At 62.2% G+C, this 230686-nt stretch carries 199 protein-coding genes and 5 pseudogenes; 124 read left to right on the forward strand and 80 right to left on the reverse strand.

All coding sequences use genetic code 11. The features are described from left to right. Positions 1–75: 75 nt before the first annotated feature. Complete coding sequence (locus tag B0G73_RS00005; protein ID WP_106276768.1) at positions 76–906, reverse strand: DNA-binding protein; 831 nt, start codon at positions 904–906, stop codon at positions 76–78. 178 nt (positions 907–1084) lie between these two features. Here B0G73_RS00005 and B0G73_RS00010 point away from each other — a divergent pair, with 178 nt between their 5' ends. The 7 genes from B0G73_RS00010 to B0G73_RS00035 all read left to right on the forward strand — a co-directional run bounded on the left by B0G73_RS00010 (position 1085) and on the right by B0G73_RS00035 (position 7704). After that, positions 1085–2275 (forward strand): tyrosine-type recombinase/integrase, encoded by a 1191-nt coding sequence (locus B0G73_RS00010; protein ID WP_106276769.1) that lies wholly within the window; start codon positions 1085–1087, stop codon positions 2273–2275. A 322-nt stretch (positions 2276–2597) separates the two neighbouring features. Beyond that, positions 2598–2774 (forward strand): hypothetical protein, encoded by a 177-nt coding sequence (locus B0G73_RS40325; RefSeq protein WP_181196462.1) that lies wholly within the window; start codon positions 2598–2600, stop codon positions 2772–2774. A gap of 3 nt (positions 2775–2777) precedes the next feature. Continuing rightward, positions 2778–3212: a hypothetical protein gene (locus tag B0G73_RS00015; protein WP_106276771.1), complete on the forward strand. Its 435-nt coding sequence runs from the start codon at positions 2778–2780 to the stop codon at positions 3210–3212. 496 nt (positions 3213–3708) lie between these two features. Next, on the forward strand, positions 3709–4233 hold the full coding sequence (locus tag B0G73_RS00020; RefSeq protein WP_146144138.1) for a hypothetical protein: 525 nt from the start codon (positions 3709–3711) through the stop codon (positions 4231–4233). Positions 4234–4586: 353 nt separating this feature from the next. Next, positions 4587–5801, forward strand: a complete 1215-nt coding sequence (locus tag B0G73_RS00025) for a PIN domain-containing protein (protein WP_106276774.1) — start codon at positions 4587–4589, stop codon at positions 5799–5801. 17 nt (positions 5802–5818) lie between these two features. Then, the gene (locus B0G73_RS00030) at positions 5819–6625 is read left to right on the forward strand and encodes a ThiF family adenylyltransferase (RefSeq protein WP_374956994.1); all 807 of its coding nucleotides are present in this window, start codon (positions 5819–5821) and stop codon (positions 6623–6625) included. 53 nt (positions 6626–6678) lie between these two features. Next, positions 6679–7704, forward strand: coding sequence for a TRAFs-binding domain-containing protein (locus tag B0G73_RS00035; RefSeq protein WP_106276778.1), 1026 nt, complete (start codon positions 6679–6681; stop codon positions 7702–7704). Positions 7705–7788: 84 nt separating this feature from the next. On the opposite strand, the gene B0G73_RS00040 is transcribed toward B0G73_RS00035, so the two are convergent. From B0G73_RS00040 to B0G73_RS39950, 4 genes are all read right to left on the reverse strand, one after another. Next, complete coding sequence (locus B0G73_RS00040) at positions 7789–8997, reverse strand: MFS transporter (protein WP_106276780.1); 1209 nt, start codon at positions 8995–8997, stop codon at positions 7789–7791. Between the two features lie 829 nt (positions 8998–9826). Continuing rightward, the gene (locus B0G73_RS00050) at positions 9827–10414 is read right to left on the reverse strand and encodes a VOC family protein (protein WP_106276782.1); all 588 of its coding nucleotides are present in this window, start codon (positions 10412–10414) and stop codon (positions 9827–9829) included. 36 nt (positions 10415–10450) lie between these two features. Further along, the gene (locus B0G73_RS00055; protein WP_106276784.1) at positions 10451–10855 is read right to left on the reverse strand and encodes a cupin-like domain-containing protein; all 405 of its coding nucleotides are present in this window, start codon (positions 10853–10855) and stop codon (positions 10451–10453) included. 1954 nt (positions 10856–12809) lie between these two features. After that, positions 12810–13157: a hypothetical protein gene (locus B0G73_RS39950; protein ID WP_146144140.1), complete on the reverse strand. Its 348-nt coding sequence runs from the start codon at positions 13155–13157 to the stop codon at positions 12810–12812. Between the two features lie 29 nt (positions 13158–13186). On the opposite strand from B0G73_RS39950, the gene B0G73_RS00070 reads away from it, so the two are divergent. From B0G73_RS00070 to B0G73_RS41020, 5 genes and pseudogenes are all read left to right on the forward strand, one after another. After that, a complete protein-coding gene (locus tag B0G73_RS00070; protein ID WP_146144141.1) occupies positions 13187–15949 on the forward strand; it encodes a transposase family protein in 2763 nt (920 codons plus the stop codon). A gap of 170 nt (positions 15950–16119) precedes the next feature. Then, positions 16120–17292: an ATP-binding protein gene (locus B0G73_RS00075; protein ID WP_106276790.1), complete on the forward strand. Its 1173-nt coding sequence runs from the start codon at positions 16120–16122 to the stop codon at positions 17290–17292. Then, on the forward strand, positions 17279–18616 hold the full coding sequence (locus tag B0G73_RS00080; protein WP_106276791.1) for a TniQ family protein: 1338 nt from the start codon (positions 17279–17281) through the stop codon (positions 18614–18616). The genes B0G73_RS00075 and B0G73_RS00080 overlap by 14 nt, the downstream gene beginning before the upstream one ends. Positions 18617–18654: 38 nt before the next feature. After that, a pseudogene (locus tag B0G73_RS41825) lies at positions 18655–19086 on the forward strand (TniQ family protein); the annotation flags it as partial. Positions 19087–19203: 117 nt separating this feature from the next. Beyond that, complete coding sequence (locus tag B0G73_RS41020) at positions 19204–19893, forward strand: hypothetical protein (RefSeq protein WP_258193137.1); 690 nt, start codon at positions 19204–19206, stop codon at positions 19891–19893. Between the two features lie 156 nt (positions 19894–20049). On the opposite strand, the gene B0G73_RS00090 is transcribed toward B0G73_RS41020, so the two are convergent. From B0G73_RS00090 to B0G73_RS00100, 3 genes are all read right to left on the reverse strand, one after another. Further along, positions 20050–21360 carry an SUMF1/EgtB/PvdO family nonheme iron enzyme gene (locus B0G73_RS00090; RefSeq protein WP_106276795.1) on the reverse strand — a complete coding sequence of 437 codons (1311 nt, stop codon included), beginning with the start codon at positions 21358–21360 and terminating at the stop codon, positions 20050–20052. 130 nt (positions 21361–21490) lie between these two features. Next, positions 21491–22294 (reverse strand): helix-turn-helix domain-containing protein, encoded by an 804-nt coding sequence (locus tag B0G73_RS00095; RefSeq protein ID WP_374956989.1) that lies wholly within the window; start codon positions 22292–22294, stop codon positions 21491–21493. 255 nt (positions 22295–22549) lie between these two features. Further along, a complete protein-coding gene (locus B0G73_RS00100; RefSeq protein WP_106276798.1) occupies positions 22550–23017 on the reverse strand; it encodes a universal stress protein in 468 nt (155 codons plus the stop codon). Between the two features lie 289 nt (positions 23018–23306). On the opposite strand from B0G73_RS00100, the gene B0G73_RS00105 reads away from it, so the two are divergent. Beyond that, entirely contained in the window at positions 23307–23996 is a 690-nt protein-coding gene (locus B0G73_RS00105; protein WP_106276800.1) for a FadR/GntR family transcriptional regulator, read from the forward strand. A 177-nt stretch (positions 23997–24173) separates the two neighbouring features. Here B0G73_RS00105 and B0G73_RS00110 read toward each other — a convergent pair whose 3' ends face one another. Beyond that, entirely contained in the window at positions 24174–24767 is a 594-nt protein-coding gene (locus B0G73_RS00110; protein ID WP_106276802.1) for an acyl-homoserine-lactone synthase, read from the reverse strand. 152 nt (positions 24768–24919) lie between these two features. Between B0G73_RS00110 and B0G73_RS00115 the strand changes: the two genes are divergently transcribed. Continuing rightward, positions 24920–25237 carry a hypothetical protein gene (locus B0G73_RS00115; protein WP_106276804.1) on the forward strand — a complete coding sequence of 106 codons (318 nt, stop codon included), beginning with the start codon at positions 24920–24922 and terminating at the stop codon, positions 25235–25237. Here the strand turns inward: B0G73_RS00115 and B0G73_RS00120 are convergent. Continuing rightward, complete coding sequence (locus tag B0G73_RS00120; RefSeq protein ID WP_106276805.1) at positions 25221–25925, reverse strand: LuxR family transcriptional regulator; 705 nt, start codon at positions 25923–25925, stop codon at positions 25221–25223. The two genes, B0G73_RS00115 and B0G73_RS00120, sit on opposite strands and share 17 nt — an antisense overlap. An 885-nt stretch (positions 25926–26810) precedes the next feature. On the opposite strand from B0G73_RS00120, the gene B0G73_RS00130 reads away from it, so the two are divergent. From B0G73_RS00130 to araD, 6 genes are all read left to right on the forward strand, one after another. Beyond that, positions 26811–27752 (forward strand): SMP-30/gluconolactonase/LRE family protein, encoded by a 942-nt coding sequence (locus B0G73_RS00130; RefSeq protein ID WP_106276807.1) that lies wholly within the window; start codon positions 26811–26813, stop codon positions 27750–27752. A gap of 239 nt (positions 27753–27991) precedes the next feature. After that, the gene (locus tag B0G73_RS00135) at positions 27992–29161 is read left to right on the forward strand and encodes an extracellular solute-binding protein (RefSeq protein ID WP_106276808.1); all 1170 of its coding nucleotides are present in this window, start codon (positions 27992–27994) and stop codon (positions 29159–29161) included. 89 nt (positions 29162–29250) lie between these two features. Continuing rightward, positions 29251–30330: an ABC transporter ATP-binding protein gene (locus B0G73_RS00140; RefSeq protein WP_106276810.1), complete on the forward strand. Its 1080-nt coding sequence runs from the start codon at positions 29251–29253 to the stop codon at positions 30328–30330. Then, entirely contained in the window at positions 30327–31205 is an 879-nt protein-coding gene (locus tag B0G73_RS00145) for an ABC transporter permease (protein WP_106276812.1), read from the forward strand. The genes B0G73_RS00140 and B0G73_RS00145 overlap by 4 nt, the downstream gene beginning before the upstream one ends. Beyond that, on the forward strand, positions 31205–32143 hold the full coding sequence (locus B0G73_RS00150) for an ABC transporter permease (RefSeq protein ID WP_106276814.1): 939 nt from the start codon (positions 31205–31207) through the stop codon (positions 32141–32143). Before B0G73_RS00145 ends, B0G73_RS00150 begins: the two co-directional genes overlap by 1 nt. A gap of 46 nt (positions 32144–32189) precedes the next feature. Next, positions 32190–33950: an L-arabinonate dehydratase gene (araD, locus tag B0G73_RS00155; protein ID WP_106277644.1), complete on the forward strand. Its 1761-nt coding sequence runs from the start codon at positions 32190–32192 to the stop codon at positions 33948–33950. A 102-nt stretch (positions 33951–34052) separates the two neighbouring features. Here araD and B0G73_RS00160 read toward each other — a convergent pair whose 3' ends face one another. Further along, entirely contained in the window at positions 34053–34658 is a 606-nt protein-coding gene (locus tag B0G73_RS00160; RefSeq protein WP_106276816.1) for a short chain dehydrogenase, read from the reverse strand. 216 nt (positions 34659–34874) lie between these two features. After that, positions 34875–35327 carry a DUF3005 domain-containing protein gene (locus B0G73_RS00165; protein ID WP_106277646.1) on the reverse strand — a complete coding sequence of 151 codons (453 nt, stop codon included), beginning with the start codon at positions 35325–35327 and terminating at the stop codon, positions 34875–34877. 323 nt (positions 35328–35650) lie between these two features. Between B0G73_RS00165 and B0G73_RS00170 the strand changes: the two genes are divergently transcribed. The 3 genes from B0G73_RS00170 to B0G73_RS00180 all read left to right on the forward strand — a co-directional run bounded on the left by B0G73_RS00170 (position 35651) and on the right by B0G73_RS00180 (position 37903). Next, positions 35651–35884, forward strand: a complete 234-nt coding sequence (locus B0G73_RS00170) for a hypothetical protein (protein ID WP_106276818.1) — start codon at positions 35651–35653, stop codon at positions 35882–35884. Between the two features lie 127 nt (positions 35885–36011). Beyond that, positions 36012–36938 (forward strand): serine O-acetyltransferase EpsC, encoded by a 927-nt coding sequence (epsC, locus tag B0G73_RS00175; RefSeq protein ID WP_106276820.1) that lies wholly within the window; start codon positions 36012–36014, stop codon positions 36936–36938. A gap of 143 nt (positions 36939–37081) precedes the next feature. Then, positions 37082–37903 (forward strand): AraC family transcriptional regulator, encoded by an 822-nt coding sequence (locus B0G73_RS00180; protein WP_106277648.1) that lies wholly within the window; start codon positions 37082–37084, stop codon positions 37901–37903. Positions 37904–37906: 3 nt separating this feature from the next. Here the strand turns inward: B0G73_RS00180 and B0G73_RS00185 are convergent, their stop codons facing one another. The 3 genes from B0G73_RS00185 to B0G73_RS00195 form a co-directional block, all read right to left on the reverse strand. Further along, the gene (locus B0G73_RS00185; protein WP_106276822.1) at positions 37907–38422 is read right to left on the reverse strand and encodes a metal-dependent hydrolase; all 516 of its coding nucleotides are present in this window, start codon (positions 38420–38422) and stop codon (positions 37907–37909) included. A 137-nt stretch (positions 38423–38559) separates the two neighbouring features. Next, entirely contained in the window at positions 38560–39030 is a 471-nt protein-coding gene (locus B0G73_RS00190; protein ID WP_116123156.1) for a hypothetical protein, read from the reverse strand. 196 nt (positions 39031–39226) lie between these two features. Further along, a complete protein-coding gene (locus B0G73_RS00195; protein WP_106276824.1) occupies positions 39227–40375 on the reverse strand; it encodes a porin in 1149 nt (382 codons plus the stop codon). A 626-nt stretch (positions 40376–41001) separates the two neighbouring features. On the opposite strand from B0G73_RS00195, the gene B0G73_RS00200 reads away from it, so the two are divergent. The 3 genes from B0G73_RS00200 (at position 41002) to B0G73_RS00210 (ending at position 44397) form a co-directional block, all read left to right on the forward strand. After that, on the forward strand, positions 41002–41538 hold the full coding sequence (locus B0G73_RS00200) for a hypothetical protein (protein WP_106276826.1): 537 nt from the start codon (positions 41002–41004) through the stop codon (positions 41536–41538). A gap of 218 nt (positions 41539–41756) precedes the next feature. Beyond that, entirely contained in the window at positions 41757–43709 is a 1953-nt protein-coding gene (locus B0G73_RS00205) for a PhoX family phosphatase (protein WP_106276828.1), read from the forward strand. Between the two features lie 97 nt (positions 43710–43806). Next, positions 43807–44397, forward strand: coding sequence for a hypothetical protein (locus tag B0G73_RS00210; RefSeq protein ID WP_106276830.1), 591 nt, complete (start codon positions 43807–43809; stop codon positions 44395–44397). Between the two features lie 263 nt (positions 44398–44660). On the opposite strand, the gene B0G73_RS00215 is transcribed toward B0G73_RS00210, so the two are convergent. Further along, positions 44661–45095: a hypothetical protein gene (locus B0G73_RS00215; RefSeq protein WP_106276833.1), complete on the reverse strand. Its 435-nt coding sequence runs from the start codon at positions 45093–45095 to the stop codon at positions 44661–44663. Between the two features lie 237 nt (positions 45096–45332). Between B0G73_RS00215 and B0G73_RS00220 the strand changes: the two genes are divergently transcribed. The 6 genes from B0G73_RS00220 to ggt all read left to right on the forward strand — a co-directional run bounded on the left by B0G73_RS00220 (position 45333) and on the right by ggt (position 52235). Beyond that, positions 45333–46034, forward strand: a complete 702-nt coding sequence (locus B0G73_RS00220) for a CDP-alcohol phosphatidyltransferase family protein (protein ID WP_106276835.1) — start codon at positions 45333–45335, stop codon at positions 46032–46034. Next, a complete protein-coding gene (locus tag B0G73_RS00225; protein WP_106276837.1) occupies positions 46031–46843 on the forward strand; it encodes a 2OG-Fe(II) oxygenase in 813 nt (270 codons plus the stop codon). The genes B0G73_RS00220 and B0G73_RS00225 overlap by 4 nt, the downstream gene beginning before the upstream one ends. Continuing rightward, positions 46840–47859, forward strand: a complete 1020-nt coding sequence (locus B0G73_RS00230) for a lysylphosphatidylglycerol synthase domain-containing protein (protein ID WP_106276839.1) — start codon at positions 46840–46842, stop codon at positions 47857–47859. Before B0G73_RS00225 ends, B0G73_RS00230 begins: the two co-directional genes overlap by 4 nt. A 27-nt stretch (positions 47860–47886) precedes the next feature. Next, positions 47887–48651, forward strand: coding sequence for an NTP transferase domain-containing protein (locus B0G73_RS00235; protein ID WP_106276841.1), 765 nt, complete (start codon positions 47887–47889; stop codon positions 48649–48651). Positions 48652–48889: 238 nt separating this feature from the next. After that, positions 48890–50293, forward strand: a complete 1404-nt coding sequence (locus tag B0G73_RS00240) for an MFS transporter (RefSeq protein ID WP_106276843.1) — start codon at positions 48890–48892, stop codon at positions 50291–50293. A gap of 208 nt (positions 50294–50501) precedes the next feature. After that, positions 50502–52235: a gamma-glutamyltransferase gene (ggt, locus tag B0G73_RS00245; RefSeq protein ID WP_106276845.1), complete on the forward strand. Its 1734-nt coding sequence runs from the start codon at positions 50502–50504 to the stop codon at positions 52233–52235. Between the two features lie 133 nt (positions 52236–52368). Here the strand turns inward: ggt and B0G73_RS00250 are convergent, their stop codons facing one another. Continuing rightward, complete coding sequence (locus tag B0G73_RS00250; RefSeq protein ID WP_106276847.1) at positions 52369–53406, reverse strand: S1C family serine protease; 1038 nt, start codon at positions 53404–53406, stop codon at positions 52369–52371. A gap of 247 nt (positions 53407–53653) precedes the next feature. Between B0G73_RS00250 and B0G73_RS00260 the strand changes: the two genes are divergently transcribed. Both B0G73_RS00260 and ppk2 read left to right on the forward strand, forming a co-directional pair. Then, positions 53654–54052, forward strand: coding sequence for a VOC family protein (locus B0G73_RS00260; RefSeq protein ID WP_106276851.1), 399 nt, complete (start codon positions 53654–53656; stop codon positions 54050–54052). A gap of 156 nt (positions 54053–54208) precedes the next feature. Beyond that, entirely contained in the window at positions 54209–55135 is a 927-nt protein-coding gene (gene ppk2, locus B0G73_RS00265) for a polyphosphate kinase 2 (RefSeq protein WP_106276853.1), read from the forward strand. A gap of 110 nt (positions 55136–55245) precedes the next feature. Here ppk2 and B0G73_RS00270 read toward each other — a convergent pair whose 3' ends face one another. Continuing rightward, positions 55246–56832 carry an inorganic phosphate transporter gene (locus B0G73_RS00270; RefSeq protein WP_106276854.1) on the reverse strand — a complete coding sequence of 529 codons (1587 nt, stop codon included), beginning with the start codon at positions 56830–56832 and terminating at the stop codon, positions 55246–55248. Between the two features lie 207 nt (positions 56833–57039). Next, positions 57040–57642 (reverse strand): annotated as a pseudogene (locus tag B0G73_RS00275) (short chain dehydrogenase); the annotation flags it as partial. 257 nt (positions 57643–57899) lie between these two features. Here B0G73_RS00275 and B0G73_RS00280 point away from each other — a divergent pair. Next, positions 57900–58781 (forward strand): CHAD domain-containing protein, encoded by an 882-nt coding sequence (locus B0G73_RS00280; RefSeq protein ID WP_106276858.1) that lies wholly within the window; start codon positions 57900–57902, stop codon positions 58779–58781. A gap of 41 nt (positions 58782–58822) precedes the next feature. Here the strand turns inward: B0G73_RS00280 and B0G73_RS00285 are convergent, their stop codons facing one another. After that, complete coding sequence (locus B0G73_RS00285) at positions 58823–59863, reverse strand: VTT domain-containing protein (protein ID WP_106276860.1); 1041 nt, start codon at positions 59861–59863, stop codon at positions 58823–58825. Positions 59864–60155: 292 nt separating this feature from the next. Between B0G73_RS00285 and B0G73_RS00290 the strand changes: the two genes are divergently transcribed. Next, positions 60156–61070 carry a DMT family transporter gene (locus B0G73_RS00290; RefSeq protein ID WP_106276862.1) on the forward strand — a complete coding sequence of 305 codons (915 nt, stop codon included), beginning with the start codon at positions 60156–60158 and terminating at the stop codon, positions 61068–61070. A gap of 33 nt (positions 61071–61103) precedes the next feature. On the opposite strand, the gene folE is transcribed toward B0G73_RS00290, so the two are convergent. Further along, positions 61104–61742 carry a GTP cyclohydrolase I FolE gene (folE, locus tag B0G73_RS00295; RefSeq protein ID WP_106276864.1) on the reverse strand — a complete coding sequence of 213 codons (639 nt, stop codon included), beginning with the start codon at positions 61740–61742 and terminating at the stop codon, positions 61104–61106. A 121-nt stretch (positions 61743–61863) separates the two neighbouring features. Continuing rightward, positions 61864–62793 carry a LysR family transcriptional regulator gene (locus B0G73_RS00300; protein ID WP_106276866.1) on the reverse strand — a complete coding sequence of 310 codons (930 nt, stop codon included), beginning with the start codon at positions 62791–62793 and terminating at the stop codon, positions 61864–61866. 382 nt (positions 62794–63175) lie between these two features. Here B0G73_RS00300 and B0G73_RS00305 point away from each other — a divergent pair, with 382 nt between their 5' ends. The 9 genes from B0G73_RS00305 (at position 63176) to B0G73_RS00345 (ending at position 74512) form a co-directional block, all read left to right on the forward strand. Next, positions 63176–63883, forward strand: coding sequence for a 3-oxoacid CoA-transferase subunit A (locus B0G73_RS00305; protein ID WP_106276868.1), 708 nt, complete (start codon positions 63176–63178; stop codon positions 63881–63883). Between the two features lie 13 nt (positions 63884–63896). Next, on the forward strand, positions 63897–64547 hold the full coding sequence (locus B0G73_RS00310; protein WP_106276869.1) for a 3-oxoacid CoA-transferase subunit B: 651 nt from the start codon (positions 63897–63899) through the stop codon (positions 64545–64547). A gap of 102 nt (positions 64548–64649) precedes the next feature. Continuing rightward, a complete protein-coding gene (locus B0G73_RS00315; protein WP_106276871.1) occupies positions 64650–66029 on the forward strand; it encodes a 3-carboxy-cis,cis-muconate cycloisomerase in 1380 nt (459 codons plus the stop codon). A 5-nt stretch (positions 66030–66034) separates the two neighbouring features. Next, positions 66035–66826, forward strand: coding sequence for a 3-oxoadipate enol-lactonase (pcaD, locus tag B0G73_RS00320; protein WP_106276873.1), 792 nt, complete (start codon positions 66035–66037; stop codon positions 66824–66826). After that, a complete protein-coding gene (gene pcaC / locus B0G73_RS00325; protein ID WP_091806734.1) occupies positions 66823–67218 on the forward strand; it encodes a 4-carboxymuconolactone decarboxylase in 396 nt (131 codons plus the stop codon). The genes pcaD and pcaC overlap by 4 nt, the downstream gene beginning before the upstream one ends. Before the next feature lie 453 nt (positions 67219–67671). Continuing rightward, positions 67672–68922, forward strand: a complete 1251-nt coding sequence (locus tag B0G73_RS00330; protein WP_106276875.1) for a glycosyltransferase — start codon at positions 67672–67674, stop codon at positions 68920–68922. Then, complete coding sequence (locus B0G73_RS00335; RefSeq protein ID WP_181196465.1) at positions 68909–69757, forward strand: ABC transporter permease; 849 nt, start codon at positions 68909–68911, stop codon at positions 69755–69757. Before B0G73_RS00330 ends, B0G73_RS00335 begins: the two co-directional genes overlap by 14 nt. Next, positions 69747–71165, forward strand: coding sequence for an ABC transporter ATP-binding protein (locus tag B0G73_RS00340; RefSeq protein ID WP_106276877.1), 1419 nt, complete (start codon positions 69747–69749; stop codon positions 71163–71165). Before B0G73_RS00335 ends, B0G73_RS00340 begins: the two co-directional genes overlap by 11 nt. Further along, positions 71162–74512: a glycosyltransferase gene (locus B0G73_RS00345; RefSeq protein ID WP_106276879.1), complete on the forward strand. Its 3351-nt coding sequence runs from the start codon at positions 71162–71164 to the stop codon at positions 74510–74512. The genes B0G73_RS00340 and B0G73_RS00345 overlap by 4 nt, the downstream gene beginning before the upstream one ends. 83 nt (positions 74513–74595) lie before the next feature. Here the strand turns inward: B0G73_RS00345 and B0G73_RS00350 are convergent, their stop codons facing one another. Continuing rightward, on the reverse strand, positions 74596–75312 hold the full coding sequence (locus tag B0G73_RS00350) for a TetR family transcriptional regulator (protein ID WP_106276881.1): 717 nt from the start codon (positions 75310–75312) through the stop codon (positions 74596–74598). Between the two features lie 385 nt (positions 75313–75697). Between B0G73_RS00350 and B0G73_RS00355 the strand changes: the two genes are divergently transcribed. From B0G73_RS00355 to B0G73_RS00405, 11 genes are all read left to right on the forward strand, one after another. Next, the gene (locus tag B0G73_RS00355; protein ID WP_106276883.1) at positions 75698–77299 is read left to right on the forward strand and encodes a 6-hydroxynicotinate reductase; all 1602 of its coding nucleotides are present in this window, start codon (positions 75698–75700) and stop codon (positions 77297–77299) included. A 64-nt stretch (positions 77300–77363) separates the two neighbouring features. After that, positions 77364–78302, forward strand: a complete 939-nt coding sequence (locus B0G73_RS00360; RefSeq protein WP_106276885.1) for a UPF0280 family protein — start codon at positions 77364–77366, stop codon at positions 78300–78302. Continuing rightward, positions 78278–78868, forward strand: coding sequence for an amino acid synthesis family protein (locus B0G73_RS00365; RefSeq protein ID WP_106276887.1), 591 nt, complete (start codon positions 78278–78280; stop codon positions 78866–78868). The genes B0G73_RS00360 and B0G73_RS00365 overlap by 25 nt, the downstream gene beginning before the upstream one ends. 45 nt (positions 78869–78913) lie before the next feature. Further along, entirely contained in the window at positions 78914–79498 is a 585-nt protein-coding gene (locus B0G73_RS00370) for an amino acid synthesis family protein (RefSeq protein ID WP_106276889.1), read from the forward strand. A 174-nt stretch (positions 79499–79672) separates the two neighbouring features. Beyond that, positions 79673–81613 (forward strand): ABC transporter permease, encoded by a 1941-nt coding sequence (locus tag B0G73_RS00375; protein WP_106276891.1) that lies wholly within the window; start codon positions 79673–79675, stop codon positions 81611–81613. After that, positions 81610–82419 carry an ABC transporter ATP-binding protein gene (locus B0G73_RS00380; protein ID WP_106276893.1) on the forward strand — a complete coding sequence of 270 codons (810 nt, stop codon included), beginning with the start codon at positions 81610–81612 and terminating at the stop codon, positions 82417–82419. The genes B0G73_RS00375 and B0G73_RS00380 overlap by 4 nt, the downstream gene beginning before the upstream one ends. Next, positions 82416–83129, forward strand: coding sequence for an ABC transporter ATP-binding protein (locus tag B0G73_RS00385; protein WP_106276894.1), 714 nt, complete (start codon positions 82416–82418; stop codon positions 83127–83129). Before B0G73_RS00380 ends, B0G73_RS00385 begins: the two co-directional genes overlap by 4 nt. Before the next feature lie 78 nt (positions 83130–83207). Continuing rightward, complete coding sequence (locus B0G73_RS00390) at positions 83208–84407, forward strand: amidohydrolase family protein (RefSeq protein ID WP_106276896.1); 1200 nt, start codon at positions 83208–83210, stop codon at positions 84405–84407. A 31-nt stretch (positions 84408–84438) separates the two neighbouring features. Then, complete coding sequence (locus B0G73_RS00395) at positions 84439–84957, forward strand: (2Fe-2S)-binding protein (protein WP_106276897.1); 519 nt, start codon at positions 84439–84441, stop codon at positions 84955–84957. Beyond that, positions 84954–88562, forward strand: a complete 3609-nt coding sequence (locus B0G73_RS00400) for a molybdopterin cofactor-binding domain-containing protein (RefSeq protein WP_106276898.1) — start codon at positions 84954–84956, stop codon at positions 88560–88562. The genes B0G73_RS00395 and B0G73_RS00400 overlap by 4 nt, the downstream gene beginning before the upstream one ends. 73 nt (positions 88563–88635) lie before the next feature. Next, positions 88636–89844, forward strand: coding sequence for an ABC transporter substrate-binding protein (locus B0G73_RS00405; protein ID WP_106276899.1), 1209 nt, complete (start codon positions 88636–88638; stop codon positions 89842–89844). Positions 89845–89955: 111 nt separating this feature from the next. Here B0G73_RS00405 and B0G73_RS00410 read toward each other — a convergent pair whose 3' ends face one another. Further along, positions 89956–90207, reverse strand: coding sequence for a hypothetical protein (locus tag B0G73_RS00410; RefSeq protein ID WP_007178046.1), 252 nt, complete (start codon positions 90205–90207; stop codon positions 89956–89958). A 151-nt stretch (positions 90208–90358) separates the two neighbouring features. Here B0G73_RS00410 and B0G73_RS00415 point away from each other — a divergent pair, with 151 nt between their 5' ends. The 5 genes from B0G73_RS00415 to B0G73_RS00435 all read left to right on the forward strand — a co-directional run bounded on the left by B0G73_RS00415 (position 90359) and on the right by B0G73_RS00435 (position 93123). After that, positions 90359–90940 carry an RNA polymerase sigma factor gene (locus tag B0G73_RS00415; RefSeq protein WP_181196466.1) on the forward strand — a complete coding sequence of 194 codons (582 nt, stop codon included), beginning with the start codon at positions 90359–90361 and terminating at the stop codon, positions 90938–90940. A gap of 12 nt (positions 90941–90952) precedes the next feature. Next, entirely contained in the window at positions 90953–91261 is a 309-nt protein-coding gene (locus tag B0G73_RS00420) for a hypothetical protein (protein ID WP_106276900.1), read from the forward strand. 2 nt (positions 91262–91263) lie between these two features. Next, complete coding sequence (locus tag B0G73_RS00425) at positions 91264–91560, forward strand: 4Fe-4S dicluster domain-containing protein (RefSeq protein ID WP_106276901.1); 297 nt, start codon at positions 91264–91266, stop codon at positions 91558–91560. Between the two features lie 102 nt (positions 91561–91662). Then, positions 91663–92379 (forward strand): O-methyltransferase, encoded by a 717-nt coding sequence (locus B0G73_RS00430; RefSeq protein ID WP_106276902.1) that lies wholly within the window; start codon positions 91663–91665, stop codon positions 92377–92379. Positions 92380–92604: 225 nt separating this feature from the next. Beyond that, positions 92605–93123 (forward strand): DUF6496 domain-containing protein, encoded by a 519-nt coding sequence (locus B0G73_RS00435; RefSeq protein ID WP_106276903.1) that lies wholly within the window; start codon positions 92605–92607, stop codon positions 93121–93123. A 320-nt stretch (positions 93124–93443) separates the two neighbouring features. Here B0G73_RS00435 and B0G73_RS00440 read toward each other — a convergent pair whose 3' ends face one another. Continuing rightward, a complete protein-coding gene (locus B0G73_RS00440) occupies positions 93444–94772 on the reverse strand; it encodes an aspartate aminotransferase family protein (RefSeq protein ID WP_106276905.1) in 1329 nt (442 codons plus the stop codon). A gap of 241 nt (positions 94773–95013) precedes the next feature. Here B0G73_RS00440 and B0G73_RS00445 point away from each other — a divergent pair, with 241 nt between their 5' ends. Continuing rightward, on the forward strand, positions 95014–96429 hold the full coding sequence (locus B0G73_RS00445; protein WP_106277657.1) for a PLP-dependent aminotransferase family protein: 1416 nt from the start codon (positions 95014–95016) through the stop codon (positions 96427–96429). 9 nt (positions 96430–96438) lie between these two features. Here B0G73_RS00445 and B0G73_RS00450 read toward each other — a convergent pair whose 3' ends face one another. From B0G73_RS00450 to B0G73_RS00485, 8 genes are all read right to left on the reverse strand, one after another. Beyond that, positions 96439–97062 (reverse strand): LysE family translocator, encoded by a 624-nt coding sequence (locus B0G73_RS00450; protein WP_106276906.1) that lies wholly within the window; start codon positions 97060–97062, stop codon positions 96439–96441. Between the two features lie 181 nt (positions 97063–97243). Then, positions 97244–97975: an ABC transporter substrate-binding protein gene (locus tag B0G73_RS00455; RefSeq protein WP_106276908.1), complete on the reverse strand. Its 732-nt coding sequence runs from the start codon at positions 97973–97975 to the stop codon at positions 97244–97246. Between the two features lie 49 nt (positions 97976–98024). Beyond that, entirely contained in the window at positions 98025–99305 is a 1281-nt protein-coding gene (locus tag B0G73_RS00460; protein ID WP_106276910.1) for an MFS transporter, read from the reverse strand. Positions 99306–99440: 135 nt separating this feature from the next. Then, entirely contained in the window at positions 99441–100490 is a 1050-nt protein-coding gene (locus B0G73_RS00465; RefSeq protein WP_106276912.1) for an Ldh family oxidoreductase, read from the reverse strand. A 216-nt stretch (positions 100491–100706) separates the two neighbouring features. Beyond that, positions 100707–101624 carry a LysR family transcriptional regulator gene (locus B0G73_RS00470; protein ID WP_106276914.1) on the reverse strand — a complete coding sequence of 306 codons (918 nt, stop codon included), beginning with the start codon at positions 101622–101624 and terminating at the stop codon, positions 100707–100709. A gap of 245 nt (positions 101625–101869) precedes the next feature. After that, positions 101870–102661, reverse strand: coding sequence for a MipA/OmpV family protein (locus B0G73_RS00475; protein ID WP_106276916.1), 792 nt, complete (start codon positions 102659–102661; stop codon positions 101870–101872). After that, complete coding sequence (locus B0G73_RS00480) at positions 102658–103539, reverse strand: carboxylesterase (RefSeq protein WP_106276918.1); 882 nt, start codon at positions 103537–103539, stop codon at positions 102658–102660. Before B0G73_RS00480 ends, B0G73_RS00475 begins: the two co-directional genes overlap by 4 nt. A gap of 2 nt (positions 103540–103541) precedes the next feature. Further along, positions 103542–104339: a DUF4118 domain-containing protein gene (locus B0G73_RS00485; RefSeq protein WP_106276920.1), complete on the reverse strand. Its 798-nt coding sequence runs from the start codon at positions 104337–104339 to the stop codon at positions 103542–103544. Between the two features lie 214 nt (positions 104340–104553). Here B0G73_RS00485 and B0G73_RS00490 point away from each other — a divergent pair, with 214 nt between their 5' ends. Continuing rightward, positions 104554–105360 carry an alpha/beta hydrolase gene (locus tag B0G73_RS00490; RefSeq protein ID WP_106276922.1) on the forward strand — a complete coding sequence of 269 codons (807 nt, stop codon included), beginning with the start codon at positions 104554–104556 and terminating at the stop codon, positions 105358–105360. A gap of 32 nt (positions 105361–105392) precedes the next feature. Here B0G73_RS00490 and B0G73_RS00495 read toward each other — a convergent pair whose 3' ends face one another. After that, entirely contained in the window at positions 105393–106514 is a 1122-nt protein-coding gene (locus tag B0G73_RS00495; protein WP_106276924.1) for a YncE family protein, read from the reverse strand. Between the two features lie 724 nt (positions 106515–107238). Here B0G73_RS00495 and B0G73_RS00500 point away from each other — a divergent pair. From B0G73_RS00500 to B0G73_RS00515, 4 genes and pseudogenes are all read left to right on the forward strand, one after another. Further along, on the forward strand, positions 107239–108252 hold the full coding sequence (locus tag B0G73_RS00500; RefSeq protein ID WP_106276926.1) for an ABC transporter substrate-binding protein: 1014 nt from the start codon (positions 107239–107241) through the stop codon (positions 108250–108252). A gap of 303 nt (positions 108253–108555) precedes the next feature. Then, positions 108556–109707, forward strand: a complete 1152-nt coding sequence (locus B0G73_RS00505; RefSeq protein WP_181196467.1) for a porin — start codon at positions 108556–108558, stop codon at positions 109705–109707. A 171-nt stretch (positions 109708–109878) separates the two neighbouring features. Continuing rightward, entirely contained in the window at positions 109879–110277 is a 399-nt protein-coding gene (locus B0G73_RS00510; RefSeq protein WP_374956990.1) for a hypothetical protein, read from the forward strand. A 544-nt stretch (positions 110278–110821) separates the two neighbouring features. Then, positions 110822–111096, forward strand: a pseudogene (locus tag B0G73_RS00515) (integrase); the annotation flags it as partial. Between the two features lie 252 nt (positions 111097–111348). On the opposite strand, the gene B0G73_RS00520 reads toward B0G73_RS00515, so the two are convergent. The 5 genes from B0G73_RS00520 to B0G73_RS00540 form a co-directional block, all read right to left on the reverse strand. After that, the gene (locus B0G73_RS00520) at positions 111349–112395 is read right to left on the reverse strand and encodes a zinc-dependent alcohol dehydrogenase family protein (protein WP_106276927.1); all 1047 of its coding nucleotides are present in this window, start codon (positions 112393–112395) and stop codon (positions 111349–111351) included. A gap of 202 nt (positions 112396–112597) precedes the next feature. Further along, entirely contained in the window at positions 112598–114334 is a 1737-nt protein-coding gene (locus B0G73_RS00525; protein ID WP_106276929.1) for an FAD-dependent oxidoreductase, read from the reverse strand. A 122-nt stretch (positions 114335–114456) separates the two neighbouring features. Beyond that, on the reverse strand, positions 114457–115290 hold the full coding sequence (locus B0G73_RS00530; protein ID WP_106276931.1) for an enoyl-CoA hydratase/isomerase family protein: 834 nt from the start codon (positions 115288–115290) through the stop codon (positions 114457–114459). Between the two features lie 124 nt (positions 115291–115414). Continuing rightward, positions 115415–115834 (reverse strand): heme-binding protein, encoded by a 420-nt coding sequence (locus tag B0G73_RS00535; RefSeq protein WP_106276933.1) that lies wholly within the window; start codon positions 115832–115834, stop codon positions 115415–115417. 94 nt (positions 115835–115928) lie between these two features. Next, the gene (locus B0G73_RS00540) at positions 115929–116606 is read right to left on the reverse strand and encodes a type 1 glutamine amidotransferase domain-containing protein (RefSeq protein ID WP_106276935.1); all 678 of its coding nucleotides are present in this window, start codon (positions 116604–116606) and stop codon (positions 115929–115931) included. 575 nt (positions 116607–117181) lie between these two features. Here B0G73_RS00540 and B0G73_RS00545 point away from each other — a divergent pair. The 3 genes from B0G73_RS00545 to B0G73_RS00555 all read left to right on the forward strand — a co-directional run bounded on the left by B0G73_RS00545 (position 117182) and on the right by B0G73_RS00555 (position 119323). Continuing rightward, positions 117182–117745: a VOC family protein gene (locus B0G73_RS00545; RefSeq protein ID WP_258193138.1), complete on the forward strand. Its 564-nt coding sequence runs from the start codon at positions 117182–117184 to the stop codon at positions 117743–117745. A 348-nt stretch (positions 117746–118093) separates the two neighbouring features. After that, positions 118094–118783, forward strand: a complete 690-nt coding sequence (locus B0G73_RS00550) for an oxidoreductase (protein ID WP_106276937.1) — start codon at positions 118094–118096, stop codon at positions 118781–118783. Positions 118784–119122: 339 nt separating this feature from the next. Then, the gene (locus B0G73_RS00555; RefSeq protein ID WP_106276939.1) at positions 119123–119323 is read left to right on the forward strand and encodes a hypothetical protein; all 201 of its coding nucleotides are present in this window, start codon (positions 119123–119125) and stop codon (positions 119321–119323) included. 4 nt (positions 119324–119327) lie between these two features. On the opposite strand, the pseudogene B0G73_RS00560 reads toward B0G73_RS00555, so the two are convergent. Both B0G73_RS00560 and B0G73_RS00565 read right to left on the reverse strand, forming a co-directional pair. Continuing rightward, positions 119328–119642, reverse strand: a pseudogene (locus tag B0G73_RS00560) (SDR family NAD(P)-dependent oxidoreductase); the annotation flags it as partial. 131 nt (positions 119643–119773) lie between these two features. Further along, positions 119774–120526: an SDR family oxidoreductase gene (locus B0G73_RS00565; protein ID WP_106276941.1), complete on the reverse strand. Its 753-nt coding sequence runs from the start codon at positions 120524–120526 to the stop codon at positions 119774–119776. Positions 120527–121255: 729 nt separating this feature from the next. On the opposite strand from B0G73_RS00565, the gene B0G73_RS00570 reads away from it, so the two are divergent. Genes B0G73_RS00570 through B0G73_RS00580 form a run of 3 tightly spaced genes read left to right on the forward strand, consistent with a single transcriptional unit; the run spans position 121256 to position 122733 of the window. Then, on the forward strand, positions 121256–121690 hold the full coding sequence (locus B0G73_RS00570) for a DUF3592 domain-containing protein (protein ID WP_106276943.1): 435 nt from the start codon (positions 121256–121258) through the stop codon (positions 121688–121690). Beyond that, positions 121687–122232: a hypothetical protein gene (locus B0G73_RS39955; protein ID WP_146144142.1), complete on the forward strand. Its 546-nt coding sequence runs from the start codon at positions 121687–121689 to the stop codon at positions 122230–122232. The genes B0G73_RS00570 and B0G73_RS39955 overlap by 4 nt, the downstream gene beginning before the upstream one ends. 21 nt (positions 122233–122253) lie before the next feature. Continuing rightward, positions 122254–122733 (forward strand): type VI secretion system tube protein Hcp, encoded by a 480-nt coding sequence (locus B0G73_RS00580; RefSeq protein ID WP_106276947.1) that lies wholly within the window; start codon positions 122254–122256, stop codon positions 122731–122733. Positions 122734–123105: 372 nt separating this feature from the next. Here B0G73_RS00580 and B0G73_RS41830 read toward each other — a convergent pair whose 3' ends face one another. Further along, entirely contained in the window at positions 123106–123192 is an 87-nt protein-coding gene (locus tag B0G73_RS41830) for a phage tail assembly chaperone (RefSeq protein ID WP_106276950.1), read from the reverse strand. A gap of 329 nt (positions 123193–123521) precedes the next feature. Between B0G73_RS41830 and B0G73_RS00590 the strand changes: the two are divergent. After that, positions 123522–123904 (forward strand): annotated as a pseudogene (locus B0G73_RS00590) (VOC family protein). Positions 123905–123963: 59 nt separating this feature from the next. On the opposite strand, the gene B0G73_RS00595 reads toward B0G73_RS00590, so the two are convergent. Continuing rightward, the gene (locus B0G73_RS00595) at positions 123964–124815 is read right to left on the reverse strand and encodes an alpha/beta fold hydrolase (RefSeq protein ID WP_106276952.1); all 852 of its coding nucleotides are present in this window, start codon (positions 124813–124815) and stop codon (positions 123964–123966) included. Positions 124816–124941: 126 nt separating this feature from the next. Here B0G73_RS00595 and B0G73_RS00600 point away from each other — a divergent pair, with 126 nt between their 5' ends. From B0G73_RS00600 to B0G73_RS00625, 6 genes are all read left to right on the forward strand, one after another. Then, the gene (locus B0G73_RS00600) at positions 124942–125763 is read left to right on the forward strand and encodes a LysR substrate-binding domain-containing protein (protein WP_181196480.1); all 822 of its coding nucleotides are present in this window, start codon (positions 124942–124944) and stop codon (positions 125761–125763) included. A 489-nt stretch (positions 125764–126252) separates the two neighbouring features. Beyond that, the gene (locus tag B0G73_RS00605; RefSeq protein WP_106276954.1) at positions 126253–126663 is read left to right on the forward strand and encodes a nuclear transport factor 2 family protein; all 411 of its coding nucleotides are present in this window, start codon (positions 126253–126255) and stop codon (positions 126661–126663) included. Between the two features lie 13 nt (positions 126664–126676). After that, complete coding sequence (locus B0G73_RS00610) at positions 126677–128092, forward strand: FAD-binding oxidoreductase (RefSeq protein ID WP_181196468.1); 1416 nt, start codon at positions 126677–126679, stop codon at positions 128090–128092. A gap of 257 nt (positions 128093–128349) precedes the next feature. Next, entirely contained in the window at positions 128350–129780 is a 1431-nt protein-coding gene (locus B0G73_RS00615; protein WP_106276956.1) for an amino acid permease, read from the forward strand. Positions 129781–129917: 137 nt separating this feature from the next. After that, the gene (locus tag B0G73_RS00620) at positions 129918–130907 is read left to right on the forward strand and encodes an AAA family ATPase (RefSeq protein ID WP_106276958.1); all 990 of its coding nucleotides are present in this window, start codon (positions 129918–129920) and stop codon (positions 130905–130907) included. After that, on the forward strand, positions 130904–132640 hold the full coding sequence (locus tag B0G73_RS00625; protein WP_106276960.1) for a cobalt chelatase: 1737 nt from the start codon (positions 130904–130906) through the stop codon (positions 132638–132640). The genes B0G73_RS00620 and B0G73_RS00625 overlap by 4 nt, the downstream gene beginning before the upstream one ends. Positions 132641–132661: 21 nt before the next feature. Here the strand turns inward: B0G73_RS00625 and B0G73_RS00630 are convergent, their stop codons facing one another. The 7 genes from B0G73_RS00630 to tauA all read right to left on the reverse strand — a co-directional run bounded on the left by B0G73_RS00630 (position 132662) and on the right by tauA (position 141101). Continuing rightward, positions 132662–133423, reverse strand: coding sequence for a sulfite exporter TauE/SafE family protein (locus B0G73_RS00630; RefSeq protein ID WP_106276962.1), 762 nt, complete (start codon positions 133421–133423; stop codon positions 132662–132664). Next, complete coding sequence (gene pta, locus B0G73_RS00635; RefSeq protein ID WP_106277667.1) at positions 133420–134457, reverse strand: phosphate acetyltransferase; 1038 nt, start codon at positions 134455–134457, stop codon at positions 133420–133422. Before pta ends, B0G73_RS00630 begins: the two co-directional genes overlap by 4 nt. A gap of 147 nt (positions 134458–134604) precedes the next feature. Beyond that, the gene (gene xsc / locus B0G73_RS00640; RefSeq protein ID WP_181196469.1) at positions 134605–136437 is read right to left on the reverse strand and encodes a sulfoacetaldehyde acetyltransferase; all 1833 of its coding nucleotides are present in this window, start codon (positions 136435–136437) and stop codon (positions 134605–134607) included. 186 nt (positions 136438–136623) lie between these two features. Further along, complete coding sequence (gene phnY / locus B0G73_RS00645; protein ID WP_106276964.1) at positions 136624–138057, reverse strand: phosphonoacetaldehyde dehydrogenase; 1434 nt, start codon at positions 138055–138057, stop codon at positions 136624–136626. A gap of 224 nt (positions 138058–138281) precedes the next feature. Then, positions 138282–139097 (reverse strand): ABC transporter permease subunit, encoded by an 816-nt coding sequence (locus B0G73_RS00650; RefSeq protein WP_241974999.1) that lies wholly within the window; start codon positions 139095–139097, stop codon positions 138282–138284. Between the two features lie 97 nt (positions 139098–139194). After that, positions 139195–140010, reverse strand: a complete 816-nt coding sequence (locus B0G73_RS00655; protein WP_106276968.1) for a taurine ABC transporter ATP-binding protein — start codon at positions 140008–140010, stop codon at positions 139195–139197. A 32-nt stretch (positions 140011–140042) separates the two neighbouring features. After that, entirely contained in the window at positions 140043–141101 is a 1059-nt protein-coding gene (gene tauA, locus B0G73_RS00660) for a taurine ABC transporter substrate-binding protein (protein WP_106276969.1), read from the reverse strand. Between the two features lie 301 nt (positions 141102–141402). Between tauA and B0G73_RS00665 the strand changes: the two genes are divergently transcribed. Then, positions 141403–142929: a PLP-dependent aminotransferase family protein gene (locus tag B0G73_RS00665; protein WP_106276971.1), complete on the forward strand. Its 1527-nt coding sequence runs from the start codon at positions 141403–141405 to the stop codon at positions 142927–142929. 42 nt (positions 142930–142971) lie between these two features. On the opposite strand, the gene B0G73_RS00670 is transcribed toward B0G73_RS00665, so the two are convergent. Then, positions 142972–143724 carry an IclR family transcriptional regulator gene (locus tag B0G73_RS00670; RefSeq protein WP_106277671.1) on the reverse strand — a complete coding sequence of 251 codons (753 nt, stop codon included), beginning with the start codon at positions 143722–143724 and terminating at the stop codon, positions 142972–142974. A 118-nt stretch (positions 143725–143842) separates the two neighbouring features. Then, positions 143843–144679 carry an IclR family transcriptional regulator gene (locus B0G73_RS00675; RefSeq protein WP_106276973.1) on the reverse strand — a complete coding sequence of 279 codons (837 nt, stop codon included), beginning with the start codon at positions 144677–144679 and terminating at the stop codon, positions 143843–143845. 205 nt (positions 144680–144884) lie between these two features. Here B0G73_RS00675 and B0G73_RS00680 point away from each other — a divergent pair, with 205 nt between their 5' ends. Both B0G73_RS00680 and B0G73_RS00685 read left to right on the forward strand, forming a co-directional pair. Further along, positions 144885–146540 carry a GMC family oxidoreductase gene (locus B0G73_RS00680; protein WP_106276975.1) on the forward strand — a complete coding sequence of 552 codons (1656 nt, stop codon included), beginning with the start codon at positions 144885–144887 and terminating at the stop codon, positions 146538–146540. Between the two features lie 190 nt (positions 146541–146730). Beyond that, positions 146731–148041, forward strand: a complete 1311-nt coding sequence (locus B0G73_RS00685) for an MFS transporter (protein ID WP_106276977.1) — start codon at positions 146731–146733, stop codon at positions 148039–148041. A 119-nt stretch (positions 148042–148160) separates the two neighbouring features. Here the strand turns inward: B0G73_RS00685 and B0G73_RS00690 are convergent, their stop codons facing one another. The 3 genes from B0G73_RS00690 to B0G73_RS00700 all read right to left on the reverse strand — a co-directional run bounded on the left by B0G73_RS00690 (position 148161) and on the right by B0G73_RS00700 (position 149666). Beyond that, positions 148161–148538 (reverse strand): type II toxin-antitoxin system VapC family toxin, encoded by a 378-nt coding sequence (locus B0G73_RS00690; RefSeq protein ID WP_106276979.1) that lies wholly within the window; start codon positions 148536–148538, stop codon positions 148161–148163. Beyond that, positions 148538–148768 carry a type II toxin-antitoxin system Phd/YefM family antitoxin gene (locus B0G73_RS00695; RefSeq protein ID WP_106276981.1) on the reverse strand — a complete coding sequence of 77 codons (231 nt, stop codon included), beginning with the start codon at positions 148766–148768 and terminating at the stop codon, positions 148538–148540. The genes B0G73_RS00690 and B0G73_RS00695 overlap by 1 nt, the downstream gene beginning before the upstream one ends. Before the next feature lie 133 nt (positions 148769–148901). Then, positions 148902–149666, reverse strand: coding sequence for an IclR family transcriptional regulator (locus B0G73_RS00700; RefSeq protein WP_106276982.1), 765 nt, complete (start codon positions 149664–149666; stop codon positions 148902–148904). A gap of 204 nt (positions 149667–149870) precedes the next feature. Here B0G73_RS00700 and B0G73_RS00705 point away from each other — a divergent pair, with 204 nt between their 5' ends. From B0G73_RS00705 to B0G73_RS00755, 11 genes are all read left to right on the forward strand, one after another. Beyond that, positions 149871–151316: an aldehyde dehydrogenase family protein gene (locus B0G73_RS00705; protein ID WP_106276984.1), complete on the forward strand. Its 1446-nt coding sequence runs from the start codon at positions 149871–149873 to the stop codon at positions 151314–151316. Further along, on the forward strand, positions 151313–152974 hold the full coding sequence (locus B0G73_RS00710) for an AMP-binding protein (RefSeq protein WP_106276986.1): 1662 nt from the start codon (positions 151313–151315) through the stop codon (positions 152972–152974). The genes B0G73_RS00705 and B0G73_RS00710 overlap by 4 nt, the downstream gene beginning before the upstream one ends. A 68-nt stretch (positions 152975–153042) precedes the next feature. Next, positions 153043–154425 (forward strand): MFS transporter, encoded by a 1383-nt coding sequence (locus B0G73_RS00715; RefSeq protein ID WP_106276987.1) that lies wholly within the window; start codon positions 153043–153045, stop codon positions 154423–154425. A 267-nt stretch (positions 154426–154692) separates the two neighbouring features. Next, positions 154693–154995, forward strand: a complete 303-nt coding sequence (locus B0G73_RS00720) for a DUF4148 domain-containing protein (protein WP_106276989.1) — start codon at positions 154693–154695, stop codon at positions 154993–154995. A gap of 89 nt (positions 154996–155084) precedes the next feature. After that, positions 155085–155441, forward strand: coding sequence for a DUF4148 domain-containing protein (locus tag B0G73_RS00725; protein ID WP_106276991.1), 357 nt, complete (start codon positions 155085–155087; stop codon positions 155439–155441). Positions 155442–155907: 466 nt separating this feature from the next. Further along, positions 155908–157461, forward strand: coding sequence for a SulP family inorganic anion transporter (locus tag B0G73_RS00730; RefSeq protein WP_258193155.1), 1554 nt, complete (start codon positions 155908–155910; stop codon positions 157459–157461). Between the two features lie 242 nt (positions 157462–157703). After that, positions 157704–159011 (forward strand): TolC family protein, encoded by a 1308-nt coding sequence (locus B0G73_RS00735; protein WP_106276995.1) that lies wholly within the window; start codon positions 157704–157706, stop codon positions 159009–159011. Between the two features lie 13 nt (positions 159012–159024). After that, entirely contained in the window at positions 159025–160500 is a 1476-nt protein-coding gene (locus B0G73_RS00740) for an efflux RND transporter periplasmic adaptor subunit (RefSeq protein ID WP_106277673.1), read from the forward strand. 80 nt (positions 160501–160580) lie between these two features. Then, positions 160581–163802 (forward strand): efflux RND transporter permease subunit, encoded by a 3222-nt coding sequence (locus B0G73_RS00745; protein ID WP_106276996.1) that lies wholly within the window; start codon positions 160581–160583, stop codon positions 163800–163802. 6 nt (positions 163803–163808) lie between these two features. Next, positions 163809–164489, forward strand: a complete 681-nt coding sequence (irlR, locus tag B0G73_RS00750) for a heavy metal response regulator transcription factor IrlR (RefSeq protein ID WP_106276998.1) — start codon at positions 163809–163811, stop codon at positions 164487–164489. Beyond that, on the forward strand, positions 164486–165877 hold the full coding sequence (locus B0G73_RS00755) for a heavy metal sensor histidine kinase (RefSeq protein WP_106277000.1): 1392 nt from the start codon (positions 164486–164488) through the stop codon (positions 165875–165877). The genes irlR and B0G73_RS00755 overlap by 4 nt, the downstream gene beginning before the upstream one ends. A 122-nt stretch (positions 165878–165999) precedes the next feature. Here B0G73_RS00755 and B0G73_RS00760 read toward each other — a convergent pair whose 3' ends face one another. After that, entirely contained in the window at positions 166000–166272 is a 273-nt protein-coding gene (locus B0G73_RS00760) for a DUF4148 domain-containing protein (protein ID WP_106277002.1), read from the reverse strand. A 242-nt stretch (positions 166273–166514) separates the two neighbouring features. Beyond that, positions 166515–166778, reverse strand: a complete 264-nt coding sequence (locus B0G73_RS40330; RefSeq protein ID WP_181196470.1) for a hypothetical protein — start codon at positions 166776–166778, stop codon at positions 166515–166517. A gap of 136 nt (positions 166779–166914) precedes the next feature. On the opposite strand from B0G73_RS40330, the gene B0G73_RS00770 reads away from it, so the two are divergent. After that, a complete protein-coding gene (locus B0G73_RS00770) occupies positions 166915–167223 on the forward strand; it encodes a DUF4148 domain-containing protein (protein WP_106277004.1) in 309 nt (102 codons plus the stop codon). Between the two features lie 60 nt (positions 167224–167283). On the opposite strand, the gene B0G73_RS40335 is transcribed toward B0G73_RS00770, so the two are convergent. From B0G73_RS40335 to B0G73_RS00790, 4 genes are all read right to left on the reverse strand, one after another. Further along, positions 167284–167865, reverse strand: coding sequence for a hypothetical protein (locus B0G73_RS40335; RefSeq protein ID WP_106277006.1), 582 nt, complete (start codon positions 167863–167865; stop codon positions 167284–167286). Between the two features lie 34 nt (positions 167866–167899). Next, on the reverse strand, positions 167900–168631 hold the full coding sequence (locus B0G73_RS00780) for a hypothetical protein (protein ID WP_106277007.1): 732 nt from the start codon (positions 168629–168631) through the stop codon (positions 167900–167902). A 158-nt stretch (positions 168632–168789) separates the two neighbouring features. Then, the gene (locus B0G73_RS00785) at positions 168790–170154 is read right to left on the reverse strand and encodes a sigma-54 dependent transcriptional regulator (RefSeq protein WP_106277009.1); all 1365 of its coding nucleotides are present in this window, start codon (positions 170152–170154) and stop codon (positions 168790–168792) included. Beyond that, positions 170139–171647, reverse strand: coding sequence for a HAMP domain-containing sensor histidine kinase (locus B0G73_RS00790; protein WP_106277010.1), 1509 nt, complete (start codon positions 171645–171647; stop codon positions 170139–170141). The genes B0G73_RS00785 and B0G73_RS00790 overlap by 16 nt, the downstream gene beginning before the upstream one ends. Before the next feature lie 338 nt (positions 171648–171985). On the opposite strand from B0G73_RS00790, the gene B0G73_RS00800 reads away from it, so the two are divergent. Then, entirely contained in the window at positions 171986–173248 is a 1263-nt protein-coding gene (locus tag B0G73_RS00800) for an MFS transporter (RefSeq protein WP_106277014.1), read from the forward strand. A 69-nt stretch (positions 173249–173317) separates the two neighbouring features. After that, positions 173318–173749, forward strand: coding sequence for a response regulator (locus B0G73_RS00805; RefSeq protein WP_181196471.1), 432 nt, complete (start codon positions 173318–173320; stop codon positions 173747–173749). Positions 173750–173789: 40 nt separating this feature from the next. Here the strand turns inward: B0G73_RS00805 and B0G73_RS00810 are convergent, their stop codons facing one another. Then, positions 173790–174119 carry a helix-turn-helix transcriptional regulator gene (locus tag B0G73_RS00810; protein ID WP_106277015.1) on the reverse strand — a complete coding sequence of 110 codons (330 nt, stop codon included), beginning with the start codon at positions 174117–174119 and terminating at the stop codon, positions 173790–173792. Between the two features lie 87 nt (positions 174120–174206). Here B0G73_RS00810 and B0G73_RS00815 point away from each other — a divergent pair, with 87 nt between their 5' ends. From B0G73_RS00815 to B0G73_RS00830, 4 genes are all read left to right on the forward strand, one after another. Continuing rightward, positions 174207–175304 carry an NADH:flavin oxidoreductase/NADH oxidase gene (locus B0G73_RS00815; RefSeq protein ID WP_106277017.1) on the forward strand — a complete coding sequence of 366 codons (1098 nt, stop codon included), beginning with the start codon at positions 174207–174209 and terminating at the stop codon, positions 175302–175304. Between the two features lie 236 nt (positions 175305–175540). Beyond that, entirely contained in the window at positions 175541–176572 is a 1032-nt protein-coding gene (locus B0G73_RS00820; RefSeq protein WP_106277019.1) for a MerR family transcriptional regulator, read from the forward strand. Positions 176573–176601: 29 nt separating this feature from the next. After that, complete coding sequence (locus B0G73_RS00825) at positions 176602–177225, forward strand: RNA polymerase sigma factor (RefSeq protein WP_106277020.1); 624 nt, start codon at positions 176602–176604, stop codon at positions 177223–177225. A gap of 227 nt (positions 177226–177452) precedes the next feature. Beyond that, positions 177453–178130: a dihydrofolate reductase family protein gene (locus B0G73_RS00830; RefSeq protein WP_106277022.1), complete on the forward strand. Its 678-nt coding sequence runs from the start codon at positions 177453–177455 to the stop codon at positions 178128–178130. Between the two features lie 94 nt (positions 178131–178224). On the opposite strand, the gene B0G73_RS00835 is transcribed toward B0G73_RS00830, so the two are convergent. Together B0G73_RS00835 and B0G73_RS00840 are read right to left on the reverse strand one after the other, a co-directional pair. Further along, on the reverse strand, positions 178225–178995 hold the full coding sequence (locus B0G73_RS00835; RefSeq protein ID WP_374956991.1) for a DUF4410 domain-containing protein: 771 nt from the start codon (positions 178993–178995) through the stop codon (positions 178225–178227). 755 nt (positions 178996–179750) lie between these two features. Further along, a complete protein-coding gene (locus tag B0G73_RS00840; protein ID WP_106277023.1) occupies positions 179751–180200 on the reverse strand; it encodes a hypothetical protein in 450 nt (149 codons plus the stop codon). Between the two features lie 351 nt (positions 180201–180551). On the opposite strand from B0G73_RS00840, the gene B0G73_RS00845 reads away from it, so the two are divergent. The 3 genes from B0G73_RS00845 to B0G73_RS00855 all read left to right on the forward strand — a co-directional run bounded on the left by B0G73_RS00845 (position 180552) and on the right by B0G73_RS00855 (position 183297). Then, positions 180552–180977, forward strand: a complete 426-nt coding sequence (locus B0G73_RS00845) for a phasin family protein (RefSeq protein WP_106277025.1) — start codon at positions 180552–180554, stop codon at positions 180975–180977. 581 nt (positions 180978–181558) lie between these two features. Further along, positions 181559–182008 carry a DUF2844 domain-containing protein gene (locus tag B0G73_RS00850; protein ID WP_106277027.1) on the forward strand — a complete coding sequence of 150 codons (450 nt, stop codon included), beginning with the start codon at positions 181559–181561 and terminating at the stop codon, positions 182006–182008. An 11-nt stretch (positions 182009–182019) separates the two neighbouring features. Further along, the gene (locus B0G73_RS00855) at positions 182020–183297 is read left to right on the forward strand and encodes a DUF3443 domain-containing protein (RefSeq protein ID WP_106277029.1); all 1278 of its coding nucleotides are present in this window, start codon (positions 182020–182022) and stop codon (positions 183295–183297) included. An 84-nt stretch (positions 183298–183381) separates the two neighbouring features. Here the strand turns inward: B0G73_RS00855 and B0G73_RS00860 are convergent, their stop codons facing one another. Together B0G73_RS00860 and B0G73_RS00865 are read right to left on the reverse strand one after the other, a co-directional pair. Next, complete coding sequence (locus B0G73_RS00860) at positions 183382–185223, reverse strand: adhesin (protein WP_106277030.1); 1842 nt, start codon at positions 185221–185223, stop codon at positions 183382–183384. Positions 185224–185563: 340 nt separating this feature from the next. Next, on the reverse strand, positions 185564–186847 hold the full coding sequence (locus tag B0G73_RS00865) for a putative zinc-binding metallopeptidase (RefSeq protein WP_106277032.1): 1284 nt from the start codon (positions 186845–186847) through the stop codon (positions 185564–185566). Positions 186848–187179: 332 nt separating this feature from the next. On the opposite strand from B0G73_RS00865, the gene B0G73_RS00870 reads away from it, so the two are divergent. The 19 genes from B0G73_RS00870 (at position 187180) to B0G73_RS00960 (ending at position 213696) form a co-directional block, all read left to right on the forward strand. After that, complete coding sequence (locus B0G73_RS00870) at positions 187180–190653, forward strand: DUF2126 domain-containing protein (RefSeq protein ID WP_106277678.1); 3474 nt, start codon at positions 187180–187182, stop codon at positions 190651–190653. Positions 190654–190682: 29 nt separating this feature from the next. Further along, positions 190683–193319: a circularly permuted type 2 ATP-grasp protein gene (locus B0G73_RS00875; protein WP_106277033.1), complete on the forward strand. Its 2637-nt coding sequence runs from the start codon at positions 190683–190685 to the stop codon at positions 193317–193319. Beyond that, on the forward strand, positions 193316–194206 hold the full coding sequence (locus tag B0G73_RS00880; RefSeq protein ID WP_106277035.1) for a transglutaminase family protein: 891 nt from the start codon (positions 193316–193318) through the stop codon (positions 194204–194206). The genes B0G73_RS00875 and B0G73_RS00880 overlap by 4 nt, the downstream gene beginning before the upstream one ends. Positions 194207–194534: 328 nt before the next feature. Continuing rightward, positions 194535–196673, forward strand: a complete 2139-nt coding sequence (locus B0G73_RS00885; protein WP_106277037.1) for a fimbria/pilus outer membrane usher protein — start codon at positions 194535–194537, stop codon at positions 196671–196673. A gap of 454 nt (positions 196674–197127) precedes the next feature. Then, on the forward strand, positions 197128–198081 hold the full coding sequence (locus B0G73_RS00890) for a hypothetical protein (protein ID WP_106277039.1): 954 nt from the start codon (positions 197128–197130) through the stop codon (positions 198079–198081). A gap of 61 nt (positions 198082–198142) precedes the next feature. Next, positions 198143–199348: an HlyD family efflux transporter periplasmic adaptor subunit gene (locus tag B0G73_RS00895; RefSeq protein WP_106277040.1), complete on the forward strand. Its 1206-nt coding sequence runs from the start codon at positions 198143–198145 to the stop codon at positions 199346–199348. A gap of 11 nt (positions 199349–199359) precedes the next feature. Then, positions 199360–201468: a peptidase domain-containing ABC transporter gene (locus B0G73_RS00900; RefSeq protein ID WP_106277042.1), complete on the forward strand. Its 2109-nt coding sequence runs from the start codon at positions 199360–199362 to the stop codon at positions 201466–201468. Then, positions 201461–202765 carry a TolC family outer membrane protein gene (locus B0G73_RS00905; RefSeq protein WP_106277043.1) on the forward strand — a complete coding sequence of 435 codons (1305 nt, stop codon included), beginning with the start codon at positions 201461–201463 and terminating at the stop codon, positions 202763–202765. The genes B0G73_RS00900 and B0G73_RS00905 overlap by 8 nt, the downstream gene beginning before the upstream one ends. A 176-nt stretch (positions 202766–202941) precedes the next feature. Beyond that, positions 202942–203364, forward strand: a complete 423-nt coding sequence (locus tag B0G73_RS00910) for a MarR family winged helix-turn-helix transcriptional regulator (protein WP_106277045.1) — start codon at positions 202942–202944, stop codon at positions 203362–203364. A gap of 81 nt (positions 203365–203445) precedes the next feature. Further along, entirely contained in the window at positions 203446–203868 is a 423-nt protein-coding gene (locus tag B0G73_RS00915) for a MarR family winged helix-turn-helix transcriptional regulator (RefSeq protein WP_106277047.1), read from the forward strand. A 91-nt stretch (positions 203869–203959) separates the two neighbouring features. Next, positions 203960–205060, forward strand: a complete 1101-nt coding sequence (locus B0G73_RS00920; protein ID WP_181196472.1) for an HlyD family secretion protein — start codon at positions 203960–203962, stop codon at positions 205058–205060. A gap of 7 nt (positions 205061–205067) precedes the next feature. Beyond that, entirely contained in the window at positions 205068–206639 is a 1572-nt protein-coding gene (locus B0G73_RS00925; RefSeq protein ID WP_106277049.1) for a DHA2 family efflux MFS transporter permease subunit, read from the forward strand. Between the two features lie 10 nt (positions 206640–206649). Beyond that, positions 206650–208083, forward strand: coding sequence for an efflux transporter outer membrane subunit (locus tag B0G73_RS00930; protein WP_106277681.1), 1434 nt, complete (start codon positions 206650–206652; stop codon positions 208081–208083). A 70-nt stretch (positions 208084–208153) separates the two neighbouring features. Beyond that, entirely contained in the window at positions 208154–209341 is a 1188-nt protein-coding gene (locus tag B0G73_RS00935; protein ID WP_106277050.1) for a thiolase family protein, read from the forward strand. A 195-nt stretch (positions 209342–209536) separates the two neighbouring features. Next, a complete protein-coding gene (locus B0G73_RS00940; protein WP_106277052.1) occupies positions 209537–210814 on the forward strand; it encodes a NupC/NupG family nucleoside CNT transporter in 1278 nt (425 codons plus the stop codon). A 15-nt stretch (positions 210815–210829) separates the two neighbouring features. Next, a complete protein-coding gene (locus B0G73_RS00945; protein ID WP_106277053.1) occupies positions 210830–211219 on the forward strand; it encodes a cytidine deaminase in 390 nt (129 codons plus the stop codon). Next, positions 211216–212187 carry a nucleoside hydrolase gene (locus B0G73_RS00950; protein ID WP_106277055.1) on the forward strand — a complete coding sequence of 324 codons (972 nt, stop codon included), beginning with the start codon at positions 211216–211218 and terminating at the stop codon, positions 212185–212187. The genes B0G73_RS00945 and B0G73_RS00950 overlap by 4 nt, the downstream gene beginning before the upstream one ends. A 206-nt stretch (positions 212188–212393) precedes the next feature. Then, positions 212394–213329 (forward strand): 2-dehydropantoate 2-reductase, encoded by a 936-nt coding sequence (panE, locus tag B0G73_RS00955; RefSeq protein WP_106277056.1) that lies wholly within the window; start codon positions 212394–212396, stop codon positions 213327–213329. 67 nt (positions 213330–213396) lie between these two features. Further along, positions 213397–213696: a hypothetical protein gene (locus B0G73_RS00960; protein ID WP_106277058.1), complete on the forward strand. Its 300-nt coding sequence runs from the start codon at positions 213397–213399 to the stop codon at positions 213694–213696. Positions 213697–213783: 87 nt separating this feature from the next. Here the strand turns inward: B0G73_RS00960 and B0G73_RS00965 are convergent, their stop codons facing one another. From B0G73_RS00965 to B0G73_RS00995, 7 genes are read right to left on the reverse strand one after another with little or no spacing between them, the layout of a single operon-like run. After that, a complete protein-coding gene (locus B0G73_RS00965; protein ID WP_106277060.1) occupies positions 213784–214830 on the reverse strand; it encodes an ABC transporter substrate-binding protein in 1047 nt (348 codons plus the stop codon). A gap of 32 nt (positions 214831–214862) precedes the next feature. After that, on the reverse strand, positions 214863–215990 hold the full coding sequence (locus B0G73_RS00970) for an FAD-binding oxidoreductase (RefSeq protein WP_106277062.1): 1128 nt from the start codon (positions 215988–215990) through the stop codon (positions 214863–214865). Beyond that, complete coding sequence (locus B0G73_RS00975) at positions 215983–217416, reverse strand: NAD(P)/FAD-dependent oxidoreductase (protein WP_106277064.1); 1434 nt, start codon at positions 217414–217416, stop codon at positions 215983–215985. The genes B0G73_RS00970 and B0G73_RS00975 overlap by 8 nt, the downstream gene beginning before the upstream one ends. After that, entirely contained in the window at positions 217413–217835 is a 423-nt protein-coding gene (locus B0G73_RS00980) for a (2Fe-2S)-binding protein (protein ID WP_106277065.1), read from the reverse strand. Before B0G73_RS00980 ends, B0G73_RS00975 begins: the two co-directional genes overlap by 4 nt. After that, positions 217835–218629: an ABC transporter permease gene (locus tag B0G73_RS00985; protein ID WP_106277067.1), complete on the reverse strand. Its 795-nt coding sequence runs from the start codon at positions 218627–218629 to the stop codon at positions 217835–217837. Before B0G73_RS00985 ends, B0G73_RS00980 begins: the two co-directional genes overlap by 1 nt. A 39-nt stretch (positions 218630–218668) precedes the next feature. Then, positions 218669–219583, reverse strand: a complete 915-nt coding sequence (locus B0G73_RS00990; RefSeq protein WP_106277068.1) for an ABC transporter permease — start codon at positions 219581–219583, stop codon at positions 218669–218671. Next, a complete protein-coding gene (locus B0G73_RS00995) occupies positions 219576–220667 on the reverse strand; it encodes an ABC transporter ATP-binding protein (protein ID WP_106277070.1) in 1092 nt (363 codons plus the stop codon). Before B0G73_RS00995 ends, B0G73_RS00990 begins: the two co-directional genes overlap by 8 nt. A 302-nt stretch (positions 220668–220969) precedes the next feature. Here B0G73_RS00995 and B0G73_RS01000 point away from each other — a divergent pair, with 302 nt between their 5' ends. Further along, a complete protein-coding gene (locus B0G73_RS01000) occupies positions 220970–221848 on the forward strand; it encodes an IclR family transcriptional regulator (protein ID WP_106277071.1) in 879 nt (292 codons plus the stop codon). 63 nt (positions 221849–221911) lie between these two features. Here the strand turns inward: B0G73_RS01000 and B0G73_RS01005 are convergent, their stop codons facing one another. From B0G73_RS01005 to B0G73_RS01035, 7 genes are all read right to left on the reverse strand, one after another. After that, a complete protein-coding gene (locus B0G73_RS01005) occupies positions 221912–223492 on the reverse strand; it encodes an OprD family outer membrane porin (RefSeq protein ID WP_106277073.1) in 1581 nt (526 codons plus the stop codon). Between the two features lie 177 nt (positions 223493–223669). Beyond that, positions 223670–224695: an ABC transporter ATP-binding protein gene (locus B0G73_RS01010; protein ID WP_106277075.1), complete on the reverse strand. Its 1026-nt coding sequence runs from the start codon at positions 224693–224695 to the stop codon at positions 223670–223672. Beyond that, complete coding sequence (locus tag B0G73_RS01015) at positions 224692–225690, reverse strand: ABC transporter ATP-binding protein (RefSeq protein WP_106277077.1); 999 nt, start codon at positions 225688–225690, stop codon at positions 224692–224694. The genes B0G73_RS01010 and B0G73_RS01015 overlap by 4 nt, the downstream gene beginning before the upstream one ends. 1 nt (position 225691) lies before the next feature. After that, on the reverse strand, positions 225692–226606 hold the full coding sequence (locus B0G73_RS01020; RefSeq protein WP_241974794.1) for an ABC transporter permease: 915 nt from the start codon (positions 226604–226606) through the stop codon (positions 225692–225694). A gap of 3 nt (positions 226607–226609) precedes the next feature. Then, positions 226610–227548 (reverse strand): ABC transporter permease subunit, encoded by a 939-nt coding sequence (locus B0G73_RS01025; protein ID WP_012426329.1) that lies wholly within the window; start codon positions 227546–227548, stop codon positions 226610–226612. A 16-nt stretch (positions 227549–227564) separates the two neighbouring features. Beyond that, positions 227565–229181, reverse strand: a complete 1617-nt coding sequence (locus B0G73_RS01030; protein WP_106277079.1) for a peptide ABC transporter substrate-binding protein — start codon at positions 229179–229181, stop codon at positions 227565–227567. Between the two features lie 181 nt (positions 229182–229362). Then, positions 229363–229935 (reverse strand): cupin domain-containing protein, encoded by a 573-nt coding sequence (locus tag B0G73_RS01035; RefSeq protein ID WP_012426331.1) that lies wholly within the window; start codon positions 229933–229935, stop codon positions 229363–229365. Positions 229936–230686: the final 751 nt, after the last annotated feature.

A 230686-nucleotide genomic window follows, 5' to 3' on the forward strand; every position in this document is an offset into this window, starting at 1 on the left:
GAAGGCTGACGCTGCTACGCAGCGCCAGCCTTCACCAACAAACGATTCGTCGATGACAATTAGCCGGGAGTAACATTATCCCGTGAGGCAACACGCGAGCTGCTTCTCGTGTCGTTCTGCGAGCCGCCGGTGTTCGGCGGCGTCGGCCGAGATCCGCTGGACATCGGCGATGAACTGCTCGTTGCGCTGGCGGGTTTTCGCAAGCGCGGCCTCGGCGCGCCGTTGTGCATCACGTGCCTCCTCGGTCTGCAACATGACGCGCTTCTGGACACCCTCGAGCCGGGCCGTCGCCTGGTCGACCTCCACCCGCAAGGCCGCTTCATGCCCGGCGTGGGTGGTCCGCAAAGCTTCGAGTTCGAGGGCATACGCCGATTGCAGGTCCCGCAGCGCCTGCTCCGATCGCGCGCGGATGGCGTCCCGTTCGGCCACGGCAGCTTCGGCCTGCAGGAGGGCAGCATCACGCCCGGCATGGGCCTGCGCCTGCTCTGTCAGCGCCGTAGCAAGTCGTGCCTGCTGGTCGTCAAGCTGGCCGCGAACGGTGCGAACTTCGGCCCGAAGTTCCGCATGGGCGGTCTCGAGTGCCCCGGCGCGTGTGATGGCGGCCGCCGCTTCCGCTTCAAGTTCGTCGCCACGTTGCGCAAAGACCTGTTCGCCTTGCCCGACCGCAAGCGCCCACACCGACAGCATCGCACTGGCGACCGCCGGCGGCAGCGCCGCCGCGAGCGCGTCGTTGCGCGCCTGCTCGTCCTTCCACAGCTTCAGTTCGTCATTGATGGTGGTGCGGCTGCCCTGGCGGATTTCCGCGTAGATCAGGTCGACGGTGAGCTCATGCGCGAGCCGGCCTGAGGTGACGAGTCGCGCGGCGGCTTCGCGGGTACGGATGCGGGTATCGCTGATTCGGCTCATGGCGGAGTTTCACCGTGAAAAGCGGTTGAGGAGGGTGTGTCACCAGAAAATCATAATCGTATATCGCCGTATAACATTATAGCTATAACGATAACGTGTGAAAATTTGTGATAACGCCCATAATCACAAGTTCTGATCGTGTACGCTGCGCAAAGTCCATCCGAAAACGCGTCACACCATGAACCTGCCCGCTACCGCGCCCGCATCGCCCGAACTGGAACTGTCGCTCGGCCTGCCTGCGGCGCTCGACGGACGCGACGGTACCAACCGCGCACGGGGCGGTCACCTGCAGATCGCGGCCGACCGTGACGTCGACGCCGTGCGCCTGTGGCTCGCCGAATATGCGGGTTCGCCGCACACGTTGCGCAGCTATCGCAAGGAGGCGGTGCGGCTGCTGCTGTGGGCCTCGCAGGCGCTGGGCAAGCCGCTATCGAGCCTGACGCGCGAGGACTTCCTGCTATACGAGCGGTTTCTCGCGGCACCTACCGGCGACTGGGCTGATCCGGTACGACCGCGGCGGGGCGGTACACGACGACTGTTCGACGGGCCGCTGTCCGAGCGCAGCCGGCATCAGGCGCTGGGCATCATGTCAGGCCTGCTGTCGTATCTGGTCAGTGCCGGCTATCTGGCCGGCAATCCGCTGGCCCTGCGCCGCCGGACCGGTGCGGCGGCGAGGCGCACGCCGCGGGTTGAGCGGTATCTGGATCACGCGCTATGGGACCACGTGCTCGCCAGCGTCGAGCAGTGGCCGCGGCTTACCAAGCGCGACCATGAGCACTACGAGCGCAGCCGGTGGCTGATCCGCCTGCTGTACCACACGGGCCTGCGGGTCTCGGAGGCAGCGAATGCGAAAGCCGCAGACTTCCATCAGCGGCGGGGCAAATGGTGGCTGCACGTGGTCGGGAAGGGCGGCACCGAAGGGGAGGTGCCGGTGAGCGCGGCCCTGATGGCGGACCTCGCGCGGTACCGGGTTTTTCATGGGCTCGCACCGACGCCGTTGGGGAATGAGACGGCGGCTGCCGTCATGAGCGTCGCGGGTGATCCGCACCGACACCTGACGCCGGCCGCGGTCTATCTGATCGTCAAGGAAGTTTTCCGGCGGGCCGCCGACACGCTTGCGATGAGCGATCCCGCAGGTGCCGCGACGCTCCGACGCGCATCCACGCACTGGCTACGGCATACCGCGGCGACACATCAGGCCGATGCCGGCACCGACCTGCGATTCATCCAGAAAAACATGCGCCATGCGTCGATCCAGACGACCGGCATCTATCTTCATGCTGAAGATGATCGGCGGCATTCCGAGACCGTACAGGAGAGTGACGACAACATTGCACCGGAGGCACACCCCAGCACTACGGGCATCTGAAGCGATGTGAAACCGATCGCGCGAACGTGTTCGAGCTGAGTCGGCGGGAAGGTGCTGGAGTTCGAATCGCTTCACCCAGACTATTGAACCGGTTGTGCACAAGCCGCTTCCGAAGTGGACGGACGAACACCAATATAGCGTCATGGGGCGGCTGAACAAAGACCACGTCTATGCCCAGTTGCGCCGTTGCTTCACCAGTCAAGCGGCGAAACACCAGGTCGGGCATATTCGTGTGCGCGGTTGCGCACCGTTTCGGATTGCGCTTCCGAGTGCAAGTGAAGCCACTTCCGGTGGCTCTCCTACGCATCGCGTGTAGACTTCGATGTTTCTTTTTCTTGATCGAGAACAGGGACGGCTTGCCAAGCCTCTTTCTGCGCATCACGCTACAACCTTTCTCCGTGACAGGTATATCGCCGCCCGCGTTGCCGTTGCCGTTATTGTCATTGTTATCGGTCTGAGACCGAACCGCAAAAAGCCTGATGACGAATGGAAAAACTGACTTATGAACTCAAGCGAAATCGAAATCGTCCATCACGAGCCGCAATTTGTAACCCGGGTCGCATATCCGCTAGCAGTCCGGAATCGCGGCGAACCCGCGGGACGCCTTCAGCGCATGTCGGTGCATTCGTTGTCCACGACGATGCTGGACCTCGCTACCGCCCGTATCCTCAGCATGATGGAGGTTTTCGCTTTTATGGGCGTGAGGCTTGATTTGGGCCTGAGGATCACGTCAGTGAACGTCTGCGAAACCCGTGAGCCTGATGGTGCGCGCTCCTGGTCCCCGAGTACCAACGACGCCGACTGGAGATACCTGAGCGGCCGGCTCGGCGTCGCGGCCGAACATAGCGGGCTTCCTCGAGATGTGAGTCTGCGCGCCATCGTCGCAGTTCACCTCAGTGATCCGGTCGATATCCCCGTCTGGTTCTTGCCCGACTGAACCAGGCCGGACACGTGTGCCCGAGATGCGGATGTTGGAAGACGACCGAAAAGATCACGCCGGTGCGTCCTCAGCAAGACTAGCTAACGACGCCGCATGGAGTGCATTTCCCGATACCTGTCGAGCGTAAAAAATGAACGTCTTCAAATTGCGGCAAGGTGAGCAAGACTCTCGTGCCTAGTCTGTCGTCGGTTTCCACCTTGCAACGAGCAAAAAATATCCGTGGTATCAGACACGAAACGGGAAGACATTCCACTACGCCGTTTGTCCCGAGTGCGATAACCCTGTTCACATCGTGAACTTGGACGTTGATAGGAAGGTCGACACTGACGGACGGAGCTTGCCGCTTTACGCGAAGCACGCAGCCGCCGATATCGCGGAAATTGGCACGTTTGACAGGGACGCCTATGAAGACTGCTCGCTCGCGAATCCTGCGTCGCTAAACGGCGGAAACAAGACGCGTCGACCCGGCACGGTCACCGCAGGGATATGCGAGATGTTGATAGATCATGCCGACGCAATCCACTACATGATCGAACGATTTCTGGGAGCGTCGGTGTCCGATCAGCTCTTCGCATCGATTCTTGAAAAATTTCACAAGCAGGAAGGGTATCTGTACCGGGGAGTCAGCACATCGAACCTGCCTTATGCGTTGCTCTACATGGCTGGCAATCAGCTCGCCACCGGTTGCTCACCGAAAGCGGGTTCGCCATTCGCCAGGGCGCTCACAGCGAGCACCCATTTCGAACTGACCGCAAAGGGATGGATCAGGCGAAAAGCCGGTTCAAATGCGCAGTTGCGCTTTTTCGTCACCGACCACGTCGTCAGAAAGTCGGCTTCGACCAACGAGCAGACGATGATGCTCGTCGTCGATGAAGAGAATTCCGGCCAATCGCATCGGTTGTTGCGTGAAGGGGTAAAACTCGAAATCGACTTCTTCCGCAATCTGCTCGGCAAGCGAATGCGCCTCCGCGAGATGGCGCGCAAGGAATTCGCAGGAGTTAGTAACGGTGCCGATTGATGGCGCGAGCCGATCTGCATGAGGTGTACGATCGTCCCCGGCGCTCGCTGCAGGATCATCAGATCGCATCTGTCGTGGGCGTTGGCACGGGCGTCACCCTTCGCTTTACGTTGCTGAGGGGATGTTCCTGCCTGGATACGCTTAAGGCCGTTCCCTGTCGATGAGCGAACGTGAAGGTTATGAATGGGCGGACCGGTTGACGGCTTAGCAGGTCTTCTGCGGAATTTGCAGGCCCTGGTGGCGAAACGCAATAGCCGAAAAAGACAAAACCGCTTGCTAGCAGAGTATTTCGCGCCAGCCGGGCAAGCGATCAATTTAACCATGGTGTAATGTATCTTCGAGTCTGCCTCTTGATGCTTCAAAGTCGCAGGCAGGTTGCGCAATTCGTCGCCAAACAACATAAGTTAAAGATGCCAAAAGGACTACCGAGTGCTGCCCAACTCTGGAATGGCGAAGTTTCGTTCTTCTCGATCGACACGAACCTGATTCAACAAGCTGGCTACAACTTTGAGCAGGGGATTCTTAATCAGATTCCGAAGGTCTCCCCTGAGACGATGGGACTGTTGATGCCGGACATCGTCATGCGGGAGATTGTCAAGCATTTGATGAAGTCGGTGTATTCGGCGGCTCAATCCTTTGAGAGTGCATCGAGCGCGCTCAAGCGGTCTGCTGGCGTCGACATGACGGCCATTGACAGCCTATTCAAAGGTCTTTCAGTGGAGGAGTTCGCGGCCTCCAATTTCCGCATGCGTGTGGAGAACTACGTCAAGCGCACGAGGGGCAGTATCCTGGCAATTCAGGGCGAAGATCTCGCGGAGCGAATCTTTCAACTGTACTTTTCAGAATCGCCACCATTCGCGGAACGTAAGGAAAAGAAGGCCGAGTTTCCAGACGCGGTCTGTCTGATGTTGCTGGAGGACCATGCACGTGAATGCGGGGCGATGGGCATACTCGCTTCGGACGACGGGGGGTGGAGCGACTTCGCTGAGAATTCGGATCATCTGTATTGCGTAAAGACACTCGATGATCTTATCGCGCTATTCCGGGCAAGCGGGGAACTCGCCGCGGCGGTAACCGCCCGCGTGACTGCCGCCATTGCGGACGTTCAATCAGCCGTTCGAGAGGCTCTGCGTGATGGTCTGGAGCAGCATGTGAGAGCTTCAGAGTGGAGCGTTGAGGACATTTCTAGTGGGTACTCGGGCGTACGCGTTGAAGCCACTTTCCATGAAGCGACGATGGAGTCCTACGATCTGCGACCGGAGGCGACGAAGGTCTGGAACGTGCCGACCGACCGCGCAGCGTGGGTAATTGAAGTGGCCGCCTTGTTGAAGGTCGACATAACCATTGACGCCACTTTCTATCAATGGGATTCATTCGACAGGGACGAGTTTGAATTGACCTCGCAGTTGGTTGAGAGAGCGCAGGAAGTGGAAGTCAAGGCGTTCCTGACGTGCACTGGACCCCTCGAGCACGAAGATCCGACAAACTGGGAAATAGATGTCGAGATTGCTGACGAGGAATACGACGTTGACGTTGGCGAAGTGGACCCGGACATGGGTGGTCACTGAGGCTGAAGACCGTTGCCATCGTAGGGTGCGGTTCACTTGGGAGCAAGGTCGCGGTCAGTCTGGCGAGGTCAGGCGTCTCCAATTTCGTACTGGTCGATGACGATGTCATGCTGCCGGAGAATATCGTCAGAAATGAACTGGACTGGTCTGCGATCGGCGACCAGAAAGTTGATGCACTCGCGCGCCGCATCGCGCTCGTGTCGCCCACTGCGCAGTGCGCCAGTCTCCGGCATCAACTAGGCGGGCAGGAAAGCAGTCAGGGCCTTGCGATCGTGCTTTCACGCCTTGGCAAATGCGATCTGGTTGTGGATGCAACTGCAAGTGCACGCGTGTTCAATCTGCTCGGCGCAGTCGTCGATCGCACGGAGAAACCGCTGGTGTGGGCCGAAGTGTTTCCGGGCGGGATCGGCGGCCTTGTCGCGCGCTCGCGCCCAGGGCTGGACCCGTCGCCGCAGACTGCACGCGCACGCGTGGCTGCATGGTGTGAAGACAAGGGAATTCCTGCTCCGCAAGCAGTCGCGCCCTATGAGTCTGTCTCCGGCGACGTTATCCATGTGGCCGACGATGCGGATGTGACCGTCATTGCTGCACATACGGCCCGGCTCGTGATTGACCTCCTCGTCGAACCTACGGAATCAGTGTTCCCGCACTCAGCATATTTCATTGGCCTTGAAGCGGGCTGGATCTTTGCGGAGCCCTTCCATACGTTCCCGGTCGATTTGGGATCAGCGGAAATTCGCGAAGCGGAACCCCCCGATCCGGGTGCGCTCGGTACGCTTCAACGCCTCATAAAGGATTTCTGTGATCGTCCACGTCCCGCCTGACCTCGTGGCCCGGCTGAGAGAAGAGCTGGAGCGCGCCGGGAGCAGGGAGATCGGTGGCGTTCATCGCCGATATCTCAACTGGCAATGTCAATGCAATATACGAGCTTGGCGTGCGTCATGCCCTTTGCCCCAATACGACGATCATCATGAGTGAGTCGGGTGGACGGTTGCATTTCGACCTAAACCACATCAGCACGTTTCAGTACGCCCATCTCGGTGACGACATTGGCAGTCGCGAGAGTGTGCGGGCGCGACGCGCGCTCGAAGAATTGATCAAGGCTGCGCTTGAGTCTGGAGAGACAGATAGTCCGGTCTACACCTATCTGCCCGGCTTGCAGAGACCTTTGATGAATGGTGAGCGATATCAACAGATGCTTGAAGAGACCGAATTCGCACAGGAAAAGCTGTCCGAGTTTCTTCATAAGGGCGAAGAGGCGCATCGAAATGGACAGCACGCCGACGCCGTGAAAGCATATGAAAGTGCCGCCGGGATGAAGGTCAACGATAGCTTCATCATCCAACGCCTTGCAATCGCCACATACAAGGCGCAAAGCCCCTCCGCGCTCGATGCACTGATTCGCGCAAGGGTGATTATCGATGCGTTAGACCCGGAAGCTTCGAACGATCCGGAGACGCTGGGAATTGCCGGTGCTATCAGGAAGCGACTGTGGATCGAGACGGAAGACCGGGCGCAGCTCGATGCCGCGATCCGCTATTACCAGCGGGGTTTTGAGATAAGGCGGGACTATTACAACGGCGAAAATCTCGCGACGTGCCTTGATTTGCGTGCACGGATTCAGTCGGACCCCGCCGAGGAACAGTTTGATCAAATGAGCGCGAAAAAGGTCCGTCAATCCCTCGTTGAACTGTTGACAGGGCTGATCGACGATCCGTCTTTTGGTGACCGCTCAGATCAGAAATGGATTTATGCGACGCTCTCCCAGTGTTCGTTCGCGCTTGGCGAAAATGAAAACGGCGAACGGTATGCGCAACTTTTCCGTGCCGAGAATCCGGCTGACTGGGAAGTCAGGACGTTCGCGCAAACAAAGGCGCTGCTGGAACGTACCCCGACGTCATAAGACTCCAATGCCGCCCGAATACGGGGGTCAGGATTCCATGCAAACCCCAACACCACACATCCCCTTCACCTCCATGCATCTCGGCTACCGTCCAGCCGGTATTAATCTCACAAGAATCGCGGCAAAAGCGGAAGCCATGGCAGCGAAAAGCAATGCCGCGTTTGTGGAAATGCCTAAAAGGAGGCCAGCAACCGCTGACCCGATTGGTAATCCGGACAAGTTCAAACTCATTGAGACTGACAGGACACGGCCAAATTTCGACGGGTCGGTCCTCCGTTGCCGCAATGTCAGAAGTCCAACATCGACCGGACCGACCGCTACGCCTGCCATAATCAGGCAGACCACCACGCCCGCCCACCCGTTTCCGGCAGCGATAGGCCAACAGGCGACGGCAGTGACTGCCATACCGATTGCCATCACCGCACGTTCCCTCCCTGCGGTTCGGAGATATCCAGTTACCAACGCGCCAATAGCGCCGGAGAAGCCAACGATGGCCCAAAGGGCACCTGTAATCCGGTCATTTTCCGGAGCATGAAAATTCGCACCGACTATGACAGGGATCACAATAAGTAGCGCTCCCCATGTCATCTGGTACAGCGAATAAGAGCTCGCCAGTCCACGCAGCGTCGGCTCTTTCAGGACCAGTACCAACCCCTCCCAAGTTTGATGCAGGATCGAGCCAGAATGGGGACGATGAGGTTCGGCGAGATGGACAGCAAGCAGGCAGCAGGCGGCAAGAGCAAAAGCGACTGCAATCGCAAGAAATGTCGCGGCGCCCCCGCTGTAAGAGAACACCGCACCGGCAAGGGCGGGACCCAACACGTCGGCAGCTGCGTATATGGCAGTATCAACTGCGTTTACCCGGTCGAGCTCGGCCGACGAAACGAGCCTAGGCAACAAGGTCCTGATTCCGGCAGCACTAAGAGGGCTCGTCAGCGAATAGGCGGCAACAATCAGGAGAACAACTACTTCATTGGCCGAGGCAAGCAGGTCCGTCCCTGTCAGGGTAGCCAACAGCACGCTGCTTGCCGCCATGTCTAATATGATCGCACGCTGGGCACCGATGCGATCAAGGAAGGCCCCGGAAACGGGGCTGATGAGCAGACCTGGCACCATTGCTGCAAACGATAGCCATCCTGCGAAGGACGGGGATCCAAAACGGGATAGCGCATAAAGAACGATCAAAAGTGCGAACATGCGACTAGCCAGACGTGACAGGGCAGCTGCGGCAAGTACGAGCGGCACATTTGCAATGCCCAGTAGATTGCGGTACGAATTGCTATCAGATGTCATGAGCCTTATCGCTGAAATGGGTCTTGTTCGCTGCTTGCCTGAACCGGGCCTCGAGCACTGCGAATTCCGTCAAGAAACGCCGTTACTGCATTTTGTGCCCTCTCGTCCCTGCAAACGTAGTGATCGTCACTATCCACGATAATCTCTCGCACCCAAGGAGGCTTGGCTGTTTCCCGTCGCCGCCAACCAGGCCGTGTAAACCACGGATCGCGATCCGCTTGGATGTGTAGTACAGCCTTATGGTCCGGGGTCCGCAGTCCGTCCGCCCACCCCCAGTTCTTTGGTGCACTGCATGACCAACCAGCAATGATGTAGGCATCCGCCTGGACGGCGCCGCCCCAGATGGACACAGCGGCCCCGCCTTCGCTGAAACCCGATACGACAAGCGGTCCCGGTTCTATGAATGGACTCGCTTCGACGCGCCTGACTGCGTCTAAGAGCTCGGCACGGCGATAGAGGTCAGCCAGAGGAAATGTTCCGATTTCACAATTCTCGATCTGACAGTTGCTGAAACGCATCTTACGCGCGAAGCTGTCCGGGGCGAAGAATACAAACCCGGTACGACGAGCTAGAGCCGCCAGAATAACCTCTGTTTCGGAAAGCCCAAAGGCGCCGTGCAGGTGCAGGAGAACGGGCACCCTCACACGGCCGATCTCTCCGCGGGAGCGGAGTTCGTACAGCTCGCTGATTGAGCAGGAAAGAGCAGGCATCCCCAAGTTCGGAGCTGGCCCGCATGAAAACCGCCCGTGCAACCATGCTTGCTCCAGGTCTTCGGGATCGGCTAAGCGGCACAGCGAGTCATGGAGATCCCATTGGGCAGGGCTTTCGCTCACGTTACTATCGGACTGAAGCCGGTTGCGCGGTCGATGGGGATCCGCCACGGATTATTGTCCGAACGGTCTCCGCCCAGCCATGCCTCCAGATCGCGATGAGCCGACTCGCGTCGCTGCGCAAAGGCAATCTGGGCAACGGGGGTGTCGGCGGTGAGTTCGATGCACAGTCCATTGGGATCGCGAAGATACAGCGAGTGACAGTATCCGTGCTCGATGTAATCGAATTCGCGCCGCTCTTCGGCCAGCCGACGGCGTATGTTCACCTGTGACTCCATGTCGGTTTTCAACGCGATGTGAACAAACGGCGAGATAGAGGGTGCGACGCAGTAGCGCTCAGCCACAGCTTCGTCCGCAAAGCCGGTGAAGCCAAGTATGCTCGAATCCCGCAGGCCGAAAAAGACATGGACAGCTGGAAAAATCTCGCCGTCTTCCTTTATCGCCTCTCGCCAACACGCTACGAGCGGCATCCCAAGAAAGTCTTCGTAGAACTCGCGAGTCGCGCGAATATCGCGGACCGGAAAACCATAGTGATGCATGCGTTCCGGAATCGAAGCGCCATTGAATATCGGTGTTGATGGCTTCATGATGACAAATAGTCCCAAATTAATCGCGAAGCAGCGTTAGCGCATCCTTCGCGGGTGGAAAGCGACAGTCAACGACAGGGAGTAGCCGGCGGACGATCCGACGTGCCACCATCCTTCTGGCCAGTAGAACAGATCGCCCGGCATGCCTACCAAGTCGATAGCATGGGCGTCGCGGTCTCCAATTTTTGCGTCGAGGAGGTAGTGTTCCTCTTCTCCCGTTCGCTCGTCGACGCTGTGTCGTACGCGCTCGCTCTCCATGGACCAGGTGCTTTCCGGCCACAAGCGAATCCGCTTCCTGCCGCGAAGAACGAAATGGAGAGTGGAGCAACGTTCCTTGTGTATTCCCCCGACTGTTTCCTCGTACCGTCCCATGAAGATTTCAGCGACGGCGCGATCGTATGACTGCTCTCGATCCAGAATACCGAGCACCGTCTCGCGCAACGAATCGATCGTCCGGTCGAACTCCTGACTGTACGGTCGAATGTCAAACGCATGCAGCAGGTACGTTTCTGCGGCGTATTCGCGCGTTAAGCGCTGATCGTAGTCCAGGTCTGTCAGGTCTTCATTGAGAGGTACCTATACGCGTATTTCGCCTGCTTCGACGCAATCGCCATCGGCTGCTATACGGCGCAGCTCACGAGGCGAGTCGTGTGGCGTGGTCGTGCGCAGACCATGTTGACGTGGCTGGCGGCGGCGGGCATGACGTTCGTTTACCTATCCTGGCCGATCGGGGCGAGCAACGTGTTCGGCGTTACTGCAATTGCCTTCGGCACTGCGGCTTTCATGCTGGCCGCACATCGCACGGACGGAACAGCGAACCCACGCACGCATGGGTCCGCGGTTCTTGAGGCATTCGCACGCCTATCTTCCGAAGGTCACATGGTTTCCGTCAACCACATCCTCCGGGGGGGCTAGCAAATTACACGATGGAGTAAACAGGTCGAGCTCGGGCAGGCAGGTCGATCGGCTTGGCGCGACGGTTCATCGCACAGACCGAATCACGATCGTAGCGCTGGGCAGGAACTCGCATCCCGTTGGAAGCATGGCGGGAAATGCGCTACCCGGTGGGCGTCAATTCGTGTACGGCAGCGTTTCCGAGGGCGCTACGCATTCGACATCTGGTCCATTGCGACACCCGGATTCACGGTTAAGCTTGGAAGCACTACGGGCCCGGCATCCCCATACGGGCGTAGCTCCGGAGACAAAGTGCGTGCTGGGCGTGTGCGAAATTCAAGCCTACGTAAAAGTGTGTGCTCAGCGTGCAACCGCATTCAAAGTGTGTGGTTGGTGTGGAAACTCATCGAGAGCACATATATTGTCTCCGCCGCACTGTCGCCACCACCGCCCATCCGCTCGCGCAATCTGCGGGCGGACAGCACACGCCTGAACAGCGCGGGCGAGACGGGCGCCCCATGACTGTTCTCGGCCAGCATCTCGAGTGCGGCCGCACGAATAGATTCCTGCGAGTGAAGTGGCTGGCGTCCCATGAATCGATTATGCAGGCAAATCGGGCCTGATGGCGAATTGCCGCATTTCAATACGGACTGCCCGTAATGAAAGGGTTGGTTGTCGGCTAATTAAATCCATACAGCGCGATAACTCCCATTATCGTGCGAAAACAACAGTCCAATCACGTCTCGCTCAGCCGAATACCTCGCACGGTGCCGCAAAGCGTCTTTAATGAATTCAATTATTAATTACCGACTCTCCGCGGGGCACCCAAGCCAAATTTTTATTGTTGTCCAGAATGCAATATTCTCCTTGGTGATCTGTGTGCGTATGAGAGCCGAAAATACTACCGGTCTGAGAATCCACATCGCCGGTATCGCTGCCATCGACGTTGGATCTTTTTTGCGAGGACCGTTATGCAATGATAAGGATAGCCAAGTAATAAATTTGGAAAAGTTTGATCTTATGCATACGTGTTCGGCCGCGCCAGATTGGGTGTCCTCATCCTGACAATCGCCACGTCAGGCGTTGGCTTCTGTGACTGCGTCAACTAACTGTTGCTTCCCACGATGCGCGGTTGAACTATTCTGAATCCGGGAGTAGGTGCTCCGGATCTATCCATGCAAGATGGAGGGCGCTCATGGACCAAACCTGGAATCAAGCTCACGGCGCATTGCCCCAAAGCGTCGAGTCGGCCGCGAAAGCGAACTTTTCGAGTCGCAGGCCAAGGCAGCGACACAACGGTGCAGTAGCAAACAATACCAAGCCACCCGGGAGTTTTCGGCCCGATGACGACCGCCAGCCGGACGACCCATTTTTGCTCGGGCGTAAGTCCAGTTCTGATGCCAGGAAAGCGCGACGTGGCGATCATGCACACACGTATCACTGCAGCGCCTGGATTCTGATGGTGGCGAGGTATGAAATGATCGGGGCAGTGCTCGGCGGACTAAGGCATGGCAGCTTGAAGTTCGCTGAGCTCCTCGGGCCGCACATCGTCGTAGCAGACGAACAGCTGGAAGCGATCCTTGACGTCGCGGCTACGCAGTATGCGTTGCCGGACGCCATCGTGCTCGATGTTCCCAATGCCGAGCCAGCCCGGATGCGAGTGGTGACGCGGTGGGCTTCTGATCGCCAGGTGGAAGTTGTCTTTAATGCGAGGCAGCGCCCCTGCTAGGCCATTCTCGACCGGAAGTCCGCCGCAACCGGGCGATTCTCGGCTGAATTTATCCGGCCCTGATCGTGCTTCATATATTTCGCTATGCGAATAAATGCGCTGGCTGCGGTACGGGTTCATGAACCGTCTTTTCTCAGATATGAACCACCGTGTTAGGTCCCCTTGAGCTGGCGCGATACTTCGATACGCTGCGAATTCCTGATCCCGCGCGCGAGTTGATCGATTCGGTTCGGGCGGGCAAGCCCTGCGCACAGGCACTTGTTCATCCGGGCATTCGCTCAATCGTGTCATTGAACTCGGCAAAAATGCACCGCGACGTCTGGGTTGCGTCCCGTACGCTACGCGGCAGCGCAGCAATGTGGTACGAGTTTGATAGAACTGTCCTCGAGTACTACGCGTATCCGCATGTCTTCGACCTGGAAGCGAAAAGGGAGGACGGGCGAATCATCGGCAGGACACAGCAATGGATGGACTTTCTGGTGCTTTGGGAGGACCGCGTTGCTTTCAATGACTGGCGCGAGGAGTCATCGTTGCTGCGTGCTGAAGAGAAAGATGCCGGGCGCTGGGAGAAGATTGGACGTGTCGTGCGCGATGAGGCAGACCGGTGGCATGACCGTGAGTGTGAAGCCTACTGCTCGCAGTTCGGTATCGAACATCAGGTGCGAACGAGCCGTGAGCTCCCGCGCATCTTCCTCGAAAACAGCCGATACCTGCGCGATTATTTTGACGCGAAAACACCGATACTCGCGTCTGACACTGTTGAACGGCTCAAGCGCTGCGTGCACGATGGGCCGGCCAGTCTTGATGAAATGATGAAGCGGCATGGATTCGAGGCAGACGTGCTCCTGATTGCAATCGCGCAGGGCCAGTTGCACGCGGATCTGTTCCGTGACCGTATTGGCGATCCGGCGTCATTCATGATCTATCGAGACGCGACGTCTTTCGAGCTTTTTCGAGCTTTGCAGCGCGCCCCATGGATGCACGAGCCGCTGCCGCTTCCCGGGCTTGCTGACTGCTCGCCGGGCACAACGCTGCAATACGGCGGCAAGGAGTGGGCAGTGGTGCTCGCTACCGCGGGTCCGAAAGCTGAGGCGCTCCTCACAACGGAGGACGGCTGTACCCTCAGTCTGCCGGTAGAAAAGGTGAAAGAGCTGAGGGCGCAGCGCGCGGACCCTGAAACCTTGGCCGCGTTGCTGAACGTGGCAGCCCGGCGCAACGTTGCCAACCTGACGCCTAAAGCACTTGCCGATGGCGTGACGAAGTATCTGGCCCTGCATGGAGAGGGGGCCGAAGCCTTCGGCCGATCCTCACTGGCGCGCTGGCGTGGGAAGGTCCGTCATGCATCGTCGGGGATGGCGGCGATTCTGACCCTTGCGCGACAGGACGCGAGCAAGGGAAATCGCCAGGGCCGACTGGCGTCTGCGGTCGAGTGCCTCGCCGAGACCATCATCAAGACAAAATACAACACGCCTGAGGCGCCTAACAAGGCGAGGGCGTACGAGTTATATAAAACCGCGTGTGAAGACTCGCAACTGAAGCCGATGTCGTATGTAACCTTCTGCAAACGGGTCGATCTTTTCGTTAATGTACCTGACCGACACGGCGTGCGCATCGCCTACCGTGACGGCGAAATACCGCTGGTTCTGGATGCCCGTGAGTCTGTCTCCGGAGTGCTGCCTCACGAGGTCTGCTACATCGACCATACGCTTTTCATGCTGTTCACTTCCGGACCAAACGGTCAGCCGTGGGGAAAGGTATGGCTGTCCGTCGGGGTGGACGGGAATGTGACCAATGCGCGGGCGCTTTACATGAGCTACCGAGCCCCTTCGGCCGCATCCGTACTCATGGTGCTACGCGACTATGTGCGTCGCTGGCGTCGCCTGCCCCGAGTTCTGGTCATTGATGGAGGAAGCGACCTCCGGTCGGAATCGGTTAAGGCCTTCTGCAAAATGTTTAACATCGATTTCAGGTGGCGCTCGGGTCCACGCCCACGGGGTGGCGCGACCGTCGAGACGGTCTTCGCGCTGACGGAGGAAGAAATGTTGTCCGGCCTTGAGGGCAACTCGATGCAGCTGAAGGAGGCCCGCATGATCACTGCGGCAGTTGATCCGCAGCGACGTCACAAGTGGACCTTTGCTGAGTTATATCAAAAACTGGACCAGTTTCTTTTTGATGTTCGCTATCGGCATCATGTCCATCCGGCGTTTGGTATGACACAGGCGGAATTTGAGGCCCAAAGGATTGAGCAGACCGGGCGCCGTGATCATATTTATGTCGATTTTGACGAGAATCTGCTCCTGCTGACAGCGCCTCCGCCTCCGCACGCTGCTCACACGATTCACTCGCAGCGGGGAGTATGGGAATCCGGAATGTGGTACTGGCATGCTGATTTTGCAAAATTCTCGGGTCAAAAGTGTCCTGTCCGCTGCGAGTTGTGGTGTGCGAACGTAATTTATGTCTACGTGGACGGGCAATGGAAGACCGCAATCGCGAGGGATACTGCGCCATTCTGGGGCCGGACGCGATACGAAGTCGAGCAGCAGAAGCGTCATGCCAGGAACTTCAACCGGCTTGCCGCGCAGCAGGGTCTTCACAGTATGGAGCGCGCACGATACATGACACAGGTGAGGACGCCGATCCAGTTCGACCCGGTCACCGCAGAAAAGCAGAACGTCGAGTTTAACGTCTATAACGAACTTGGGATGACGTATTGCCGGCCATTTGATCTCGGGAATCTGCTGCCAATGCCGTCTGGGCCTGAAAGTGACGACGACCACACTGCCGTCGCCACTGAAGCGGTCCCGGATGCTGCTGTAGCGGTTGGGTCGGACACCGGCACCGTGAATGTGGACGGTCCATCCAGGGACCAGCGGCTCTCGTGGGGATCTGCCGATGACAGCGGAATGCTTTGAGATGTCCTCTGCGTCTGCCGCGGGTTAGATCGTACGTAGAAGAGTGTGGTACGTCGATTCAGTCCGACAGTACCCTTTCCCCCAGGATCGTTGGGCGAGTGCCGTTGATTACCAGTCTAGCCGTACGGAAAATCAACCGCAAAATTTGACATCTAGATGGAGTACGTAACATGTCGAAAGTTGAATTTTCAGAACTGATCCGCACTCCATTGAAATATTCGGAGATTCTGAAATACAGCAAGATGACGCAGACAGAGGCTTATGCGTTGCCTGACCGGTTGAAAGTCCGTTTCTTCTATTCATTGCGGGTCAAACACCGCCTGCGTGACGAAGCGGAGGAGAAGCTGCTGTCGATGTTGTACACCGATTCCGACGTTGGAGTTATAACTTTGTTCGGGCCGACGGGAGCAGGGAAAACCGCATTGGCGGAGACATTGGGCTACCGGCTGCAGTCAATTTCTGATAGTGAGCACCCATTCATCTATGTGAAAGTACCCGCGCATGGAAATGCAAAGGTTTCATGGAAAGCTTTCTATCAATCGATCCTAATCGCCGGAGATGAGCCAATGATAGAGGTAAAACGCGCATGGGCGGTGAAGGATGGCTATCTACTTGGGTCGGGCCGCAAGGGTGACCTGGATGGATATTGCATGGCAGTAAAAAACATGCTTAAGAACCGCAACACAATAATGCTCGCGATAGACGAGATTCTTCACATTCTGCGGTATGGCGACAACGACACGGCAATGGATACGATCAAGTCGCTTTCCGACGCAGTGACATGCAAGATATTGCTCCTTGGACCTTACGACCTGTTCGATAAAGTTTTCGGCTATGGACAACTTGTAAGGCGGGGAAAGCCTATTTACCTGGGGCGTTATGGTTCGGAATTCAGGACGGACAATGTTGCTGGGCGGGTGCGGTCTGAGAGGAAGGGGGGAGTTAACTCTGCAATGGAGAAGAAGATCAAAGAAAAAAATCTCCTCGATATTAAGGAGTATAAATTAATTGTGACAAAACTGATGGCACGTTGGCCGTTGGCTAGCGTGCCTGCTTTTGATCTGATAGTTGAGACATTGCTCGAAGTGACCCTCGGTCTGGTTGGATTGCTGAAAGATCTGATGACCGAATGTCTCGTTCTTCAGTTAAACAACAAAGGAGCGTGGCAGGCTTCCTTCTTCAGGCAGGCGATGAAAACCAGAGAGGCGATCGACAAGATTCGATTAGAGATCGAGAAAGGTGAAATTGCGCTTAAGAATGCGCACTTCGACGAATGCATCCTTACCGAAGAGAGCATGGATGAGGTCGAAAGGCTGCTTGAGGTGAAAAGTGCCGAACATTAGCAGAGACGCGTGTCTCTTTGAGGGATTAGATAGTCCGGAACGGGAAGATGCACGACGGGTGGGAGCGCTATACGACCTCATTCCACAAGGGCTTGGAGAGGGGCATTGCGAGAGCCTTGTCAGCTATCTGCGCCGGCTCGCATTTGCACATGGGGTGTCTGTCGACGACCTGGTTATCAAGGTTCTGTCATCCTATTCCTCCGTTGATTTTGCAATCTGGCGTCACTTCTCCACCTGGTCGAGGCGGAGTTCTATAAACATCTACACACCGCAACGAACTGTTCCGCTGCGTGACGCACTGCTGCAGGCAACGGGTGTCCAGTCGCTTGGCTTGCTGTCCTTCGCCACCCTTGAGGGGGTGATTGACCTCTCAAGAATGTCGTCCGCCATTGAGCGCTACTGTCCGATGTGCGACGACTCGGTTCCATTCGATCAAGTATCCCATCCGATGCTTTGGGACCTGAAGATGGTGAGCTGTTGCCCTGTTCATGCTGTGCGGTTGGTGCCTAATACGTGTGGAAAGGACATCTCGGAACACCGCTCCCGTTGGTGCCGCATTCATCTCCCCGGTGTCTGTGTCAAATGTGGAGCGCTCGCGTACCGGTGCAACCGGCAGCCACAGTTGCCTGCCACTTCCACCGAGATGTGGATTGCGCGTCAGTCAGCAGCGCTCATTGCTGCGATTTCCGGTGGTGAGCGTTTCTCTGCCAATAGCCTTCGGGAAGGCATCGTTTCAATGGCTAGTGTCGTGGGCGGTGGCTATCCTTTCCGTGCTGCTTCGCAGTGCGGGATCAACAAAGCCCGGCTGCATGACTGGATTCACGGTGTTCGCCCAATCGGATATTCACCTTTACTGGCACTCGTTGCCGCAGCTGGTGTTGATCTCCTCGATGTCATGAGGGGCGCGTTCGAACCGAAAGAGGTCATCGGATTTCGGTATTCTTCGTGTCCCCGGCGTAAGCAGACGCAAGCCTCGGATGAACTGCGTCAGAAAATACAGACAGCCCTTGATGACCCTGACTGTCCGTCGGTAACGGCCGTTTCTGCACTCCTTGGATGCGATCGGTCGACTCTAAAGAAATTGTATCCGCTTGAGTGTTCCCAACTGGTAGTGAAATGGCAATCAAAGCGAAGCAGCGATACACGAAAGCGGCGTGCTGAAGCGTTTTCCGAGATGTCGGCCATAGCGGAGACCCTACGGAGTGCAGGAAAGGAAATCACTGTGAGGAATGTCTGGATTCAATCCGGAGTTCTAGCCGGAAAGGGCTCTCGTTATGAAGCAGCCTTACGAGTCGAGCGGGACAAGGGTAGAGAGGATCTGTGACTGTGAGCAAAAGCCAATCCCTTGTCATTGAACAACCAGTGCCTGAATTGGGCCGGTCGCGACCTACGCAGACAAAGCTGTATGGCCTCGCACCAATTGGTGTAGGAACCGGGCAGTGCGAAAGCGTTTATAGCTATATCCGACGCCTGGCATTCGCCCACGGAGTGCCGCTTAGCGATCTTCGCCGATACCTTTTTGAACTCGCAGGCGCAAACCTCCCAAGGTATCCATCGACGATCCCATTTCGCGGGAGCTGCCCGTGGTTTCTTCCCACGCTTGCCATGGCGACAGGCAGGCAAGAGCTGGTGGGTTGTTCCCTTTACTCACTGCTCGACGACTTCCGTATGCGCTATGAAAGCCAAAATACCTGGGTACGTGTATGTCCGGCGTGTGTTGTTGATAGCCCGTTTCCGAACGCCTGGGGTAGAGCGATTTGGAGAATTCCTTTAGTACACGCATGCCCGACACATCGCATAAGACTAGTTGAAACAAAATGCTTTGAACGCAGGAAGGTGGATAAATTTGCTAACCGTCGCCCTTCTGTCCCTGGAGTTTGTCCGAGGTGTGGGTCAATCTCATACCGTTGCATGTCGCTGCAAACGCCCGCGGCGTCGCGGCACGAAATGTGGGTTGCAACACAAATGGCGAACCTTGTTGCGGCTGTGTCCGGGGGCCACGTATTCGACACCAATAGCGTCCGTGATACCGTTCGTGAACTACTGGCTGACCGCTATGGCTCGGTAGAGCAAGCAAGTATCCAATTGGAATGCAATCAGAAAACGTTTACGGCTCAGGGCCTTCCGGGTCGACTGTCGATTGATCTGTTGGCGTATATCTGTATGTCCACAGGCTCGGATTTAGTCGCGCTGCTAGAGGGCCGGATTGAGTCGGCGGAGCGGTTAGAAAACGCGGATTTCCTTGGTACCAAAGAGGTGCACGCGGACCCACCTCTAGATGTAGAACGGGCGCTTCGTGCTGCTGTTCGCTCCAAAAAGCCATCTAGTCTGAGCGGATTTGCACGTTCCGTTGGCCTGAGCTCTGCCCAACTTCGCAGGTTTTACCCTCAGTTGGCCGAGAGTCTTGTTCAAGCTCGCGAGAAAGCAAAACTGGAAGCGTTTGACTCGCTTGTTGAGACGCTCAAGGCGCTGAGAGCCGATCTTGAGAAGGATGGCCGCGAACTGACTGTGAGGACCGCGACCAAGCAAACCGGCAAATTTTTTTTCCCTACGAGCGAAAATGCGAAACTCCTCAAGTTAGTGCTTGACGAGGATATCTGAATCGCTAGTCTTGTAGGAAGCCCGCTGCGACTGCCGTTCGAGCGGGGCACCCGCTTGAAGAGTTCGCTCGTCGATTTGGCTAAAGCAAAAAGGCGCACATTTTTGCAATAAACCATAAGAGCGTCAAAGCGACCCGATTTATGCTTTATTTGTCAATCACCTCACACACCGAAATCCCGCATACACATACTGATAGTGCGGCTGGAACCAATTCCGGAAAGCCGGCCGTAGCATGCACTGCGCGGTGCGTGCCGAACCGCCTTTGATCACGTAGTGCTGGCCGTCGAAAAAGTTGGCCGAATAGCCCAGATAAAACGGAAAAGCTTCGAAGCCAGGCAGCGCGTCGAACACCGTCGAGGTCCACTCCCAGCCGTTGCCGAATTGTCCTTCCACGCCGAACGCGCTGACGTTGTCCGGATACTCGTCTACCGGTCGCGGATCCCAACTGCGAAAATCGAAATTTCCCGACGCGGCGTGCGGCGCGCCTTGTGCCGCACGTTGCCATTGCGCCTCGGTCGGCAATGCTTTGCCTGCCCAGCGTGCGTACGCATTGGCTTCGGCGTGGCTCACATACGCGGGCCAGTCGAGCGGCAGCGGCACCTCGTCGAACATGGTGCGAAATGTCCAACCGCTAGCCTGGCCGTCTGCATCGTGCCGAGACCAGCACGCGGGATGCTCGATGTGCTCGGCTTCTTTCCACGCCCAATCCTTCTCCGACCACCACTTTGGTTCGCGATAGCCGCCTGCCTCGATGAACTCGCGGAATGCGCCGTTCGTAACCATATGGCGGTCGATTTCAAAGGCGGGCACCTCGACCTGCATTTCGCCGAACTCGTTGTCCCAACCGAAACGTCCACCGTCGCGCGGCATGCCGAGTACGGTTATGCCGGCCGGTACGCTGACCATCGACGACAATGCGTCCCGTGGTTCCCCACGCGTCACGACGGGCTCGCGCAATTCCGTGACCTTCTGCGCAAGCGGCAACTGATGGAGCATGTACGCCAGCGTTTCAGCATGCATCAACCGATGCTCGATCGCCACGTTCAACAATTGCTCCGAAGCGTCGGCCTGGGCACCGTTACGGTCGAGTTGCGCGGCGTGTGTCAGTGCGTCGAGCTCACGGTCAATCTGCTCGCGCGCACGCGAGCCGTAGCCGCGAACGACGTCGAGCGACGGCCAGTCACTCGGTTGATCGGTCGGAAAACCGCCGTCGACGGGATCGATGCCGAAGGCAAAAAGCTGGTCGAGATGTGGATCGAACGCCGGCAGATCGCACAGGCGCTGATCGAACAGATTACGATCGAAAGCTTCCAGATGGCCGATGTAAAACACGATCCGGTGACGCTCGCGGATCGGCCGTTCATACAGAAACTCAGGTTTGACGATGGAAAACAGTGCGTCAGTCACTTGACGCGCTTCGATCAGCCGCTGCACGAGCGGGTGATGCGGGGCGGGGTCGCGATTCATTTCGCCGGGTCTCCTTGCGGGGGAGGGACTAAAGACTGTACCCGCTCGCAGGAGCCATGCCAAGACGAAAGCGCGTGAAAAAGGAGTGCACGAGGGACGGCGGCGGCGCGGGCCGTCTCCCGCCGCAAGCCTAGACTTGCTGCAGACCGTCCAGATCGACGATCCGGATGTGCTTGCCCTGTGTGTCGATCAGGCCGCGCTTTTGAAATCTTGACAGGGTGCGGCTCACGGTTTCGAGCGTCATGCCTAGGTAGCTGCCCATGTCCTCGCGTGTCATGCGCAGATTGAATTCCGCCGACGAATAACCTCGCCGCGCGTTCCGTTCGGAGATGTCGAGCAGGAATGCCGCGACCCGTTCGTCCGCGGAGAGCGAGCCGAGCACCATCATCTGCGCGGCTTCGCGGACGATCTGCTCGCCCAGCAGCTTGTGCATGCGTTCCTGCATCGAACTGATTTCGCGGCACAGCGACTTGAGCGCGGTGTACGGGACGATGCAGACCGTGCTGTCTTCGAGGGCGAGCGCGCTGCAGGCGTGCACGTCGTCGCTGATGCCGTCGAGGCCGAGCGCTTCGCCCGCGAGCCGCAAACCGGTGACCTGTTCGCGGCCGTCGCGGTGCGCCATGACGGTTTTCATCGAACCGGAGCGCACGGCGTAGATATTGTCGAAGCGGTCGCCGCTGCGATACAGCGCTTCGCCGCGATGAACGGAGCGCGCGGAACAGATGAGCGTTTCGAGTTTCATCAGTTCGTCGGGCGACAAACCTTGGGGCATGCAGAGCTGCCGCATGGCGCAACTCGAACAGCGAGCGGCGGAACGCGCGCTTGCCCTTGACGGCGCCGCGCGACGGCTGCCGCGCACCGGCAACGAACTTGCCGCGGAGGCTGCGGGTTCGGCAGTGCCGGCGAAGTGCGTAACAGCGATAGGAGTGAGCATGTTCTGCAGCCAGTGGTGGGGTACCGACAGATTGTCCCATCTGCCGCGTTGCCCGCTTCGCGTCAAAATGACACGTTCGGGCAGTCAGGCGTGTTGAGCAATGTCACACCGGCGTTCGTGAATTTGTTGATGGACTGCGATGAAGGGTGAGCGGGCAAGCCCGGCTCATACCCTGGCAGAAGGAGATTGTTTTGCTGATTGAGCGCGCGCGGTCGATACGACAGGCAGTCGCATTGCGCACCAGCGCGGCGCTCATCAATCCGTGGCGCCGGACTTGCCCGCTGCGGACGGAATGAGCAGCACGGGCAGGCTCGCCTGCCGCACGCAGCGCTCGGCGACGCTGCCGAGAATCAGGCGCTGAAAGCCGCGTCGCCCGTGCGTGCCCATGACCAGCAAGTCGGCGTTGAAGTCGGCGGCAGCTTTGAGCACGACCACGGAAACGTCGTCGATCGTGGATGCCTCGCTTACCACCAGGTCGCCTTTTACCCCTTGCTCGGTCATGGCCTTGGCGAACTCGGCGCCGAGTTCCTTGCCCTCCTCGACGAGGCGATTGCGCAAGACGGACGGGTCGTAACCGGGCGCTTCGAAATACATGGGTGTGTTCTCGACCACATAGAACGGCTGTAGGACCGCGCCGCTGGATTTGGCGAGCGCGAGCGCTGCTTCGAATGCACGGCGGGAGGTGTTGCTGCCGTCGACCGCTACAAGAATGCGTGTGTACATTTCGACTCCGCGTCTGAAGGATCCGGATGCCGCAGCTGTTTTCAAACGCTGGGCGCAATGACGATCATTGCTGATGCAAGCCTTCATGATCGCCGAAAAACATGCGCTCCACCTGGATGTAAATCAAACTCTTATCAAATTTTTCGATTGCGCCGGCTGGTTCAGCAAGCGCCGGAGGGCAAGCGTCGACGGGACTTTGGTCCCATTCGCAGCGCATATCCGCGTCCAAGGCAGAGCGAGGTTTGCCTTACAATTACAGTCTATTCAGACAAGTTGCTTCGATCCGCTGATGAACGAGCGCAAAACGACGGGCTTGCCCGACAAGATCTACGGCGACATTCTTAATCGCATTGTCGAAGGCGAGTACAGGGAAGGTGACCGCTTGCCGACCGAGCATGCGCTGGCCGAGCGTTTTGTGACGTCCAGGCCGACGGTGCGCGAAGCTCTGGCGCGCTTGCGGGCCGACGGCATCATCATGACCCGGCACGGTTCGGGCACGACGGTGGCGCGCCGGCCGGACCCGGACGTGCGCCGCTTCGCCCCGCTCGAAACGCTGTCCGATATCCGTCGCTGCTATGAGTTTCGCATCGTGACAGAAGCGGGCGCCGCGGAGCATGCGGCGCTCAAAGCGGATGCCGACGACATTGCCGCCATCCAGCACGCTTGGGACCAATTGGAACGGATCGTCGAGACGCAAGGGATCGGCGCGAAAGACGACTTTATGTTCCACCTGGCGGTGGCACGTGCGTCGAAGAACCCGTTTTTCATCACGGTCATGTCGTTCATCGAGGAGCAGATCCTGTTCAGCATGAACCTGTCGCGCAATCTTTCGCTGGTGAAGACGGTGGCGCGGCAGCGGCTCGTGCAGGACGAGCATAGGGCTGTGCTCGACGCGATCCGCCGCAAAGATGCGCGAGGCGCTGCGAACGCCATGCGGGCGCATCTCGAGAACGCGCTCGAGCGCATGTTCGGCTCCTGATCCGCCGCCCGCTCTCGCCGCGCGCCAGGGCTGCGGCGAGTTGTCGAGCCACTCGGCCAATGCGATCCCAAGGCGCTTTCGCGCGGCGTTTAACCGCCACTTACACGGCAGCGAACCGGCCGCGCGATAACAGCCGGGCAGCAGTCAGGCTGCAACTAAAGGGCAACCAGGCGAGCGCTACGCAGCAACGGCCATCGGTCCGAACAGCGCGGTACGAGTCTTCGGACTCACGGCGATATCGAGTGCCACCGCTCGTTCCACGCCGATCTGCAATGGCGACCCGAGCCGGCTGACGTCGATGCCGGTCTTGCGCAGCAGCCGCTCGATCGGCGTCGTGGTCACGGTGACATACCGCGTGATGCCCATATGGTCGGCGAACGTCACCAGTTCGTGGATGGCCTGCATGGTCAAGTCCGCAAAGCCGAACGATTGCTCCTCGCCGATGGTTTCGATAGCGAACCGGCTCAATTCCCAGATGTGCCGCCCCACCGGCGCCGCGGCGCCATGCAGCAACTGCGGGAAGGTGTCTTTCAGCATATTCGGGCCCTCGGTCGGCATCAGGCGCCAACAGCCGCGCACTTGTCCGTCGTCGGCCTGGATCAGCATGTAGTGCGGCCCGAGCGCGTCATAACCGTCGATCTCCATGCCCGCGATGGTCGGAATTTCCCATCCGAGCCGCCCATGAAACACCCGCGCCCGCAGGCGGTACATCTCGTTGATATCCGCGTTGTCGAATTCCTGACGCATTCCAATCCGGATTGCTGTTTGCATGACGTTCTCCTGAACGTGTTGGGGTACCCAATACGCAAGAAAACTTATGCATTTTGAATGTTTCTGCCACCTACCTACCTGGATAGGTGTGCATGCTTATCGGGTAACGCAAAATTCGAGACAAGCACTGCACTTAACCGACAGGACCGAAAATGGAACTCCTCGAAAATCATTGGCAACCGCAAACCGGCCTTCAAACCCGCCCGGCGGAGCCTTCCACGGCAGTGGACCGCGTTCTGATCATTGCGTACCGCAAAAAGAAAAAAGAAAGCCAACGCCGCTTCTGGGCCCGCTTCGGCGTAACGCAGTCGCGCGGCAGCCGGTTCGAATCGGGCGCTGAAATCCCGGCGCCGGTCTCAATCCTGCTGGGTCTGTATTTCACCAAAACCGTTTCCGACGCCGATCTGGGCCGCGCCGAGCGTGTGCTGTACAGCCGCGACGCCGCCGCCTTGCTCAACCCGGGTCAATAAGCCCGAGTTGCGCTGCGATCACGGCCGCCGCACGCCGCGAATTCACACCGAATTTCGTTCTGATGTTCTTCATGTGGAAGTTCACCACGGCTTCCGAACAGTTCAGGATGTGGGAGATTTCCCAGGTGGATTTGCCGCGTGCGGTCCATTTCAGGCATTCGCGTTCGCGCGGCGTCAGTTTGGGCATTAAAGACTGAGCGTGCGTATTCAAATGCCGCTGGCTCGTGTCGATTACCAGGTCGCGCAATAACACCAGATTCGGCAATGCCACGTTGATATGGCGCCAGAATTCATCGTTGGGATTGTTGTCGTTAACGAAGCACATCATGCCGGCTTCCTGGTTCGGCCCGTGAATCGGCAATGTCACGCCGGAGCGCAATCCGTGCGAACGGGCTTCCTCGTACATGGAAAGCTGCGCCGCGGTCGTGAAAATGTCGGGCGACCAGATCAGCGGCGTGGCGCGTGTCGCGCAATGCGCGACGGTCGGGTCGATGTGAACCAGTCCCTGCTCGTCATAAGTACGGCGCCACGTGGGCGCGTACGTGCTGCGCACATAGGCGTCTTCCAGGCGAATGGTCGGACGCGGCAGCATGGCGATCAAAAGCCTATCGAAGCCCCACGTCTCGGCGAGGCCCGCGATTGCACCGAACCATTCCGTTTCGTCGGCGGCGTTCAGTAGCGGTGCCATCTGCTCGATAAAATGTAGCGACAATTTTCACTCTCTCAGGCTCGCAAACATCCCGTTGCGGTTAATTGCGGTACGGCATTCCGTCCGGTGGTTTTTATCTGCACAATCTATCACCAAAATTTATTTCGCAAAGCGAGAAGTGAATTCTAAACAATGCCAGGCACGGCGCTTTGGTGAGAATGCGAATGAACCGCTCTTTGTAACTGATTTCTTTGATCGAATTAACATTCACCGATCGTTTATGTGGGTAATTTTCTCGTAGTAGCTGTTTTGATGCCATTCATTGGCAGCATTATTGGAGGCATTCCAATTAGCGGCGGCTGCCAAAATTCCGGTCAAAATCGCACTGATTGCCTATCTTGTATGTCCGCAGGTAGGACGGCTGCCGCGAGATAAACGCCACTGCGATGAGCTGTATTGTCATACAAAAGCGGCACGACGTAGTTTGCAACGTCCGCACCTCGCGCGAAGATTCGCCAGACTGTGCTCGTCGCCAGGTTGTTTGACAACATTCTCAGCCCAGCGCTACCGCTCGTGCATCTGCGCGAGTTCGGTCACGCCGCATGAACCGCCGACGCGGAAGCATTGTGCGGCGCACGGTCCACGCGTTGCTGCGAGCGGTCAAAACCGGCGATCGCGAGACGGCGCAACGTCTTTACGACACATTCTTGCCGCTCGAAACTTGTGCGACGACATCTCACTGATCCCCGTGCTCCACAACGCCGTGACGTTTCCAGGATCGCCGACGTCGGGCCGATTTTGCCGTTGCTCAGTTCGACGCCACCCGAGCATCGTGCGAAGATCGAACACGCCGCGCGGGTGCTGCTCGCGTTGGAGCATGAATTCGCGCAAGCCGACCCCTACCTTGAGCCTTGAACCGCCAGCATGACCGACAACACCCGACGCTATCCCGATCCCTCCATCCGCGTGCTCGATCCGCGCTTCAAACCGTTGATCCTGGCCTCCGCGTCCGTCGAGTGCCTGTATCAGGGCGCGCGCTGGTCCGAGGGCCCGGTCTGGTTCGGCGACGGCCGCTATCTGCTGTGGAGCGACATTCCGAACGACCGCATCCTGCGCTGGGATGAACCAAGTGGCACGGTGTCGACCTTTCGCCAGTCGTCGAACAATGCCAACGGCCACACGCGCGACCGTCAGGGCCGCCTCGTCAGCTGCGAGCATCTGACGCGCCGTGTCACGCGCACCGAATACGACGGCTCGATCACCGTGCTCGCCGACCGCTATCGCGGCAAGCGCTTCAATTCGCCGAACGACGTCGTCGTGAAATCGGACGGTTCGATCTGGTTCAGCGATCCGACCTTCGGCATCGAGAGCTTCTATGAGGGCGAGCAGCAGGAGTCGGAATTGCCGGCGTGCGTGTACCGCATCGACGGCCAATCTGGTGAAGTCACCGTCGTCGCCGATGACGTGCTCGGCCCCAACGGCCTGGCGTTCTCGCCGGACGAGTCGGTGTTGTATATCGTCGAATCGCGCGGCGAGCCACGCCGCAAAATCCGCGCGTTCGACGTCGACAACAACGGCGGCGCATTGTCGAACAACCGCGTGCTGATCGACGCTGGTCCGGGCACGCCGGACGGCTTTCGCGTCGATGTCCACGGCAATCTGTGGTGCGGCTGGGGCATGGGCACCGACGAGCTCGACGGCGTGCGAGTCTTCACGTCGCAAGGCGAGCCGCTCGGCCACATTGCGCTGCCGGAGCGCTGCGCGAATGTATGTTTCGGCGGGCGGCATCGCAACCGGCTGTTCATGGCGGCAAGCCACGGACTCTATTCGCTCTACGTGAACACGCAAGGCGTGCAAGGCGGCTAGTTGCCTGACAAGTCGTCGTCAGAGCTCGTGTTCGGCTTCGGGTTTGCCCTCGGATGCAGCGCGCAAGCCATTGAGCGGCAAGGATTCATCAGGAAAACCGCGGTTTTCGGGGGCCGGTTGCCGCCACGAGTATTGGCTTGACATCAGCTGTCCCGCTTCGCTATGTTCCATTGGTAGAAAGACACCGCCAGCAGCGCATTCGACCGGCGGATTTCCATACCAAGAAGCGAGGAGACGCAATGACTGTTTCAGACAGGTTGGCGCTCAGGCTGGTGTCCGTATGTCTCGCGGCGAGCGCCGTTTTCGCATCCGCCGCGCACGCGGCCGACCCGGTCACGCTCAATATCGTCGACGTGGCCGGCGACCTTCAACTCACGCAAAAGGGCTTCGAGGCCTTCAAGGCGAAGTATCCGAACCTCGTCGCCAATCTCACCTTCACCAATGCGCCTGCGCCGCAGTTGCCCGGCAAGATCAAGGCGATGCAGGCCGCCGGCCGCTCCGATATCGATCTAGTGCTGACCGGCACCGACGCGCTCGCCGCGGGCATCGAACAGGGTCTATGGATGAAGCTGATGCCCGAGAACGCGGCGGCGTTCCCCGGCGTGCTCGACAAATACGCGCCGGGTCCGCGCAAGATGCAGGATCTCGCGCAAGGCTACGGGCTCGAAGTGGCGTATATGCCTGCCGGCCCGCTGCTCGAATACAACCCCGCCAAGGTCAGCGACCCGCCGAAGACACCCGAACAATTGCTGCAATGGTGCAAGGCGCACCCGGACAAACTGATCTACGCACGGCCGGCGAATTCCGGTCCGGGCCGCACGTTCCTGATGGGCCTGCCGTACGTGCTCAGCGACAAGGATCCGCAGGATCCGATTCACGGCTGGGACAAGACGTGGGCCTTTCTGAAGCAACTGAACGATTGCATTCCTTACTATCCGGGCGGCACGTCGGCGGTGATGAAGGAGCTTGGCGAAGGCACGCGCGACATGACCGTGACCGTGACGGGCTGGGACATCAATCCGCGCGCGCTCGGTATTGTGCCGGCCGAATTCCGCGTGCAGGCGTTCGACAACATGACGTGGGTGAACGACGCGCACTACATGGTGATTCCGAAAGGCGTGCCGAAGGAAAAGCTCGACGTGCTCTACAAGCTGATGAACTTCATGCTCGAGCCGGCGCAGCAGGCCATGACCTATGACGACGGTTATTTCTATCCCGGTCCGGCGATCAAGGGCGTGAGCGTCGAGCAGGCGCCGGCGCACAGCCAGGACGTGCTGAAGAAATACGGCCGGCCGGAGTACGCGAAGCTGCTGGCCGAGCGCCCGCACGTATTGCCGCTGAATGCCGCGGCGATGGTTGCGGCTTTCAAGAAATGGGACACCGAGGTCGGCGCGCAGAAGACCAAGTAGCTTCCGCTCCCGCAGTGCACGCACGCATGCCGTCTCGATCCCCACGTGATCTATGACGGCGTGCGCCTCGCGCGTATCAGGAAACCGCCATGAAGCATCACTTTGAACAGTTGCGGCTCGACTCCGTGAGCCGCAGTTTCACGAATGCGGAAGGCCAGGCGATCGCGGCACTGCGGGGACTCGATCTGACCATCCAGCGTGGCGAGTTCATCGCGTTGCTGGGGCCGTCCGGTTGCGGCAAATCGACGGCGCTCAATTGCATCGCCGGATTGCAGCCGTTGAGCAGCGGCGGCATCTGGCTCGACGACAAACGCATCGACGTGTTGCCGCCGGAGAAGCGCGGTTTCGGCATGGTGTTTCAGAACTACGCGCTGTTTCCGCATATGAGCGTGCTCGACAACGTCGGCTTTGGTTTGAAGATGCGCGGCATCGGCAGGAGCGAAGCCGTGCGCCGGGTGCGTGAAGCGTTGCAACTCGTGCAACTCGTCGGGCACGAGCGCAAGCTGCCTGGACAACTGTCCGGTGGCCAGCAGCAACGCGTCGCGATTGCGCGCGCGATCGTGATCGAGCCGCCGCTGATCCTGATGGACGAACCGCTGTCGAATCTCGACACCAAGCTGCGCATCGAAATGCGCGCGGAGATTCGCCGCATCCATAGCCAGCTCGAGCGCGCGACGCTTTACGTGACGCACGATCAGGACGAGGCGCTGTCCATGGCCGATCGCATCGTCGTGATGAGGGAGGGCGTGGTGCAGCAGGTCGCCACGCCGAAAGAGGTCTATACGCGGCCGCAGAATCTGCACGTCGCGCGCTTCATGGGCTATCGCAACGTGGCCGAGTTCGAACTCGAAGGCACGCAAGGCGAAGGCGTGCTGGTGAGCGCGAACGGTGTGCGTCTGCTTGGCACGCCAATGGCCGGCTTCAACAGCAAACGCGTGAGCGTCGCGCTGCGTCCCGAGGATATGGAGCGCGCCGCGCCCGGCGCGGAGAATGCCTTCCATGCGTTGGTGACGACCGTCGAATACGGCGGCCGCGATTCGCTGCTGCACGTGAAGACGGCGTTCGGCGATATCTGGGCGCGCGTCGGCGGAGAATTCGAAGAGGGCGAGCGAATCAGCTTGCGGGTGCCGCCGTCGCGCACGCTCGTCTACGACGCGGAGACGGCATGAACACGCCCACGCTGTCGCCGCCGCTCGCGCCGCGCGACGCCAAGGCGTGGCTCGTCGCGCCGGCGTTGCTGTTCATCGTCGCGTTGTTCATCTATCCGTTCGCGTACGGTCTGGTGCTGTCGTTCCGGCCGATGAACGGCGGTGGCCTCTGGGCCAACTATCTGGCCTTTTTCACCGACACGTCGATGTGGCCGACGATTTTCGTCACGCTCAAGCTCTCGGTGCCGGCCACGCTGATCAACGTGGGCGTCTCGGTGCCGGTGGCATTCGCGTTGCGCCGCTACTCGCGCTATCAGAAGTTCGTCACGACGCTGCTGGTAATTCCCGTAACCCTCGGCACCGTGTTGATCGCGGACGGCATGCTCACGTACTTCGGCCCGAACGGATGGTTTCCGCAAGCGCTCCACGGCCTGCATCTCTATGCGCGCGAAGTGCGCCTCACGCATAACTTCTGGGGCGTGCTGATTTCACTGATCGTGTCGGGCTTTCCGTTTGCGTTTCTCTTGACGCTGTCGTACGTGACCGGCATCGACCCGACGCTCGCGGCCGCGGCCGCGACGCTCGGCGCGAGTCCGTGGCAGCAGTTTCGCCGCATCTATCTGCCGCTGCTGGTTCCGGGGTTGACGATGGCGGCGTGTCTGTCGTTTGTGCAGGCGTTTTCGGTATTTCCGTCGGCGGTGCTGCTCGGCGCGCCAGCCGGGCCGACGCGCGTAATGTCGATCGCCGCCGCCGAAGCCGCGTTCGAAAGTTACGACTATTCGCTGGCGTCCGCGATCGCGATGGTGATGGGCTTCGTGCAGTTGCTGGTGGTTGCCGCGCTGCTCGGCGCGCGCCGCTTCTTCTACAGCGGTCCGGCCACCGGAGGCAAAGGCTGATGACGACCGATCATCGCGCGGCGCAGCCTTCGTGGTCCGCGTCGGCATCAAAGGATCACGACGACGGTGCGCGCGAGCCGGATAAGCGCACCGGTCACACCCGCCAGCGCACCAGCGTGCCAGGCCGCGTCTGGCGCGTGCTGGTGTGGGGCGCGATGGTGTTCTTCCTCGTCAACGTGGTGCTGCTGATCGCGACCGTGGCGGTCAATTCGGTGGCGACGCGCTGGTTCGGCACCTTGTTGCCGCAAGGCTTCACGCTGCATTGGTATGCGCAGGCGTGGAGCGACTTCCAGTTGGCGAGCGTATTGTGGGTGACCGTCGAGGTAGTCGGCGCAGTTGTGCTGCTGTCGGTCCTGCTCGGCGTACCGGCGGCGTATGCGCTCGCGCGTGTGCAATTTCCGGGCAAGCGCATCGCGACGCTGATCTTTTTGTTGCCGCTGATGGTGCCGCCCGTCACGTACGGCATTCCCATGGCGACGGTGATGTACAAGGTCGGTCTGGCCGGCACGCTGAGCGGCGTGATTCTGGCCAACCTGGTGCCGGCGTTGCCGTTCGTGATTCTCGTGATGACGCCCTTCATCGAACAGATCGATCCGAATCTCGAATCGGCGGCACGCATTTTCGGCGCCAACACGTTCCGCTATTTCCGCTATGTGCTGCTGCCGCTGCTCGTGCCCGGCATGCTGGCGGCGGGCTTGCTGGTGCTGGTGCGCACCATCGGCATGTTCGAGCTGACTTTTTTCACCGCGGGTCCCGCGACGCAAACGCTCGTGGTCGCGCTGTACTACGCTGTATTTTCAACCGGCGTGCGCGCGCCGCAATCGATCGATGCGATGGCGATGATCTACATGGCGATCACGCTGATCTGGGTGCTGATCGCACTGCAATTCGTGAGCCCGACGCAGATCGTGTCGCGCGTGAAGGAACAGAAGCGCTGAAGGAAGTCCCCTTCGGGGTACGGCGAAAGACATCGTGGAGCTGACGTTGACGAAGAGAAAGAAACCCGAAGAACTGCGCAGCCATCGCTGGTACGGCGTGAACGATCTGCGCTCGTTCGGCCACCGTTCGCGCACCGCGCAAATGGGCTACGACCGCGAGGAATACGCCGGCAAACCGGTCATTGCGATTCTCAACACGTGGAGCGAGATCAACGCGTGCCACACGCACTTCAAGCAGCGCGTGGAGGAAGTGAAGCGCGGCATCTGGCAGGCCGGTGGCTTTCCGGTCGAACTGCCGGTGCAGACGCTTTCCGAGCCGTTCCAGAAGCCCACCACGATGCTGTATCGCAACTTCCTCGCCATGGAAGCCGAGGAAACGCTGCGCTCCTATCCCGCCGACGGCGTGGTGCTGATGGGCGGCTGCGACAAGACCACGCCCGCTTTGCTGATGGGCGCGATCTCGATGGACCTGCCGGCGATTTTTCTGCCCGCCGGCCCGATGCTGCGCGGGAACTGGAACGGCACGACGCTCGGCTCCGGTTCCGACGTCTGGAAATACTGGGCCGAATTGCGCGCGGGCACGATCACGCAAGACGACTGGCAAGGCCTGGAAGGCGGCATTGCGCGCTCGCCTGGGCACTGCATGACCATGGGCACCGCGTCGACCATGACGAGCGCGGCTGAAGCGCTCGGCTTCACGCTGCCCGGTTTCGCGTCGATTCCCGCCGCGGATTCCCGTCATGCGCAGATGGCGGCGAAAACCGGCATGCGCATCGTCGAGATGGTGTGGGAGGACCTCAAGCCCTCGGATCTGCTCACCGCGGGTTCTGTCGACAACGCCGTGACCACGTGCCTCGCGCTGTCCGGTTCGACCAACGCGATCGTGCACATGATCGCGCTCGCGCGCCGCGCCGGCATCGAGTTGACGCTCGATCGCTACGACGACATCTCGCGCCACACGCCGGTGTTGGCCAACGTTCGTCCGACCGGTGCGTATCTGATGGAGGACTTTTTCTATGCGGGTGGTTTGCGGGCCTTGCTCGCCGAATTAGGCGAGCTGATCGACCGTTCGCAGAAAACCGTCAACGGCCGCACGCTCGGAGAGAACCTGGAAGGCGCGGAAATTTTCAACGACGATGTGATCCGCCGGCGTGACAAGCCGCTGCTGCCCAATAGCGGGCTCGCGGTGCTACGCGGCAATATCGCGCCCGACGGCGCTGTGATCAAACCCGGCGCCGCCGAACCGCTTCTGCTCGTGCACACCGGCCGCGCGGTAGTGTTCAAGGACTATCACGACATGGCCGCGCGCATCGACGACGAGGCGCTCGATATCGACGAGAACTGCGTGATCGTGCTTCAGCATGCCGGACCGGTCGGCGCTCCGGGGATGCCTGAATGGGGGCAATTACCCATCCCGCGGAAATTGCTGCAGAAAGGCGTGCGCGACATGGTGCGCATATCCGATGCGCGGATGAGCGGGACGAGTTACGGCGCGTGCGTGCTGCATGTCGCGCCGGAGTCGTTCATCGGCGGGCCGTTCGCGTTGGTGGAGAGCGGCGACATGATCGAGCTTGACGTGCCGCAACGCAAACTCAACCTGCTGGTGACGGATGATGAACTCGCGCGGCGCAAGGCCGCGTGGGTCAAGCCGGCGCCGCGTTTCACGCGCGGCTACGGCGCGATGCATCAGGTGCATGTGATGCAGGCCAATCAAGGCTGCGATTTCGATTTTCTGCAACGCCGCGGCGCGCAAGCGGCCCCGGATGCGGACGCCGCGAACAACACGGGCGAGCCGGAGATTCACTGAGTCGGCGAGGGCCGCCTGGAGCGTGAAACGGCCGCTGCGGAGCGGTGCCAACACGCAGAGAAGGCGCGATGCGGCTCAAGCGCATCGCGTGAATCCTTCACTTCAATAGCCGACGCGATACACGCGACCAGTCTGCGCGCTTTCCACGCTGCGCAGATAGGCCATCGCCGCGCGCTGCGCCGTCACCGGCTCGAAGCCGCGGAAGTAGGGCGCATAAGCGTCCATCGCTTCGGTGAGCACGGTTGGGCTCACCAGGTTGATGCGAATGCCGCGCGGCAATTCGATCGCCGCGCCGCGCACGAAACCTTCGAGTGCCAGATTGACGGTGGTCGCGCTCGCGCCTTGCAGAATCGGTTCGTCAGCGAGGATGCCGCTTGTCAGCGTAAACGAGCCGCCGTCGTTCACATATTGCTGACCCGCGAGCACCACGTTGATCTGGCCCATCAGCTTGTCGCGCAGGCCGACCCAGAACTGCTCGATGCTCATCTCGGGGAGCGGGCCGAAATGCACTTTGCCGGTCGCGGTGACAACGCCGTCCACTTTGCCGATCTCGCGAAAGAGCCGCTCGACACTCGCCGGGTCGGTGCTGTCGACGTGGTATTGCCCGCGCGTCGCGCCTACTTCGATCACTTCATGGCGCGCCTTCAGTTCCGCGCTCACCGCCTGGCCCAGCGTGCCGGTGGCGCCGATCACGACGATCTTTTTCATCTGCTGCTCCGTTGAAGGTTGACGTGCCGTTGATTCTGCCGATGTTTGGCAGACGGAAACAGCCTCGTCCACGCGCAGGTCCTGCAACCCTGAGTTTCTAATCGAAGTAAAAGCGCGCACCGTGAATCAAACGGTGCGCGCTTCGCAATACACGGATTAATTAGGGTCCGCGCGAGACTTCAAACGTGCAGGCAAATGTGAAGACTGCGCGAATGTTTATTTCACCCGATGTAATTCGATCAGCCTGGTAGGGCGCAAATGATTAAGGGCGTAATGAATGCGGCCGCGGTCCTGCCGGCTGCCGACAGGCCGCGGATCGTCGTATAGATGATCCGCCGAATACGCGCCCTGCGGCGCGACCATGCCTTTGTCGATCACCGTGTAGCCCGGTTCGAGCGCGAGCAGCAGATGATTGCCGCCAACCCGGCTGTCGAAGCCGGCCATGCCGTCGAGCGACTCGGGCACGCTGTTCGTGAGGGTCGCATTGCTGGTGGTTATTTCGTCGGGCGAGATGGGGCTGTGTCCCGCTATGCGTGCGGCTTCGAGGTTTTTGCCGTCGGTGTCCACGGTGCTGTCGTGGGTGCGGTCGTTGTGCAATTCCGCGGTGTTCTTGCGGCTCGTGGCCGCCGGTTGTGTCGCGTTTGCTGGCTTGTTGATATCGCTGTTCATCATGCATTCTCCTTTGAAGAGGACATGGTGTGACATGCAGCAAAACCCGTTCCGCCTCGCACAAACCCTGATTCACCTGCCTTCATTGCGCTTTGTCCGCGGTGGCATGCGCGGGTGGCGAGTGAGGTATTCGGCTGGCGATTGCGTCCGCGATTCTTTTCGATTTTTTTAATGGACGCGTATTTTCTACAGAGTATGATCTTACTCCGACGAGCGAAGCGCGGTTAAATTGGAAGACATTCGGTCCGGCTATATCTTGATGGCCGGCAGCACCGTCTGCGCGCCACTCAAAACATTTTACGGGGCCGTCAGGGCGGTGACACATGCACTTCGATGCTGCATTCACACATCGCGGCTATTTGTTAAATTGCGCACCCGCGCGCGCGAGCGATGGCACTTGGCAACCTTACGTAGTCATCTCCCGCTCGAGCGACGGCGAACTGGTCGCCAATCGTTTTTTTCCCACCGAATTGCGCTTTTGCGAGGAAGCGGCCGCCATCGCCCATGCGCGCGATTGGGCGGTGCGCTGGATCGACGCGAGCAGCGTGACCATCTGAGCACGCCTCCGGCGGGTCATGGCGCGTAGGCTCCGCCGTCGAGCAGGGCTGCGCGAGCCGCGGCAAAACGCGGTAATCTCTCGGCATAATCACTTCGAACCGTGCTCCCGCGCGGCGCTGTCCTTTTATGCCTAACGTGCCTACCCAGAACTGGGGCCTCGAACAGATCGTCGCCGACTTGCGTGCGTCGCGTGAACAACTCCATCGCACGCGGCATCCGCTCGGCATTCGCGAGTTGCCGTCGCGCGAAGCGGTGATCAACATCGTTGCCGGCCTGCGCGCGGCGCTGTTTCCCACGCATTACGGCGCGCCCGATCTGACCGACGAGACCGTCGACTATTACGTCGGCCATACGCTTGAAAGCACGCTGCGGCTGCTCGCGGAACAGATTCGCCGCGCCTTGCGTTTTTTGCCGGAGTTCGGCGAAACGCCGGACGCCGATTTGCAGGCGCGCGCGTTCGGCATCGCGCGTGAATTCGGCACGCAATTGCCGGGCATCCGCGCATTGCTGGTCAGCGACATTCAGGCGGCGTTCACCGGCGATCCGGCCGCACAGCACATCACCGAAATTCTGCTTTGCTATCCGGGCGTGTGGGCGATGACGCATCATCGCCTCGCACATGCGCTGCATCGCCTGGGTGTGCCGTTGCTGGCGCGTTTCATCAACGAGATCGCGCACTCGGCAACCGGCATCGACATTCACCCGGGCGCGACGATCGGGCCGAGCTTCTTTATCGACCATGGCACGGGTGTCGTGATCGGCGAGACGGCGATCATCGGCGAACGCGTGCGCGTGTATCAGGCCGTGACGCTCGGCGCGAAGAGTTTCGCCGCGGACCTCGACGGCACGCTCGTCAAGGGCAACGCGCGCCATCCGATCGTCGAGGACGACGTCGTGATCTATGCCGGTGCGACGATTCTCGGGCGCGTGACGATCGGGCGCGGCTCGGTGATCGGCGGCAACGTGTGGCTCACGCACAGCGTGCCGCCGGGCAGCAGTGTGTCGCAAGGCAAGATCCGCGAGGGCGAGCGGTCCGACGAGGGGCGGCAGTGATACGCGGCCGGGTTCCCGCGTGGCCGCGTGTCCTCATGCAAAGGCGAGCGTGCCGACAACTCGCGGCGGCGATGCACGGCCCGGCTTGCGAATCGTCGCGTGTGCCGATGCGTGAACGTCTCTTTAGCTGCTAAGCGATGACCATGCCGCGTGGCCGCGTCCATATGCCTCGCTGCGCGATTGGCGGCGTCGAAGCCACGGTGGCCGAGACCGCGCATACGTTTCCGCGTCACTCGCACGACCGCTTCGGTGTCGGCGTGATCGTCAGCGGCGGGCATCGGTCGGCGAGCGGACGTGGGCTCGTTGAAGCGCGCGCCAACGACGCGATCATGGTCAATCCCGGAGAAGTGCACGACGGCAGTCCGCTCGACGAACGCGGGCGCGCGTGGCGCATGTTGTATTTCGAACCGTCGATGCTCGTCACGGCCGCGAGCGAGCTGACCGGCGCCGCGGCGCGCGAGCTCGAACTCACGCAGCCGGTCGCGCACGATCCTTTGCTGAAGCGTCTGTTCGAGCGGCTGTTCGTTGTCGCGGTGGAAGCGCCTATCGTGCCGGATGATCTGGCGCGCGAGGAGGCGTTGCTCGAACTGCTTGGGCACGTCGTGCGCATTCATGCCACGCGGCCATCACGCTCCCGGTCGACGGATGCGTCGGGTCCGATTGCGCGAGCAAAGGCACGCATCGACGACGACCCTTCTTCACCTCTCACGCTGGCCGATCTCGCCGCCGACACCGGCATGAGCCGTTTCCAGTTGTTGCGCGGTTTCGCGCATGAGATGGGTCTGCCGCCGCACGCGTACCGAATGCAGCGTCGCGTGGTGCTCGCCAGACAATGGATCGCGCGGGGCGCGACGCTTGCCGATGCGGCTGCCGCAGCGGGCTTTGCCGATCAGAGTCATATGACGCGCGCGTTCGTGCGCCTGCTCGGCGTAACGCCCGCCAACTACGCGGCTGCGCTGCGCTGAGGTTCAGCCGATCCGAAAATGCTGGAGCAAGGCCGTGCCGTGCACGCCATGCAACCAGACGTGCTGCCCGATAAACCACGCCGCCGCCCACGAAGCCGCCACCACGATCAGATCGCAGTGGCCGCTATTCCAGAGATTCAACGAGTGCCGCCCGGCAATCCATGGCACGCCTAATGGATTCGGCCAATCGGCGAACAGGTGCATCAGGCCTCCGCAGGCGAATCCGAACGCCGGCGCGGCATAGAGCGAATGCCCAAGCCAGTGATACGACACCGCGAGCAACGCGAGCCATCCCACGCCCCAATGCGTCAGCGTGCGATGCGTGATCCACAGACGCCGCGCGCGCGACCACCACGCGACTTCCAGCCAGTCCGGCGCCGTACTGCCGATCACGCCGGTGACGAAGCTCAACAACACGCCGACATGAAATGAACCGCCGCCGCCGATGCGCGCGACGATCGCCGCCGCGATGACGCCGGCCGCAAAACCGGTGGCGTGATGTGCTTTGCTGGATGCCATCGAAACTTACGGCGGAGCGCCGCTTCAGGAACAGAGGGCGGCTATGTTCGCAGATGCGCGGATAAAAAAATAGCCGGCACGCGAGGTAAAAAATCGCGCGTCGGCCTACCTTCAGATCGCAAGCGTGTGGCCGAAGCTCACGTCGAGCAACGTGCAATATCGAAGCGCATTTCCGGTTCCGGCGGATCGTCCGGCGCGTTGGCAGGATGCATCACCTTGATGACTGAGCCGGCATTCGACGGCGTCAGCGTCACGAAATACGAGTTGTTCGAATCGGAGCCGACGGCGATCTCCGTCGTGCCGCCGACGTGCGACGTGCGCACGCGTGACAAACGGCTTTCGAGGCAATCGGCGACATAAGCGGGGGCGCGTTGCGAAGACACGTAAATCATCGGCAGGGATGCGTCGCGGGCTGGGCCGCTGGAAGAGCCGCAGCCGGCGAGGGCGGCGAGCGCGGCGGCAGCGGGGGCAAGCAGGAGAAGTCTTTTCATGGTCCGATCGTCGGCGTCCCCGGTCGTACGCGGGAACTTGGGGCGCGGGCGAAGCGCAACGCGATAGAGCGCAACGTCATGCTTCGCGACGAAGCCGCCGTTCAACCGCAACGGCATCGCAACATTGCGACGTTGCGGCAAGGAAGGCAGCCGGGCTCAGTATACCCATCGGGTGCGCGCGTCGTCACCATCCGTGGCGGTCGGCATTGTGTCCAAACGTAAAGTCATAAAACCCGCGACGTGAGCGTGTCACGCGCGGGTTGTGTGCGCCGCGAATCGAATCATTCGCTCCGCAGGCATCAACTGAAAATACTTAGAAGCGGTGACGCAAGCCGACTGCTGCCGCCACCTGATTGCCGTTCGACGACGGCGCGAGCGTATTGATCGCCGCGACGTTCGAACCGAAGTTGCCGAGTTCGCCCGAGGCATGCTGATACACGCCTTCCACGTACACGTCGGTGCGCTTGCTCAGCGAGTAGTCGCCTTGCAGAGACACCGTGTGCCACTTCGGATCGCCCGAGCCATTCGAGCCGGACATCTTGCCGTCGGTGAACGTATACGAGGCCGCGAGGCTCAGTGCCGGCGTGAGCGCATAGCGGCCGTTCACTTCGTAGTTGTCCAGGTGCAGGTTGGTGCCGGCGACGCCAGGCAGCGTCGTGCCGCCGACGTCCACGCCGGTGATGCCGTCGAGCTGCGTATGCGTATAGACGAAACCGACCGTTGCCGGACCGTACGTGTAGTTGATGCCCGCGCCGTACGTGCGCTGCAGATTGGCCGCGACCGCCGCGGTGCCGTCGCCTTGCGACACTGCGCCGCTCAGGTTCGAACTGCCGGATTGGTTCAGTTGCAGGTAAGCGGCGGCAACGCTCAACGGACCGTTGTCATACGAAGCGCCGACGCTCCATGCGCGGTTGTTGGAGAAATCACCGGCCGAGTTGCTGAAACCGTACAGACCGCCGAACTTCAGACCCGCGTAGTTCGCGCTCGTGTACTTGACGGCGTTCTTGATCGAGAACGAGTTGTCGAGGTTGTCGTTATCGAGCGGGTGCGCCGCGAGATTATTGCCGTAGCCCGCGCCTGCTTCGGACAGCGGCGCCAGGTAGTCGACCACGGAATCGTATTGGCGGCCGAGCGTCAGCGCACCGTACTGATCGCTCTTCAGACCGACGAAAGCCTGACGGTTGAACATCGTGTTGCTTTCGGTGTCCTGGCCGTTATTCAGGTTGAAGCCGCTCTCCAACGTAAATATCGCATGCAGGCCGCCGCCGAGGTCTTCGCTGCCGCGCAGGCCGAAGTAGGTGTCCGACGCCGAGCCGCTGCCTTGTTGCCAGTTGCTATGGCCGCCCTGGTTATTCGAGTAGACGAGGCCGGCGTCCAGCGTGCCGTACAAGGTGACGCTGCTCTGGGCATGAGCGCTAATGGCAACCGCGCTGAGGACGCCTGCGATGAGGGTTTTTTTCATGGTTAGATAGCTCCGAAACAGTGCATAGGGAATCGCATTCGAGTGCTCACCGCCAATTACGCCGGCGGCCTGACGATCCGCTGCGAAGTGTATTCCTGCTATTCGTATCTTTAATTGCGGATGGCGCAACAATGATTTTTCTAATTCGTAATGGCGAATGGGTAATTGTTTAAGTGCGGGTAAATAAAGGAAAAATCCATTTGACGATGAATTCATGGAGGCCGTGTCAACATCGTATTGTTGCCTGATCGCGACGACTTGCCACAAGCCATTGGCAGTATGGGTTGGTGTCTATTTTGAGATATTTAGTCGATCTATTCTGTTTCCCGCAATGCACTCTTTCAATTTCCCGGATCTATCTCATTGAATTACGGTTTTACAATTCGTCTCGCCCCTTGACCAAGGGTGTCTTTTTCATCTTTATGCGCGGCCTTCGGGCCGCGTTTTTTTGTATTTTTATAGTCGGTTTATAAGTTATCGCAAATGCGGAAATAGATTATTTCGTTTGCCGTTGCGATTGCCGCGGCTTGTCCGTTCGTCAGAGGGCCGCATCCGCCGTGAGCGGGGCGGGTAGAATTGCGCGCTTGAGATGTGTTTCCGCCCCCGCGAACGTGAGTGAACCTGCAATGACCGATCTACCCCTTCCATCGTCCGACACCGCTGAAGATCTCACGACGGAAGGCGCGTCCGAATTGGGCGAAACCGTGCATGAAGCACGTCTGTGGCGCGACGACGGCTGGACCGCGCGCGTCATCAAGAATGAGGACGACGAAGGCTGGGCCGTCGCGATGATCAAGGACGGCGAAGCGGAACCCGCGCTCGTCGGTCCGTGGACGATGGGCCGCAACAAGAAGGATCCGAAACCGCTGGACACGTCGGCATTCAACACGCTGGTGAAGACGGCGTCTGAAGTGCTGCGGCGTCATGAGCAGCAACTGCGCGCGCAACTGCATAAGGAAGTGCGCGTGGCGAGCGTGGACGGCAACGACGAACTCGACATCACGCTCGACATCGTGCCCGACGAAGACGAGCCATATGCATTGCTGACCGCGCTCGACACATTCGGCGAGCAGCTCGCGCAAGTGCAGGTCGCGGCTAACTTCAAGCTCAGCAAGGCAAGCGCGGCGGCGTGGGTCGAGAACGAGTTTCGCCGTCCGGGTTAGAAGCCGCGCCGCTGCGGCCCGCGGCAGGCTCCGGGGGCTCGCCGGAGTCGTCTCTCGACGGCTTGGGTTTAAATTACTAAAGCCTGTCAATATACTTTCATATTCGCTTCATAGAATCCTCGCGTCATAGCGGCGCGAGCGTGAACCATGTGGTTTGGGTCTGAGTGCGTGCCGGCTGTGCATTCACTCACGCTACCCAAACACTGGATCACGACAACATGGCAGAGCCGCTCGACCTTTCCCGCCGCAAGGCCCTGAAACTTCTCGTGGGCGCGCCGATGCTGCCGCTCGGCGGACTCGCCACGGCCTCGATGCTGACCGGTTGCGGAGGCAGCGACGAGCTTGCGACGCCGGTCAAGCCGGTCGCCAACTTCGTCTCCGCGGCGTTCGCCAGCATGGCGACGCCGACGCTGGCCGACCCCGCCGCCATGGCGAAGACCACGGTGGGCTCGACCTTGACGGTACAACTGAGCGACGGCAGCAGCCGCGCGTTCAAGCTGGCGTATCAGCCGTTCTTCGTCACCGGCGACAGCGTGCCGAACGTGAAGGGCGGGACGATTCTTGCCGGCGGCTATTTCGACATCAACAATCAGCCGATCGTCGATAAATCGGTGGCGGGCAAGGAGCGCCAGTTCTACTCGGACTGCCCGGACGGCAGTTCGCTGATCCGCCTCGACAATCCCACGGTGAAGGGCCTCAAGGGCAACGCGGTATTCGCCGTCGTGCAGTTCGAATACACCACGCGCGATCAGAGTCTGGTCTCGATGTACGGCCAGTTGCCGTCGCCGATCGCCGTGCTCACGCTCGATCAGGACCCGGCCACCGGCAAGCTCACGCTGGCGGGTTACTCAAACGTCGATACATCGCAGGCCCATGGCTTGTGGATCACCTGCGGTGCGAGCCTGTCGCCGTGGAATACGCATCTGTCGAGTGAAGAGTACGAGCCGGACGCCACCACGATCGCCAGCAACAGCCAGTTCAAGGGCTTCAGCCGCAGTTTGTATGGCGATGAAACCACCGCGAACCCGTATCACTACGGGCATCTGCCGGAAGTCACCGTGAATCCGGACGGCACCGGCACGATCAAAAAGCACTACTGCCTTGGCCGAATCTCGCACGAACTGATTCAGGTGATGCCGGACAAGCGCACCGTCCTGATGGGCGACGATGCGACCAACGGCGGCCTGTTCATGTTCATCGCGGATCGCGAAGCCGATCTGTCGGCCGGCACGCTGTACGTCGCGAAGTGGACGCAGGTGTCGGCGAGCGGCGCGGGCGCGGCCACGCTGTCGTGGATCAACCTAGGCCACGCGACCAGCGACGAAATCGAGGCGCTCGCCAATCAGCTGCGCGCCAGCGACATCATGGACGTCGCGACCAAAGATCCGCTCGATCCGGCCTACACGAAGATCAACTACAACGGCACGTTCAACTGGGTGCGCATCAAGCCCGGCATGACGCAGGCGGCAACGTTCCTCGAGACGCATCGCTATGCGGCGCTGGCCGGCGGCAGCATGGGCTTCACGAAGCTCGAAGGCACGACGGTCAATATCAAGGACAAGGTGCTGTATTCGGCGATGTCGCGTATCGAGAAGTCGATGGTGCGCGGCAATGCCGCATCCACCGACGTGGCCGTCGATAAGACAATCAGCGCCGGCGCGGTCTACGCGCTGAACATGAAGGGCGGCCAGCGCGACCGCAGCGGCGCCGCGATCAACGGCGAATGGGTGCCGGTGGACATGGCCGCGCCCGCAGCGCTGGTCGGCGAGGATCTGTCGACGGCCGACGCGCTCGGCAACACCGCGAATCCCGAGCGCATTGCCAACCCGGACAACCTCAAGTTCTCGGAGAAGCTGCGCACGCTCTTTATCGGCGAGGACAGCGGCATGCACGTGAACAACTTTCTGTGGGCGTACAACGTCGACACGAAGACGCTCGCGCGCGTGCTTTCGTGTCCGGCGGGCGCCGAATCGACGGGCCTGCACGCGGTCGATGAAATCAACGGCTGGACCTACGTGATGAGCAACTTTCAGCACGTCGGAGACTGGGAAAGTCCGCTGCACGACAAGATCAAATCGACGCTCGATCCGCTCGTGCGGGCGAACTATAAGGACCGCTTCGGGGCGACGGTGGGGTATCTGACGGCGGAGCCGGCGGGGATCAGGTTGTAGGCCGAACGCGTCGAAGTCGCCTGTCTTAGGCCTTCTGGCTGAGGAGTCAGCGAGGGGGAATCTCGCGATAATTCGCGGTTTCCCCTTTGGCTGGCGTATGCAGTGGATTTCGATTTTGCGACGAGGCTATATCGACGTGGCAAGCGTGCGATATGGCCTTTCGCATCTCGTCGCCAGCTTCTTTACCCTCGCCATTCCCGCTTCGGGGAAGTTTGCTGCGACAACCGCAACCGTCCACGTCGAATACACGTCGCATTGCGTGTCGGTCGGACCGGGCGCGCAAAGCCCGTTGGATTTCGAGGCGCCTGGTAGTGGTCGCAGAATTTTTGACCACCGGCAGGTCGCTCGCGCATTCTGCACCGACCGGCACCGCTGGTCCCTTCGACTGCCAACGATCGTTGCCGAGCTCGGTGAACGGCGTTGCTATTTCACGGGCCATTCGAACTGGCTCGTGATTGAGGACATCACGGATCGTGGCGAGCCAGTTGAGTACGAGGTGTTTTTTCGTCTTCGCCGCATGGGGGCAAGCGCGTTGCGGCTGGTGATCGAAAGTGCGTATGTCCGCGACGTGACTAGGGGAAAGACGGGGACGCCGCGCAACCGGCGGAGCATTGTGCGGTTTCGTGTGATGGCGGCAAAGATATTGAGGGGCGAGTCGATTCGCGATCCGAGTCTCAACCGCCGCTAGCCGATGTGGCATCCGCGCATAACTGGCTGATTCCGGCCTCAAAAACAGGTGAGGCCCCACAAGGGGGCCTCATAACTTCGCGGGTGCGCTTGATCGGCGTGAGCCGACGTAACCAGCACGGCTGGATCCTGTTTCACCAGGAGGCAGATAGACGCCTTTGCAGGCCCCGGAAAATCCATCTGCAGCAATTATAACATGTAAAACGTCGTCTTCCTATCTGCCCATCGGCCATTCCAGCAAGCAGAGCGGCCGGTCGTGCCGCCTCAACTCCGCTTGCAAAAAATCGCCGTAATCAGCGGCGCTACGCGGTGCACGATCGCCGTGCTGCCGGTGCCGGCAATCGCGTTCCGCACTTTGGCCTCGCTGCCGAACACCACGACGCCGTAGGCCGAACGCGCGACCGGCTCGCCGTCGCCGACACGGAACATGGGATCGTCTTTTTCGTAGCCGACCACCGCGAACACCCGAAAGCCATATGCCGTCAAATCCGCACCGGACGTCGGCGAAAAGGCGTTGATCGAGTTGCTCTCCACACGCGTGGGCTTCGGGTCGATCAGCTGCTGGTCTGCGAGGTCGGCAATGAACTGATGGCCGCTTTCATTGCAGGCGAGCGGCGCATCGAGCGCGGTGGCGTAACTGGTGAGCGGCAGCGCGGCGGCTGCCAGAGCAAGGAGTACAGACGAAAGAAAGCGTTTCATAAGCGTGGACGGCCACCTGAATCGATGTAGTGTGTTCGCAACGGGCGGTGGCGTGAACTCGAGACCCGAAAAGACGTTGCGCATCGAAGTCATACCTTGACAGGCGCAACTGCTTTGTACTTTATCGCGATTCGGCAAATCTTGCTTCGCAGGCAGCACGGATCGGGAACCAACGGCGCCTTATGAAACGTACGGGAAGAAAGCAATCTTTTGCGATCCCGTATATATTTCCGGGTTATGAATTCGCGACCCGAAACTCCAATTAACGTTCCGCCGCCCAGAACATGGGACGCGCGGCTCGCCCGCCGGCTCGTGACTCCGCTTGTGAACACGTGGGTCACCCCGAACCATCTGACGACGCTGCGCCTCCTGATCGGGCTGGCAGGCGCGCCGTGCCTCGCTCACGGCGGGTTCGCGTGGGCCAACGCCGGCGCCTTGCTGATCGTGCTGTCGAACTTCGTCGACCACACGGACGGCGAGCTCGCGCGAATCAGTGGCAAGTCGAGCCGGATCGGTCATTTTTACGACCTCGCTTGCGACGCGCTCGTGACCGTCATGTTGTTCGTCGGCATGGGTGTCGGAGCGGGCGCCTCGCATATCGCGGGCTTGAAAATCGCGCCGGGTGTGCTCGGCGCCGTGGCCGGCGTAGCGATCGCGCTGATTTTCTTCCTGCGCATGCGCATCGAGGAAATGGCGGGCAAGGCGGGCACGAAGCAGGCCTCCGTCGGCGGCTTCGAAACTGAAGACGTCCTGTATCTGCTGCCGATCGTCACGTTCACCAGCGTCGTTCTGCCCTTCGTCGTGGTTGCGTCGATCGGCGCGCCGCTTTTCGCTGTCTGGGTGGTGGTCGACTACTGGCGCGTGGCGCGCCGTGCCGCCAGCCCGGCGCCGGCTGCCGCCGGTACGTCCGAAACCCGTCAAATGTGGGCCAGCGAATGAGTACGCAGGCCGAAAACGACGTGATCGCATCAGTTCCGTTAGAACGTTCGCCGGCTGCATCGCCCGCACCGAATGCCGACCGCGCGGTCGCGAGCCGCACGCACGGGTTCGACAACCCGCGTCTGCGCAAGGATTTCGCGGAGCAGGGCGCGTTTCTTTATCTGGAAGACTTTCTCGCGCCCGAAGTCACGGCGCAGCTCGTGCATAGCGCGCGTTCGCTGCTCGACGAGGTGAACCGCAACTATCTGCCGGGTCACAAGCAGGGCGGCAGTGTCAGCCGTCATACGATCGACCGCCTCGCGCCGTTCATCGCCGAGCTGTACCGCTCGAAGGAATTGACCGGCTGGCTGGAGCAACTGAGCGGCGACAAACTCCAGCTTTCGCCCGCCGACGATCCGCATGCGTACGCGCTTTACTACTACACGCGGCAAGGCGACCACATCGGCTGGCACTACGATACTTCGTACTATGACGGCCGCCGCTATACGTTGCTGCTCGGCGTGATCGACGAATCGTCTTGCCGGCTCGACTACGAACTCCACACGCGCAATCCGGATGTCCCGGATCAGCCGGGGTCGGTGCAGATTCCGCCGGGCGGCCTCGTGTTCTTCGACGGCGACAAGCTGCGGCATCGCATCACACCCGCCGGCGCGAACGAAATGCGCGTGTCGCTCACTTTCGAATACGTCACCGATCCGAACATGCGGCCGTGGCGCCGCTTCATCTCGAACATGAAGGATGCGATTGCGTACTTCGGCTTCCGCCAGGTTTTTCGCCAGATGACCCAACGCGGGAAGGACCGCGCATGAGCCGCGCGGCCCTGATCCTGCTGTCGATCGGGACAGCGCTGTTTGTCGGCCTGCTCGCGTGGCAGGGTTTCGGCTCGGTTGCTTCGACACTGCTTACCGCTGGCTGGGGACTCGCGCTCGTCGCGGCGTTCCACCTCGTGCCGGTGCTTCTCGATGCCGGCGCGATCTCGGTGTTGTTCCATCCTCGTCGCGACGGCATTCATCACGATCTGACATGGCGCGACGCGCTGTTCGCGCGCTGGATCGGCGAGTCGGTGAATAGCCTGCTGCCGGCCGGCCAGATCGGCGGACCCGTGGTCATGGTGCGGCAACTGTCCCAGCGTGGCATGCGCATGCGCGATGCCGCCGCGGCGATCACGGTGAGCACGACCGCGCAGGCGCTCGCGCAAATCATCTTCGCGCTGGGCGGACTTTTGCTGTTCGGCGCTTACGCAGCGCACGGCGCGCTGCACGATCTGCGGACTGCCACGCTGATTGCGACCGGCGTGCTGGGCGCGATGATCGTCGGGTTTTACTATGCGCAGCGGCGCGGTTTGTTCGGGCGCTTGCTCGGCGTGATCTCCAAGGTTTTCGGCAAGCGCGACTGGTCTTCGCTGATGACGCGCGCCGAAGCCGTCGACGCCGCCGTGCAGGCCATGTATCGCGAACGCGGCCGCGTGGCGGCAAGCTTCGCCATGAGTCTTGTGGGCTGGATCGTCGGCACGGTGGAAGTGTGGCTCGCGCTGCGCTTTCTCGGACATCCGGTCGACTGGGTCGACGCGTTGTTGCTCGAAAGCCTGGGCCAGGCCATTCGCGGCGCGGCGTTCATGATTCCCGGCTCGCTCGGCGTGCAGGAAGGCGGCTATCTGCTGCTCGCGCCGCTGGTTGGTTTGCCGCCGGACGCGGCCTTGGCGTTGTCGCTCGCCAAGCGCGCCCGCGAAATCCTGCTAGGCTTGCCGGGTCTGCTGGTTCTGCACTTCAGCGAACGAAGCTGGCAACGGCGCCGCGCGACAGGGCGCGTGCCGGTTGTCGATTAAACTCCGTATTTTTTCAAAGGACCGCGCATGCGTGCCATCATCCTCGCTGCGGGCCTCGGCCTGCGTCTCCAGCAACCGCCGGAAGCTCAGTTCCCGAAGTGTCTGTTGCAATTCGACGGCATGAGCCTGCTCGAACGGCATCTGCAAATGCTCGAAACCGCCGGCGTGACTGAAGTCGTGCTGGCGCTCGGCTTTCAGCCGGAATCGGTGCAGGCGGAACTGGAGCGCATCAACTGGCCGCACAAAGTGGAAACCGTGCTGAACACGCGTTACGACCTGGGCAGCGTGCTGACGGTGCACACGGTGGCCGAGGCGCTGACGCGCGGCGGCGACGTGCTGTTGATGGACGCCGACGTGCTTTACGACGAGCGCATTCTGGCTGCTCTGGTGGCGGGCGAGACGGTCAACCGCCTGTTGATCGACCGTGATTTCGAAGCCGGCGACGAACCCGTCAAGCTGTGCCTGAAAGACGGCGTGCCGGTCGAGTTGCGCAAGCAGCTCGCGGTCAATCTCGAGTACGACACGATCGGCGAATCGGTCGGGTTCTTCCGCTTCCGGCAGGAAACCGCGCAACGCTTCGCGCAGATCGTGGCTGGTTATGTGGACAGCGGCCGGGCCAATCTGCCGCACGAAGAAGCGGTACGCGATCTGCTGCTGGAGCGCAGCCAGGTGTTCGATACCGCGGACGTGACCGGCGCGCCCTGGATCGAAATCGACTTCCCGAACGACGTGGCTCGCGCAAGCGCCGAGATCCTGCCGCAATTGCAGCCGTTGGTCAGCGCATCGCGCTAAGTCATCCGTCTGCCTGTTCGCTGACGTATCGAAGGTTGAGCGGGCTGAATGCCGGCTCAACCTTTTTGCGTTTACGTAAGTTGACGGCTCGCGCACTCGCGTTGCGACGCTGCGTGGTTGCGCGTTCAACCATACGTGTCTATCCGAGTGAAAAGACCTCGCGCAACAACATCTGTTGCCGATGCGATGCCATAATCGACGCTTTACACCGGCGGCCTTGCAACCCGTCGCCATGCCAATGCCTCTCGCTTTAGGCACTTTCATTGTTCCGCTGATCGTCGCGTGTGCGATGTTCATGGAAAACGTGGACGGCACGGTCATCGTGACGTCGCTGCCGGTTCTGGCGCGCGATCTCGGCCAGGATCCCATCACCCTCAAGCTCGCCGTGACAGCTTATGTCATCGGCCTCGGTGTCTTCATTCCAATCTGCGGCTGGGTTGCTGACCGCTTCGGTTCGCGCACGGTGTTTCGCGCGGCGATCGGCGTTTTCATGGCCGGCTCGCTGATGTGCGCGGCTTCCACATCGCTCGGCACGTTTGTGGTCGCGCGATTCGTGCAAGGCCTCGGCGGCGCGATGATGGTGCCGGTGGGCCGCATCATCATTTTCCGTTCTGTGCCGAAGTCCGACTTTATCCGTGCAGTCAACTATCTGACGGTGCCGGCTTTGCTCGGACCGGTGGTCGGGCCGCCGCTGGGTGGTTTCATCACCACTTATCTGCACTGGCGTCTGATTTTTTTCATCAACATTCCAATTGGCCTGCTGGGCATCTGGCTCGCGAATAAACACATCGCCAACGTCCGTGAAGCGCATCCGGGCCGGCTCGACTGGACCGGTTTCTTTTTGTCCGCGAGCGGAGCGTCGCTGTTCATGCTGGGGCTCTCGCTAGTGGGCGGCGAGTTGGTGTCGAACCCGGTGTCGGTGGGCATGTGCGTGATCGGCGTGGTGTTGCTGACGCTGTATGTGCTGTACGCGAGCCGCGTCGAATTGCCTGTGCTCGATCTTCGGCTGCTGCGCATTCCGAGTTTTCACGCGAGCGTGGTGGGCGGCTCGCTGTTTCGCATCGGCCTCGGGGCGGTGCCGTTTCTGTTGCCACTTGCATTGCAGGAAGGCCTCGGCATGACGGCGTTCAAGTCGGGGTCGATTACCTGTGCGTCCGCATTCGGCTCGATCTTCATGAAGGCGGCCGCGTCGCGCATTCTCGAGCGTTTCGGTTTCCGTACGGTGCTGATGTTCAACGCGTGCTGCGCGGGCCTCGCCATCGCGGTCTACGGTCTGTTCTTTCCTGGCACGCCGCATTGGCTGATCTGGTGTGTCGTGCTGTTCGGCGGTTTCTTTCCGTCACTGCAGTTCACGTCGTTGAACACGCTGGCATATGCCGATATCCCGAGCCGTGACGTGGGTCGCGCGACGAGTGTCGCAAGCGTGATCCAGCAGATTTCGTTGGGCCTCGGCGTGACGATCGCGGGTATCGTGCTGCAGATTTCGCATAACGTGCAGGGTCATTCGACTATTGTTTTCTCCGATTTCTGGCCGGCTTTTCTGGTGGTCGGGCTGTTCTCGTTCATGTCGATTCCGATTACCGCTCGACTGCCACATAACGCCGGCGATGAGATTGCGCGCGGCAGTCGCGGACGCGCGTAAAGCGCTGTACCGCGCGGCATGCCGCATGCCGAAGACGCCTGTCCCGGCTGTTTTGACGAGCGCTTCCCGGCGCGGTCCAACCGGTTTTTTTGTGTGCCGCAGCATAAACCCTACGACATCTAGCGGCTTCGCAAGCGAGTAGTTCACATGTTATAAACCCTCGAGATATCTGTATTCATCGGATAAAAGTCGTCTTGGGGGATATGCAATGAAGTTGTTCCGCAACGTTAAATCGTCGGCCAGCGGATTCGCGCTGGTCGCACTCGTCTCTGTTTCCACCGGCTTTCTCGAAGCCACGCCGGCAATCGCCAAGCCGCCCGCGAAAGCCCAACCGGCTGTCCTCACTGCCTCCGCCATCGCGGTCGCGGACAAGTTCAGCGCCGACGCCGCCGAGCAGATATTCAAGGAAGGCGGCAACGCCGTCGACGCAGCCGTAGCAATCGCCTTCACGCTTGCCGTGACGTATCCGGAAGCGGGCAACATCGGCGGCGGCGGTTTCATGACGCTCTATGTCGACGGCAAGCCCTACTTCCTCGACTATCGCGAGCGTGCACCGCTGGCCGCAACCAGAAACATGTATCTCGACGACAAGGGCGAAGTCATCAAAGGCATGAGCCTGTACGGCTACCGCGCGGCCGGCGTGCCGGGCACCGTGGACGGCATGTGGCAGGCGCAGCGCCGCTTCGGCAAGCTCAAGTGGAAGCAGGTGCTCGCGCCGGCCATCCACTACGCGCGCGACGGTTTCGAGGTCAGCCAGCAATTACAGGAACGCCGCGACGATGCCGCGAAAGAGTTCGCCGGCAAGACCAACTTCGACACCTACTTCGGCAATCTGAAGCAGGGCGTCAACTTCAAGCAGCCGGATCTGGCCGCTGTATTGCAGCGCATTTCGGATCAGGGCGCCAAAGACTTCTATCTGGGCAAGACGGCCGATCTGATCGCGGCGTCCATGCGCGGTCACGGTCTGATCACCAAGGCCGATCTGCAGCAATACAAGGCAGTGTGGCGTGAGCCGATCCAGGCCGACTGGAACGGCTATCGCGTCTACACGGCGCCGCCTCCGAGCTCGGGCGGTATCGGTCTCGTGCAGCTGCTGAAAATGAAGGCCGACCTTGCGCCCGACTTCAAGGACGTCACGCCCAATTCCGCTCAATACGTGCACCTGATCGCGGAAATCGAAAAGCGCGTGTTCGCCGACCGCGCGCAATACCTCGGCGATCCTGACTTCTACAAGGTGCCGGTCGCGCAATTGACCGACGACGCGTATATCGCCAGGCGCGCCGGCGAAGTGAATCCGAACGCGCCTTCGGACACGAAGAGCATTCAGGCCGGCCTCGGCACGTCGATGCCGGAGAAAGCGGAAACCACGCACTTCTCGGTGATCGACAAGTGGGGTAACGCCGTGTCGAACACGTACACCATCAACGGCTATTTCGGTTCGGGTGTGGTGGCGGACCGCACGGGCATCGTGCTGAACGACGAGATGGACGACTTCTCCGCGAAGCCGGGCGTCGCGAATATGTTCGGCGTGGTGGGCAGCGACGCGAACGCGATCGAACCGAAGAAGCGGCCGCTCTCCTCGATGAGCCCGACGATCCTGACGAAGGACGGCAAAGTATCGCTCGTGATCGGCACGCCGGGTGGCTCGCGCATCTTCACGTCGATCTTCCAGGTGATCAATAACGTCTACGACTACAACATGCCGCTGCAGCAGGCTGTCGCCGCGATGCGTTTCCATCATCAGTTGTTGCCGCCGAACACGATCTTCTGGGAGCCGTATAAGCCGATCGACGGTGAGCTCGCCAAGCAGATCGAAGCCAAGGGTTACACGCTGAAGGGGCAGGATTTCAGCGGCGATATCCAGGCGATCAAGATCAACGGCGATACGCCGGAAGCCGCGGCCGATCCGCGCGGCCGGGGCGTGACGCGCGTGATCCAGTAAGCGTTTTTATTGCGGGGCATGGGCAGTGCATCTTGAGTTGAGATGCGCGGCTTTTTAGCAGAAAGAGAAAGCCTCGCGTTCGTTCGAACGCGAGGCTTTTTTGTGCTCGCAGAACATGCACGCCGCTGTTGCCTCAGCTAACCTGCTCGACCGGCGTCAACGTCAATTCGAGCCGCTGCGCGCCGCGCAACACCGTCACATTGACCGGTCTGTCAATGCGCGATGCGTCGAGCGTGCGCTGCAAACTGTCCACATCCTGCACGGCCTGCGTATCGATCGCGATGATCGTATCGTCGGTGCGCAGGCCGCCGAGCGCGGCTGGGCTGCCTTTGACGATCTCCATGACATGTACGCCGCTTTCCGAGCTCAAGCCGAAATAGCGCTGCACGCGGCGCGACAGTGGCCTGGTGGTGCCCGCCACGCCGATATACGCGCGCCGCACGCGGCCATGCGCGAAGATCTGCATGATGACCCACTTGGCGGTGTCGATCGCGGTGGCAAAGCAGATGGCTTGCGCGCCGGGAATGATCGCGGTATTCACGCCAATCACCTGGCCCGCCGAATTGATCAGCGGACCGCCCGAATTGCCGGGATTAAGCGCGGCGTCGGTCTGGATCACGTCGTAGATCATGCGCCCCGAATTCGAGCGTAGCGAGCGGCCGAGCGCCGACACCACACCGGTCGTGACCGTTTGCGCGAGGCCGAGCGGATTGCCGACCGCAATCGCAATCTGCCCGACGCGCAGCTTCGACGACTCGCCGAGTTCGACATGCGGCAGCGGCTCCGGCGAGCCGATCCGCAAGACGGCCAGATCGCTGCCGGGATCGTCGCCGACCAGATCGGCGTCGAATTTCGCGCCGTCGGCGAGCGTCACGGTAATGTGGGTGGCGCCGTGCACGACGTGACTATTGGTGAGCAGGTAACCATCGGGCGTGAACAGAAAACCCGAGCCGGTGCCGCCGCGCGAACCGCGGCCGGACGGCTCGCCGGGCAGGCGCCGTTCGACGGCAATGAAGGCGACGGCTTGCTGGACGCGTTCCAGCGCGCCGATCACGGTGCGGGAATAGGCGTCGAGCAGGGCGTCGTCGGAAAAAGGATTGAGTGTCTCGGGCCCGGGGGCGTCGGATGCGGCGCGCGACAGGTCATCGACGAAGCGTGGGCGGCTTCCCATAGCGATGCTCCGGATAAACGGAATGGGAGATGCGGGGCGCCGCGAAGGTTTTCAAGTGGCCGTGAGGCGCGCCGTGGCGGCGCGCCCTGTGAGACACTTTGCGAAGCCAGCGAGCGCCACAGCCACAGCCACAGCCACAGCCACAGCCACAGCCACAGCCACAGCCACGGCCACAGCCACAGCCACAGCCACGGCATGCACCGTGCTGGGCAGATGACACGTCTGGCATGCCAAGGAGAGAGCCGCCATGAACTCAGCCGCCACATCAGCCTCGTCGAGCCGGCCCACGGAACCGCAAATTGAGTCGATCAGCGCCATCACGCTCGCCACCCGCGATATGCCGCGCGCCGTGCTGTTTTATGAAGCACTCGGATTTCCGATGAAATTCGGCGGTCCGCAGGAGGCTTTTACATCGTTTGCGTTCGGCGGTTCGTATCTGAACCTGATCGTCGATACGCGCGCGCCTGTCGCCTGGTGGGGCCGCGTGATCATCTATGTCTCCGACGTCGACGCGCTCTATCGCAAAGCGCTGGCGGCGGGGCTGAAGCCGTCGCTCGAACCGTCCGACGCGCCTTGGGGTGAGCGCTATTTCCACATCACCGATCCGGACGGCCACGAACTCAGCTTCGCGAAACCGTTGCGCTAGCGCCGGGCGGCCGGGCGAAACTCGCTATCATGGGCGTTGACAAGGCACGCAGCCGCTGTGGTAACACGGTTGACACCTGACGCTTCGATAATCGAGCGCGTCCGCGTCGCGTTTGCCGCCGCGCGCCTAACCATTTCCGTTGCCAGGAGAGCCGCAATGAAAGAGCAGGATCCGAGACCTGAAGCCGAATTGATGGCCGAGCGGCAGCGCCGTTTCGAAGAAGACCTGATCGACGCCTACGACGAAGAACTCGAGATGGAGGTCGACGACCGCATCATCGACGGCGCGGAGGGCTTCACGGCCGAGCATCGCGAGGCGCGCAAGATGTACTTCCGCGAGCTGTTCCGCTTGCAGGGCGAACTCGTCAAACTTCAGGACTGGATCGTGCAGACCGGCCACCGCCTCGTGGTGATTTTCGAGGGGCGCGATGCCGCCGGCAAGGGTGGCGCGATCAAACGCATCACGCAACGGCTCAATCCGCGGGTGTGCCGCGTGGCGGCGCTGCCGGCGCCGAACAACCGCGAACGCACGCAATGGTATTTTCAGCGCTACGTCTCGCATCTGCCGGCCGGCGGTGAAATGGTGCTGTTCGATCGCAGCTGGTACAACCGCGCGGGCGTCGAACGCGTGATGAATTTTTGCACCGACGAAGAATACGAAGAGTTTTTCCGTTCGGTGCCCGAATTCGAAAAGATGCTGGCGCGCAGCGGCGTGCAGATTCTCAAATACTGGTTTTCGATTACCGACGAAGAGCAGGAAATCCGCTTCCAGAACCGCATTCACGACCCGCTGAAGCAGTGGAAACTGAGTCCCATGGACCTCGAAAGCCGTCGCCGCTGGGAAGCCTACACGCAGGCCAAGGAAGTGATGCTGCAGCGTTCGCACATTCCCGAAGCGCCGTGGTGGGTCGTGCAGGCGGTCGACAAGAAGCGCGCGCGCCTGAACTGCATTAATCACTTGCTGAGCCAGGTGCCGTATCACGAGATCGAGCATTCGCAGATCGAATTGCCCGCTCGCGTCTATCACGACGAGTACAGCCGTCAGCCGGTGCCGGCTTCGATGATTGTGCCCGAGGTGTACTGATCGGCGAGAAAGTACGGTGCGGTGAAATGAAAAAGCGCGGAACGAACCGCGCTTTTTTCATGCCTTTTTCAGAAGCGGCGGCCGGTTGATGAACCGGCCGCCGCGTGAACTCAAAACACCGCCCGGAACACCCAGTACAAGCCGGCTGCCAGCGCGATCGAAACCGGCAATGTCAGCACCCAGGCCAGGACCAGGCTGCGCACCGTGCCCCATTGCAGGCCGGAACCATTGGCCGCCATCGTGCCCGCCACGCCCGAGGACAGCACGTGCGTCGTCGAGACCGGCAGGCCGTACATGTCGGCCGCGCCGATCGTGAGCATCGCCACCAGTTCAGCCGATGCACCCTGTCCGTATGTCAGATGCTGCTTGCCGATCTTTTCGCCGACCGTCACGACGATGCGCTTCCATCCCACCATCGTGCCGAGACCCAGCGCGATCGCCACCGCGACCTTCACCCACGTGGGAATGAATTTGGTGGCGTGATCGGTTTGCGTCTTGAAGTTGCCGATCGTTTTGGCGTCCTCCGGCGAGAATGCCGGCTGCTTGTTTTTGGCCATCAGGCGAATCGCTTCAGAGGCCACGTACATGTTGTTGCGCACGTTATCGACGATGCCTTGCGGCACCGCCGCCATCGAGCCCGACTTGCCGACCTGGCCGGCAATGAGGTCGGTCAGCTGCTGCAAGGCCGGCAGGGTGGCGGGCGTCAACTGGTGCGTGCGCACGTACGCTTCGACATCGGCGCGCGGATTGGCCGAGGGCGTGGCGCCCTGGGTGTACTTGGCGAGCGTCGCCGAGGTTTCGTGCGCGACGGCGAGGAAGGTCTGCGTTTCCGCGGGCGTCACCGCCTTGTTCAGCGCATAGGCCGTCGGCACCGTGCCGATCAGGATCAGCATGATGAGGCCCATGCCTTTCTGGCCGTCGTTCGAGCCGTGCGCGAACGACACGCCCGTGCAGGTCAGGATCAGCAGGCAGCGGATCCAGAACGGCGGCGGCTCCTTGCCCTTGGGTTCGGCATACAGCGCGGGAACGCGCACCACCGCTTTCAGGATCAGCAGCAACAAACCCGCTGCGAGAAAACCGACCAGCGGCGAGAGCAGCAACGATTTGCCGACGCCCAGTGCCTGATTCCAGTCCACGCCGCTCGTGCCGTCGGTGCCGTGCATCAGCTGGTTCATCAGGCCGACGCCGATGATCGAGCCGATCAGCGTGTGCGAGCTCGACGACGGCAGTCCGAACCACCACGTGCCGAGATTCCAGATGATCGCGGCGATCAGCAAGGCGAACACCATCGCGAAACCGGCGCTGCTGCCGACCTGCAGGATCAGTTCGACGGGCAGCAGTTGCAGCACGCCGAAAGCCACCGCGCCGCTCGACGTCAACACGCCGAGAAAATTCCAGCTGCCGGACCACACCACGGCGAAGTTCGGCGCAAGCGAATGCGTGTAGATCACGGTCGCGACCGCATTGGCCGTGTCGTGAAAGCCGTTGACGAACTCAAAACCCAGCGCGATCAACAGTGCAATGCCGAGTAGCACGTAAGGCAGAACCGAGCTTTCGCGAACGGGTTGCAGATCGTCCAGTAAGTGCACAGCGCAATACACCGCGCCCACCAGAATCACTGCGAGGAAAATGACGAGGCTGATGTTGCGCCCCTTTCCGGCAGCAGTGCCTGGCTGTGGATACGAAAGTTCCGGCATGACGTGAGCCCCAGGGAGTTTGTCGGGAGTTTCCGATCCTGCGGGGCGTGTGTGTCGTAATGATGACAGTGGCGTGACGCGGCGGTGCGCCGTCGTGGCGCGCGAGCAGGGCGCGGCCACTGGCGGTGCGTCGCCTTCGGAGTACGGGTTACAGGTTGTCGGATGCGGATGCTCAGATGTCCGAAAAGGCCTGGCCCGCACGACCCGTCATGAGGCGGAGATCACTTCGCCGCTCGCGCCGCCACCGAGGCTGCGTTTGTAGGCCTGCGCGACCAAGGCAACAGGCACACCTTGCGACGGATCGCGGCCCATCGACTCGAGTGTCTCGGCGACCCAACCCGGGCTGACCACGTTCACGCGGGCTTTGCCGCGCAGTTCGAGCGCCGCCGAACGTGCGAACGCTTCCACGCCGGCATTCACGACGCTGACGGCCGCGCTGCCTTCCATCGGCTGCTGCGCGAGCGTACCGCTCGTCAGCGTGAAGCACGCGCCTTGCGACACGTGTGCCGCGCCGCAGCGCACCAGATTGACCTGGCCCATCAACTTGTTGGCAAGACTGAACGAGAAATCGTCGTCGGAGAGCGAGGCGAGCGGGGCGAACTTCGCTGCGCCCGCCGTGCAGACAACCGCGTCGAGTTTGCCGGCTTGCTGGTACATCGATTCAATGCTGGCTTTGTTCGACAGGTCCACGTGAAGATCGGAACCCTTGCGGCTCGCGGTGACGATGTCGTGTTCGGCGGCGAGCAGCTTGACCACCTCGCCGCCGATCAGACCTGTTGCACCGACAATCAGTATTCGCATACCAAGCTCCTGAAAGCTGTTCGTGTTTGCGCCGGTCTGGGTTGCGGCGCCAGTGCGCGGCCGAACGGCCTCGCGTCAGTTAAAGATAGTCGCTTCGTGGTCGCGATGTCGACGAACACAGAAAAAAGACCATGCTCGCTGCGAGGCGAGCGAGGCTTGCGTTGGATCATGCGTGCGGCCCGTCGAAGCGACACAGTCGTCACGTCAATTTTAGTTGGGCGCTTTTTTTGCTACTGTGTTGATAGGGTGTTCTCAAAGGGGCTTTGATGAAGCGCGAAAATCCGAAAGGCGAGAAACAACCCGTCGACAGCGACCCCGCGGTTAAAGCGCGCTCCGCGCAAGAGGCCTTCGCGTCGTATGCGGCGCCTCTTGTCGATCACGCGATCGAATACGCCAACGCGGTGCACGAAGACCCGTCGCCGGAAGCGCTGCACAAATTGCGTGTCTCGCTGCGGCGTTTGCGCTCTTTGTGGTGGGCCTTCGAGCCCTTGCTGGAGAAAGGCGAAAACACCCGGCAACGTGCGCTCTATAAGTACTTGGCCACGGCCGCCGGCAAAACGCGCGACTGGGACATTCTGATCGAATTGCTGACGCGCGAAGATAACGGCGCACGCAGCGGCGCGAGCGAGATAGCGCCCAAACTCAAGGACGCTCGCGGCGCCGCGTTGACGACGAGCCGCGAGACGCTCTCGAACGCCGACGTCAAGCATCTGCTGCGTGAAGCCTTGTCCAGTGCGTCCAAAGAACTGAATACCGCACATGAACGCATGCCGCTGCAAAAATTCGCGAACCAACGCGTGGCCGCTTCAGAGCGCTCGTTGAAGAAGCGGTTAAAACGAGCGCGGCGTGCGAAGCGCTCCAACTACATTGCCTTCCACAATGTGAGGAAGGCGGGCAAGAAACTGCGCTATCTGCTCGAGTTTTTCGAACCCGTCCTGAGCGGCGGCCGCAAACGCACCCTCAAACGTTTGAAGCAGATCCAGAAACGTTTCGGTACGCTGAACGATGTGGTCGCAAGTGAGATGTTGCTGCGCGACAATACGACCTTGCTCGCCGGCGTCGGCGATCCTGAAGCGGCGCTTCACTGGCTCGGCAAGGAGCGCAAGCGCCGGATGCGTTCGGCGGCCGGACTGCTGCGCAAGCTTTAATCCTGCTACGGCGGCGAGGAGCTCGTCGCGACCGGCGCGGCTCAGGCGCCTTGCGTGCTGCGCGGCGCGAAACCGCGCAACGTGATCGCCCCGAGCGCTTCGCCGCGCGATGCCGGCGGGCGGCCGGCGGTGCCCGACTCGTCGATCAAGGCAAGCGGTTCGACCGGAAAGCCGCGCCGCTGCCAGGCATCGAGGCCGCCCCGTAGCGCGCGAATCCGCGTGTAGCCGTTATCGCGCATGCGTTGCGTGATTTCGAACGCGGTGGCGCTGTCCGGGCAAATGCAGTAGATCACCATGTCGTGCGCCCGCAGCGCCCCGTCGATCTGCTCCCGCGAATGCGGATCGAGCGCGAGCGCGCCGGGAATGCGGCACGGCGCTTCGAGCGAGGGCGCCTGCGGACGGGCATCGAGCACCTTGGGCGGTGGCGCGAGCCGGCGCCAGCCGTCGGCGGCCGCTTGTGCCGCCGCGGCGTCCCTGAAGCGGCGGCGTTCGCGTCGTCGTTGCTCCAGACGGAAGGCCAGATAGAGCAGTGCGGTGGCCAGCAAAATGTCGATGACTGTGCCGCCACGCGCTTTGACGAATTCGAGCAGCATATGCAGCTGCCGTTCCGCCGCGGCGCCGCCTAGCAGCCAGAAGGCAGCCCACGCGAGGGCGCCGGCGAAATCCCAGACCGCATAGATGCGGACGTCGACGGCGGTCGTACCCATCAGCGGCGGCGTGACGAGCGCGAGTCCGGGGACGAACTTCGAGATCGACACGAGCGGCACACCGAAGCGCTCGAACAGCGCGCGCGCCTTGTCCACTCTTGAATCGACGGCGGGCGAGAGCCGGCCTAGCGCCGCGATCAGCTTGCGGCCATACAGGCGGCCGGCCGTGAACCATGCGCCGTCGCCGATCAGCGCGCCGAGCACGGCGGCGCCGAGGACCGGCCAGAACGACAGCGTGCCGGCGGCAATCGCGGATCCCGCGAAGAGCAGCATGGGCACCGCGGGGATCGGTACGCCGAGGCGCGTCAACAGAACGTTGAGGAACACGACCGCGCCGCCCCAGGTCGACACCGCCGAAGACGGAAATGCTACCAATTGAGGAGCTCCTGTTTTTTGCGGTTGAGCCGGCGTGCTTCCGGGGTTTCTACAGACGGTTGCAAAGCGTGTACCCGAACGGCCTGCCGGCGGCTGCCACGTGAGCGGCGCTCCGTTCGTTCAGGATACTCGATGGATTTGCCACCGGGCCAGCATTGACGGCGTCATCGTGAGCGGGCTGACCTGGTTCATTGACTCGCTTATTGCGTTGCCTTGTTTTGCAATTTCGTTCAAGACCGCCGCTTGTCGTGCCTTTACTCTGCGTGCTCGATCCAACCAACAGGACAGCACCATGAACTCGCGGTATGCCGGATATCTGTTTTGCGCGCTGGCGATGGTCGGCGTCGGCAGCACGGTGGTGGTCAGCAAATCCATCGCGGCCGGACTGCCGCCATTCAGCGCGACCGCGTTGCGCTTCGCGATTGCCTTTCCGCTGTTCGTGCTGGCGATGCGCTGGCGAGGCGTGCGCTGGCCGCGTCTGGACCGGCGCGATACGCTGCTCGTGATCGCCCAGGCGGGCGCGGGGAGCGTCGGCTATACGGTATTGCTGATCAGCGGGATGAAACTCGCCTCGGCTGCCGACGCCGGGGTGATTGCCGGCACCTTGCCCGCCGTGTCGGCCGGCGTCGCCATGCTCGCGCTCGGTGAGCGCCCCGCGCCCGCGTTGATCGGCGCGATCCTGCTGGCGACGGCGGGCGTGCTCGCGTGCACCATGCACACCGTGCATCCCGGCGAATTCGCCGCGCCGCATATGGCCAGTTCGCTGGCGGGCAACGCGCTCGTGTTTCTCGCGATCGTCTGCGAGGCGTTGTTCATTCTGCTCAATCGCAAGCTGCGCACGGCGGTGGCGCCGTTGCCTCTGTCGGCGCTGATGTGCGGCATCGGTTTCGCGGTGGCGATCGTGCCGGCCTGCTTCGAAAAGCCGTGGGCCTTGCCGGTCGATGCGAGCGCACTCGGCGGCGTGCTGTATTACGCGCTGGTGCCGACCGTGCTGGGCTTCGTGCTCTGGTATGCGGGCGCCGCTCGGTTGAGCGGCGCCGAAGCGGGCTTGATGACCGCGCTCGTGCCGGTGAGCGCGGTGGCATTAGCTGCGATGGTGTCGGGCGAGTCCGTCAGCGCGGCGCAACTGGCCGGTGTCGCGTGCGTGCTGGGCGCGGTGTTGCTGGCCACTTTCGGCCAGCTGCGCGTGAGGCGGAGCGTGGCATGAGGCAGGCATGCCACGCTTGCGCGCAACCTGGGTCTACGTATTGGCGACCGCCATCACGCCCGGATTGCCGACGATCGACAGAAACTCGCGACGTGTCGACGGATCCGTGCGGAACGTGCCGAGCATGCGTGAGGTGACCATTGTCACGCCGGCCTTGTGCACGCCGCGCGTCGACATGCATTGATGCGCGGCTTCGAGAATCACGCCGACGCCTGCCGGTTGCAGCACTTCGTTCAAGGTGTCGGCGATCTGCACCGTCATCTTTTCCTGGATCTGCAAGCGTTTGGCGAACGCATCGACCAGTCGCGCCAGCTTGGAAATGCCGACCACGCGATGCCCCGGCAGATACGCCACGTGCGCGCGTCCGATGATCGGCACCATGTGATGTTCGCAGTAGCTTTCGAAGCGGATGTCTTTCAGCACGATCATTTCGTCGTAGCCGTCCACTTCGGAGAAGGTGCGGGCGAGGATTTCGCGCGGGTCGACCTGATAGCCCGCGTAAAACTCCTCATAGGACCGCACCACGCGCGCCGGCGTGTCGATCAGGCCTTCACGCGCCGGGTCGTCGCCGGCCCAACGCAACAGCACGCGAACCGCTGCTTCAGCTTCCTCGCGGCTCGGGCGCTCGGTTGTGGTTATCGGTTTGGTTTTCTTCGCCTTGCTACTGGTCATCCGTCGCTCCTACGGGATCGCGCGTCGACTCTGTACGGAGCGCGCGGGTTCAATGAGTGCGGCCATTGTTCCATGTTTTGCAGCGTGTCGTGCCGATGTCCCTGTGTGCCGTCAGGGCAGCTCATTTGGGCCATTCGTCCAGCGCGTCGTTAAACAGTTCGGCCACCACGCTGCGCAGCCAGCTTCCACGCGGATCGTTATGAAACTTGCGATGCCAATGCTGGCGCAGATCGAAATGCGGCAACGGCAACGGCGGCTCCACCAGCGTGATCGACGCATGCTCCGACACGTACGCGAAGCCGATCGCATGCGGCACGGTGGCGAGCAGATCGGTGCGCGCGAGGATGAACGGCAGGCTCATGAAGTGAGGCGTTTCGAGCACGGCGCGGCGCTTGATGCGCTTCTTCTCCAGGTACTGCTCGAGCACTTCCTGGCTGCGTCCTTCCGCGCGCACCACGGCATGACCCGACGCCACGTACTGCGCCAGCGTGAGCGGCGCCTTCGCCAGTGGATGTTGCGCGCGCATCAGGCAGATGAAGCGATGCGTGAAAAGACGCTGCTGGAAGAAGTTATTGCCCGCCAGGTCGGGGAAATAGCCGATCGCCAGATCCACGTCGCCCGATTCGAGCCCGCGTTCCACCTGCGACGGCGAGACCGTCACCGAGCGCAGATTCGCAAACGGCGCGCGCTCAGCGAACAGTTGCAGGAGCCGCGGCAGAAACACGATCTCGCCGACGTCGGAGAGCGCGATGGAGAACGTATGGGTGCTGGTGGCCGGGTCGAATTCCTGCACGTCGAGCATGCCTTTCTCGATGCGCGAAAGCGCGTCGCGCGCGGCGGGCAGGATGGCGAGCGCGCGCGGCGTCGGCTCCATGCCTTTGGACGTGCGCACGAACAGCGGATCGTCAAAGTACTCCCGCAACTTGCCAAGCGCGGTGCTCACGCGCGGCTGGCTGACGCCGAGCTGCTCGGCCGCGCGGCTGACATTGCGCGTGTCTTCCATCGCGACGAGGTAGGGGATCAGGTTCAGATCCAGGTTTGTTTCAGACATGCTCGATGTCCTGCAGCGCGGAAAACGTATTTGATAAGTGGATAGAGGTTAGCCCAATAATCTCGTGTTTGGATAGTGCGGCTCTTCGCCCCGACCGGCCGACGCCAACAACAAACCGCCATGTCACGCAGCGAGAACCTATGATTAAGGGGAATTCCCTGCCTTGACAACCTGCACGATGGACTACCATAATCGCCTCAGCGTTCGCTAAACGAATCCATGTTCATACAACGAACAAATTTGAAGCGAGCAAACCAACGGCGCCAGCTTCGCATCGCACTTGGCGAGCCGCCGCCAGCATTGGCCGGAGACCGTCCCGCTCAAGCCCTGCCCGCATGGCAGCAAGTCTGACGGCACGCAGCGCCTTCAAAGGAAATTCGACATGATCAACAAGATTTTCGAGTCACTTCAATCGGCGGTCGCCGATGTCAACGACGGCGCAACCGTCATGATCGGCGGCTTCGGCACGGCCGGCATGCCGTCGGAGTTGATCGACGCGCTGATCGAACAGGGCGCGCGCGAACTCACCATCGTCAACAACAATGCCGGTAACGGCGATATCGGCCTCGCCGCGCTGCTCAAAGCCAAACGCGTGCGCAAGATCATCTGCTCGTTTCCGCGCCAAAGCGATTCGTACGTGTTCGACGCGTTGTATCGCGCTGGCGAACTCGAACTCGAACTGGTGCCGCAGGGCAATCTGGCGGAGCGCATTCGCGCGGCGGGTGCGGGCATTGGCGGCTTTTTCACGCCGACCGGCTATGGCACCAAGCTCGCCGAAGGCAAGGAAACCCGTCTGATCGACGGCCGGCATTACGTGCTGGAGGCGCCGCTGCATGCGGACTTCGCGCTGATCAAGGCGTATAAGGCCGATCGCTGGGGCAATCTCACGTATCGCAAGACGGCTCGGAATTTTGGACCGATCATGGCCAGTGCGGCGAAAACCGCGATCGTGCAGGTGTCGCAAGTCGTGCCGCTCGGTGAACTCGATCCGGAAAACATCGTGACGCCCGGCATTTTCGTGCAGCGCGTGATCGAAGTGCCGCAAGCGGCCCACGCCCCGATGCCTAATCCTCACGACGCTGCCGCCTGATTCGGAGACCGACATGAAAAAACTGACCCGCGATGAAATGGCCAAGCGCGTTGCGCTGGATATCCCCGAAGGCGCGTACGTGAACCTCGGCATCGGCGTGCCGACGCTGGTGGCCAACCACCTTGCGGCCGACAAGGAAATCTTTCTGCACAGCGAAAACGGCCTGCTCGGCATGGGCCCGGCGCCCGCCAAAGGCGAGGAAGACGACGAACTGATCAACGCCGGCAAGCAGCACGTCACGCTGCTCAAGGGCGGCGCATACTTCCACCACGCGGATTCGTTCGCGATGATGCGCGGCGGCCATCTGGATTTCTGCGTGCTCGGCGCCTTCCAGGTGTCGGCGAGGGGCGATCTGGCAAACTGGCACACTGGTGCGCCCGACGCGATTCCGGCAGTCGGCGGCGCGATGGATCTGGCGATCGGCGCGAAGCAGGTGTATGTGATGATGGAGCACCTGACCAAGCAGGGCGAGAGCAAGATCGCCGCTGAATGCTCATACCCGGTGACGGGCGTGGGTTGCGTCAACCGCATCTATACGGATCTGGCAATGATCGATGTGACCGACAAGGGCCTCGTGGTGCGCGAGATTTTCTCGGACATCGATTTCGACGCATTGCACAAGCTGACCGGTGTGCCGCTGATCGACGGCACGCAAGCGGCTTAACGCGGCTTAACGCGCCCGTAACGCACCACGCGACGCCGGCCCGCATGCCGGCGTCGCGTGGCGTAAACTCAATCACCGACACCCTCGATCATCGACGTCATCATGCTCGACTCCAGCGCCCGTCTCACCGGACTTCTTTGCGGCACGCAGCCGATGAACGACATCTGGGCGCCGCGCGCCACGCTGCAACGGATGCTCGACGTGGAAGCGGCGCTCGCGCGCGCTTCGGCCGCGCATCGAGTGATTCCTCAAACGGCGGTGGCCGCGATCGAAGCCGCTTGCCAGGCCGACCAACTCGACGCCGACGCACTCGCACGCGACGCCGCCCTCGGTGGCAATCTCGCGATTCCGCTCGTCAAGCAACTCACCGCGTGCGTCAAGGCAGCGGACGCGGAAGCATCGAAATACGTGCATTGGGGCGCCACGAGTCAGGACATCATCGACACGGCGACGGTGCTGCAACTGCGCGACACCTTCGATCTGCTCGACCACAGCCTGCAAGCCACTTGCGACGCCGTGGCGGAACTTGCGGCCACGCATCGCGCCACGCCGATGATCGGCCGCACCTGGTTGCAGCAGGCGCTGCCCATCACGCTCGGCCTGAAATTCGCGCAATGGCTCGACGCGCTGCTGCGTCATCGCGAGCGGCTCGATGCGTTGCGCGCGCGCGTGCTGGTGCTGCAATTCGGCGGCGCGGCGGGCACGCTGGCGAGCCTGCGCGATGCCGCGCCGCAAGTCACGCAATCGCTCGCTGAAGAACTCGGCCTTGCCGTGCCGACGCTGCCGTGGCATACGCAGCGCGATCGGATTGCCGAAACGGCGTCGATGTTCGGCATGCTGATCGGCACACTCGGCAAGATCGCGCGCGACATCTCGCTGCAGATGCAAACCGAAATCGACGAACTCGCCGAACCGGCCGCGGCCGGCAAGGGCGGTTCGTCGACCATGCCGCACAAGCGCAATCCGGTCGGTTGCGCCGCCGTGCTGACGGCCGCCACGCGAGCGCCGGGGCTGGTCGCCACGGTATTCGCCGGCATGGTGCAGGAGCACGAACGCGCGCTCGGCGGCTGGCAAGCCGAGTGGGACGCGCTGCCGGATCTCGCGCGTCTCGCGGGCGGCGCGCTCGCCAACATCGAACAGATCGCAACGGGGCTGAACGTCAACGTGCCGCGCCTTGCCGCCAATCTCGACGTCACGCATGGCCTGATTCTCGGCGAAGCGGTGATGCTCGCGCTCGGCGACAGCATCGGCCGGCTCGACGCGCATCATCTGGTGGAGCGCGCGTCGAAAGCCGCGATCCGCGACGGCCAGACGCTGTTCGACGTGCTCGCCGCGGACCCGGCCGTCACCACGCATCTTCCGCTCGAGCGCCTGAAGCAACTGCTCGATCCGGCTCAATACGTCGGCCAGGCGCACGCTTATGTGGACGCCGCGCTGGCACTTCACACCACGCGCTCGCAGCGCGACCATTCCAGGGAGTAACCGGCATGCCTTACGCCGCAGTCAATGGCACCGAGCTTCACTACCGAATCGACGGCGACCGTCACGGCAACGCGCCGTGGATCGTGTTGTCGAATTCGCTCGGCACGGATCTGTCCATGTGGGCGCCGCAAGTCGCGGCGCTGTCGAAACATTTTCGCGTGCTGCGCTACGACACGCGTGGTCATGGCCATTCGGAAGCGCCGAAGGGCCCGTACACGATCGAACAACTGACCGGCGACGTGCTCGGCCTGATGGATACGCTGAAGATCGCCCGCGCGCATTTCTGCGGAATTTCCATGGGCGGCCTGACCGGCGTTGCGTTGGCGGCGCGTCACGGCAACCGGCTCGAACGCGTCGTGCTGTGCAATACGGCGGCGCGCATCGGTTCACCCGAAGTGTGGATCCCGCGCGCCGCGAGAGCGCGCACCGAAGGCATGCGCGCGCTCGCCGATGCCGTGCTGCCGCGCTGGTTCACGGCTGACTACGTCGATCGCGAGCCGGTGGTGCTCGCCCTGATTCGCGACGTGTTCGTGCATACCGACAAGGAAGGCTACGCGTCGAATTGCGACGCCATCGACGCGGCCGACCTGCGCCCTGAAGCGCCGGGCATCAAGGTGCCGGCGCTGGTGATCAGCGGCACGCACGATCTGGCCGCGACACCGGCGCAAGGGCGCGAACTGGCACAGTCGATTTCCGGCGCGCGCTACGTGGAGCTCGACGCCTCGCACATTTCCAACATCGAGAAAGCCGACGCTTTCACGAAGACTGTGATCGACTTCCTGACGGAGCAGAAATGAACGACGAAGATCGCTATGAAGCCGGCCTCGGTGTGCGCCGCGCGGTGCTGGGCAGTGCGCACGTCGACCGGTCGCTTGCGAACCGCACTGAGTTGACGGAAGAGTTTCAGAATTTCATCACCCGCTACGCGTGGGGCGAAATCTGGACGCGTGACGGCTTGCCGCGCCACACGCGCAGCCTGCTGACCATCGCGATGATGGTCGCGCTCAATCGCAGCGAGGAACTCGCACTGCATCTGCGCGCCGCGAAGAACAACGGCGTGACGCGCGAGCAGATCAAGGAAGTGCTATTGCAAACCGCGATCTATTGCGGCGTGCCGGCGGCGAATTCGGCGTTTCACCTGGCCGACAAATTGTTCCGCGAAGACGACGCAGCGGCAGCTCAGCCGTAGGCATGCAATCGCGATGGCGCGTCAGGCAGCGTGCAAATGCACGCTGCTTCTGAACATCGACGATGTCTGATTTCATCCAGCCTGCAATGGGCTGTGATAAGAATGCCAGGTATTCCATGGCGTTCGACCTGCGCGCCGCGCAGCGTGGGATCTGACCGTAGATCTCACAAGTCTTTATCTCTTGTCGAATTCCCTGACGTTTTAGTACGTGCGTTCCTACAAGAGTTCCGCATATTCCTACCTGAATGCCATCCCTTTCGTAGAGTTTTTCCGCTGCGTTGGCTTTAACATGAACGGCAATTCGCGTCGGATAAAATATTCCAAATACATTTCGGATTCCTATAGGTGAGGACCATTTTATAAAGACGCTTCCATAATCTTGTCGGGCCATCAAATGAAGAAGGTTGCGGTAATTTGCGGAGCGCTGGCGTTCAGTCCGACTAGGGTGCGGCCATGAACTCGCGTGCGCCAATCGGCGCACAGGGCAGCGGCTTGATCTATTTCTCTTCGGTCCCGTTCGACAGCTACGCCCAGCGTCCACATTTCATGGCGTCGGCGTTCGCCGACCACGGTTTCGACAAAGTAATGTGGATCGACCCGTACCCAACCCGTTTGCCAACTTTCGCCGACTTCAGCCGGCTAGGCACACGTCCACCGGCGCCGTCGCATGCCAACGACTCGCGCATTCTGGTACTACGTCCATCCGCGCTTCCGATCGAACCGCTTCCCATGGCCGGCCTTATCAATCGCATCGTTGCGTGGAGGCCAGTGCTTGTGCAAGTGATCGAGTTCGCACGCGGGACGGAGCATTGCGTGCTCGCGATCGGGCGTCCTAGCAAACTCGCGGAATGGGCGCTGACTCACGTTCCGCACCAACGATCGTTCGCCGACATTCTGGACAATTTTCCAGCGTTTTATCGGGGAATTTCCCGCTGCGCGATGCGCATTCGGATGCGGGCGATCTGCCGGAAAGTCACCGATGTGTATTGCTCCTCGTCACAACTAGCGCTCGAGTTGAGCCCGATAAGACGAGACGCCGTGGTGGTTTTGAACGGCTATCGTACGGACAACCTGCCTCTGCCGTCCCCATCAGGAAAACGGAAATACATCGGCTACGTCGGCACGATCGGCGAGTGGTTCGATTGGCCGCTTGTGCGCTCGCTGGCAGCAGCCTTGCCGGATGTGCCAATACGGCTAATTGGCCCGGAATTTGTCGCTCGCCCGGCCGATTTGCCAGCAAATATCGAATGCCTGGGCGAACGGCCACAAGATGAGATCGCCGCGCTCGTAGGCGAATTCGCAGTGGGATTGATTCCTTTTCGGATCAACGATCTGACTGCGGGCGTAGATCCCATCAAGTTCTACGAATATCGTTGCATGGGAGTCCCTGTCTGGTCGACTCGGTTCGGCGAAATGCGCACGAGAACCGCTGCGGACGGCGTCCATCACATTGCCCACGATTCGATCTGGCAGCATCTCTGGGACGCCGCGAATCGGAGCGATCACGGTTTTCCGGGGCTTGCGGAATTTCGCGCCAATGTATCCTGGAGCAAACGGTTCGAGCCAATTCTTGCGCGCGCCCGCATGGCTTCGGCAGAGCGCGACGCCGCGCAACCTTTTGTACACGGCGGGTTTCCGGTCACGCGTGACAGCCACTCGACCCAGACCTCTCATCTAACTCGACAACACAATGGCAGAGAGTAGTTTTATAAAAAACGGGGTGGAGTTCACTCATCAGACGGCTCCGCGTGCGGTTGTCGCCGATCTGTTCGCGCACCGCCATTTACTGTTTCAACTTGTGCGCCGTGACATAGAAGGTCGTTATCGAGGTTCGCTATTCGGCATCTTTTGGGCGTTTCTCAATCCGTTGCTGATGTTGTCGGTCTATACGATCGTGTTCGGCGTGTTCCTTCACACACGCTGGGCCGGTACGTCCAGCAGCCTACAGTTTTCGGTCGTCCTGTTCGCTGGCCTGGTCGTGTTTAACTTCTTTTCCGAATGTGTGAATCGCGCGCCCGCATTGATTCCCAGTAACGTCAACTTCGTGAAGAAAGTGGTATTTCCGCTCGAGCTTCTGCCATGGGTGATCGTTGGTACGGCACTCTTCCACGCCTGTATCAGTCTGGCAGTGTGGACGGTGTTTTCGGCTTTCGTGTATGGCACGATCCATTGGACACTGGTGTTATTGCCGCTGATTTTCGTACCGCTTATTTTTTTGGTGCTGGGATTCAGTTGGATCATTAGTTCGCTTAGCGTCTACTTGCGCGACATCGGCCAGGTGATAGGCGTGTTAACGTCGGTCGTCATGTTTTTATCACCGATCTTCTATGCAATCGAGTCGTTGCCCAAAGCATTTCAGACGTTGTTGCACGCTAATCCGCTGACCTTCATCGTCGAGCAGGCGCGTCAGGTCATGATTCAAGGCGGCCTGCCAGATTTCGCTTCTCTAGCAATGTTTACCGCCGTCAGCGCCGTATTCGCGTGGCTGTCACTGCGTTGGTTCCAGAAAGCAAGGGACGGATTCGCGGATGTACTCTGAACCCACCATCACAGCTATGCAGAGGCCGGATGGCGAGGTTGCTATCCACATCGAAGACTTGTCGAAGCGCTTCGGCGTCTACCATTCGCCGCTGGAACGCCTGAAACACATCGTTTCGCCACGCAGGACAAAAGGCTTCAGCGAATTCTGGGCACTGAGCCATGTCGACCTGACTATCGCCCGCGGCGAAACGTGCGCGATCATCGGCCGCAATGGTTCAGGGAAGTCCACGCTGCTGCAGATTCTCTGCGGCACGTCACGCGGCACCTCCGGACGTGTCGCTGTAAACGGCCGGGTGGCCGCCCTTCTGGAGCTAGGCGCCGGCTTCAACACCGATTTCACAGGGCGTGAGAATGTCTATGTCAACGGCGCCGTACTCGGACTCTCGCATGCTGAGATCGATGAGCGCTTCGCTGACATCGAAGCTTTCGCAGAAATCGGCGATTTCATCGATCAGCCCGTCAAGACCTATTCGAGTGGCATGTACGTGCGTCTGGCGTTTGCCATTGCGATTCACGTCGATCCGCAGATTCTGATCGTCGACGAAGCACTCGCTGTCGGCGACGCGCGTTTTCAGGCGAAGTGTCTGAACCGAATCAAGAAAATGCAAGCCGATGGCGTCACGCTCCTGTTCGTGTCCCATGACATTGGCGCCGTTCGCACGCTATGCGAACGGGCGCTGTGGCTCGATCAAGGCAAGGTGCGGATGCTTGCCGACGCGTTTTCGGTGACGGCGCAATATAGCCAGTTTCTTTTCGAGGGCGCGGATGGTGCCGCCGACTTGACGGGCATTGAAAGCAGGCAGGAACCCTCTGTGGAGGGCAAAAGCGAGGCCTCGCAGCATGTGCTCGAACCAACCTCATTTCGCGAACCGGTACAGCCACATACCAACGTCAGCAGCGACGAACTGATGTTAGCGAAGCGGCCAATCAATCACTGGGGCAGCCACATTGGCTCGATTATCGAGGCGGGCATTTACAACTGCCGGGGCGAGCGGGCATCTGTTTTTCTTGATCGCGAGTTGATCGAAGTGAGGGTGAAATTCTGTCCGCCTTTGAACGCCGATTTGAGCACCATGAGCGTTGCTTTCTCGCTGAAGGATTTGCGCGGCACGGATCTGATCGTGTCGACGACGTGGGATCAGCGGCGGTTGAACTTCGACCAGGCAGGCGGCGCGGCGTGCGTAACATTCCGATTTCAGAATCGGTTGAACAAGGGCAGCTATTTACTGGCGGTTGCGCTGGAGGACCGGGCTGGCGTCACACCTCAATATTACGAGTACATCGAAGGCGCGCAATATTTTGCGTCTTTTGTCGAGGAGAACGTCTTCGGATCGTTCCTTGTCGACGTTGAGCAGACGCTTAAGCCGTCACGTAACGCCCATTCAGAAAAACGAGCATTTGTATGAGACAGGACACGATCAATAGCAATGCATACTGGGATCAACGTTTTAGCCACGATTGGGAAAGTAACGGTGGCCAGGAGCAAAGCCGTTTCTTCGCCGAAGTCGCGATCGAGGCGATGCCTCAGTGGCTTTCAAACGAGATCAAATGGAACAAGCTAACCGTTTGCGACTGGGGATGCGCGCAGGGTGATGGCACGGAAGCCTTGGCACAATCCTTATGTTGGGACGTGACCGGCATCGATTTCTCCGGGCCGGCAATCGAGACGGCGCAACAACGCTATAGCCGCGCCAGGTTCTTGCAGGAGAACTTGCTAGACAACCCCACGCGGCCACGATTCGACGTGGTCTTCTCTTCGAACACGCTTGAACACTTCGCCAATCCTTGGAGGGTGTTCGATCAGATAGCGGAGTACGCGTCGCGGTTCGTCGTTTTGCTGCTGCCCTATCGGGAGTTCAACCGGCATGCCGAGCATGAGGTCACTTTCGACGGGCGCAATATTCCGGTCGCCCCCAATCCTGCATGGTCTTTGGTGTATCACTCAGTAGTCGATACGCGGCTTCGCGAACCGAGCTATTGGCTCGGCGAACAAATACTGCTGGTCTTCGCCCGCACCGAATGGCTCGCGGCACGCCACTTCTCGCTGGCGGACCTGACGTTATACGAGACGCGCGAGGCGGCCCGCGCATGGGCCCTCGATTCGCGAAGAAGCCTCGAACATCCGTTTGCAATGGCCGAAGTGCATGCCGCGCGTGTCGGCGAGCAACTGCGCACCGTGCTTGCGGTCAAGGAGGCGCGGCATGCCAGAGAACTCGAAATTGCCTGTGAGGAATTGAGACGAGAACAGGCGCGCGCCGGCGACCTGGACGTTCAACTCATTGGTGAGCGAAGCCGTGCTGCGGTCGCGGAACAACGCATTGTGGTGGAGGAAGAGCGTGCGGCGCAGTTACACCTTGAGATAAACATGCTGCGGGCGCAACTGGAAACGACGCGCGCGCAGGCCGAAAAAGCGAAGTCGGCGGCTTCCCTGCAAGACTCGCTTGACGACGAGCGCGACAAGACGCGTCAGTTGTCGGAGGAAAACGCGACACTTCTCGCGAAGGCGCATCAACTGGAAGAGCGCTTACATTTTCTTCAGTATCGCGAGCGAGCGTTAGCGACCGAAATCAGCACTTTGCTCGCAACAAAAAGCTGGCGAATGACGGCGCCACTGCGCGCACTTCGCGGTTCCCCGGACTGGATGAAGCGGCGTTTACGCGATGTGAATTACGCCTATGTCCACGGCGGTGCGCGCAACGTGCTTTACCGGTCTGCCGGCTGTTTCGCCAAGCATCTTAAGCGATCGCGACAACAGCCCGCTGTCGTTTTGCCAGCCGCCTCATCCGCTGTCACGATGGCGACGCCCGTTACCACTGCCTCCGGCCCTGCGTCGGTAGTGGCGAGATCCTCCCCGCGCGCGCTGGCGGATGTCTTTGTATTCAGTATTATCGACTGGCACTTCCGGATTCAACGCCCTCAGCATCTTGCCCGGGAATTTGCGCGGGCCGGGCACCGCGTGTACTTCTTCTCGAATCATTTCGAGGATGCGAAGGAACCCGGTTTCTCGGTTGAGCAACTCGACGAGACGCTACCGCTCTATCAGATCAAACTCAAGGTCGACCAAGCCCCGGCTATCTATTTTTCCGTGCCCGCGCCAAAGGTTATCGAACAAATTCTGGAAGGGCTTCGGTTGTTTCGGCAATGGAGCGGCACCACGCGGTCGTATGCCCTGGTCCAACACGGATACTGGGCGCCGGTCGCCACACGCCTGCAGGCCGAATGTGTGGCCTATGACTGCATGGATCATCATGAGGGCTTCGGCAATGTGCCGCGTGAGCTGCTCGATCTGGAAGAAACGATGATGAGACGCGCCGACTTACTCGTGGCCACGTCTTCGTGGCTTGAAGACCACGCTCGTCAATACAATCCTCATGTCGAGGTGATCCGCAACGCCGGGCAGTATCAGGATTTCTGTCATCCACCGGTTGATCGCTTTGTGGACCGGCGCGGTCGCCGCGTGATCGGCTATTACGGCGCGATTGCCGAATGGTTTGATGCAGAGCTCGTGGCACGCGTCGCCGAGGAGTTTCCTGATGCGCTGATTCTGCTGGTCGGGGCCGATACAGCCGGCGTCGCGGCCCGGCTTAGCGTATTCACCAATGTGGAAATGGTCGGCGAAGTGCCCTATGCACGGCTTCCGTACTACCTGTACGCCTTTGACGTCTGCATGCTGCCGTTCAAGGTGATGCCGCTCACACTCGCGACCAACCCGGTCAAGATTTATGAGTATCTCGGTGCGGGCAGTTCGGTTGTTTCGATCGATCTGCCGGAGATGAAGCAGTTCGGCGACCTGGTGAGAATCGCAGCGACGCATGACGAGTTTCTGGAGCAAATCAGGCGCGCCGTCACCGCGTTGCCCGATGCGAAACGGATTGTGGACCAGCGCAAGGCATTTGCGGCCGGTCAGACGTGGGCCCACCGGGTCGAAAGCTTCCGCCGTGCTATCGACGCATTGCCGCGAGCCAAGGTCAGCGCGATCGTCCTGACCTATAACAATCTGCCACTAACAAAAGATTGTCTGGAAAGCCTTGAACAGCAGGACAGCGGCGTCGATCTGGAAATTGTTGTCGTCGACAACGCGTCAACCGACGGATCGGCCGACTACCTCGTGTCGTGGGCGGCATCGCGACCGAACGCAAAGCTCATCCTGAATGCGGAGAATCGTGGTTTTGCGGGCGGTAACAACGTGGGTCTTGCCGCGGCCACCGGCGATTATCTGGTGATTCTGAACAACGACACCGTCGTCACTCGCGGCTGGGCACGGCGCATGGTCAATCATTTTAGAAATCATCCGCGGCTCGGGATCCTTGGTCCGCTGACGAACAATATCGGCAACGAGGCCCGAGTCGAGACGAACTACGTTGATCTGCCGTCGATGCATCCCGAGGCCGCCGTGCTCACCGAGCCTAATCTCGGTATGTTGTTCGAACTCGACACGGTCGCATTTTTCTGTGCAATGCTGCCGCGCTCGACCTTTGAGCTGTGCGGTCCGCTATGTGAGGACTACGGCCTCGGTTTCTTCGAAGACGACGACTACTGCCGGCGCGTGCAGGCGGCAGGGCTGGTTGTCGGTTGCGCGGAGGACGTCTTCATCCACCATCATCTGTCGGCGTCGTTCAATCAGTTGGGGGCGGAGCGGAAGCGGCAACTGCTGGAAGCCAATCGCGCAATCTATGAATCGAAATGGGGCCCTTGGACGCCGCACCAGTATCGGCATCACGGTGCTAAACGTGCATGGCGTACATTCGCATAACAGCACCAATTGAATTTGCTCAATGGCTGAAGGGTATCGGCAGATACCCTGAACTCAAAATCGGAGCGTCAGCATCACTCGCACTAAACCTCGCTCCTCTGGCCAGGCACGTCCACCGCGCCGGCCGCGGCCTCCACCGGCAGTCCCGACCGCACGGCGCGCAACACCGTGTCCTTGATAACCTCGCGCCAATGGTCGAGCGACGCCTTGTCCATCAAAGGCTCGCCGAGAAACGCGCCCAGCGTGTATTGATTGGCGTTATAAAAATAGCCGAGCGACGCGATCATCAGATAGACGTCGCGCGCTTTGACGTCGGCACGAAACACCTGTTGCGCCTGGCCTGCATCCAGTAACTTCTGCACCACCGAAATCGCGTAGCCGGAAATCTCCTTCAGCTTCAGCGATTTCTTAGCGTGCTTGCCCTGGTGCAGATTCTCGCTGGAGAGCAGCGTGACGAACTCGGGATGATCGAGGTAATACTGCCAGACGAATTCGACCATCTGTTCGAGTCCGTGCACGGGATCGTCCAGATCGAGATCGAGCTTGCTTTCCGCCTCGTTGAATTGCGTATAGATCGTTTCGAGCACTTCGACGAACAACTGTTCCTTGCTGCCGAAGTAGTAATAGATCATGCGGTCGTGAGAGCGCGCGGCCTTCGAAATACTTTCCACGCGTCCGCTCGCATAGCCCTGCTTGGCGAAGACCTTGATGGCCGCTTTCAGAATCTTGGCGCGCGTGTCTTGCGCCTGTTTCGCACGGATGCCGGTAGCGCCCGGTTTGCGGGCGGCGGTGGGACTCATGGCGGTCTCGGATCTCTTGTTAGCGTCAGGTTGAACGGCATGCGCCGCGGCCGGCCAGGCGGGAGCACGCCTTCATCATACAGCCCGCACGGACTGCTGCGGCCTGCGCTGCGCGATCATTCACTACAGCGTAGATTGAAGCGTGACCGAGCTATCAACAAAGCGGCTATGTCGCATTGCACCAATCACGCGCAAGCCTGTAAACACGTTGCGCAGACTAAATTGATCGAGTAGATTTCTAACGAGTTTGGTGTAGCGGATACTACACGAACGGTGAGTGACCGCAACATGGAAATCGGCGGATCACGCGAAAGTACCTGCAAACAGGCACTATTCGTCAGCCGGAGCGGGACCGATTGTAATGTCGTCGTATGGGAACCCCACCATGACAGAACATACGAAGGTCGATTTCGGTGCGGACAGCGTCGACGGCGAAACCGCCTCGACGCCGGGTCCGACCGTGCTCGAGAAGGCCGCGCCGCGCAGCGAGCGGATGGCGTCGAACAAGATCGAATGCAATGCCTGCCCGGTGCTGTGTCAGATTTCCGAAGGACGCACCGGCGCGTGCGATCGTTATGCGAATGCGGACGGGCGGCTGATTCGCGTCGATCCGGTGGTGTTTTTATCGCGCGCGTCTTCATCTTCAACGTCAGAAGCGAATGCCGCGATCGAATTTGGTGCGTCTTCTGAAGTGCGCGATCCCGCCGCTGCGGAACAGGCGTTGTTCGTGACCGGCGTCGGCGCATCGTCCACTTATCCCGACTACAAGCCCGCGCCCTTTATCGTCGCCTCGAAGCTCGACGACGTCGACATGATCACGGTCGTCACCGAAGGCATTTTCAGCTATTGCAGTTTCAAGGTGAAGATCGACACCGACCGCTTCCTCGGGCCGGAGCAATCCAACGTGCGATGCCACGGCGAGATTGTCGGCCATGTGACGACGGCGGAATACGGCTCGCAGATGCTGAGCCTCGGCGGCGTGCATCATTTGACCGGCGGCAGCAAGAAGGAAGGCCGCGTGACGTGCGACATGATGCTCGCGCTCGGCAATAAGGAAGCAGTGGAGTTGAGCATCGACGGCGGCGCGAGTCTCGTCATTCGCGCGGGCGCGGCGCCGATCGTCGACGGCGTCGAGGAACAGCGCATGCGCGTGGGCTGCGGCTCGGCCACCATCGGCATCTTCGCGAAACAATGGTTCGGTCACGCCGACGAAGTGGTGGTCGTCGACGACCACATCACCGGCGTGCTCACCGAACATCAGGCCGGGCGTTGTCTCGGCATGACGCGCTCAGGTGTGAAGATTCGCGGACGCAAGTCGACGCCGGGCCGCTATTTTCAGGTGGCGAATCCGGGCAACGGCTGGGGTGGCACGGACATTCAGGACCCGCTCGCGATTGTCGAGGGCTTCGACCCCGCCGTCGCCAAACCCGGCATGCGCTTATTGATGGTGTCGACCACTGGCGAACATGCGCAGTGGTACGAACTGGATCAGAATCTCGTGCCGCGCATCACGGCGATGCCGGATACGGTGCGCCGCACGGTGCAGCGGATCGGCGAGAACTGCGAGCCGTCGCTTGCCACCGTGCTGTTTCTCGGCGGCGCGGGCGGCAGTCTGCGAGCGGGCGCCACGGAGAATCCCGTGCTGCTTACGCGTGCGATCAAACAGAAGCTGGTCAACGTGACCTGCGGCGGCGCGCCGGCTTATGTGTGGCCGGGCGGCGGGATCACCGTGATGGTCGATGTCGCGCGCATGCCGGACCGTTCGTTCGGCACGGTGCCGACGCCCGCGATCGTCGCGCCGATCGAATTCACCATGACGTACGACGCGTATCGCGATCTCGGCGGCCATCTCGATGCGGTGCGTTCGTTGGAGAGCGTGCTCGCCAACGGGCCGGAACATACGGAAGGCGCGCCGCTCGCGCGCCGCACGCTGGCGCGCAATCCCGACAACCCGTGGCCGCCCGCCATGCCGCCGATGCTCGGCTGACCACGCGGACAGCGCTAACGCAGCCAACGCAAAAACCAATGCAAAAACCAACGCAACGGACACGATGAACCCCACCCGCACCCGACTCGATGCGACCCGCTGGCACTGGCAGCATGGGCCGATCGATCTGATCCTCAGCGCGGACGGCACGCCCCAGGCGGTGCAGGCCGCGTATGAGGCGTGCTGGGCGCGCTTTGTCTATGTGCTGCCGGAACTGGTGGGTGAACTGAAGCGTCTCAAGCAGCCTGTTCCCCCGCCGGCCGCGCTGCACGATACGGCATTGCAAGGCCCGGTTGCCCGTCGTATGTGGTCGGCCTGCCATCCTCACCGCGCGCGCTACATCACGCCGATGGCGGCCGTCGCGGGCAGTGTTGCCGATGAGCTGATCACCGCATTCGCACGCGAAGGCATCTCGCGCGCCTTCATCAACAATGGCGGCGACATCGCGCTGTATCTGACCGAAGGGCAGCAATACCGCGTCGGCGTGTTCGCGGACCTGGCGTCGTTTTCAGCCGCGCGGCTGTCGCGCGATCACGCGCTCGACGCCAATCTGACGCTCGCCGCCGGCATGGCCGTTCGCGGCATCGCGACGAGCGGCTGGCGTGGCCGCAGCTTCAGCCTCGGTATCGCCGACAGCGTCACGGTGCTGGCGCGCAACGCCGCCGCCGCCGACGCCGCCGCAACCGTCATCGCCAACGCGGTCAATCTGGAACATGAGGGTATTCTGCGGCGTCCGGCTTCGTCGTTGAAAGACGACAGCGACCTGGGCGATATGCTCGTCACTGTCGACGTGCCGTCCTTGCCGCAGCCGCTGATCGATCTCGCGCTGGCGCGTGGTGTCGAAGCTGCGCGGCGTCTGCTCGACCAAAGCTTGATCGAAGGCGCCGCGCTTTTCCTGCAAGGGCGGGTGCGCGTCGCCGGCATTCATGACGCAAGCGGTCTGCTCTCGCAGAGCGCGCAAACTAAAACGGAGGCTCCGTGTTCGAAATACGTCGCGTGCTGACGCACGTCGAAGATATCTTCCACGAGTTCGGCCCCGCGCCCGCGCAGCCGCTCAGGCGCGGCGCGATTGCCGCGGTGATGACGAACCCGTTCGCCGGCCGTTACGAAGCGAAAATCGAGCACGCGATGGAAGCGCTCAAGCCGATCGGCTTCGATATGGCGCAACGGCTGCTGGCGGCGATGGCGGTGCCGCATGCGTCGATCGAGAGTTACGGCAAGGGCGCGATTGTCGGCGCACACGGCGAACTCGAGCATGGCGCGTTGTGGCATGTTCCCGGGGGCTATGCGATGCGTGAGTTGCTGGAGAAAAACGGCGTGCCCACCAACGCCATCGTGCCGTCGACGAAGAAAGTCGGCGCGCCGTCCACCGCGCTCGACGTGCCGCTCACGCATGTCAACGCGAGCTACGTGCGCAGCCATTTCGATGCGATCGAAGTGCGCGTGCCCGGCGCGCCCGCCGCGGACGAGCTGGTGTATATCCTCGTGATGAGCACCGGGCAGCGCGTGCATGCGCGCGTCGGCGGGCTCGCGAAAGAGGCGATCGTGGGCAAGGACGGTTTGCGCTGAAGCATTGAAACGAAGCAGAGCAGGCATCGAAACTCGGAGAGCGAAATGGCAATCAAGCTTCGCAAGCTGGTCGTGCAAGTGGATGAAACGCGCATTGAAATGGGCCAGGCGGTCGAGCCGCCGGCACGCCGGGCGGTTGCGATTGCGGTGATCGATAATCCCTACGCCGGCCGTTATGAAGCCAAACTCGACGCGCTGATCGAAGCCGGCGAAGAGTTGGGCGCGTTGCTCGGCAACAAGTGCGTTCAAGCGCTGGGCATCGCGCCGGGCGAGGCGCAAAGCTATGGCAAGGCCGCCATAGTCGGCGAGGCGGGCGAACTGGAACACGCGGCGGCGATTCTGCATCCCAAGCTCGGCGCGCCGCTGCGGGTCGCGGTCGAAAAGGGCGCGGCGCTTGTGCCGTCGGCGAAAAAGATGGGTACGCTCGGCACCGCAATCGACGTGCCGCTCGGCCATAAAGACGCCGCCTTCGTGCGCAGCCATTTCGATGCGATCGAAGCGCGCGTATCGGACGCTCCTCGCGCGAACGAAATCGTCGTGGCCGTCGCGGTGACGGCGTCGGGGCGGCCGCTGCCGCGCATCGGCGGCTTGCAGGTGAGCGAGATCAAAGGCGAAGACGGTTTGCGCTGAGGCGTTTGCATTCGGCGTTTTCGCCGGCGCCCGAGGGGATTTTCTTCGGGCGTATTGTATTGTCCTGCCGTTGACGCGTGCGCGCATGGTGCCGCACGCGCTGCAATGTCTGCCGATCCTGTCGAATGCGCCTAAGCCGCGCGTTCGCTGTTCGGCAAGCTGCCAAGGGTCGCGATGCTTTCGAATTTGCTGGTACAGCTGGTCAACGGACTCGCCGACGCGTCGACGCTGTTTCTCGTCGCCGCCGGTTTGTCGCTGATCTTCGGTGTGACGCGCATTGTCAACTTTGCGCACGGCTCGTTCTATATGTTCGGCATCTATGTCGCGTACAGCATCGCGAGCCGCTTCGGACATACGGCGGGCGGCTTCTGGTTGTCGGTGCTGGCGGCGGCGCTGGTAGTCGCGGTGCTGGGCGCGCTGGTCGAGATGGTGGTTCTGCGGCGCATCTATCAGGCGCCCGAGCTGTTTCATCTGCTCGCCACCTTCGCGCTGGTGCTGATCTTTCGCGATGCCGCGTTGTGGCTGTGGGGTCCGGAAGACCTGTTCGGACCGCATGCGCCGCATCTGGCGGGCGCGGTCGATTTCCTCGGCCATCCGTTGCCGACCTACGATATCGCGCTGATCGTGATCGGGCCGGTGGTATTGCTGCTGCTCTGGTATGCGCTGACGCGCACGCGCTGGGGCACGCTGGTGCGCGCCGCGACGCAGGATCGCGAGATGCTCGGCGCGCTCGGGATCAATCAGGCGTGGCTGTTTACCGGCGTGTTTTTTGTCGGTGCGTTTCTCGCCGGCCTTGGCGGCGCGTTGCAAGGGCCGCGCATGTCGGCGAATCTGTCGCTGGATCTGGAGACGATCGGCAACGCGTTTGTCGTGGTGGTGGTCGGCGGCATGGGATCGATTCCGGGGGCGTTCATCGCCGCGCTGATCATCGCGGAGATCAAGGCGCTGTGCATCGGCATGGGTCACGTGACGATCTTCGGTGTGGGGTTGTCGTTGAGCCGCTTTACCCTGGTGGCGGAGTTCGTCGTGATGGCCGTCGTACTGGTGGTGCGTCCGTGGGGTTTGCTCGGTCGCGCGAGCGCCGCGGTACGTGGCATGGCGGCGCCGGAAACCCCTTTGCGTCCGGCGGGCAAGCGCCTCAAGTGGCTGGCCGCGATGGCGTTGCTGGTGCTCGTGCTTGCGCCGTTGGCGGCCAACTCGTTTCCGTATATGCCAGTGCTGCTGGTCGAGATCCTGATCGCCGTGCTGTTCGCGACGAGCCTGCACTTCATCATGGGACCGGGCGGCATGCACTCGTTCGGCCATGCGGCGTACTTCGGCCTGGGCGCATACGGCGCCGCGCTGTTCCTCAAGGTACTGAATCTGCCGATGGAAGCCGCCTTGCTGCTCGGCCCGCTTTTGGCGGTGGCCGGCGCGCTGGTGTTCGGCTGGTTCTGCGTGCGCCTGTCCGGCGTGTATCTCGCGATGCTGACGTTGGCGTTCGCGCAGATCGTCTGGTCGGTCGTGTTCCAGTGGGACGACGTGACGGGCGGCAGCAACGGCATTCTCGGCTTGTGGCCGTCGAACTGGTTGTCCTCGCCAGTGGCCTTTTACTACGTGACGCTCGTCTGCGCCGTGGTCGGCGTATGGCTGTTGCGCAAGATGCTGTTCTCGCCGTTGGGTTACGCGATGCGCGCATCACGTGATTCGGTGCTGCGCGCCGAAGCGATCGGCATCGACGCGAAGCGCGTGCAGTGGGCCGCGTTTGTGATCGCCTCGCTGTTCTGCGGGCTTGCCGGATCGTTGTATGCCTTCTCCAAGGGCACGATTTCGCCGGAAGTGATCAGCGTGAGCCGGTCCGTGGACGGCCTCGTGATGGTGCTGCTCGGCGGCTTGCAGACGCTCACCGGGCCGATCGTGGGCGCGGCCGTGTTCACGTGGCTGCAAGACACGGTCGCGCGCCAGACCGATTATTGGCAGGCATTGCTCGGCTTCGCGATCCTGCTGCTGGTGATCGCGTTTCCGCAGGGGATCGTCGGCTTCATTCGCGAGCGCTTCGGCGACGACAGCGCCGATCAGGCGGAAAAGAGCGCTCTCTCGCCTTCCCAACGCGCCGCGATCAAGGAGGGGCTATGAGCTTGCTGCGTGTCGCCGGTCTCTCCAAATCGTTCGGTGGCCTCAAGGCGGTCGACGATGTCTCGTTCGATCTCGAAGCCGGCCAGTTGCTCGCCTTGCTCGGTCCGAACGGCGCGGGCAAGTCGACCTGTTTCAACATGGTCAATGGACAGTTGCCGCCTTCATCGGGATCGATCCGTCTCGACGGTCAGGAACTGGTCGGCATGCGTCCACGCGACATCTGGCGTCTGGGCGTGGGCCGTACCTTTCAGATCGCCGCGACCTTCAATTCCATGACCGTGATCGAGAACGTGCAGATGGCGCTGGTCTCGCGCGAACGCAAAACCTTCGGGTTATGGAAGCCCGCCGGCTCGCGCTACGCCGATGAAGCCCTCGCGCTGCTCGACCAGGTGGGCATGGCCGCCGACGCGAATCGCGCTTGCGGCGTGCTCGCTTATGGCGATGTGAAGCGCGTCGAACTCGCGATCGCGCTGGCCAATCGTCCGAGGCTGCTGCTGATGGACGAACCGACCGCGGGCATGGCGCCGAAGGAGCGCAACGAACTAATGGCGCTGACCAAACGCCTCGTCACCGAACACAAGATCGGCGTGCTGTTTACCGAGCACAGCATGGACGTCGTATTCGCGTACGCCGACCGCCTGATCGTGCTCGCGCGCGGCAAGCTGATCGCCGAGGGTGACGCCGACACGATCCGCAACGACCCGCGCGTGCAGGAAGTCTATTTCGGCACCGGTAAGACCTTCCAACCGCACGCGCCGCTGCATGAAGCGGCGGGTGGCCATCAGGGACAAGGGGCGCTGCAATGAGCGAGCCGATGCTGAAAGTCTCCGGCCTCAACGCGTTTTATGGCCGCGCGCATATTCTGTTCGACGTGGGTCTTGAAGTCGGGCGCGGCGAAGTCGTCGCGCTGATGGGCCGCAACGGCGCCGGCAAATCCACCACGATGAAAGCGGTGATGGGATTGCTGCCACGCCGTCAGGGCGAAGTGAGTTTTCGTGGGCAGAACATCACGGCGCTGCCGCCGTACAAGATCGCTCGCATGGGCATGGGCTTCGTGCCCGAGGACCGGCGCGTGTTCGCGGATCTGACCGTGATGGAAAACCTCGCCACCGGCCGCCAGCCGCCGCGCGACGGCGCACCGCAATGGACGCCGGAAAAGCTGTTCCGCCTCTTTCCCAACCTCGGCGAAATGCCGCAGCGTCCGGGCGGGCAGATGAGCGGCGGCGAACAGCAGATGCTCACCGTGTCGCGCACGCTGATGGGCAATCCGTATCTGGTGCTGCTCGACGAACCGTCCGAAGGCGTGGCGCCCGTGATCGTCGAACAGATAGCCAACATGATTCTCGAACTCAAGCGCGAAGGGCTGTCGATTCTGTTGTCCGAACAGAACCTGCACTTCGCCGAGCTGGTCAGCGACCGCGCCTATGTGCTCGAAAAAGGGCAGATCCGTTTCACCGGCACGATCGGCGAACTCGCACAAAACGAAACAGTGAGGCGCGCTTATCTGAGCGTGTGATTCCTTCAATCGGCGCGCGCGAGGTGCACGCTGTGGCACTCCGTGGGCGCCGGGCAGTCGTTGCGAAAGGAGAGGCAGATGGCAGCAGAAACGTTGACAGGCTTGTCGGGCAAGGTCGCGGTAACGAACATCGGGCTGCTGTTATCCGGCGACATCGATCAGCCGATTCTCGACGCCGATACGCTCGTGATCGACGACGGCGTGATCGTCGAAGTCGGCCGGGAAAAGGACTGCAATCTCGAAGGCGCGCGCACGACGGTCGATTGCAAAGGCACGACGGTCGCGCCCGGACTGATCGACTCGCATGTGCATCCCGTGTTCGGCGACTGGACGCCGCGCCAGAATCAGATGGGCTGGATCGAATCGAATCTGAACGGCGGCGTCACCACGATGATTTCCGCCGGCGAAGTGCATTTGCCCGGCCGCCCGAAAGACGTGCTCGGTGTGAAAGCGCTCGCGATTACCGCGCAACGTTCGTTCGAAGGCATGCGCGGCGCGGGCGTCGGCGGCGGCGTGAAGGTCATGGCGGGCGCGCCGGTGATCGAGAAGGGCATGGTCGAAGAGGACTTCAAGGAGCTTTCGGAAGCGGGCGTGAAACTGCTCGGCGAAGTCGGCCTCGGCAGCGTGAAAGGCGGCGAGGAAGCCGCGCAGATGGTCGCGTGGGCGCGCAAGTACGGCATTCAGAGCACGATTCACACGGGCGGTCCGTCGATTCCCGGCTCGGGTCTGATCGATCGCGATGTAGTGCTCGCCGCCGATGCGGACGTGATCGGCCACATCAACGGCGGGCATACCTCGCTCTCGTACCGGCATGTTTGCGATCTGTGCGAGCAGTCGAGCCGCGCGCTGGAGATCGTCCACAACGGCAACGAACGGATCGCCTTGCTGACCGCGCGTCATGCGATCGAATTGAAGTGCCCGCACCGGATCATTCTCGGCACCGATAGTCCCGCGGGTTCCGGCGTGCAGCCGCTCGGCATCTTGCGCATGATCGCGCTGATTTCCAGTCTTGCCGATGTGCCCGCCGAAATCGCCTTCTGCTTCGCGACGGGCAACACCGCGCGTCAACGTAACCTGCGTCAAGGCTTGATCGAAGTGGGCCGCCCCGCCGACCTCGTGTTCATGGACCGCGCGCAACACACGGCGGCCGACACGTTGCTCGAAAGCGTGCAGCTCGGCGATATTCCCGGCGTGGGCATGGTGATGATCGACGGACTGATCCGCTGCCGGCGCAGCCGCAATACGCCACCGGCTACCGAAGTGCCGGTGGTGCTGTGAGTACGTATCGCATACCCACTCCGGCACAATCGTGAACCGTCCCGCGCCTCTTCTGCTGCATGTGAACGGCGCGACGCATCTCGTCAGCGCCGACGCCGCCACGCCGCTGCTCTATCTGCTGCGTAACGACCTCGCGCTGAATGGTCCGAAGTTCGGCTGCGGACTCGGCGAATGCGGCGCGTGCACGGTGTTGCTCGACGGCATGCCGACGCGCGCGTGCGTCACGACCGCGAAGGTCGCCTTGGGCCGCGAAATCACCACACTCGAAGGACTGGGCACGCGCGCCGCGCTGCATCCGGTGCAGCAGGCGTTTATCGAAGAACAGGCCGCGCAATGCGGCTACTGCCTGAACGGCATGATCATGACGGCCAAGGCGCTGCTCGATCGCGATCCGCACCCGAGCGTCGAGACGATCCGGCGTGAGTTGTCGCGCAATCTGTGCCGCTGCGGCACGCATGTCGAGATCGTGCGCGCGGTGCAGCGCGCCGCTGAATTGCTTGCCGCGCAAGCGGCTGCGCAATCCGCGGTGCACGCAGGAGAGCGCGCATGACCGGGCCGGATTTCAGCGTGGATCGACGCGCCGCGCCACCGTCCCGGCAACAGCTCTACGATGCGCAGAGCGTGCTGATCGTCGCGCGTGCGGCGCAAGCGCCGGTCAAGCCGGCGATCGGTCAGCCGGGCTCGCGTTCGTCGTTCGTGCCGACTGAGGCGGATATGTTCCTCGTGGTGCGTGACGACGGCAGCGTGGTCGCGTTCAACGGTCACGTCGATTTGGGCACGGGCATCGGCACGGCGCTCGCGCAGATCGTCGCGGAAGAGCTGGATGTGCCGTTGACGCGCGTGTCGATCGTGCTCGGCCATACGCGCGAAGCGCCGAATCAAGGGCCGACGATTGCCAGCGCGACGATTCAGATATCGGCGGTGCCCTTGCGGCACGCCGCGGCGCAGGCGCGGCAATATCTGCTGGCGGAAGCGGCGGCGCGCTTCAAGGTGGGCATCGAGCAACTCGATGTGCGTGATGGTGTCGTTTATCGACGTGACGGCAGCGCGTCTGCGAAGGGCATGGGCTACGGCGAGCTGATCAGCGGAAAACGCGTCGAATTGCAGCTCGCCACCGATGCGCCGTTGAAGTCGCCGGACACATACAAGATCGTCGGCAAGAGCGCGCCGCGCGTCGATATTCCGGCGAAGGCCACCGGCGAGTTGAGTTTCGTGCATGACGTGCGCGTGCCCGGCATGTTGCATGGACGCGTGGTGCGGCCGCCGTATGCCGGAGTCGCGCAAGGCGACTTCATGGGCAATAGTCTGCTGCGGGTGGATGAAGACTCCATTAGCGAATTGCCCGGCATCGTCAAGGTGGTGGTGATTCGCGATTTCGTCGGCATCGTGGCTGAGCGTGAGGAAGTCGCGCAGCAGGCCGTGAAGCGGCTTCGCGTGCAATGCAAAGCGGTCGCAGGGTTGCCTTCGCTCGAAACCAGCGAGGAAGTGGAAGCCGCTTTGCGCGCGAATCCCGCCACAAGGCGCGATCTGGTGATCGAAGGCGATGTGGATGCGGCGCTCGCGCAAGAGTCCGCTCGCACGCTGGAACGCACTTACGTATGGCCGTTTCAGATGCATGCATCGATTGGGCCTTCTTGCGCGGTGGCCGACTATCGCGAGGGCGCGCTGAAGGTCTGGTCGGGTACGCAGAACCCGCATTCGCTGCGCGCCGATCTCGCTTTGCTGATGGGTATGGACGAAGCGCACATCGAAATCGTGCGAATGGAGGCTGCCGGCTGCTACGGCCGCAACTGCGCGGACGATGTCGCCGCCGACGCCGCATTGCTTTCGCGTGCCACCGGCAGTCCGGTGCGCGTGCAACTCTCGCGTGAAGACGAGCACGCGTGGGAGCCGAAAGGCGCCGCGCAATTGATGGACGTGCGCGGCGCGCTGAATGCCGAGGGCGAACTGGCGGCGTACGACTTTGCGACGCGCTATCCGTCCAACGACGCGCCGACGTTGGCGCTGCTGCTGACCGGCACGATCTCCGCGCAGCCGCAGGTGTTCGAAATGGGCGACCGCACGGCGGTGCCGCCGTACGACTACCGCACCATGCGCATTGTTTGCGACGACACGCCGCCGATCGTGCGGGCGTCGTGGTTGCGCGGCGTATCCGCGTTGCCGAACACGTTCGCGCACGAGTCCTTCATCGACGAACTCGCGGCGGAAGCGGGTGTCGATCCGGTTGAGTTTCGTCTGAAGCATCTGACCGATCCGCGCGCGATTGACCTGGTCAAAGCCGTGGCGGAAAAGGCCGGCTGGGAGCCGCGTAATACGGAGCGCAAAGAAGAAGGCGACATCGCACGCGGACGCGGGATCGCTTATGCCCGCTACGTGCACAGCAAATTTCCCGGATTCGGCGCGGCGTGGTCCGCCTGGGTAGCCGACGTCGAAGTCAATCGCAAGAGCGGCGAACTCGCGGTGACGCGCGTGGTGGTCGGCCAGGATACCGGCACGATGGTGAATCCCGACGGCGTGCGCCATCAGATACATGGCAACGTGATCCAGGCAACCAGCCGTGCGCTGAAAGAGCGCGTGACGTTCGGCGAGAACGCGGTAACGAGCCAGGAGTGGGGCGCATATCCGATCCTGACTTTCCGCGAAGTACCCGTGATCGATGTGGTGATGATGCCGCGCCACGGCGAGCCGCCAATGGGCGCCGGCGAATCCGCGTCGCTGCCCGGTGCGGCCGCGATTGCCAATGCGCTTTTCGATGCCACAGGCGTGCGTTTTCGACGTCCGCCGTTTACACCGGAGACGATTCGCGCCGCGCTCGCCGATGCGCAAGCCGAGGACAAGGCGGCGCGTAAAAGGAAGCGCTGGCGGCTGGGTTTTCTAGGCACGTTCGCAGCAGGCGCGGTGGGTTGGCTCGGCGCGTTGTCGTTCGCGCCGCACGCTATCGCACCGATCACGCCGCCGCTCGCGAGCACGTTCGCGCCGGATCTCGTGGCGCGCGGCAAGCTGCTCGCGTCGCTCGGCAATTGCGCGGTTTGCCATACCGCGCATAACGGCGTGCCGAACGCCGGCGGCAAACCGCTCGACACGCCGTTCGGCACCGTCTACAGCACCAACATCACGCCGGACGGTCAGACCGGCATCGGCAACTGGTCGCTCGAAGCCTTCGTGCGGGCGATGCGCCAAGGCATGAGCCGCGATGGCCATCGCTTCTATCCGGCCTTTCCGTACACATCGTTTCAGAACACCTCCGACGACGATCTGAAAGCGCTCTACGCGTACCTGATGGCGCAAACGCCGGTGCGCTCGCGTCCGCCGGAAACGAAGCTGGCGTATCCGTTCAACGTGCGTCCGCTGATGGCCGCCTGGAACGCTTTGTTTCTCGGACGCACGACGTTCACCGCCAGCGCGACGCAAAGCGCGCAATGGAATCGCGGCGCGTATCTGGTGAACGGGCTCGGCCATTGCAGCGCATGCCACACGCCGCGCAATGCGTTCGGCGCCGAAAAAACCGGCGCGGCATTCATGGGCGGCGGCATGGCGGACGGCTGGGAAGCACCGGCGTTGTCCGCGCTTTCCAATGCGCCCGTGCCATGGAGCGAAGACGAACTCTTCCGCTACTTGCGCAACGGCCACGCGCCGCTGCATGGCGTCGCGGCCGGGCCGATGGCGCCGGTCGTCGGCGATCTGGCGGCGCTGCCCGACAGCGATATTCGCGCGATGGCCACGTATCTCGCGTCGCTCAATCCGTTGGAACCCAATGCCGATCCGGCCGCAGTGGCGCGTCAGTACGAACAGGCCAGCGCGATTTCCGGTGCGCCGGCTGGCGTCGGCGCGCGACTCTTTGACGGCGCGTGCGCCGCCTGTCATCACACGGGCAGCGGGCCGCAATTGTTCGGCGCGCACCCTTCGCTGGCGCTTAACACGAATCTGCACAGCGCGACGCCCGATAATCTGATTCGCGTGATTCTCGACGGCATCGGCTCGCCTGCACGGCCCGAACTCGGTACGATGCCGGCTTACCGTGACAGTTTCAACGACGCCCAGGTCGCCGAACTCGTGTCTTACCTGCGTCAGCAATTCGCCGGTGGCAAGCCGGCATGGCAGGACGTCACGGCGAGCGTCGCCCGGATTCGCGCGACGCCGCCGAGAGCCGACTGAAGCGCGAACTGCTTTCGAAACACCCGATAACAACGACCGCATTCCCGCAATCCTTTTGATAACGGAGAAACGCATGACCACGCGCGCAGGATGGATCTCTCGCCTCATGGTGCCCACGGTGCTGTCGCTCGCCGCGTTGAGCGCGAGCGCACAGCAGACTATCAAGATCGGCGAGATCAACAGCTACAAGGCGCAGCCCGCCTTTCTCGGGCCTTACAAGAACGGCTGGAATCTCGCGCTCGACCAGGTGAACGCCGCGGGCGGCGTGCTCGGCAAACAGCTCGAAGTGGTGTCGCGCGACGACAACGCGAATCCGGGTGACTCGATTCGCGTCGCGCAGGAGTTGATTGCGCGTGAGCAGGTGCAGTTGTTGTTCGGCGGCTTTCTGTCTAACACCGGCCTCGCGCTGACCGACTTCGCGAAGCAGAAGAAGATTTTCTTCCTCGCCGCTGAACCGTTGACCGACAAGATCGTCTGGGCCGACGGCAACAAATATACATACCGTCTGCGGCCGTCCACGTATATGCAGGTGGCAATGCTGGTGCCCGAAGCGGCCAAGCTGAAGAAGAAACGTTGGGCGCTCGTGTATCCGAACTACGAGTACGGGCAATCGGCGGTGGCGACCTTCAAGAAGCTGCTGACGGCGGCGCAGCCCGACGTGCAGTTCGTCGCCGAGCAGGCCACGCCGCTTGGCAACGTCGATGCGGGCGCGGTGACGCAGGCAATCGCCGACGCCAAACCGGACGCAATCTTCAACGTGCTGTTCGGCGCCGACCTCGGCAAGTTCGTGCGTGAGGGCAATACGCGCGGGCTCTTCAAGGATCGCAGCGTGGTCTCGCTGCTGACTGGCGAGCCGGACTATCTCGACCCGCTAGGCGCTGAAGCGCCGACCGGCTGGATCGTCACGGGTTACCCGTGGTATTCGATCGATACGGCAGCCAACAAGAAGTTCGTCGATGCGTACCAGGCCAAGTATCACGACTATCCGCGCCTTGGCTCGGTAGTCGGTTATTCGGCGCTGATGTCGATTGCCGCGGGCATCAAGAAGGCGGGGTCGGTCGATCCGGACAAGCTGGCTGCCGCATTCAAGGGCTTAGGCGTGGAGACGCCGTTCGGGCCGATCACCTATCGCGCTCAGGACAATCAGTCGACCATGGGCGCATATGTGGGCGTGACGGGTTTGAAGGACGGCAAGGGCGTGATGACTTCGTACCGGTATATCGATGGCGCGAGCGTTCAGCCGTCGGATGCCGAAGTCAAAAAGCTGCGGCCTGCCGAGTAAGGTGTCGATGCCTGCGGCGCGCGGCGTCGCAGGCATGTAGCGCAATGAATACCGTGGCGCCGCGCGGCGATCCACGGTGACCCGCCGCAGCGCACGGCGGTGAGCGGAAAACTACTCCTCCGCGTCGTGCTCGATCACGAATCGTTTTAGATAAGCCAGCACGGCGGCTTCCACCGCGCGATGATCCGCGGTGCTTTTGGAGCCCGCATTTTCCTCGTCGCCGAACAGGGTGGACGGCGCGTTGTGCACATCCACTTCCTGGCCTTCGCGAAAGACGCGAATCTCATGAACGTCTTCGGCGTACTCGGCGATCCAGTGCACGCCCTCGATATGCGCGCCGGCGCGTACGGTAGGTATCTTCATGGACGTCTCCCGTCGGGCCGGACCACACGCCGACCCTTACCAGCACCATACGCCGTCCGGATGAACGGCGCGAGTCCTGTTGCACGGTTGTCCGAGGAAAGATTTTTCGCGCCCGCCACAATATTCGCGCGCCTGAAACGTCTTCAGGCTCATGGAACCGCCACTCACTTCGCAGACGATGACCGAACGAGACACCGACATCACCGCGACCGTGGTGCGTGAGCGCACGAGGCTCGTCAATTTTATCCGGCGTCGAATACGCGACCCGGACGATGCCGAGGACATCCTTCAGGATGTGTTCCACGAATTCGTGCAGGCGTACCGGCTTCCCGCTCCGATCGAACAGGCGAGCGCGTGGCTGTTCCGGGCGGCGCGCAATCGCATTGTCGATCGTTTTCGCAAGAAGAAAGAGCAGCCGCTGGCAGATCTGTCCGCGGCTGGGGACGACCCCGACGGTGAGTATCGCCTCGACCTCGACCTGCCGGCGCACGACGCGGGCCCCGAAGCCCTCTACGCGCGCGCTCTCTTGCTCAAGGCCCTGCAGGATGCACTCGACGAGTTGCCGGCGAATCAACGTGAGGTATTTGTCGCGCACGAACTGGAGGGCCGGTCCTTCAAGGACATGGTGGCGGAAAGCGGCGTCACGCTGAATACGTTGCTCGCGCGCAAACGTTACGCGGTCTTGCATCTGCGCGCCCGGCTGCAGGCCATTTACGACGAACTGGGTATCTAAAGGAGTTGACGGATGAATTTTCGAATCAGATGTGCGGGTAAGGCACTGCTCGTGGTGGTCGCTATCGGCGTGCTTGGCTGGGTGGTCATGACGCTATGGAATTGGGTGATTCCGGCGCTATTCGTCGGCGCTCGTGCTATCGACTTCGCCCATGCGTTGGGCTTGCTGGTGTTGAGCCGCATCCTCTTCGGCGGATTCCGCGGACACGGCGGCTGGCGCGAACGGCGTCGCTGGCGCAAATGGGAAGCGATGACGCCCGAAGAGCGCGAGCATTTCCGGACGGCATGGCGATCGGGTCGCGCCGGGCGCACGGGAGATTGAACATGCGCGAGAAATCACCGGACGAGTGCAAACAGCAGCCGGGCGTGATTGCGCCTGTTGTCGACCTGACACGTTGCGAGGGAAAGGGCGATTGCATGGAGGTCTGCCCCGAGAATGTGTTTGAGATCCGGCGCATCGACGAGGCCGACTATCGCAGCCTCGATTTGATGCATCGGCTCAAGCTGCGCGTGCATGGAATGAAAGTCGCCTACACGCCCAACGCGCTCGCCTGCCGGTCATGCGGTCTTTGCGTGACGGCGTGCCCCGAACGCGCGATCAAGCTGGCCAGAACGGCGTAGCGCCACACGTTTTAGCTGATGGCGGAAAGACGGTGTCTGCCTAAGGCAGCGGTCTGTCGTTTGTTGCGTCGTCAGCGTTTTCGGTCTCGTCAAGGAGCGCACATGCCTTCATCAACCACAGGTCTTTTGCAACGGCTTCATGAACAGAGCCAGACAGAAGTCATAGCCCGCGCACGGGCGCAGTTCCAGGGATCGAGTCAGGAGTTTCAGGACCTTGCGGAAGAATACGACATGCTCGCGCCGCGGCTGCGTGGACGGTTTCTCGAAACGCTCGGGCTATCCAGCGAAGACTTCGAATCTTCGCAAGGCACGCCGCTATCTCTCGCGGTGTCGGCGGAAACGGGAAGGTTTTTGCGCAATATGGTGCTTTCGCACAAACCGGCCCGAATCCTCGAACTCGGCAGCTCCTGCGGTGTGTCCACGCTGTATTTCGCCGAGGCGCTTCGCACGCTAGGCAGTGGCATGGTCGTGGCGACCGAACTCGACGCTGTTAAATGCGCATATCTTCGGGATCACGTCAGAACAGCGGGCGTGGATGCGTATGTCGAACTGCGGGAGGGTGATGTATTCCAGACCATTTCCGAACTGGACGGCGCGTTCGACATGGTGTTTATCGACGTATGGGCGAGCACCTACCTCAAACTGTTCAAGCAGATCGAACGGCTGCTGCGTCCCGGATCTATCGTTTTGGCCGACAACATGTACACAGCCGAAGACGCCGTTCGGCCATACAAGCACTACCTTGACAGCAATCCGCGCTTCTCGACCACGACGCTGGATTTTGAATCAGGGGTCGAGTTTACGGTTGTTGTCTCTTAGGTTCGCGAAGAGCCGGGGCACCGTACTAACGAAAAGCGGCTAGGACAGGCGCTTCCGTCACATGAGCCGCCGGGATTGCAGGCGGAAAACTTGATGAAATGTTGCGGGCCTTTGTCGAAGTCGGCCGGTTCCAAAAGGCATTTTTTCAGCACGATTCTCCTGCCAGACGCCACGCGGCACACGTGTTGCTGCATGACACAGGCCATAGCCAACTGGAGAACCGTCATGCCTGAAAAGAAAACGATCGAGCGTGCTAAGTCCGACAAACGCGCCGGCAAAGCATCGAGCACTCAAGCAGGTGAATTCGTCAAGGAACAGGTCGACAAGGTGCGGGCCGGCAAGCACGGCGTCAGGTCCGCCAAGCAGGCCATTGCGATTGGCCTCTCGGAAGCACGCCGCGCCGGCGTCGCCGTGAAATCGCCGAAGAAGGGCACGGCTAGCGAGGCCACGCGGAAGAAAGCCGCGACCGATAACGCCGCAGGCCAGCACAAGAGCACGACGAAGAAGAGCACGGAGTCGACTGCGAAGCGCTCGCGCGCCGCTACCGATGCATTGAAGCGGGAAGGTACGGCCGGCGCATCTCGCACAGCGCTGTCGAAGCAGACCAAGACCGCGGCAGCCAAACGCCCGGCGGCCAGCCGTTCGGCCGCGGCAAAGAAGGCCGCCGCGACGAAGGGGGCTGCAGGACGGTCGGCGGCTGCGAAGAAGGCGGCTCAAACGCGGGCTTCGCGTACGCATCATTGAGTTGTGCCGCAGTCGCGCACCGCGCGGCGGTGGTCAGCCGGGTTGGGCTACGGCGGCGGGTTGCCGCTTGCCAGCCGCCTCTCGCCGTGCCCGGCGGCGGCCGCTTTGCGTTCGCGCTGCAGTGGCGCGCGGCGGCGGTCAGTCTGGCTGAGCTAAGCTGCGGGCCGTCGTTCGCGCGCCGCGTCCGGTGGTGCCGCGCTGCCGCGCGATGTTGTGACCGCCGGCATGCTTTGTTCGAGCGCGTCCTAAGACATATGCCGCGCTCAAAAAAAGCGGCGAATTAACGCGCCGCCTTCTTCCTGCTGCCTATCGCGAACCGGTTACTGCACCGTGGGCAGCACGTCGCCCACAGTCTTGAAGATGTGCGCGATCTGCTCCTCGTTGATGATCAGCGGCGGCGAGAACGCAAGAATATCGCCCGTGAAACGCACCAGCACGCCCGCTTCAAAGCATTTGACGAACGCCTCGTAAGCGCGCGCACCCGGTGCGCCGTCGCGCGATTCGAGTTCCACGCCGGCGATCATGCCGAGGTTGCGCACGTCCTTCACGTGTTTTGCGCCGCGCAGCGAATGGGCGGCGGCTTCGAACGTCGGGGCGAGCGTCGCGGCGCGTTCGAACAGACCTTCGCGCTTATACAGGTCCAGCGTGGCGACCGCGGCAGCCGTCGCGGCCGGATGGGCCGAATACGTGTAGCCGTGGAACAGCTCGATCGCGCCTTGCGCGCCACTGTTCACGATGCTGTCGTGCACCGTGCGGCTCGCGGCCACCGCGCCCATCGGGATCGCGGCATTGTTGATAGCCTTCGCCATCGTGATCAGGTCCGGCGTCACGCCGAAGTATTCGCTCGCCGTGGCCTTGCCGACGCGGCCGAACGCGGTAATCACTTCGTCGAAAATCAGCAGGATGCCGTGCTTCGTGCAAATCTCGCGCAGCTTTTGCAGATAACCCTGCGGCGGAATCAGCACGCCCGTCGAGCCGGCCACCGGTTCGACGATCACAGCGGCAATGGTCGACGCGTCGTGCAGCGTGACGATGCGCTCGAGTTCTTCGGCGAGATGCGCGCCCCAGGCCGGCTGACCCTTCGTGAACGCATTGTGTTCGAGGTTATGCGTGTGCGGCAGATGATCGACCGCGGGCAGCAGCGCGCCCGAGAAGGTCTTGCGGTTCGGTGCGATGCCGCCGACCGAAATGCCGCCGAAGCCCACGCCGTGATACCCGCGCTCCCGGCCGATCAGGCGCGTACGCTGCCCTTCGCCGCGCGAACGGTGATACGCGAGCGCGATTTTCAACGCGGTATCGACCGATTCCGAACCCGAGTTCGTGAAGAAGATGCGGTCGAGGCCTTCCGGCATCAGTTCCGCGACTTTCGTGGCCGCTTCGAAGGCGAGCGGGTGGCCCATCTGGAAAGTCGGCGCGAAGTCGAGCGTGGAGAGTTGCTGGGTGATCGCCGCGACAATTTCCTCGCGGCCGTGGCCGGCGTTCACGCACCACAGACCCGCGCAACCGTCGAGCACTTCGCGCCCGTCCGTGCTGCGGTAGTACATGCCCTTGGCCGATTCCAGCAGGCGCGGCGCGGCCTTGAACTGGCGGTTGGCGGTGAACGGCATCCAGAAAGACGACAGATCGTCGATGACAGGGCGCGAAGTCATGGTATCTCCTCGAATCGAAGTAGTCCCCCAAAAGGACTTCCTTCGGGGCATGGCGAAACTGTAGCGTTCGCGGTTTAATGGCGGCATAAACAGTTGACGCGGTGTGGCGCTAACTGTGTTGGTGGATCTGCGTCAACTGTGTCGATGCGTGCCATGGCGGGGCGGCACGCTCGCCGGTGCCGCGTTTCGGACATATTCATACGTTCAGCCGCCCCGCGCGGCCCGCTTTTTCGTCCAGACCATGATCGAACTACAACTCGAGCGCGACCGGCGCGCCGCTCCCACGCTCGTCGAGCAGGTGGTGCAAGGCTTCGCGCGCGCCATCGAGGGGCAATCGCTGCGCGCGGGCGCGCTCCTGCCGTCGGTGCGGCAACTGGCGCAGAGCCACGACCTGAGCACCTTCACCGTCACGGAGGCCTACAACCGGCTGGTGTCGATGGGACTCGTGGTCGCGCGGCGCGGCTCCGGCTATCGCGTGGCGGCGCGCTCGCAGTCCGCGCGAGTCGCCGCCACCGACTGGCAGCCGCCGAGCCTCACGGCTACCTGGCTTCTGTCCGACGTGTTCGCCGACCATTCGGTGCCGATCAAGGCGGGCGGCGGCTGGCTGCCGAACGAGTGGATCAACGAAACCGGTTTGCAGCACGCGCTGCGCGCCATGAGCCGCGTGCCGGCGGCGCGCCTGGGCGATTACGGGCATCCGTACGGATTCGCGCCGTTGCGCGAGCGGATCGCCGAGCAGCTCGACCGGCGCGGCCTGCCGGTGGAAGTGTCCAACATCCTGCTCACGCAAGGCGCGACGCAAGGGCTGGATCTGATCGTGCGCACCTTGCTGCGAGCGGGCGACGCCGTGATCGTCGAAGATCCCGGCTATTGCAATCTGCTGCAGATCCTCAAGCTGGCCGGCCTCGTGGTGCATGGCGTGCCGCGCACGCCGGCGGGCGTCGATACGGACGCGCTCGAAGCGCTGGTCGCCGAGCACAAGCCGAAGGCGATCTTCGTCAACACGACGCTGCAGAATCCGACCGGCGCGACCTTCGGCATGTCGGCGGCGTTCCGCCTGCTGCAGATCGCCGAGCGTCAGCGCATGTGGGTGATCGAGGACGACGTGAGCCGCGAACTCGCGCCGTCCGGCGCACCCTTGTTCGCGGCGATGGAAGGCTTGCAGCGCGTGCTGTATGTCGGTGGCTTTTCGAAGACGGTGACGCCGGGGCTGCGCTGCGGCTACGTGGTCGCCGAGCGCGCGGTGCTGCGCGAACTGGCGCGCACGAAGATGGCGGTGGGATTGACGTCGTCGGAGGCGATCGAGCGGATTGTCGACAAGGTGCTGCTGGAAGGGCGCTACGCGCGTCACGTGGAAGCCGTCAACGAGCGCCTCAAGCTCGCGCATGCGACCGTTGAAGATCGGCTCGATTCGCTGGGTCTGGAACTGTTTCACCGGCCGCGCGCCGGGCTGTTTTTGTGGGCCCGCTTGCCAATCGAAGCGGAGCAGGCCGCCGAAGTGGCGACGGCCGCGCTCACCCACGGTATCTGGCTCGCGCCGGGCTCCTACTTCCGTCCCGACGATGCCCCGAGCGCCTGGTTCCGCTTCAACGCACCGTATTCGACGGATGATGCGTTGTGGCGGTTCATCGAGCGAGTGGGACAGGGAACGTTATAGCGACCGCATTCAGGCCGCCTGGGCGATCAGCTTCAGCGCGATCGGATACAACGACAGCACCAGCAGCAGCGCCATCGCCACATTGAAGATGCGCAGCCGCTTCGGGTCCGACAGCACCTGCCGCATGGCCGTGCCGAAACCCGCCCATAAGCAGATACACGGAAAGCCGATCACGTAGAAGATCACCGCCATCGCGATAGCGTTCACGCTGTAGCTCTCGCTGAGGTGGATCGTCGTGGCGGCGGTCAGCACCATCATCCATGCCTTTGGATTCACCCATTGGAAGGCAATCGCTTCGTAGAACTTCATGGGCCGGCGTTCGCCTTTCTTCACCTTCAACTCGCCCGAGGTGCCGATTTTCCACGCAAGGTACAGCAGATAAGCGACGCTCGCGACCTCGAGCACTGTGTACAGCACCGGGAAATGCACGAAGGCTTCGCCCAGACCGATTCCGACCGACAGCATCAACAGCACGACGCCGGCGCTGATGCCGGACAGATGCGGCAACGTGCGACGGAACCCGAAATTGACCCCGGAGGCCAGCAGCATTGTGTTGTTCGGACCGGGCGTGATGGTGGTGACGAGCGCGAACAGGATGCCGGCAGGCAGCGCGCTGAGACTGAGATAAGACATGGCAAGCTCCGGTGTCGGTCGAAAGGACGTTGGAGCATTCTAGCGAGAGTTGCCGGTACAGTACCGGTACGCTTTGTGGGATGGTGTCCGGTACGGGCGGGAGCGTGAAAAGCTGGGACGCGGTGTCATTTCCCATATCACGACAGCCGCCTTCCCGCATGCGCCGCGCGCCTGATCCCGCTTACGCCGCCGGCGCAACCGACGCGCCGGCAATCTTGTGCCGCGCGAGAGATTGGGCGACGAGTCCGGATGCTTTCGCTTCCTCGACAAATGCATGCAATGCGTGCGCTGCCGCGGCGCCACGGCTTTTCGGCACGCCCATCGCCTGGCGGATCACCATGAAGCGCCCGTCGAGCAGACGCAGGCCGGGCGCTTGACGTGCGTCGGCTTCGAGCTGCTGCCTCACGCCTGCCGCGACTTCGAGGTTCTGTTCGAGGAATGTTCGGACAACCGTCGGCGACGTGGGCGCGCGCACGATCTGCGCGTGTTTCAGCTCGCGAGTCAGGAACAGGTCGTAAGCGCTGCCCTCTCCAACGGCCACACGCACCGACTGCTGATCGACATCCTCGTTACGGCGAATCGGCGATGCATCGCGCACGAGGTAACAGCCTTCGATCAACACGTACGGCTCGGTGAACGCGATGGTTTCTCCTCGTCGCGGATCTACGGCGAAGAAGCCGAAATCCGCTCGTTCCTCGCTGACCGCCTGCACGGACTTGCCCGCTGCATCGAATACCACGAGTTCCAGTTCCACACCGAGCGAGGCCGCGAACGCGCGCGCCAGATCCACCGAAACACCGGTCGGCTCGCCTGCTGCGTCCTTGCCCGCGAGAATCGGATTGCCGAGATTGATCGAGGCCCGCAGCTTGCCGGTAGGTGTGAATGCACGAATGATGGACGGGTCGGTTTTCATGGAGACGAGTGGAGTCAGAAATTGAGGTTTTGTATATCGACACAGACGTTCAGCCGCAGACACGCGCACTGCTCGCTTCGACGCGAGTCGATGATCGCGGCCGCAGCAGTATCGTCACGGCGAGCACGCTGGCGAGCGCTATGCCGCCAGCCAGGACGAAAGCGCTAAAGAACGTATGACTCTGCTGGACCAGAAATCCGGTTGCAGTCGGACCGACGATGCCGGCACAGTTCGCGATAGCGTGCACGCACCCGCCCACTCTGCCGAGTTTCGGACCGGGAATCGTGTCCTGAATCAGCGCCCAGTAGGTACTGCCGCTCAAATATAAAGCAAACACGGCAATGGCCATTAGCACCAGCGCGCTGACGGTTGTGGTCACGGCGCCGGCAAGCGCGACGCAGACACCCGCGGTGCCGAGGCATACGATCAGCACCCACTTGCGGGCACGCAGCGCATTGCCTGTGCGGCGAAAGATCAGATCGGACAGCACACCGCTCAATCCGTACCCGACGAATCCCAACACCCACGGCAACACCGTCGCCAGACTCATGCTTTTCAGGCTCAAATGACGATCCATAGTTAGAAAGCTTGGGAACCAGGTCAGGAAGAAAAACAGAATGTAGCTGTAACCGAAGTACGAAATCATCGCCGCGAGAATGGCGGGCTGCTTGAGGTAGAAGCCAAGGCTCCGGACTTCCGAAGGATCTTCCGGGACGCTGCGATCTGATTCGATCAGTTGTCGTTCTTCATCGGATATGCGCGGATGCTGGTGCGGCTTGTCGGTCGCCATGAACTGCCAGAAAACCAGCCAAAGCAATCCGAAACAGGCGATTCCCGCGAACGCGACGCGCCAGCCATAGGCCGCTGTCAGCAGGCCGACCACCGGCCCCGCAACCGCGCCACCCAGCGGTAGACCACAATTTGCGAAGCCGAATGCCGTTGCCGATTCTTTATGCGGGAACCAGTTGTTCACGATTTTGTTGATCGTCGTCGCAAGCGGGCCTTCGGCCATGCCGAAAAGAGTGCGGATCGCGAGCAGCGACCCGAAGCCGGTCGCGAGGCCGGTCGCGCCGCAAAACAGCGACCACGTCAAAATTGCCCCTGAAAACACGCGCTTGCCGCCCCAGCGATCCGCCGCCCAGCCGCCGATGAAATTGAAGGCCGCGTAGCCGATGAAAAACGTCGAGAACAATAGTCCGAGGCTGCCCGGCGACATGTGCAATTCCTGCATTACGGCGGGCGCCGCGACGGATAAAGCCGACCGGTCGAGATAGTTGATGAAGCCTGCGATGAACAGCAGCAAGACGATACGCCAACGAATGTTTGTCACCTGTCCCTCCTTGAGTCTTTTATGTTTTAGACGGCCCGCGCGCTCGATGGCGCTGCCCGGTCCGTTGAGTCTCCTTGCTCGCCGCAACCCGCGTTGGAAGCTCGCAGGGCGCGGCGTAGCGGACGACTCGCCGCTTCAGTCGTGTGGCCGCGCGGCGGCTTGCAGCATGGCGAGTTGCGCCGCGCCGATGTCGATGCCTTCCGCCATCTGACGTTCCAGAAGACCGAGTTCGATCTGGCCGGGCACGATCACAGGCGCATTCGGATCGGCAGGCCTGGAGCCGTGCAGAATTGCCGCGTAGTCGGCCATACGCGCGGCGAGGCACGCACTGCTGCCAAGCCTGGTCGTATCGATCAGGATAAAGAAGTGGCCGAGATTTTGCGGCTGTTCGGGTTCGTCCTCCCACGACTTCACATGCGTCAGATAGGCCGCTCCGGAAAGCATTCCTGCGAACAGATCGACGACCAGTGCGAGGCCATAACCCTTGTGGCCGCCGATCGGGAGCAGGAAGCCATCGAGCGCGGCCTTCGGGTCGGTGGTCGGCTTACCTTGGGCGTCGGTCGCCCAGTCGCCGGGAATCGGTTCACCGCGCTTGAGCGCGTTGCGAATCTTTGCGCGCGCTGCGACGCTGATCGCCATATCCAGAATAAACGGATGACCTTCCGGGTTCGGGACGCCGAAGCCGACAGGACTGTTGCCCAGGCGCGCGTCGGTGCCGCCCCACGGTGCGATCGTCGTCGTTGCGTTGCTGCCGATGATGCTGGCGAATCCGTTCATGGCGGCGAGGTACGAATACGGCGACACCGGGCCGAAGTGATTGCTGCCTCGCACGAACACGCACGCGATGCCGTGCTCGCGCGCGGCCGTCATCGCCAGATCGAGTGCGCGAAAGCCGACGAGCGGTCCGATACCGTTGTCGCCGTCGAGACGATGAAGCGCCGGGCCGACCTGTTCGGAGCTGATCGACGGCTTGGGATTGATTCCGCCGATGCGCAGGCGAGAGCCGTACGATTCGATTCGGCTGGTGCCGTGCGTGCGCAAACCGAACAGGTCGGCGAGTACGAGGATGGTGGCGGTGTCGGTAGCGTCGGCGCGATCGAGGCCGAGCGCGCAGAGTGCTTCGATTGTCAGCTCGGTCAATTGCGCCTTGCTGACCATGCCCGGAGCGGTGGTGGATTGAGTCATGGAACGGGTCGTCTCCTTCGATCTAAAAACTGTGCGGATCAAGCGACTGCGACTGCACAGCGCTTGCGTTTCACACATGATCGGTCAGGCGTCACCCGCGTGACAAACGCATATTTTCGTTCGATTGGTGCGTCGAATGCACGAATCGGGCTGCAACCGGCGCGACGGCAACGTGGCCGCCCGAAGCGATTGCAGCGCTTCAACGCATTGCATTGCTTAAGCGCCGGCGTCTGCGGGCAGCGCGTCTGATGCGCGAAGCTCCGTCAACAGCTGAAGGAAGAAGCGTCCGGCAGAAGACAGGCCGCGCCCGCGACGCTGGAGTACGCCCAGCGTGCGCCGGATAGGCGGATCGACGAGCGCGACGCTCGTGAGTGCTTTGTGAGGGCCGCGAGGCATGGCGAGGCGAGGCACGACGCCCACGCCGAGTCCGGCTTCCACCAGGCTCACGAGAGCCGGCACATGGCGCACTTCACAGAACCATTTCGGCCTGTCGACGACGCCGGCCAGCGCCTCGTCAATGACCGCGCGATTGCCGCTGCCCTGTGCCACCGCCAGATAGTCGAGGTTGGCGAGTTCCGCCCAGGCGACCGATTTGCGCCTGGCGAGCGGATGGGCGCGCGGACAGGCGAGGACGAAAGGGTCGTCGAGGAGCGGCGTGAACTCGATGTCCGGCTCCTGTGTGCCGACATAAGTAAGACCGAAATCCGCTTCGCCGCGCGCCACAGCTAGAAAAACCATCGACGACGGCTCGTCGATCAAGCGCAGACGGATGCCGGGATAACGCTCGTGATAGAGAGCAATGGCTTCCGGAAGGAAATAGCGCACGGCCGAGGGCACACACGCAATGGTGAGCTCGCCGGTCATCTTGCGCGCGAAATCGTCGAACTCGAGCATCGAGTTGTCGATCTCGTTGAGGATTCGATATGCCCGATCCAGAAACCCGCGACCCACGATCGTCAGATCCATCTTGCGCGTGGTTCGCTCGAAAAGCCTGACGCCGAGTGCGTCCTCCAGTTTCTCGATGCGACGCGAGAGCGCCGACGCTGAAAGGTGCAACGAGTCGGCAGCAGCGCGAAAACTGCCGAGATCGGCTGTGGCGACAAAGGCGCGCAAGTCGGATATCTCGAAGTTCATTCCAGAGGTCGCAAGGATGAAGAGAGTCGCTTAGTGTCGATGTACCGCTGCGCGTTGTCAATTCGTGCGCGCGACACAATAATCGACCGACTTTGCGCTTAATCCGCCGTGGGAGAATCAAGCACCTGCAGAAAGCGGAGATGATTACCTGGCGATGTTGCCAACGGCTGGAAGTTTGTCGGCATAGCAGCCGATGCCGTTTCCGACGCCGACGGTCCATTCCCGCGTGCGAAAGACTTTCGTAGCTAGAAGCGGTAAAGGACCGACGCCATCCCGTTGAGGTCGAGCCGGCGCTCGGTGATCGGACTGCCTGCGGCGTAACGCTCAAGCCGTCCCGCGACTACTGCAACGTTCGCCGACCAGTGCGGACTGATTTTGTAAGTCGCATTCACGTTGAAGTGAATATCGCGCAAGCCGGAAGCGGTATCGTAGTGTGGCAATCCCGATGCCGCACTTTCCTGCGGCGTGATGCCGAACAAGGTCTGCGTATAGGTCGCGTTGGCCCAGGTGAGGCCCGGACCCATCGAAAAGAGCCAGTTGCCGATCGGCGCCGATACGAACAGATCGGCCATCGCCGTCAGACCCTGTCCGGTGCCGGCGATGTCCTGATAGGCCGCCAGCGCGCCGGTGAACGCCCACCACGTGTAATCGCCAAAGAGCCGCAGCTTCGGTCCATAGTGCACATCGGGCAGGCCTTTGAGCCGCGCATCGTCGGACGACGATCTCGACTGGAAGTCGAAACTCACCGACATACCGAGGTGATAGTTCTCTCCATGCAGTACGTTGACGCCGAGCACATCGGGACCCTGCGAGAAAAACCGCTCCTTCCATGAAATGTCCTGCACGGGGAAGGGAAGCACTTGAAGCTTTGAGGAGCCAGGGAACTTCGGGAACACGTACATGCCGGGCCCGACCGAAATTTTCCAATCGCTGTCCGCCTGCGGTTCATCGGCGTGCGCGACGCCCATCGTGCAGCATGCTGTGACCGCTGCGAGCGCCAGATAACGGCGTGCAAAAGTTGTAATGTCCTGTCTCATGCTTTCCTCGCCACGGCGGCCAACTGTCTCAGGCGCCGCGCGAGCGCCCGTGATACGACAGGCGTCGGATTGTCGCAACTCGCCGACGCCGCAGCGCTTTCGCGCATGAAGAGCGCGCATTCTCGCGCGACGACCTCACGCTCGTTGTCCGATGTGATCATGTGGTACGAGTCGTCGAGCCAGATGGTGCGAAGAAACGACGCTCCCACGTTCGCCATGACGTAGCGGGCGTTGTGCGGGCTAGACGTTTCGTCGTCGATCGCATGAATGATGAGGCAGTCGGTGCTGATGCTCTTTAGCTTTTTGCGCACTGAACTCGTCAGCCGGCCCGCTTCATGAAGCGCGGGCACCCCAATGGATGCGGGTCCCACTTCGCTGATTTCGCCCCTTTGCATCACGCGTGCAATTTTCGAGCGCAGCGCTTCGTTGCGCAGCCCATAGGGTTCGTGCTCGCGATAACGGTAGCGCGAGCGCAGTGGCGTGTAATAGACGTAATCGAGCAAAAATCGATACCAGGGAATCGCCCAGCCGTCGTAACTGAGTGTGATCGACAACAACAGCAACGCGCGCGCGGTCGGGCGCTGCTGAGCGACGGCGGCGGCCAGCGTCGCGCCCATGGAGAGGCCGCATACCGAAACATGTCGGTGCCGCGATGCAAGCGCGTCAAATTCCGCGACGGCTGCGCTGACCCACTCTTCCATGGGGACATGCCCCGTGCCGGCGCTGTAGCCACGAATTTCTGGCGTGTGAGTCACGAACCCTTCTTCGACTAGCGCGCGCGCGAGGAACCGCAATTCCGCCGGAGAACTCGACAGGCCGTGCAAGAGCAGGACAGCGTGATCGTTGCCCGGAGCAGTGGGAAATGGAGATGTGTTCATGGTCAGTCTTCCGCCCGGAGGATCAGAAAGTCGCCTGACGGCGTAGTGAAGCGTTCGCACACACATTCGACTGCGCGCCAACCGTGTCCAGTTGATAGGAAACGCATGCGGTGATGGCCCGGCACCAGCCGGTCGTTCACGCGCGCGAGATCGTCCTGATGTACTTGCGAATGCCTGGCGCCGTAAGCGATGCCCGTAAGAAGCGTTTCGTCGTCGATGATGCCGGTGGCCGAGGAGGTTGCCGCTGCCGCGACGAAACTGCCAGGCGGCGCGCTCGTTGCCGGATCGAGCGCCTTGATGAGAATGAGCGACCGGTTGTGCTGCGCGATGTGATGCAGCATGCGATGCATTTCATCGGTGGCACGACGCGCGATCAGGCGTTCGTTATCGCCGCGCAGCAGCATTTCATAGCGCGAGAGCGCGACAGACGCCAGCAGTTCGGCGCGATACTGCGCGCGTTTCAGACGCTCGACCAGCGTGATGACTAATACCGTGATGAGCGAATACGAGACAAGCAGACGGATGTCCGATTCATCGATGATATCGATGCGTCCGTACGGCGGGACGAACAGATAATCCGCGAGGCAGAGTCCCGCGAGCATTACGCTCACTGCGGGCGCGAGGCCACAATAATATTCCACGAGCACGGCGGCGATAAGAAAGGCGGTGCCCGGCATGATCGGGCCGAGCAGCGGGTGAAGTATCGTGCGAATGGCAGCGGCGGTAAAAAGTGCCGCCGCCGCGATGATCCACCGTTTGCGGCCTCGCGAAGCCCACCGCCGGGAGTTTTTTACTTTCATTTGTTTTATACAACGAGATGACGTTTACGCAAAAACCGGTGATTGTGCCAGACACTTTTGTGGCCTCAGCCGCTATATCGGTCAAAATTTTTTGACTGGACGGTATTTCCGTCAGTGCAATGGCGGCAAACCAAACGTGGCGAATGGCGCATCGAAGCGCTGATAGTCTTTATACTGGCGCCGAAACTAATAAGCTTACCGTGCGAGCCAAAGCATGCGCCTGCTCACCTATGCCCTATGCTTCGTTATGGCCGCCTACCTGGCGGCGGCACTGGCGCTGTATCTGATGCAGGACCGCCTGCTGCTTCCCTCCACGTCCGACACAGCCGATCTGCGCACGGTCGTGAACAAGCTTAGCCATATTGAAGCGTGGAACGCGCAAGGCTCGTTCGCGGGTTATGTCGTCACACCGACCGATCACGAACCCCGCGGCACATTCATCCTTTTTCACGGCAACGAAGAGTCGGCGGAGACCAAGCTGCCGCTCGCCGAAGTATTCGTGCGCGCCGGATATCGGGTCGTGATTGTCGAGTATCCGGGGCACGGCAGGCGGGGAGGTGAGCGCACCATGAAAGCGGCGACCGTTGCTTCGCGCGAGGCCTTGTCGGCCGTACTCTCACAATGGCGCGGGCCGGTCTATCTGGTGGGCGAATCTCTGGGCGCGGGCATGGCATCGCAAGTGGTCAAGGGCAACGAATCGGCGATTGCGGGCGTCCTGCTCATTACGCCGTGGGATTCGCTGGCCGATGTGGCCGCCGAGAAGTATCCGATCTTCCCGGTGCGGTGGCTGCTGCACGATGGTTTTGATTCGATCGCCGCCGTATCGCGCTACGACGGTCCACTTGTCATTATCGGCGCGCAGCGGGACGACTTGATTCCTGTCGCACATGCACGGCGTTTCGCGAGCGAACACGATCACGCGCGGCTCATGCTGCTGCCGAGCGCCGATCACGACAGCTGGTTCGGCGCCATGACGCCGCAGGACTGGCGACGCGTTCTGCAATGGCTGAATGCCGTATGACGCGTCGCCTGATTTGAAGCGCATCCGAAAGTTTAGCGGGTCGAGAACACTGAGATGCCCCCGTTGGGAAATCCTGCCGCGCCAGGCTGGAACGGCACGTACACTTGCTCAAGCGCGCTGTCGATGGCGACAGAATGCGCCCCGGTGCCTACCGGAACCTTAAAGAGCAATTGCCGTGAAGCGCCATCGATTACGCCCATCTGCGGGCTAAATCCGGAAGCCGCAGCGATACCGCTCGTGACGTAGTGCCGGGCCGGCAGGAAATAGCGGTTGGAAGTCGGATCGTAATTGACCTGATCCACGCCGCCAAACGGCAGGCTGGCCTGGATTGCGCCACTCGCACGATCGAGGATCAGCGTGATGAGCGGGTCGCCGGCCGGCGGATCGCATCCAACGAGCACGTCGTTATTCGGGCCAAGCACGATCCCCGCCGGGCCGCATTTCCCTAGTGGAAACGATTTGCTGACAGAAGGACTGCCCGCCGCTGCGGAACTGGCGGTGATGACATCGAGTTGACCTTCGGGATTGGCAGCGGTCCCGTCGTTGTTGATCAAAAAGCTCTTCGAGACAGGGTCGTATGTGCACGCTTCGAGCCCCGACGAACCGTTGAAAGGCAGCTTTACCACCGCCTTTTGTGTCAGCGTGGAAAGGAACGTGACGAACGGGGGTGAGTCCCCAGGGCTCGCATACATCACGAGATGATCGTCGGGATCGTAGCAGCCCTCATCGACGCGCGATCCGGAATTACTGATGGCGATCGTGTTGACCGTCTTTTGCGCCGCCGTATCGATCACCTTAACCGAGTCGACGTCGCCGACGTAGATCGTGTTCGTGCCGGTGATCCCTACGATTCCATCGGGACCGGACTCATTTGTTGTGGCGCCGGCACCGATGAACGGCCCCGGAATCTGTGCGATCAGCGTGTTCGATTTAGTGTCCACGACGTCGACCGCCTTGTTATTGCGGTCGGCAAGAAAGTACTTGCCGGCCTCCACGTAGCCAATATCGAAACTGAATGGTGGGCTCGAAGCGTTGGGCACGGCGATGTTCGTCAATAGCTTTGGCGGTGTCGGGGCGCTGACGTTATCGCCACCTCCGCAGCCGGCCAGTGCGGCCACAGCTAGCAAAACCAAAGTCGTTATGCGCGTTCCCATCGATTTGTCTCCTTTCCGTTTATTGGCTCGAGCGCCGGTCCGGAGATCGGCTAGAGCACTGAACTTATATCCACTTCTGAACAAGTACGATCATTAAACAATTCTTAAGGAAAGCTTAAGAAGATGATCGTTTGAAGAGACCGCCACGTCTCCCACAGATGCCGCCTCGCAGCGCAAGGATTGTGGCCATAGACTCGGCGTCTGGCTCACACAATGGCGGCGCGACGAAGAATCGGAAAGTAAAACTTATTTATGGTCTGCATTACGTGGACGCTATACCCGTAATGAAACTGAAGCTTCCATAGCGGTGATGGTGACATGCCGGCCGCAATTTTTGCGCTGCAGATTTTGACGGTCCTGCGCGACATCGCCGGAGTTCAGTGAGCCACGCATGTTGGGCCGCACGGGCGCTTGGACCAGCAGAGACCCGTTGTCTGTTTCCCAGCACTTTTTAATCACCTGTTATGTAACCGCCGGGCCGCACCAGTGTGCATTTTCGGTCGGTTTTTTTCACGACGACAACAGGCACTCCAGGATGAGGTAAGAGGCAATCGACGCAGAGCGGAACTGCGCCGGGCGTTCGCATCCGGTGACGGCCATCTCATGGAAATCCCCGAGTCGACAGGCTGTGCCGTGAAAGCGGAGAGAAGGATTCGTGCTTCCATACTTGCGCCATCGATGCAGACAGGCAGCACTTCGCGGCCGACAATAACGGAGACTATCGATGCAACCGAAAACTACGGCGTTTCGCCACATTGCTGGCGCCTGCTGCCTGCTGTTTGGTCTTGCCTCACAACCAGCGACGGCCGCCGATAGCGGGAAGATCACAATCATGGTCGGCGGCATTACCAAGCTGATCTATCTGCCGGCGCGACTGACCGAGCAGCTCGGCTACTTCAGGGACGAGGGCCTCGACGTTGAACTGCTGTCGCAGCCTGCCGGTGTCGACGCAGAGAACGAACTGCTGGCCGGTGCCGTCCAGGCTGTCGTGGGGTTCTACGATCACACGATCGATCTGCAGACCAAGGGCAAGGACGTCAAGGCGATTGTCGTGTTCGGCCAGGTGCCGGGCGAGGTCGAAATGGTATCGGCCAAGGCGGCCGACACGATCAAGTCCATGGCCGACGTCAAGGGCAAGACGCTGGGCGTGACGGGCCTCGGTTCGTCGACTAGTTTCCTGACGCAATACCTCGCCGGACAGCACGGGATCCAGTCGACCGAATACACGATGCTGCCGGTAGGCGCCGACGCCAGTTTCATCGCGGCAATCAAACAGAACCGTATCGACGCTGGCATGACGACGGAGCCCACGATATCCGCATTGCTCAAATCGGGCGAGGCAAAGGTGCTCGTCGATATGCGCTCGGTCGAGGGCACGAAGGCGGCGCTGGGCGGCACGTATCCCGCGTCGAGTCTCTACGTGCAGGCAGCATGGGCTGATTCGCACAAGACGGAGGCCACGAAGCTCGCTCATGCATTTGTTCGCACGATGCAGTTCATTCACACGCACAGCGCCGAGGAAATCGCGGCGAAGATGCCCAGCGACTATCAGAAAGACAAGCCGCTGTACGTGAGCGCCCTGAAGGCGTCCCTGCCAATGTATACCGCCGACGGCAAGATGCCGGCTGATGGCCCGGCGACCGTGCTCAAGGTGCTCTCGGCGTTCAATCCGTCGGTCAAAGGCAAGCATGTTGAACTGGACAAAACCTACACCAACGAGTTTGTCAGTGCGAAATAGGTCATGTTGCGACGGGCAAGGCGATCCCGGAAACGATGTGATGGAAAGAGTGTTCAGTCTGGATGTCGAGCCGGATGCGGATGCCATCGGCATCTAGATGCGCCGCTTGCGCGCTCCTGCGGCGGGTTTCCGATTAATGGACCGGAGCGCTGCCCGTATATCAGTGAATGCACTGAGTTGTTCGAGCGATACGGGAAAGGAGCGTGAAGGATTGAGGTAACTAGGATTGCGTTCACTCGCATGCCGGATGGGACATCCGACAGACGGACCGCAGCAGTCGAGAGCAGAACAATCAGATTTTCAATGCAGCAGTCGGAGGAGACGATCTTGAAGAAAAAGTATCTTACGCTGGCTATCGCGGCCAGCGCACTTGGAGCGACAACCGCGCACGCGCAGTCGAGTGTCCAGCTTTATGGACTGATGGACCTGAGCTTTCCGACCTACAGAACGCACGCGGACGCCAACGGCAATCACGTTATCGGCATGGGCAACGACGGCGAACCGTGGTTCAGTGGGAGTCGCTGGGGCCTGAAGGGCGCCGAGGACATCGGTGGCGGCTCGAAGATCATTTTCCGGCTCGAGAGCGAATTCGTCGTCGCCAACGGCCAGATGGAAGATCCGGGCCAGATATTCGACCGCGATGCATGGGTCGGTATCGAGAACGACACGTTCGGCAAGATCACGGCGGGCTTCCAGAACACCATCGCGCGCGATGCGTCGACGATCTATGGCGACCCCTACGGCAGCGCGCGGCTGACCACGGAAGAGGGCGGCTGGACGAACTCGAATAATTTCAAGCAGATGATTTTCTATGCGGCCAGCGCGACGGGCACGCGTTACAGCAACGGTGTCGCCTGGAAGAAGCTCTTCAGCAATGGGATCTTCGCGAGCGCCGGTTACGCGTTTGGCAACTCGACGAGTTTCGGTTCCAACGCCAACTACCAGGCAGCACTCGGGTATAACGGCAGCGTGTTTGACGTATCGGGCTTCTATAGTCACGTTAACCGCGTTGGCTTTACAAACCAGACATGGTCGGTGGGTGGCAACTATAACTTCGGCATTCTGCGCGCCAATGCGGGCTATTTCCGGTACCTCGGCAATCAGGGCGCGCTCGGTCAGCGTCAGGACAACGCGTGGACCGTGTCGCTCAAGCTGTCGCCGAAGGGTCCGCTCGACTACCAGCTCGGCTATCAGCAGATGCGCGTGAAGAACGCTGCGTACAACGGCGATGGCGACATCCCGAACGCGAACATTGGCGCTTTCGATCCGGCATCGGGCCTTCACAACGGCTTCAAGGAAACGCTGTACGGTTCGGTCTTCTATCACCTGTCCAAGCGTACCGAGCTGTATCTGGCCGGCGACTACATGAGGCTTCATGGCGGCTATACGGTCGGCAGCACGTTTGGCGCGACCAACCAGCTTGAACTGACGACAGGCGTGCGCACCCGCTTCTGATCCTCGAAGCCGTGCCTCTCGGCTGATTCATCGACCAAATGTGCTCCTGTTTGCGGCGACGGAAATCCGTTCGCCGCTTTTTTCTGTTCCGCGTGTGAGGACGACTACCACGTTCAGAAATACCACGATCCGCGCGGCGCTGACTATGACGATCGTCGGCAATACAGCCGCATGGTGGTCGTAATCGCCGCGTCGGTCGCTGGCATTAAGACGGCCAACGCGGCGCTGGAAGGGATGTACAGCGAGGATGCGTTCGCCTTGCGCCACCATGTCGGAAATTGTGAGCGCTGCGCGCACCGGAACCCGTATCGTGAGCGAAATCAGCGTGGCTTCTCAGGAACAGTCGAGGGCATCGAGCAGATCGACCGCGCGGTCACGCAGATGGATAACGTGACCCAGCAGAATGCCGCGCTGGTCGAGCAGGCTGCGGCAGCGGCCGCGTCGCTTCAAGACCAGACGGGTGCCCTCGATAATGCGGTGGCCGTGTTCCGATTGCGAGGACCTCGCCAGCCGCAGCCCGAGGAACCCTGTGGACCGGACTGGGTGGCGTCAGCACTGTCGATCGCCTGAACAGGGCGCGATTGAACGCCTCGAGACTATTGGCCGTCAAGGCTATCGCAGCGCAACCTTTGGCTCAGTGGCCGGTCTCAACAGTCTGGGGAGGTGCAAGATGGCTGCTCGAACAATTGTATGGCGGCTCCAGGCCGGTTTGCTCACGTGCATGCTCCTGGCCGGCCTAGCAGGGTGCGACGCGTTCACCGGACCGCCTGCACCGGAATGGCCGGGCCCGCACGCTCCCTATCCTTTTCCCGCCGACGTACCGCATCGAACTGAGTGATGCGTCATGGGCACATCCCGTATGAAGCGAGCGCTATTCTCCCCGATTCTGTTCCTGTTGACTTCGGCGGCACACGCTGGACTCGATGTCACCGCGTACAGTGGGTTGACTGTGGTTGATTCGCCGGTCCTGTCATCCGACGGGTGGCCGCAAGTAAAAAATCAGGTCATTGACGCGGAAGACCGCTCAGGATCGGGCAGCGCCCGATGTCGGCCCGCGCAAGCTAGCACTCCGTTCACTTGAAAGGAGAAAGTCATGAAAGCCACTGACGAGGGCAGCGTCGAGGCGTGGATCAAGTCGGCAGCGCGGGGGCGACTGACTTCCTGTTCCCGAGCCGGCTCCGCGAATCACCGCACATCTCGGCGCGCCAGTATTCGCGCGTGGTGCATCGGTGGATCGCATCGATCGGGCTGGATGACATCGCGTACGGCACCCACACGATGCGCCGGACGAAAGCGTCACTGATTTATCGCCGCACGACGAACCTCCGCGTATGCGGTGAGCAACTGACCGTGCCGGGGGCGGAGCTTGAGCCAGCCCCGTTTCCATGAGAGTAAGGCGGCTGCAATTGCAAAATTCGGGCACGACACGAGCCCGGCGTGAGCAAGTTTTGGCCATCTACTGACTCTGACTCTGTGCGCCGAGGTGCGCACGGCTTTGAAGCAGCTTCCAGGATCCCTATTCGCGCACCCTTCAACCAGCAGAAGCGGTGATACGGTCTGATTTGATGGCAGGAGTCAAGGTGCTCCAGTTCCGCCGGCCGGCCGCGTCGCCGGAGCGCTTGGTCCGGGCAGGTTTTTCATCTACCGGGCCTCGTTCGAGATGACAACTTTCAAGGCCCGTGAATTCCTTGCATCGGAGAATGTGGCGTAGGCATCCATGATCCGGTCGAGCGTGAAGCGGTGCGTGACCAGCTTCTTCGGTTCAAGACGTTTCGACTCCACAGTTGAAAGCAGCATAGAGGTGGTGTACGTATCCACAAGGCCGGTTGTCAATGTGATGTTGTGTGACCAGAGCCGCTCCAGATGCAGGTCCACCTTTGTGCCATGAACGCCTATGTTCGCGATCGTCCCGCCTGCGCCGATGATGGACTCGCAGATGGCAAATGTCGCCGGAAGACCGACTGCCTCTATCGACACATCCACACCGCGGTTGACGGTCAGCGCCATCACCTGTTCGACGGCATTGCCTGCGCCGCTGTTGACGAGGTGTGTCGCACCGAACTGCTTCGCGACCTCCAGCCGGTTGTCGTCGACATCGACGACGATAATCTGCGCCGGCGCGAAGAACTGCGCCGTCATCAGTGCGGCGAGACCGACCGGCCCCGCGCCCACGATGGCAACGCTCTGACCCGGTTTGAGCTTGCCATTGAGTATCCCGCATTCGAAGCCCGTCGGCAGGATATCGCTGAGCATCACGAGAGCCTCCTCGTCGGCGCCGGCGGGCGTGTGATAAAGGCTTGAGTCGGCGTGCGGGATGAGGACCTTTTCGGCCTGCGTACCGTCAATGAGATGTCCAAGAAGCCACCCACCTGTGGTGCAATGGGAATACATCTGCCGCCGGCAGAATTCACATTTTCCGCAAGAACTGATACATGAGATCAGTACAAGGTCGCCGATCATGAAGTTGGACACGGCGTTGCCGACCGCTTCGACGACACCGACGCCCTCATGACCCAGCGTCGTGCCGGGCCGCACCTTCGGGACATCTCCTTTCAGAATGTGCAGGTCCGTGCCACAGATCGTCGTCTTCGTGATACGCACAATCGCATCCGTGGGCTTCGCGATTGTCGGTTCCGGCTTGTCTTCGAGGGCCTTCTGGCCCGGACCATGAAACACCAATGCTTTCATCTCCACCTCCCGACGGCATTGCACTGCCAGTACCCGGTCAACCGGACGCGATATTCCCCGGTCGCGGTCATCATGATGTCCCTGACTACGCCTCGTTTGAACCCGATATGCTGCGCTGCGACCGAGAAGCACAGACCGACATTGCGGACGTCAACTGGAGGCTTGTCTTGTGGCGCTGTCCGAGCAAGTGAATTCGCGTGCCTCAGCTGCCCGACGCGGCAAGGTAACTATGAATCTGATGTACCACAGCCGCACCTTCACCTACTGCGGCCGCAACACGCTTGATGGAGCCGGAGCGAACGTCGCCGATCGCGAACACGCCTTCGATGCTTGTCCGCAAAGGTGACGCTGCAAGGCCCGCTTCGGGAAGGTCGGTGCCCGTCAAGACGAATCCTTTGCTGTCCAACGACACGCCACATGTCTTCAACCAGGTTGAATTCGGTTCGGCGCCCACGAACACGAACAGATGGTGCGCCGTCATCGTCCCCTCGATACCGCCGGCGCCACGGAAATGCACGCGCTCGAGACGTGCGTCACCTTCGAGTGCGGTTAGTTCGGTACGCGTATGAACCGTCACGTTCTCCAGCCCGGTAACACGCTCGATCAGATAGTGCGACATGCTCTTTTCGAGGCTCGAGCCGCGGATAAACAGGTGGACGTGTTCCGCGTGCGACGCCAGAAACACCACAGCCTGTCCCGCGGAGTTGCCACCGCCCACGAGCAGCACCGATTCTTTGCGGCAAAGCCTCGCCTCGATCGGCGAGGCCCAGGAATAGACGCCATGGGATTCGAGACGCGCCAGTCCTTCGACACCGAGGCGCCGGTACTCCGCGCCGCTCGCGATCACGACGGTACGCGCGGAGATGCGCCGCGCGTCGGCAAGCTCCACGATGAACGGGTGCCGATCGCAGTACAGCATTTTGACTTCACAGGGAATACCGAGATGCGCGCCGAACTTTTGCGCCTGAGCGAACGCGCGGCTCGCCAGCGCATGTCCGGTGATCCCGGTGGGAAACCCCAGGTAATTTTCGATGCGCGAACTCGTACCGGCCTGGCCGCCTGGCGCCCGGCCGTCGAATGCGGCCACCGACAGCCCTTCGGATGCGGCATAAACCGCCGTCGCGAGCCCCGCCGGTCCGGCGCCGATGATCGCCACATCGTAGACGTGAGTTGAATCGAACTCGGGAACGAGTCCTAGACATGAAGCCAGTTGACCCTCGTCGGGGTTTCTCAGCATCGTGCCGTTGGGGCACAGGACCAGCGGGAAATCGTCGGGCTGCGTCGTCAGCCGGTCAAGCAGCGCAACAGCTTCCGCGTCGCTCTTCGCATCGATCGTCGTTTGCGGACAGCCATTGCGGTGAAGAAAATCCTGCAAGGCGACGAGCCGCGCGTTGCCGGGCGGTCCGACGAGGACGACGCCCTGTCCGCGCTCGATGATCAAGGCGCGCCTCAGGATCAACGCACGCATGATTTTTTCGCCGAGGTCGGCTTCGCTCATCATCATCGCGGTGAGTCCGTCGGGCCGCAGCAACAGCGCTTCGACATCCTCTACGACGTGCGCGTCGAGCAGGGCCGGCTTGCGCGAGAGCTGCGCGACATCGGAGGTGAACTCGCCGTACCCTGTCTGAGTCCGAACGACGCGTTCGCGGCCCAAGCCGTCGCGTCCGACGATGCGAACCTTGCCTGAAAGCAGGACGAACACACCCGGGCTGATGGTTCCGGCGCGATAAAGCAGTTCGCCCGCAGCGTAGCGGCAACGGCTGGCAAAGCGCCGCAGCCTGTCGACCTCGGCTTGAGTCAGGACTGGAAACATCTGCTGGAAACGCGGATGGTCGCGCACAGTCGGATCTTCGGCCAGTTCTCCCTCCCGCGCGCGCTGCGCCTCGTCCACTGCTTCGCGGACTAACGCGCTGCCCGATGTTACTGACTCGTTGTCCATCTGAAATTTCCCTCGCGACAATCCTCAACGAGCGGTGTGGCCTCGATTGGCTTCGACACATGGGTGAGTTGTCGATGAAGCCGGTTTTTACCCTGTCGCTCCGTGCCAGGCGACGGACAGCTTCATGCGAGTTGGCCAAGATAGTATCCGAGCCGATCTTCAACATCGCCAGGCTTGTGGAAACCGCGTGCGAGCAGCGCTTTGATGCTTTCCTGCGCGGCGGGTCGCCCTAGCGACGCCATGCACGCGTCCCACCCGGCGGCGATTTCGACATCCGGTGGCAGGCTGGTGTTGACGAGGCGCTTGGTGTTGGCGATTGCCAACTTGTCGAAGCCTGCGATCCGGGTCGCGAGCGCGTCCACGAAGGCGTCGAGGTCGGTATCGGGGAGCGCCCGGTTGACGTAGCCATAGGCTTCGGCCTGGTCGCCACTGATGTCTTCCGAGCTCAACAGCACCTCCATCGCGCGATTGCGGCCAATGAGCCGCGGCAGCCGGGCCATCGGACCGCCTCCAGCGACCAGCCCCGCGCCCACCTCCCATTGCGAGAGGATCGTCCTTTCTCGGCTGGCGAAACTCATATCGCAGGCGAGCGTCAGTTCACTGCCGTTGCCCGTCGCGCGCCCGCGAATGAGGGCGATGGAGACAACGGGGACGCGTGTCAGGCGAACGAGGCAGTCCGGCCATTGCGGCAAGCCTGTGGGGCCCGGCGGCATGGCGGCGAGGTCCTCGAACCTGGCCAGAAAATCTGAGTGATTCAAAAAGTAGCCGTCCACCGCGCTGTCGAAGACCACGACCCTGACCTGCTCGTCGGCTTCGAGGGCACCGATGAGCTCGTGGAACTCGGCGATCATGGGAGGGCCCATGACGTTGATCGGTGGGTTATCGATCGTCACACGCCAATACGCTGGGGATTGCCGGGCAACTTTGATTGCAACAGGGTTCGTCGCCGCTGTCATTTTGGGGCTCCTATCACCGATAGTAAGGATGCTTTGGGCGACGTCCGCGCGAGGATTTCTTCGCGCTTTCCGCTCCTGATTCAGGACATTCGCTACCCGGCAGCATTGCGTTGGACGATCTCGTTCAAGCATCGAGCGCAGCTAGCGCGGCCTGCGCGACTGCAATGTCCTGCTCGATGGTTCCTGCGCTGGTTCCCACGGCGCCGATAACGTGTCCGTCGAAGACGACGGGAATGCCGCCGCCAAAAATGACAACTTCACCCGCGATGCTTTCCTGGATCCCGAACAGCGGCATCCCTGATTGCGCAAACCTGGCCAGATCAGCGGTGGTTTTCTCCAAGATTCTCGCTGTCACTGCCTTGTTGATGGCAAGGTCGATGCTGCCGATAATCGCGCCATCTTGACGCAAGAAAGCAACCAGGTGGGCGCCGGCGTCAACCACAGCGATGCTGTACGCGACCCTGAGACTCGCGGCCTTTGCCTCTGCGGCGGACACCATCCGCTTTGCGTCCTCGAGCGAAATGCTGTCGTATGTTCTCGGCATCTCATCCTCCGCGTGATCGAAGCGTTCCGCCCCTGTCCCTCGAGAAAGCGGTCCCGCGAGCTCGCCGACTTCAGGGGCCCCCGCCGGATTGAAATTAGGCCTGCAGAACCTTGAGCAGCTCCACGGCAGTCGGGCCGGACGAGGCTGGGTTCTGGCCGGTAATCAGGCGTCCATCGACAATGGTCAGTACGCCCCAATTCGCCACCTTTTCAAAATGGCCGCCCAGGCGTTTGAGTTCATCCTCGACGAGGAAGGGCATGACTTTGGTCAGTCCTACGGCTTCTTCCTCGTCGTTGGTAAAGCAGGTGACGCGCTTGCCCTTGACGATAGGTTGTCCCTCGTAAGTGGCTTTCAGCAGAACACAAGGGCCATGACAGACGGCGGCGACCGGCTTGCCCGCGTTGTAGAAATCCTCGATCAAGGCGATCGAGTGTTTGTCATTGGTCAGGTCCCACATCGGGCCATGACCGCCGGCATAGAAGATCGTGTCGTAGTCGGCCGCCTTGACGTCAGCGAGCTTGACGCTGTTGGCCAACACTTTCTGCGTCGCCGGGTCTTTCTTGAACCGCAGCATCGAGTCGGTCTGATTGTCCGGATCGTCACTTCTGGGATCGATCGGTGGATGGCCCCCCTTGGGCGAAGTCACGGTGACTTCCGCACCGGCGTCTGTGAACGCATAGTAGGGAGCTGTGAACTCTTCCAGCCAGAAGCCGGTCGGCTTGCCGGTGTCTCCAAGCACATTGTGCGAAGTCAAAACCAACAGGATTTTCATTGCCAATCTCCGTTCATTGAGGTAAGTGCCTAAACGCGGCATTGCCGGGGCAAACTCTCGAAGTCTTTGTTCAGGTCGGTTGTCCGGAGTCCCCTCGTGCCGCGAAAATGGCTTGATCAGTTCTCGAGACGGAGGCTGCCACCACGTCAAGCGGACACTGTCGTAGGGCATCGTGTTGGAGACGCGTTCAACGAACACCTCTATTCAAGACCGGCTTCCTGGTGCGCGCCATCCAGCGAAGGTATTGCTGGAGCATCCGATGGTATGAGGGACTTCGCCGTCCGCCACAGCAGGCTGAGACGAGTGCGTTCCGGGCGCGGATCTCGCTTTCGAAGAGGTTGCGGCGCGTCGCCTCGGCGTAAGGATGATCTATAGCGGAACGCTACTTCGAACACCGAAACGTGCCAGGCACTTTGGCGCAATGACGGCTAAGTCGTCGTGTTCCTGCTGGAATCAATACAGGAAACTGTGTCGCCACTTGCCATGTTTTTGCGTTTCGTTTTCACCTATCGTGTGTTCACCTACCCGAAGCGGTAGAAGGGGAACCCGTAGTCAACGCCTCCAAGGAGCCAGACATGAGCAACAATCCAATGCAAAGCGGGCACGCGGTTGAGACCTCGCGCGCCGGCATGTACGACGCGAAGCTCGAGATCGTCGTCATCCCCGTCTCGGACGTCGATCGCGCCAAGCGCTTTTACGGCGATCTAGGTTGGCGACTTGATATCGACTTCAAGGGCGACGACTACCGCGTGATCCAGTACACACCACCCGGCTCCGGATGTTCGGTGATGTTCGGCAAGAACATCACCAGGGCCGCGCCCGGCTCGGTCCAGGGGCTGCACCTCATCGTGTCCGACATTGTCGCCGTCCGTAACGACCTGCTTCGTCGTGGCATCGAGATCAGCGAGCCATTCCACGATACGGGCGGCGTGTTCCATCATGCTGACGGGAATAGCGTGGTTAGCGGCTTGAATCCCACACGACAAAGTTACGCCTCTTACGCTTCGTTCACTGACCCTGACGGCAACGGTTGGCTGTTGCAGGAAATCACCGTGCGATTGTCCGCGGACGTCGAAGTGGGAGACCCACGGTTCACGAGCGAGGTTCTGAAGGCGATTCATTCGACGACACCTGATTGATCGTCGCGGCGCATCCGTCCATAACGGCGAAATCGGGCACCTGCCGCTGATGACGGTAGCACTGGAGGACGTCAGCGCGTTGGAAGACGCTGAGACACCATGCCAACTACGAATTTTGCGAGCTCGGCCAGCAAGACCATCTCCTGCACCGGGCCGGCAAACTACCCTTTATCAGCGCGGTTATATAGGTGGTATTCGCGTTGAACGACTTGCTGGTGGATCTCTTCCGCCCTAACCTGAATCCCGCATTCAACCACCCTCCAGCAGTTTGCTGGACCGGCCATCTCATGCAATCCATACACCGGCGAACTTCCGATTAAGGAAGGCGGAGGTCATATTGGAGAAGACATGCACGACAAACTCCTCTCAGTCGTCGTTACCCGGAAATGGCAACTTGCCGAGAGTTACCATGCTGTCGAGCTTCAAACCAGATGCAGATCCGAGCTTCCGCCGTTTGACGATGGATCTTGCGTCACGCTCGTTCGCGACGACGTCATCTGCAAAGAGAAAATATATCCGCTGTGCCGTTCTACGTCCCGGCCGCGTGCCTATGTCATCGCTGTGAGACAGGATGATGGCAACGCAGATTCAAAAACAGCAGACATTACGTTGAGCCAAGGCGACGAGGCGTTTATCGTAACGACACGGAGTCCTTCAGTTATTTTGGACGGTCGTACACAATCGATACTTTTTTCCGGCGGCGTTGGCGCTGCATCGATTGCGGGAATCGCAAAGCGGCTGGCGTTGGCAGGGCAAAAATTCGAGCTGCACAACTTCGCTCGATCGCCCGAACGTGCAGTCTTTCGGGAAGAACTCGATGCGCTCAAAAGCGAAAGCAGGGTTTATCACCATTTCGGTTTGGACGCGGACCGACTGAAACAGGCAACTTCTCACGCGATGAGTCCAGCGCATGCGAACACTCAGATCTACTGCAGTGGTCCGCCGGCATTTATGGATCTCATCGAGCGCCAGGCGCGCGACTGGGTGTATCCGGCCAATATCCACAGAATTTTTCTGGGCGACAGAGGCAATGCATAGTCGACGGACATTCGTGAATGTCCGCTTCGAAAAACGTCGGCAAAGCCGGGGTGCCGGCAAATCTCCAGAACAAGTCTCCTCAACGTAGCTTCAGCGCGTCAAGACTCGGCCCGATTTTCGATTTGTTCCCGCTGCGCAAGACTGTTTGTACGGTGCGGGTATTCGAAACTCGAGTCAATGCGCCTACATTCGGCTCCATCGGACCATGAAGCGGATAAAGACGAATGGTGCGGATACCAAAGTGATGTAGCAAGGCGCCCGCGAGCCACGAAGTTCGTCGAGCGCGAAGCAGGTCGTGGCGGCGGTCTGTATGAACGTTATCTAGTGGAGAAATGAAAAGTGAAATTCTCGGTTAAAGATGAAATTCGCTCCGACGATATTCCGGCTCTCGAACATGCGATGAGGACTGTCGACGCCGACGCGAAGGTCAACGTGGACATTGATACGAAGACGGTCAGCGTTGATTCGTGGCTGATGCCTGAAGAGTTTCTCGTCGCGTTCGTCGATGAAGACTATGACGCGACGATTGTTGAAGCGTAGACAGGAGCTGTGTGATGTGAAAAAAGCCCGTCATATTCACGTTCACCACTGCGGCGTAGTCTTCCGTGGTGTGTTCGGTGAAAGGCTTGCCGATGTAGATGCCGGCGTTGTTCACCAGCGTGTCGATGCGGCCAAATCGTGCGACGCCTTCGGTAACGACACGGTGAGCGGTTGCCCGGTCACCGATATCGCCGGCGACGGTGGGGGTGTTCGCGTCGTCCGACGGCTTTATCGAGCGTGAGTTCGCGACAATGCGGTAGCCGAGCTTGCGAAACGCCCTAACGACTTCGGCACCGATTCCTTGCGACGCGCCGGTCACGACGACAACCTTCTATGACATGCTCATCTTTCCCTAGAAAAATTCTTATTCCGTTTCGACGCCGATCGGGCCGACGGCGCCTATCAGGACACGTGCGGACACGTTGATTCAGGTTTCGCTTAAACCTGCAATCAAGCCTTCCTGGAGCGCGCGAGCCACTGGTCGAGACTAATGCGGCCGATCCGCGCGTCGCCGAGCGGCACGAGCGATTGTTCCTCGACGCGGCCGCCGTAATACAGCGCATCGCGGTCCGTTACCACTGGGCGCGCGTCGCCTACCGATTTTAGATAACGCGAGACGATCTCCGCAAAAGGCGCGCGGTCCGGGCCGGCAATCTCGACCGTGCCGTTTTGCGGCGCAGCAGGCGCGATCTGCGCGAGGTTTGCTACGACATCGTCCACGGCGATCGGCTGAAACAGTCCTTCGCCGACACGTACCGTGCCGTCGACCGTGCTGAAATCCGCGATACCGCCGATGAACTCCATGAACTGCGTCGCGCGCACGATCGTATACGGCACGCCGGCCGCTTTGATCAGTTCCTCCTGCGCGACCTTGGCGGCGAAGTACGCGTTCTCCGGCGAGCGGTCGCAGCCGACGATGGATAGCGCTACGTGATGCCGCACTCCCGCAGCCGCTTCGGCCTTGCCAAGATTGCGCGCCGAAGTACGGAAGAAATCGAGTACCGCATGCGACTCCCATGACGGCGCGTTTGTCACATCCACCACGACGTCCGCGCCTGCGAGCGCGTTGTCCAATCCCTCGCCCGTCACAGCGTTGACACCGGTACGCGGCGACGCAGCGAGCGCTTCATGGCCCGCTTCGCGAAGCAACGTGACAAGACGCGATCCGATCAGGCCGGACCCACCGATTACGACGATTTTCATGGCACATTCTCCAGATGAGAGTCAATGAACGCGCGGGAGCCGGGCGAGGGTCGTATCGCGCGAAAGTGTTCGCCGCCGTCTCATCGCGTGAGGCCATTGTGGAAGAATCATGGCCGGTCGGAAAGTGCCAAGAATCGACGATCCGACTAGTACAAATCGTCTGCCGCTTTCCTTGTCCGCGAGACCGTCACGACCGTTCCGACTTCCGCTTTGACCATTGAAATCGACCGGCAGCAGCAGTTGCCGATCTATCTGCAGATCTGCGCAGGTGCGACGGCTTCAATGTCGCTGCATAGCCTGTGCTCATACGGGCTCGTAAGCGATGAGCCATCGTTGTCGCTTTCGACCTCGACGAGGAGAGGCATGTATGAGTGATACCCGCGAAGAGGATCGCGTGATCGCTTGTGACGCGTAGATGAGCCGCACGCTACGGCCCGCTGATCGTCGCCGCGCAGTCGTCAAACGAATCAAAATGCATAATTTTCGAAGATTTACCGATTTTTCACCTTTTGGCTCATCCGCGCGATGGAATAGCGCTGATCTCCCACCCAAAAAGCGATAGCGCGGCATCAACGTGAACCACTTCTGGCAGATTGGCAGGGGGAAAAGTCGCCGCCATTTAAACCGCCGTGCATAGAACCACCAAATCTCAAAAACACATTCTCCGGCTGATCTGTTATTTTGCATGCTCGCACGCCATCACCTAAATGCTACAGGCTCTTCGTCACTATGCCGATTAAAGAAGAAAAGCTAAATCGAATTTCAAAAAACGCTATATTTTTCGCTGGCGGTGTATTTTTATTGGTTGCAGCGGATTTTTTATACTCACAGACTACGGATTTTATAAACAACTCCGTAGTTGTGAGTGGCAAAGTTACCCGCCTTAATCACGGCGGCCACCATGTTCAGGTGGAATTTGACACGCAAACAGGCGAGCATATTTCCTCTTCGCAATCGGCATTTATATCCGCAAATGTCGGTGACACACTACCCATCCGCTACAGGCCAGATGACCCCACTCATACTTCAGAGATTGATCGTTTTATGGATATCTGGGATTTACCGTTTGTGTGTTTTGCACTTGGAATGGTCTTCTTGTGCTCTATCTTGGTTGATTGTTTGTTCTGGAAACGCAATCTGTTCGACAGGAGAGGTGGCAAATGATATCGTTGCGTAAAAGCGGATGGTCGTTCAATACGAGTGCAACGGGCGGGCTTGGCATTGAGTTATTATCCATCTCGGGCGGAAAAATTATTCTCGATGATCCGCAGAAACAATCTCACGATTTTTCTTATTTCGGATTTGGAATTGGCTACTCACGAGGACTACCGAAAATCAAACTTCCGCCTATTCCAATATTGAACAGGGAAATGTCTGGCACGGGCTCTACGAAAGATTTTGCGAGCGACGGCGTACTCTATATGACCAGTTATTTTCACAGTCAAGAACTATCGACATCCGATATTAAGGGTGCGACAATATATTTCGACGGTGGCGCGGGATTGCTAGCGGGATACGGTGGATCAATTATGTTGCTCGGCATTAATACGGAATTAATCGCTCCCTGGCTGGTAAATCCCGGCATTTTCGCCAGTATGGCAAAGAAGGCCCTAGATTGCGCACCTGCCGTTCTTCTATTGGCGGGTGAGGCAGAGGGATTAATCGCCGGTGGCGGACTCAGCGCAATGATCGGTCATCTCCAGTAAACAATATCCAAACTTTTAATTATGGCGCAAGATATTTTTATTGATATCAACGGCATTTCGGGAGAATCTCAAGACTTCGAACATCTCGACGAAATTGATGTCCAGTCGTGGAGTTGGCAAGTCGCACAAAATTCCTCCATGCTTTCGGGATCAGGCGGCGGCGCGGGCAAGGCTTCAGTGTCAGACCTTGGATTTTTCCACGCATATGATCGAGCTAGTCCGAACCTGGCTAAATACTGCTTTACTGGAAAGCACATTGAAAAAGCTGTATTAACCATGCGTAAGGCAGGCACCGTACCTCATGAGTTCGCTCGCATCACCATCTATGACGTGGTAATTACCAACGTCTCGCCGGTTGCTAATGGTTCGATATGTCATGAGCATGTGACGCTTTCTTTTGCAACCATGAAGCATGAATACATACTTCAAAATCCGCTTGGCGGTAGCGGTGGAGCGGTAACAGCTATGATGTATATCAAGGAAAACAGTACTGTCAAATAGTGCGGTGGCCGATGCTGCGTGCCGTTATCTAGGAAGATGCGTTGGGGAAAACGCCACACAGCACGTACACCCGCCAACAATCGCGATGAGAGTGAATATTGCGAATTTCGGCGCGAACGGCGGGCACCGGATACGAATCGAAGAATGTCATGATGCCCCGTTCACCGCGGGTTGGGACGCTGAAAAAAGCGCTGCAGTGGGCCGCTGTTGCTCGCGGCGTGCGGGCGGTAGCGCCCCGCCGTGCCCCCTGTGCCTTCTATGTGGTCGGAGTTGCCCCTGATGTGCACGAAGGTGCAAGCACCCGGCGCAAGCGCCGCAAGCACCGTCAACACCAGGCACATGAGCCGAACCACATGCCCGCGAATAGCGGCTTCATGCCGGTAGCTCAGGCCACTCGATAGCGAGCGGAAAGCCTGCCTGCTGCGGCACGTCGCGAAGCGCCGCCGGTACGTTTCCCACACGTCCGCGCCGGTCTGCGTGACGGGCGCATCAGGTGGCACCATCACCTTGCTATCGCGCCACGCGTGGCATTGGTTACGGTAGGCGCGCACGAACATCGCACGGTGACGTTTCTCGTCGGCCCAGAAGCGCGCGAGAAAACGTGAGCAAGCCGCGCGCAAGTTGGCATCGCATGTCCGGAAACGCCCGTAGCAGGGGCCTGAGCGGGTGATAGCCCGAGCCGGGCGATGCGAGTATGGAATGTGAGCTTTTATTCCGACATCTTCCGTACGGAACGCAGCCAGCGAGCCGATTCAACGGAGATCGAGACGACCGATATCACCACTGCCATGAAGTTCAATCACGTCGGCTTCCCTTCATCCGATGTGAACGCCACCGCCGCCTTCTTCGAGCGCCATCTGGGCTGTACGGTTGCCGCGCGAGGGACGAGCTGGTTTTTGAAACGCCCCGGTTTCGACATCGTGATCGATGACGCCGCCGACCATCCGGTCGAGTGGCCGCACAACTTTCACATCGGTTTCGAGCTGGCGTCCGTAGAGGAGGTTCGCGCGCTATACGAACAGATGGCTGGCGCCGGCGTCGTGATGAAAAGCGGCGTGTTCAAGCATGAACGCGGCTCGCGGTTTTTCTGCGAGGTGCCGGGTGGCGTCTCGTCGAAATCAATACACGTTCGGATGCCGACGAGAAATATCGCGGCACCTTCGACCTCTGATGTTTCGACTGCCACACCGCCGAGCCAAACCACGCGACCCACGCCGACCCACGCCGGAATCAGAAGCTGACGAACGCCTGCACGAGCCTGTTAAAAGCACCGGCGTTCGACACATTCATGCCGTGCGACGCACCGGCGATGGTTTGCCGCTCCGCATAATCGATCCACTCCGCGAGCTTTTCGACGTTGTTGCGGAACATGCGCGGACTGCGCTGGCCGTCGATCAGCAGCGTTCTGCATTTCACGTCACGCGCGGTTTCACGGGAATAGGCGGGCAACGGATCGCGGAGTTGCTTGGGCAGCGTGCCCGCGTTGTCGATCGCCATGGTGCGGAACGCGACCGGGCTCTTGCGCCACGCTCCCGGCATGCTCACCGAATCGACGAACAGCTCCAGGCCCGCGTCGATCTGCTCGCTCTCGATGAGTTCCGCGACGCGCGCGCGTAACACATTCGTCGTAGCCGGCAGCGCCGCCTCCAGCATGCCGTCGGTCTGCAGCGGACCGCCCGGGTCCGCGAGCGTGAGCGTCTTCACGAGCCGCGGATAGTCGCGCGCAACATGGAACGCCACGCAGCCGCCGCGCGAATGGCCGACCAGATGTACGGGCCCAAGATTGATCGCCTCGATGAACTCGGCCAGTTCGCCGACGTGCGTCTGCCAGCCGAACTCGCCCTGAATGCACGCCTCGCTCGCCGGCCAGTAGTGGCTCAGGCTCACCGAGATGCAGCGGAAATGTTGCGAGAGCGCCGCCGTCTGTGCATTCCAGTAGCGATAGTCGCACAGCGAGCCGTGCACGAACACGAGCGGCTCGCCTTCTCCGCACTCGACGTACGGCACGCAGATGCCCGATGCGATGGTCGCAAACGACAGTTCTGGTACGGCAAGCACTGAGAGGTCGGTACGGGCGTTCATGGACTAGCTCCTTTGCAGCCACTATGCCCCATGTCACAACTTTAGAAAATCGCGTAATATTGATCGAATCTATCTACTTTTCTGATACCAGACTCCTTGAAAGCCCTCGACCTGGACGTGATGACCATGATCGTCGCCGTCGCTGACACCGGCAACATCAGCCGGGCGGCGGAGGTCGTGCATCGGTCGCAATCGGCGGTGAGCATGCAGATCAAGACGCTCGAAACCGCGCTGGGCAAGCCGCTGTTCGTGCGCAAGCCGAGAAATGTGGTGCCGACGCAGGACGGCGAAGTCCTGCTGACCTACGCTCGCCGCATGCTGGCCTTACGCGACGAAGCGTGGGCGGCGGTGGTTCGGCCGGACGTGACGGGGCGCGTGAGCATCGGCGTGCCGGACGATTACGCATCGTCGCTGCTGCCGCCGATCCTCAAGAAGTTTTCCGCGACCTATCCGAAGGTGGAGATTCAGGTCGTCGGTTTGCCGAGCGTCGCACTCGCGCCGATGGTGAAAGACGGTTCGGTCGATCTGGTGTGCGCGACGCGAGTCAAGGGTTTATCGGGCGAATTCATTCGCCATGAACCCATGGAATGGGCGGCCGCGCCGAGCGCCGATGAGATATGGCGCGAACGGCCGTTGCCGATTGCCGTGTTCCTGCCGGGCAGCGTCGCGCGCGAGAACGCGATTCGCAGCTTGGAGCGCGCGAAGATTCCGTACCGCACCTCATATGAAAGTCCGAGTCTGCTGGGCCTGCTGTCGATGGCCGAAGCAGGTCTCGCGATCGTGCCGCTCGCGCGCTGCGCGGTGCCGGCACACTTCACGCTGCTTGGGCGCGCGCACGGCTTGCCGGAAATCACCGCGTTGGAAATGGTGCTGGCGCGCAGCACGGCTTCGAATCGTCCGCCGTGCGATTTTCTGGCGGAGAAGATTGTCTCCGAGTTGAGGCGCTAGCTTGCCCGGCGTGCGTCCGGTTGGCCGGGATCATGCCCCTCGAAGATCAAACCGAGCGGCACGGCTGCGTGTGTAGCTTGAACGATGACACGGCTATTCGCAAGCGAACGGCACGCCCAATACGAAGCGATCGACGGACGCCACCCAGGGCAGCAGGCCGATCACGCCAAGATAGGGAATGCCGAGTCCGATAAACAGTTTGAGCACGTCAACTCCTCGTAGCATGTGGCCGATACCCTCAGTGTTGCCGAACAAAAAAATAGAACCATAGAGCCAGTTGACGGGAGTCGATGAGTCCAATTCAGCACTTGCCGCAAACGTCGCGAAACCCGCGTCACAAGGCGCTGCACCAGGCGAAAGCACCGCACTGGACCTACCGGCTAAAAAACCCCCTGCCTACAATTTCCTCACGGATCGCCAGCCACCGGCGGCGTCTCATGCCTTACCGAAACGAACGCGAAAGCGAAAGTCATCCAGGAGGAGAAAGCAATGGCTCAAACACAGACCCCGCTGCAGCACGTCACGGCCGAGACACTGGCCGCGTTTTCCGATGCGTTCAATCGTCATGACGCAAACGCGCTGATGACCTTCATGACAGAAGATTGCGTGTTCGATGCGGCAGGCGGTCCGGAAGTCTTCGGCGCACGCTTCGTGGGCCGGGACGCGACGCGCGCGGCCTTCGAAGCCGTCTTCAAGACCTTTCCCGACGCGCATTGGGGCAAGGGCCGCCATTATGTGATCGGTGAACGCGGCGTGTCCGAGTGGGTGTTCACGGGAACGCACGCGGAAGGCTGGCGCATCGAGGCGGAAGGTTGCGACCTGTTCGAGTTCCGCGATGGCCTCATCGCGGTCAAGCGGGCCTTCCGCAAGGAACGTCCGAAGCAGAACCTCGCACGCTGATCGGGAGCTTCACATGGAGCACAGTGAAATCGAACGCGTCGCGCAAGGCATGCCGTCCGGCCGCGAAGGCGACACGCGCTACGATCCGGCGTACGACCCGCTGGTGTCGCCGGGACCGGGCTGGGGCAAGCAATATGCGCCGACCTACTGGGTCGCGACCGCGGGCACGCCGCCCGAAGACGACGGCCCGATCACGGCGGACGTCGACGTGGATGTGGCGATCATCGGCGGCGGCTATACCGGGCTCGCCACGGCGCTCTGTCTCGCGCGGGAGCACGGCATCAAGGCGGTCGTGCTGGAAGCCAACAAGACGAGCTGGGGCTGCAGCAGCCGCAACGGCGGACAAGGTCAGAACGCCTCGGGCCGCCTGTCGCGTTCGCAATGGATCGAGCGTTGGGGCAAAGACGTCGCGTTGAAAATGCACGATGAGATTCAGGAAGGCTTCGATAATTTCAAATCGCTGGTGGCGGAGATCGATTGCGATCCGCAACCCGGTGGCCACTTTCTCATCGCGCACCGTCCGCGCATCATGCAGAAGCTCGCCGCCGAGGCCAAGGTCTGGAAGGACGTGTTCGGCTATCCGTCCGAGTTGATCGACAAGCAGACCTTCCAGCGTGAATACGTCAACGATCACGAAGCGGCCGGTGCGCTGCACGAGCCCGAAGGCATCGGCATTCATGCGTTGAAGCTCGCCTTCGGTTATCTGCGGCTGGCCCGCGAGGCGGGCGCCAAGGTGCATCCGGCGAGCCCTGTGCTCGGTTGGGAAACGATCAACGGTGTGCATCATTTGCGCACGCCTGGCGGCATCGTGCGTGCGCGCGCGGTCGGCATTGCAACTGGCGCGTATACGTCGCAAACGCTGCACAATTCGCTGCGCAGCCGCGTCATGCCGATCCTGTCGAATTCGATGGTCACGCGCCCGCTCACGAAGCAGGAAATCGACGCGTGCAACTTTCGCACGACCCAGGTGCTGACCGATACGCGCACGCTGCGTTTCTACTACCGCTTTCTGCCGGACAATCGCTTGCAGATCGGCAGCCGCTCCGCCATCACAGGCGCCGACGCACCGAATACGCGGCACTACGATCTGCTGGTCAACGGCATGCTGCGCAAATTTCCGGCCTTGCGCGGCGTTCCGATCGATTACTCGTGGTGGGGCTGGGTGGACGTCAGCCATGACATGATGCCGCGCGTGTATCAGCCCGATCCGATGCAGACGGTGTATTACGCGCTCGGCTACGGCGGCAACGGCGTGTCGTATTCGCAGCAGGCCGGGCGGCGGCTCGCTGAACGCATCGCGGGAAAGGGTGCGAAGCAGACGTTGCCGATCTTCACGTCGCCTTTGCCGGGACACCCGTTTGCGCCATTCCGGCGCATTGGCCAGCGGATGCTGTATCAACTGTATTTCCGGCGCGACGAAAAACCCTGATGCAGCGGGCGGAGCATCGCCCGCGCGCCGGGTGGCGCTGAACCTGCAACTCGCAACTCGCCACGCGCGCTGTGCAACGGCGCACCCAACGGCGCACACTTGCGCCATGCGCGCGAGTCGCGCGGTGCTTCACAAAAAATCATACGGCGAGACGCATGGGCGTCCTCGCCCCATCCAGTATTGACGACGATAGGACCGGGGCGGCTGCGAAAGCAGGCCGGCCCGGTCCGCGATCGGATAACGGAATTGGAGGTGACATGCAGCGATCTACAGACACAACGGAATTGAAGGCGGGCCTCAAACAGCGCCACATGACGATGATCGCGCTCGGCGGCGTGATCGGCGCGGGGCTCTTCGTCGGCAGCGGTGTGGTCGTGCAACAGGCCGGCCCCGCGGCCGTGCTGTCGTTTTTGATCACCGGCGCCCTGGTCGTGCTGGTCATGCGGATGCTCGGCGAAATGGCCTGCGCGATGCCGGCCGTCGGTTCGTTCTATGAATACGCGCGGCTCGCGTTCGGCGGCAAGCGCGCGTCCGGCAACCTTGCCGGCTTTCTGACCGGCTGGATGTACTGGTATTTCTGGGTCATCGTCGTCGCGGTGGAAGCCGTGGCAGGGGCGAAACTCGTGCAGTTCTGGCTACCCGACGTTCCCGCGTGGGCGATCAGTCTCGCGTTGCTGGTCACGCTCACGGCGACCAACCTGGTCTCCGTCGGCAGCTACGGCGAATTCGAGTTCTGGTTCGCGTCGATCAAGGTCGCGGCGATCATGGTGTTCCTGTTTCTCGGCGGCATGTATGTGCTGGGTCTGTGGCCCGCCGCGAAGCATGTCACCGCCGTGCTGCCGACGCTGCTCTCGCACGGCGGCTTGATGCCGAAGGGAATCGGACCCGTACTGAGCGGCGCGGTCGCCGCCACCGGCTTTTACTTCGGCGCGGAGATCGTCACGATCGCGGCGGCCGAAGCGCAGGAACCCGCCAAGGCCGTCGCCAAAGCAACCAACTCGGTGATTACGCGCGTGCTGGTTTTTTATGTCGGCTCGATTCTGCTCGTCGTCGCGCTGGTGCCCTGGAACTCTCCGAAGATGGCGACACCGTATGTGAGCGCACTCGATGCCATGGGTATTCCGGCGGCCGCCAGCGTCATGAATGCCATCGTGCTGACCGCGGTGCTGTCTGCGCTCAATTCAGGCCTCTATGCCGCGTCGCGGATGATCTTCGCGCTGACACGCCACGGCGACGCGCCCGCCGCGCTCGCCAGGGTCAACCGTCGCGGCGTGCCGGTTCGCGCGATTCTGATCGGCACCGTGTTCGGCTATGCGTCGGTAGTAATGTCGTATGTGTCGCCGGATACCGTGTTCGCTTTCCTCGTGAATTCGTACGGCACGGTGGCGATTTTCGTGTACGTGCTGATCGCCATTTCGCAACTGAAACTGCGTGCTCGCATCGAGCGCGATGCGCCTGAGAAACTGCGCGTCAGGATGTGGTGCTACCCATACCTCACGTGGGTCGCGACCGTCGGCATGGTCGGCATTCTGGTGGCGATGGCGTTCATTCCCGAGCAACGTCAACCGTTGTGGTTTGGCGTAGCGAGCCTCGGCGTGTTGCTTCTTGCTTATCTGCTGCGCGTCCGCAAGACAGGCTCCGGCTTTAGCGAACCGGACACACTGGAATATCGGCATCACCATCGCTGATATCAGAGTGCATTGCGGTTGTAAAAAACGAGATGATTTGTATCGAAAAAAGAAAGTGCGTATGATGGACCGGCGAGGCCGCGCTGCCAACCTGTTGGCCGCCGGCCTTCGTCGTGACGAAGCATGAGGAGACCGTAGTGACCGATATCGTGACAGGCAAGCCGGACCGGATGGTCTCGGTTCGCACGTTGTTTGGCATCGACTCAGACTTGATGGTGCCAGCCTTCAGCGAACGCGACGACCACGTTCCGGAAATCGACGAGGTGTACCGCTTCAATCCGGAAGTGACGCTGGCGATTCTCGCTGGCTTCATGCGCGAGCGCCGCGTGATGGTGCAGGGCCTGCACGGCACGGGCAAATCCACGCATATCGAACAGGTCGCGGCGCGCCTGAACTGGCCCTGCGTGCGGGTGAATCTCGACGGCCATATCAGCCGTCTCGATCTGGTGGGCAAAGACGCCATCATCGTGCGCGACGATGTGCAGGTCACCGAGTTTCAGGAAGGCATCGTGCCGTGGGCGCTGCAAAGGCCCATGGCGTTGATCTTCGACGAATACGACGCCGGCCGTCCCGACGTGATGTTCGTGATCCAGCGCATTCTCGAGCGCGACGGCAAATTCACGCTGCTCGATCAGAACCGCGTGATTCATCCGCATCCGTATTTCCGCTTGTTCGCTACGACCAACACGGTCGGCCTCGGCAATCTGAACGGGTTGTACCACGGCACGCAGTTGTTGAATCACGCGCAGCTGGACCGTTGGAACGTGGTCGCCACGCTCAACTATCTGCCGCGTGCCGAGGAAGCCGCCATCGTGCTGGCGCGTGTGCCCGAACTCGCCGACGACACCGGCCGCGCGCTGATCGAGTCGATGATCAGCGTCGCGGAACTGACGCGCAAAGGCTTCGCTACCGGCGATCTCTCCACGCTGATGTCGCCGCGCACCGTGATCGACTGGGCGGAAAACTGCCAGATCTTCCGCGATCCGGCCATGGCGTTTCGCCTGACCTTCGTCAACAAGTGCGACGAGGCCGAACGGTCTGTCGTGGCCGAGTATTTTCAGCGCTGCTTCGATAGGGAACTGGAAAGCACGGCGGAGCGCGAGATGCGCTCGACGGTGCCGCAATGACGCCTGCCGAGCGGCAAGCCACACGCCGCGCTGAACAGCGTCAGAATCTGTGCGCGGCGGCGGTGCGCGCATTGACCGGCGACGCCGAGCTGCATTACCGAGCCGGCCGTTTGTACCGTGGCCTGCGTCCGGTGCATCTGCATGCGCCGCATCTGCGCACGGACCCGCAACTGGATGATTTGCGTTCCTTGCGCGGTGCCGCGGACGGCGCAGCATTACGCCTCACGCATTCCGACGCGAATCTCCACGCGAGTCTATGTCCCACTGAGCAGGCCGAGCCGGTCGAGCGACTCCTGTTCGAACTGTTCGAGCAGCTACGTTGCGAAGCGCTTGCGCCGACCGGCATGCCGGGACTCGCACAGAATCTGCGTCATCGTTTCGAAACATGGTCGCGTGCTTTCTATCGCACGGGATTGACCGATGGCCACCTCGGCATTCTGCTTTACACGGTGGCCCAGATCGTCTGGTCGCGTCTGTCGGGCTGGCCGGTGCTGGAAGAAACAGAAGGTCTGATTGAGGCCACCCGCGCCGCGATCACACCGACGTTGGGCGTGCCGCTCGCGGCGCTGCGGCGGCATAGAACGGAGCAGGGCGTGTTTGCAATTCATGCGCTCGAATTGGCCCGTCTCGTTAGCCAGATGATGCGTGACGCGCGTGCGCAGTCCGTCGAAGATGCAGAAGCCCAGACGCCGGAAGACGACGAAGCCGTGCGCGCCATGTTCGCACTCTGGTTCGATACCGACGAAGGCGAGCAGGTCGACATGGGTCTCGCCGCCACCGGCGAAAGCCGCGTGCTCAGAGACGCCGAGCATCGCTACCTGGCGTACACCACGCGCTACGACCGTGAGTTCGTGCCGGGCTCGCGCATACGCGGCGAATTGCTGGCGCAATACCGCGACCAGCTCGACAAGCGTATTGCCGCGCAGCGCATCAACGTGCCGCGCCTCGCGTATGCGCTCAAGGCGGCGCTCGCCGTGCCGCAACGCGACGGCTGGTCGTTCGGCGAAGAGCACGGCCGTATCGACGGCCGGCGTCTGTCCCAGCTGGTCAGCTCGCCGGCCGAGCGGCGCCTGTTTTTACTCGAACGGCACAAGCCGATTGCTGATTGCGCGGTGAGTTTTCTTATCGATTGTTCGGGGTCCATGCGAACCTATATCGAGCCTGTGGCGATGCTGGTCGACGTGCTCACGCGCGCGCTCGATCAGGCGGGGGTCGCGAGCGAGGTGCTGGGTTTCTCGACCGGTGCCTGGAACGGCGGCCGTGCGCGGCAAGACTGGCTGGCCGGCGGCAGGCCGCCGCATCCGGGGCGGCTCAACGAGGTGGCCCATCTCGTCTTCAAGGACGCGACGACTAGCTGGCGGCGCGCTCGCGCCGACATCGCGGCATTATTCAAGGCCGATCTGTTCCGCGAAGGCGTGGACGGCGAAGCGGTCGACTGGGCCTGCACGCGGCTGCGCGCGCGTGCCGAGGCGCGGCAGATTCTCGTCGTGATTTCAGACGGCAGCCCGATGGACAGTGCGACCGCTCAGGTCAACGACGCCTACTACCTCGGCAATCACCTGAAGCAAGTAGTCGAACGCAACGAAGCCGCGCGCGATGTCGAGTTGTTGGGCCTTGGCGTCGGACTCGATCTCAGTCCGTATTACCGCCGTTGCCTAGCGGTCGATCTGTCCACGCCGCCTGACATGTCGCTGTTTGCCGAACTCGTCGGCTGGATCGGCGCGCGGCGCTAGGGCGCGTGTGTCCGCGGCGTCTCAACGGAGCAACTGCTGCAACGCATGCAGAATCAGCGAGGCGCCGATCACCACCAGAATCCCGTACGCGATGCGACGTGTCATCACACCCGACAGCGGCGGCGGATACTGCCGCGCGACGAGCGTCATTAGCGCGACGACCGGGACCGCGAATGCGGCCTGCATCCAGATATCGGCGTCGAGTTGGCCCTCATACGCACTGAACAGCGTACGAGTGATCGAAGTCACCGTGAAGATCAGAATCAACGCGTAGCGGATCTGCATGAGTGAGAGCGGCTGGCGATAGAACTGAAAAATCAACGGCGGCCCGGATACGCCGAACATCCCGCTCAGCAGACCGCCGAACAGGCCGCTCACGAAGAAACTCCGGTCGCCCGAGCGGCAAGCGAGCGGCGCCGGCCGCAGCGCCGCGCTTAAGCCGCCATACAGCACCACGGCGCCCAGCAGCAGTTGCAATACGCTGGAAGCCGAATTGCTCAACAGATCCAGCACCAGCACGCCCGCCACCACCGACGGCAGAATGCCCAATGTGGCGGCGCCCACCGCGCGCCAGTCGATGTGATGCAGTTTGCCGGGCAAGGCGGCTGCGCTGTTGGCGAGCGTCACGAGGCTGAGCAAAGCGGCGAGACTCGTGACCGGCGCCAGGTCCAGGCCGCTCGCGGCGCCGATCACGATCATGCTCAGACCGAAGCCGGTGATGGTTTGGAAATAGCTCGCGACGCCCATCAGCGCGAGCAGAGGCAGCAACTTCTGAACGATCATGAACGAGACGGCGTAAGGAGGGCGTCGGGATGCGTGTGCGCGGCTTGCGCCTGCACCGCGGTGACGGCGGTGACGTAGTAGATGTCGTCCGCGCTGCAACCGCGCGAGAGGTCGTTGGCGGGCTTGCGCAGACCTTGTAGCAGGGGGCCGATCGCCTTCGCGCCGCCGATCCGCTCGGCCAGCTTGTAGCCGATATTGCCCGCCTCGAGACTCGGAAACACCAGCACGTTGGCGTGGCCTTCAACTTGCGAATGCTTGACCTTGCGCAGCGCGATTTCGGAGACGATGGCCGCGTCGAGTTGAACGTCGCCGTCAATTGCAAGATGCGGGCGGCGTTCCTGCACGATGTGAGTTGCGTTGACCACCTTGTCGACTGCCGCATGATGCGCACTGCCGCTCGTCGAAAACGACAGCATGGCTACGCGCGGTTCGTCCATCAGCAGGCTTTTTGCGCTGTCCGCCGCGGCCATCGCGATCTCGGCGAGTTGGGCGGCATCGGGCTCCACCACGAGTGCGCAATCGGAAAAGATCAGGCCGCCTTTGAGCGTGTGGAACGGCTCGCACAACATCATCAGAAAGAAGCTCGATACGAGTTTGAACGAAGGCGCAATGCCGATGATCTGGATCGCGGTGCGCACCACGTCGGCGGTGGTGTTGACCGCGCCGGACACGGACCCGTCGGCGTGGCCGAGGCGCACCATCAGGTTCGCGAAGCACAAAGGGTTGAGGATTTCCTTCTGCGCCTGTTCGAGCGTCATGCCCTTCTTGCTGCGCAATGCGAACAATTCGTCGGCATATAACGGTGCGAGCGCCGAAGCGGCGGGGTCCACCAATTCCATACCGTTTAGATCGATGTCGAAGCGGACGGCGGCCTCGCGGATGCGCGCGGCGTCGCCCACCAGCAGAATGCGCGCAATGCCTTCGCGGCTTGCGCGCTGCGCTGCCTGCAACACGCGCTGGTCCTCGGCCTCGCTTAGCACGATACGCATCGGCGAACGGCGCGCGTGTTCAATGATGCGGTTGATGGCTTTCATAAGCGTGGCCGATTGCAGAGGTAGTGAGATCTGGAACGAAGAAGCCGGAGACAGCGCGCGTGAAAAGAATGCGCGCTGTTTCCGGCCGGTGAGCGCGGCGGCCTCGGTCCGCTTGAACACGGGGGCCGCCCGCGCCGCATGACACGCTCAGACGTAATCCTTGTACTTGTCGAGCATGCGCACCGGCTTGGAGAGCGCGTCGCGGCGGAACGGGTCGCCCAGTTCACGCGTACACATGATCTCGATGATGGTGGTCTTGCCGTGGTTCATCTGCGCGTCGATCGCGCGCTTGAGCGCCGGGCCCACATCTTCGAGACGATCCACCACGATGCCTTCGGCGCCCATCGCGCGGGCAATCGCCGCGAAGCTCTGGTTGTCGAGTTCGCCCGCCACGAAGCGGCGATTGTAGAAGTCCACCTGGTTCTTCTTCTCCGCGCCCCACTGACGGTTGTGGAACACCACTGCCGTCACCGGAATGTTGTGGCGCACGCAGGTCATGGTTTCCATCAGGCTCATGCCCCATGCACCATCGCCTGCATACGACACAGCCGGACGGTGCGGCGCGGCAACCTTGGCGCCGATGATGGTCGGAAACGCGTAGCCGCAGTTGCCCCAGCTCATCGCCGCGAAGAAACTGCGCGGCTTGTTGAAGCGCAGATAGCTGTTGGCCACCGAGTTGATGTTGCCGATATCGGTCGAGACCATCACGTCTTCAGGCATGGCCTTTTCCAGTTCGCGCAGCACCTGGCGCGGATGCAGATAAGCGCCGCCGCCGGGCGTGCGTTCGTGCTTCTGCTCCTCGATCATGTCGAGGCTGTAGGCGTCGCGTTCGTGCGTCCAGTCGTCGAGTTCTTTTTCCCAGGCGGCTTTCTCGGATGCGATCTGAGCGCCGCGTTCCTCGCGCGTGGCGTCGCTTGCGAGCTTGCGTCCCGCAAGGCGTTCGGTCAGCGCGACGGCGGCGGCCTTCGCGTCGCCGCAGATGCCCACCGAAATTTTCTTCACCAGGCCGAGCATCTTGTGGTCCGCATCGATCTGGATGATCTTTGCGTTGGTCGGCCAGTAGTCCATGCCGTGCTGCGGCAACGTGCCGAACGGTCCGAGGCGCGAGCCGAGCGCGATCACGACGTCGGCGCGCGACAGCAGCTTCATCGCCGCCTTCGAGCCCTGATAGCCGAGCGGACCGCACCAAAGCGGATGGTTGGCGGGGAACGAATCGTTGTGCAGATAGCTGTTGACGACCGGCGCGTTCAGGCGTTCGGCGAGCGCCTTGCATTCTTCGATCGCATCGGCCATCACCACGCCGCCGCCGGAAATGATCACCGGGAACTTGGCTTGCGCGAGCAGTTCAGCCGCTTCGTTCAGGCTTTGCTCGCCGCCCGCGCCGCGATCGAGACGCTGCGGCTGCGGAATCTCCACCTTGACCTGGCCGTAGAAGTAATCGCGCGGAATGTTGAGCTGGGTCGGTCCCATTTCCGCCATCGCGCGGTCGAAGCAGCGGCCCGTGAATTCGGCCATACGCGCCGGATGGGTGACGTGGCCTTGATACTTGGTGAACTCCTGAAACATAGGCAGTTGTTTGGCTTCCTGGAAGCCACCCAGACCGATGCCCATAGTGCCGGCCTCCGGCGTGACGATCACGACCGGGCTGTGCGCCCAATAGGCCGCCGCAATGGCGGTGACGCAGTTGCTGATGCCGGGGCCGTTCTGGCCGATCACCACGCCGTGACGTCCCGAGACGCGCGAATAACCGTCGGCCATGTGACCGGCGCCCTGCTCGTGCACCACCGGAATCAGGCGAATGCCGGCGGGCGCGAAGATGTCCATGGCATCCATGAAGGCGGAGCCCATGATGCCGAACATATCGGTCACGCCGTTGGCCGCCAGGGTTTCGACAAACGCTTCCGACGGCGTCATGGCCTGCGGGCCGCTGGCACGGTTGTCGGCGGTAGCGTCACGCGGGGAAGGATTCTGCTCGCTCATGGGGTGTCTCCAGCTCTTTGAGATAAATGGAACAAAAAATACCGAAAAATGCTTGGCGTCTGAAATGTAGGCCAGTGGTTTCTGGCAGTCAACCAAAATTCAAATAAATGGAACGTTTTGTATCAAAAAAATGTGCTGTTTTGTGGGTTGCGGCTTGCGCCGTGGCAGCGGCGGCCGCTCACGGCCTTACTGCCACGGCAATGAGTACGTTTTGACGTTGGTGAAGCTCTTGATCGCTTCCTGGACACCTTCCTTGTAGCCGAGCCCCGAATCCTTGATGCCGCCGAACGGCGTCAGTTCGAGCCGGTAGCCCGGCACTTCGCGCACGTTCACGCTGCCCACCTCCAGCTCCGCGATAAACCGCGTGATGTAGTCGAGCCGGTTCGTGCAGACGGAAGAGGACAGGCCGTAATCGGTGGAGTTGGAGAGTCGGATCGCTTCGTCGATATCGCGGAAGCGGATGACCGGCGAAATCGGCCCGAAGGTTTCATAACGAACGAGTGGCATATCCGGCGTGACGTGATCGACCACGGTCGGCGAATAGAGCGCGCCGCGGCGCACGTTGCCGAGCAGCAGCTTCGCGCCGCGGCTCACGGCGTCGTTGACTTGCGCTTCGAAGAATTTCGCGGCGTCTTCGTCGATCACGGTGCCCATGTCGGTGGCGGGATCAGCCGGGTCGCCGTAGCGTATCGCGCGGGTCTTCTCCACCAGCATTTCGACGAAGCGGTCCGCCACCGCTTCATGCACGAGCATCCGCTTGATCGCGGTGCAGCGCTGTCCCGAGTTCTTGTACGAGCCGGAAACGGCCAGCGTGCTCGCTTCGTCGAGATCCGCGTCTTCCATCACGATGATCGGATCGTTGCCGCCCAGTTCTAAAACCGCGCGCCGATACCCCATCTTGTTCGCGATGTATTTGCCGATGGCGACGCCGCCCGTGAACGTGATCAGGTCCACGTGCCGGTTCGTGATGAGTTCGTCGGCGATGTCTTTGGGGTCGCCCGTCACCACCTGGAGCATTTGTTGCGGCAGGCCGGCGCTGTAGAGAATATCGGCGAGCAGGCAGGTGGACAGCGGCACCTTTTCCGACGGCTTGACGACGATCCGATTATTGGTCGCGATGGACGGCACGATCTTGTGCGCCACCTGGTTCATCGGATGATTGAACGGCGTGATCGCGCAGATCACGCCGAGCAGCGGTTCGCGCTGCGTGTAGACGCGGCGCTGTTTCCCGTGCGGTGTCAGATCGCAGGAGAAAATCTGGCCGTCGTCTTTCAGCGCTTCGTTGGCGCCGAAGACCAATACGTCGCTGACGCGGCCGGCTTCGTAGAGCGAATCTTTTTTGCAGAGCCCCGATTCCGCGGTAATCAGGTCGGCGATTTCGCCGGTCCGCTCGCGCACGATATCCGCCGCGCGGCGCAGGATCTGTGCACGCTCATAGCGTGTGAGCCGGGCGCGATACGCGTGCGCGTACTCGAAAGCGAGGCGCACGTCGTCCACGGTGGCTTTCGGAACGGTGCCGACCAGTTCGCGCGTAAAAGGGTTGAATACTTCGATGACCTCGGCGCGCGTGACCCTTTCACCGCCGATGCGCATGGCTTCGTGCCGAATTGCAGCAGGCATCCGTGGTTTGAAGATGGCGTTCACGCGGCCCCCTGACTGGATTGACGATCGTGGAAGGTAAATGTCGTACCGTTGAGATCGATAGTGCCGTTGGGCACGCCGGCGGGGTAGAGCCAGCGTGGGGGAGTCGCTGAGTCCAGCGCCGTGTCACCACGTGACGCAAAAAAAGAGAAAGGGCCCGAAGAAGGGCCCTTGTCAACGAACTGAACTGCGGTGAAGCCTCGTCAAACCTTCCCTTTCCAAGGCACCAGCACGCGCTCGATATAACGCATCAGCAAATCGAAGCACAGCGCAAAGAACCCGATCACGATGATCCCCATGATCACCACATCGCTCGCGAGAAATTCCGCGGCGTTGAGCACCATGAAGCCGAGCCCGCTGGTCGACGCGACCATTTCAGCAGCCACCAGCGTAGTCCAGCCCACGCCGATGCCGATCCGCATGCCGGTAAAGATCTCCGGCATCGCCGACTTGAGGATCACGTACAGCACCACTTGCGTGCGCGAGGCGCCCATCGAATACGCGGCGTGAATCTGCTCGATCGACACCGACCGCACGCCCGCGCGGGCCGCAATCGCGAGCGGCGCGAAGATCGCCAGGTAGATCAGCAGCACCTTCGAAAATTCGCCGATGCCGAACCAGATGATGATGAGCGGCAAGTACGCGAGCGGCGGCAACGGCCGGTAGAACTCGATCGGCGGATCGAACGCACCGCGCGCAAAGCGCGACACGCCCATCATCACGCCGACGGGTATCGCCGTGAGACAGGCGAGCGCGAACGCGCCGAACACCCGCAGCAAGCTGATGCCGGTATGCTGGGCGAGCGTCGAATTGGCGAAGCCTTCCGTCGCGACGTAGATGAACTTCGCGTAGACGGCCTGTGGCGATGGCAGGAACAGCGGCTTGATCCAGTGCAGATTGGTCGCCGCGAACCAGAGCGCTAGGAACGCGGCCACGGTGATCAGGCTCGTGGCGACGCTGCTGCCTTGTCCCGGCACGCCGAACGTGTCGCCGGGCCGGGCGGGCTTCTTCGCGAGCATACGAGGTCCACGGCCCGGTCTGCGGGGCGGTCGGACCGGCGTGTTCGTTTCCATGGGCGCGGCCTCGCCGTGCAACACGGCATGAGCGGATTTAGAACTAAGCATGAGCGACTCCGGCCTCGGCGCCGTGCATCTTCTCGTCGCCGTAAATGATGTTGAGAACCTGCTCGCGCATCGCGATGAAATCGGGACTCGATTTGATCGCCCGTGCGTCGCGCGTTTGGAGAAAACGGCGATTGAAGTCCAGTTCGTAGGTATGCGTGATGCGCCCGGGACGCGGCGACATCACGATCAGCCGGCTCGCGAGGAACAGCGCCTCCTCCACGCTGTGCGTGATGAAGAAAAACATCTTGTTGGTCTTCTTCCAGACGTCGAGCAGAAGCTCCTGAATGGTTTCGCGAGTGAGCGCGTCGAGCGCGGCCATTGGCTCGTCCATCAGCAGCATCGCCGGATCGCAGGTGAGCGCGCGGGCAATGCCGACGCGCTGCTGCATGCCGCCGGAGAGCTGATAGATCATGTGCTTGTGGAAGTCCTGCAAGCCGACCAGCGCGAGATTGCGCACGGCGATTTCGCGCCGCTGCGCGCGCGGCACGCCTTGCAGCTTGAGGCCGAATTCCGCGTTGTCGATCACGTTGAGCCACGGCAATAGCGCATGCTTCTGGAACACCACGCCGCGGTCCGCCCCCGGCCCCGCGATGGGTTCGCCGCCGAGCAGCAACTCGCCGCGGCTCGGCGCGATGAAGCCGGCCATCAGTGATAACAACGTGGTCTTGCCGCAGCCGGATGCGCCCAGCGCGACCACGAAGTCACCCGAGCGGATCGTCAGGTTGATATCGTCGAGCGCCTGCACGGTCTGGCCGGGGCGCCGCCCCGGAAACACCACGCTCACGTTTCTGACTGTCATGTTTTCCATGTTGCCTCCTGATCTCGCGGATCACGGTTACGTCATTTGAGTTGCGCGGCGGCTTCGGCATAAGCCGGTGTCACGAATTTCGAGTAGTCCGGCAACACGGTGCCGATCTGTTTCTGGCTCTTCAGGAACTCCGACGTGTCCTTCAGCGCGAGCGCGGCGCGGCTCGTCGTACCGCCGCCCAGCCATTGCGCGGATGCCTGTTCGCTGACCGTGGGGAACGCGTACAGCGACAGCGACGCCGGCACTTCCGCCGGCGAGCCGCCGATCATCTTCGCGATGGCGGCCGCTTGCGGCGAGCTGGCATTCCATTGCGACGGATCGTTGCGGTACTGCTGATCGGCGTCGGCGATCGCCTTGACGAGTTTCACCATGAAGTCCTTATGTTCCTCGCCCCATTTGCGATCGACCGCAATGCCGTCGAAGGTCGGCTTGCCGAGCTTCGAGAGGTCGCCGGAGGTGATCAGCACCTTGCCGCTTTTCTTCAGTTCAGCGAGCGCGGGGTCCCACACATAGGCGGCGTCGATGTCGCCGCGCGACCAGGCCGCGACGATCTGATTGGGCTGCATGTTGAGAATCTTCAGGTCAGACGGATTGATGCCCCAGTGCTGCAGCGCGAACATGGTGTGATAGTGGGTCGTCGACACGAACGGCACGCCGATGGTCTTGCCCTTCAGGTCCGCCGGCTTCGTGATGCCGGAGCCGTTGCGCACTACCATCGCTTCGGCCTGGTTGATGTTGTCGAGAATCCAGAAGAGCTGCAGATCGAGGCCCTGGCTCACGGCGGCGGCGAGCGGGCTGGAACCGATCACGCCGACCTTGACGTCGCCGGACGCCAGCGCGGTCGCCACTTTTGCGCCGGACTCGAACTGCCGCCAGTTGATCTTGTAGCCGGTGGCCTTTGCGATCGACCCGTTCGCGATGCCGACCACCCACGGGTCGACGATCTGCTGATAGGCAATCGTGATTTCCTTGTCCTCGGCGTGGGCGGGCGTCGCCGCGAAACACGCCGTGGCGGCGCAAACCAGCGACAGGATGCAACGTGCCGTCCGATGGAACCACGGCCGTAATGTCGAGTTTTTATGGCGTTTCATAATAGGTCTCACAATAGGTTTGATCAGCGGTTTGATCAGCGGGTTTCAACAGCGGCTGTCGGTGGAGCATGGAACTCGTATGACCACGACGGGTGCTTGTCCCAATCGCGTTGGACGGGGTGAGTCGAGTATCGTCAGTAAAAAATAGAGCAAGTTAGTGCCAGACGGCGCCGATCGTTGAGTCCACATCGGCGCGTCAAGCCGTTCTGGCCGGCCCGCGCCGTCGCCGCTCACGCGGCAGAAGGCTCTCACGTGCAGCGTTGGCGTGACTGGCGCGGCTCGTTCACTTTTGGGAGGAAGCATGTCTAGCCGTACAGCGACGGCCCTTTGGACGCAGCGTTTCCAGCGTCCGAGCGACTCGAACATGAGCCTGCAAGGGCAGATTCGCCAGATGCTGGTGGCTGCGATTCTGGACGGCCAACTGCCGCCGAAGACCGCGTTGCCGTCCAGCCGGGAACTGGCCGATCAACTGAGCGTCGCGAGAAATACGGTCGTGCTGGCGTACCAGCAACTCGTGGAGGAGGGCTATCTGATTTCCCGCGAGCGCAGCGGGCACTTCGTCAATCCGGCGATGCTGGAGGGGCGGCACGGCTTCAAGGCGGCGCAGACGCTGCCCGGCAGCGAGCAGGAGCACGCGCCCGCGCGCCCCGATTGGGGCCAGCGCGTGCAACGTCGGCCGTCCGCGCAGCGCAATATCGTCAAGCCGGGCAACTGGCAGGATTACGAATATCCCTTTATCTATGGGCAATTCGACCAGTCGCTCTTTCCGACCAACGACTGGCGGGAATGCTGCATGAGGGCGCTGTCGGTGATGGAGATCCGCAACTGGGCGCCTGACCTGATCGGCCGCGACGACGACACGCTGATCCAGCAGATCCGCACGCGCGTGCTGCCACGGCGCGGCGTGTTTGCGATGCCGGACGAGATCGTCATCACAATCGGCTGTCAGCAGGCGTTATATCTGATCGCCGATCTGCTCGCGCGTGAGCGCACCACGGTGGGATTCGAAAACCCGGGTTATCCGGACGCGCGCAATATCTTCGAGAACCGCAACGCGCAACTGATACCGCTGCCGGTCGATGAGCGTGGCGTGCGCCCCGTTGAAGACGCGCACCTGTTCGCCCAATGCGACTATGTCTACGTGACGCCGAGCCACCAATGCCCGACCACGGCCACCATGCCGATCGAACGCCGGCATGCGTTGCTGGAACTGGCGCAGAAGCACGACTTCGTGCTGATCGAAGACGACTACGAGAGCGAGAACAACTTCTCGGGTTTGCCGCATCCGGCGCTCAAGAGTCTGGATAAGGCTGACCGCGTGATCTACATCGGCAGTCTGTCGAAGACGTTCGCGCCCGGCTTGCGGCTCGGCTATATCGTCGGTCCGCGCGAACTGGTGCAGGAATTGCGCGCGTTGCGCCGGCTCATGGTGCGGCATCCGGCGGCGTACATTCAGCGTGCGTTCGCGACGTTTCTCTCGCTCGGCCATCACGACGCGCTGCTGCGCCGATTGGCCCACGCTTATCGCGAGCGCGCGCTGGCGCTGATGGCGGCGCTCGATACGTACCTGCCCGAAGCGCGCCACATCCCGATCACGGGCGGGGCGTCGTGCTGGGTGGAAGGTCCGCCCTGGCTCGACGCCGTGCGTCTTGCCGACGACGCCGAACAGCACGGCATCCTGATCGAACTGGGCGGCGTGTTCTTCATGGACGGCCTGGAGCAGAAGAACTGCTTCCGGATGGGCTTCTCGGCGATCAAGCTCGACAAGATCGACGTCGGCGTGCGCCTGCTGGCCGAACTCGTGCGCAAGCAGAAGCCGGCGCTTTAACCGCGTCCGAAGTCAAAGATGCGCGTTAAGAGCGCCAACGCATCAGAAGGTTGCGGCGAGTTCCCTGGCGGCCTCCTGAAGGCGCGGCACGAATTCGAGCGCGCGTGAGAGCGGCGCGCGCGAAACCGGCGCATGCACGGCGATCGCCGCGATACAGGTGCCGTTCGCATCGACCACGGGCGCCGCCACGCACACGATGCCGGCCAGAAACTCTTCGTTATCGATCGCGATGCGCTTGTGCGCGGTGCGGTCGAGTTCCGCTTCCAGTAATTCCGGATCGGTGATGGTGTTTTGCGTGAAGCGTTCGAGCTTCAGCGCGCGCACGAGCGCCGAGCGCTGTTCACGCGGCAGCATGGAGAGCAGCAGCTTGCCGCTCGCGCTGCAATACGCGGGGACGTGCGAACCGGGTTTGAGATCGAGGCGCAGCGGCCACGGCGCTTCCATGCGGTCGAGGTACAGCACCTCGGTTTCATGCAGCATGGTGAGATTGCAGGTCTCGCCGAGATCGGCCACCAGACGCGCGAGGATCGCATGACGCAGGCGCCGCGCGCCGGAATGCATCACGACGCCCAACGCGAGCTGCGCGAGCCGAGGCCCGATCACGTACGCGTTCTTCTGGCCAGGCTCGCGGATCACCAGACCGCCCGCCTCCAGCGAAGCCAGCATGCGATGCAGCGACGCCTTGGGCAGCGCGACATCTTGCGCGATGTCGGCAAGCGAAACCGGGCCGTCCGTGTTGACGAGGTGTTCGAGCAACGCAAACGCGCGCAGCGTCGGAGTGTCCGCTTTGGTCATGCCTGCCGTTCCGGAAAATGGATCGGCGTCATTGTACAACTCGGCTTCGGGTCGTCCGGCCTTGGCGCCGCAGGCCGGGGACTCTGCCGTGTCTAACGGATCGCTCATGGGAAAGGCCTCAGCGCTCATGGTACGGATGCTCCGTGGAAGGGCCGGCGGATAACAGCGGTGCGAGCTTCAGCGCCGCGTCCTTGAGTCTCGGCACGGCCTTCAGCAGGTCGTTCAGACTCGCGCGCGCGGTCGGCGCGTGAATCGCCAGCGCGGCGAGCACGTGCCCATTGCCGGCATCGCGCACCGGCACCGCGACCGCCACCATGCCGCGCACCAGTTCCTCGTTGTCGATGCCGATCCCGCGCACCGCGAGCCGGTCGAGTTCCGCTTCAAGCAGATTCAGTTCCGTCAGCGTGCCTTGCGTTTTGCGCTCCAGCGTCAGCCGCGCGAGCACGGGACGGCGTTCAGCCGGCGGCATCTGCGAGAGGAACAGCTTGCCGCTTGCGGTGCAATGCAGCGGCACGCGCGTGCCGGGCTGCAGATGCAGGCGCAATGGCTCGGCGGTCTCCACGCGCTCCAGATAGAGGACAGTGTCGCGGTCGAGCGCGGTGAGGTTGCAAGTCTCGCCGAGCGTATCCACCAGTGAGCGCAGCACCGAACGGCAGGCTCGCCCGAACGTGTTATTCGACAGCGTGGTGAGCGCGAGCTGCGCCGCCTTCGGGCCCAGCGTGATGCCGCGATCCGTGCCGCGCGAATCGGGCAGATGCGTTACGTAGCCCTGCACTTCGAGCGATTCGATCAGCCGCATCAGCGTGGCCTTGGGAATGTGCAGGCGCAGCGAGAGTTGCGAAAGCGAAGACGGCTGTCCCGCGGCCGCGAGCTGCTCGAGCACCGCCAATGCGCGCAGCGCCCGTGAATCCTCGGCGAGAGGTTCACCGCGTGGGGACGAGCAGGGTGCTTGCATACGCTTCCTTGCGGTCGATCAGTGGCTGTCCAGCGTCCGCGTACGTTGCGCGGGTCGGCCGGTCATTTCCGAAAGTGAAACAAAAAGCGCTGTTTCTGTTTCAGATGAGCCGATACTAGCGGGAATTTCTTGATCAGGAAACGGGCTGAACATAAATTTCAACGAAACATACCGTTTTTTATAAAACATGCAGGAGACAGGTCACATGGCAGACCGATTCGACTTCGTCGTCGTCGGCGCGGGATCCGCGGGTTGCGTGCTGGCGAACCGGCTTTCCGAAGGCGGCCGCTACTCGGTGTGTCTACTCGAAGCCGGTCCCGCCGACCGCTTCATGTGGATTCATATCCCCATCGGCTATGGCAAGACGATGTTTCACCCGGTCTACAACTGGGGCTTCTATACCGATCCTGATCCGAACATGCACAATCGCCGGCTCTATTGGCCGCGTGGCCGCACGCTGGGCGGCAGCAGTTCGATCAACGGTCTGATCTATGTGCGTGGACAGCGGGACGATTACGACAACTGGGCACGGCTCGGCAATCGCGGCTGGAGCTGGCAAGATTGCCTGCCGTATTTCAAGCGATTGGAACATAACGAACTGGGCGAAGGTCCGACGCGCGGTGTCGACGGACCGTTGTGGGCTTCGACGATCAAGCAGCGCCACGAACTGGTCGACGCGTTTGTCGCGGCCTCGAATTCGTTAGGCGTGGCAAGCATCGACGACTTCAATACGGGCGATCAGGAAGGCGTCGGCTACTATCAGCTCACCACCCGCCGCGGGTTTCGCTGCTCGACGGCCGTGGCTTATCTCAAACCCGCGCGGCAGCGGCAGAACCTGCACGTGGAAACCGATGCGATGGCTTCGAAGATTCTCTTCGAAGGCACCCGCGCCTGTGGCGTGCAGTATCGGCAACACGGCGAGTTGCGCGAAGTGCGCGCCAATCGCGAAGTGATCCTGACGGCCGGCGCATTGCAGTCGCCGCAATTGCTGCAACTGTCCGGCGTGGGGGCGGCCGCGCTGCTGCGCGAGTTCGGCATTCCCGTGGTGGCCAATCGCGCGGGCGTCGGCGAGAACCTGCAGGACCATCTGCAAATCCGTCTGATCTATGAAGTGACGAAGCCGATCACGACCAACGATCAACTGCGTTCATGGACGGGGCGCGCGAAGATGGGCCTGCAATGGGCGCTGATGCGCAGCGGCCCGCTCGCGGTCGGCATCAACCAGGGCGGCATGTTCTGTCGCGCCCTGCCTGAAGAATCGGCGACGCCGGATATCCAGTTCCACTTCTCCACGTTGTCGGCGGACTCCGCTGGTGGCAACGTCCACGATTTTCCCGGCTGCACTTACTCGATCTGCCAGTTGCGCCCCGAATCGCGCGGCGTGGTGCGTATTCGCAGTGCCGATCCGCGTGAGGCGCCGTCCATTCAGCCCAACTATCTGGACACCGATCTGGACCGACGCACGACCGTTGCCGGCGTGCGTTTCGCGCGCCGCGTCGCGGCGGCGCAACCGATGGCCGGGCTGATGAAACGCGAGGTGCGGCCGGGCGCGGACGCACAGACGGACGACGAACTGCTCGATTTCTGCCGGGAGTATGGGCAGACAATTTTCCACCCATCTGGTACAGCGAAGATGGGAACGGCGGGCGATCCGCTCGCGGTGGTCGATGAACATTTGCGCGTGTACGGTACGCAAGGGCTGCGCGTGGTGGATTGCTCGATCATGCCGACGCTCGTGTCGGGCAATACGAACGTGCCGATCGTGATGGTGGCTGAAAAAGCGTCGGACATGATTCTGCACGACGCAAGCGGCGTCGATCGAGGTGTGGCGACGACGCCCGCGGCGAAAGTGGCCGCTTGATCCAGCAAATGAAGTAGCAAGCGCAGAACGACGGCGGGCGATGTCCGCCGTAATACGCAGCCGCGCAATGTCCGGTGAACGGATGGACCGCGGTCTGCACATAAACCGCCCCGGAGGAGACAACTGGGGTTATCGGCCGGGTACGCGTGTCGATACGCGCGGCATGGCCGTCCATTGAGGAGCTGCTGCTATGGCAATCGATCCCCGCGCTATCCGGCGCGTTGCGTTCGCCAGTGTGATCGGCGCAACCGTCGAATGGTATGACTTTTTTCTTTACGGCGTGGTCGCCGGCATCGTATTCAACAAGCTCTATTTTCCCGCCAGCGATCCGCTCGTATCGACGCTGCTCGCGTACTCGACCTTCGCAGTGGGTTTCGTGACGCGGCCTTTGGGCGGCGTGATATTCGGCCACTTCGGCGACCGGATCGGCCGTAAGTCTGCGTTGATTCTGACGCTCATCATCATGGGGATATCGACGGCAGGCGTCGCGTTCGTTCCCACCTACGCGCAGATCGGCATCTGGGCGCCGATCCTGTTGTTGTCGCTGCGCGTGCTGCAGGGGATCGGGCTCGGCGGCGAATGGGGCGGCGCGGTGCTGATGGCCTATGAATACGCGCCACCTGAAAAACGCGGCCTGTACGCGAGCCTGCCGCAGATCGGTTTGTCGATCGGACTTTGTCTCGCATCCGGGATGGTCGCGGCGCTCTCACGCTTATTGCCCGAGACGGCCTTTCTGTCGTGGGGCTGGCGGATCGCGTTCGGTGCATCGCTCGGTCTCGTTCTGATCGGTCTGTACATTCGCGCCAAGGTGATGGAGACGCCCGAATTTCTCGCGCTCAAACGCAATCGGCGCGAAGCGAAGATTCCGTTCGTGGACATGATCACGCGCTATCGCGGCGCCGTGGTGCTCGGCATGGGCGCGCGTTATATCGACGGCGTGTTCTTCAATATCTTCGCCGTGTTCTCGATCGGCTACCTCACGCAACATGTGTCGATGAGCCGCACCGATGCGTTGCTCGGCGTGATGATCGCGGCCGGCGTGATGTGCTTTTTCATCCCGCTGTTCGGCAGCATGTCCGATAAGCTCGGCCGCGCGCGCGTGTATTTCTGGGGCTCGCTGATTTGCGGCGTGTCGGTGTTTCCGGCTTTCTGGCTCATTGAAATGCAGCCGGCCAACACGCTGTTGATCTGGGCGGCCATCGTGGTGCCGTTCGGCATTTTCTACGCGATGGTGTACGGCCCGGAGGCGGCATTGTTTGCCGAACTGTTCGACGCCGAAGTGCGCTACACGGGTATCTCGTTCGTGTATCAGTTCTCGGGTATCTTCGCGAGCGGCCTCACGCCGATCATCGCGACGATCCTGATGCGGCTGAATGGCGGCAAGCCATGGACCGTGTGCGCGTATGTGCTGTTCTCGGCTTTGATATCGGCGCTGTCGGTGCGGGCTATAGAGAGGAAGCGGGCGGGTGGGTTCGATGCGGTGGTGCATGCGCGGTCGTGATCTCGCAGGGTGAACGCCGACCGACGCCCATCCCTCTCTACAATCGCTGACACGTGGGCGAGCGATCGAGACCGGTGCGGTGGTCCCGAAACTGCATCTCGGTTGCTCGCTGGTTGAAGCTAGACGGTTAAAACGAGTTCGCTGTATTTCGACAGATGGCCGTCGGCACTGATGAGCCGCAACGGTTCCGCCATGGCCTGCGCAACGAGAATCCGGTCAAACGGATCACGATGGATGTCCGGCAGATTGCGAACCATCGCCGCATGTGCAGCCTTGACTGGCAGTTCAGAAAATCCGCTCGCCTCGATTTCGGCAACGAGCTGATCGATGTCCGCGTCGAGTTTGCCGAGCCCCACCTTGATCGATGCCTCCCAGATGCTCGCGGCGCTGACGAACACTTCGTCGGCATCGAGAATGATCTTGCGCGCGGCTGCGCTCAATTTCGGATCGTCCGTGACCGCCCAGAGGTAGATATGCGTGTCAAGAAGTACGCGCATCAATTGCCCTCGAATGCTGCGATAACGTCATCAGGCAAAGGCGCGTCAAAGTCATCCGCGATGCGTACCGCGCCCTTGAGGGCGCCAAAGCGCCGAGCAGGCTTTGTGATCGAGACCAGCCGTGCCGTCGGCTTTCCGGCTTTTGCGATCAGAATTTCCTCGCCGCCGGCCGCCGCGTCGACCAACCGCGAAAAATTCGTTTTCGCTTCGTGAATATTGACAGTCAACATGATAGCTCCTAGTGGACTAAGTCCATGTTAGTCCATTAGCGTTCTCCGGTCAATCCGCTCATGAAACGTCCTGCCCACGCCGCTTCATGAAGCCGCGCCATATACGCGTACGTCCTCGCGGTTTTCAGCGGCGTCACTCTTGAAACGTCTTCGCCGTCTCTTCTGCCGCGTGGCGCAAATCAGGCACGAACGCGAGCAGATCGTCGAGCGTGACTCTGCCCACCGGCGCCTGCACGGCAATCGCCGCGCAGGCGCGATTGCGATCCAGCATCACCGGCACGGCAATGGCGATCAGCCCTTGCAGATGTTCCTGGTTGTTGATCGCGAGCAACCGCCGCCGCGTGGCGGTCAATTCCTTGCGCAGTGCGTCGCGATCGGTGATCGTCCGTTCCGAATAGCCGCGCAGCGGCAGCGTCTCGATCACGCGTTCGCGCCGGTCTTTCGGCAGAAAGCTCAGCAGCAGTTTGCCGCTCGCCGAGCAATGCAGCGGCACATGCGAACCCGGCTGCAAATGCATGCGCAGCGGCCATTCGGTTTCTACACGATCCACGTAGACGACATCGTTGCCTGACAGCATGGTCAGATTGCAGGTCTCGCCGATTTTCGCCACCAGTTGTTCGAGCAGCACGTGACGCGCGGCGGCCGGTCCCGCATGCATCAGCACATTGACCGCGAGCATGCGCACGCGTGGCGAACATTCGTAAAGACGATCACCCGCGCCGCGCGTGACGAGCCACGCATCCATCAATTGCACGAGGATGCGGTGAACGGTCTGCTTGGGCAGGCCGAGCGCATTGACGAGCTCGGTCATCGAGAGCGGGCTGCCCGCTTCGGCCAGCGTTTCGAGTACACGAAACGCGCGCACTGCAGCTGCATTCGACTGGTTCGATGTCGACATCCCACTCCCGCGCCTGTGTATTCACAGTGTTGATTTTGCATCGACTTCATTGCTTTTCGGGACTGTGGAAAGTACCGAATTTTGCATTTTCCGATGCTGGCGAACCCACTGCGATGGATAGCTCGAAAAACGGGACTTCGCCATCAGCGCGGCTGGCTAGATTGATAGCACTGCAATCAATCTATTCACGCGGAGCGAACCCATATGAACGTCAGGGCCACAGGAGCCGAAATCGCGGGCCACCATGCGGACGGCGAAGCCGAGCGCATCGTCGCCACGCTGGTTGCGAAGGCGCGCGCGGCGCAGCGCGCTTTCGAGCATGCAGGACAACAGGCGCTCGACACTGCCGCCGACGCCGCCGCGTGGGCGATCATGGAACCAGAGCGCAACCGGCAACTGGCGGAACGCGCCGTGCACGATACGGGGCTCGGCAACGCCGACGACAAGTTCCGCAAGAACTACCGCAAAACACTCGGCCTGCTGCGCGATTTGCACGGGCAAAAGACCACCGGCGTGATCGCCGAAGACAAAACAAGCGGCCTCGTCGAGATCGCGCGCGCGGTCGGCGTGGTGGCGGCGATCACGCCGTCGACCAATCCGGCGGCGACGCCGGCCAACAAGATCATCAACGCGCTCAAATGCGGCAATGCAGTAATCGTCGCGCCGTCGCCCAAAGGTTACTCGTCTTGCGCATTGCTGATCGAGTTCATTCACGCGCAATTCGCGAAGGCCGGTATCAATCCGGACCTCGTGCTGATGCTGCCCGCGCCGATCAGCAAGGCGGCGACCGCTGCGTTGATGCGGCAGTGCGATCTGGTCGTCGCCACCGGTTCTCAGGCGAACGTGCGCATGGCGTACGCGAGCGGCACGCCCACGTTCGGCGTGGGCGCGGGCAATGTGGCCTCGATCGTCACGGCATCGGCGGATTTACATGATGCGGCGCGCAAGATCCTGCGCTCGAAGACTTTCGACAACGCGACGAGTTGCTCGTCCGAAAACAGCATCGTGATCGAAGACGCCATCTATCAGCCGATGCTGGCCGAACTCACCGCGTGCGGCGGCATACTCCTCGACGCCGCGCAGAAGGCCCGTTTGCAGGCTGCGATGTGGGTCAACGGCAAGCTCTCCGAACAGTGCACCGCTAAATCAGCCGAGGTGATCGCGCGCGTGGCCGGTCTGGAGGAAGTCGCTGCGCGTCATCCCGCTTTCCTGATGGTGGAGGAGAGCGGTGCGGGCAGCGACTATCCATTCTCCGGCGAGAAACTCGCGCCGGTCCTTACCGTATATCGCGCCGCCGATTTCGATGCAGCGGCCGAAGTCGTGCGCAGCATCTATGCATACATGGGCGCGGGCCATTCGGTCGGACTGCATTCGAGCGATGCCGCGCAAGCGGTCCATCTCGGCGTGACGTTGCCCGTCGCGCGCGTGATCGTGAATCAGGCGCATTGCCTTGCCACCGGCGGCAACTTCGATAACGGTTTGCCGTTCTCGCTGTCGATGGGCTGTGGCACCTGGGGCCGCAATAACTTCTCGGGCAATCTGGGCTTTCGCCACTATCTGAACACCACGCGGGTCGCCTATCCGATCGAAGAGCGCGTGCCGGAAACGGACGAATTGCTCGGCGACTTCTTCGCGAGGTACGGCCGATGAACACACCCGCCACCCTTCGCGCGCTGATCGACGAGCGTGCCGCGCAGCATCCGGACAAGCCCTTCCTGCTCGCCGCACGCGATGACGATGAAGTACCGGTCCCCAATCCGCGCGCGACCGTCCTGACGTTTCGCCAATTGCGCGACGACTGCCGCGTGCTGGAGGCGCGCTTCAAAGAGGCCGGCCTGCAGCCGGGCGACGTCATTTCCGTGTTCATGGGCAACGGCATTCAGACGGCCCGTCTACTGCTTGCTGCCATGTACAGCGGGCTTGTCGCCAATCCGCTCAATCTGCTGTGCCAGCCCTCGCAGGTGCGCTATATCGTCGATCACTCGGAAACGCGGATGATCTTTGCCGCACGCGACACGCAAGCTGCGATCGGCACGGCGGTCGCCGAATTGCACGCTGCCGGGCTGACGCGCGAGATCGCGTTGATCCAGACCGAACCGGACGACGCCGAACCGCCTTCGCTGGCTAGGCATGAACCCGCATTAGTCGAAGCCACGGCACATGGCGCGAGCGCTGCCGCAGCGCCAGCGCCGGCGTTCGCGAAGCGCGGCGCCGCGCCGGGGCAAATGGCGGACAGCGCAACGGCGCACGAACCCACCGCAGATGACGTCGCGTTGCTGATGTACACCTCGGGCACCACTGGCACACCCAAAGGCGTGCTGCTGACGCATGGCAACCTGCTGGCGAACGCGCGCAACATCAGCGCCGAGCACCGGCTGACGCCGGACGATCGCGTGCTCGCGTCATTACCGCTCTATCACATCAACGGTCTGGTCGTGACGCTGCTCGCGCCGCTGTTTCATGGCGGCTCCGCGGTCATGGCATCGCGCTTCTCCGCCCGCACGTTCTGGCGCGACGTCGCGCTGCACGCCTGCACGTGGATCAACGTCGTGCCGACGATCGTCGCCTATCTGCTCAACGCCGACGAAGCATGCACCTACGATCTGTCGGCGCTGAAGTTTTGCCGCAGCGCGTCGGCCGCATTGCCCGCCGATCATCATCGCGCGTTCGAGGCGCGCTTCGGGATCGGCGTGATCGAAACCATGGGCATGACGGAAACCGCAGCGCCGGTCTTCAGCAATCCGTATGAAATGGACCGGCGGCGCGTCGGCAGCATCGGCCTGCCTTCGGGCAGTGAGGCGAGAGTGATCGACCGCGAAGGGCGCGAGTGCGCCGCCAACGAATGCGGCGAGCTGGTGTTGCGCGGCGAGCAGGTGATGGGCGGCTATTACAAGCAGCCCGAAGAGACAGCCGCTGCCTTTACGCCGGACGGCTGGCTGCGCACCGGCGACCTCGGTTATCGCGACGCGGACGGCTACTTCTACATCAACGGCCGCGCGAAAGAACTGATCATCAAAGGCGGCGAGAACATTGCGCCGCGCGAAATCGACGAAGCGTTGTTGCGTCATCCCGATGTGCTGGATGCCGCCGCGGTCGGCGTGCCCGACGCGGCCTACGGCCAGGAGATCGTCGCCTTCGTGGTGCCGCGTACGAGCGACGGCCGCGGCGCGCCCGATCCGGCGGATCTGCGCGAGCACTGCTTGCGCGAACTCGGACGCTACAAGACACCGAAAGAGTTTCGCTTCGTCGATGAACTGCCGCGTGGACCTTCCGGCAAGGTGCAGCGGCTCAAGCTGGTGCCCACCTGACGCGGCGCCGCTCGCGGCCGTCGCCGACGCGCAGTAGAGATCGATACATACAATAGAAAGGAGACAGCATGGAAACGCGTATCCGGCGTGTCAAGACACGCCATATCATCCTGGCGGTCATGTGCCTGATGTACTTCATCTCGTACATCGATCGCGTGAACATTGCGGTGGCCGGTCCGTTGATTCGTCACGAAATGGGCCTGACGACCGTTCAACTCGGGCTGGTGTTCTCGGCCTTCGCTTATCCGTATGCGGCGATGCAGATCATCGGCGGCTGGCTCGCCGACAAGTACGGGCCGAAACTGGTGCTCACCGTGCTGTCGCTGATCTGGGGCGTGGCCACGCTCGCCACCGGTTTCGCGGGCAGCGTCACCATGCTGGTCGTGATGCGCTTCGCGCTCGGCATCGGCGAAGGCGGCGCGTTTCCTACCGCGACGCGCGCCTTCACCTACTGGATGCCGGTCGCCGAGCGCGGTTTCGCGCAAGGCATCACGCATAGTTTCGCGCGTCTGGGCGGCGCGATCACGCCGCCGCTGGTGCTGGCCGTGGTGGCGACCGGCGGCTGGCGCGACGCGTTCATCCTGCTCGGCATCGCGAGCCTCGCGTGGACCGTGCTCTATCTCTTCGTGTTCACCAATTCGCCGGAACAGAACCGCCGCATCACGCCCGAGGAAACCGCGGAAATCGGCTACCGCGCCGGCGATTGCGACCGCGCCAAACATGCTGCCACGCCGTGGCGCAAGCTGGTGCGCCGCATGTGGCTCGTCACGTTCGTCGACTTCTGCTATGGCTGGCTGTTGTGGGTCTATCTGACGTGGCTGCCGTCTTATCTGCGCGAGTCGCGTGGATTCGATCTCAAGCAATTGGCGCTCTTTACCGCGCTGCCGCTGCTGGCGGGCGTGGTTGGCGACACGCTCGGCGGCGTCGTGTCGGACAAGCTTTACAAGATCACGGGCCGCTTGCGCTTTGCGCGTTGTACGGTGCTGGTGGTGGGCATGGGCGGTTCGCTGGTGTTTCTGTTGCCGATGGTGTCCGCTACCGATCCGCTGACGGCCGTGTGGTTCCTGTCGGCTTCATTCTTCTTCCTCGAAATCACCAACCCGGTATTGTGGACGTTGCCGCTCGACATTGCCGGCAAGTATGCGGGCACGGCCGGCGGCATGATGAACACGGGCTTCGGCGTCGCGGGCATGGTGTCGCCGGTGGTGTTCGGCTATCTGATCGAGAAGACCGGCAGTTATAACGTGCCGTTCAATATCTCCGCGGGCCTGCTTGCGGTCGGCATCCTGGCGGCGCTTTTCATCGACACCAGCAAGACGGTCGAAGCCGATGAGGAGCGCGAGCGTGCCGCGGGCGTCGAGTTGGGCGGCATGCCGTCTTTCTTGCATGCGGGCGCGAGTGTGAGGCTGGAGCGCCATCACTTGCGCCGGCCGTTGCGGTGGCGCAAGTGATACGAGGGGCGTTAGTGACGAGTGACGTGAGTGGCGCGAGTTGCGCGGCTCACGTCATGCACGCTTCCCGCCATTCACGCAGGGCGGCGCACGGGTGGCGCCGCCGCTTTTCATTTGGCGACTGGCCTGAGTGCGCATAAGCACGAGACGCTAGCATGGCCATACGGCATCCTGACAAAAACATCATCTTGTAATCATGCTGTCGACCCCTCCGCGAGTCAGACTGGCGTCAAGTTAATACCGACACCAGGTTGAAAGGAGGTTCAGATGAAGTTTCAAAAATTACTTGCCCTTGGTTTGCTTAGCGCTTCTTTATCCACGTTGGCATTCGCGGACGTGGAGCAGGCTTCTCCCAGACAGATCCCCATCGCGCAAGCGGAAACTTACGGCGCCGCACCGCCGGTCAAATCAGCGCATCAGGGAAAAACACGCGCTGAAGTTCGCAAGGAGCTCATTCAGGCCTATAGGGACGGGCTCATACCGACTACCGAAGCCGACTATCCGCCGAGCAAATCGACTATCGAGCGCAACAAGGCGCTGTTTGCCGAATCCGAACGCCATTTCAGGTAATCGGCAAGCGCGGATTTTCCTCTCATTGTTGTCTCTCGCACTGTCCCCGCGAGTAGGCGCGACACTATTCGACAGTCACGGAGTCGCATATGAAATTGATCGTCACACTCTGGCTGACCTCGGCCTTACTTATTAGCTCCGCTGTCCAGGCTCAGGGATTGACGCGTGCCGAGGTGAAGCAGCAACTCACCGAGGCACAGGCCAACGGATTGCAGTACGTGACGGAGTCATCTTATCCGTTTGTTCATCCGAGTTTCTCTCACATGGTGAAGGTAAAGGTCGTGGCACAACCGGCGCAAAGCGGCGAAGGTGCGGAAGGCGACGAAGGCGGCGTGCCGGCGGGATCGCAGGAATCTGGCCGCGCGCCGCATGGAAACCCGATGCCTGGCGGCAATCCGCACTGTGTTGGGCCAGTCAGTTTCTGCGACATCTATTCAGGTTCGTGATGCTCGCCCTTGAGCACCGCGCCGCCGCTGGCATGGCAGACGAACCTGCCATGCCCATCCGAGGCAAGGCAACGGAGTTTGTCACCGCGTTGCGTCAGCCGCACGCGCAAGCCTGCTTCTGAGCGTCAGCAAAAACGCGTAGCGGCCAGCGTCACGCGTTGCACCGAAATCCCTTTCAGCAAGATCGCTAGCCAGCTCGCGTACCTGACTAAGTTCTCGTTTGTTGGTCACGTACACGCAGCTTGCGGCTATTAATCAGGTAGCCGAAACATCAGTGCACGTCGCGTCACGGATGAATGCATCGGCTTTGCGCGCCCGACGTGCAGGGTCGATCCATTGACCGGCTGCGCGGGCCGCGGCACGACGTAGAGACGATGGCCAGCCGATCCGCGGTGTTTGCGAGTGTGCGTCCCCGAAAACCCGGTCGATCTTCCTACCTTGTACAAAACGTCTGGATTACACAACCATCATGAATCTACGCGAACAGTTTGCATCGTTTCCCCGCGACATGTTTGCCGGCACTGTCGTCTTTCTCGTCGCGCTTCCGCTGTGTCTCGGCATTGCCAATGCAAGCGGCGTCGATCCATTCGCCGGTCTGCTTTCCGGGATTATCGGCGGGCTTGTCGTTGGCTTGCTGAGCGGATCGCATCTGAGCGTCAGCGGTCCCGCGGCCGGACTTGTGGTGATCGTCGTCGACGGGATTACGAGGCTCGGCAGCTTTCCTTCGTTTCTTATGGCGGTTCTGCTCGCTGGCGCCATGCAGTTCGGTTTCGGCCTGCTTAAAGCAGGCCGCTTCGCCGCTTATGTGCCGACCTCGGTTATCAAGGGCATGCTGGCGGCGATCGGGCTGTTGCTCATCATCAAACAGGTGCCGCTGGCGGCAGGGTTGGGCAACGGCGGCGCAGGCGGCACGGCCGGCACCATCACCACGCCGTTCGGCGCGATGTCCGTGGCCGCGTGCGCGATTGCGATCGTGTCGCTGGCGATCCTCGCCAGTTGGGAAACCCGTGCCGCGCGACGCTTTGCCCTCGTGCGCTATGTGCCCGCGCCGCTCGCGGTCGTGTTGTTCGGCATTGCGCTCACGCTGTTGCTGGACTTCGTTGCTCCCGGGTTCGCACCGCCGCTCGAACATCGCGTGTCGTTGCCGTCGCTGGCCTCGCTTGCCGCATTGGACCAGGTGTTCAACTGGCCGCAATTGACGCACTTGCTGAACCCCGACGTTTGGCGCCTGGCAATGACCATCGCGATCGTTGCGAGTCTGGAAACGCTGCTCAGTCTTGAAGCCGTTGAGCAGATCGATCCGAAGAAGCGCCCCGCGCAACCGGACCGCGAACTCAGGGCACAGGGTATCGGCAACATGGTGGCCGGTGCGATTGGCGGATTGCCGATCACGTCCGTGATCGTCCGCAGTTCCGCCAACGTCAATGCGGGTGCGCAGAGCCGTTGGTCGGCTGTCGTGCACGGCGTATTGCTGCTCGTGAGCGTTTTCGCGCTGACGGCGGTGATCAATCTGATTCCGCTCGCGAGTCTCGCCGCCATTCTGATCTTCACGGGTTTGAAGCTCGCCAAACCGTCGATGTTTGCGGATGCCGCCAGGCAAGGTCTTACGCGTTTCGTACCGTTCGTCGTGACGATCGGCGCCGTGCTGCTCACCGATCTGCTGATGGGAATCGTGCTGGGGATTGTGTGCAGCGTCGCGTTCGCCATTCATGTGCATATGCAGCGGCCGATCACGATGGCTCGGCATGACGACCACATTCTGCTGTCATTGCGCAAGGACGTGTCGTTTCTCGCGAAGGTCAGTCTCAAGGAACATCTGAAGGCAATTCCTGATCGCGCCACGGTGATACTCGACGGCAGCCGCGCGGACTTCATCGATCCCGACGTGCGAGACATGATCGATGAATTTCTGGAGAACGCGCCGGCGCGGGGGATTCATGTGGAGTGCCGGCAGTTGGATCCGGTTACCGGGGACAGCGTGAAGTTTGCGGGCTTCCGGATGTTTCTTCGCCGGCAATGAGCAGTCGCGGCAGGTTCGTGATCGACCGGCGCATTAGGGCGTGGGTGGACGACGGTGCTCGAACTCGAACGATACCGCCAACATTGCCGTGGGCGAGCTCCCCAGGCCAACCCTGCGGCGGGCATGGCGGCTACCCCAGTCACCCCGGCCGCGAAAGATGACAGAAATCTCATTTTTCCACCATGTTGGCATGGCGGCGGGACCGTAGCATCGGTCGCACCTCGTCAACATGTCACATCACCATGCTCACCCGCAACCTGGCTGCTGCACTTGCGATCGCCGCGGTGAACCCGGCCGTCGCGCAATCCGCTGCGCCGCTGGCGCAAGACATTCGACCTTCATCACCAATCGCACAAGCTGCGCCTCCCGACGGTGCTGCCCTGTCGCTCGACGAGGCGCTCGGTATCGCCGCCGAGAACAACCCGCTGCTGCGCGGCGCGCGCGCCGACGCCGACGCGTCGCGCGGCACGTTCATCCAGGCAGGCGCCCGCCCAAATCCACAAATCTCGCTGCTGCAGGAAGGATTCGGCGGCATGGAGCGCACGTCGACGGCGCTCGTCAATCAGACCGTCGAACTCGGCGGTAAGCGTCAGGCGCGCCTCGAGGTCGCCTCGTATGGGCGTGAAGTGGCGCTCGCGTCGCTCGATGCGCGCGGCGCGGCCTTGCGCGCGGACGTCATCGCCGCGTTTTACGGCTTGCTGGCTGCGCAGCGTCAGTTGCAGGTGGCGCGCGAGTCCGCGGACATCGCGACGAGATCGGCGGAGCTGGCGGACAAACGCGCGCGGGCCGGCAAGGTGTCGCCGGTCGAGGCGACCAAAGCGCGGGTCGCCGCGACCGGCGTTCAAATCGAACAGGCCAACGCGGCCTCGCGGCTGACCATTGCAGCGGAAAGGCTCTCGAACGTGACCGGCAGTCCGCTCGCGCGTGGACGTCCTGTGGCGGGCGACATCGAAAACGTGCCGGCGCTCCAACCGCTCGCCGGACTATTGCCCCAACTGTCGGACGCGCCGCTCGCGCGCGCCGCCCAGGCTGAGACGCTGCGCAGCAACGCCGCGATTGCCGTCGAGCGTGCGAAACGTATCCCCGATATCACGTTCAGCGCGGGTATGAAGCGGGTCGTGACCGGCGGGGTGCCGGGCAACCAGGCCGTGGTTGGCGTTTCGATTCCGCTTCCGCTGTTCGACACCAACCGGGGTGCGCTGCTCGAATCGGTGCACAAAGCCGAGAAAGCGAGCGCCGACTTCGACAGTGAAAAGGCGCGCCTGCAACTCGATCTGACTCAGGCGTACGCCAACTACGAGCGGTCGAGCCTGGAAGCGCGGCGGCTGAAAACGGATGTCCTGCCGGCCGCGCGTGAGGCGCTCGACGCGATGTCGCGCGGCTATGAGCTCGGCAAGTTCAGCTTCCTCGACGTCCTGGATGCGCAGCGCACGCTGTTTCAGGGCCAGTCGCAATACGTGCAGGCATTGACCGATGCACACCTCGCCTACGCCGAAATCGATCGTCTGGTCGGCGTCCCGCTGCCCGGCCGCGCGCCCCGCCTACCTTGAAGGACTTCTCATGCTGAGTACAAAAAAACTCATGGTCGCCGCTGCGGCGACGCTTAGCGGCGTGAGCGTCGCGCTCGCCGTGTTCGCGATGACGCGGGTGCCGTCGGAAACCGCGGCTGCTTCGGGCGCTGCCGGCACGTCGGCAAGCGCAGCGGCTACGCCCGGCCAGCATGGCGGCACCGTGTTCCGAAATGGCGCGCTAGCCGTCGAAGTCGTCCTGTCCGAGAAGCCGGGCGACGCGCGGCTCGTCGTCTATCCTTTTGTCGAAGGCAAACCCGCTGACAAGGACGTGGGCGTGTCGGGTTCGATCAAGCGTTACGACGGTTCGATCCAGCCATTGCGGTTCGCGTGGGCGGGGCAGAAGCTGACGTCCGCGGAACCGATCGCGAAGCCTCACGTCTTCGACGCATCCATCGACCTCCAGTGGCGCGGGCAATCCGCCTCGTTCGTGTTTTCGCGTGCCGATGGGGCGATCGCGCTCAGCGCGGCGCAAATCGAGGCGGCGCGGATTCGTCTCGACCGCGCCGGTCCCGCGCAGATTCTCGCGGCCTTCCAGTTTCCCGGTGAGATCAGATTCAATGAGGATCGGACAGCCCACGTCGTGCCGCGCGTGGCGGGCATCGTCGAGCGGGTGAATGTCTCGATCGGCGAGAAAGTCGTGCAGGGGCAAGTGCTGACCGTCATCGCCAGCACCGATCTTGCGGATCGCCGAAGCGAACTGTTGAGCGCGGAGCGCCGCCTCGCCGCCGCGCGGACTTCGTACCAACGCGAAAGGACGCTGTGGCAGGAGCGTATCTCGGCCGAGCAGGACTATCTCCAGGCTCAGGTCGTGTTGCGCGAAGCGGAGATCGCCACGCAAAACGCCCGCGCGAAGCTGGCCGCGCTGAATGCGCCGCCATCGGGCGGCGCGTTGAACCGTTACGAATTGCGCGCGCCGTTTGCCGGAACACTGGTCGAAAAGCACGTGACGCCCGGCGAGGCAATCGCGGCGGATGCCAAGGTGTTCGTTCTCTCCGATCTCTCGTCCGTGTGGGCCGAAATGGCGGTGCCCGCGCAGCGTCTGAACGATGTGCGCGTCGGCCGCGAAGCGACGGTCAGCGCCACCGCGTTCGACTCGAAGTCGAACGGCCCGATCGCCTACGTCGGCGCGTTGCTCGGCGAGCAGACCCGCACCGCGCCGGCGCGCGTCGTGCTGCCGAATCCGGACGGCGCGTGGCGGCCGGGCATGTTCGTCAATGTATCGGTGGATGCCGGCAAGCAAAGCGTGCCGCTCGCGGTCGCGAGCGACGCGCTGCAGGAGATCGACGGCGCGCCCGCGATCTTCGTGCAATCGCCGGGCGGTTTTGTTGCGCAAGCCGTCGAGACGGGACGGCGCGACGACAAGGTCATCGAAGTGCTGAAAGGACTTCGGCCGGGGCAAACGTACGCCGCTGCGAACAGCTTCGTCCTCAAGGCGGAACTCGGGAAAGGCAGTGCCGGGGAAGACTGACGCCTCGCCGCCATGAAGCTGCCGTGATCTGCCTTTGGCAGACCGCTGTTCCGAGCCCCGGTTTTCCAAGGACCCTTCGCATGTTCGAAAGACTGATTCGCTTTGCCATCGCGCACCGCTGGCTGGTCATGCTGGCCATGGCCGCTGTCGCGGGATGGGGCGTGTACAGCTATCAGAGGCTGCCCATCGACGCCGTGCCCGACATCACCAACGTTCAGGTGCAGATCAACACCGCGGCGCCGGGCTATTCGCCGCTCGAAGCCGAGCAACGCATCACGTATCCGGTGGAGACCGCGATGGCCGGTCTTCCGAATCTGGCGCAGACGCGCTCCATCTCCCGCTACGGCCTGTCTCAGGTCACGGTGATCTTCAAGGACGGTACCGACATCTATTTCGCGCGTCAGCTCGTCAACGAACGGATTCAGGAAGCCAGAGACAAGCTGCCGCCCGGCGCGACGCCGGCGATGGGATCGACCTCCACGGGTCTCGGCGAAATCTACCTTTGGACGGTGGAAGCCGACGCGTCGGCCGTCAAGCCCGACGGCACCCGCTATACGCCGGTGGATCTGCGCGAGCTTCAGGACTGGGTCGTCAAGCCGCAACTGCGCAATGTTCCAGGTGTCACCGAGGTGAATTCCATCGGCGGCTACGTCAAGGAGTTCCGGGTCGCGCCGAATCCCGCCAAGCTCATGTCTCACGGCCTGACGCTCGCGGACGTGGTGCGCGCGATCGACCGTAACAACGCCAACGTCGGCGCAGGCTATATCGAAAAACGTGGCGAGCAGTATCTCGTGCGGGTGCCCGGTCAGGCTCGCTCGGTCGACGACATCGCCAATGTTGTGATCACCAACGTCGGCGGCGTGCCGGTTCGCATCAAGGACGTCGGACAGGTGGATATCGGCCGTGAATTGCGCACGGGCGCCGCGACCTCGAACGGCGAAGAGGTCGTGCTCGGCACGGTGTTCATGCTGATCGGCGAGAACAGCCGCACCGTCGCCAAGGCGGTCTCCGTCAAGATGGAGGACGTCAACCGCAGCTTGCCGCGAGGCGTGCGCGCGATTCCCGTGTACGACCGCACCGTGCTGGTTGAAAAGGCCGTGCAGACAGTGAAGAAGAACCTGCTCGAAGGCGCGGTGCTCGTGATCGTCGTGCTGTTCCTCTTTCTCGGCAACCTGCGCGCGGCGCTGATCACGGCGCTCGTCATTCCGCTGTCGATGCTGATGACCTTCACCGGCATGGTCAATGCGAAGGTGAGCGCGAACCTCATGAGTCTGGGCGCACTCGACTTCGGGATCATCGTCGACGGCGCGGTTGTGATTGTCGAAAACTGCGTGAGGCGGCTGGCACACGCGCAGGCGCTCGCCGGCCGGCCGCTGAGCCGCGAGGAGCGTTTCGCCGAAGTCTTCGGCGCGTCGCAGGAAGCGCGGCGCGCGCTGATATTCGGTCAACTGATCATCATGGTGGTCTATCTGCCGATCTTCGCGCTCACCGGCGTCGAGGCGAAGATGTTTCACCCGATGGCGGTGACGGTCGTGATGGCGCTGGCCGCCGCGATGCTGTTGACGGTCACCTTCATCCCCGCCGCGGTGGCGTTGTTTATCGGCAAGCGCGTCGAAGAAAAGGAAAACGGCTTGATGGGTTGGGCGAGGCGCGTCTATGAGCCGTTGCTCAGCGCTTGCCTGGCGCGCCCGAAACGCGTGCTGGCGGGCGCGTTCCTGATCGTCACGCTGAGTATCGGCCTCGCGGCGCGCCTGGGCAGCGAGTTCATCCCGAGTCTGAACGAGGGCGACCTGGCCGTCGCTGCATTGCGTATTCCGGGTACGAGTCTGTCCCAATCGGTCGACATGCAAAAATCTATTGAGAAAACGTTGAAGCAACGGTTTCCGGAAATCGAGCGCGTCTTTGCCCGTACAGGGACAGCGGAAATCGCGGCGGATCCGATGCCGCCCAATCTCTCCGACGGCTACATCATGCTCAATCCGACCCACAAATGGCCGGACCCGAACAAGTCGCGCGACACACTCGTTGCGGAGATCGAAGCCGTTCTTGCCGAATTGCCGGGGAACAGTTATGAATTTTCCCAGCCGATTCAACTCCGTTTCAACGAATTGATCTCTGGCGTGCGCAGCGATGTCGCGGTAAAACTCTTCGGTGACGACATGGCGGTGCTCGGCGACACAGGCGAGAAGATCGCGGCGGCCTTGCAGAAAGTGCCGGGCGCCGCGGAGGTCAAGATCGAACAAACCAGCGGCTTGCCGGTTCTCACCATCAACGTGGACCGAGACAAGCTGGCGCGCTATGGCGTCACGGTAGGCGACATTCAGGACACGGTCGCGGCCGCGGTGGGCGGTCAGAAAACCGGCACGCTGTTTCAGGGCGACCGGCGTTTCGATATTGTCGTGCGCTTGCCGGACGAACTTCGCTCGGACATCGAAGCGATCAAGCGCCTGCCGATCGCGTTGCCGTCCGCCGCGCCGGCGGGCGGCAGCGTGCCGCTCGCGCAGGCGCCGTATGTGCCGCTCGCCGAACTGGCCACGGTCGATGTCGCGCCTGGTCCCAACCAGATCAGCCGCGAAGATGGCAAGCGGCGTGTGGTGGTGAGCGCGAATGTCCGTGGGCGCGATGTCGGCTCGTTCGTGGCGGACGCGCGCGAGCAGATCCGTCAGGACGTCCAGGTGCCTTCCGGTTACTGGCTGTCGTGGGGCGGACAGTTCGAGCAGTTGCAAAGCGCGAGCGAGCGCCTAAAGCTGGTGGTGCCGCTTTCGCTCTTCATGGTGTTTGTTCTGCTGTTCATTATGTTTAATAATGCTAAGGATGGCTTGCTAGTCTTCACGGGCATTCCATTCGCACTGAGCGGCGGCGTGCTGTCGCTCTGGCTGCGGGGCATTCCGCTGTCCATCACCGCTGCGGTGGGGTTTATCGCGCTGTCGGGTGTCGCAGTCCTTAACGGGCTCGTCATGATTTCCTTCATCCGGAACCTGCGCGATGAAGGCACGGCGCTGGACGCGGCCGTCCAGGAGGGCGCCTTGACACGGCTGCGGCCCGTGCTCATGACAGCACTCGTCGCGTCGCTCGGCTTTTTGCCAATGGCGTTCGCAACCGGCACGGGCTCGGAGGTGCAGCGTCCGTTGGCAACGGTGGTCATCGGCGGCATCCTGTCGTCCACGGCCTTGACATTGCTGGTCTTGCCCGTGCTGTACCGGTCGGCTCATTCGTCGTCATGGCGCGTCGCTGCATCGGGCTGGCTGGCGAAAACGTCGGTTGCTCAGCTGCTGCGGCGGCTGGGCATTTTTTCGAGGTAGCGGCAAATGCGGATTCTGCTGGTGGAAGACGAGCCGAAGACCGGCGCCTATTTGCGAAAGGGCTTGTCGGAGGCGGGCTACGTTGTCGATTGGGCGCAAGACGGTGTGACGGGACAGCATCAGGCGGAGACGGAAGACTACGACCTGCTGATCCTCGACGTCATGTTGCCCGGACAGGACGGTTGGACGCTGCTGCAAAACCTGCGCCGCACACGGTGCACGGCGGTGCTGTTTCTCACTGCGCGCGACGACGTGGGAGACCGCGTCAAGGGACTGGAACTCGGCGCCGACGACTACCTTGCGAAGCCGTTCGACTTCGTCGAACTGGTCGCGCGCGTGAGGTCTATCCTGCGGCGCGGCAAGCCGCGCGAATCCGCGTTACTGAAGGTCGCGGATCTCAAGCTGGATCTGACGCGGCGCAAGGCCACCCGGCAAAGCGACGTGATTCTGCTCACCGCCAAGGAATTCACACTGCTGTGGCTGCTCATGCGCAAGGAAGGGGAAATCCTGCCGCGCGCAACGATCGCGTCGCAAGTGTGGGACATGAACTTCAATAGCGACACGAACGTGGTCGATTCGGCAATCAGGCGGCTGCGCTCCAAGATCGACGACGCCTACGAACCCAAGCTCATCCACACCGTGAGAGGCATGGGCTATGTGCTGGAAAACCGGGGCGGCGGCAATTGATCAGGCGCGTGGTGCCACGTACGCTGCGTGCAAGGCTCACGGTTCTCATCATCCTGTCCACGTCGGCGATCCTCGCGCTGAGCGGGCTTGCGCTCTATCAGGCGCTGCGCGGCCGCCTCGAGTCGAACTCGATCGAGCAGATGTCCGGCACGATGGCGGCGTTACGCACGCATCTGGCGGGGATTCCGACTGTGAAGGGCATTACGGGCGATGCGCAGACGTTGACTGACCACCTGCATGGGCATCCGCACATGGCGTTGGCCATTTACGATGCAGCCGGCCAGCGCCTGCTGAGCACGGCGGGGTTCAAGCCGTATGCGCCGCTCTCCGCAAGCGGGCTGCAGCGTGCTCGCGTGGCGCTCACGCGCGCCGGTTCGAATCTTCGATATCTGCTGGAGAGCGCGCCGCTCAACGACGGCATCGGACCGCAAATGCGCGTCGTCGTTCAATACGATCGAACCAGTGATCAGGCTCTGTTGAACGCATACGCGTACACCGCGCTGGTCATTGAAGTGTTGGGTGTGCTGCTGGCCGCCGCGTTCGCCTACGGCATCGCCATGCTGGGTCTGCTCCCGCTGCGCAGGCTGGTGGCCCGGGCAGAGGCGATGTCGACGAGCGGCCTCGCGCAGCCGCTGCCGGAGTTGCACGTGTCGGGCGAGTTGAAGGAACTGGAGCAGGCCTTTAACGGCATGCTGGCGCGGCTCGACGAATCGTTCACCCGGCTGAGCCAGTTCTCCGCCAATCTGGCGCACGATATGCGCACGCCGCTCACCAATCTGCTCGCCGCGGCTCAGGTGGCATTGTCACAACGTCGAAGCGCGGAAGATTACCGGGACGTGATCGAATCCAGCGTGGACGAGTATCAGCGGCTGTCGCGCATGATCGAAGACATGCTTTTCCTCGCGCGTTCCGATCAGGCCGACACGCTGCTGTCCTTGCGTTCACTCGACGCGGTCGCGGAGGTCGAACGCGTCGCCGGCTACTACGAGACCGTGGCCGAAGACGTGCACGTCAAGATCAAGGTGACGGGCGCGGGCACGGTGCGTGCCGATCTGCTGCTCTTTCAACGCGCGCTCAGCAACCTGCTGTCGAACGCGCTCGTGCAGGCGCCGCAAGGGACCACTATTACCATCGACTGCAAGGAGGAGCCGGACGCGACCACGCTGAGCGTGTCGGACTCGGGAGCGGGAATCGAAGCTCGCCATCTCGAACGCATATTCGAGCGGTTCTATCGTGTGGACCCTTCGCGGCACGGTTCGGCATCGGGCACAGGGCTGGGTCTTGCCATCGTGAAGTCGATCATGAAGAGCCACGGAGGACAGTGCGGCTTCGAAATCCGGCCGCATGTTCGCACCCGTTTCTGGCTGCGCTTTCCCAACCACGGTTGATCACCTCGCGGCGTGGCGGCGCGCCCGGCACGCGACGCCGTGCGCGAAGCGTGAGGGCGCGCCGTGCATCGGCAACCGGCATACGCACGCCGCCGGGCATCTTCTCCCGGCGGCACGTGCCGTTACTTCGCGGCGAGCTTGTCATGCTGGTCCAGAGCGGGCGACTTTTCACCGCCATGCAACGCAATGGCGTGTGTCTGCTTGTTGCGGGCAATCGTATTGGCGTCTGGCGGGTATTGCGTCTTGCTGGACGGAATCACGCCGGTGTGTTGCGCGTGAACCAGTTCCTGTTTCACCTCCGCGCGAGTCTTGCCTTGCGCCTGCGCAAGCTGCGAGGCCGTGCCGAATATCGTCAGGGCGGCGACTGACAGGGTGAAGAGTTTTGCAGCGTTCATGGTGAAATCTCCTGAGTGACGACCGCCGTTTGGCGATTCGTGAGCTCAGTGTGAAGCGCCGGTGGTGTGCAATCGTGACCGAAACATGAGAAAAATGTCAGGAGCCAAGGTAGCGACGAAACGGCGATTGCACGGCTGTCCGCATGAGATTTTTGTCATATTGGCGTGATGCTGGCAGCGAGCTTCGCGGAGCAGGATGACGCATCTTTCTCCAAGAACGACGAGGCGGCGACATGCGCGCGTTACTGCAAAAATCCGCCTTGACGGCGATCCTTGCCACAAGCCTTGCGGGATGTGCGAGCGGCGGTGGCGAGCCGACGGTTGCCGTCAAGCCGCGAGCGTCCGCGCACAACGCGCCGACGGACCTGGCACCAGGCGAGCAGATCGACTACGCCGGCCACCGCTGCGGAAATCCGAATCTCCATGTGAAGACGCATCTGTGTCTTTTCCCGCGCCGGTAGCGCCTGCGTGCCGACCTCCGCTTCGAGATAGGGCGCCCCAGTCACGCTTTATCCACATTCGAGAACAATCCTCTCCACGCACGGCCCTTATTCTCGAGCACCGACCTTTCTAGACTGTCGTCACTGAATTACGAACAGGGCTGTTCGTAGCAGAACAAAGCGAAGTGTGGAGGTCGTCGTCATGAAGTCCCTTATTCAAGCCGTTGTGGTTGCCGCTGTCCTTGCAGCGCCGGTTGCGGTGTTTGCTCAATCGAACTCGCCTGTGACCCGTGCGCAGGTGCGTGCCGAGTTGCTCGAACTCGAACAGGCCGGCTATAACCCGGGCCGCGGGGAGGATCCGAACTATCCGGCCGATATTCAGGCCGCCGAAGCACGGGTGGCGGCGCGGCATGCGGCGAGCGGTTTCGGTGGCGCCGCGGGTGGTTCGTCGGAGGCGGGGCGCGCGCCGGTTCCCAGCGCGGATTGGAATGCGATGTACAACCATCCGTGAAGCGTGAGCGGTGTGAACGTGCGTGGCGACCGGCGTCGTTGGTCGCCACTTGACATGCGCTCAGGCGTCCGACGCGATTTCCTCGTCGACCAGTTCGGCGATGTCGTGTACATCGACCGTGCAACCCAGCCGGTTTTTCACACCACGGCCCCAAGCCTGCACGTGAACGCCCGGCGTCAGATACGCAATGAGTTCGGCGGCGGCATGCGGCGGCATACGCAGTGACGTGCCGTCTTCCAGCAGCGCGCCGCGCAGTTCTCCTTTCGGTCCGTAGAGCGGCATGACGACTTCGCCTTGCACGTCCATCGGCTCGTCGTGGCGCTCGGGGCCGTGTTCATGTTTCGGACCATGTTCGTGCGCGTGTGGACCGTCGTCGACGATCTCGACGCCTTGCCGGCTCGTCAGCGAGACGGCGGCGATCAGTTCGGCGCCGCGCGGTTTCACGCCGCGCACGCGTACGGTGTCGCCGGGCGCGATGTGACGCGCGATCTGTTTGCCCAGATGAGGCGGGAAATGCACCTGCTGCTGCGTGCCGTCGGCGTGCTGAAGAATGAAGCCGTCCGCGTCGCCGTGCGGATTGAGCAGGAACAGCACGACTTTGCCGCGCGTTTCGGGCAGGCAGGCGGGGTCGATCCAATGCATGGTGAAACTCCTTTGTTCGAGTGATGAGTCGGGATTACCTGGGCGGGACGTCGTAAATCACCGTGAGATTGCCGGGCGTGCCGAAAGCGGTGGCCTGCAGCGATTCTCCATAGCGATTGCGCGTGCCGTAGCCTTGCGCCGCGATCGTCGCGCCCGGTTGCAGCAGGGTGGCGAAGCGCGCGGCCGCGGGCGGCGTCAGCTTGATCACCGTGCCGTCGGTGAGCAGCACGCCGTCGGGTTCGCCGCGCGGCGCGCTGGTGACGCGCAGCACGCGCCCGGTTGCATCGAGCTTGACGAGTCCGACGCCGGCGAGCAGCTTCGGCGGACGTTGGGCGTCGGCCGGCGGCGGTTGATCGACAACGCTGCGGCCGTTGTTCGCGTCGGCGATCTGGCGGGCGCGCAGCGTTCCGCCGGGCTGCGCGAAGCCGTTCACGTTGACCGTCGCGCCCGGCGCGAAGGCGGCGGCCACTTGAGTGCCGATATGCGGAGGGAAGCGAACAAGCGTGTTGTCGGCGAGCAGCATGCCGTCGACATCGCCTTCCGGGTTGATCACAAAACGCTGAAGCACGCCGCTCACAGTCGCGGGAGCGCCGTCGCGCGGAGCTTCGGCGAAGGGTGGCGGCAGCGGAGCGTTGGCGCTGGGCGCGGGCGGCGGCAGTGGCGCGCCTGGCTGTGGCGGCGGCACGGGTTGTGCCGCGCAAGCCGCCGTCGTGGCGATCACGGCGAGCACGGACGCCGCGCGGGCGATCGGGTTGAAACGGTTCATGGTCAGACTCCTTCGACAGCAATGTCGTGCAGGAGTCTTTGCAACCACCATGCCATGCCGCTATGTGCTGTCGCGTAAGGCTTTGCGCCACAGCGTCCGGTTCAGGCTGTCGGCTGGCTGGAGGCGGGGTGTCAGCCGAATGGACACCGGCAAGCGCATCAACCCAGCTTGTACGCGGCGATCTTCGTATAGAGCGATTGACGACTGATGCCGAGGCGGCGCGCGGCTTCCGCACGATTGCCGCCGGTCTGTTGCAGCGCGCGTTCGATCGCCGCGCGCTCCAGCCATTCGATCGACTGCTGTAGCGGCAGATCGAGCAGCGCGGCGGGAATCCCGCTCGCGGCGGCACGCGGCGCAGTGAGAAAAGCCAGATCGTCGGCGGTCACGAGCGGGCCGCGGGCGAGTGCCGCGACCCGTTCCATTGCGTTCTTCAACTCGCGTACGTTGCCCGGCCATGTGTGCGCGAGCAGGCGTCGTTCGGCATCGGCGCTCAGGGTCCGCACGGGACCGGCCAGGTTGGCGGCGGCGATGAGAAAGTGCGCGGCCAGCGGGAGAATGTCATCGGGGCGATCGCGCAACGGCGGCAGATGAATCGGAATCACGTTGAGCCGGTAGAACAGATCCTCGCGGAACGTGCGCGCTATTACTTCCTCCGCGAGATCGCGGTGCGTTGCGGCCACGATCCTCACGTCGATTGGCACACTCGTGTTGCTGCCGACCGGCGTCAGCGTGCGCTCCTGAATCACGCGTAGCAGCTTGGCTTGCATGGGCAACGGCAGGTCGCCGATTTCGTCGAGAAACAGCGTGCCGCCGTTCGCCTCGGCGATGCGCCCGGCGCGTTGCGTCACCGCGCCGGTGAAGGCGCCGCGCGCATGGCCGAATAGTTCGCTCTCCAGAAGGTCAGCGGGAATCGCCGCGCAGTTGATCGCGACGAAGGGCGCATGGCGGCGCCGTGAGGCGTCGTGCAGGACGCGCGCCGCGACCTCCTTGCCGGTGCCGGTTTCGCCCGTGATCAGGACAGTCGAATCCGTGGCGGCGGCGCGGCCGATCTGCTTTTGCGCGTCGCGCAGTGCCTCGCTGTTGCCGAGCAGGCGTGGCGTGCCGTCGCTGACGTCTTCGTTCGACGCCGGCAGCGCCGGATTCGCCGCGCCGCGATTGGACGCTTCGATCTTGCGCAGCAGGGACGCAATCGCATCGCGCCCGACCGGCTTGGTCAGGTGCTCGAAAGCGCCGAGCCGCATGGCGTGAATGGTGTTGTCGCTGGTGGCGAAGGCGGTCAGCACGACCACGGGCAGCGCCGCGCGCGCCGGCATCGCGCGCAGACGCTCGAGCACGTCGATGCCGCTCAGGTCCGGCATCCTGATGTCGAGAAACATGCAATCGATGCGGGCGTCGCCGGCAAGCTGTGCGAGCGCTTGCTCGCCTGTGCTGGCCTGTTCGATCACATGGCCCAGGTCGCCGAGCGTTTCGGCGAGGCTTTCGCGAAAGGCGTCGTCGTCGTCGACGATCAGGATGTGCGCCATGGGATCTCGATCACAAAACAGGCACCGCGCTCGCGCGCTTCATAAAAGGCTCGCCCGCCATGCGCGGCGGCGATTTCCCGTACTACGGCGAGGCCAAGGCCCGAACCGGCAGCGTGGCCGGTCACGAACGGTTCGAAAATGCGCTCGCGCTCGGCGTGCGGCACGCCGGGTCCGTCGTCGGTCACTTCGATTCGCAGCGTTTCGGCGTGCCGTGCCGCGTGCAACGTGACGTTGCCGCCGGATGGCGTATGACGTAGAGCGTTGAGCAGCAGATTATCGATGGCGCGCGCCATTTGCTCCGCGTCGAAGGATGCCTGGGCGGGAAGCCCTTCGGCGCACTCCAACGCGAGCGCGACACCGGCCCGTGCGGCTGCGTCGTGATGCCATTCCACGCGCCCGGCCAGCCAACCGCGTAAGTCGACGGCGTGGGCGTCGACACGCACGGGTTGCGTCAGCGCCAGCAGACCCGAAAGCTGCCGCTCCACCCGCTGAATCTGTTCGAGGATCGCGCCGAGCGCGCGCTGCTTGCGCTCGACGTCGCCGTTCAGGGCGTTTTCCGCCTTGAGCCGCATCGCGCCGATGGGGTTGCGGATTTCGTGCGCCATTTGCGCGGAGAACCGGCCGATCGCCGCGAACCGTTCCGCGGCCGCGAGCTGCGCATGCAGTTCGCCGGCCTGCTGCTGCAAGGAGGTGGCGCGCGCGCCGTAGGCGTTGAACGCGTGGACGATCTTGTCGAGGTCGGGCTCGCCGGTTGGTGCGATCGGTGTGAACAGGTCGGCGGGCCGGCTCAGGCCGGCCTCAATACGCGCCAGATTGGCGCGCCAGCGTCGCAACAGAACGCCGAGCGCGATCGCAATACCGACGATCACCGCGAGCAGCACCGCGAGCGTGGTCACGAGCGCCTTGCCCGCCGGCCCGAGCGGTGGATGCACGCGCGAAAGGGTCCATGCGAACAAACCATCCCGATGCGGCACCGGACAGGCGGTGACGATCACGGCGTCCTGCTGGCCTTCGACGAATTCGGATGCCGCCGTATGCGTGGTGGATGCCGCGCGCAAGGTGCGCAGGATCAAGGGCGTCTCGGCATCGGGGATGTCGCGTTTGATGCCGCTGCCCTGATAGGTCGGAAACGCATATGCGTCGAAGCTGCCGCGCGGCGCGCCTTGCGGGCGCCAGAAGCCGCCTTCCACGCCGTCCATTTGCGCGAGCACGATGTCGAGGATCGCGTGCATCAGGTCGGTGTTCGGCACGTTGGACGGCGCCGGCTGCGTGGCGGCCGGCTCCGCCGCCCGGTCGACGGACAGGTCGTAGCGCGATCCGATCGTCTCGCAGCCGGCCAGCCCCTGTTGACGGGCGACGCCGATCTGCCGTCCGAGGTTCGCTTGCGCCATGAACCACACGATCCCGATCAGGGCGGCACACATCACTGCAACCAGCAGCCAGAAAACGATCAGCTGACTGGCGAACGATAAACGTCGGGGAGCAGCGGCCATGAAGTGCGCGGAGAAGGACAGGAGCTAGACAGTAGCAAAATTCCGGCCCGTGGTGCTCGCGCGGACGGTAGCCGCCCGGCCGGATTGCAGGCCGGCCGGACGTGCGCTTGCGGTTGCGCCGTTGGACAGTCGCTGTCCATGAACCGGACAGCGCTGTGCGGCGTCGTGGAGCGCCGGCACGCACACGCGGCGTTCGCGGGCCGATGGCATACGAGTTGCCTTTGGCTGGCCGCCATCCCGGCACGCTTTGCCAGTGAGGTCGTCCGCATGTTGAAGCCGATACGCCCGAACTATTCGCCGCGCGACGCGCGCCGGCGGTCAACCGCGCAGAGTGCATCGTGACACCCCGGCGCGCGCTCGAGGCGCTGAACTTCTTCGTGGCCGATGTGCAAGCGGGCATCGGACCGTTTCTCGGCGTGTTCCTGCAGGCGCGCGGCTGGGGCGCCGATCAGATCGGCACGGTCATGACGATCGGCGGCATCGCGGGCATGCTGGCGACGTCGCCGGCCGGGGCGCTGGTCGACGCGACACGGCATAAGCGCACTCTGGTCGTGATCGCCGGCTTGATGACGATGCTGGCGTCGGGCCTGCTGTGGATCTCGCACGGCTACTGGATGGTGGCGGCGTCGCAGGTGGCGACCGCGATCACCGGCGCGGCGATCGGCCCCGCCTTGGCGGGCATGACGCTCGGCATGGTCAGGCAGCAAGGTTTCGACCGGCAGTTCGGCCGCAATCAGGTCGCCAATCATGGCGGCAATGTCGTGGCGGCGGCGCTGTCCGGCTGGCTTGGCTGGCGCTACGGATTCGGCGCGGTGTTCGTCCTGGGCGCGTTGTTCGGCTTGCTGTCGATCGTCGCCGTGGCATCGATTCCGGGCGATGCGATCGATCACGAGGCGGCGCGAGGCGCCGGTGCCGACACGAACGCCGGCGCATCGGCCGCCATTGGCGAACCGCCGGCGAGCGGCTTGCGAGTGTTGTTGCAATCCCGCCCGTTGCTCCTGCTCGCCGCCGCGCTAGGCTTGTTCCACCTGGGCAACGCGGCGATGCTGCCGCTCTACGGGCTCGCGATCGTCGCCGCGCATCAAGGCGAGCCGAGCGCGTTCACCGCGCAGACCATCGTCATCGCGCAACTCGTGATGGTCGCGGCCGCCATGCTGGCGAACCGGCTGATTCGCTGGCGCGGCTACTGGTGGGTGATCCTGCTGACTTTCCTCGCGCTGCCGCTGCGCGGGCTGATCGCCGCGTCGGTGATTCACGCGTGGGGCGTGTGGCCGGTGCAAGCGCTCGACGGCATCGGCGCGGGTCTGCAGAGCGTCGCGGTGCCGGCGCTGGTGGTGCGTCTGCTGGAAGGCAGCGGGCGCGTGAACGTCGGCCAGGGCGTCGTGATGACGGTGCAGGGCGCCGGCGCGGCCTTGAGTCCGGCGTTGGGCGGAATTCTCGCGCACCGTTTCGGTTATCCCGCCGCGTTTATCGCGCTCGGTGCGGTGTCGACCGGTTCGCTGGTGTTGTGGCTGGGCTTCGGGGTGTCGCTCAGGCACGCATGCGCAGCACGTGACGAAGCGGCGCGGGATACGGTCGAGGCAACGTCCCCGATTTCGTGACGCTGCTTCCCCGGCCGTTGGTATGCCGTTTGCTGTCCGCTGATGTTTCTATCGCAAGCGGTCACGCCTATGTCCCGAACCCCCGCTACTTGCCAAAGATGGAGCGCCCGTGAGATCCGGGTATTGCACGAATTGCCGCGCGTACTGGTTGTCGACGACAACGTCGGCGCCGCCGAAGCGCTCGCCACCTATCTCTCCTACGAAGGCGTCGAAGCTCGCGCCGCCGACGGCTGCGAGCAGGCGCTGCGCTGCGTGCGGGACTGGGTGCCCGACGTGGTGGTGCTCGACATCATGATGCCGGAGCGCGACGGCTATGAAACCGCGAGCGCGCTACGCAGCTATCTGCCGACGCAGAGTCTGGGCATTGTCGCGTTCACGTCGCTCGATGAGGATCACGTGAAGGAAACCGGCAAGGCACGTCACAATTTCGACGGATATTGTCAAAAAGGCACGGCCCCGACGGCGTTGCTCGCGCTGATGCGAAAGCTTTGGCGGGAATAGAAGCGGCGGATCATCGCGCGCGCGACGCCGCGCCGTGACGTCAAGCCGGTTCGCTCTCCACCGGTTCTGCGACGATCTGCTTGAGAATCGCCTCCATCAAGCCCGGAAACCGGGCGTCCAGTTCCGCGCGCCGCAGCGAATTCTGATGCACGGTGCCGGCCACGCGCGTGCGCACGAGACCCGCTTCACGCAGGATCCGGAAGTGATGGGACACGCTCGACTTCGGGCGGCCGCCGTCGAGTTCGCCGCAGGTGGCCTCGTCGACCGACGCGAGGCGCCGCACGATCGCGAGGCGGACCGGGTCGCTGAGTGCATGAAAGAGCCGCCCGAGGGCGAAATCCTCGGCGGCGGGGTGGTTATAAGTGCGCATGCTGCAAATGATAAAGGTTTCTGCGATACTTAGTTATTCGATGTTTATCGAAATACCGTACAAGCAAGTCCAGAGGAGTTTAGCCTGATGTCCGCATTGTTCCAGCCCTACAAGCTCAAAGACGTTTCCCTGCGCAACCGGATCGCCATTCCGCCGATGTGCCAGTACACCGCCGAAGACGGCCTGATCAACGACTGGCACCGCATCCATCTGGCCGGCCTGGCGCGCGGCGGCGCGGGCCTGGTGATCGTCGAGGCAACGGCCGTATCGCCTGAAGGCCGCATCACGCCGGGCTGCGCCGGCATCTGGACGGACGAGCAGGCGCAGGCTTTCGCGCCGGTGGTGGCCTCGATCAAGGCCGCGGGCTCGGTGCCCGGCATCCAGATCGGCCACGCGGGGCGCAAAGCCAGCGCCAACCGTCCGTGGGAAGGCGACGACCATATCGCCGACGACGACAGCCGCGGCTGGCAAACCATCGCGCCGTCGGCAATCGCATTCGGCGGCGGTCTGCCGAAGGTGCCGAAAGCCATGACGCTCGACGACATCGCCCGCGTTCGCGAAGACTTCGTCGCGGCCGCGAAGCGTGCGCGTGACGCGGGCTTCGAATGGCTTGAACTGCATTTCGCGCACGGCTATCTGGGCCAGAGCTTCTTCTCGACGCATTCCAACCAGCGCGACGACGCCTACGGCGGCAGCCTGGAGAACCGCAGCCGCTTCCTGCTCGAAACGCTGGCGGCGGTGCGCAAGGTGTGGCCGGAGCATCTGCCGTTGACGGCGCGTTTCGGCGTGATCGAATACGACGGCCGCGACGAGGAAACCCTTGCCGAATCGATCGAACTGGCGAGGAATTTCAAGCGCGAAGGACTGGATATGCTGAGCGTCAGTGTCGGCTTTTCCACGCCGACGGCGGCGATTCCGTGGGCGCCGGCGTTTCTCGCGCCGATCGCCGAGCGGGTGCGCCGCGAGGCCGGGATTCCGGTTTCGTCGGCATGGGGTATCGACACGCCGGAACTGGCGGACCGTTCGGTGAAGGACGGTCAACTGGATCTGGTGATGGTCGGCCGCGCGCATCTGGCCGATCCGCACTGGCCGTATCATGCGGCGAAAAAGCTCGGCATCGAGCGTCCGTCGTGGACGTTGCCGGCGCCTTACGCTCATTGGCTGGAGCGCTATAAGGTCGCTTAAGCGACTGAGTTGGCGCGTCGGGTCTGTTGCGAAAATTGTGCCGCCTGCGCCGCCGCTTTATGCGGCGGGTCAGGCGGCACATTTCATTCCGTCTCCAGGCTAGCGTGCGGTGTAGCCGTTAAAAATCACGGTGCATCAAAAATACCGTTTCAGCGTGGGATAATGAGTCGATAAATCGTTTCGAAGCACCTGAAATGAACTATGCTTGAAACGAACATAGGCTCACTTAGGGTTTCATGATGACTTCGTCTGACGAGCAGCAACCGACTCAACAGGGCTACAGAAGCGGCGAAGCAGCGCGTCTGGCCAAAATGCCGGTTACGACCTTGCGGATCTGGGAACGCCGTTACGGCGTGGTCGGGCCTGCCAAAACCGCGTCAGGCCAGCGTCTGTACACGGAAGACGACGTCCGGCGACTCAGTCTGATCAAACTGCTGGTGAGCCGCGGCCACGCGATCGGCGCGATCGCGCGGCTCGACCGCGAGCAATTGCAGTTTCTGGCTGCGCGCAGCGGACGCGAGAGCGGCGGCGCAACCGACCTGCCGCTGGTCGAGTCCGTCGATCTCAGGCTCGCCCTCGTGGGCGGCGGCCTTGCGCAGCGTTTTCGGGCGTCGGGCGTCGATTTGCGGCCCTATGGCGTGAACGAACTGCTTACGTTTGCCGATCTCTCCATCGCCGCGGCCAGTGGCGGCACGAGCGCCGAGCGCGGCGCGCCCGTCGACGCCTTGCTGGTCAGCGTCGACTCCCTGCAAGAGGACGTCGCGTCGCAGGTCGTCGCGCTCGGCGACGCGGTTCGCGCGAAAGCGATCGCGGTCGTCTACAGCTTCGGCACCGGTCCGGCGGCGGAGATTCTGCGCGTGGCGGGTGTGCGTCTTTATCGCGAGCCCGACAGCCGCACGGAATTCCGTCAGATGCTCGGCGACCTGTGCGAACGCGTCCGCATGCAGGAACGCATCGGCGACGACGCCGTGTGGTCGCGCGTGCGCCGTCGCTACGACGATCGCGAACTGGAAGTGATTGCGAGCCGTTCTTCGACTATCGCGTGCGAATGTCCGCGTCACCTCGCGGAACTGGTCATGAAGCTGTCGGCGTTCGAGCGCTACAGCGACGCGTGCACGTCGCGCTCGGCGCAGGACGCCGCGCTGCACCGCTATCTGGGCGACGTCAGCAATCGGGCTTGCGCGATGGTCGAGGCGGCGCTTGAGCGTGTCGCGCGGGAAGAAGGCTGGTTTGCCGGATCGCAGTCGCCGCAGGCCGGTCAGGAATAACGCGCGCGCGCCGTCCCGGAGGATGTGCAATGTCACATGATGCTTCGACCGACGCGACCATCAGCGCGTCCGCACTGGATCAGAAGAGCGCGTATCTCGCGGCGCTCCTCGAGCGTGTTTCGAGGCACGAGGCCGGCGCGTTTGAGGCGCTGTACCGGGCGTCGGCGCCGTCGCTGTTCGGCCTTGCGGTGCGCGTCACCCGCACCAGCGAATCGGCCGAAGAAGTCGTGCAGGAAGGCTTCGTCAAGATCTGGCGCTTTGCCGGTTCATACGACCCGGGCAAGGCTTCGCCGTCCACGTGGATGTCGACCATCGTGAAGAATCAGGCGCTCGATTATTTGCGGCGCAATCCGTACTCCGGCGTATATGTTGACGAGCTGGACGAACGCATTGCCGCGAGCGACGCCGACGTGAACGTCTGGCAGGAGTTCGCGCTGGATGCCGAGCGTCTGTCCTCCTATCTCGGCCGGTTGGCGCCGGTTCAGCGTCAGGCGATCGCGCTCGCCTATTTCCGGGGTCAGTCGCAATCGGAGATCGCGCATACGCTCGATGCCCCGGTCGGCACGGTGAAAAGCTGGATCAAACGCGGACTGGAGTCGCTGCGTGCCATGGCCGATGCGCGACCTGCGCCGCATCACGGCGGCCTATATTGAGCCGCTTGCCGCTTGCCGCTTGCCGCTTGCCGCTTGCCGCTTGCCGTTAGCCACACGGCGTCACGTCGCGTTGCGCATTCGCTGCGGCTTGCCTTGCAGGGTCACCGATGGATCGCCCGCTTGCCGCGCGACCGAGGTCACGCACCCTGCCCAAACGGAATCAACGCGGTTGCGGAACAGCCCTTGCTGCAAGGTTTCTTCATTGACCTGACACGGAGGCTTGACGCATGAACCCTTATATCGTCGCTCACATGATGTCCTCGCTCGACGGCCGCAGCCTGACGGACGGCTGGCATCTCGACTACGCCTCGGACCTGTACGAAAGCACGGCAGCCACTTTTGAAGCCGACGGCTGGATCTGCGGACGCGTCACCATGCAGGAAATTGCGCACGGCACGGATTATCCGAAAGGGCTCGCCAAGGGCGCCGTGCCGCGCACCGATCACTTCGTCGAACGCAAAGCGGATCAGTACGCGATTTCAATCGATCCGCAGGGCCGCGTGGCGTGGAAGAGCAACACCGCGCTCAAGTCGCACGTGGTCGAAGTGCTGACCGAACAGGTTGCCGACGACTACCTCGCTTACCTGCAATCGATCGGCGTGTCGTACATATTCGGCGGCAAGACCGAACTCGATCTCGGCAAGGTCGTGCAAACGCTCGCGCGTGAACTCGGTATGAAAAAGCTGATCGTGGAGGGCGGTTCGCATGTGAGCGGCGCGTTCGTGAACGCGGGTCTCGTCGACGAAGTGAGCGTGCTGATTTTGCCGCTAGTGGATGGCCGCAGCGAACATCCATCCTCGTTCGAAGTGGCAATGGAGAAGTGGCAAGCGCCCGCGTATCTGAAGCTCACGTCCGTTGAGCAGAAGGAACACGGTGCGGTATGGCTGCGTTATACGAAGCCCTGAAAGCAAACGGCAGAGTCGGATCGAATTCCGACTCTGCCGCGCGTTGTTCAGGCCGTTCACGACCGCTGCGATTCAACGAACCGGCGACGGGTTATCAGCCTTTGACGTGCTCCGTCGAGAGCCAGCCACCGCTTACGCCGATCTCGCCAATCTGCTTGGCCACCGCATCGGCGAGGCGCTTCGCGTCCGCTGACACGCCGGCGCGTTTCTTTTCGGATACGGCATGCAGACCGCCACCGACTGCCGCCGAGGTCGCGATACTGCCGGCCGCCGCGCCCACGCCCGCAGTCTCGACCATGCCCGGCGCCTTGCCGCTGTCGGCGTTGGCGGTGAAGGTCTGCACCAGACGCGGCGCGCCGCCGGCGGGCTTATACAGAATCTGCACCGAACTGCTTACCTGGCTCTTGCCCGCACCGAGACCGATCAACAGGCGGCGACGGCGATTGCCCGAGTCGATCGTATTGAAGCTGCCTTGCACGAGCAGCACATTCTGGTCGGCGGGCGCGGGGATGTCGGAGCGGATCGCACGCAGACCCATCGACTGCAATTGATGCACGATTTCGTCGGCGACCTGCTCGCGGACTTCGGCGGCATCGGCGGCCTGCTTTTGCGCGGCGGACGAACCTTCGAGCTGCGTCTTCAGTTTCTGCATCATGCCGCCGTCCAGTTTGACCTGGTCCGGATTGGCGTCGAAGGTGTAGACATAGATGTTGTCCGGGCGCACCTGGACCGGCGTGCTCGCCGCGCTTGCATCCTTGATGCTGCCGCCGGCGCAACCGGTCAGCAGTGCGCTGCAGCAGACCATCGCCACGCAGGCCAGACGGGCGGCATTTTTTCTGAGGAATTTCATTGAAGTAGGCAACATTGTTGATCCTGTCGTCGGCACGCGGTGCCGGAATGTTCGAACGTTCTCTCGATGATCGGGCAACCGTAGGATCGTTGATCATCGGCGAACGTCTCGCACGTGAAGCACCCTTGATCTCATGCGTTTTGTTTCTTACGCACCGGCAGCGAAACGAAGTATGGGCGCGTGACTTCGCGAACTCCATTCAACAATTATTTCGTCCTATGTCACGGCGCGAAGCGGTGTCGCGTGAGGCTTTCGCGTGTCGTGGAAGTCAGCGAAGTCAGCGGACGTGGCGGGAAAGGGAGGATGTGCGGATGAGGATCGGCCGCGCCAGCAAGTGGCGTGGGGTCGTCCAACGGCGAGTGTGACGCCGTGCTTATTCGGCCATCAGCTCAAGGCAAGCTTGATGATGCAACCAAGGACAAAAACCAGTAGAACGGCGGCAAGGGCCATGTTCAGCGGGTAGCGCATTCTTCACCAGAGCACGAGTGTTGCGGTGCTCATATCCTAATCACCTGACGGACGATGAGAAGTGGTCAGTGAAGCGGCAATGTGGGAAAGCTAACGCAGGATGCTGAATGGTTAGACCAGGTCCAGACGGGAGCGCTTCCAATCGTCGGGCGGAAAAGCGGCCGCGCCTGACACGCACTGGCTTGCCTGTCGAGCGATCACTCAGCTAGGGAGCGACGCAGCGGCGAAGCGCGCCTTAAACCGATCAAATCGTTCATGCGCGGCGTCACAGCGAGATTTGCATCACGACGCCGTCGCGCGGATTACTGCGCCTGAGCCGGCGGCGGCATCCCGCCTGGCGCGCCGCGCGCAGCCTTGTTCGCAGCGGCGAGGTCCTCCGACAGACTGGTGCGCAGCGTCGCGATTGCCTGGTCGGGATTCGCGGGCTTCAACTGCTCGCGAGCCAGCGAGTCGTACACGTAATGACGCAGCATCGGATCTTGCGTTTTGTTCAACACGTCGTGATACACGGCGATGATTTCACCTTCATGTCCGCTCATGGCGTAAAGGCGGCGCAACTGTTCCAGGTCGTTGATCACGGCGAAGCCGGGGCCCATCGGACCCATCCGGCCAAGCGGCGGCGGCCCGTCGCCGTGCTGCGGCTCGCCGTGCGACCGAGCGGCCGCGGGCGGTGGCGCTTCCTGGGCAAACGCCGCCGTCGCGGCCAGAGTCAGAACGGCGCTCAGCGCCGCGCTCAAGATTGATTTTTTCATGAACTCGCTCCCATCGAGACAAGGCCGGCGCTACAGTGCGCCGGCACATGAGCAACGATAATCGACATGCCAATTCGTAGGGTTACTGAAGCCGCCGTGTAACTTACCGCGCCTTCCATGTTGCGCGGACGGTGGCCGGCCATGTCTGTCGACGGCGCCGCGTGAGCCAGGGTGTGCCCGCTGGCGCATTGTTTCCGGATGGCGCATGATTGGACGATGTGCCGTCCGACCCCAGAACCCGCCCGGTCCGACGGACGCACGGCACACGCCACGCCGCCAGTGCATGCGTCACGCAGACATAACGCGGCGATGCACCGCCGGCGAGTATTCAACCGTTAAGGAGGATTTCGCATGGACCGACCTGACGCCGCCAATCCGTTTGGCGATTTCACCAAAATGCTGGAGCAGTTCAAGCTCCCCGGCTTTGACGTACCCGCCATCATGGAAGCGCGACGCAAGGACGTGGAAGCACTGGTTCAGGCGAATCAGACTGCTTTCCAGGGGATGCAGTCGCTTGCGCAGAAACAGGCCGACATGTTGCGCTCGACCTTGGGCGAATTGCAGTCGCTGACGGGGCAGTTGTCAGCCGGCGGCGCCGCGCCTTCGGGCAAAGCTGCCGAGTTGATCCAGCAAAGTCTGCACAAGTCGCTTGCCGATATGCAGCAACTGGCGCAAGCCGCGTATCAGACGCAAGCCGAGTCGTACGCGGTGATCGCAAAACGCGTAGAAGAAAACGTGCAGGAGCTTAAATCGCTTTTGCAGCAGCAGAAAAAGTAACGAACGTTGATGCGTTGAACGCTGACGCGTCACGTTCGAATCACCGATGCCGCAGATGACCTTCGAGTTATCCGCGGCATTTTTTTGTTCTGGAAATCACGGCCGACGCATCGGTTATCTGGTCATACAAAAACCCTTTTAAGGCCTTGTATTGTCGGACAAAAAGCGGCATTTTGTTCGATCTTTTCAGTGTTCGCTTACATTCGCCGCACAACGCTGCGCGCATCAATTTTTTTTCTGCGTCGACCTTCGGCCGCGCGTTTCATTGTTCGCTTTAAACGAGCCGCGACGCAAACATGCGCGCTCAAGCGCCGCCCCTTCGTGATCTGGTCCCGAAATATCAAACCGGCATAAACGACGCCGCGCGGAGCAAAGGTTTAAATCTCTGCGCAAACGATTGGCGCGCGTTGCCGCCACGCCTAAAGTTTCGCGCCGTCACTCCGTAGACGCATTCACGCAGCCCAGCCAGTGTGAATGCAGCACGGCACCACCGGCCAAGCGTGCGCCCCTAGTTTTCCGTTCGTGATCGGCTCGATGCCAGGTCACGAGCGTTTCACCTCGAAGGAACTCACTTGAAACCGATGCTCTATTCCCGCATTGCTCGCGCAATGCTCGGGGCAGGCTGTGTGCTGTCGTTTGGCGCGCATGCGACGCTGGGCCAGAACGTCAGCACCGTCGACGGCGATCAATCCCATTTGCACGCGGTGGCCCGCACGGCCACTACGCAAAGCGCGTACTCGGTACACCTGATGACGCTGCCGTCCGGCACGCTGGTGCGCGAGTACGTCGCGCGCAACGGCGTCGTGTTCGGCGTCGCGTGGGAAGGGCCGACGCTGCCGGATCTGAAATCCATGCTCGGGACTTTCTTCGACGCGTACGTCGTCGCCGCCACGACGCGCCACGGTACGCCGCTCGCGGTTTCCAGCAGCGACCTGGTCGTGTACTCCGGTGGGCATCTGCGCGCGTTCTCCGGCCATGCGTACCTGCCGCAAGCGGTGCCGGCGGGCGTCGATGTCGGCGTCATTCAATAACGGAGCGGACCATGCGCCTTACGTCTTCGTTCAAAACTTTGCTGTGCGCGGAATTGCTCGCGTTGCTCGTGAGTGCTTGCGGCGGCGGGGGCGGTGGCTCCAGCGGCTCAGGCAGCGCGGCCGGCACTAACGGCTCGACCAGCACCTCGTCCGGTCCGTCAGTGGCCAACACCTCGCCGCTGTCGCAAACGCTGGCTGCAAACGCGGTGCGCGTGACGGTCGATTCCGGCGTGAGCGATGTGCCGAACATGCCGTTCGTGAGCCTCACCATCTGCGCGCCGGGCACGACGCAATGTCAAACCATCGATCACGTGCTGGTCGATACCGGGTCGTGGGGCGTGCGCCTGTTCGCGTCCCAGTTGCCTGCTTCGATGAGGCTGCCGCAACAGCAAGACGCGTCGGGCCATCTGGTCGCCGAATGCATGCAGTTTTTCGACGGCTACACGTGGGGCCCGGTCAAACTCGCCGACTTGCAGATCGCCGGCGAAAAAGCCGCGTCGCTGCCGATCCAGGTGATCGACCCGAACTACGCAACACTGCCCGCCGCTTGCGCGAACTTCGGCGCGGCGCGCAACACGCCGGCCGCGTTGCAGGCCAACGGCATTCTCGGCATTGGCGTGTTCAAGAACGATTGCGGCGCGAACTGCGTCCAGCAGGCGCTGGCCGGCACGTACTACGGCTGCAACGGCGCGACATGCACGTCGATTCCGCTCGCTGAAGCGTTGCAAGTGGCCAATCCGGTTCCGTACTTCGCCACCGACAACAACGGATCGCTGCTGAGCCTGCCGGCGGTATCGGGCGGCGCGCAGTCGGTCAGCGGGCAACTGATATTCGGTATCGGCACGCAGACCAACAATACGCTGGGCGGCGCGCAGGTAATCGGCGTGAGTCCGTCGAATGGTACCTTCACGACCGTGCAGAACGGCGTCGCGTATTCGCGCAGTATTCTGGACAGTGGCTCGACCGGCCTGTTCTTTCAGACCAGTGCGTTGCCGGTCTGCGCGAGCCCGAACGATTCGTACTACTGCCCGGTGTCGACCGAGCAATTGAGCGCGATGATCCAGGGCGTGAACGGCACCACGAGCGCGGTGACTTTCAGCGTCGGCAATGCCACCACGATCGCTCAGACGTATAGCGGCGATTCGGCGCTGCCGCTTCTGGCGGGACCGGCGTTCGTCACGTCTTCGATCTTCGACTGGGGCTTGCCGTTCTTTTACGGCCGCAATGTGTACGCCGCCATCGAGCAGCAGCCGACTCCCGGCGGCATGGGCCCTTACGTCGCGTATTGACCAAGGCGACAGACGACGGATGTGAAAACGGGCCGCGACGGAGATATTCCGTCGCGGCCCGTGCGTTTGACGCAGTCGAATGACTTACCGTTTGCCGAGACCGTTCAGCAACTTCAACACGCCTTCACCGAACGCCTCGGGACGTCCCTCGAAGATCCGCTCGACCGCTTTTCCGTCGATCAGGCGCCGGCGCAGCGCTTCGCGCTCATCGTGCTGTTCGGCGAGCCGGGCGGCGGCGCGCACGTATTCGTCGGTCGAGTGAGTCGTGAGCCACGACGGCAGACCAGCGCGCTCGAAGAGGCCGCTGTCGATATGCTCGAACACTTCACGCCCGCACAGGTTGACGCCGGGCAGGCCCATCGTGAACGAATCGACGATGCCGTTGGTATTGCCGAACGGGAACGGGCTCACGAACATGTCCATCGTGTTGAGGATCTTCAGATATTCGGGGTAACTGAGCGAGCCGTAGACATCCACGCTCGATTCCGGCAGCGTCGCGTAGATCGATTTTCTGACGTACGCGAGATCGATGCTTTCGCTCCAGCATGTCATGAAATGGAATTTGACCGGCACGCGCGCGGTGTGAACGATCGCCTTGCATGTTTCGAGAAACTGCGGATTGATTTTCATCGCGCTGGCCGTCACGCCGATGTTGACCACTTCGCCGCGCTCCGGCACGGATGGCACGACGTTGGTGAGCAGTTTCGACGGCACGTACGGTTGGCCATCTTTCGGCAAACGCAGCATTTTTTCGCTGAAGCAGGCCGGGTCGCCGACGAAATCGTCCTCGACGCTCACGTAGTCCATATGCGCCGCGTGCATCGTCGCGGGATGACCGAGCCCCGCGATCTGCAGCGGCGCGACGCGCAGGTTCGACAGAAAGATCGTGTGCGAGAACATGCCGACGCTCGGCATATAGAGCACGTCCGGCTTCTCGCGCGCGGCGAATTCCTGGATCTGACGGATGCAGTCGCCGATATATTCCGGATGCTCGAATTCGACGAAGCGGTCGAAAATCGCGCGTCCCGCTTCGTCCACGTGCTGCGCCTCGCCGAACGCGACGACTTCGAAATGCTGGCGCGCGGCGAGCATGGTGCGCGAATGGGTTCGATAGATCGAGTGACCGCCCGAGAACCATTCGAGCACGACAAGCATCACCGGCTTGCGTCCTTTGAGTCTGGTGCGGGAGACGCTGGCCTCGTGGCCGAGCAGGCCGAGCGTGTCCAGCTTCTTGCGCACCAGCATGTTGATGCTGCGCTTGATCTCATGCCGCTCAGGCGAGGTCGAATAACTGCAGTGCATGTAGGCGCCGCAGACGGCGCCGGTCGGCAAGTCGTCGAGGTCGTCGATCGTGTCGAGCGCGCCGGGCAACCATTTGAGCAGACGTTCGCGCTTTTCGTGCGCGGCGGGGGAGATGTGCACCGCCCCGGCGACCATCGAAACGCCAAGGCTTGTCGCGAGCACGGGGTCGCGCTGGTGGAGGTCGGCAAAATCGATATCGTATTGCGAGCCCGACGTGTAGAGGACGAGTTGCTTGCGGGTCAATGTGGCGCGCGCTTCATCGTCGTTCTGGACGGTTTCGAGGAGCTTGCGCACGATGTGATCCGTCGATCCATACGATGACACGGCGAAGATCATGTTGATCCACGGCCGGCCCCAGAACATGACGTTTATCTTCTCCGCCTCGAGCGGATACTCGGGGGCGGAAAACAGCGTTGTGAAACCGTCGGCGATCCGCTGCAAGGTATCCAGCGATTTTTCGTCATCAGGTGAGTTCGGCGCGGTGCGGGCGAAGGGTTCGGCGCCGAGTCGGCCGCGCTTGCCGGACAGCGTCTTGAGTAGCGTGCAGAATTCCTCGTGCGCGGCGTCGTAGTCACGGGACTGGATCTGGGATTCGAAACGTTCGAGGGAAAATTCGGTGCTCATGGCTTGGGTCGATGGTGAACGGCTTGCGGCGTTCCGCATGCGCGTTATGTTCAATGACAGGGAGGCGGGCGGCAGAGCGTTTGCAACCGAAGGCGGGTTGCGACGCGTGATTCGAAGCACGGCGCGCCGACTGAGGCGATCTGCGTTTATTGCGTGTGTCGCCAACTGAACCTGATTGTCAAAGAATTCGACCGGGCTGCATGTAGGAAGAGTCTTATTTTGAGAGAGGGGTTTTTGAGGGGGATCGTGCCAAGACCGGTACTTGCGCGCGCTGAACGTGTCAGGGATGCGGCTTTAAGAGCCGATCCCCAACCAGGGCGGTTTGCTTCCGAAATACGGGTTACCGTCGTTTCGTAGCTCGTTTGGCCGGGGCTGCCCGAGCGGCGACAGGCGCGGGCTGCGCCGGCGGCTCTGCCTGCGCCGCCGGCGCGTCAATCGCATCGCCCGGCGCCGCGCCCGCCGCCGCTTTCACTGCACGCGCCACCCCAGCTTGCGCCTCCGGCTCCTGCACTGCCACCACCGCCGCCTGACCCGGCGGCGTCGCCGCTTCCCGCGGCTGCGATTTATCGCCGGCCGCTTCAATCACCCGATGCACGAAGCGCAGCTTCTCCACCACCGGCGCGGCCAGCGTGAACGGATACCCGTCCGGCATGCCGAGGCTGCGATTCAGGCTGTTCAGCGCATAAGTGAGCGGAAACCAGCGCTTCATCAGATTCTCGAAGCTCGCGTCTTCAACGGGCGTGCGATCGGTCAGAGTCGGCTCGCTCGGGTCGTCGGGCAAGAGCGCCACGCCGTAAGACGTCGACGTATCCAGCACGTCCACGATCAGCATGTAATGCGCCCACGTCTCGGCCCAATCTTCCCAAGGATGCATCGTGGCATACGCGCTGATAAACGAAGCCTGCCACTCGGCCGGGGCGCCGTCGCGATAGTAGGCGTTCAGCGCCTCGCCGTAGTCGACGCTTTCGTCGCCGAACAGTTTGCGGAACGGTTCGAGCCAGCGCGGATTGTTCTCCACCAGCTGGCTGAAGTAGTAGTGCCCGGTCTCGTGCCGGAAGTGGCCGAGCAGGGTGCGATAGGGCTCGCCCATCGCGGTGCGGACTTTCTCGCGATAGGCGTCGTCGGCTTCAGCGATGTTCAGCGTGATGAGCCCGTTATCATGGCCGGTCATGACGCGCGAACCGTCGCCGCCGTCCTCGAGGAATTCGAACGCGAGGCCGTGCTCGGGATCGGCCTGGCGCGACTTCACGTCGAGGCCGAGTTCGGCCAGCGTGTAAAGCAGACGGCGCTTGGCCATTTCCAGCCGATACCAGTAGAGCCGGTTGTCGGGCGCGCTCAGATTCGGGATAGTGAGCGTCAACTGGCAGGCGCGGCACAGCAGGTCCGGCGAGTCGGCCGGGATCATCCAGTTGCAGACGTTTTCGACGGCGTAATTGTGGCACTGGCGGAACAGCGCGCCTTGGGCGTCCGGATGCAGGCTGCGGAAGCGGCCTTCGCCGGCATCTTCGAACGCGCTGATTTCCGCCACTTCGGGCACATAGCCAAGCAACGACTCGCAACGTTCGCAGCGAACGTTTTCATAGAAGACGAGGTGCGAGCAATGGTTGCAGTGGAAGGTTTTCATCGGTGGGGCCTGGAGTGGGAGGGCAGTCGTAGAAGAAGCCACTTCGCAATCTTCATGCCGCATTTGCCAGACGTCACTGGTTTAACGCACATTACGTGCATGATCGTGCATCGGCGCTGCGCCGCTTTGGTGCGTAGCACTGAAAACGGCAGTGGAACGGCGCTTGATCCGATCGACCGGACGGTCGGCGATGCGCGGCAAACTTCACAGCAGGCGATGATCCGGGGAGTCCAGGCAGTTCAGGCGGTTTTTCGCACTTGTTTGACAGGCGTTCCATAAACGGCATGAAGCTTGCTTTTGGCGGGCTGCCATCCTTCGTCCAGGAGTCCGGTGTGTCCATACGCGTCGCGTTGCATCATGTCACACATTACCGTTACGACAGGCTGGTTTCACTGTCGCCCCAGGTCGTGCGTCTCAGGCCTGCGCCGCATTGCCGGACCCCGATCCTGTCGTATTCGATGCGGGTCGAGCCGGCCGAACACTTCATCAACTGGCAGCAGGACGCGTTCGCCAACTACCAGGCCAGGCTCGTGTTCCCCGAGAAGACGCGCGAATTCAAGGTGACCGTCGATCTGGTCGCCGAAATGGCCGTCTACAACCCGTTCGACTTTTTCCTCGAACCCTCGGCCGAGCAGTTTCCCTTCGAGTATTCGCCCGGCCTCGCGCTGGAACTCGCGCCCTACCGCGTCAAGCGGCCCATGACGCCGCGCTTCGCCGAGTTCGTCGCGAGTATCGACCGCACGCCGGCCGCCACCGCCGATTTTCTCGTCGGACTGAATCAGCGGCTGCAGCGCGAAATCCGCTACCTCATCCGGATGGAGCCCGGCGTGCAGACGCCCGAGGAAACGCTCGTCAGCGCGGCGGGGTCGTGCCGCGACTCCGGCTGGCTGCTGGTCGAGACCTTGCGGCAGTTAGGGCTGGCGGCGCGCTTCGTGTCCGGCTATCTGCTGCAACTGGCGCCTGACGTGAAATCGATCGATGGCCCCAGCGGCACCGAAGTCGACTTCACCGACCTGCACGCGTGGTGCGAGGTCTACCTGCCGGGCGCGGGCTGGATCGGTCTCGATCCGACCTCCGGGCTGCTGGCGGGCGAAGGGCATATCCCCGTCGCCTGCACGCCCGAGCCGGGCAGCGCGGCGCCGATCTCCGGCGCCGTCGACGAATCCGAGGTCGAGTTCGAACACACGATGTCGATCGAGCGTGTTCTGGAGACGCCGCGCGTCACCAAGCCGTTCAGCGAGGCGGTCTGGGCCGACGTGCTGAACATGGGCGCGCAGGTCGACCAGCAATTGCAAGACATGGACGTGCGCCTGACGATGGGCGGCGAGCCGACTTTCGTCTCGGTGCGCGACCGCGACGCCGCGGAATGGAACACCGACGCGCTCGGCCCGACCAAACGCGGCTACGCGGTCGCGTTGATGGACAAGCTGCGCTCGCGCTACGGCGCGAACGGCTTCCTGCATATCGGCCAGGGCAAGTGGTATCCGGGCGAACAACTGCCGCGGTGGGCGATGTCGCTGTACTGGCGCGCCGACGGCGAGCCCTGCTGGCACGATCCGTCGCTGTTCGCGGACGAGCGCGAGCCCGGCACCTACACGGCGGCCGACGCGCAACGCTTCCTCGCGCATCTCGCGACCAAGCTCTCTCTCGACACCGACTGCATCCAGCCCGGTTTCGAGGACGTCTGGTACTACCTGTGGCGCGAGCGCCGTCTGCCGGTCAACGTCGATCCACTCGACGCGCGGCTGGACGACGAACTGGAGCGCGTGCGCCTGCGCCGCGTATTCGACGCGGGCCTGGGCGGTGCAACCGGCTTCGTGCTGCCGCTCGCGCGTGAACGCGATCTGCCCGGCGAGCCGCCGCAATGGGTCAGCGGCCGCTGGTTTTTCCGCGACGAGCGCATGTTCCTGATTCCCGGCGATTCGCCGATGGGTTACCGCCTGCCGCTCGATTCGCTGCCATGGGTCTCGAAGACCGACTATCCGTATCAGCATGCGCACGACCCGTTCGCGCCGCCCGTGCCGTTGAGGTCGGCCGCGCAGTTGCGCATGCAATACGACGGCGAGCAGCGCAACATGAGCCCCGCCGATGCGCGGCGCGCGGCGGCGTTGTCGTCCTCGGCGGCGGAGTTGCTGAGCGGCATGCCGGGTGGTGGCGTGCTGGCCTACGCGCGCCAGCTTGGTGACGAAGCGCCGCCCAAACGCGGGCAGTCGTCGAAGGAAACGATCCGCACGGCGATTTGCGTCGAAGCGCGCGACCCGAAACGCGCGGCCGGTCCGAAGGCCGAAACCGAAGCGTTCGGCAGCGGCCGCACACTGCTGCATGTGTTCATGCCGCCGCTCACCGAACTCGACGACTATCTTGATCTGCTCGCCGCCGTCGAGGCGACCGCAGCCGAGTTGCGCATGCAGGTGGTGCTCGAAGGCTATCCGCCGCCGCGCGACGCGCGCCTGAAAATACTGCAGGTCACGCCGGACCCTGGCGTGATCGAGGTGAACATTCATCCCGCGGCGAACTGGGACCAACTGGTCGATCACACGGAGTATCTGTATCAGTCGGCGGCTGAAAGCTATCTGAGCAGCGAGAAGTTCATGACCGACGGCCGGCACACCGGCACCGGCGGCGGCAATCACTTCGTGCTCGGCGGCGCGACGCCCGCCGACAGTCCGTTCCTGCGCCGGCCCGATCTGCTGGCGAGCCTGATCGCGTACTGGCATAACCATCCGTCGCTGTCGTATCTGTTTTCCGGACTGTTCATCGGACCGACCAGCCAGGCGCCCCGTATCGACGAAGCGCGCAACGATCAGGTCTACGAGCTCGAAGTGGCGTTCCGCGAGTTGCAGCGGCAGATCGACATGCTCGGCGGCCGCGATAGCGCGAACCTGCCGGCATGGATGATCGACCGCTCGCTGCGCAACATCCTGATCGACGTGACGGGCAACACGCACCGCGCCGAGTTCTGCATCGACAAACTCTATTCGCCCGACGGCCCGACCGGCCGGCTCGGCCTGCTCGAATTGCGCGGCTTCGAAATGCCGCCGCACGCGCGCATGAGTCTGGTGCAGCAACTGCTGCTGCGCGCGCTGGTGGCGCGTTTCTGGCACACGCCGTACACGCAGCGGCTCACGCGCTGGGGCACGGAGCTGCACGACCGGTTCCTGCTCGGCACTTTCGTGAAGATGGATTTCGACGACGTGCTCGGCGAGCTGAACCGCGCGGGCTACGCGTTCGACAGCAGCTGGTTCGCGCCGCACTTCGAATTCCGCTTCCCGCTGGTCGGCGAGACCACGGTGAACGGCGTCTCGCTGACCATCCGCAACGCGCTCGAACCGTGGCACGTGATGGGCGAAGAGGGCTCGCCGGGCGGCACGGTGCGCTATGTGGATTCGTCGGTGGAGCGGCTCGAAGTGCGTGCGCTCGGGTTGAACGACAATCGCCACGTGCTGACCGTCAACGGCGTGCCGGTGCCCTTGCAGCCAACGGGCCGCGTCAGCGAATATGTGGCCGGCGTGCGCTTTCGCGCGTGGTCGCAGCCGTCGGCGCTGCATCCGACCATCGGCGTGGACGCGCCGCTCACTTTCGATCTGGTCGACACATGGGCCGGCCGCTCGGTGGGCGGATGCCAGTATCATGTCGCTCATCCGGGCGGGCGCAATTACCAGACCTTCCCGGTGAACGCCTATGAGGCGGAAAGCCGGCGGCGCGCGCGCTTCTTCGCGTCGGGTCATACGCCGGGGCCGCTCACGGTCGATGCGCCGCACCGCAGTCTGGAGTTTCCGTTCACACTGGATCTGCGCTACTGGTGAAACCAGCACACTCTTAAAACGACACGACCTTGGCCTTTCAATCGACTTTTCCCTTCGAGACGTCCGCGGCGCGCGCGGACGCTTCGTCCCTGTTGCGCCTGCTGCCGGCCTACGAGGGACATTGGGACGAGTTACGCGACGCCTCGGGCGCGCTGCGCGAACCATGGCGGCAATTCTTCCAGCGGCTCGGCGAGGACGGCATCGCGCGGCTCGACGATCATCTCGCCTCGGTCGCGCAGCAGATCCGCGACAACGACATCAGCTACAACGTCTACGCGGATAACGGCGAGCCGCGGCCATGGGCGCTCGACCTGCTGCCGTTCCTGATCAGCGAGGACGAGTGGGCGCATATCGAGCGCGGCGTGACGCAGCGCGCGCATCTGCTCAACGCCATCGTCGCCGATATTTACGGGCCGCAAACCTTGCTGGAGCGCGGGCAATTGCCGCCCGCTCTGGTTTTCGGCCACCCCGGCTATCTGCGCTCGGTGAAGGGCTACGCGCCGCCGGGCGGCCAGTACCTGCAAGTGGTCGCGGTCGACCTGGCGCGCACGCCCAACGGCGACTGGACCGTGATGGCGCATCGCACCGAGGCGCCGTCGGGTCTCGGCTACGCGTTGGAAAACCGCCTGATCGTTTCGACGCTGTTCGCCGATCCGTTCCGCGCCCTGCGCGTGAGCCGGCTCGCGCCGACCTATTCGCAGCTGATCGCGACACTCGTGCAGGCTGCGCAGGCCACGATGCGTCACGAGAGCGACGGCGCCGACCACTCGCCGCATATTGCATTGCTCACGCCGGGGCCGTTCAGCGAAACCTATTTCGAGCACGTGTTTCTGGCGCGCTACCTCGGCGTGACGCTGGTCGAAGGCAAAGATCTGACCGTGCGCGACGACAAGCTTTATCTGAAGACGCTCGCCGGTCTCGAACGCGTGCACGTGGTGCTGCGGCGTCTGGACGACGCGTTCTGCGATCCGGTCGAGCTGCGCGCCGATTCGAGCATCGGCGTGCCCGGCTTGTTGCAGGTCATGCGCGCGGGCAATGTGATCGTCTCGAACGTGCCGGGTTCGGGCTTTGTCGAATCGCCGGCGTTGCACGGTTTTCTGCCCGGCATCGCCGAAGTGCTGCTCGACGAAGACCTCATGTTGCCGAGCGTGGCGACGTGGTGGTGCGGCGAGGAGGCAGCGCGCGAGCACGCATTCCGGCGGCTCGACGAGGCGTTCATCGTGCCGACCTGGCCCATTACCGGCCGCGATGCGCCGCCTGGTGTGGAGCAGGGGCGCCAGCGCTTGTCGACGTGGCGCGAACGCATCGAAGCCATGCCCGACACGTACACGATCCAGCAGGCGCAGCGCTTTTCCTGCACGCCGCGTTATGAGGATGGCACCGTGGGTCGCCGTCCGTCGGTGCTGCGCGCCTATGCGATTGCGGACGTCAACGGCGGCTGGCATGTGATGCCAGGCGGCTTCACCCGCATGGCCGCCGAACGCCAGACCACGGTGTCCATGCAGTACGGCGGCAGCAGCGTCGATACCTGGGTGCTGTCGAGCCAGCCGACTTCGACGTTCACGTTGCTGCCTTCACCGATGCAGCCCGCCGACCTCGCGCGCAAGCATCGCACCGTGTCGAGCCGCGCGGCGGAAAACCTGTTCTGGGCCGGACGTTACGGCGAGCGCGCCGAGAACAACGTGCGGCTGTTGCGCCTGATCCTCGGTTCGCTGGAAGGCAACGACGCCGACGCGATGTTTCCGACTCTGGTCGAACTCGCTTTGCATTGCGGGCTCGTGCAGTCCGGCGACATGTTCGCGCCGCATTCGCCGCAAGCTTTCGAGCGTGCGCTGGTCGCCAACCTGATCGAGAGCACCGGCGCCGCGAGCATCGGCCAGAACCTGACTTCGCAGGCGCGATCCAATGGCGAAGTGCGCGGGCGTCTGTCGAACGATCACTGGCGCACGATTCTCGCGGCGCGCAACGACTTCCGCGACGCATTGCAGATGTTGATGCCGGCGCCGGGCAATGGTGGCGGTTCAGCTTCCTCACAAGCTAACGGTAACGGCCGCGGCGAACGCTACGAGCGTTATGACCGCGTCACGCTGATGAACGCGCTCGAACACCTGTCGGTGCAGTTGTCGGCAATCAGCGGTGCGCAAGGCGACCGCATGACGCGCGACGAAGCGTGGCGTTTGCTGTTCGTGGGCCGCCATATTGAACGCGTGTCGGCGATGACCGCGTTCCTGCGCGTGGTCGCCGACAAAGGCCAGCTCTCCACGCCAGCCGGTTTCGATCTGCTGCTGCAGTTGTTCGACAGCACGTTGACGTACCGCTCGCTCTATCCGGGCCGCTTCGAAGTGCCGGCCCTGCTTGACCTGATCGTCATCGAGCCGACCAATCCGCGCGGCATCTACGGCGTCTATGAGCGGCTGCGTAAAAAGCTCGACGAGATCGCCGTGGCGGCGGGCAGCACGCGGCATCGTCCGTTCGCCGAATTGATGGCGCCCACCGACGTGTTGCCGACGCTTGAATCGCTGTGCGAGGTGGACGAACACGGCGCGTACGTCAATCTGATTGCGGTATGCGATCAGATCGCCGGATTCGTCGGCGCGGCCGGCCACGAGATCAGCGCGCGCTATTTCAGTCACGCCAGCACGGTTGCCTCGCAGGTGTGGTCATGAAGCACACGCCGACCGTGCTGTCCGTCTCGCATCGCACCACTTACCGCTATTCCACGTATGTGGAGACCGCGCAGCATCTCGCGACGATCCGGCCGATTGCCTGTTCGTGGCAACGCGTGGTCTCGCACAGCGAAAAGATCGAACCCGAACCGTCGTATCTGAATAGCCGGATCGACGCATTCGGCAACGACGTGCTGTATTTCGCGCTGGATGCGCCGCATGAGCGCTTGCAACTCGTCAGCGAAACCACGGTGGCGCTCATGCCGCGCTGGACCGATCTCGATCCCGAGGCGACGCCCGAATGGGACGACGTGGCCGATGCGCTGCGCTTTCGCGTCGGCGGCCAGTTCCGGCCCGAAGCGGAATTCTGTTTCGCGTCGCCGAATATCGTGCCGCGGCCATCGCTGCGCGACTATGCATTGCCGAGTTTTCCAGCCGGCATGCCCATCGCCGCGGGCGCGATCGATCTGATGCACCGCATTCACGAAGACTTCGCCTATAAGCCATCCGCGACGATGTTCGATACGCCCGCCGAACGCGCCTTCGAACTGAAGAGCGGCGTGTGTCAGGACTTCGCACAGGTGATGATCGGCTGCTTGCGGTCGCTGGGTTTGCCGGCGCGCTACGTGAGCGGCTACTTGCGCAACGATCCGCCGCCGGGACAGCCGCGGCTGATCGGTGCGGACGCGTCGCACGCGTGGGTGTCGGTGTATTGCCCCGGCAGCGGCTGGATCGATCTCGATCCGACCAACGACGTGCTCGCCGATATGGATCACGTGACGCTTGCCATCGGCCGCGATTACAGTGACGTGTCCTTGCTGCGCGGGATGATTCTCGGCGGCGGTGCGCATCGCGTGGAAGTGGGGGTGACGGTGCTTGCGCTGTAGGGGCCGCGCCGCGCTTTTCCGCTCCATCTCACATCGATATCCCGGCCTGGACAAACTTCAGGCCGCGACCCATCTGTCAGCGCTGCCGCGCTCACGGCTACGCTCCTTTCCCGCATTCGCAAATGCCCGTCTGCACCCGGCGATGCATCAACGCCGCCCAATGCTTATACCGCACGTAAAACCCGTGGCCCTTTTGGGAAAGTTCCCGTCTTCTCTCAGTGAAATCGTCTAGCGGGCGCGAGCGCCAGCGCCGATACTTTCCTTCGAAACGCGGTCACACAGAGCCACGTGCGCACCGCTAGACGCATAACGAACACTGACGGTTGAAATGGCGGGGAAAACACAGTCCGAACTCGCGCGGGGACTGAATAGGCATGCATTCAGGCATACCCATGCGCTAATGTTCGGCGCGCTCGGCGCTTGCGTGTCGGCGTCCGGGCACGCGCAGGCGCTCGACGGTGCGAGCAGCGTGTTCAGCGGCCAGCGCAATAGTGATGGCGTCGATGCTTCGGCAATCATGCCCGACGTGCCGGCGCCGACGAGCGAACCTGTCGTGAATCCGTACGCGGACAGCCCGTCGGCGGCGCTTGGCTACGCGTTCAATACGTTTCATACGTCCGGTCAGGGAGTAGCAGATACACAGAGTTATCTTGGCTTTACTGCCGGCATCAATATCGGCAACTGGCGAGTGCGCGAACAAGGTGTGTTGCAGTCCGATACGGGTCGGGGCACGTCATACCAGAATGTCGCGGCTTACCTGCAACATGACATCCCCTCGCTGAAGAGCCAGATCGGGCTCGGGGACCAGTTCACGGACGGCGCGGTGTTCGACAGCATCGGCGTGCGTGGCGTAAAGATGGAGAGTATCGATAGCGCGGCGTCTGAGTCGCTGCCCGGTTACGCACCCGTGGTGCGCGGTGTGGCGATGTCGAATGCGCTGGTCACCGTTACGCAGAACGGCAACCGTTTATACGAAGCGACAGTTGCGCCAGGGCCGTTTGAGATTGATGACGTTGTACCAACCGGGTACGGCGGCAACCTGAACGTTACCGTGACGGAGGCGGACGGCAGTCGGCACAGTTTCACTGTGCCGTATGCATCTGTCGTACCGCTCGTGCGTCCGGCCTCGACGCGCTTCAGCATCGTCGGTGGCGTGACGCGTGACACGCAGGTCAGGCATCAGAGCGCTTTGCTGCAAGGTGCGGTACAGCGCGGTATCAACGGCGTGATAACGGGCTATGGCGGGGCGATCGTCGCGGACGGCTATCTGTCCGGTCTGATCGGCGCGGCGCTCCGTACGCCGATCGGTGCGCTGTCGGCCGATGTTTCGGAGGCTCAGGCCGATCTATCGCAGGCACGAAGGTCGCGCGGCACAAGTTTGCGTATCGGCTACAGCAAGTTCATCGAGCAGACGGATACGAACGTGTCCGTCGCAGCGTACGGCTACTCATCCGGTGGCTTCCTCACGCTGCGCGACGCAATGCTGCAGCGCGACGCCGTGCAGGCGGGTTCCGGCGCAGACAGCATCGGACGCCGGCGCAACCAGTTGCAGATCACCCTGAGCCAGCGCGTCGGCGCCGGTGACGGTTCGCTTTATGTGGCCGGCTCGACAGCGAATTATTGGAACCATTCGGGCTCCGACACGCAGTTTCAGATCGGCTACACCGGCGCGTTACGGGTGGTCGAAACGAATCTGAATTACACGGTATCGATTTCTCGTCAGCGCAACGGGTTGGCAGGGCCAATGAGCAACCAGGTATTCGCAAGCGTCTCGCTGCCGCTCGGCAAGACGGAGCGCGCTTCGTCGCTGTCAGCGGGCCTGATGCATGACAGTCGCGCTGGCTGGTCCGAACAGGCCATGCTCGCGGGCTCCGCCGGTACCGCGGATGAACTGCGCTACGGCATGTACGGAACGCACTCGCAACGCTCGACTACAGGTGGCGGCAATGTGCAGTACCAGAGTGCTTACGCGACTGTCGGCGCAAGTGCAAGCGGCGGTTCTGGCTACTCGCAGGCGTCGGCGAATATGCGGGGCTCGGTGTTTGTTCATCGCGGAGGCATTGCGCTGGGCAATCGACCTGAAATGGCAGCGGACATTGGGCTGTTGAAGAAAGGCTTGAATGTCGGCGCGTTGGACTCTGTTGACCCGAACGCGAGCAGTCCCGGTTATGTGCCGGTGCCGCATCTGGAGCCGGGCGGTGCGGATCCGATCGACATCGGCGTCCACCGCGATCTGGTCACGGGTGGCACCGAGCCGACGAGCCGGAAGACTGCGTCGCGATGGGACGCGTGGGTCACCAGGCAGCAGCCGGCTGGCGACAACGTCGCTGGGAATGTCGCCACTGCGGACCAGACGGAAGGCGCCGAGCGCCTGATGCTGTTCATGAACGCCGTGCCGATGAAGGTGTATGCACGTAATTCGGTTGTTTTGTGGTCGGACGTCGAGCGCGCGAACGGGCATCACTGATAGGGCTTGGGACGCTCGCGCGACGTCCTGACTCCGGCTGTCAGTAAGACCGCGTGGCCCGGGTAGCTAAAGATTAAAGAATTGGCCGAGCCTCAATAGAAGCAAAGCCATGTTTTGCAGTTCGCAGTCTGTAGTTATAGCTGTACTAACTTTATTTCACTAAAGGCAAGAAAATGCAAAAAATCGATCGTAACGCGCTGGCTCAATCGAAAATCGCTGGTGGCTGCTGCAAGCGCTCCTGCGCACCGAAGGCTGCTCCGGCACCGACGCCTGCTCCGGCACCGGTAACAAAGACTTCGACGCGCTAAGCACCGTGCAGTAGGGGTTCAAGGGCGGGCTGATTGTCGGCCCGCCCTCTCGCGAAACCCAGTCGTTCATGACTGGGTTTCGCGTTCAGATGACGAATGATGGCGTTCCTGCGGGATGGCTATGTCACCGTGACGAAGGAGCCAGCATGGAGTGGTTGAAGGCGTTTCGCACGCTGCCCGTTGCCTTCAGGCGCGGTGCGAGGCAAAGCCGCGCCTGGGCGCAAGGCGCCTGTCTCGCGCGTATTCCTCTCCGTGCGATCGAGCCGCTTGCCATTTCCGCATGGTATGTGGGGAGTCGTTTCAACGCTCGGCTCCGCTGGAGCGGTATTGAGCGGCGGGATGTCGGGCGCGACGTGTTGAAGCTCGAACGTGTTGACGATATTCGCGTGCTGTCGGGCAGGGTGCTCGAAAAATTGATCGATCAGCGGCTTCATTTTGGCCGCCAGCGCAACCGCGCCGAAACCTGGCCGGATTTGCGACGCGCGGCTGGCGTTCTCGCGCAGATCATCAGGAACGTGAAAACAGCGACGCCGGAGCGGGCGATCATCGTTTCGCCGTTTCACTACCTTTCGCAATACGCAAACATTTATCTGATCGACGAACTGCGCCAACAACTCGGTCTCGCATCCATCGGTGTCGTATCCGGCGTGCCGCAAGATATCTACGGAAGCGATGAGGCGATGATTCCGCACATCGAGATCCTTCACACCTATAGCGAAACGAATCGCGGCGGATTGGGTTTGCGCGCGGCGCGCTCGCTTAGACGCAACGGTGTTGTCGTGCTGTTTTCCGATGCACCGCCGTTCACGTTGAGCGACTATCCCATGGAGACGGTTGGCGTGTCCATTTTTGGCCGTTCGGCGCGTATTCATAACGGCGTATTCCGCATGGGCGCGCCGCTCGACGCGTTGTTGCTGCCGTTCTATCTGCGCTTCGAGCGCGGGCGTTTCCGGGCCGTCGTGCTGGAGCCGATCGAGCTCGCGCAAAGCGACGCGCCGCAACGTCTTGCCGACTGCATCGAGAAAGCGCTGAGAGACAACTATGCGCGCTCGCTGGCCGCCGGACATCCTTCAATGTACGCGTTCGCGCCCGCCAGATAGCCCACGCAACCGGTGTTGAATAGATACATCTCGGCTCCAGAAGAGAGGCGGCAGGACAGTAATGGAACCAACCAGTATTCCGCAGTTCAAGGACATCTCGTGGCGATGGATCGCCTATGTCGCGTCCGCAATCGTGATGCTCGCAATCGGCTTCGGCTTCCTGCATGAAGTCGAACTCAAGCAGGATGTGCAGTGCGAAATCGTGTCGCCGTCTGAAGTGAAGATACGGGGTTTGAGCGGACTCGTGACGTCGGTGTATGTGCACCCGTCGGAACGTGTGGCGTCGGGTGCGCCCTTGTTCGCACTGCAGCGCGATCTATCGCTGTCGAGCGACGGCCGCCAGCGCACTGTGTTCGACTCGCAAATGCGCGACGAGCAGATTCGCCTCGCTGACGAGCAGTACACGCAACGCAAGGCGCAACTCATTGCGCAGCGGGATGCTTCGTCGCTGACCGGCGCGAGCCGGAGGGCGGAACTCAGCGCGCTGGATGAACAGATTGCCCAGAACCGCGAGCTTGCGGACGAATCGCAGCAGAAGCTCGTGCGCCTCAAGTCGGTGTCGGACTACGTGACAGCCGATCGTATCGAGCAGGCCAGCGCCGACGAGCATCAGGTCAAGGTCTCCATTGCTCAGGGCAGGGCGCGCCGCGAACAGTTGCGCGGCGAGATATCCACGTTAAGCGGCACGCTGATCGACCTCGACGCGCAACTGAAAGAGAACGACGCCAGGCACGAGCAAAGCATTCAGGAAATCCAGATGCGCTTCGAGCAGTCGCGCCTCGACGCAACCATCTCGGCACCGCGGGCGGGCGTCGTCATGTTTTCGAAACTCGTGCCGGGCCACACGCTGGAGGCTTCCGACGTCGCGCTCGTCATCGCGACGGACGAAAAAGGCGCGTTGCGGGCGGCCTTACGTATTCCGTCGCGGCGTCGTGGGTTCGTCGAAAAAGGTCAAACGGTGCGGCTTAAATTCGATGCGTTTCCGTACGCGAAGTTTGGCAGCTACGAAGCCCGCATCGACGCTATTTCCGACACGACCATGCAGGCGTCCGCGGTGCCACCGGGCGTTCCGGCGTCGCTGGCCGCTCAAGGCGGTGGCGACGGCGACTATCTGGCGTGGGCGACGCTGCGAGGCAAGACGTTCGACTACGGCAGGCAACATTTCGACATCTTGCCGGGGATGCAGGCAACGGCGAGCATCGTCGTGGAGCGCAGGACGATCGCCGAATGGGTGCTGGCGCCGCTTTTCCGCATGATCAGAGGCTGACAGGAGGCCCAGTGCGAACGATCTATCAGAACGAAGTCGCGGAATGCGGCTATGCCTGCCTGGCAATGGTGCTTTCATATCTCGGCCGCGCGACCGAAGTGCGCGAATTGTCCGCGTTCAGGCCCATATCGGCAAACGGTCTGACGTTGATGGATCTCTACGACATGGCGACCGACTTCGGCCTGGCCGTACAGGCCTACCGGTTCGACATGGCGGATCTTCATTCGGTCAAGCGGGGCTCGATTCTTCACTTCGGCGGCGCGCATTTCGTGGTGTTCGAGAAGTGCGGGCGTGGCTACGTTCAGGTTGTCGATCCGGCCAGCGGGCGGCGGCGGGTCTCGATGGATACGTTTATGGCGAGCGTGTCCGGTTATCTGCTGGAATGTTCGGCAACGCCTTCCATGCCGCGCATTCGCGCGAAATCGCCGGTGCCCGGCGCGCTTGCACGCGTGCGAGCACTGAATCCCGCACTGCGCAAACAACTGGCGAAAGTCATGTTCGTCGCGCTGGGAAGCCAGTTCGCGATTCTCGCCATGCCTTATCTCGGCAACCTCGTGCTCGACTACGTGGTCTCCGCGGACAACCTGAATTTGCTGAGCGTGTTGGTGCTGACATTTGCCGGCATTTTCGCGGTCGGGGCACTGAGCCAGTATGTGGAGTCCCGCCTTGTCGAACTGCTGCATCAGCTTACGCAGATCAACATGACCGAGGGATTGCTTGGCCATCTCCTGCGCAACCCGATGTCGTGGTTCGAAAAGCGTCACGTCGGCGACGTGTTTGCGCGCGTCAAGGCGCAGGACGAGATCAGCATCTATGCGACCCGAACCGTGACGTCGATGTGCATCGACATTGCGGTGGGATCGCTGGCGCTCGGTCTGATGCTGGTGCAGAGCCGCATGCTGACGGCGGTCGCCGCGGCCATGTTCGTCCTCTATCTTGCCGTCGCGCTCGGCATGTTCGCGCGCATGCGGGACAACCATGCACTCGTGCTGGAAACGTCGGCGCGCTGCGACGACGCGTTGATCGAAACGATCCGGGCCGCGGGCCTGATCAAGCTCGCTCAGGGCGAGACGCGCCGCACGGCGCTCTACATGATCAAGTACAAGGAATATGTGGGCGCGCTGCTGGCGAGCAACCGGTTGAACAGCGCGCGCGACGCGATCCTCAAACTGGTTCAGTACGCGGACACGATTGCGATCACCTGGTTCGCCGCGCGGCTGATGCTGGCCGGCAGCGTTTCCGTGGGCGTGTTCTATTCGTTTCTGATCTACAAGTCGTTGATGTCCGAGCGTTTTGCCCACGCCGCCAATGGCGCGTTCGCGTATTTCATGCTGAGCGTGCCGACCGCGCGCGTGGCGGACATCGTGGAGTGCGAGGAAGAGCGGTATACGCCGCTCGCCGAGCGCAACCGTGTAACGGAGATACGCATGTTCGAGCGTATCGAGGTGCGCAACCTCACGTTTCGCTACGGCGTGTCCGACCAGCCGGTTCTGCGAGATGTGAGCATCGATATCCGTAATGGCGACAAGATCGCTATTACGGGTCCGTCGGGTGCGGGGAAATCGACGTTATTCAAACTGCTGTCGGCTGCCGAGCCGCTTCAGGAAGGCCAGATCATGCTCAACGGCATCGCATGGCCCAATCTGACTATCGACGAGATCCGCCGGCATGCCGCCCATATGCGGCAGGGCGACCTGATCCTGCACGGCTCGATTGCCGAAAACATCACGTTATTTGCAGCCAGTGTCGACGAAGAGCGCGTCCATGCGCTGCTCGAAGACGTGGGATTGATGCAGGACGTCATGCGTCTGCCGATGCGCACCCGAACCGTGATTAGCGACACCATTGCGAATATCTCCGCTGGCCAGCGGCAACGCCTGCTGCTGGCGCGTGCGCTCTATCAGGGCCGAAGTCTGCTGCTGCTCGACGAGCCGACGTCCAATCTGGATCCGGCGTCGGTGCAACACGTGGCCGGCTTGCTGCGCCGGCTGAAGTGCACGGTCGTTGTGATCACCCACGACCGGTCTTTGGCAGCCGCATTCGACGTTCGGTATCGCCTGATAGACGGTGCACTGGTGCCCGAGCACTTACATCCTCTGCCGGAGCCGGCCCATGTTTAAGTTCCGTGTCGCGCGCGTGGTGGTGCACCTGTTTTGCGCCATGGCGAGTCCGGCATTTGCGGCCGACCTTGTCACCGTCACGCAGCAGACGCTCGGCCGCGACACCGGTCTCGCGCAGGCGCGTGCTGGCTACGCGGCCGCGCAGCAGGCCGTTCCGCAGGCGCGGGCAGGCTTACTGCCGCAGATTTCCGCAGGCTGGGGGCGCACCTACAATCGCGTCGCGACGGATGGTTTTCCGACCACGACCTACTGGCAGTCGGGCTGGACCGTCAATATCGCGCAGCCGTTGTTCGACTGGACGAAATGGAGCAACTACAAGCAGGCGGATTTTGTCGAAGCGCGGGGCGCTGTCGAACTGAATGCTGCGCAACAGGCGGCAATTCTGCGGGCCGTGCGTGTCTATTTCGAAGCGCTTGTCGCCGAAGATGAGTTGCGACGCGTCAGCGAATACGCGACCGCGGTCGATCAGCACCTGCAGTTGATCAATCGAGGCAAAGCGGCGGGTGAAGCTACGCTGATCGATTTGCGCGACGCCCAGACCGCGCGCGAGAAGGTCGCGATCGAGCGGATGGACGCTGAAAACACGTTGCTTGCGAAGCGCCGCGCGTTCGAGCAAGCCACCGGCGTGCCGTTCGAGACGCTCGCGCGATTGCCTGAGTCCTTGCCCATGCCGCGCCTGCAACCTGAGGATGTCGAAGCGTGGGCCGCGCAGGCAAAGGATCACGCCTTCAACGTTCAACTGAAACAACTGGACTGGGAGATCGCCCGGACTGAAGTGAGCAAGGCGCAGTCGGAGCACTTGCCCTCGGTGTACCTCACCGGAAGCTATACGCCGGCCGGCGCGGCCTCCGGTTACGCGCGACCCACCACCACGACAACGGGCATGCTGGCCGTCTCGATACCGATTTTTTCCGGCGGTGAGACACGGGCAAAGGTAAAGGCGTCATCGGCTCTGGAAGACAAGGCACAAGAGGGCTTCACAGGCGCGGCGCGAGACGCCGAAGCCGCCGCCCGCGATGATTACAGCCGCTATCAGTACGGGCGCACGCGAATCGACTTGCTTGCCCATCTGGTGGCGTCTTCGCAAGAGGTGTTGGCGGCAAGTCGAGTTGGTTTTCGGGTGGGCAGCCGGACCGCCAGCGACGTGCTCAGAGCGATCGACGCGCTCTATTCTGCGCAACGCGATTTGCTGGCGGCTCGTTATGACGCCATTGTCGCGCTGATGCAACTCAAGGGTGACACAGCCGCCCTGAGCATTGCCGACGTGGTCCAGATCAACAATGTGCTGGTGCATTGAAGCAACCGCGATTTGACCCCGTTGAAATCGGATACGTGCTAAAAATACACTCGGCGTGCGCCACCCACCCATCTATCGGGAAGCAGGCTTGATGAGACCGTTGATCAGATTCCGCAACACTGTGTTCAACCCAGCCAAACTTGACGCTGTGCGTATGCACATATAGACTCCACCTCATGAACCGTCCCATCTCTTACGACGAATGCAACTGCTTCGCGCTGCGCCAGGCGGCCCGGCACGTCACGCAAATCTACGAGCGCCACCTCGGCGAAGTAGGCCTGACGGCCGCGCAGTTCACGATTCTCGCCAGGCTCGCGCGCAGGCCGAATCTGCCCATGGTGGATCTGGCGGACGCGATGGTGATGGAACGCACCACGCTGGTCCGCGCGATGAAACCCCTGCAGCGCGACGGTCTGGTGGTGGCGGAAGCGGCCGAGCATGACGGCCGCACCTTCCTGTTCAGCCTGACGGAGAAGGGCGAAGCCACGTTCGATCAGGCCGCCATTGCATGGCGCGCCGCGCAGGACGAGTTCGAAAAGAAGTTCGGCCATGCGCGCGCCAAAACGCTGCGCGCCGAACTTTTCAGCATCACCGGCTAGGTGAGGCGCACCCGCTCGTTCCGGCGAGGGTCGGTCCGCCTGTTTGTGTGCATACGCACTCACTAACGAGGAAGCGCAACAATGGAAGGGCTTTTCGACGACGACTGCTTTGCCATCCGCCAGGCCGCGCGTTATGTCTCGCAGATATACGACCGGCATCTGGCGAATGTCGGGCTGACCATCACGCAGTTTTCGCTGCTGGGACGGCTCAAACGCACGGGCCCCATGACGATGAAGCAACTGGCTGAAGCCATGCGCATGGAACGCACCTCCCTGGTCCGCACGATCCAGCCGCTGCGCCGCAACGGTTTGGTGTCGAGCGAGGCGCTCGGCGCCGACGCGCGGGCGCTGACGATCGCGCTCACGGCGGCAGGTGAAGAGCGTCTCAAGGCAGGCCGCGAGCATTGGCATGCCGCTCAAGCGGAATTCGAGCATCGTTTTGGCGAACGGCGCGCGGCGGCATTGCGAGGCGAACTGTTCGCTATCACACGAGATCCAGTCTGAAAGTCGCGGCTACGGCTACGGCGACGCACGGCCGGCGCGGTCCACGCGCTTTTTTTTCAACGTAACGAGTGCATACGCACATATCGACACCATGTCCACTACTCCATCGACTATCGCTCCGCCGAGCGCGGCGCAGACCGCCAAACCGGCACGTCGCATTCCGTGGATGTTGCTCGCGATCATCACGGTTCTTGCCGTGCTGACGCTTGCGGCGTCGTACTGGTTCTTCGTCGGCCGCTTCGTCGAAACGACTGACGATGCCTACGTGGGCGGCGATGTCACGGTGATGGCGCCGAAGGTGAACGGCTTCGTCAAGGACGTGCTCGTGCACGACAACCAGTTCGTCCACGCGAACGAGGTGCTGATCCGGCTGGATGCGCGCGATTACGACGCGCGGCTCGCGCAAGCCACGGCGGAAGTGCAGAGCGCGCAGGCCTCGGTGACCGAACTGCAGGCGAAGAAGTCCTTGCAGCTCGCCACCATCAACGAGCAGGCCGCCGAGGTCCGCGCGTCCGGTGCCGAACTGACGCGCAGCGCTGCGGACCAGACGCGCTACCGCGAACTGGTGAAAGACGACGCGGTGTCGAATCAGGTCGTCGAACGTGCGAATGCCGATTTGACCAAGGCGCGCGCGGCTGTGGATCGCAGCGGCGCCGCGCTGATCGCGGCGCAACGGCAGATCGCCGTGCTCGACGCGCAGATCGGCGACGCCGAGGCGCGCATCGCGACGGCGCAGGCCGCCCAGCGCGTCGCGGCCTTGAACGTGGAGTACACGACGATTCGCTCGCCGATCGACGGCTATGTCGGCAATCGCACGGCGCGTGTCGGCCTGCTGGCGAACACCGGCGTGTCGCTGCTGACCGTGGTGCCGTCGAGCGGGTTGTGGATCGACGCCAACTTCAAGGAAGACCAGTTGAAGAAGATGCGCGTCGGCGACAGCGTCGATGTCGATCTCGACGCCTCGAGCACGCCGATTCACGGCGTGGTTGAAAGTCTCGCGCCGGCCACCGGCGCGACATTCAGCGTGCTGCCCGCGGAGAATGCCACCGGCAACTTCACGAAGATCGTGCAGCGCGTGCCGGTGCGTGTGCGGCTGGATCTACCGAAGTCCATGCAAGGCGTGCTGCGTCCGGGCCTGTCGGCCACGGTGAAAGTGCATGTCGATAGCGGCAACACGCCGGCGCGCGGATAAGCCGATCATGACTCAAGTTCTCGCCAACCCCGCCGACCTGCCGACGCGAATCAAAGTCCTGGCGTTCACGCTGATGTGCGTCGGTTTTTTCATGGCGACGCTCGATATCCAGATCGTGGCGTCTTCGCTCAAGGACATCGGCGGCGGCTTGTCCGCGAGCCAGGACGAACTCTCGTGGGTGCAGACCTCGTATCTGATCGCTGAAATTCTGGTGATCCCGATGTCCGGCTGGCTCACCCGCGTGTTCTCCACGCGCTGGGTGTTCGCGTTTTCCGCGCTCGGCTTTACGGTCACCAGCATGCTGTGCGGTCTCGCATGGGACATCAACTCGATGATCCTGTTCCGCGGTTTGCAGGGCGCGCTCGGCGCCGCGATGATCCCGACGGTGTTCACCACCGCGTTCGTGCTGTTCCCCGGCAAGCAGCGCCTGATCGCCTCCACCACCATCAGCGCGCTCGCCACGCTCGCGCCGACCATTGGTCCGGTGATTGGTGGCTGGATCACGTCGCAATGGTCGTGGCACTGGCTGTTTTATCTGAACCTCGTGCCGGGCCTCGCCGTCACGCTGTTGGTGCCGAAGTACGTGCACTTCGACAACGTCGACCTGTCGCTGCTGAAGAAGGGCGATTACCTCGGCATCCTGTTGATGTCCGGTTTTCTCGGTTGCCTCGAATACGTGCTGGAGGAAGGGCCGCGCAAGAACTGGTTCGGCGATCACGTGATCCTGACGTGCGCATGGATCACCGCGATCTGCGGGTTTCTGTTCCTCGTGCATGCGTTCACCGCAAAAGAACCGATCATGGATTTGCGCGCGTTGGCGATCCGCAACTTCGGCATTGGCAGCCTGCTGTCGTTCATCACCGGGATCGGGATTTTCTGCGCGGTGTTTTTGACGCCGGTGTTCCTGTCCCGTGTGCGTGGTTTCGATTCGTTGCAGATTGGTGTGGCGCTGCTGTCGGTCGGCTGTTTTCAACTGGTCGCGATGGTGGTGTATTCGATAGTCGCGCGCTTTATCGATATGCGGATCCTGCTGGTGTTCGGCCTGGTGCTGTTCGGCGTCGGCTGTTATCTGTATGTGCCGCTGACGAATCAATGGGGCTGGCAGGAATTGCTGATTCCGCAAGCGTTGCGCGGCATCGGCCAGCAGTTCTGCATTCCACCCATCGTGACGATGGCGCTGGGTTCGTTGCCGATGTCGAGGCTTCGTTCCGCCAGCGGCCTGTTCAACCTGATGCGTAACCTCGGCGGCGCGATCGGCATTGCCGTGAGCAGCACGATGCTCAACGACCGGCTGAACCTGCATTACGAGCGGCTCGACGAACATCTGAACGTGGGCCGTCCGGTGGTCGAATCGATCTTGCAGCAGCAAAGCGCGCATTTCGCGGCAGTGGGTGGCAACGTGCTGAACGCGGCCAACGCCGGACTCGGTGAACTGCACGCACTGCTGATGCGTGAAGCACTCGTATTGACGTTCTCCGACACGTTCTACGCCTTGTCGCTGTGTTTCGTCGTCGGCCTGCTGAGCGTGCTGTTCTCGCGCCCGTTCGGCAACACCGCACCGCCGCCCGATGCTCATTGAGGAATCCAACATGAAACCGATCCTTTTCAAAGTACTGGCGAGCGCCGCCTTGCTGACGCTCGCGGCGTGCGCGGTGCAACCGGAAACGCACGCGGATTTGCCGCAAACCGTGAAGACCGTCGCGCCTGCCGCGTGGAATGTCGACGCGCCGCAAGACAGCGTCAGCGCCAACGCGTGGTGGGAGCAATTCGGCGACCCGGTCATGCATCAACTGGTCGAATCCGTGTTGACCGGCAATCTCGATGTGCAGGCAGCGGTGGAGCGCGTCAGGCAGGCGCAGGATCTGGCGACGCAGAATCGCGCGGCCCTGCTGCCGGAATTGAATGCGAGCGCGACCGCGTCCGACTCGCGTCAGAACACGCCGCCGCCGCTCGGCTATGTGCGCCAGGCCGGCGTTGGCTTAACGGCGAGCTGGACGCCCGACGTGTTCGGCGGCGAACGTCTTGCCGTGCTGGCGGCGCAGGCGCAAGTGTCGGGACGCCAGTCCGCATTGAACGAGGTGCGCCTCGCGCTTGCGGCGAATACGGCGGCAGCGTATATCGATCTGCGCTGGGCGCAATCGCAGTTGCAGATTCTGAGCGACAACGAGCAGATCCGCGCACGCGCGCTGAAGCTCACGCAGCAGCGTCTGCACTATGGACTGTCGACGCAACTCGACGTTGCGCGCGCGCAGAATCAGCTCCAGGATTTGCAGGCGCAGATTCCGCGCGTGCAGTCGGCGGTGCAGCATCAATTGAGTTTGATCGCGGTGTATTCGGGGCGCACGCCGGAGAGCGTCGACAGCTTGCTGCTCGCCAACGCACGCGATATCCCGGTGCCCGCGCAAAGCGTGCCGCAGGTGCTGCCCTCGGAAGCACTCCTGCAGCGTCCCGACGTGCGCACCGCCTACGCGACGGTCGAGCAACGCGCGGCGGAAGTGGGCGTGTCGAAGGCGCAGCGCTATCCGCAGTTCCGCCTCAATCTCGCCGACGGCCTGCTGGCCTCGTCTTATCTCGGCTTGCCGACGCTGACCGACAACCTTTTCAGCGCCGCGTTAAGCGCGACGAGCCCGATCTTCAACGCCGGCCGCATCACCGCGAATATCGACGCGAGCGAGAGCCGCATGCGTGAATCGCAACTCGGTCTGCAGCAGACCATGCTGCAAGCGCTCAAGGAAATCGAGGACAACCGCAGCGATCTGGTGAGCGGCGCGGTGCAGGTGCAACGTCTTGGCGGCGCGCTCGATGCGTCGAATCAGGCGCTGCGTTTGTCGAGCGAACTGTACAAGGGCGGCGCGGCGGATTTTCTCGATGTGCTCACCGCGCAGGAGGCGTATCTGCGTGACGCGGAGTCCTTGAACCAGGCCAGGCGCGAGCATGCGCTCTCGGCGGTGGCGTTGTACCGGTCGCTCGGTGGCGGCTGGGATGTGCCTGACGCGGTCACGGCGGTGTCGTCGAACAACTGAACATTTGAACAAGCGATCGACTGATGCACGGGCGTGGCCAATGAGGTGTTGAACCAACTGGAGAGAAATGATGGCGAATCAGCGAGAAGTAGTGATCTGCAATCCGGTGAGAACGCCGATCGGCGCATTCGGCGGGGCGCTGAAGGACGTGCCCGCAACGGAGCTAGGCGCGCTCGCCGTGCGCGAGACGCTGCGCCGCAGCGGGCTCGACGCGGCTGAGTTGGCATCGGTCGTGATGGGCAATGTGATTCAGGCCGGCAACAAGATGAATCCCGCGCGCCAGGCGTCGATCGGCGGCGGCGTGCCGGTGGCCGTGCCGGCATTGACGGTCAATCGCGTATGCGGCTCGGGCGCGCAGGCGATCGCGTCGGCGGCCCAGGAAATCCTGCTGGGTCTCGGCGATGCGGCCGTGGCGGGCGGCATGGAAAACATGGACCGCGCGCCGTATCTACTGGACGGCGGCCGCTGGGGCTACCGCATGGGCAACGCGCAAATCCACGACAGCCTGTTGCGCGACGGCCTGAACGACGCGTTTTCCGGCGAGCATTCCGGCTGGCACACGGAAGACCTCGTCGCGCAATTCGATATCACGCGCGAAACGCAGGACCGTTGGGCCGCGCGCTCGCAGCAGCGATTCAGCGAAGCCCAAGCGCGCGGCGATTTCGACGCCGAACTGGTTGCCGTGGAAATAGCCGGGCGCAAAGGCCCGCAACATTTCACGCGCGATGAACAACCGCGTCCCGACACCACGGTGGACACGCTCGCGAAACTGCGGCCGGCATTTCGCCCCGACGGCACGATCACCGCGGGCAACGCGCCCGGATTGAACAGTGGCGCAGCCGCAATGCTGGTGGCCGAGCGCGGTTTCGCGGAAGCACGCGGCATCGCTCCGCTCGCGCGTCTCGTGTCTTATGGCGTCGCCGCTGTCGAACCCGGCATGTTCGGCCTCGGTCCCGTTCCGGCGGTGCAGATGGCGTTGGCACGAGCCGGTTGGCAACTGCACGATGTCGAGCGCTTCGAGATCAACGAAGCGTTTGCCGCCGTGCCGATCGCGGTCGCGCGCAAGCTCGGCATGGCGGACGAATTGATCAACGTGCAAGGCGGCGCGATTGCGCATGGTCATCCGATCGGCGCGACGGGCGCCGTGCTGACCACGCGCCTGCTTCATTCGATGCAGCGCGATGGCATCAAACGCGGCATCGTGACGCTGTGTATTGGCGGCGGTCAAGGCATCGCGTTGGCATTGGAAATGCTGTGAGTTTGAATCGATAGCAGCAGGGTGCGTCGACGCGCGATATACCTGTCGATGCACCTCGCTGCGATTCCTGAGATGCGCGCCGCATCAACCGTGAGGCATTCCGCGGCCCTAGGGTGCCGGCCCATATTTAAAGTTTTTATTCCGGCACCGGTTTCGTTTAGCATCACTGCCACTTTCACGAGAACATCACGAGACATGGCACTGATCGTTAGAAACATCCTCGGCATTGCAGTACTGCTGCTCATCGCGTTCATCTTTTCCACCAACCGTGGCGCCATCCGCTTACGGACTGTAATCAGCGCGCTGCTGGCGCAGGTGGGAATCGGCGCGTTCATTCTGTTCGTGCCGCTCGGCAAGTCGATCCTTTCGGGCGCGGCGTCCGCCGTCAATCATGTGCTCGGCTACGGTAACGCGGGCATCGAGTTCCTGTTCGGCGGCCTCGTGCAGGCCAAAATGTTCCAGGTCTTCGGCGACGGCGGTTTCGTGTTCGCCGTGCGCGTGCTGCCGGCCATCATCTTCGTCACTGCGTTGATCTCCGTGCTGTATTACCTCGGCGTGATGCGCTGGATCGTGATCGTGCTCGGCACGGTGTTTCAAAAACTGCTCGGCGTGTCGAAGATCGAATCGTTTTCCGCGGTCACCACGATTTTCCTCGGCCAGAGCGAAATGCCCGCCGTGGTCAAACCGTTCACGCCCGACATGACCGGCGCCGAACTGTTCGCGGTGATGTCGAGCGGCATGGCGGCCGTTGCCGGTTCGGTGCTGGCGGGCTATGCGGGCCTCGGCGTGCGCATCGAGTATCTGCTGGCGGCGTCGTTCATGGCCGTGCCAGGCGGCTTGCTGTTCGCCAAGATCATTCATCCGTCCACCGAGCCGAGCCGCGTTCGTCTCGACAACCTCAACTTCGACGAGAAGCGTCCCGCCAATATCATCGAAGCCGCGAGTTCCGGCGCGACCGTCGGCCTGAAAATCGCGGTGATGGTCGGCGCGATGCTGATCGCGTTCGTCGGGCTGATCGCGTTGGTCAACGGAATCGTGGGCAGCGTGGGCGGCTGGTTCGGTCATCCGCAACTGTCGATGCAATCGGTGCTCGGCGTGGTCTTCGCGCCGCTCGCGTATCTGATCGGCGTGCCGTGGAACGAGGCCACGATCGCCGGCAATTTCCTCGGGCAGAAAGTCATTCTCAACGAGTTCGTCGCGTATGCGTCGCTATCGCCGTATCTGAAGGACGCCGCGAGCGTGACGGCGGCCGGTCTGACGGCGCTCGATCCGCGTACCATTGCTATCCTGTCGTTTGCGTTGTGCGGCTTCGCGAACTTTTCGTCGATCGCGGTGCTGACGGGCGGCTTTAGTGCCGTCGCGCCGGGACGCCGTGCCGAAGTCGCGCGCTACGGCCTGCGTGTCGTGCTCGCCGCGACGCTCTCGAACCTGATGAGCGCCACCATTGCGGGCATGTTCATTACGCTGAATTGAATCGAGGATCGCTGGATGAATATGGAAGAACTGTTGGAACGCGCGGGCCTCGCGCGAGAAAAGGCCTATGCGCCTTATTCGAAGTTCAAGGTCGGCGCGGCGCTGCTGACCAGGGACGGCCAGGTGTTCGACGGTTGCAACGTCGAGAACGCGTCGTATGGTTTGTGCAATTGCGCGGAACGTACCGCATTTTTCAGCGCCATTGCGGCGGGTTATCAGCGTGACCAGTTCGCGGCGCTCGCCGTGATCGGCGATACGGACGGCCCGATCGCGCCGTGCGGCGCCTGCCGCCAGGTCATCATCGAACTGGGCGGCCCTGAACTGCCGATTCGCCTCGGCAACCTGCATGGCGCCACGCGCGACACCACCGCGCGCGAACAATTGCCGGACGCGTTCTATCTATGAGCAAGCACAAGGTCATCTACGACACCGACCCAGGCGTGGACGATGCCATGGCGCTCGTGTTTCAGGCGCTGCATCCGGATATCGAACTGCTCGGTCTGACGAGCGTATTCGGCAACGCGACGATCGAAACGACCACCCGCAACGCGCGCTTTCTCGCCGGACGGTTCGCCGCCGGCGTGCCGGTCGCGCAGGGCGCGGCAGCGCCGCTCAAGCGCGGCGCGCCCGAGCCGCTCGCATGGATTCACGGTGACAACGGGCTCGGCAATATCGCGCTGGATACAACGGACGACGCTCCGCTCGACGCGCGTCCCGCGCACCGCTTCATCATCGACACGGTGCGCGCGCATCCCGGCGATGTCACGCTGCTCGCGGTGGGCCCGCTCACGAACCTTGCGCTCGCGCTCGCCGACGATCCGCGGATCGCCGCCCTCGTCAAACAGGTGGTGATCATGGGCGGCGCGTTCGGCACGGACGGCGTGCTCGGCAACGTCACGCCCGCGGCGGAAGCCAATATCCTGGCCGACCCGGATGCCGCCGACATCGTGCTTGGCGCGGCGTGGCCGGTCGCGATCGTCGGGCTGGACGTCACGCAGCCCACCATCATGAGCCACGAGTATCTGGCGTCGCTACGCGAACGCGGCGGCGCGGCCGGGCAGTTCGTATGGGAAGTGTCGCGGCACTACGAGGCGTTTCACGAGCAAAGCGCGCAACTGGCGGGTATCTACGTGCACGATTCGTCGGCGGTGGCCTATATGCTGGCGCCGCATCTCTATACGACGCGCAGCGGCCCCGTGCGTGTGCTGACGGACGGCATCGCAGTGGGTCAGACCATCCAGAAGCCGGCGAGCATGCCGGTGCCCGCGCCGGCCTGGGATAGCCGGCCCGACTGCAAGGCGTGTATCGGAGTGGACGTGCCGGGTATGCTGGCGCTTTACGAGCGCACTATTTGCGGCACGCTGTCAACGTGAAAGAGGCACTTGCCTGACGCGCCGGCGGCATTGCCCGATTGATCTGAGGTAAGCCGCTGTGCAATGCAACACGGCGGCTCGCGTCAATCCTGGCCGGTGCCGATCTTCAATCTTTGCTACATTCTGCAAACGCGCCGCATTCGCGCCCCCTGAAGCTCTCGCTCGTGGAGGCAAGCGCGTGATCGAAATCTATCAAGAGGCCAAAGATGCGAATTCTTGTAGTAGGGGCGGGCGCCGTAGGCGGCTATTTCGGCGGCCGTCTCGCAGCGGCGGGCCAGGACGTGACCTTCCTCGTGCGTCCGGGCCGGGCGGAAAAACTCAAGCGTGACGGGCTCGTCATCAGCAGCGTGCGCGGCGATCTCAATCTGCCCGACCCGCAAACCATTCTCGCGGGCGTCGGCGCCGAGCCGTTCGATCTGGTGCTGCTGAGCTGCAAAGCCTACAGTCTCGACGACGCCATCGACTCCTTCGCGCCGCTCGTCGGCGAGTCGACGCTGATTCTGCCGATGCTCAACGGCATGCGCCATATCGACGTGCTCAACGAAAAGTTCGGCGCGGCGCGCGTGCTGGGCGGCCAATGCGTGATTGCCGCCACGCTCAATGCCGAGCAGCACATCGTGCATCTGAACGACATGCATGCGATCACGTTCGGCGAACAGGCCGGCGGCACCTCGGAGCGTGTTCAGGCGATCGCCGAGGCCATGGCTGGCGCGAATTTCGACACACTGGTCAGCGACAACATTTTGCTGCGCATGTGGGAGAAGTGGGTGTTCCTGGCCACGCTTGCAGCCAGCACGTGCTTGATGCGCGGTTCGGTCGGCGATATTCTGGCTGCGCCGGACGGCAAGCGCGTGATCGAGAATCTGCTCGGCGAGTGCCGCGCGGTGGCCGAGCACAACGGCTTCACCATGGGCCCGGACTTCGACGCACGCGCCACGCAAACGCTGTTCACGCCTTCGCCGCTCACCGCGTCCATGTTGCGGGATGTGGAAAACCATTCGCATACCGAGGCGGATCACATTCTCGGCGATCTGATTTCGCGCGGCGGCGACGCGCAAAAGGGCGAGCACGGCTTGTCGCTGTTGCGCATCGCCTATAGTCATCTGAAGACGTATGAAGCGAGGCAGGCCCGCACGTCCTGAGCGATGCCACGGGCACGAATCGGGACTTCACGGGCATGGCCAACAGCCTAACGATCAGAGGTGAAGCATGCCGAGCCCCATCGGATCAGTGCCCGCACTCAGTGCCGCTTCGGCCACGATCTTCTCGATCGGCATCGTCTTTCTCGGCTACTGGGGTTTGTATGAGCCGACCCAGTGGCGAGTCGCCGACGTCTTCGTGTTCGTGTCCGCGCTGATCGGTTTCGGCTGCCTCGGGCTCGTGCCGTGGGTCGCCACGAGTCCTGTCGAACCCGAAGGCAGCGATAGCCGGATTCGCATTGCGCGGCATCTGTTTCTTGTCGGCGTGGTAGGAATCTGGCTTGCGGTGGCGATGTCGGTGATTTTCTAGAACGCCGCCCACGCACACGCATTAAAAAACGCGCGCCTTGCACAGTTGCAAGGCGCGCGTTTTCGTTGATGCGCAACCAGTCAGCGCTTAGCGCTCGATCTGCCGGTTCCAGCGCGTATCCCACTGCGCGCGGTGCGCGTTGATCGTGTCCCAATCGACCACCGTCACCTTGTGCACCAGGTCGTCGACGTTGCCGAGGCTCTGCTGCATTGGCGGCGTCATCTTCGCGAGACGGTTGGTGGGAATCTGACGCCCGGCTTCGGCGGCCTTGGTCTGCGCCGGCGCGGACAACAGGAATTGCGCGAGCTTCTGCGCCAGTTGCGGATCGGGGTTGTTGTTGACCACGCACAAGTCGACCAGCAACAGCACCGGACCTTCCTTCGGATTTACATAGCCGACCGGAATGCCCTTGTCCGCCAGATCGCCCACGGCGGTCGGCGTCAACGGGAACAGGCCCGCCTCGCCGGTCTGGACCATTTCGGAAATTTTCGCGGAGTTCGGCACGTACTCGACCACGTTCGGTCCCACCGTGCTCGCCCATTTCGTGAAGCCCGGCTCCACGTTCTGCTCGCTGCCGCCCATCAGGCGGTTGATGGCGAGAAAGCCGTGCAGCCCGAAGGTGCTGCTCGACGCCGACTGGAACACCACCTTGCCCTTGTATTTCGGATCGGCGAAATCCATCCACGAGGTCGGCGGCGCCCAGCCTTTTTCAGCGAACAGCTTCTTGTTGTACGCAATGCCGGTCATGCCGAGTTGCACGCCCGCGCCCATGTCGTCCTTCATGCGCGCGAACGGATAGAGCTCCTTGAGCACGGGTGCATCGTCGAGCTTCTTGCACACGCCCATGCTGACCGCGCGCGCCATCACGCCGTCGTCGAGAAACACCACGTGGATCTGCGGGCTGGCTTTGTTGGCGAGCAGCTTGGCGAGAATGTCCGACGACGTGCCCGGCACCACGACCACCTTCACATTGTTGGCCTTCTCGAAGTCGGGCAGCACCTGGCTCGTATAGGCCTTCTCCATCGGGCCGCCGTTCATGCCGATGTAGATCGTCTTGGTTTGCGACCACGCCGGCGCGGCCGCGCCGAATGCGCACAATGCGGCCAGCGCCGCGAGCGTCTTGAACAGTTTCATTGAGGGGCTCCTGAGGTTCACTAAACGAGGACTTAAGCGACTGGTGAGGTCGCGACAGCAGCAAAGCGGCCAATCGAAAAAGCGTCGAGTGGCGTCGCGGTGGCGCCGTCGACGACGAGATCGGCGAGCAGTTCGCCGACGCCCGGCGCGAGCAGGAAGCCGCCGCCTGAAAAACCGAATGCATGCAACAGACGCGGTACGCTACGGCTCGCACCGATGATCGGATTGCTGTCGGGCGTTTCGCCTTCCACGCCGCTCCATGTGCGGATCAGCAGCGCCTCGCGCAAGGCGGGCAGCAGCGCGCACGCGTCGCGCATCACGGCGCGCGTGGTATCCGTCGACGGCTGGCCGTATTCGCCGTCGCCATGTCCGCGTCCGCCGCCGATCACGCAATTGCCGCGCGCCACTTGCCGCGCGTAGATGCCGCCGCCATACACGCCCAGGTTGTGGGCGATGAAGAGCGGCAACGGTTCCGTGACCCACATGTTCGGGTAGATCGGTTTCATCGGCGCGGTCTCGCCGAAATAGCCCGCCACCGTATTCGCCCACGCGCCTGCCGAATTGATGAGCCAGTCGGCGCTGATGCGCAGATCGCCGGCGCGCAGTTGAAAGCGCGTGCCGTCGTGATGAATGTCGGTGAGTTCGGTTTGTTCGCGCACATCCGCACCCGCAGCCCGCGCGGCGCGCGCGAAGGCGGGCGACACCAGCCGCGGATTCGCATGACCGTCGCTCGCGCACAGCGAGCCGCCCACGGCCGCCGGCCCGAGCCACGGGTAGCGCTGGCGGAACGCCGCGCCGCTGATCAGTTGCGTGTGCAGTCCATAGTCGCGCGCCATGTCGGCCCACGTCTGCAGCGCGGCGAGATCGCTTTCGCTGCGAGCAAGGCGCAAATGTCCCGACATCGTGAACTCGCCATCGATGCCGATCAACTCCGGCAAGCGGTCCCAGATACGTCGTGCGCGGATTGCGAGCGGCATCTGTTCCACCGGTCGGCCCTGGCAGCGCACGCCGCCGTAGTTCACGCCGCTTGCCTGCGCGCCGCAATAGCGGCGCTCGAACAGGCCCACGCGCAAGCCGCGCTTCGCCAATTCCAGTGCCGCCGATGAGCCGACCAGGCCGCCACCCGCAATCGCGACGTCGTAATGCAGCGTGTTACTCATCGCGCGCCTCCGCGGGGATATCGGCGACGTCGTCGGCATACATTTCCGGCGCGAGCGGAATCGGTTTGACGGGCGGCTGGCTCCGCAAACGGCCCACTGCGTCGAGCGGTTTGCCGGTTTCCCCGGCGAGCAGGGTCAGCGCGGCTTCGCCGCACATGCGTCCCTGGCAGCGGCCCATGCCGACGCGCGTGAGCGCCTTCAGCCGATTGATCTCATTCGCTTCGCCGCCGCGGATGCAGCGCCGTAACGTGCCCGCGTCGATCTCTTCGCAGCGGCACACGGTCATGTCGTCGGGCCATTGCGACGCGCAGTTGGCGGGCGGAGCGAAGGCTGTTTCGATGCCCTCGCGAAACACCGCGATACGTTTCAGACTGCGCTCGATCGATGCCGCGTCGGGCATGCCCGCACCACGCGGATGCGCGATGCCGAGATCGTCGAGCAAGGCGAGCGCGGCGCGGCGCCCGGCCAGTTCCGCGGCGTCCGCGCCGGCGATGCCCGCGCCGTCGCCGGCGAGATAGAGGCCGGGCACGGAACTGCGGCCCGCCTGGTCGACTTCAGGCAGCCAGCAACGGTTGGTCGCGTCGAAGCGGAAGCGGCAGCCCGCGAGATCGGCGAGTTGCGTCTCGGGCTTCAGGCCGAAGCTCACGCCGACCGCGTCGCATGCAATGGTTTCAGTCGGCGCGCCTTCGCGCGACGCGCGCCATTCGAGCGCTTGCACACCATCCACGCCACGAATGCCGACCAGTGTCACATCACGCTCGATCCGCACACCATGCGTTTTCAGCCAGCCGACGTAATACAGGCCTTTCGCGAAAGTAGCCGGCAGACGCGCGAGTTTCGGCGCCGCGGCGACCTGCCGCGAGAACGGACTCGTGTCGAGCACGGCCATGACTTGCGCGCCGGCTTTCACGTACTGATACGCCACGAGATATAACAACGGTCCGGTGCCGGTCAGCACGACGCGTCGGCCGATCGCGCAGCCCTGCGCCTTCAGCGCGACCTGGGCCGCGCCGAGCGTGTAGACGCCAGGCAAGGTCCAGCCCGGCACCGGCAGCACGCGGTCGGTCGCGCCGCTGGCGATGATCAGATGCGAGAACGGCACGCGCAGCTCGCGTCCCGCATGCAACGTATCGAGTCGGCCCGCTTCGCAGGCCCACGCGAGCGTGTCGGGGCGATAGTCGAGATGAGGCAGCAGCGCGGCCATGGTCGAATGCAAGGCTTCGGCCTTGTGCGCTTCGAAACCGTAGAGCGTTTTTTTCGAACGCTCGAATCCGCCGTTTTCCGGCGGTTGCCGATAAATCTGGCCGCCCCAGCGCGCGTTTTCATCTATCACGATCGGCTTCACGCCAGCCGCGACCAGCGTCTGGGCAGCGCGTACGCCCGCCGGCCCGGCGCCGACGATCACGATCCGGCGTGCGTCGCTCATCGGGCGTCTCCGGTTTTATTCACGGCGCCGAGACCGGCATCGGCTCCGGTTGCGGTCGTGGCGAACCGCGTCAGCACGCGCATGCCTTCGCTTACAAGCGTCGAGCACGCGCGCACGCGTTTGCCGTCTTCGGTGCGCATCCAGCAGTCCTGGCATGCGCCGATCAGGCAGAAGCCCGCGCGCGGCGCGCCGCTGAATTCGCTTTCGCGCACGTGGCGCTGCTGCATCAGCACGGCGGTCAGCAGCGTGTCGCCTTGCAGCGCGGCGACCTGTTCGCCGTCGAGATAGAAGTGCAGCGTTGCGCGCCGCGTTTCCGCCACGCGAACGAACTGCGGCTCGCGGGGCGCGGCGTCCGCGTGGGTAGACGGCGAATGGGACGGCAGCGTGGACGGCATGAGAGCGTGGTCGGAAGAGGGCATCAGTGCTGGCCGATCAGAATGCGGTTCAGGCCGTACACGCGGTCGAGCAGCAGCATCGCGCCGCCGGTAATGAAGATCACCAGCGCGGAGACGGAGGCCATCATCGGATCGATCGATTCGGTCGCGTACATGTACATGCGCACCGGCAGCGTGACGGTTTGCGGCGAGGTGACGAAGATCGACATGGTCAATTCGTCGAAGCTGTTGATGAAGGCCAGCAGCCAGCCGCCGGTAATGCCAGGCAGAATCATCGGGAAGGTGATGCGGCGAAACGTGGTCCACGGGTCGGCGCCGAGCGAGTGCGCGGCATGCTCGATACTGCGATCGAGGCCGCTCACCGACGCCAGCACGAGCCGCATTACAAACGGCGTAATGATGATCATGTGCGCGAGCACGAGCCACGCGAACGAGCCGGTCGCGCCGATCAGCGCGAAGAAGCGCAGCAGCGCGATGCCGAGTACGAGCCCGGGAATCACGAGTGGCGACAGCAACAGGCCATTGAGAAAGCTGCGCCCCGGAAAACGCGCGCGGCCGATGGCAAGCGCGGCGGGCAGCGCCACGATCAGCGACAGCGTCGCCGAAGCGAACGCCAGCTTCAGGCTGTTAAAGAACGCGCCGATGAAGTCCGGGTAATTGAGGATCGCGCGGAACCAGCGCAACGAGACGCCGTGCGTGGGCAACGTGAGCGTTTCGTCGGGCGTGAAGGCGACCAGCACGACGATCACGAGCGGCGCGAGCACGAACGCAATCACTAGCGTATGGAAAATCAGCGCGATGGGGCCGTTTCTTCTCATGATGTTTTCACTGAATATGCCGATGAAATTGCCGATGAATTAACCGAGGCTTCTGGTGTACCTGCGCTCCAGAACCCGGTAATACGTGAGCATCACGATCAGATTCGCGATCAGCAGCAGGAGCGCGATGGTCGCGCCGAGCGGCCAGTTCAGCGAGCCGAGGAATTCGTCGTAGACGGCGGTGGCGGCGACTTTCAGGCGTCGTCCGCCGAGCAGGCCGGGAATCGCGAAGGCGCTCGCCGACAAACCGAACACCATCAGGCTGCCCGACAGAATGCCCGGCGTCAGTTGCGGCAGGACGATGCGGCGCAGCGTAGTGGCGGGCGACGCCATCAGCGAAAGCGCGGCGTTTTCCGTTTGCGGGTCGAGCTTCTGCAACGCGGTCCACACCGGAATCACCATGAACGGCAGCATCACGTGCACGAGCGCGATGACGATCGCGAAGGTGGTGTACTCCAGCTTGTACGGCCCGAGTCCGACCAGACCGAATGCCTGGTTCACGAGGCCGTTGGTGTTGAGCAGCATGCTCCAGCCGAACGCCCGCACCACTACCGAAACGAGCAGCGGCGCGAGAATCACCAGCAGGAACATCGAGCGATACGGATCGCGCATGCGCGACAGCACGTACGCTTCCGGCGTGCCGATCGCAACGCACAACAGCGTGACGAGAAACGCAATGCCGAAGGTGCGCAAAAAGATGGTGTGGTAATACGAAGAACTCAGCACTTCCATGTAATTGCCGAACTGGAACGCGGCGATCGGCCCGCTGGCCGGATCGAAGCGATAGAAGGTCAGCACCAGCGTCATCAGAAGCGGCACCAGCACGAGCGCCACGAACAGCAGAAAAGCCGGCAGGCACATCAGCCAGAGCGGCAAAAATGCTTGCCAGGGCGCGCGGCGGGCGTTGGCGGTCTTCATGTCGCGGTCGTCGGCGGCGGGCAGCGTACTAGCCATGATGCGCGTCCCGTTGAATGAAGCGGATCGCCTCGCTGTTCCAGTCGACGCCGACCGCCGCGCCTTCGGGCAGCGGCTCCGTGCCTTCGTTCTGGCAGCACACCAGCACTTCGCCGAGGCGGCTGTCCAATCGGTACAGCCATTGGCTGCCGAGGAAGAAACGGCTCGTCACGGTGGCCGGCACACGTCCCGCGTTCGGTGCGCACAGGCGCAGTTTTTCCGGACGGATGCACAAGGTCACCGCGTCGCCGACGCCGACCACGCGCTCGCGCGCCGGCAACTGCGCCGTGTGCCCTGTTTCCGCGAGATCGTGGCCGAGGTCGATGCGGATCGCGTCGCCGTCGCGTGCCACCACGGTGCCCGGCAGCATGTTGGCCTTGCCGATGAACTGCGAGACGAAGCGATTTTCCGGACGCTCGTACGCTTCGTACGGCGTGTCGATCTGCGTGATGCGGCCGGCTTCCATCACCACCACGCGATCGCTGATCGACAGCGCTTCGGATTGATCGTGCGTCACCATGATGGTGGTCGTGCCAATCTTGCGTTGAATGCCGCGCAGTTCGAACTGCATGTCTTCGCGCAGTTTGGCGTCGAGATTCGACATCGGTTCGTCGAGCAGCAGCACCGGCGGCGCGATCACAATGGCGCGGGCAATCGCCACACGCTGACGTTGACCGCCGGAGAGTTCGCGCGGAAAGCGATGCGCGAGCGTGTCGAGGCGCACCAGCGACAGCGCTTCGCGGATGCGCTCCTTGCGCTCGGCCTTGTCGATGTTGCGCATCTCCAGCCCGAAGCCGACGTTGTCGGCGACGCTCATGTGCGGAAACAGCGCGTAGCTCTGGAACACGATGCCGAGGCCGCGCTTGTTCGGTTTCATGTGCGTGATGTCATGGCCGTCGAGCGTGATGCGTCCGCGCGTCGTCTCGACGAAGCCCGCGATCATCTGCAAGGTGGTGGTCTTGCCGCAGCCGGACGGACCGAGCAGCGAAACGAACTCGCCTTTCTCCACCGACAGGTTCACGTCGGTGACTGCCTGCAGATCGCCGAACGATTTCGTTACGTCCGTGAGTGTGAGGAACGACATGATCTGGCCTTTGGATGGTTCGACACCGGTTCAATCGACTACTGCCTCGATGACACCGACTCTAGCTAGCCAAATTACCGTCAGTCAATTTCAAATTCCGTTTACCGGTACAAGATTCGAAAAAATTCCGTCAAACGGAATCTATTCACTGAAACCGGCAGCAGGTGTTCCGCTGTATGGTCTCCGGAAAATCCCTATGAATCATTGATACAACGTTGCCGCGTGGAAAGCTGGCAGAATTCCGCTGACGGATAAAACGCTTTATAGTGTTCCAATCAGTGAAATAATTCAGAGCCAATAAAATGAATCCTGCCGCCAAACGAGATGCCGAGACCGACACCGCGGACACGGGCAGTGCCCCCGGCCCCGGCATGCTGGAACGCGCGTTCGCGGTAATCCGCGCATTGTCCGAAGCGCAGCCCGACGGCGGACGCGTCACGCGTCTCGCGAAAGCGGTCGGGCTCACGCAAGGCACGGTGCATCGCATCCTGCATGCGTTGATCGCGGAGGGCATCGTCGAACAGGACGAAAGCTCCAAGCTGTACCGGCTGAGCGTGGATTTTTTCGCGCTCGCGGCGCAGGCCGGCAACCCGAGCGGCATGCGCACGCTGTGCCGTCCCGCGCTGTTGCGTCTGTGCGCGAGTCTCGGCGACACGATCTTTCTGCTCGTTAAAAGCAGCTTCGACGCGGTGTGCCTCGACATCTGCGAAGGGCCGTTTCCGATCCGCTCTTTCACCGGCGATATCGGCGGGCGTGTCGCTCTGGGTGTCGGGCAGGGCAGTCTGGCGATTCTGGCGTTTCTGCCCGAGGCGGAGCGCGAGGAGATCATCCGTTTCAACGTGCCGCGCATTCGCGGCTACGGTGTGCTCGACGAGGTGTATTTGCGCACCGAGATCGAACGTGTGCGCCAGTTGGGCTACGCGGGGCGCAATAGCGGCGTGCTCGACGGCATGGCGGGCGTGGCGGTGCCGATTCTGGACCGCACGGGCGTGGCGGTGGGGGCGTTGAGCGTCGGTACGCTGGCCGCGCGTCTCGGCGACGATCGTCTGCCGATGGTGGTCGAATTGCTGCGTCGGCAGGCCGATGCGATCGGCCCGCAAACCAATCCGTTCGATGTCGCGTTGCGCCGGCCGATGCATGGCCTGTCGCGCGCGATGACCACCGAACGGATCACGGGATAAGCGCGAGCGCGATCAACGAGGCAGCGCGCAAGCCGCGCCGCCTGTCGAATCGCCCGAGAGCGTTTAGAACACCTTCACCGGCACATTCACCACCAGCCGGTATTCCATGTTGTTGCCGTCCGAATAGTGATACTGGCTGTTGTGCCACATCGCGATGAACGTGACCTTCGTATCCTTGAAGCGTCCGCTTTGCAGCGTGTAGCTCGGAATAAAGCCGAATTCGTGATGGTGGCCATGCACCGGCTCGCCGTTCTTCCAGTACAGATCATGCAGCGGCGCGGAAGGCGAGGCGTTTTCCGCCGCGCCCGCCGACGCATCCGCGCCCCAGCCGTATTGCCCCCAGAACATCGCCTTGAGTCCGGGCACGCCGGCGTATTTGCCGTCGAATGTATAGCGCAATTGCAGCGACTGCTCGTGCGGCGCGTTGTAGTCCACGTCCATCGAGTTGGTCAGATAGATACCGTTGGTCTCGTTGACGTAGTCGAAGAACTGGTCGCCGAGCACCTGCTGGTAGCCGAGCAACAGCGCATGCGGGCCGTGCTGCGCGGAGACCGACACGCTGTACGCGTTGCTGTTGATGTGCCCCTGACGCGACGCGCCGGTGTCGTGCGTCGAGTAAATGTTCGCAAGGCCGCTCCACTTGATGGTGGTCGGATCGCCGAACGACTGGGCGACCGAGCCGTAGTACTGACGCCAGACGTCGTCGGCCTGATCGACATATAGCGCCATCTCGCCGTTCTTCGCGTAGTGCCACGTGCCGCCCACATAAGTCAGGCGATCGATCCGCGCGCCGCCGTACGAGGTGGTGAGATTGGTCAGATTGGTGTGACCGCGCGCGTCGACTTTGGTGAAGCTGCCGGCCTGCAGTTCGGTGTGCGCGAGATCGTTGCTGACCATCGAGACGCCGAGAAAAGTCGGCGGCAACGCGCGGTTGTCGTGCGGTTCGAGGAACGGGTTTGTCACGTCCTGCAAACCGTACTTCACGACCGTTTCCGAAATGCGTCCCTTGATGTCGTACATGCCGGGATACGCCCACGCGAGCTGCTGCGAACCGCCGCCGTCCTTGCCCACGTGCACCATATTGCCCGCGCCATTGCCGCCGTCGAGTTTGAGTGCGCCGAACAGCGATGCGTCGACGCCGAAACCGATCAGCCCTTGCGTGTAGCCGGATTCAAAGTTGGCCTGCGCGCCTTGGACCCACGCGTGACGGTAGATCGTGTTGGGCGCCTGGAAGTAGTCGGCGTAGTTGCGAAACTGCAGATTCAGATGGCTGTCCGCGATGAGACCCTTGCTTGCCATTTGGCTCGACGGCGGTGCCGGCGGCGTGACGGTCTGACTGGCCTCGGCGTTGACGATGGCGTTGGTGGTGTCGGGTTGGTCGTTACGCACGTGGCCACCTTGCTCCGCCCGGCGCTTGCCGGAAGCATCGATTTGCTGCGTCGGCGTGGTTTGCGCGAGTTGCGCGGGGGACGACAACGTTTGCGCGACCGTTTGAGTTTTAGACGCCTCGGAGGTGGGCTCCGTGACGCTGTCGTCGGCATACGCGTTAACGGCTAGTGTCAGTGCCGGAAGCGTGAATGCGCAGTAAAAGAAGGTTGCTGCTCCGGTTTTTTTTGACCGGTTTTTTGATCGGGTATCTTTCATTGAGTACGTCTCTGATTATTGTGGTGAATCTTTGGCTGGCGTTTAGCCAGTCCATGCTTATCGCTCGTTCCGCGGTTGGCAGGACGAACGAATCCAGCGGCGCGGCGGCCTGCCGCGCCGGGAATACGGTTTTGATTTCTCGGGTTCTTCGGTGAGCTGGCGGTGCGCCGGCGGCACTTACCTCACGGCGTCTTCAACGCGAATACACGCGACCCGTGTTGCCCTGGCGCCGTGCGTGACGGGCTGCGGAATCTCCCTGGCGCAGGCGTCGATTGCATCCGGGCAGCGCGTGCGAAATGCGCAACCGGAAGGCGGATTCAGCGGCGAGGCAATTTCGCCGCGCAACAGCAGATGACGGCGTGCGCGCTCCACCACCGGATCGGGCACCGGCACGGCGGAGAGCAACGCGCGCGTGTACGGATGGCGCGGTGTGCCATATACCTCGCGCTTGTCGCCGAATTCCATCACCCGGCCCAGATACATCACCAGCACGCGGTGGCTGATCGCTTTGACCACGGCCAGATCGTGCGCGACGAACAGCAAGGAGAGCGACAGTTCGCGCTGCAAATCGCGCAGCAGGTTGACGATCTGCGCCTGGATCGACACATCGAGCGCGGAGACCGGCTCGTCGCAGATCACCAGTTGCGGTTCGCCGATCAGCGCGCGCGCAATGCCGACGCGCTGACACTGCCCGCCGGAAAACTCATGCGGATAGCGGCGCAGGTGTTGCGCGTTAAGACCGACGCGTTCGAGCATGGTCAGCACGCGCCGCTGCACGTCGGCACGCGCGATGTCCTGGCCGTGCGTCATCAACGGTTCGGAAACGATCTGTTCGATCGTCATGCGCGGATCGAGCGAAGCGAGCGGATCCTGGAAAATCATCTGCACGTCGCGGCGCAAACGCGAGGTATCGCGGCGCGCGCCGGGCAGCACGGTTTCGTCGCCGAGCCAGCGCACACTGCCGCTCGCCACCGGCGCGAGTCCGATGATCGCGCGCGCCAGCGTCGACTTGCCGCAACCCGATTCGCCGACGAGCCCCACGGTTTCGCCGCGCCGCACGTTGAACGACACGCCGTCCACCGCGCGCAACGTTGCTTTGCCGGACCACGGAAAGCCGCCGCGCGGCACGCCGAATTGCACCTTGAGATTGTCGACGCGCAGGAGCGTGGCCGCGTCCTGGTTTGCGATAGGCGTGGCGTTCATACGTGTTGTGCCTCCAGGATTTCGCCTACCGGCTTAAAGCATGCGCGCAGGGCGTCGGGATAGCCTTCTGCAGCAACAAGGGACGGCCGCGATTCGCGGCAACGTTCGGTGCAATACCCACAGCGCGGCGCGAACGCGCAACCCGCGCCGACTTCGCCGGGCAGCGGCGGATTGCCCGGAATGGTTTGCAGCGGACGGTCGTCGTCATCGTCGGTCAGACGCGGCAGCGCGTTCAGCAGACCGAGCGTGTACGGATGCGTCGGCGCGGCGAACAGCGCGGCGGCGCTCGCCTGCTCAACGGTCTGGCCGGCATACATCACCATCACGTCGTCGCACAGGCCGGCCACCACGCCCATGTCGTGCGTGATCAGAATGATCGCCGTGCCGCGTTCGCGATTCAGTTCGCGCAGCAGTTCGATGATCTGCGCCTGCACGGTGACGTCGAGCGCGGTGGTGGGTTCGTCGGCGATCAGGATTTCGGGCTCGGAGAGCAGCGCCATCGCGATCATCACGCGCTGGCGCATGCCGCCGGAAAACTCGTGCGGATACATGCCGATGCGACGCGCGGCATCGGGAATGCGCACCGATTCGAGCGTTTCGATCGCACGGCGGCGCGCTTCGCGGCGCGACATCTTGCGATGCAGTTGCAGCGTCTCGGTCATCTGCCGTTCGATTGTCAGGAACGGATTGAGCGAGGTCATCGGGTCCTGAAAGATCATGCCGATGCGGTCGCCGCGAATCTTGTTCAGCGCCGCTTCGTTCATGGTCAGCAGATTCTCGCCGCGATAAGTCGCGCTGCCGGACACCTTGCCGTTGCCGGCAAGCAGGCCAAGCAGCGCCATTACGGTCTGGCTCTTGCCCGAGCCCGATTCGCCGACAATGCCGAGCGTGCGGCCCGCCTCGAGTGAAAACGAAACGCCTTGCACCGCATCGACGGGTGCGCCTTCGCGGCGCGTAAAGCGCACGCTGAGGTCTTTGACTTCGAGTAGCGGCATGTCAGCGGTCCTTCGGATCGAATGCGTCGCGCAGACCATCGCCGACGAAATTCACGCAATACAGCGTCACGCACAGCATCACGGCCGGGCACAGCAGCAGCCACGGCATCGATTCGAGCTTCTGCGCGCCGTCCTGAATCAGCACGCCCCAGCTCGTCATCGGTTCCTGCACGCCGAGGCCGAGGAACGACAGCACCGATTCCGTCAACACGATATTCGGCACCGTCACGCTGGCGTACACCACGACCACGCCGAACAGATTCGGCACGATGTGACGCGCGATGATCGAACGCGAGCTCACGCCGATCGCCTTCGCGGCGTCGATGAATTCGCGCGAGCGCAGCGACAGCGTCTGACCACGCACCACGCGCGCCATGTCGAGCCATGAAAACGCGCTGATGGTGAGCACCACCAGATAAAAGGCGCGGCCGAACATCGTCATCATCAGAATGGCGATCAGCATGTAGGGAATCGCGTACATCATGTCGACGATGCGCATCATCACCGCGTCGACGCGCCCGCCGAGATAGCCCGCGGTCGCGCCATACGCGACGCCGATCAACCCCGACACCAGCGTGCCGAGCAGCCCGACTTCGAGCGACACGCGTCCGCCCTGCAGCGTGCGCGCGAGCAGATCGCGGCCGAGTTCGTCGGTGCCGAACCAGTGCATGTTCTGCAAAGTGGGCGGCAGGCTGATTGCGCTCCAGTCGCTATCGATCGGGTTGTTCGGCAAAAGCCACGGACCGGCCACGCAGGCGATCACGATCAGCATCAGCACGACGAAGCCGGCGAAGGCGGCGCGGTTGCGCACGAAGCGCCACGCGGCGGTGGCGAGCGGGCCGCGCGAACGCGGCGCCCTGGCGATGGCCGCGAGCGGATCGAGCGCCGCGGCAGTCGATTGAAGAGAGCGGGGCATGGATCAGTACCGGATGCGCGGATCGAGCCACGCATACGCGAGGTCGACCAGCAGATTGAACAGCACCGCAACGGCGGTGGTCAGCACGACGAGGCCGAGCACGAGGGTGTAGTCGCGATTGATCGCGCCGTTGACGACCAGTTGGCCGAGGCCCGGCAGCGCGAACACCGATTCGGTGACCACTGCCGCGGTGATCGACGAGATGCAGATCGAGCCGAGCAGCGAGACGACCGGCATCAGCGCCGGTTTCATCGCGTGACGCAGGACGATCGTGCGGCCCGGCAAACCCTTGGCGCGCGCCGTGCGGATGAAGTTGCCCGACAGCACTTCGATCATGCTGCCGCGCATCACGCGCGCAATCGCGGCGACGTTGATGATGGTGAGCAGCACGATCGGCAGCACGCGATAGCGCCACTCGCCTTCGCCCCAGCCGCCGGCCGGCAGCCAGCCGTGTCCTTCGGACGTTTTCAGCAGGATCGCGAAGATCCACACGAGCACCGGCCCCAGCACGAAAGGCGGCACCACGTTGCCGAGATTGCCGAGCACCATCACGAAGTGATCGACGAAGCGGTCGCGCCGCACCGCGGCCACCGTGCCGAGCGCGACGCCGATCACGAGCGCGATCGGCACCGACACGCCGCCCACGCCGAGACTCACCGGCAGCGCCTTCCACACCAGGTCGTTGACCGACCAGTCGGCGTAGCGGAACGACGGCCCGAGGTCGCCGTGCAGCAGCGAGCCGAGGTAGTGGAGGTACTGCAGCCACAACGGTTCGTCGAGGTGATACTTGGCGTTGAGGTTCGCCAGCACGGCTGCCGAGAGTTGCTTCTCGGTGTCGAACGGGCCGCCCGGGGTGAGATGCAGCAGCAGATAGCACGCGGTGATCACGGCGAGAATCGTCGGAATCGCCCAGAGCGTGCGGCGCAGCGTATAGGCCAGCATGACGGTGCTCCCGCGTTTAGTGCTTGGTCAGATACATGTCTTGCGTGGCGCGCATGTCGAGGTAGTTGGTCGGCTTATAGCCGCCTACGTACGACTTGACCAGCCGGTCGGCCGAATACTGGAAGAGCGATACCACAGGGTAATCGTTCATGGCCAGATCGTGTGCCTGCGTGAACAGCGCGGTGCGCTTCGCGTCGTCGAGCTGCTGGTTGCCTTCGTCGATCAGCTTGTCGACTTGCGGGTTGCAGTAGCGCTGGTCGTTCTGCACGCTGTTGCAACGGATCAGATCGAAGAATGAGTTGGCGTCGTTGTAGTCGACGAACCAGCCGTCGCGCGAGGCCTGCACCTTGCCTTCGTGGCGTTGCTTGAGCAGCACCTTGTATTCGACGTTTTCGAGCTTTGCCGTGACGCCGAGCTTGGTGCGCCATTCCGACGTGGCGAACAGCGCCACCTTCTTGTGCAGGTCGTTGGTGTTGTAGGTGAGCGTGAACGTCAGCGGCTTCGCGTCCGAATAGCCCGCAGTCTTCAGCAGGTTGCGCGCGTAGTCGATGCGCTTGGGCATCGGCCAGCTCGCCCACTCCGGCGTGAAGACGCCCGAGCCTTCGGTGCCCTTGGCGATCAGGCCGTACATCGGCACTTCACCGTCGGCGGTCAAACGTTTGGTCAGCAGGTCGCGGTCGAGCACCATTGCCAGCGCCTGGCGCACGCGCTTGTCTTTGAAGGCGGGGTCTTCGTTATTCAGGCTGTAGTAGTACGTGGCGATCTGCAGACCGGTTTTCAGCTCGGGGCCGAACTGCTTGCTGACCTGCGCATACACGCCTGACGGAATCGTATATGTGTAGTCGAACTGGCCGGCCTGGAACATGCGCATCGCCGTTTCGTCGTTTTCGATCGGCAGGTAGGTCACTTTCGTGATCACGACCTTGCCGTTATTCCAGTATGTCGGGCTTTTGGTCGCCACGAGACGGTTGCTCGGCTGCCAGTCGGTCAGCGCATACGGGCCGTTGCCCACGAAGTTGCCCGGACGGGTCCAGTCGCCGCCGAACTTCGTCACGACCGCGCGGTTGACCGGCGACATCGTTGCCATGGCGGTCAGCTGCGGGAAAAACGTGGCGGGCACTTCGGTGGTGACTTCGAGTGTGTAGGGATCGACCGCGCGCACGCCGAGGCTTGTCAGCGGCGCCTTGCCCGCGAGAATCGCCTTGGCGTTTTTCACGAATTCAACCAGCACCGTGTATTTCGAACCCGTCTTCGGATCGAGCACGCGTTGCCACGAGTAGACGAAATCGGCCGCCGTGACCGGCTGCCCGTTGCTCCAGCGCGCATCGTGACGCAGCTTGAAAACCCATGTATTCGGTCCGCTACGCGACCACGACTCAGCGACACCGGGCACGATCGCACCGCTCGCGTCCATGCGCGTCAGGCCTTCGAACAGGTCGAGCCCGATCGTGTTGCCGGTCCATGACTCGATATGCGCGGGGTCGAGCGATTCGGTTTCGCCCGGCACCTGGCGAGTCATCTCCTGGCTGGCGGCGAGCGTGACGCCGGCGGGCACCGTAACGGCGAAAGCGGAAGGGGCAAACGTGAGGACGAGCGCGGTCAGCGCCGCCGTGTAGACGAACGGGGTTTTCATCGGTTGAGATCGCAGGAAAGGTCGAGAGAGAAACGCGCTGGCGCCAGGGCGCCCGTTTAGCTGCGTTGCTCGGGCCAGGGCGGCCCTTGTTGCTCGTGATGGTAGCGCGACATGCAGGATTCCTTACATTGCGTAATGCAGGCAATCCCTCGCCGGCTCAACCGGATAAGGTGCCCGCCCTTTAGAACAGTCTTGGTGTGCCCACCCAGACGACCACCGACTCGATGCGCGCGGTGTTCACCCAGCTGTGCGGCACCGTCGATTCGTAATGCGCGCTGTCTCCCGCGTGCAACACGAACGTCTTGCCTTCCAGCGTCAACGACACTTCGCCGTCGATCACATAAACAAACTCTTCCCCGGCATGCGTGGTGACTTCCGAGCGCTTCTGCCCGGGCGGCATCCTCACCAGGATCGCTTCGAGCTGACGGCCGCCCGTCAAGTTGGTCAGCCGCGCAAACAGATTGGCCGAGTCCGCAAAACCGAAAAACTTCAACTGATCGCCCCGGCTCACGCAGCGTTCCTCGCTGGGTGTGTCGACGAAATACTGCACCGTGACCCCGAGTGCGTGGGCGATACCGGCCAACGAAGTGATGGACGGTGACGCCAGCCCGCGCTCGACTTGCGACAAAAACGGCTTGGAAATACCCGCTGCGGTTGCCGTGTCATCCAGCGTGCGCTTGAGCCGTTGGCGCAGCGCGCGGATCTTGCTGCCGATTTCTAATGCCGGATTGCTTTTTTGAATTGTCGTGACCATAGCAGGAGGAAATTAGCCCGTCAAAATTTGTTTGATATAAGTAAATATGGTTTGATTGCGGTCTTGGGCGGGACTGCAGGTCTTTTCAGCCCTGGGTGGTTGCGAGTGACCACATTTCGAGACTGGACTCTATGTTGCCAGAATCGAAACTAACCCCGGCCAAAACGACCGTTTATTTCTGGAAACGGCGAACAATCGGCGTATCGACCGCGGTCTGCATGCTGATAAACGCGGTTATGCAATACGAGTATCAGGACGATTAAGCGTATGACACCAAAGGTTATTTCCGACGGCACGCGTCGATTTGGCGAAAAGACATGGCTGTAAGAGCAAGTAATCGACGCGGACTCAGTGGATTCCCTGAGTGACTTGGGATGTATCTGTTTGCAGAATCAGGCCCGCTTGCGGACGGGCGCGCATTGGGACACCACACGTGCGTATCCGGCCGCTGTTTATCAGTTCGCCCGCAGCGATCCTGCGTGGCGGAGCACTGTCCGGCACGTTCCAACCGAACGGCGGCCGGCGCAAGGACATGACTATCACCGCCGATTCTTTCCACCGCGGGCTTTACGCCCGCCGCCGCGTGGCAACGCTTCTCTCTGCGGCCCCCGGAATCTCCCTTGTTCGCCATGCTTTATCATTGAGCCCGCTCCGCATGCCGGAGTCCGAGCCCGATGTGACGCAGCGTCCTCCAGGAGGACTTGCCGCGGGCCGTTTCGCGAGGCGGGCGTCGGTCCTATCCCTTGGTTTC

This window comes from Paraburkholderia sp. BL25I1N1 (genome assembly GCF_003002025.1).
In the GTDB taxonomy this organism is placed as follows: domain Bacteria; phylum Pseudomonadota; class Gammaproteobacteria; order Burkholderiales; family Burkholderiaceae; genus Paraburkholderia.

Bases quoted from the DNA above. Each gene is read 5' to 3' on its own strand.
- B0G73_RS00100 (WP_106276798.1), bottom strand. From the start codon at position 23,017: ATGTACACACGCATTCTTGTAGCGGTCGACGGCAGCAACACCTCCCGC.
- B0G73_RS00430 (WP_106276902.1), top strand. From the start codon at position 91,663: ATGCCTTCATCAACCACAGGTCTTTTGCAACGGCTTCATGAACAGAGC.
- ggt (WP_106276845.1), top strand. From the start codon at position 50,502: ATGAAGTTGTTCCGCAACGTTAAATCGTCGGCCAGCGGATTCGCGCTG.
- B0G73_RS00975 (WP_106277064.1), bottom strand. From the start codon at position 217,416: ATGAGCGACGCACGCCGGATCGTGATCGTCGGCGCCGGGCCGGCGGGC.
- B0G73_RS00090 (WP_106276795.1), bottom strand. From the start codon at position 21,360: ATGAATCGCGACCCCGCCCCGCATCACCCGCTCGTGCAGCGGCTGATC.
- B0G73_RS00110 (WP_106276802.1), bottom strand. From the start codon at position 24,767: ATGCAAACAGCAATCCGGATTGGAATGCGTCAGGAATTCGACAACGCG.
- B0G73_RS00270 (WP_106276854.1), bottom strand. From the start codon at position 56,832: ATGCCGGAACTTTCGTATCCACAGCCAGGCACTGCTGCCGGAAAGGGG.
- B0G73_RS01030 (WP_106277079.1), bottom strand. From the start codon at position 229,181: ATGAAAACCCCGTTCGTCTACACGGCGGCGCTGACCGCGCTCGTCCTC.
- B0G73_RS00390 (WP_106276896.1), top strand. From the start codon at position 83,208: ATGGCAGCAGAAACGTTGACAGGCTTGTCGGGCAAGGTCGCGGTAACG.
- B0G73_RS00840 (WP_106277023.1), bottom strand. From the start codon at position 180,200: ATGAAAAAATCAATCTTGAGCGCGGCGCTGAGCGCCGTTCTGACTCTG.
- B0G73_RS00540 (WP_106276935.1), bottom strand. From the start codon at position 116,606: ATGAAAATCCTGTTGGTTTTGACTTCGCACAATGTGCTTGGAGACACC.
- B0G73_RS00680 (WP_106276975.1), top strand. From the start codon at position 144,885: ATGGCAGACCGATTCGACTTCGTCGTCGTCGGCGCGGGATCCGCGGGT.
- B0G73_RS00910 (WP_106277045.1), top strand. From the start codon at position 202,942: ATGAACCGTCCCATCTCTTACGACGAATGCAACTGCTTCGCGCTGCGC.
- B0G73_RS00670 (WP_106277671.1), bottom strand. From the start codon at position 143,724: ATGACCAAAGCGGACACTCCGACGCTGCGCGCGTTTGCGTTGCTCGAA.
- B0G73_RS00235 (WP_106276841.1), top strand. From the start codon at position 47,887: ATGCGTGCCATCATCCTCGCTGCGGGCCTCGGCCTGCGTCTCCAGCAA.
- B0G73_RS00465 (WP_106276912.1), bottom strand. From the start codon at position 100,490: ATGACTCAATCCACCACCGCTCCGGGCATGGTCAGCAAGGCGCAATTG.
- B0G73_RS00970 (WP_106277062.1), bottom strand. From the start codon at position 215,990: ATGAGTAACACGCTGCATTACGACGTCGCGATTGCGGGTGGCGGCCTG.
- B0G73_RS39955 (WP_146144142.1), top strand. From the start codon at position 121,687: ATGATATCGTTGCGTAAAAGCGGATGGTCGTTCAATACGAGTGCAACG.
- B0G73_RS00455 (WP_106276908.1), bottom strand. From the start codon at position 97,975: ATGAAAACCGACCCGTCCATCATTCGTGCATTCACACCTACCGGCAAG.
- phnY (WP_106276964.1), bottom strand. From the start codon at position 138,057: ATGCCTGCTGCAATTCGGCACGAAGCCATGCGCATCGGCGGTGAAAGG.
- B0G73_RS00545 (WP_258193138.1), top strand. From the start codon at position 117,182: ATGAGCAACAATCCAATGCAAAGCGGGCACGCGGTTGAGACCTCGCGC.
- B0G73_RS00520 (WP_106276927.1), bottom strand. From the start codon at position 112,395: ATGAAAGCATTGGTGTTTCATGGTCCGGGCCAGAAGGCCCTCGAAGAC.
- B0G73_RS00415 (WP_181196466.1), top strand. From the start codon at position 90,359: ATGGAACCGCCACTCACTTCGCAGACGATGACCGAACGAGACACCGAC.
- B0G73_RS00655 (WP_106276968.1), bottom strand. From the start codon at position 140,010: ATGGAAAACATGACAGTCAGAAACGTGAGCGTGGTGTTTCCGGGGCGG.
- B0G73_RS00145 (WP_106276812.1), top strand. From the start codon at position 30,327: ATGAACACGCCCACGCTGTCGCCGCCGCTCGCGCCGCGCGACGCCAAG.
- B0G73_RS00485 (WP_106276920.1), bottom strand. From the start codon at position 104,339: ATGAAAGTAAAAAACTCCCGGCGGTGGGCTTCGCGAGGCCGCAAACGG.
- panE (WP_106277056.1), top strand. From the start codon at position 212,394: ATGCGAATTCTTGTAGTAGGGGCGGGCGCCGTAGGCGGCTATTTCGGC.
- B0G73_RS00095 (WP_374956989.1), bottom strand. From the start codon at position 22,294: ATGCTCACTCCTATCGCTGTTACGCACTTCGCCGGCACTGCCGAACCC.
- B0G73_RS00995 (WP_106277070.1), bottom strand. From the start codon at position 220,667: ATGTCGTTCCTCACACTCACGGACGTAACGAAATCGTTCGGCGATCTG.
- B0G73_RS00050 (WP_106276782.1), bottom strand. From the start codon at position 10,414: ATGAAGCCATCAACACCGATATTCAATGGCGCTTCGATTCCGGAACGC.
- B0G73_RS40335 (WP_106277006.1), bottom strand. From the start codon at position 167,865: ATGCATTGGATCGACCCCGCCTGCCTGCCCGAAACGCGCGGCAAAGTC.
- B0G73_RS00495 (WP_106276924.1), bottom strand. From the start codon at position 106,514: ATGGGAACGCGCATAACGACTTTGGTTTTGCTAGCTGTGGCCGCACTG.
- B0G73_RS00310 (WP_106276869.1), top strand. From the start codon at position 63,897: ATGAAAAAACTGACCCGCGATGAAATGGCCAAGCGCGTTGCGCTGGAT.
- B0G73_RS00210 (WP_106276830.1), top strand. From the start codon at position 43,807: ATGCAGTGGATTTCGATTTTGCGACGAGGCTATATCGACGTGGCAAGC.
- B0G73_RS00625 (WP_106276960.1), top strand. From the start codon at position 130,904: ATGACGCCTGCCGAGCGGCAAGCCACACGCCGCGCTGAACAGCGTCAG.
- B0G73_RS00410 (WP_007178046.1), bottom strand. From the start codon at position 90,207: ATGAAGATACCTACCGTACGCGCCGGCGCGCATATCGAGGGCGTGCAC.
- B0G73_RS00475 (WP_106276916.1), bottom strand. From the start codon at position 102,661: ATGAGACAGGACATTACAACTTTTGCACGCCGTTATCTGGCGCTCGCA.
- folE (WP_106276864.1), bottom strand. From the start codon at position 61,742: ATGACCAGTAGCAAGGCGAAGAAAACCAAACCGATAACCACAACCGAG.
- B0G73_RS00880 (WP_106277035.1), top strand. From the start codon at position 193,316: ATGAAGCACACGCCGACCGTGCTGTCCGTCTCGCATCGCACCACTTAC.
- B0G73_RS00820 (WP_106277019.1), top strand. From the start codon at position 175,541: ATGATGACTTCGTCTGACGAGCAGCAACCGACTCAACAGGGCTACAGA.
- pta (WP_106277667.1), bottom strand. From the start codon at position 134,457: ATGAAAGCCATCAACCGCATCATTGAACACGCGCGCCGTTCGCCGATG.
- B0G73_RS00735 (WP_106276995.1), top strand. From the start codon at position 157,704: ATGCTCACCCGCAACCTGGCTGCTGCACTTGCGATCGCCGCGGTGAAC.
- B0G73_RS00135 (WP_106276808.1), top strand. From the start codon at position 27,992: ATGACTGTTTCAGACAGGTTGGCGCTCAGGCTGGTGTCCGTATGTCTC.
- B0G73_RS01015 (WP_106277077.1), bottom strand. From the start codon at position 225,690: ATGCCGCTACTCGAAGTCAAAGACCTCAGCGTGCGCTTTACGCGCCGC.
- B0G73_RS00370 (WP_106276889.1), top strand. From the start codon at position 78,914: ATGGCAATCAAGCTTCGCAAGCTGGTCGTGCAAGTGGATGAAACGCGC.
- B0G73_RS00905 (WP_106277043.1), top strand. From the start codon at position 201,461: ATGTTTAAGTTCCGTGTCGCGCGCGTGGTGGTGCACCTGTTTTGCGCC.
- B0G73_RS00355 (WP_106276883.1), top strand. From the start codon at position 75,698: ATGACAGAACATACGAAGGTCGATTTCGGTGCGGACAGCGTCGACGGC.
- B0G73_RS00020 (WP_146144138.1), top strand. From the start codon at position 3,709: ATGTTGATAGATCATGCCGACGCAATCCACTACATGATCGAACGATTT.
- B0G73_RS00025 (WP_106276774.1), top strand. From the start codon at position 4,587: ATGCTTCAAAGTCGCAGGCAGGTTGCGCAATTCGTCGCCAAACAACAT.
- B0G73_RS00215 (WP_106276833.1), bottom strand. From the start codon at position 45,095: ATGAAACGCTTTCTTTCGTCTGTACTCCTTGCTCTGGCAGCCGCCGCG.
- B0G73_RS00400 (WP_106276898.1), top strand. From the start codon at position 84,954: ATGACCGGGCCGGATTTCAGCGTGGATCGACGCGCCGCGCCACCGTCC.
- B0G73_RS00360 (WP_106276885.1), top strand. From the start codon at position 77,364: ATGAACCCCACCCGCACCCGACTCGATGCGACCCGCTGGCACTGGCAG.
- B0G73_RS00685 (WP_106276977.1), top strand. From the start codon at position 146,731: ATGGCAATCGATCCCCGCGCTATCCGGCGCGTTGCGTTCGCCAGTGTG.
- B0G73_RS00200 (WP_106276826.1), top strand. From the start codon at position 41,002: ATGACCGATCTACCCCTTCCATCGTCCGACACCGCTGAAGATCTCACG.
- B0G73_RS00470 (WP_106276914.1), bottom strand. From the start codon at position 101,624: ATGAACTTCGAGATATCCGACTTGCGCGCCTTTGTCGCCACAGCCGAT.
- pcaC (WP_091806734.1), top strand. From the start codon at position 66,823: ATGAACGACGAAGATCGCTATGAAGCCGGCCTCGGTGTGCGCCGCGCG.
- B0G73_RS00290 (WP_106276862.1), top strand. From the start codon at position 60,156: ATGAACTCGCGGTATGCCGGATATCTGTTTTGCGCGCTGGCGATGGTC.
- B0G73_RS00615 (WP_106276956.1), top strand. From the start codon at position 128,350: ATGCAGCGATCTACAGACACAACGGAATTGAAGGCGGGCCTCAAACAG.
- B0G73_RS00815 (WP_106277017.1), top strand. From the start codon at position 174,207: ATGTCCGCATTGTTCCAGCCCTACAAGCTCAAAGACGTTTCCCTGCGC.
- B0G73_RS00335 (WP_181196465.1), top strand. From the start codon at position 68,909: ATGGCAGAGAGTAGTTTTATAAAAAACGGGGTGGAGTTCACTCATCAG.
- B0G73_RS00525 (WP_106276929.1), bottom strand. From the start codon at position 114,334: ATGGACAACGAGTCAGTAACATCGGGCAGCGCGTTAGTCCGCGAAGCA.
- B0G73_RS00700 (WP_106276982.1), bottom strand. From the start codon at position 149,666: ATGTCGACATCGAACCAGTCGAATGCAGCTGCAGTGCGCGCGTTTCGT.
- irlR (WP_106276998.1), top strand. From the start codon at position 163,809: ATGCGGATTCTGCTGGTGGAAGACGAGCCGAAGACCGGCGCCTATTTG.
- B0G73_RS00845 (WP_106277025.1), top strand. From the start codon at position 180,552: ATGGACCGACCTGACGCCGCCAATCCGTTTGGCGATTTCACCAAAATG.
- B0G73_RS00220 (WP_106276835.1), top strand. From the start codon at position 45,333: ATGAATTCGCGACCCGAAACTCCAATTAACGTTCCGCCGCCCAGAACA.
- B0G73_RS00530 (WP_106276931.1), bottom strand. From the start codon at position 115,290: ATGACAGCGGCGACGAACCCTGTTGCAATCAAAGTTGCCCGGCAATCC.
- B0G73_RS00075 (WP_106276790.1), top strand. From the start codon at position 16,120: ATGTCGAAAGTTGAATTTTCAGAACTGATCCGCACTCCATTGAAATAT.
- B0G73_RS00865 (WP_106277032.1), bottom strand. From the start codon at position 186,847: ATGAAAACCTTCCACTGCAACCATTGCTCGCACCTCGTCTTCTATGAA.
- B0G73_RS00595 (WP_106276952.1), bottom strand. From the start codon at position 124,815: ATGAACGCCCGTACCGACCTCTCAGTGCTTGCCGTACCAGAACTGTCG.
- B0G73_RS00805 (WP_181196471.1), top strand. From the start codon at position 173,318: ATGTCCCGAACCCCCGCTACTTGCCAAAGATGGAGCGCCCGTGAGATC.
- B0G73_RS00895 (WP_106277040.1), top strand. From the start codon at position 198,143: ATGGAACCAACCAGTATTCCGCAGTTCAAGGACATCTCGTGGCGATGG.
- B0G73_RS01025 (WP_012426329.1), bottom strand. From the start codon at position 227,548: ATGCTGGCCTATACGCTGCGCCGCACGCTCTGGGCGATTCCGACGATT.
- B0G73_RS40325 (WP_181196462.1), top strand. From the start codon at position 2,598: ATGTTTCTTTTTCTTGATCGAGAACAGGGACGGCTTGCCAAGCCTCTT.
- B0G73_RS00695 (WP_106276981.1), bottom strand. From the start codon at position 148,768: ATGTTGACTGTCAATATTCACGAAGCGAAAACGAATTTTTCGCGGTTG.
- B0G73_RS00300 (WP_106276866.1), bottom strand. From the start codon at position 62,793: ATGTCTGAAACAAACCTGGATCTGAACCTGATCCCCTACCTCGTCGCG.
- B0G73_RS00130 (WP_106276807.1), top strand. From the start codon at position 26,811: ATGACCGACAACACCCGACGCTATCCCGATCCCTCCATCCGCGTGCTC.
- B0G73_RS00855 (WP_106277029.1), top strand. From the start codon at position 182,020: ATGCGCCTTACGTCTTCGTTCAAAACTTTGCTGTGCGCGGAATTGCTC.
- B0G73_RS00825 (WP_106277020.1), top strand. From the start codon at position 176,602: ATGTCACATGATGCTTCGACCGACGCGACCATCAGCGCGTCCGCACTG.
- B0G73_RS00190 (WP_116123156.1), bottom strand. From the start codon at position 39,030: ATGCCGTTGCGGTTGAACGGCGGCTTCGTCGCGAAGCATGACGTTGCG.
- B0G73_RS00180 (WP_106277648.1), top strand. From the start codon at position 37,082: ATGCCGCGTGGCCGCGTCCATATGCCTCGCTGCGCGATTGGCGGCGTC.
- B0G73_RS00780 (WP_106277007.1), bottom strand. From the start codon at position 168,631: ATGAACCGTTTCAACCCGATCGCCCGCGCGGCGTCCGTGCTCGCCGTG.
- B0G73_RS01010 (WP_106277075.1), bottom strand. From the start codon at position 224,695: ATGAACGCCACGCCTATCGCAAACCAGGACGCGGCCACGCTCCTGCGC.
- B0G73_RS00565 (WP_106276941.1), bottom strand. From the start codon at position 120,526: ATGAAAATCGTCGTAATCGGTGGGTCCGGCCTGATCGGATCGCGTCTT.
- B0G73_RS00345 (WP_106276879.1), top strand. From the start codon at position 71,162: ATGAGACAGGACACGATCAATAGCAATGCATACTGGGATCAACGTTTT.
- B0G73_RS00195 (WP_106276824.1), bottom strand. From the start codon at position 40,375: ATGAAAAAAACCCTCATCGCAGGCGTCCTCAGCGCGGTTGCCATTAGC.
- xsc (WP_181196469.1), bottom strand. From the start codon at position 136,437: ATGAGCGAGCAGAATCCTTCCCCGCGTGACGCTACCGCCGACAACCGT.
- B0G73_RS00010 (WP_106276769.1), top strand. From the start codon at position 1,085: ATGAACCTGCCCGCTACCGCGCCCGCATCGCCCGAACTGGAACTGTCG.
- B0G73_RS00690 (WP_106276979.1), bottom strand. From the start codon at position 148,538: ATGCGCGTACTTCTTGACACGCATATCTACCTCTGGGCGGTCACGGAC.
- B0G73_RS00705 (WP_106276984.1), top strand. From the start codon at position 149,871: ATGAACGTCAGGGCCACAGGAGCCGAAATCGCGGGCCACCATGCGGAC.
- B0G73_RS00985 (WP_106277067.1), bottom strand. From the start codon at position 218,629: ATGAGAAGAAACGGCCCCATCGCGCTGATTTTCCATACGCTAGTGATT.
- B0G73_RS00330 (WP_106276875.1), top strand. From the start codon at position 67,672: ATGAACTCGCGTGCGCCAATCGGCGCACAGGGCAGCGGCTTGATCTAT.
- B0G73_RS00350 (WP_106276881.1), bottom strand. From the start codon at position 75,312: ATGAGTCCCACCGCCGCCCGCAAACCGGGCGCTACCGGCATCCGTGCG.
- B0G73_RS00760 (WP_106277002.1), bottom strand. From the start codon at position 166,272: ATGAACGCTGCAAAACTCTTCACCCTGTCAGTCGCCGCCCTGACGATA.
- B0G73_RS00480 (WP_106276918.1), bottom strand. From the start codon at position 103,539: ATGAACACATCTCCATTTCCCACTGCTCCGGGCAACGATCACGCTGTC.
- B0G73_RS00885 (WP_106277037.1), top strand. From the start codon at position 194,535: ATGGCGGGGAAAACACAGTCCGAACTCGCGCGGGGACTGAATAGGCAT.
- tauA (WP_106276969.1), bottom strand. From the start codon at position 141,101: ATGAAACGCCATAAAAACTCGACATTACGGCCGTGGTTCCATCGGACG.
- B0G73_RS00380 (WP_106276893.1), top strand. From the start codon at position 81,610: ATGAGCTTGCTGCGTGTCGCCGGTCTCTCCAAATCGTTCGGTGGCCTC.
- B0G73_RS00225 (WP_106276837.1), top strand. From the start codon at position 46,031: ATGAGTACGCAGGCCGAAAACGACGTGATCGCATCAGTTCCGTTAGAA.
- B0G73_RS00165 (WP_106277646.1), bottom strand. From the start codon at position 35,327: ATGAACAGCGATATCAACAAGCCAGCAAACGCGACACAACCGGCGGCC.
- B0G73_RS00340 (WP_106276877.1), top strand. From the start codon at position 69,747: ATGTACTCTGAACCCACCATCACAGCTATGCAGAGGCCGGATGGCGAG.
- B0G73_RS00420 (WP_106276900.1), top strand. From the start codon at position 90,953: ATGAATTTTCGAATCAGATGTGCGGGTAAGGCACTGCTCGTGGTGGTC.
- B0G73_RS00280 (WP_106276858.1), top strand. From the start codon at position 57,900: ATGAAGCGCGAAAATCCGAAAGGCGAGAAACAACCCGTCGACAGCGAC.
- B0G73_RS00140 (WP_106276810.1), top strand. From the start codon at position 29,251: ATGAAGCATCACTTTGAACAGTTGCGGCTCGACTCCGTGAGCCGCAGT.
- B0G73_RS00665 (WP_106276971.1), top strand. From the start codon at position 141,403: ATGTCTAGCCGTACAGCGACGGCCCTTTGGACGCAGCGTTTCCAGCGT.
- B0G73_RS00385 (WP_106276894.1), top strand. From the start codon at position 82,416: ATGAGCGAGCCGATGCTGAAAGTCTCCGGCCTCAACGCGTTTTATGGC.
- B0G73_RS00375 (WP_106276891.1), top strand. From the start codon at position 79,673: ATGCTTTCGAATTTGCTGGTACAGCTGGTCAACGGACTCGCCGACGCG.
- B0G73_RS00715 (WP_106276987.1), top strand. From the start codon at position 153,043: ATGGAAACGCGTATCCGGCGTGTCAAGACACGCCATATCATCCTGGCG.
- B0G73_RS00725 (WP_106276991.1), top strand. From the start codon at position 155,085: ATGAAATTGATCGTCACACTCTGGCTGACCTCGGCCTTACTTATTAGC.
- B0G73_RS00990 (WP_106277068.1), bottom strand. From the start codon at position 219,583: ATGGCTAGTACGCTGCCCGCCGCCGACGACCGCGACATGAAGACCGCC.
- B0G73_RS00965 (WP_106277060.1), bottom strand. From the start codon at position 214,830: ATGAAACTGTTCAAGACGCTCGCGGCGCTGGCCGCATTGTGCGCATTC.
- B0G73_RS00260 (WP_106276851.1), top strand. From the start codon at position 53,654: ATGAACTCAGCCGCCACATCAGCCTCGTCGAGCCGGCCCACGGAACCG.
- B0G73_RS00040 (WP_106276780.1), bottom strand. From the start codon at position 8,997: ATGACATCTGATAGCAATTCGTACCGCAATCTACTGGGCATTGCAAAT.
- B0G73_RS00240 (WP_106276843.1), top strand. From the start codon at position 48,890: ATGCCTCTCGCTTTAGGCACTTTCATTGTTCCGCTGATCGTCGCGTGT.
- B0G73_RS00580 (WP_106276947.1), top strand. From the start codon at position 122,254: ATGGCGCAAGATATTTTTATTGATATCAACGGCATTTCGGGAGAATCT.
- B0G73_RS00160 (WP_106276816.1), bottom strand. From the start codon at position 34,658: ATGAAAAAGATCGTCGTGATCGGCGCCACCGGCACGCTGGGCCAGGCG.
- B0G73_RS00600 (WP_181196480.1), top strand. From the start codon at position 124,942: ATGATCGTCGCCGTCGCTGACACCGGCAACATCAGCCGGGCGGCGGAG.
- B0G73_RS00720 (WP_106276989.1), top strand. From the start codon at position 154,693: ATGAAGTTTCAAAAATTACTTGCCCTTGGTTTGCTTAGCGCTTCTTTA.
- pcaD (WP_106276873.1), top strand. From the start codon at position 66,035: ATGCCTTACGCCGCAGTCAATGGCACCGAGCTTCACTACCGAATCGAC.
- B0G73_RS00710 (WP_106276986.1), top strand. From the start codon at position 151,313: ATGAACACACCCGCCACCCTTCGCGCGCTGATCGACGAGCGTGCCGCG.
- B0G73_RS00450 (WP_106276906.1), bottom strand. From the start codon at position 97,062: ATGTCTTATCTCAGTCTCAGCGCGCTGCCTGCCGGCATCCTGTTCGCG.
- B0G73_RS00930 (WP_106277681.1), top strand. From the start codon at position 206,650: ATGAAACCGATCCTTTTCAAAGTACTGGCGAGCGCCGCCTTGCTGACG.
- B0G73_RS00925 (WP_106277049.1), top strand. From the start codon at position 205,068: ATGACTCAAGTTCTCGCCAACCCCGCCGACCTGCCGACGCGAATCAAA.
- B0G73_RS00920 (WP_181196472.1), top strand. From the start codon at position 203,960: ATGTCCACTACTCCATCGACTATCGCTCCGCCGAGCGCGGCGCAGACC.
- B0G73_RS00150 (WP_106276814.1), top strand. From the start codon at position 31,205: ATGACGACCGATCATCGCGCGGCGCAGCCTTCGTGGTCCGCGTCGGCA.
- B0G73_RS00490 (WP_106276922.1), top strand. From the start codon at position 104,554: ATGCGCCTGCTCACCTATGCCCTATGCTTCGTTATGGCCGCCTACCTG.
- B0G73_RS41020 (WP_258193137.1), top strand. From the start codon at position 19,204: ATGTCGCTGCAAACGCCCGCGGCGTCGCGGCACGAAATGTGGGTTGCA.
- B0G73_RS00185 (WP_106276822.1), bottom strand. From the start codon at position 38,422: ATGGCATCCAGCAAAGCACATCACGCCACCGGTTTTGCGGCCGGCGTC.
- B0G73_RS00505 (WP_181196467.1), top strand. From the start codon at position 108,556: ATGCAGCAGTCGGAGGAGACGATCTTGAAGAAAAAGTATCTTACGCTG.
- B0G73_RS01020 (WP_241974794.1), bottom strand. From the start codon at position 226,606: ATGCCCCGCTCTCTTCAATCGACTGCCGCGGCGCTCGATCCGCTCGCG.
- B0G73_RS00810 (WP_106277015.1), bottom strand. From the start codon at position 174,119: ATGCGCACTTATAACCACCCCGCCGCCGAGGATTTCGCCCTCGGGCGG.
- B0G73_RS00890 (WP_106277039.1), top strand. From the start codon at position 197,128: ATGGAGTGGTTGAAGGCGTTTCGCACGCTGCCCGTTGCCTTCAGGCGC.
- B0G73_RS00425 (WP_106276901.1), top strand. From the start codon at position 91,264: ATGCGCGAGAAATCACCGGACGAGTGCAAACAGCAGCCGGGCGTGATT.
- B0G73_RS00500 (WP_106276926.1), top strand. From the start codon at position 107,239: ATGCAACCGAAAACTACGGCGTTTCGCCACATTGCTGGCGCCTGCTGC.
- B0G73_RS00960 (WP_106277058.1), top strand. From the start codon at position 213,397: ATGCCGAGCCCCATCGGATCAGTGCCCGCACTCAGTGCCGCTTCGGCC.
- B0G73_RS00315 (WP_106276871.1), top strand. From the start codon at position 64,650: ATGCTCGACTCCAGCGCCCGTCTCACCGGACTTCTTTGCGGCACGCAG.
- B0G73_RS00785 (WP_106277009.1), bottom strand. From the start codon at position 170,154: ATGGCGCACATCCTGATCGTCGACGACGACGACGCCTTTCGCGAAAGC.
- B0G73_RS00550 (WP_106276937.1), top strand. From the start codon at position 118,094: ATGCACGACAAACTCCTCTCAGTCGTCGTTACCCGGAAATGGCAACTT.
- B0G73_RS00535 (WP_106276933.1), bottom strand. From the start codon at position 115,834: ATGCCGAGAACATACGACAGCATTTCGCTCGAGGACGCAAAGCGGATG.
- B0G73_RS00630 (WP_106276962.1), bottom strand. From the start codon at position 133,423: ATGATCGTTCAGAAGTTGCTGCCTCTGCTCGCGCTGATGGGCGTCGCG.
- B0G73_RS00860 (WP_106277030.1), bottom strand. From the start codon at position 185,223: ATGAGCACCGAATTTTCCCTCGAACGTTTCGAATCCCAGATCCAGTCC.
- B0G73_RS00830 (WP_106277022.1), top strand. From the start codon at position 177,453: ATGAACCCTTATATCGTCGCTCACATGATGTCCTCGCTCGACGGCCGC.
- B0G73_RS00610 (WP_181196468.1), top strand. From the start codon at position 126,677: ATGGAGCACAGTGAAATCGAACGCGTCGCGCAAGGCATGCCGTCCGGC.
- B0G73_RS00015 (WP_106276771.1), top strand. From the start codon at position 2,778: ATGAACTCAAGCGAAATCGAAATCGTCCATCACGAGCCGCAATTTGTA.
- B0G73_RS00675 (WP_106276973.1), bottom strand. From the start codon at position 144,679: ATGCAAGCACCCTGCTCGTCCCCACGCGGTGAACCTCTCGCCGAGGAT.
- B0G73_RS00770 (WP_106277004.1), top strand. From the start codon at position 166,915: ATGAAGTCCCTTATTCAAGCCGTTGTGGTTGCCGCTGTCCTTGCAGCG.
- B0G73_RS00105 (WP_106276800.1), top strand. From the start codon at position 23,307: ATGAACGAGCGCAAAACGACGGGCTTGCCCGACAAGATCTACGGCGAC.
- B0G73_RS00405 (WP_106276899.1), top strand. From the start codon at position 88,636: ATGACCACGCGCGCAGGATGGATCTCTCGCCTCATGGTGCCCACGGTG.
- B0G73_RS00440 (WP_106276905.1), bottom strand. From the start codon at position 94,772: ATGACTTCGCGCCCTGTCATCGACGATCTGTCGTCTTTCTGGATGCCG.
- B0G73_RS00950 (WP_106277055.1), top strand. From the start codon at position 211,216: ATGAGCAAGCACAAGGTCATCTACGACACCGACCCAGGCGTGGACGAT.
- B0G73_RS00120 (WP_106276805.1), bottom strand. From the start codon at position 25,925: ATGGCACCGCTACTGAACGCCGCCGACGAAACGGAATGGTTCGGTGCA.
- B0G73_RS00915 (WP_106277047.1), top strand. From the start codon at position 203,446: ATGGAAGGGCTTTTCGACGACGACTGCTTTGCCATCCGCCAGGCCGCG.
- B0G73_RS00790 (WP_106277010.1), bottom strand. From the start codon at position 171,647: ATGGCCGCTGCTCCCCGACGTTTATCGTTCGCCAGTCAGCTGATCGTT.
- B0G73_RS00650 (WP_241974999.1), bottom strand. From the start codon at position 139,097: ATGCTCGCGAAGAAGCCCGCCCGGCCCGGCGACACGTTCGGCGTGCCG.
- B0G73_RS00445 (WP_106277657.1), top strand. From the start codon at position 95,014: ATGATCGAACTACAACTCGAGCGCGACCGGCGCGCCGCTCCCACGCTC.
- B0G73_RS00835 (WP_374956991.1), bottom strand. From the start codon at position 178,995: ATGTTGCCTACTTCAATGAAATTCCTCAGAAAAAATGCCGCCCGTCTG.
- B0G73_RS00115 (WP_106276804.1), top strand. From the start codon at position 24,920: ATGGAACTCCTCGAAAATCATTGGCAACCGCAAACCGGCCTTCAAACC.
- epsC (WP_106276820.1), top strand. From the start codon at position 36,012: ATGCCTAACGTGCCTACCCAGAACTGGGGCCTCGAACAGATCGTCGCC.
- B0G73_RS00940 (WP_106277052.1), top strand. From the start codon at position 209,537: ATGGCACTGATCGTTAGAAACATCCTCGGCATTGCAGTACTGCTGCTC.
- B0G73_RS01035 (WP_012426331.1), bottom strand. From the start codon at position 229,935: ATGGTCACGACAATTCAAAAAAGCAATCCGGCATTAGAAATCGGCAGC.
- B0G73_RS00250 (WP_106276847.1), bottom strand. From the start codon at position 53,406: ATGGGAAGCCGCCCACGCTTCGTCGATGACCTGTCGCGCGCCGCATCC.
- B0G73_RS00005 (WP_106276768.1), bottom strand. From the start codon at position 906: ATGAGCCGAATCAGCGATACCCGCATCCGTACCCGCGAAGCCGCCGCG.
- B0G73_RS00510 (WP_374956990.1), top strand. From the start codon at position 109,879: ATGGTGGTCGTAATCGCCGCGTCGGTCGCTGGCATTAAGACGGCCAAC.
- B0G73_RS00605 (WP_106276954.1), top strand. From the start codon at position 126,253: ATGGCTCAAACACAGACCCCGCTGCAGCACGTCACGGCCGAGACACTG.
- B0G73_RS00230 (WP_106276839.1), top strand. From the start codon at position 46,840: ATGAGCCGCGCGGCCCTGATCCTGCTGTCGATCGGGACAGCGCTGTTT.
- B0G73_RS00745 (WP_106276996.1), top strand. From the start codon at position 160,581: ATGTTCGAAAGACTGATTCGCTTTGCCATCGCGCACCGCTGGCTGGTC.
- B0G73_RS00170 (WP_106276818.1), top strand. From the start codon at position 35,651: ATGCACTTCGATGCTGCATTCACACATCGCGGCTATTTGTTAAATTGC.
- B0G73_RS00305 (WP_106276868.1), top strand. From the start codon at position 63,176: ATGATCAACAAGATTTTCGAGTCACTTCAATCGGCGGTCGCCGATGTC.
- B0G73_RS00435 (WP_106276903.1), top strand. From the start codon at position 92,605: ATGCCTGAAAAGAAAACGATCGAGCGTGCTAAGTCCGACAAACGCGCC.
- B0G73_RS00570 (WP_106276943.1), top strand. From the start codon at position 121,256: ATGCCGATTAAAGAAGAAAAGCTAAATCGAATTTCAAAAAACGCTATA.
- B0G73_RS00980 (WP_106277065.1), bottom strand. From the start codon at position 217,835: ATGCCCTCTTCCGACCACGCTCTCATGCCGTCCACGCTGCCGTCCCAT.
- B0G73_RS39950 (WP_146144140.1), bottom strand. From the start codon at position 13,157: ATGAACCCGTACCGCAGCCAGCGCATTTATTCGCATAGCGAAATATAT.
- B0G73_RS00205 (WP_106276828.1), top strand. From the start codon at position 41,757: ATGGCAGAGCCGCTCGACCTTTCCCGCCGCAAGGCCCTGAAACTTCTC.
- B0G73_RS01000 (WP_106277071.1), top strand. From the start codon at position 220,970: ATGAATCCTGCCGCCAAACGAGATGCCGAGACCGACACCGCGGACACG.
- B0G73_RS00935 (WP_106277050.1), top strand. From the start codon at position 208,154: ATGGCGAATCAGCGAGAAGTAGTGATCTGCAATCCGGTGAGAACGCCG.
- B0G73_RS00850 (WP_106277027.1), top strand. From the start codon at position 181,559: ATGCTCTATTCCCGCATTGCTCGCGCAATGCTCGGGGCAGGCTGTGTG.
- ppk2 (WP_106276853.1), top strand. From the start codon at position 54,209: ATGAAAGAGCAGGATCCGAGACCTGAAGCCGAATTGATGGCCGAGCGG.
- B0G73_RS00945 (WP_106277053.1), top strand. From the start codon at position 210,830: ATGAATATGGAAGAACTGTTGGAACGCGCGGGCCTCGCGCGAGAAAAG.
- B0G73_RS01005 (WP_106277073.1), bottom strand. From the start codon at position 223,492: ATGAAAGATACCCGATCAAAAAACCGGTCAAAAAAAACCGGAGCAGCA.